This is a genomic window from Streptomyces cadmiisoli (assembly GCF_003261055.1).
GTDB lineage: Bacteria > Actinomycetota > Actinomycetes > Streptomycetales > Streptomycetaceae > Streptomyces > Streptomyces cadmiisoli.
Genome location: NZ_CP030073.1, coordinates 4,876,311 through 5,100,723 on the forward strand (window position 1 = coordinate 4,876,311; position 224,413 = coordinate 5,100,723).

Here is a 224,413-nt window from a genome sequence, read left to right on the forward strand (position 1 = left end):
TTCGCGCTCCAGTTGCTGGAGGAGCATCTGCGGCACTGCGTCGCGGACGCGGCGCTCAAGGGCGGTGGCGAGATCGACGCCAAGGTCGAGGAGGCCACCAAGGCCATCGGGCGGCTGCTGCGCACATGAGCCGCGGGCTCACCCCTCGCGGGCGGCCGCGCGCTCCTCGGCCACTCGCAGGACCTCGTCGATGCTCTCCATGCTGAGCCTGTCGTCCGCCGCCGAGGCCGCGATGATCAGCTCCCCGCACAGCTCTATCTCGGCGAGGGCCACGTGGTCCTGAACTGCCGTACCGCCGACCGGAGCCACGTGCGTCACCTCTTCTCTGCCGTCACCGGCTTCCTAGAGTAGGGAGCGGCCTACGCAACGCGCATGGCACGGACGGGCTAGTTCCCCGCGGTCACTCCTCGGCGATCCGGCCCGCGTAGATGTCCTCGGCGGGTGGCAGCCGGACGTCCACCGGGGCCCCGAAGTCGTAGAGCAGGGTCGTCGAGGAGACCGCCACGGCGCCCTCGTGGTGGCCGTTGACGAAGCTGAACCGGTGGCGGACCTTGCGGATGCGGCCCTGGTCGTCGAGGAAGACGTCGAACGGCACTTCGGCCGTGGCGAAGCCTTTCGCCGCCGCGCGCAGCGAAGCCCTGCCGCCCGAGGAGGCCTGCCGGGCGGCCAGCTCCAGATCGGCGGTGCCGCGGTAGTGGCTGACCTCGGTGCCGGCGATCTCGGTCCGGCCGACGAACCGCGCGCTGCGGGTGCCGCGCAGGACCTCGGCCGCCGCGAAGGGGTCCGTGGCGCCACCGGTCACCAGGTTGCCGTCGCTGAGGGTGGCGGTGTCGACGCGCACCCACTTGTCGGCCGGGACGCCCGCGCCGCGGTTCTTCATGTACAGCGCGCCGGGGGCGAGGAGCTCGGTGATCGGGCGGTGGTCGGGCTGTCCGGCCGGGTCCTGCGGGAGCATGACCTTCAGCCGGCCGCGGCCCCGGGCGTAGTCGTAGACGCCCTCGCCGCGGATGGTGACGCGGGTGCCGCCGGTCGCCATCTCCATCGACGTACGGGCCTTGGAACTGCCCGCCGCCAGCAGGGCGTCCGCGGCGCGGTGCACGGCGCGGACCGGGTCCGCCGGGCGGGCGTCGTCCGCGACCGCGCCGCTGCCGGTGCAACCGGTGCCGCCGAGGCAGACGCAGGCCACGAGCCCCGCCGCGACGACCGTCCCGCCCGCCCTGCCCCGCTGCCGCTCCGCCATCGCCTGCCTACCCCCAGCCGTACGTCCGTCAGGGCCCCCGTCGTTCCGGTTAACGACGGGTAGCTTGAGCCGTCACGCGGCGGGCGGGGTTGCGGGGAGGTTCACGAGCGGCTCGCGGCGGGGCGGGGCGGACGTTCACCCCGGGGCCCGGCCGGGCGCGCGCCGGGCCTGGGTACCGTTGTCGGCGTGACACAGCAGGACCGCGCCACCGGGGACGACCGTCCCGAGCACCGCACCACCACCGTCGACCAGGGCCCCTTCTGCGTGGCCCGGTGCAGTTGCGGCTGGCGCGGGCCGGCCCGCCGCGCCAGAAGCCAGGCCCGTACGGACGCGTCGGGACACCTGGCCGGATCCTGACGGTGCGCGGCGGCGTCAGGCGGGGCGCAGGGTCGCCAGCAGCTCGTCCACCAGCTGCCGGTCGCGCGGCTGGGTCAGGCGCTCCCGGGCCGCGTCGGGGTCGAGCCACAGGACGCGGTCGACCTCGTCGCTCGGGGTGAAGCTGCCGGAGACCGCCTCGGCGGCCCAGTAGCGGACCTGCTTGGGGCGGCCGTTCGCCAGGTAGTACAGCGTCGGCAGCTCCGTGGCGGGCACGGCGGTGCAGCCGGTCTCCTCCGCGACCTCGCGCACCGCGCCGGCCAGCGGTTCCTCGCCGCGCTTCAGCTTGCCCTTGGGGTGCGACCAGTCGTCGTACTTCGGACGGTGGACCAGGCAGATCTCCAGCCGTCCGTCGAGGGAGGAGCGGCGCCACAGCACGCAGCCGGCGGCCCGCACGAGGGAGTCCTTGGTATCGGTCACGTGTTGATCACCGCCCCCTCGGGTCAGGACGTGCCCACCGTCTGCTTCTGCCAGGACTGCTGGAACGCGAACCGGGCCGCCTCCACCTCGTGCCGCTGGTCGGCGTGGAGCACGCCTAGCGCGTACGCCGTCGCCGGGGCGATCCGCGGGGTGCGGGCCGCCGAGGCGGCCGCCGCCGCGGCCTCGGCGGCGTCGCGGTGGCGGTTGAGGGCCTGGCCGGAGACGAGCAGGCGCACGTCGACGGGGGCGTTCTGCCCGAGGAGGACCTCCCGGGCGTAGCGGTGCAGGCGCAGCAGCAGGCGGACCTGGTGCCAGGGCGCGTCCTGCGGGTGCGGGGACGGGTCCGGCGACAGCCCGTGGATCAGCGCCTCCGCGTTGTACGGGTGCCCCGCGGTGACGAGCGGGAGCGCGGCGACCGCGTCGGTCAGCCGCTCCTCGGCCGCCGCGGCGTGCGGGCGCAGGTCGTCGGCGGCGGCGCTGTGGGTGAGCGGGACCTCGCTGGCCAGTACGGCGACCTTGTCGGCGACCGCGTGGAAGCGGCTCGACCCGAGGGCCTGGAGGGCGCTGGAGTGGGCCCGGGTCCGGGCGAGCGTCAGCTGGCGGTCGAGCAGGGCGCCGGCTTTGGCCGCACCCACCGTGAGGCTGCCGCGCTCCGGGGCGGCGGCCTGGACCGGGGGACCGGCGCTGCCGGACGCCGCCATCGCCCGCTCCGCGCCCGTGCCCGCGGCGGACCCGACCGGCTGGGCCGGGAACGGCGTCGAGCCCGACAGCCGGTGCAGCGCCGCCAGCAGCCGCTCCAGCCGTGCCGCGTACGAGTGCTCCAGCGCCAGCGTGCCCGAGAGCCAGGCCAGTTCGGGGCGCATGCCCTCCGACCAGTCGGTGTCCAGCAGCGGGCGGAACGTGTGCAGGCTGCCGCTGATGCGGCGGGCCGAGCGGCGCAGGGCGCGCGCCGCGTCGACGGAGTCCTCCGTGCCGTTGTGGCCCGCTCCGGCACCGGCCTCCCGGTGCTGGCGGAGCGCACGGAGGAACTCCGTGGCCTGGGCGCGCAGATAGCCCGCGAGGGCCTCTCCGGTCACCGCCCCGGCCACGGGGTCCGTCGGGTCAAGGTGTTGCTGTGCCACGCCGGCGCCTCCGGGCGTCTATGAGCATCTCCTGGATGTTCCGCAGGGGCACGCCGTCCGCGTCGGTCGCGTGCCGCGTCCACTCGCCGTCCGGGCCCAGGTGCCAGGAGGCGGTGGAGTCGGACATGCCGGTCTCTAGGAGCCGGTTCAAGGCGGCTCGGTGCGCCGGGTCGACGACCCGGACGAGGGCCTCGATACGGCGGTCGAGGTTGCGGTGCATCATGTCGGCGCTGCCGATCCACACCTCGGGCTCGCCGCCGTTGCCGAAGGCGAACACACGGGAGTGTTCGAGGAAGCGGCCGAGCACCGAGCGGACCCGTATGTTCTCCGACAGGCCGGCCACGCCGGGGCGGATCGCGCAGATGCCGCGCACCCACACGTCGACGGGCACGCCCGCCATGGACGCCCGGTACAGGGCGTCGATGATCGCCTCGTCCACCATCGAGTTGACCTTGATGCGGATGTAGGCGGGCCGTCCCGCACGGTGGTGCTGGGCCTCCTTGTTGATCCGCGAGATCAGGCCGTCCCGCAGGGACTTGGGGGCGACCAGCAGACGGCGGTAGGTCTCGCGGCGGGAGTAGCCCGACAGGCGGTTGAACAGGTCGGACAGGTCGGCGCCGACCTGCGGGTCGGCGGTGAGCAGGCCGAGGTCCTCGTACAGGCGGGCCGTCTTCGGGTGGTAGTTGCCGGTGCCGACGTGGCAGTACCGGCGCAGCATGTCGCCCTCCTGGCGGACCACCAGGGAGAGCTTGCAGTGGGTCTTCAGGCCGACCAGGCCGTAGACCACGTGGCAGCCCGCTTCCTCCAGCTTGCGCGCCCATTTGATGTTGGCGTGCTCGTCGAAGCGGGCCTTGATCTCCACCAGCACGAGGACCTGCTTGCCGGACTCGGCCGCCTCTATCAGCGCGTCCACGATCGGCGAGTCCCCCGAGGTCCGGTACAGGGTCTGCTTGATGGCGAGGACGTCCGGGTCCTGGGCCGCCTGCTCCAGGAAGGCCTGCACCGATGTGGAGAACGAGTCGTACGGGTGGTGCAGCAGGACGTCGCGGGCGCGCAGCGCGGCGAAGATGTCCGGCGCGGACGCGGACTCGACCTCGGCGAGGTCGCGGTGGGTGCCGGCGATGAACTTCGGGTACTTCAGCTCCGGCCGGTCCAGGCTGTGGATGCGGAAGAGGCCGGTGAGGTCCAGGGGGCCGGGCAGCGGGTAGACCTCGGCCTCGCTGATCTTCAGCTCGCGGACCAGCAGGTCCAGCACCTCGCGGTCGATGGACTCCTCGACCTCCAGACGCACCGGCGGGCCGAAGCGGCGCCGCATGAGTTCCTTCTCCAGTGCCTGGAGCAGGTTCTCCGCGTCGTCCTCCTCGACCTCCAGGTCCTCGTTCCTGGTCAGCCGGAAGGCGTGGTGCTCCAGCACCTCCATGCCCGGGAACAGCTCCTCCAGGTGCGCGGCGATGACGTCCTCGATGGGGACGTACCGGCCCGGGGAGCTCTCCAGGAAGCGGGAGAGCAGCGGGGGGACCTTGACGCGGGCGAAGTGCTTGTGGCCGCTGACCGGGTTGCGTACGACGACGGCCAGGTTCAGGGACAGGCCGGAGATGTAGGGGAAGGGGTGCGCGGGGTCCACGGCCAGCGGGGTCAGCACCGGGAAGATCTGGTGCCGGAACAGCGTGAACAGGCGCGCCTGCTCCTTCTCGGTCAGCTCGCTCCAGCGGACCAGATGGATGCCCTCCTCCGCGAGGGCGGGGGCGACGTCCTCGTGGTAGCAGGCGGCGTGCCGGGCCATCAGCTCGCGGGAGCGGGCCCAGATCATCTCCAGCACTTCACGGGGCTGGAGCCCGGAGGCGGACCTGGTGGCGACGCCGGTGGCGATACGGCGCTTCAGACCGGCCACCCGGACCATGAAGAACTCGTCCAGGTTGCTGGCGAAGATCGCGAGGAAGTTGGCCCGCTCCAGCAGGGGCGTGTTCGGGTCCTCGGCGAGCTCCAGAACGCGCTCGTTGAACGCGAGCCAGCTGCGTTCCCGGTCGAGGAACCGGCCCTGCGGCAGCTGGACGCCATCGACCGTCGTCTCCTCGTACACATCGAGGTCGGCGTCGAGGTCGGGTTCCAGATCGGAGACCGTCGCCGACACCGTGGCCGGGCGGTGAGCGGCTATGGAGCCCACGGAGGGCTGCGCGTGCTTGACCTCTGCCTGGGTGTTCTGCTGGCTCATGGCCCCATTGTTCCGCGCGGGGAGCGAAACGGGCGCGTCGGAACGGACGGTCCGGAGCCTGGAGAAGGCCCCGGACCCCGCTGAACCCTCGGGGGGCGGCGCAGGCTCTGGCACGGCGGGCGTCATTGACCGAGCGTCGCAAGCCCGTCTGAATCGATGGTTACGGCGACATGACGTGCGGGATAGCGGGGGGAGGCTCCCCGGGGGCGCGGGCCGCAGGGGGCGGCGTACGACAGGGCGTGCGGGATCCGGCCGTTCGGGGCGCCGGCGTGCGGGGGTGGGGGGCGGGCGGTGCCCGGCCGCGCGGGGCACCGCCCGCGGCGGCGTACGAGGGGGCGTGCCGGGCGGTCCGTCCCGGTTTCCGCGGCGGTCGGCGAAACTCGAAGGCCGATCCGTGAACCGATCGTCCGGGCTCGTCCGATGAGGAGATGTGAGCGACACCAGAAGTGACGGGGACCTGCTGCGGGCCATCGCGGCGGACCGGGACCGTCATGCCTTCGAGGAGCTGTACCGGCGGTACGCGCCGTGGCTGTCGGCGCGGCTGCGCGCCCGCTGCGCCGACGCCGGAACGGTCGACGACGTCGTCCAGGAGACGTTCCTCGCGGTGTGGCGGGGCAAGGCGCGCTACCGCGAGGAGGGCGACGTGGCGGGCTGGCTGTGGCGGATCGGCTCGCGGCGGCTGGTCGACACGCTGCGTGGCGAGGGGGCGCGGGGCCGGCTGCGGCAGGCGCTGGCCCGGCTGCGGCACCGCGACGAGGCCTCCGCGGAGGAACGCGTGCTCGCGGGGGTGGAGCACGGGGACCTCGCGGGGGCCCTCACCCGGCTCTCGCCGGAACTGCGGGCCGTGCTCCAGGCGACCGTCGTCGACGGTCTGAGCACCCGGGAGGCCGCGGTCGTCCTCGGCATACCGCCCGGCACGGTCAAGACGCGGGCCATGCGTGCCCGCAAGCAACTGCGGGAGGCGCTGGCCTGATGTGGCACGTGGACGAACAGGACCTGCGGGCGTACGGGCGCGCTGAGCTCGCGCCGCCCCTGCTGTGGTCCGCAGACATGCATCTGACCGCCTGCGCCGACTGCCGGGCCCGGCTCGCCGAGCTGGCGGACCAGGCCGTGCTGGACGCCGGCTGGGAGCGGCTGGACGCCGAGCTGGACGTGCCGCGGCGCGGGCTGTTCGAGGGGCTGCTGGTGCGCCTGGGGCTGGCCGACCACACCGCGCGGCTGCTCGCCGCGACCCCGGTGCTGCGCGGCTCGTGGCTGATGGCGGTGGTGTTCGTGCTGGTCATGACGGTGCTGGCGGTGCACACCGCCGGCTCGCCCCGGTTGTTCCTCGCGCTCGCCCCGCTGCTGCCGCTGGCCGGGGTCGCCCTGTCGTACGGCCCGGCGCTGGACCCGACGTACGAGATGGCCGTCGTCGCTCCGATGCACGGCTTCCGGCTGCTGATGATCCGCACCGTCACGGTGCTCACCGCCGTTCTGCTGCTCAACGGACTCGCCACGCTCGCCCTGCCCGGGTACGGGCTGATGGCGCTGGCCTGGCTGCTGCCCGCGCTCGCCCTCACCGGGATCGGGCTGGCGCTGACGCCCCGGCTCGGTCCGGTCCTGGCGCCCGCCCTGACCGGCGGCGTGTGGGTCGCCGTGCTGCTGGCCGCCGCGGTGGTGGCGGACGGGGCGTGGCGCGTCCCCTTCACCGCGGGCGGGCAGGGCGTCGCGGCCGCGGTCGCCGCCCTCGCCGCGGGGCGGCTGCTCCTCGCCCGGGACCGATTCGACTTCTCCTCAGACCGTTCGCCGTTCTCCGGCCCTCGTCACGGAAGTGCCTCATGATCTCGACCGTCACCGCCTCCGGGCTCTCCCTGCGCTACGGCGGCACACCCGCCCTGGACGGCGTCTCGCTGCGCCTGGGCGAGGGCGTCACCGGGCTGCTCGGGCCGAACGAGGCCGGGAAGACCACGCTGCTGCGGGTGCTGGCCACCGCCGTGCCCGCCGACCGGGGCGCCTTCACGGTGCTCGGCCACGACCCGGCGACGTCCGCCGGCCGGCAGGAGGTGCGGCGCGCGCTCGGCTACCTGCCGCAGACGCCGGGCTTCCACCCGGACTTCACGGCCTTCGCGTTCGTCGACTACGTGGCGATCCTGAAGGAGCTGACCGACCGCGCCGCCCGGCACCGCGAGGTGCGGCGGGTGCTCGACGCCGTCGATCTGGGCGACGTGCGCGGCCGGCGCATCAAGAGGCTGTCCGGCGGGATGCGGCAGCGGGTCGCCCTGGCCGCCGCGCTCATCGGCGATCCCGGTTTCCTCGTCCTCGACGAGCCGACCGTCGGCCTGGACCCCGAACAGCGGATGCGGTTCCGCGAGCTGATCGCGCAGGCGGGCGAGGGCCGGACGGTCCTGCTGTCCACCCACCAGACGGAGGACGTGGCGCTGCTCTGCCGCCGGGTGATCGTCATGGTCGCCGGCCGGATCCGCTTCGAGGGCACCCCGGCCGAACTCACCGACCGCGCCGCGGGCCGGGTGTGGAGCAGCACCGAGCGTGATCCGGGCGCGCGGGCCGGCTGGCGCACCGGCACCGGCAGCTTCCGCAACCTGGGCGATCCGCCCGCCGGCGCCGCACTCCTCGAACCGTCCCTGGAGGACGGCTACCTGCTCACCCTCGACGACGCGGACGCCGAGGTGGCCGCATGACCACGACCCTCGCCGAGGCCCCGGCCGAGCACGCCGCGCCCCCGGACGCCCCGCGGCGCGCGCGGGTCGTACTGGACCTCGCCCGGTTCGAGACGCGCGAACTCCTGCTCCAGATACCGGTGTTCGCCTTCCTCGTCCTCTACGTCGGCTACAGCGGCTGGAAGATGTTCTCCGGCGGCGACGCGGACGACTTCCCCGTGCTGCACTACGTCGACCGTGCCACCCAGTCCCGTCCGCTGCTCCTCGGCGTGGCCGTCCTGGTCTGCGCCAACCGGGCCGTGCTGCGGTCGCGGCGCAACGGCACCGACACCCACTTCGACGTACTGCCGCTCCGGCCCTGGCTGCGCACGCTGGCGCACGCCCTGTCCGTCGTGCCGATCGCGCTGATCACCGCGCTCGTCGTCACCCTCGAGTTCACCTGGGCGGCGCTGAAGCCGGGTTCGGTGGGCCACGGGTCGGTCTTCGAACTCGCGGTGGGGCCGCTGACCGTGCTGCTGTGCGGTGTCGCCGGCGTGCTGTTCGCGCGCTCGGTGCCTTCCTCGTTCGCGGCGCCGCTGCTCGTCGTCGGCGTCCTCATGGGCGGCACCTTCCTCTCGGCGACCACGAGCGACGCCCGCTGGCAGCGGTGGCTGTGGCCGGACGCCGACGAGACGGGCGCGGCGCCCTTCCCCTCCGACCTGCTGGGCCGCCCCGCCGCCTGGCACGCGCTGTACCTGACGGGGCTGATCGTCCTGCTGGGCTGTGCCGCGCTGCTGGTGAGCGGCGGCCGTACCCGCACCGTCGCCGCGGTGACCGTCGCCGCGCTCGCCGCCACGGGCGCCGGTGTCGCCGGGCAGTCCGCGGCGGAGCCGCCCGCACTCCTGGCCGCGCGCACCAAGGCCTCCGTCACCCCGGAGAAGCTCCACACGTGTGTGCCGCACGGCGCCTCGCGGTACTGCGCCTTCCCCGAATGGAGCGGCCGCACCGCCGACTGGGCCGAGGTCGTCGACCGGGTCCAGGGCCTCGCGGGCGGTACCGCGGCGCGCGAGCGGCTCACGGTGCGGCAGCGCGTCGAGGCCCGCTACGGCCTCCGGGACGACGCCGCGCTCACGGCGTCCCGCACACCCGGCGAGGTCACCGTGGGCACCGAGTGGGGCGGCAACCGGGTGCCCGAGTTCGCGGTCGGCGTGGCCTCCGTGCTGGTCGCCGGGAGCGAGGAGGCCGCGCTGGAGGTGTGCGACGCCCGGGTGGTGACGGTCATGTGGCTGGCCCTGGGAGCGGAGAAGGACCCGATGTCGGCGCTGCGCAATGTCCGCCTGGACGACAGCGTCGAGGGCTCCGCCCTCGCCCTGGCCCCGACGAACCCGGTGGGCATGAGCGCCGAACAGACCCGGATCGTCGTGGAGCTGCTCCAGCGGCCCCGCGGCGAGGTGGCCGGCACGGTACGCGCCAACTGGACGGAGCTGACGTCGCCGCGGACCTCGCCGGCCCGGGCGGCGCAGCTGCTGGGCGTGCGGGCCCCGGCGCAGGGGGTGGGCGCGGGTGACTCCTGCGACTGAGCGCGTGCCGCGAAGCGACCGCCGGACCCCGCCCTACGCCGTGCCGGCCGCGCTGTCCGGGCCCGTCTGGCGCGGCATGCCCCGCACCGCCCTGGCGGCGGGCGCCGTCCTCGGCCTGCTGCTGCCGGCGCTGCCGCGGCTGTTCGGCACGGAGCCCGACGCGTGGCTCGGCGTCAACCTGCTGCGGGCCGCCGCACTGTGCGGCGCCCTCGGGCTGGCGTTCCTGCTGGACGACCCGGCCCGGCACACCACGGCCGCCGTACCCGTGCGCCGCTTCGTGCGCGTCGCGCTGCGGCTGGCGTTCACGGTGCCGCCGGCCGCTCTGTGGTGGACGGCGGCGCTGTACCTGCTGCCCGCCGAGTCGCGGCCGCCGGTGGGCGCGATCACGCTGGAGGCGGCCGGATCGGCGGTGGTGGCCCTCGCGGCCGCCGCGCTGGTCGTCCGCCGCACGGACCGGGCCGAGCCCGGTGTCACGGCCGCGGCGGTGCTCCTGCCCACCGCGCTCGCCGTGACGCTGCTGGTGCCGGACCGCTGGGCGCTGGTCGTCGCCCCGGGCGACCCGCGCTGGGAGGCGGCGCACGAACGCTGGGCGGTGGTGCTGGTGGTGGCGGCGGCCGTCTTCACGGCGTGCCTGCCGGAACCGCTGCGACGCGGATGGTTCACCCGGCGCCGCCGCCCGTCGGCCGGGAGCGCCTCCGGCTTCTGACGGCGGGACGGGCGCGGGACAGGCCACCGGACCTCCGTCCGTCCGCCGGTGGGCCCGGGCAGGACCCTCGGTCCCGGCGTGGCGCTCCCGCGGCGCCGGACCGCCGGAGCCCGCCCGCCTCCGGAGCGTCGTACCTTGCGCTACGTCACGTCTCCGAGCGGTACATCAGGTCCGTCTCGTGGGTCGTGAAGCCCATTCCCTCGTACACGGCGACCGCCGCCTTGTTGTCCGCGTCGACGTACAGCATCGCCGTCGGCAGGGCCTGCGCGGCCAGGTGGCGCAGGCCGACCGAGGTGAGGGCCTTGCCGAGGCCGAGGCCCTGGGCGGCGGGGGCGATGCCGAGGACGTAGACCTCGCCGAGCTGCTCCTGGGCGTGGACCTTGGTCCAGTGGAAGCCGACGAGTTCGTCGCCGCGGAAGGCGAGGAAGAAGCCCGCCGGGTCGAACCACGGTTCGGCCTTGCGGTCGTCGAGGTCCCGCTGGGTCAGGGCGCCCTGCTCGGGGTGGTGGGCGAAGGCCGCCGCGTTGACGGCCAGCCAGGCGGCGTCGTCCTGCCCGGGAACGAAGGTCCGCACGCTCACCCCGTCGGGGAGCCGCGGCTCGGGCAGGTCCAGCTCCGCCAACGGGCGCCGCATCTGACGCAGTTCCCGGAAGAGGGTCAGGCCGAGCACCTGGGCGAGGTGCCGGGCGGCGGCGTGCCCGCCGTGCGCCCACACCCGCAGCCGTTTGCCGGAAGCGGCGAGCAGGGCCGAGCCGAGCGCGCGCCCGTGCCCGTGGCCGCGGTGCGCGGGGTGGACGACCAGTTCGGCGGTGGGCGCCTCGACCGGGTCGGTGTCCTCCAGCTGGGCGTAGCCGACGAGTTCGTCGTCGACGGCGAGCAGCAGATGGGACACGCCCGCGCGCTCACCTCCGCGGATCTGGAGCCGGCCCTGCTCGGACACCGCCTGCTGGCCGTCGCTGTCCGCGGCCCGCGCGAGCAGGTCGAGCACGGCCTCGGTCTGCTCCGGGGAGAGCGCCGCGCGGGTGTCGATGGAGCGGGAGTGGCCGGATTGCCGCGGGGCCCTGTCGTCGCTGGTCATGCCTACGAGGGTAAAGGGCGCACCGGGCAACGGGGCGACAAGGGTAAATCAGGATGTAACCATTAACCCCCTGTCGCGCTACGCGCGTTGACCCTAGGCTGCGGCCGATCGGACAGGGCTCTCGGACAACCCACAGGGGGAGCGCATGCCAGCCACATCTCAGCCCGACCGCGGCGCCAGACGCCGTACGACCCGGCTGCTCGCCGCCGCGGCCGCGATCGCCACGGCCGGAGCCCTGGCGGCGGCGCTGCCGTCGAGCGCGAGCGCGGACGACCGCAGCGGCGGTGACCGGCACGGCCGCTACCAGGACGTGCAACTGCTCTCCTTCAACGACCTGCACGGCAACCTCGAACCGCCGGCCGGTTCCTCCGGCAGGGTCACCGAGCTGCGCCCGGACGGCACGACGGCCACCGTCGACGCGGGCGGCGTCGAGTACCTGGCGACCCACCTGCGCACCGCCCGCCAGGGCGAGAAGTACTCGATCACCGCGGCCGGCGGCGACATGGTCGGCGCCTCCCCGCTGATCTCGGGCCTGTTCCACGACGAGCCCACCATCGAGGCGCTGAACAAGCTCGACCTCGACGTCACCTCGGTCGGCAACCACGAGTTCGACGAGGGCGCCAAGGAACTGGCCCGCCTTCAGAACGGCGGCTGCCACCCCACCGAGGGCTGCTACACGGACAAGCGGTTCAAGGGCGCCGACTTCCCCTACCTCGCCGCGAACGTCATCGGTGAGAAGACGAAGAAGCCCATCCTCGACCCGTACTGGGTGTGGAAGAAGAAGGACGTCAAGGTCGGCTTCATCGGCGTGACCCTGGAGGCCACCCCGGACATCGTCTCCGCCGAGGGCGTCAAGGGCCTGTCCTTCGAGGACGAGGTCGAGACGATCAACAAGTACGCCAAGATCCTCCAGCGGCAGGGCGTGAAGTCGATCGTCGCGCTGATCCACGAGGGCGGCTTCCCGGCCTCGTCGTCGTACAACTACGACTGCGACGCGCCCGGCGCGGGCGACGGGATCTCCGGCCCCATCGTCGACATCGCCAAGAACGTCACCCCGCAGGTCGACGCGCTGGTCACCGGCCACACCCACAGCGCCTACGTGTGCACCGTGGACGACCCGTCCGGCAAGCCCCGCATGGTCACCTCGGCCGCGTCCTTCGGCCGCCTCTACACGGACACCACCCTGACGTACGACCGCTGGACCGGCGACATCGTCCGCACGGCGGTGAAGTCCGCGAACCGCGTCGTGACCCGCGACGTCCCCAAGGCGCCGGACATGACCGCGCTGATCGGCAAGTGGAACACCCTGGCCGCGCCCATCGGCAACCGCGCCATCGGCCACATCTCCGCCGACATCCCGAGCACCGGCACCGAGTCCCCGCTCGGCGACCTGATCTCGGACGCGCAGCTCGCCCACGGCAAGGCACTGGACCCGCAGACCGACCTGGCGCTGATGAACCCCGGCGGGATCCGCGCGCCGCTGACGTACGCGGCCAGGGCCGGTGAGGGCGACGGTGCGGTGACGTACGCGGAGGGCTTCACGGTCCAGCCGTTCGCCAACACGGTCAACCTTCAGGACTTCACCGGCGCGCAGCTGATCCAGGTGCTCAAGGAGCAGGTGAGCGGCGCCAACACGGCCTCGCCGAAGATCCTCCAGGTGTCGGCCGGCCTGACCTACACGCTGGATCTGACCAAGTCCGGCGCCGACCGGGTCGTGGCCGACTCGATCCGGCTGAACGGCGCGGCGATCGACCCGGCGGCCACCTACCGCGTCGCGACGAACAGCTTCCTCGCGGGCGGCGGCGACGGCTTCCCGACGCTGGGCCAGGGTACGAACGACGTCGTCGGCTCGGACGACCTGACCGCCCTGGAGCAGTACCTGACGGCCAACTCCTCGGCCACGAACCCGATCGCGCCGCCGGCGGCGGACCGGATCACGGTCGTGCAGTAGACCGCGGCCGGGCGGCCCGACGAAACGGGCCGCCCGGTGCGTGGAGCGCTGCCCCGGCTGACCCGCCCCGTTCTCGCCGACCGGCTCTCCCTCGGCTTCCGTCTGCCCGAGCCGGAGGCGGGGGAACTGCGCCTGCGTGAGGTGCGGGTGGAGAAGGACGGGATCAGGGTGCGGCCGGCCGGTGAGGGACTGTCGGTCGGGTCCTGAGGGAACCGGCCGCGGGGCCGCTCCTCACGGGGTCTCGGGCGGCGGCGTCGGCGCTCCCGGCAGCCGCACGGTCACCACGGTGCCGCCGCCGTCCGCCCGCGCCAGGGTCACCTCGCCGCCCGCCTGCCGGACGGTGCGGGCGACGATCGACAGGCCGAGCCCCGAGCCGGGCAGCGCCCGCGCGGACGGTGAGCGCCAGAAGCGGTCGAAGACGTGCGGGAGTTCCTCGGCGGGGATGCCGGGCCCGTGGTCGCGGACCGTGAGCGCCCCGCCGGTCAGCCGCACCTCGATCGTGCCGCTGCCGGGACTGAACTTCACCGCGTTGTCCAGGATGTTGACCACCGCCCGCTCCAGCGCGGTCGGCTCCGCGCGGACGAACCAGGGGTGCAGGTCGGCCGTGATCGTCAGCTCCGGGCCGCGCAGCCGCGCCCGGCGCAGGGCGGACTCCACGGTGTCCGCCAGAGCCACCACCTGGACGCGTTCGCCGCGCTGGGCCTCCGAGCGGGACAGTTCCTGGAGGTCGCCGATCAGCGCCCCCAGCTCCGTCATCTGCGCCTTCACCGAGGCGAGCAGCGCCTTGCGGTCCGCCGCCGGCAGCGGGCGGCCGGTCTCCTCGCTGCGGGTCAGCAGCTCGATGTTGGTCCGCAGGGAGGTGAGGGGCGTGCGCAGTTCGTGCCCCGCGTCCGCGATCAGCTGCTGCTGCAGCTCGCGGGAGCTGGCCAGGGCCGACGTCATCGAGTTGAAGGAGCGGGAGAGCCGGGCGATCTCGTCGTCGGTGTCGTCCTCCACCGGGATGCGGACCGTCAGGTCCTCGGTGCGGGCCACGTGCTCGACCGCCTCGGTGAGCTTGTCGACGGGGCGCAGACCGGCACGGGCCACGGCCAGTCCCGCGGCACCGGCGCCGACGACCCCGATACCGGAGACGACGAGCAGGAGCAGGGCGAGTTCGTTCAGCGTGGACCGGGTGCCGGCCAGGGAGACGCCGAGGACCAGCGCGGAGTCCTCGGCGACGTACTGCTCGCCGGGGGCGCTGCCCTTCACCATGAGCGGTGTGGTCAGCACCCGCACCGGCTCGCCGTCGTTGCCGGTGCCGTTGCGCAGCGTCCCGGTGCTGCGCGGGTCCTTGGCGATGGCGGTGTCGCTGCCCGTGACCTTGACGGTGCCGGCCGAGTCGGGGAAGGGGCAGGCCTCGCCGGTCGACTTCACGATCTGGAGGTAGCTGCCCGAGGGGCCGAGAGGGCCGGTGGCGGGCGGCTGGCCGCAGGCGCTGAGGGCGGCCGCGACATGGATGCGCGAGACGGCGCCGACGGATGACCGGAGGTCGTTGTCGATCTCGTCGTAGAGCTTTCCCTGCACGATGAACCAGCACGTCACCGACACCGCCGCGACCGCGAACGCGACCGCCGCGGACACCAGCATGGACAGCCGCGCCCGGATCGGCAGGACGTGGAAGCGGTGGACGAACCCGGTCACTCGGCCCCGCCCTGGCGCAACACGTACCCCACGCCGCGCACCGTGTGCACGAGCCGCGGCTCGCCGGCCGCCTCGGTCTTGCGGCGCAGGTACATCACGTACACGTCCAGCGAGTTCGACGACGGCTCGAAGTCGAAGCCCCACACCGCCTTGAGGATCTGCTCCCGGGTGAGGACCTGGCGCGGATGTGCCATGAACATCTCCAGCAGGGTGAACTCCGTGCGGGTCAGCTCCACCGGCCGCCCGGCCCGCGTCACCTCCCGCGTCGCGAGATCCATCCGCAGGTCGCCGAAGGCCAGCGCCTCGTCCTGCGGGGCCGCGCCGGGCCCGCCGGCGTAGGAGCTGCGCCGCAGCAACGCGCGGATACGGGCGAAGAGTTCGTCCAGTTCGAACGGTTTCACCAGGTAGTCGTCGGCGCCCGCGTCGAGCCCGGTGACCCGGTCGCCGACGGTGTCGCGGGCCGTCAGCATCAGGATGGGGGTGGTGTCACCGGCCGCGCGGATGCGTCGCGCGGCCGTCAGGCCGTCCATCCGGGGCATCTGGATGTCGAGGACGACCAGGTCGGGCCGGTACGCCGCCGCCTTCTCCAGCGCGTCCGCGCCGTCGACCGCGACCAGGGTGTCGTAGCCCTCGAAGGCGAGACTGCGCTGGAGTGCCTCACGCACCGCGGGCTCGTCGTCGACGATGAGGATGCGCTGGGTGTCACGGTCGCCTTCGACGGGGCTCATGCTCGGGTCCTCGGGTGCGATGGGGGCGGGGTCCGACGCTTCAGCGTCGCACGTCCGGGGGTGTTCCCGGAGAGGTGCGCGGGGATCGGCCGGAGTCAGCCGCCGGCCCCGGCCCGCAGGCTCGCCAGGTCGGACTTCACGGTGTCGACCGGGATGGCGAAGCCCAGGCCGACACTGCCCGCGTCGGCGGCGGAACCGGCCGCCGAGTACATCGCGGAGTTGATGCCGATGATGTTGCCGTTCATGTCGATCAGCGCGCCGCCGGAGTTGCCGGGGTTGAGGGACGCGTCGGTCTGGAGGGCCTTGTACGTCGTGGTGGACGACCCGGTGTCGCCGTTGAACTCCCGGCCGCCGAACTCGAACGGCCACTGCCCGCCCGGCTGCTGTTGCTGCCCCTCGCCGGTGGAGACGGTGACGTCGCGCTCCAGCGCGGAGACGATGCCGCTGGTGACGGTGCCGGTCAGCCCCTCGGGCGAGCCGATCGCCACGACCTCGTCGCCGACCTGCACGCCGTCGGAGTCGCCGAGCGTGGCCGCCTTCAGTCCGGAGGCGTTCTCCAGCTTGATGAGGGCGAGGTCCTTGCTGCTGTCGGTGCCGACGACCCGCGCCGAGTACTCCTTGCCGTCGCTGGTGGTGACCTTGACCGCGGAGGCACCGGAGACCACGTGGTTGTTGGTGATGATCTCGCCGTCACCGGTGATGATCACGCCGGAACCGGTGGACGAGCCGGCGTTCGTGGCGGCTTTGATCTCGACGATGCTCGGGCTGACCGCCTTGGCGACCCCGGCGACCGTGCCCCTCTGTCCCGTCGGCACGACGTTGGTGTCGGTGCTGCTGGAGGCCACGACGTCGTTGCCGGTCAGCTCCTGGATGCCGTAGGCGGTGCCGCCGCCGATGGCCGCCGCGACGACGGCGACCGTCACGAGCAGCGCGGCCGGTCCCCGCCGGGCGCGCTTCTTCGGCCGGGGCGCTGCCACGGGCTCGGTGAGCGAAGGGGTGGGCGCCCCGGGCCCGAACTGCGCCGTCGACGGGCGGTAGGCGGGCGGGGGCGGCCACTCGGGGTTGACGGGAGAGGGGGCGTACTGCCGGCCCTGGTGCGGGTCGTCGCCCTGGTACGGGTTCTCGTACTCGCCGCTGCGGCGGATGCTCTCGGTCATGTCCACGAGCTTGTCGGCCCACGATGAGAGCTTGCTGAGTGCTCCCTGAGAAGCCCGACAGAACCGCGTATGCCCGATATAAAGACGCTTCCCGCGGCCGTGAAGACGCTTCCCGCGGCTCGCCGCCCGCTCTCACGGACGGGCTCGGAGGACCCCGGTGCGGGGGCTCACTCACAGCCGCAGGAGCGGCGCACCACCAGCCGGGAGGGGAAGACCTTCAGCCGCTCGCGCCGCGAACCCGCGACCTTCAGCCCGTCGTCCAGGACGAGGTCGACCGCGGCCCGCGCCATCGCCGAGCGGTCCGACGCGATGGTGGTCAGCGGCGGGTCCGCCAGGGCCGCTTCCTTGATGTCGTCGAAGCCGGCCACGGCCAGTTCGCCGGGGACGTCGATGCGCAGCTCGCGCGCCGCGCGCAGCAGGCCGATGGCCTGGTCGTCGGTGGAGCAGAAGACGGCCGGCGGGCGGCGCGGGCCGGAGAGGATGTCCAGCGCCACCCGGTAGGCGTCGTAGCGGTTGTACGGCGCTTCGAAGAGGCGGCCCTCGGTGGAGATGCCGGCCTCGTCCATCGCGCGCCGCCAGCCCTCGACGTGGTCGGAGACCGGGTCGCCGACCGCGGGGGTCTCGGCGGTGCCGCCCATGCAGGCGACGTACGGGTAGCCGTGGTCCAGCAGGTGGCGCACGGCGTCCTTGGCGCCGCCCAGGTCGTCCATGACGACCGCGGCGTCGTCCATCGCCTCGGGGCGTTCGTGCAGCAGCACCACCCGGGCGTCCCAGGCGTCGATCTCGGCGGCGGCCAGGTCGTTGAGCGCGTGGCTGACCAGGATCAGGCCCGAGACCCGCATCCCCAGGAAAGCGCGCAGGTAGTGGACCTCTCGCTCGCCGACGTAGTCGCTGTTGCCGACGAGCACCATCTTTCCGCGCTCGGACGCGGCCCACTCGACCGCGTGCGCCATCTCCGCGAAGAAGGGCTGGCGGGCGTCCGGCACGATCAGGCCTATGAGGTCGGTGCGACGCGAGGCCATGGCCTGCGCGACCCGGTCCGGCCGGTAGCCGAGCTCCTTGATGGCGGCGAGGACACGCTCGCGCGTGGCCGGGGCGACCGGCCGGGGTCCGTTGTTGATGACATAGCTGACTACGGCGGTGGACGTCCCCGCCAATCGTGCTACGTCGTCCCGAGTCACCTTGGCCACGCGCGGAGTCTACGCGGATGGACCCGCTCTGGGCAGGGCGTACGGGGTGCTGTGCGTCCGCCCCGGGCGCGGGGCGTGCGCCCGTCAGGCGTCGGCCGGGACCTCGGCGGCGCGCGACGCGGCCTTCTCGCCCGCATCCTCCGGCTTTGGCCGGTCCGCCTTGGCCTTCGCCTCCTCGGCGGCGCGGTCGACCTTCTCGGGCGTAACGAATCGATAACCGACGTTCCGGACGGTGCCGATCAGTGATTCGTGCTCGGGGCCGAGCTTGGCGCGCAGCCGCCGTACGTGCACGTCGACCGTGCGCGTGCCGCCGAAGTAGTCGTAGCCCCACACCTCCTGGAGCAGCTGGGCGCGGGTGAAGACGCGGCCCGGGTGCTGCGCGAGGTACTTCAGGAGCTCGAACTCCTTGAAGGTCAGGTCGAGCACCCGGCCCTTGAGCTTGGCCGAGTACGTCGCCTCGTCCACCGAGAGGTCGCCGTTGCGGATCTCCATCGGGGAGTCGTCGTTGACGATCTGCTGCCGGCCCATGGCGAGCCGGAGCCGCGCCTCGACCTCGGCGGGGCCCGCCGTGTCGAGCAGGACGTCGTCGATGCCCCAGTCGGCGGTGACGGCCGCCAGGCCGCCCTCCGTCACGACGAGGACGAGGGGGCAGCCGGGGCCGGTGGAACGAAGCAGCTGGCAGAGGCTGCGGACCTGGGGCAGGTCGCGGCGCCCGTCGATCAGGATCACGTCGGCACCGGGGGTGTCGACCAGGGCGGGGCCCTCGGCGGGGGCCACGCGCACGTTGTGCAGCAGCAGGCCGAGTGCGGGGAGCACCTCCGTCGACGGCTGGAGGGCGTTGGTCAGGAGCAGCAGAGAACTCATACGTCTGGTTCCTCCTCGGTCCCTGCGGGTGGGGCCCCTCCCGCAGCCCTTGAGAGGCGGTGGGGGAGTCTGCGGTACAGCTCTGCGATCCCGGTGCCCCGTACACCAGCGGCTTCCCGCTTCGTATACAACGCCTCCGAAAGCACAAAAGGACCCGGGGGCTGCGCTGCCCGAGTCCTCTGCCCAGCAGAATAGCCCACATGAGCACCGGCCCGGCAGGTGATGTGGCCCGATCCACCACCCGATCCACCATTCGTCCGCACTCTGAGACGGCGGCGGGGGACAGACCCGCCCCATTGAGGACGTTTCTTCGCGCCGCCGACGGAGTGCGGATCGAGGCCGTATACAACCCGGGTAACGCCGTATACGACGCCTTGACGGCATCCTCCGATCATCCGGTGTTCGTCGTCGCGCACGGCTTCACGGGCGACGTGGACCGGCCGCACGTTCGAAGGGTGGCGGCGGCGTTCGCGCGGTACGGCGCCGTGGTCACGTTCTCGTTCCGCGGCCACGGGCGCTCCGGCGGCCGGTCGACCGTCGGGGACCGCGAGGTGCTCGATCTGGCGGCTGCGGTGGCGTGGGCGCGGGAACGCGGCCACACGCGCGTGGTGACGGTCGGCTTCTCGATGGGCGGCTCGGTGGTGCTGCGGCACGCCGCGCTGCACCCGGGGGACACCGACGCGGTGGTGTCCGTGAGCGCCCCGGCCCGCTGGTACTACCGGGGCACCGCCCCCATGCGCCGGCTGCACTGGCTGGTGACCCGCCCCGCCGGCCGTCTGATCGGCCGCTACGGCCTGCGCACCCGGATCCACCACCGCGACTGGGACCCGGTGCCGCTGTCCCCGGTCGACGCGGTCCCGCGCATCGCCCCGGCCCCGCTGCTCATCGTGCACGGCGACCGCGACGGCTACTTCCCCGTCGACCACCCCCTGATGCTGGCCCGCGCCGCCGGTGACCACGGCGAACTCTGGCTGGAACCCGGCATGGGCCATGCCGAGCACGCGGTCACCGGGGAACTCCTCGCGCGGATCGGGGACTGGGCCGTCACCGGGGCGGGCTAGCCTGGCGTGGTTCACCGCCGAGTACCGGACGGTGTTCACCGCCGAACGACTGGGCCGAACGACTAGAGGGACGAGATGGCAAAGGTCACGGTGCGCTACTGGGCCGCCGCGAAGGCCGCGGCCGGGATCGCCGAGGAGCCGTACGACGCGGCCACGCTCGCCGAGGCGCTCGACCTCGTGCGCGGGCGACACCCCGGGGAACTCAGCCAGGTCCTGGTGCGATGCTCGTTCCTCGTCGACGGCGATCCCGTGGGCAAGCGCGGGCATGAGACGGTACCGCTGGCCGAGGGCGGCACGGTCGAGGTGCTCCCGCCGTTCGCAGGAGGGTGACCACACCGATGAGCAACCAGCCGTACCAGGGCCCGTACGACGGCTCCTACGACAGCGCCTACCAGGGCTACGACCCCTACGGGCAGCCGCCGCAGCCGGAGGCGTGGCCGGGGCACCAGCAGGCGTACGACGATCCCCAGGCCGCCCAGCACCACACGCAGCAGTGGCAGGGGCAGACCTGGGAGACGCAGACGCACGCGCCGGTCTCCGCGGCCGAGACGGCGTACCTGCCGCCGCAGGCGCCCGGACATCCGGCGCCGGGCGCGTTCGCGGCCACGGGGCCGTCCGCGCACCAGCCGACCCCCGGCTGGGACCACCCGCAGCAGCATCCGGCCGCAGGCTGGGACCAGCAGCCGCAGCCGCACCGGACGGGTGGCTGGGACCAGCACCCGCAGCAGCCCGCGGCGGCCGGGCCGGCGCCCGCGGCCGAGTCCGAGTCCGAGGGGCCCGCCTACGGCCGCGCCACCCTCGCCGGGAACGCCAGGATCACCGACGCCCAGCGGGCCCGCCTGGAAGGCCGTTCCCCGGTCATCGAGCCGGGCATGCAGCCCGCCGCGCTCACCGCGGCGCTCGGTCTGCTCCTGTCCGGCGCGGCGGCGATCGGCTCGTACGCCCTGCTCGTGCCGCTGGTCGTCCTCCAGGCCGTCACCGCGGCGGGCTGGTTCCGGCTGAACGGCATGTGGCCGGCCCGGCAGGGCATCGCGCTCGCGTTCGCCGGCGCCGTGGTTGCCGACGTCGCGCTGCTCGTCGCGGGCCGCGACCAGGGGCCGGCCGCGATCCTGGGCACCCTCGGCGTCTGGGTCCTGCTCACACTGGTGCTCCAGCTGCGCTCGCACGCCGACCCGGACACCCGGATGTACGGCCTGATGGCGACGGTCGTCTCGGCCGCGCTCGCCGTCGTCGCCGCCGGATACCTGGCCGCCGAACCGGACGCCGTCACGATCGGCGCGGCCGCGGCCGCCGTGGCCGTCCTCGCGCGCGCCCTGCCGTTGCCCACCCCGGCTTCCGTGGTCGTCGCGCTGCTCGCCGCGGCCGGCACGGGAATCGCCGTGGGCGGCATGACCGGCACGGGAGCGGGGGGCGCGCTGCTGGGCGCCGCCGCCGGGGTGTGCGCGCTGATCGGCCACCGCGTGGCGAGCTACGACTACCCGTCCCGGTTCGTCCACTTCACGGCGGGCGTCGCCCTGCCGCTGAGCGCGGCCGCTCCGGTGGTGTGGGTGCTGGGGCGCGCGCTGGTCTGAGGCGTGCCCGCTTGTCACAGCTGATCGACAAATTCGCCGTGCGCCTTTCCGGCGGGGTTACCGTGAGCCCCGTCCAGGATGACCGCCGAGGTGGGGGAACATGCGCGCGCTGCGAATACTTCTGATCGTCGTCGTGGTGCTCGGCGGCCTGTTCGTGGCCGCCGACCGCCTCGCCGTCAACTTCGCCGAGGGCGAGGCCGCCGACCGGCTCAGGAGCACGGAGAACCTGGCCACCACGCCGGACGTGTCCATCAACGGCTTCCCCTTCCTCACCCAGGTCGCCGGCGGCACCCTGGACGACGTCCGGGTCGGCATCAGCGACTACCGGGCGGCGGCCGGTGACGGCGAGGACATCCGCATCGACGACCTCAGGGCGGACATGAAGGGCGTCGAGTTCTCCAGCGACTTCGGCTCCGCCACCGCGGCCAGCGCCACCGGCACCGCGCACATCGCCTACGACGAGCTGCTCAAGACCGCCAGGTCCGAGCCGACGCAGATCGCGCCCGGCGTGACCGCCGAGGTCGTGGGCCTGTCCGACGGCGGCAACGGGAGGATCGCGGTCGAGGTCGAGGCGACGGTCCTCGGCACCAAGCTGCCCCGGCCGGTGTCCGTGCTCAGCACCGTCACCGTCAAGGGCGACACCGTGCGGGTGAGTGCCGAGGCGCTGCCGAAGTTCGGCGGCGTCGAGATCGGCGAGTCGCAGATCCGCGCGATCACCGACTTCGAGCAGCGGATCGACGAGCTGCCCGGCGGTATCCGGCTCGACAAGGTCGAGGCGGCCGGGACCGGCGTCGAGATCACGGTGAAGGGTTCGAACGTCCGGCTCGCCGGGTAGAACGGCGGACGCCGGGCCGCGGCCCGCGGGTGTCCGAAAGACGAGACGCCCATGTCCGCACCGTAGTTGCCATGGCGTCGCAGGCGGCCGGGAAGCCGTTCCGGGACGGCTCGGACGGGTTCTGCGTCCCGCATCCCGGACGATCGTGTCTCAAGATACGACACACCGGTGACACGCCTGCCCGTCCGTCCTTACGATCGAGGCCATGAAGCGACAGGCGGATCTCACGAAGCGGCGGGCAGTGGACCTGTGCCGCGTTGCCGCCATGCTCTGTCGTACTTTCTGAGCGGATCTCGACTTCCGCCTTCCCCTGCCCTGATCAGGGCACCCGTGCGCCCCGCCGACCCGGCAGCCGGCGCACCTTCGTACCCGTACGCCCCGCCGCACCTGCCCCGGAGGAGACAGCATGAGCCGCAGCGACGTCCTGGTAGACGCCGACTGGCTTCAGGAGAACCTGGACGACTCGAACATCGCGATTGTCGAGGTCGACGAGGACACCACCGCGTACGAGAAGAACCACATCAAGAACGCCATCCGGATCGACTGGACCAAGGACCTCCAGGACCCGGTCCGCCGCGACTTCATCGACCAGGAGGGCTTCGAGAAGCTCCTGTCGGCGAAGGGCATCGCCAACGACACGCTGGTGATCCTCTACGGCGGCAACAACAACTGGTTCGCGTCGTACGCCTACTGGTACTTCAAGCTCTACGGCCACGACAACGTCAAGCTGCTCGACGGCGGCCGCAAGAAGTGGGAGCTGGACGCCCGCGAGCTGGTCGACGGCACCGACGTGCCCGCGCGCCCGGCCACCGACTACAAGGCCAAGCAACAGGACACCTCCATCCGCGCCTTCCGCGACGACGTGGTCGCCGCGATCGGTTCGCAGAACCTGGTCGACGTACGCTCGCCCGACGAGTTCTCCGGCAAGCTGCTCGCTCCCGCGCACCTGCCGCAGGAGCAGTCGCAGCGTCCGGGCCACGTCCCGGGCGCCCGCAACATCCCGTGGTCGAAGAACGCCAACGACGACGGCACCTTCAAGTCGGACGAGGAGCTCAAGGAGCTCTACGCCGAGGAGCAGGTTGACCTCGCCGAGGACACCATCGCCTACTGCCGCATCGGTGAGCGCTCCGCGCTGACCTGGTTCGTCCTGCACGAGCTGCTCGGCGTGGAGAACGTCAAGAACTACGACGGCTCCTGGACCGAGTACGGCTCCCTCGTCGGTGTGCCGATCGAGCTCGGCGCGAACAAGTAACCGGACCCGACCGACCTTTCAAGACCCCTCAGGAGTACGACATGTGCGGAGCGAAGGCCGGCGGCCCCGACGCCTCGACGATCAAGCCCGGTGAGACCACCATTCAGGGCCAGGTGACCCGTGACGGAGAGCCGGTGACCGGCTACGTCCGCCTCCTGGACTCGACCGGCGAGTTCACGGCGGAGGTCCCCACCTCCGCGACGGGCCAGTTCCGCTTCTACGCGGCCGAAGGCACCTGGACCGTCCGCGCCCTCGTCCCCGGCGGCAGCGCCGACCGCACGGTAGTCGCCCAGCAGGGCGGCCTGGCGGAGGTCGCGATCGCGGTCTGAGACACGCGACGGCGAAGGGCCGCGCCCGCGGCGGGTCGTGCACCGCGGGGCGCGGCTCTTTCGTGTGCGCGGACCTACGCTGGAGGTATGTACGCCCGGCGGCGCCACGTCTACTTCGCCTTGATGGGCATCTGCATCGCTCTGTTCGTCCTGGCGTGGGCCGTCGTGCGCCTGTGGTCGACCCCGGCCGCCGTCGGCATGTGCGTGGTCGCCATGGTGATCCCGCCCGTGGCCGCGATGATCGCCAACCGCCGGGGCCCGGAGGACCGCTGGTGGGACGACCCGTCGGGCGATCCCAAGTCCGACGAGTGGTGGGACGAGCTGGACGGCAAGAAGAAGCCGCGGTAGGAAAGCCTGCATGTCGCCCACGAGGCTGTCCACCGTGGTGCTGGACGCACCCGACGCACATGAACTGGCCGCCTTCTACCAGCGGCTGCTGGGCTATGCGGTGCGCCGCGAGGAGCCGCACTGGGTGCTCATCGGCCCGCCGCCCGGCACCGAGGGCACCGCCCTGTCCTTCGAGACGGAACCGGAGTACGTCCGCCCGGTCTGGCCCACCCGCCGGCCCGGCGACCAGCAGATGATGCTCCATCTGGACATCGAGGTCGACGACCTGGCGGCGGAGACGGCACGGGCGGTCGCCGAGGGCGCCACGCTCGCCGAGTACCAGCCGCAGGACGACGTCCGGGTCCTGTTCGACCCGGCGGGCCACCCGTTCTGCCTCTGGACCGAGACGCCCCAGCCACCGGAGACGCCCCAGCCTCCGGAGATGCCCCGGTCACCCCATGGACCCGAGGGACCCGAGGCGCCTCAGTAGACGAGCGCCTGCGTGTCCTCCGCGAGCGCCTCCTGCACGAAGACCTGCGCCCCCGCGATCCGCACGCCCTCGATGACGTCCTGCTCCGTGATCTCGCGGCGGGCCGCGCACTGGGTGCACAGGGTGAGGCGGCCGGAGACCAGGATCGAGTCGATCAGATCGGGCAGCGGAGCGGCGTGCGGCAGTTCGAACTCGGCCGCCCGGCCCGGGAGCGCGAACCAGGCGGACTCTCCGGTCAGCCACACCGAGACGTCCACCCCGCTCGCGACGGCCACGGCCGCGACGGTGAACGCCTGCGAGCAGCGCTCGGGGGCGTCGGCCCCCGCCGTCACCTTGATCACCAGCTTCTTCGCCATGGCCGAATCGTAATCAAGATCGCCGCAACCTCGGATGTGGATCATGAGTCACCTGTGTCGCGCGTGAACGGAATCCGCGCTTCATGTCCTGTGGGGGGCGTCTTGGAAGACTCTGAAAGACCGGGTACGACGCAGACCGCCGAAGCCGCCGACACGGCCGAGGCCACCGATATCGCCACCGACGCCGCGGCTGGGGTGGTGGCCGTGGCCACGGCCACCACCAAGGCCACCGATGTCGCCGATACCGCCGCCACCGCCGAGGTCCCGGCCGCCGCGGGTGCCTCGCCGGAGCCGGGCACAGCGCCGGAGCCGGGCACGGCGCAGGCGCCGGACCCCGCCTCCGAGGCGGCTGTCCCGGCCGGGTCGGCCGTCGTGTCCGAGCCCGCGGCCGCCGCGCCCGAGCCGCCGTCGGTGCCGCCCCGGCGGCGGGGCCGTACCGCGCTGCTGATCGTCGGCGCGGCCGTCCTCGGCGTCGTCGCCGGCACATGCGTCGGATACCAGGTGCAGGCCGGCCGCGAGCCCACTCCGCTGCCGCCGTTGTCCCAGCCGGTGCTGCCACGCGCGACCGGTCCCGCACCCGAGCCGCTGTCGGCCGCGCAGGACCGCAAGGTGCGCACCGAGGGCGACCTGCGCAAGCTGCTGCTGAAGAAGCCCGCCGGGGCGAAAAAGCTCGACTGGCCGACCGAGGCCGGCGGCTGGTTGGACATCTCGGCCTACGCCGGGACGTTCACCGAGCCCAGCCGCAAGTTCAGCTCCCTCGTCTCCGACGAGTTCCGCCGGGCCGCCGTCGTCGGCTGGAAGACCGGAAGCTCGTACAGCGTGGAGATCCGGCTGGTGCAGTTCCGCCACGAGGAGACCCTGGCGGCCGTCGACTCGGTCAACAACCACAAGGATTGGGCGGAGAAGGACGACCACGTCGAGAGCCGGCACATCCCGGGCACCGGCGAGGGCATGGCCTACGCCCACCCCCGGCCGGAGACCAGGCCGGGATATGAGCCGCTGTACCGGGCCCAGGCGCACGCCTTGCGTGGTGACATCGCGATGGAGATCTGGATCTCCGGTGACCGGCCGATCGGCATGGAGACGGTCATGGACCTGGCCGAGCGGCAGATGGAGCGGCTGTGAGCACGACCGAGACACCGACCCAGCGGCCGGCGGAGGACGTGCCGGAGCCGCGGCGGGAGACGGCGGACACTCCGGTCCGCAGGCCCGTACGGCGCGGTCGGGTGGCCGCCGTCGCCGGCTGCCTGCTGCTCGCCGGAGCGCTGACCGCGGGCGTGGGCGCGACCGTGGTGACCGTGCGCGGCGCGGACCGCGACGCGGGCGACCCGCGCTGGAAGTTCCCGAAGGACCAGGCCGAGGCCCGCGAGGCGCCGGAGCCCACCGGACTCGCCGGGACGCTCGTGCCGTACGGGACCGACGGCTGGGTCCGCGGACCCGACCTCGCGGAGTTCGGCTCGGACGCCGAGTTCAGCGGCGCTCAGGCCACGGCGCTGCGCAAGCAGTCGCTGCGCGGTCTGTCCCGCTCCCTGCGCAAGGAACTGGAGAAGGAGATCGACCGGCAGCGGGCCTCCGGCATGGCGATGCGCAGCTACTTCAGCGGGGATGCGACATATTTCACCGAGGAGATCTCCTCGGTGAGCATGGTGCTGACCCGGATGGAGAACCGGGCCGCGGTGCGTGATCTCGACGAGTCGCACAGAGAGCTGTTCGGCGCGCTGGGCGGCCGCAAGGGGCCGAAGATCAAGGGCTACAAGGACGCCGGGTGCTTCCGGGCGCCGCGGGGCGGCGAGGACGAACTCAGCGGGATGCTCTGCTCCGCTCATGTCGGCCAGGTGCTGGTCACGGTCGTCGCCGTCGGCACCGAGACGCTCGACAGCGATGCGGTCGCCGCCCTGGTGCGCACCCAGCTCGACCGGATCGCAGAGCCGGGGAAGGCGATATGACCGACCGGACCACCCAGGCGGAGCCAGTCGCGCAGCCGCTGACCGAGTCCCACCCCGTGCCGCTCACGGAACCGCACCCCGTGCCGCCCACCGAGGCGCCGCAGCCCGCCGCGGCTGCCGCTCCGGCGCCCCGGGACCGCCGTGTCCTCCTGGCCGTGGCGCGCTGGACCGCGGCCGTGGCCGTGTTCGCCGCCGTCGGCACGGCCACGGCCTACGGCATCACGGGCATGACGCGCACGGACGTCCCCGGCCTGGCCACGGAGTCGGACGGGCGCTGGGACTATCCCGAGCTGACCGCGCCACCGCTGCCGTCCGGCAGCCCCGGGCCGCTGGCCGACGTCAACGCGGCCGGCGCCCACCACGCCGATCTGCGCGCCCTCGTGCTGCCCGCCCCCGCCGGGGCGCGGGAGAACAAAGCGCTGCGCGGCTCCGACGGCTGGCTGCCGACCGAGGACTACCTGGCGGAGTACGCCACCGAGGAGGACCGCGAGGCGCTGGGGCAGAAGCTGCTCGACACCGGTCTGCGGCACATCGCCGCCCGCGGCTGGACCGCGCCGGACGGCACCCGCACCCGGATCTATCTGCTCCAGTTCGACACCGCGCAGATCGTGGAGGCGAAGATCGCCGCGGATGCCGTCGAGTTCGCCTCGCCGGTGCATCAGCTGCGCGGCGCTCACGAGGCCGTCCAGGACCAGGACTTCCCGGAGTCGGTCGTGGTCACCGGGGTCGCCCGGGTCGCCTACACGGAGCCCGAGCCGTACGGCGGCGAGCAGGTCCGTCAGGCGTACCTGTCCGCGGGCGACGTGTACGCGGTGATCGTGCAGTCCCGCAAGGGCGGTGTGCCGGCCGTCCCGTTCCGGCAGACGGTCGTCCTGCAGAGCCAGCTGCTGCGCTGAGGCACCTCACGGAGAGGGCCGGGCCCCAGCCGCGTAAGCTGGGGCCCGGCCTTGTGCAACACGCATCCCCGCTCACCGAGGAGCAACCGTGATCGCTTTCTTCGAAGCCCTGCTGGTGCTGGTCTGCGTCGGCGTCCTCGCCTTCACCGGACTGGCCGTGAAGAAGCTGTACCAGGGCCAGCGCTGATCCACCCGACCGACGTAGAAGACTGCTGAGCCTCTCATGATCGAGATCCCGTCCGACCTCCACAAGGACCTCGTCCCGCTGGCCTTCCTCCTCGGCAACTGGGCGGGCGCGGGCGTACACGACTTCCCCGGCGACGAGAAGTGCAACTTCGGGCAGGAGGTCACCTTCAGCCACGACGGCCGGGACTTCCTGGAGTACCGCTCGCACACCTGGGTGCTGGACAACGAAGGCAACAAGGTCAGGCCGCTGGAGTCCGAGCACGGCTTCTGGCGCATCGACTCCGACCGCAAGGTCGAGGTCACGATGACCCGCGACGACGGTGTCATCGAGATCTGGTACGGCGAGCTGGCCGACCAGAAGCCGCAGATCGACCTCGTCACGGACGCGGTCGCGCGCACCGCCGCCTCGCGCCCCTATTCGGGCGGCAAGCGGCTGTACGGCTACGTCAAGAGCGACCTGATGTGGGTCGGCGAGAAGCAGACCCCCGAGGTCGAGCTGCGGCCGTACATGTCCGCCCAGCTGAAGAAGGTCGTCACCCCGGAGGACGTCGAGCGCTGGGCGAAGGCCCTGCCCGAGGACCTTCCGGACGACGGGATCGCCTTCTTCAAGTAGGCCCGCGGTCCGGTGGCCCTAGACTTTCAGTGTGGTGAGCACCGACTGGAAGAGTGACCTCAGGCAGCGCGGCTACCGGCTGACGCCGCAGCGGCAACTCGTGCTCGAAGCCGTGGACACCCTGGAGCACGCGACCCCCGACGACATTCTCGTGGAAGTACGGAAGACGGCGTCGGGGGTCAACATTTCCACGGTCTACCGGACCCTGGAGCTGCTGGAGGAGCTGGGGCTGGTCAGCCACGCGCACCTCGGGCACGGTGCGCCGACGTACCACCTGGCCGACCGGCACCACCATCTGCACCTCGTCTGCCGCGACTGCACGAACGTGATCGAGGCCGATGTCGAGGTGGCGGCCGACTTCACCGCGAAGCTGCGGGAGCGCTTCGGCTTCGACACCGACATGAAGCACTTCGCGATCTTCGGCCGGTGCAAGGACTGCACGACCGCCAAGAGTTCAACTACCGAGTCGTAGGCTTGGGCGTATGAAAAGCCCTCTGCTGTCCCTGCCCGGCGCCGTCCCCGCCGAAGGTGTGGACGAAGGTGTCGCCGCCCACTACGGCGACCTGTTCCGCGAGCAGCGCAGCCTCGCCGACGGCACCGGTTTCGTCGACCTCTCGCACCGCGGTGTCGTGGCGGTGTCCGGCCAGGACCGTCTGAGCTGGCTGCACCTGCTGCTCACCCAGCACGTCAGCGATCTGCCCGTGGGCGAGGCCACCGAGGCGCTGATCCTCTCGGCGAACGGCCACATCGAACACGCGCTGTACCTCGTCGACGACGGCGAGACCGTGTGGGCCCATGTGGAACCCGGCACCCAGGACACGCTGATCGCGTACCTGGAGTCGATGAAGTTCTTCTACCGGGTGGAGGTCGCCGACCGGACGGACGACTTCGCGGTGGTCCATCTGCCGGCCGGTTCGATCGCCGAGGTGCCCGAGGACACGGTCGTCCGCGAGACGCCGCACGGCCGTGATCTGTTCCTGCCGCGCGAGACGCTCGAGTCGTTCGCCCGGAAGGCGGGTCGCCCGGTCGGCATCCTGGCCTACGAGGCGCTGCGCGTCGAGCAGCACCGGCCGCGGCTCGGCTTCGAGACCGACCACCGGACCATCCCGCACGAGCTGGGGCTGATCGGCAGCGCCGTGCACCTCCAGAAGGGCTGCTACCGCGGTCAGGAGACCGTCGCCCGGGTGCAGAACCTGGGCAAGCCGCCGCGCCGGCTGGTCTTCCTGCACCTGGACGGCAGCGAGGTGCATCTGCCGGGGCACGGCACCGAGCTGCGGCTCGCGGGCGACGGCCCGGACGGCCGCAAGATCGGTTTCGTCACGACGTCCGTGCGCCACCACGAACTCGGCCCGGTCGCGCTCGCGCTGGTCAAGCGGAACGTACCGCTGGACGCGCCCCTGGTCGCCGGGGACACGGCGGCGGCCCAGGAGACGGTCGTCGAGCCGTAGCCGGCGGGGTGCCCCGGACCCACGGGCCGGGGCACCCCACCGCTCCCCGTCCGCGACAGGCCCCGGATCTTGCGGCCCGCCACGGCACTGGATCAGCACTAGATCTCCAGCAGCACCGTGAACGGCCCGTCGTTCGTCAGACCGACCCGCATCCCTGCGCCGAACCGCCCGGTGGCCACCGTCGCGCCCAGCGCGCGCAGCCGGGCGACCACCTCGTCGACCAGCGGCTCCGCGACGTCGCCCGGCGCGGCCGCGTTCCAGGTGGGGCGGCGCCCCTTGCGGGCGTCGCCGTAAAGGGTGAACTGGCTGATCACCAGCAGGGGGGCGTCGATGTCGCTGCACGACTTCTCGTCCTGCAGCATGCGGATCGACCAGAGCTTGCGGGCGAGCTGGGCCGCCTTCTCCTCGGTGTCCTCGTGGGTCACCCCGACCAGGACGCACAGCCCCTCGCCGCTGATCTCCCCGACGGTCTCGCCGTCCACGACGACGCTCGCGCCGTCCACCCTCTGCACCACTGCACGCATACGACCATCATGCCGGGCGACCGGAACCGGCTCGCGAGTGGTCCGTACCAGCATTCTTTTTGATCCCTAACCCCCCATCTGGGGCTGTTCGGGGGCACTCGGTCACATAGCGGCCACCCGGGGTGGCACGATGTGGCAACGGCCGGTCGAGGGGACGGTAGAGGCACATGAGCACACCGAGTACCGGGCAGCCGCCTGGGGCTGTCTCGTTGACCCATGCGGGAGGCGCGGAGTCGATCCGCCCGCCCGTGCAGCGCACGGACAGCCCACGGCTGCCCCCCGATCCGCCCGAGCACACGCTGCCCGCGCTGAGCCTGCCGGAACTGCGCGCCCTGCGCCGGGACGCGCAGCGCGACGAGGCGGACCTCAGCTACGTACGGCGGCTGCTCCAGGGGCGGATCGACATCCTGCGCGCGGAGCTGGCGCGGCGCGGGACGGCGTCCCCGGTCGCCGCGGGCGAGGCGTCCGTGGTCGCGCGGCTGTCGGAGATCCTCGCCGACGCCCCGGCCCGGCACCGTTCCTCCGCCCGCCACGTGACGCTGGGCACCCCGCACGGCGAGGAGTACCGCCGACTGGCCGCGGAGATGCTCGCCGAGGTCGAGCTGTCCGCCCTGGACGCGCGCACGGACGGGGAGCTGACCACCGCCCTCGGGCGGCTCGTGCGCTACGAGCAGCAGGTGTCCCGGCGCCGCCAGCGGTTGCAGCGGACCGCCGACGAGTGCAGCGCGGAGATCGCCCGCCGCTACCGCGAGGGGGAGGCGCAGGTCGACGACCTGCTGGCGTGACGGTCCGCCCGGCCCGTCGTCCACAGCCTGTGGACAGGTGGACGACGGCCGGACGGAAAAACCCGCGACACCCTCGGCCGGGTACACCTACCGTGGCTTCATGACCCGCAGCGACGCCCCCGCCGTACGCCCCATCACCGAATCCGACTTCACGGACTGGCAGCGCGCCCTGAACGTCGGATTCCTGCGTGAGCCGACCCTCTCCGAGGAGCAGCTGGAAGCCCGCCGGGCCCAGTTCGTGCCGGGCAGGCTGCGCGGCGCGTTCGACGGCGAGCGGTGCGTGGCGACCTTCCGTTCGTTCGCGCAGGAACTGACCGCGGTGGGCGGCGCGGCGGTCCCCGCCGACGCGATATCCAACGTCACCGTCACCCCCACCCACCGCCGCCGCGGGCTCCTCAGCCGCATGATGGCCGAGGACCTGGAGGCGGCGAAGGAGCGCGGGGACGTCGTGGCGACCCTCATCGCCGCCGAGTACCCGATCTACGGCCGGTACGGCTTCGGACCGGCCACCTCCACCACCGAGTGGACCGTCGACGTGCCCCGCACCGGTCTCGACCCCCGCTGGTCGGGTCCCGAGGACGGCGGCCGCATCGACCTGGTCGACGCCGAGGACGTCCGCAAGCTGGGCCCCGAGCTGCACGAGCGCCTGCGCCGCCGCCAGCCCGGCGCGGTCAGCCGCGACGAGCTGTGGTGGCGGTCCAACACCGGAGCCGTCCGCTTCAACTCGTCCTGGACCGAACCCTTCTTCGCGGTCCACCGCTCGGCGACCGGCGAGGTCGAGGGCATGGTGTCCTACGAGGCCGAGGACAACTGGCGCGGCAAGCAGCCGCACGACACCGCCGACGTGAACTGGCTGATCGCGGCCACCCCGGCCGCGGAGCGGGCACTGTGGCACTTCCTGTGCTCGATCGACTGGATCACCCAGGTGAAGTCGGGCTTCCGGGCCCCGGACGACCTGCTGCCGCTCCTGCTGCCAGACCCCCGCGCGGCCCGGGTCACCGTGCAGGCCGACTGGCTGTGGGTGCGGATCCTGGACGTCGTACGGGCGCTGGAGGCGCGGACGTACGAGGGGACCGGCGCGCTGGTGCTGGAGGTCGTCGACACCGCCGGCGCGACGGCGGGCGGCTTCACCGGCGGGCGGTACGCGCTGGAGGTGTCGCAGACGGGCGCGTCCTGTGCGCCGACGACGCGGAGCGCGGATCTGACGCTGGACGTCGCCGACCTCGCGGCCCTGTGGCTCGGGGACGAGTCGGCGGTGCGGCTGGCGGCGCTGGGCCGGGTCCGGGAAGAACGAGCGGGCGCCGCCCGTTCGGCCGACGCCCTGCTGCGCACGTCCAGGCGGCCTTGGTGCCCGGACCTGTTCTGAGTGCTCCTTCCTGCCGACGACGGGTGGACTCATCCGTAGCGTGCTCTTGAGTTGTGGTTGTTGTTCGGTTGTGGCCGTGCGGTCTGCTGTGTTCGGTTGTCGGTGTTCAGTTGACGTTGTTCAGTTGTCGCTGTTCGGTTGTTGGTATTCGGTTGTCGGTGTGTAGTTGTCGCTGTTCGGTTGTGACTGTGCGGTGGTGCGGACTGACCGGGCTCCCGGCTCCCCTCCGGAAGGGAGCCCGACCAGCCGGATCCTGAGGGCTCAGCCGGAGTGGGCGAGCAGCATCACGAGGAGTACCGCTCCGATCCCGCCGAGCATGGTGTTCTTGGCCTTGACCCCGATGGTCAGCGCGACGAGGGCGATGATGCCCATCGGTCCGAACTTCCACTGGACGAACTGCTCGACTGCGACGGCCAGGCCGGCGATGGCGAGGGCGATGAGCGGCATACGGTCCCCCCTTCGGGACTGTTCGACCCTGGTGGCCAACCTTCGGGAAGTTTGACCATGTTGCTGAAGTTGGCGACCAACTTCACTGTACTCATCTCCACTTGGAAGCGTCTCATAACCACCTATGCATGAACTGCCAGAAGATGGCGGGAAGTTGTAGTGTTTGGTCGTGGAGCCGGAACACGCCACCGTCAATGGTCGGAAGAGGCCACAACCGCCACCGCGGTCACACCACGAGGTGGCGGAAGAGCTGCGTGCCCGGATCAGGACCGGAGTGCTGCGGCCGGGACAGCGCATGCCCACCCAGGCCCAGTTGGCCGACGAGTTCGGCGTGGAGCGCGCCGCGGTGCGGCAGGCGCTGCGCATCCTGCACACGGAGCAGCTGCTCACCAACGTGTCGAAAGGGAGCCCCGCGACGGTGGCACCCGACCCCTACCGGGCGCTCACCGGGCCGGGCGCTCCGCCGCAGCCCACCACCGTCGCCCTCGCGCCCCGCATCGCCGCGGCGTTCGCCGCCCCGCACGTCGAGATAGACGCGCTGTGCCTGACGTCGATCTCCCTGACGCTCTCCATCGGGGAACCGCTGCGCCGGATCCACGCGGGACAGCTGAAACCGGCCAAGGTCGACGTACGGGTCCTGCTGCCCTCGCGCGACATCGACCTGGCCTTCCCGGCGCCGGTGGACCCGGCGGACGCCGACCGGCTGCATCCGCGCTGGCTCGCGATGCGCAACGCCCAGGGCCAGGTGCTCCAGCACAACCTGCTGGCACTGCGGGCGACGCACGGCATCGACGTGCGCGTGTCCTTCCGCGCGCTGCCGTTCACACCGCCGGTGAAGCTGTACCTGCTCAACGGCACGGAGGCGCTGTTCGCGTACTACACGCTGCGGCGGCGCGAGGAGGAGATCGACCAGGAGCAGCTGGAGCTCTACGACGCGGAGGGCACCCAGTCGATGCTGTTCGCCTTCGAACAGGGGGCGGGCCTGCGCGACACCACCTTCGTCGAGCAGTCCCACCTGTGGTTCAACGCGTTGTGGGAGACGATCAGCTCGGAGCTGGTGCTCACACGCTGACCGTCTCCGGGCGGACGGGGGCGGGGCGCCGGTCGGTCACAGCGCCGGGCCGGTCACCAGGAGCGCGAGCACGACCGCCCCGATGGAGCTGACGGCCGGACTCTTCGCCTTGATGCCTATGGTGAGCAGGAGCAGGCCGACGACTCCGGTGGCGCCGTACTTCCACTGGACGATCTGCTCGAAGCCGACGACGAAGACCGCGGAGAGGAGAGCGAGGGCAGGCACGGTGGTTCCCCCTTCGGGCTGCCGGGGCGGGACGGGCGGGGGGGGTGCGGGGTTGGCCGGCGGGGAGGTAAAGCTTCCGCCAACTCATGCGATGTGGTACGAAGTTGGTAACCAACTCTGACTAAGTTGTCCCCACTTGGCTGCTACTCATAAACAACTCTCAAACAACTGCCCCTAGATGGCGTTGAGTTATAGCGTTTGGTTGTGACCCAGGAGAACGTGGCAGTGAACGGCATGAGAAGGCTCGGGCCCCAGGAGATCGCCGACACCCTGCGGGAACGCATCCGCGCGGGCGACCTGAAGGCGGGCGACCGCCTGCCGACCCAGGCGGAACTCGCCGAGGAGTTCGGCGTGGAGCGCGGCACCGTGCGCCAGGCCCTGCGCGCCCTCCAGGAGGACGGCCTTCTCAGCAACGTCAGCAAGGGCAGCCCGCCGCGCATCGCGGCACCCGCCCCGGCACGGAGTGAGCCCCAGCCGACCATGGTGGGTCTGGCGCCGCGCCTGACGGGCGCCTTCGCCGCCCGCAACGTACGCATCGACGCGGCCTGCCTCACGGCCGAGACCCTGATGCTGGCCCTCGGCGACCCGGTCCGCGCGATCCACGAGGGGCGTATCCGCCCCGAGTCCATCGACGTACGCATCCTGCTGCCCTCCCGGGACATCAACCTGGCCTTCCCCATCTCGGTCGAGGGCGGCGGCGACGACGATCCGGTCCACCAGCGCTGGCTCGCCCAGCGCAACGCCCAGGGCCACGTCCTCCAGCACAACCTCCGTGCCCTGCGCGCCTCGCACGGCATCGACGTACGCGTCACCTTCCGCGCGCTGCCGTTCACACCGCCGGTGAAGCTGTACCTCCTCAACGGCACGGAGGCGCTGATCGCGTACTACATGGTCACGCGCCGCGCCGAGGACGACGGGACCGGACCCCTGGACATGTACGACGTCCTGGGCACCGAATCCCTCCTCTTCTCCTTCGAGCACCTGTCGGGCCGCCGCGACGCGGCGTTCGTCGAGCAATCCCAGAAGTGGTTCGACGCCCTCTGGGAAACCATCACGACGGACCTGACACTCTCCTAGTGACTTCTGATACGACGCAGACTGATGCGGTGACATCTCAGACCGGGAAAGAGACCGATGGACTGCGAGGGCTCATCACGCGCGCGCGTGTGGTGCTCTGGGACTTCGACGGCCCGATCTGCCGCCTGTTCGCCGGCTACTCGGCGGAGGGGGTGGCGAACGATCTGGTGGAGTGGCTCGGGGGGCGGGGGCTGCACGAGCTTCTGAAGGAGAGCGAACGGGAGACGGTCGACCCGCAGGTCGTGCTGCGCGCCGTGGACTGCCGGCACCCCGGCAGCGACCTGGTGGCGGAGCTGGAGGAACGTCTGACCCAGGAGGAGCTGAAGGCCGCGGCCTCGGCGATGCCCACCGCCTACGCGGACATCCTGATCCGCACCTGGACGGCCGTGGGTGCCCGCCTGGCCATCACGACGAACAACTCCCCTCGGATGGTCCGCTCGTACCTGTCGGGCCGAGGCCTGCTCGACTGCTTCGCACCCCACGTCTACGGCCGCACCCAGGACCTGCACCGCCTCAAGCCGGATCCGCACTGCCTCAACCAGGCCCTGCGCGCCATCGGGGCCGCGCCACAGGCGGCACTGATGATCGGCGACGCTCCGTCGGATCTGATCGCCGCCCGCGAGGCAGGTGTTCCGTTCCTCGGCTACGCACGCAACGAGGAGAAGGAACGGCCGCTGCGGAAGGCCGGAGCCGAGCATGTGGTCTCGTCGCTCCTGCCGGTACTCGAGGTGGTCCGGACGCGGACCTGAGAAACGCCGACGGCACCGGGTCCTCGCAGCGGAAGCTGACTTCCCATGGCCTCCCCCAACTTTCAGGGATCCCGGCAAGTTGCCCTCCAATTGGGGTAGTTGACCGACGTCGGCGTGCTGGTGGAGCGCGAGCAGTACGGTCGACAGGTGGAGGAACGGCAGTCCGGTACGGCCGAGAGCGGTGGCAGGGAGTTCCAGCGGGTCTCCGACGAGTTGCGGAACCGGATGGCGGACGGTGCCTACCACGTGCGCTCGTTCCTGCCGTCGCCGCGCGACCTCGCTGACGAGTTCGGGGTTTCCCGGGACACGGTCCAGCGGGCCCTGCGCGAACTGGCCGACGAGGGCTGGATCGAGTCCCGGCAGGGCCAGGGGTCGCGTGTGGTCAAGGCCCGGCACATCCGGTCCTCGACGGCGAAGGCGACCCGCTCACGGCGCGGCGTGACCCTGGGGCCGCTCATCAGCGAGGCCTTCGAGCAGTCGGAGGTCTCCCTGGACGTCTACACGCTGACGTCCGAGTCCCTGGACGCCCACATCCGGCTCCAGGTGGAGCGGATCCGCGGCGGGTTCATCGCACCCCAGCGCATCGCGCTGCGCATGCTCCTGCCCTCCACGACGCTGCCCCTGCCCTATCCGCGGGTCAAGGACGACGCTGCCGACGCCCGGCTGCGCACCCGCCTGGCCACCATCACCGAGCACCACACCGAGTCGCTGCGCGGGGCGCTGGAGGACCTGGCCACGGAGCGCCTGGTACCCGCCGTCGACCTCAGGATCCGGCACGCCCCACTGACCCCGGCCTTCAAGCTCTACCTCGTCAACGGTGCGGAGGCACTGCACGGTCCCTACGAGGTGATCGACCGTCAGCTGGTCCTGAGTGAGGGCGAGACCGTCACCGCCTTGGACGTGCTGGGCCTTGGTGCCACGCTGACGCACCATGTCCGGGACGCGGACCCGAACTCACCGGGATCGGTCTTCGTGGGCAGTATGCAGTCGTGGTTCGACTCGGTCTGGACGCTTCTCGCCGTGTAGCGACGTCCGCTACGGCGTCACCCGGTCCTCCGGCGGTATCCATCGGGGATCGTCGATCACGGGGTGCTCGGGCTTGATGTACTGGAGCTTCTCCCACAGGTTCCGGTGCCACTCCATGTGGTGCTCCGCGATCTCGCGGGTCGAGGGGGACAGTGAACGCCGATCCCATCCGATGATGCGCGCTTTTCCGTAGCGGAGCCCGAAACCCGCCGTGTCGAGAATGCGGTAGGAGCCCTCGCGCCAGCGGACGCGAGTGTCGACGATTCCGTACGGGGCGTAGAACAGTGTTTCCTGGTTGAGGATGTAGAACTTGCGTTCCGGAATCTGCGGGGACTCCCGGATCTCGCACGAGATGGCGATGTGCGGGTTTCTCTCGTGGACGCGGTCCAGCAGGTCCTTCAGATCGTTCCAGTTCTGCTTGGTGAAGTCGTCCCGCATGCGCTGCCGGTTCTCCACCGAGTCCGCGAAGTGGACGGTGCCTGCCGGAAGTCCCGCGCTCTCCGCGGCAGGATCGAGCCGCCCCGGCAGGTTCATGGGCAGATTGAGGTGGGCGACGATGACCCGCAAGGTCAGTTCCTGGGTCCGTACTTCCTCGTCGGCCATCCGCTCCAGCGGTTCTCTGAGAAGTACCAGCAGTGTCTGCATGGTGAAACCGGAGAAGTCGATGCGGACGTGCCGCGCCTCGAACGCCTCCCGGACGGGGGTGCGCAGATCGTTCAGCCCGGCCAGGACGTAGACGCCTGCCACTTCCCCGGTCGCGTCGGAGTCGCTGACGGCGTCGAAGAGGACGAGGGCGATCAGGGCGGCGAACGAGCCGCCGAGAAATCCCTGGCCCTTGAGCGCGTCACCGAGCGGGTCGATGATTTCGGCGGCGACACCGAGAAGGACCACCACGGCGAGCACCCATTTGACGAGCCGGGGCTTCCACACGCCCAGTGCATGCCGCAGGCGCTGCCGTCTGGACGGGCGGCCGGCGCCCGGAACGCGAGGAGACACCCGCCACCCCCTGTCACCGCCGCGGAACAAGAAGCGGCGGTGTCGACCGTCGATCTCCGACAACCATGATGCCCCGGTCGACTTTGGCGCGCCAGAACGTCAGGTTGCCTTCCGTAGCGCCTCGGCGGCGTCGATGACGGGAAGGTGGGAGGAGACGACCCAGTCGGCGCCGTCCTCCCGCATCCGGATCGCGCGGTGTTCTCGCCAGGTGTGCCCGAGGAACCGGGTGCCCGCCGCGCGGGCGGCCGCGAGATCCGTGAGCTGGTCCCCGACGAGGAGGCACTCCCCGGCCCCGATCGCCAGGTGCTCGACGGCCCGGCGCACGGCGTACGGATGGGGTTTCATGTGCCGCAGCTCGCTCGAGTCGCGTCCCAGGACGGCCTCGAACTTCGACTGGAGCCCCTGGCGTTTGAGGAACTCCCAGACCGGGCCGTCGGCATTGTTGCTGACGATCACCAGGGCGAGTCGCAGACCGAGCAGTGCCTCGACGAGCCGATCGAAGTGCGGTACGGGCTCGGCCCGGACGACCGCTTCGTACTCGTAGTCGGTCACGATGCGGTCCGCGTGCTTCAGCGGCGCGGGACTGCGGGGAGCCGATGCGGGCCGGTCGTACATGTCCCTGATGCGCAGCAAGATGCGGTGCGAGTCCTCGCACTCCTCGACATCGGGGTCCAGCGGTCCCCACTCCCGGCGCACGACCCCCTTGATCCGTTCGGCGATGTGCGCGGTCGGCGCACCACCGAACAGCCTGGTGACCGGGCCGTCGAAGTCGAGGAGAACTGCGCGCGCGTCAGCCAGGAGTCCTTGGAGGACTTCTTGTTCGTCGAGTACGCCGCGCATGGGTCTCCTCCCGCTACCCGTGTCAGTGTGGACCAAGGCGCGCCGCGCGGCCAGCACCACGGGGCCGGTCCGCGGCTGTGCCTCATTTCGGGCACAGATGGACGTGTCATCGCACATCTTGTCGTTCGCCGTTCGTCCGGGGGAGGCAATTTCCGTGGACTGATGGCGTGCTGGCACGATGCACGCCGTCGGCGGAGTAGCGTGCTGCCACTTATCACCCTGCACAAGGGTCTCAGGTGAAAGAAATGGCCCATGTCAGTCGAATCGGCTTCCGTCACCCGGCGCCGCGCGGTCGAGGCCGGCGGCGACGCGGGCGCGGTCTGGGGGCCGCTGCGGGGCTACCACCACGAGACTTATGTTTTTCCCCTCGCCGAGCGGGAGGAGCAGGGCCCGCCGGCGCAGTGGAAGTGCCGGGAGCCGCGCCCCGGACTGCTCTGGTTCGACCGCCGGTGCTTTGCCTCGGAGGAGGAACTGCTGACTGCCCTCAGCGGGCGGATCACCGGCATCCCGGACGTGCGCGAATTCGGCGGACTGCGCCTGCAGAGGTTCATCGAGGGCGAGACCCTCGGGCTGTACTGGAAGCCCGGGCAGCGACTTCCGGGCCATCAGACGCGACAGATTCTGGAACTTTTCCGGCAGACGGTCGCGGTGACTCCGGAGACTCTGCTCATCAAACGGCGATGTAAATCCGACGACCGGCCGGAGAACCGGGACACCGACGGATTCCTGGAGCGGCTCGTCAGCTTTGCCGAGGAGAGTGTCTACCGGAAGAATGCGCGAGAGTTCGAGGAACTCTTCGGAGAACTCGGCATCGACGGTGACGCCTTCAAAAAGCTCCGGAAACACGTGTCGGGCCTGCGGGAAAGACCCTTCTGCCTGCTCCATGCCGACCTGCATCGGGAGAATTTCATCGTCGACGGAGAAGGTGCCCTGTGGGCGATCGACTGGGAACTGGCGATGTTCGGCGATCCGCTGTACGACCTTGCCACGCACCTGTATCTGATGCGGTACCCGGAGGGTCAGGCACATGAGGTCGCGGAAGAGTGGGCCACGACCGTCGAAGCCGTTCGTGAGGGCAGTTCGAACGGCTGGCGGCACGATCTGAAGCTCCTTCTCGACTACAAGAGGGCCCAGTCCGTCTTCACCGATGTGATCCGGGAGGCCCTGTCGCTGCCTGCCGCACCGGTTGCCGGCCGGTGGCGGCTCGACGCGGCCGGACGCCGACTGAACGGCGTCCTGGCCGAGGCCGCGGTGTCGTTGGGGCTCGACTCGGTGCCGGAGCCCGGCCGTATCGGAAAGGCACTGGAGCGCTGGTGCCTCACGCACGGGCCGGGCAGCGGCGGGGGCCTTTCCGGCTGACCCGACACCGCTGCGGCACCGTGGTCGTATGGTGTGCTTCGTCCGTCCTTCGCGCGACGTCAGGAGCGGCCGGTGGGTGCCCCTCATCTTCCTCGTTTCCTGCCCGGGGGTACCGCCGTCCGAGATCTGCCCCACGTCTTCAGGGAACTCGTGACGGAGGCCGCCGCGGCGGGAAACGTGAGCAGCGGGCATCACAACCACAACTACGTGGCTTCCGCGACCTCCGGCGCGGCGACCCTGCTCGGCTGCCGGGCGGGCACGCCGGTGACGGTGCGCGTCCCGCGCGAGGGAGCGCTGCCGGTGGTGATCAGGACCTGGTTCGACGAAGGACAGATCCTCGACGCCATTCAACGGATGCCGCACGTTCCGCGGCGGTTGTTCGCCGGCGAGGGCTTCGCCGTCCACAGCTACGTCGCGGGCATTCCCCTCTCCAGTGTGTGCGGCAACGACATCCGGGTCGACGCGCGGCTGGTCGGAGCTGTCGCCGGACTGCTCGCCGGGATGGTGCAGGTGCCGGAGCACATGCTGCCCCCGCTGCCGGACATCTGGCCGCGCGACCACGGGGACAGCCGGGACTTTCTGCGGGTGCTCGCGTGGCTGGCCGACCGGCAGATCCGGCAACCGAACCGGGCACGGTTCGGGACGTTGTTCGCTGCGCTCGGCATACCCGAGGACGCTCTGGCCCGGCTGGCGGAGCGAGTGCCCGCCATGACGCGCCGCCCCTTCAGCCTGCTGCACGCCGATGTCCACCGCGACAACCTGATCCTGTCCTACAACGGTGAACCGCCACTGATCTGCGTCGACTGGGAACTGGCCACCTACGGCGACCCCCTGCACGACCTCGCGACCCACCTCGTACGGATGAGGTACCCCGAACAGCAGTGGGGCGAGGTCGTCGACGCGTGGGCGCAGGCCATGACGGCGGTCCGTCCGGCCGCGGTGGAAGGGCTGGGCCAGGATCTGCGGCACTACGTCGCGTTCGAGCGGGCGCAGTCCGTCTATCCGGACGTGATGCGTGCCGTGCAGGCGCTGAGCGATCCGGCGGACGAGGAGAGCCTCGGCGCCGCGAAGGCCTCGGTGTGGCGGGCGTTGGCTTCGGCGGAGGAGCCGCTGCGGCTGGGGCGGGTGCCTGACCAGGGCGAGATCGAGCGGATCCTCGCCGCGTGGATGGCCGCCCGCCCCTTCCCCGGCGAGTGACGCCGGGTGCCGACGGCCAGGACCGTCGCGCCCCGCAGCCCGTCAGCCGGCGGTCTCCAGGAGAGGCAGCAACTGTTCCTCCTCGTACGTCAGATGTGCCTCCAGTTCCTTCGTCAGGCGTTCCACCTCGGCTCGGGCCAGGGTCGGGTCCGGGTCGTCGATCGCGCGGCGCAGGTCCTCGACCAGTTCGGCGATGCGCTCGTGCTCCTCGCGCAGCCGTGCCAGCGCGGGGGCGGCCTCGGGATGCCGGTCGGACAGGAACGGGAACAGCGCGATGTCCTCGCCGGTGTGGTGGTTGTGCAGGCCGTGGCAGAAGGTGAGGCAGTTGACGCGCAACTGCGCGCCGAGCGGGGCGCCGGCGCCGGTCGCGCCCATTTCCGTTCGGATCAGCGCGAGTTCGCGCCGGAACGCGTCGTGGACGACCTTGATCGCCTCTCCGATGGAGCCCGCGTTGATGTTCGGCGGCCCGTCGGCCGGGATCTCCCGCAGTGCCACGACGGGTATCACCCGGCGCGTCTTCTCCTGGTACGCCGCCCAGCCCGGGTCCGCCTCGACGGCCCGCGCGAACGCACGGTCGCGCTCCTCGCCCGCCAGCGCCTCGGCCCGCGCCCGGTACGTGAACGCGCCGCTCTCGACGGTCACTTCGGGATGGGCGAGCAGGTTGTGGTACCACGCGGGGTGTCTGGGTGCGCCGCCCGCGGAGGCGATGACCAGGACGGTGTCGGCGCCGTCGGGCAGGTAGCCGACGGGGGTGGTGCGCGGGGCGCCGGAACGGGCGCCGGTGGTGGTCAGCAGGATCAGCCGGGCGCCCTCGAAGGGGCCGCCGACGCGGCCCCGGTTGGCGCGGAACTCTTCGATGATCCGTCGGTTGAAGTCGTTGACGGTGTCGTCGGGCATTCGCTTCTTTCTCTGTGCTCTGTGGAGGTCGTCGGTCTTCTGGGACAGGGGCGACGTCTGTACAGAGAAAGAACGGCGGGCCTCTCGCCCGCCTCGGCCTCACTCGGAGGCCGGGGACCCAACTCGCTCGCGGCTCTCGGCCGCAAACCCGGCAGTCATGCGGTCACAGTAGCGTAGGAGCGATGCTTCTCTTCCTGGATGTCGACGGGACGCTGCTGCCGTTCGGGGCGGCGGCCGCCTACCCGGCGTACGAGACGCCGTTCGAGCTGACCGCCGAGGGAGCCGACCACCCCCTGCTGAGCAGGATCGACCCGACGCTCGGCCCCCGGCTGCTCGCCCTGAACTGCGAGATGGTGTGGGCCACGACCTGGCTCGACGACGCGAACGCGTGCGTGGCGCCCTGGCTCGGGCTGCCCGCGCTGCCGGTGGTGGACTGGCCGGACGCGGGGGAGCGGCCGGGGGCGCTGCACTGGAAGACCCGGCCCCTCGTCGCCTGGGCGGCCGGCCGCCCCTTCGTATGGGTGGACGACGAGATCACCGCCGCCGACCGGGCCTGGGTGGACGCCCACCATCCCGAGCGGGCCCTGCTGCACCGGGTCGACCACCGGTACGGGCTCACCCAGGCGGACTTCGGGGCGGTGGGGGAGTGGCTCGGCGGCTGACACCGCCCGTTCAGCGGCGGCCGAGCAGCTCCGCGACCCGCAGGTAGCCGTCCGCCGCGTGGCCCAGTCCGATGGCCCGGCGGGCCTGCCCCTCGGCCGCGCGCATCACGCCCGCGTCGATGCCGTGCGCCTCGGAGGTGTGGATGACGTGCGCCATCGTGGACACCGTGGAGGTGATCGGGTTGAGTTCGCCGGAGTACGTGCCGTCGTCGACGTCGTCCGCGAACTCCGCCAACAGCGGCGGCAGGATCGCGCCGATGCCCTGCGCGAAGGGTGCCAGCTCACGCGCGGTGATGCCCTCCGCCCGAGCCATCGCCAGGGCGTGCGCGTAGCCCGCCATCGCGGTCCAGAAGATGTCGAGCAGCGCGATGTCGTACGCCGCGGCGCGGCCGATGTCCTCGCCGAGGTGGGTCCGGGTCCCGCCGAGGGCGTCCAGCGCAGGACGGTGCTCGCGGTACAGCTCCTCCGACCCGCTGTACAGGAACACGGCGTCGGGCGTGCCGATGGTGGTGGTCGGCGTCATGATCGCGCCGTCCAGGTAGCGAACGCCGTGCCGGGCCGCCCACTCGCCCGTCTCACGCGCGCGTTCCGGGGTGTCGGCGCTGAGATTGACGACGGTACGTCCCTTGAGCGCGTCGACGACGGCGTCCTGGCGCAGGATGTCGTCCGACGCGTCGTAGTTCACGACGCAGACCACGACCAGCCCGCTCGCGGCGACCGCCTCCGCCGCCGAGCCCGCCCCGACGGCGCCGCGGGAGACGAGTTCGCCGTCCCGGCCCGGCGTGCGGTTCCAGACGGCGACGCGCAGACCCGCGTCCAGGAAGGCCGCGGCCAGGGCCTGGCCCATGGGGCCCAGTCCGAGGACGGTGACGGCAGACTGGTCCGTGTACGTGGACATGATGCGTTCTCCTTGGTCTTGCGGAAGGTGATCGTGCGGTCTGTCGACGTGCGGAAGGTGATCGTGCGGTCGGTCGGAGCGCAGTCGGTGGACCTGCGGATGGTGGACGTACAGATGGCGAACGTGCAGATATGAATCCTGCTATTACCGGACGAATGGGGCGACGATGACGCGCAGCCGTGCCCGGGACCTGAACGTCTGCGGTGTGACCGCCGCGATCGTCGTGATCGAGGGCAAGTGGAAGACCGCGCTGCTGTGGCTGCTGGAGTCGGGGCCGCATCGCCCCGCGGAACTGCGCCGCAGCCTGCCGGGCCTGAGCGAGAAGGTGCTGACGCAGGCACTGCGCGAGATGGAGGCCGACGGTCTGGTGCACCGGGAGGTGCACGACGTACTGCCTCCGAAGACCGTCTACTCCCTGACCGGCTTCGGCCGCGAACTCTCCGAAGCCCTCGCGCCCCTGTCCGACTGGGGCCACCGCCGCCTGGACAGACTCGCCGAGACCGAGACCGAGACCGAGACCGAGACCGAGGCCGAGACCGAGACCGAGGCCGAGACCGAGGCCGAGACCGAGACCGAGGCCGAGGCCGAACCCCCGGCCGTGCGGTCCGCCTCCTGAAGCGGCACGCGCCTCACCTCACTCCCCGACACCCCCGGAGGAACCCCCTCGGCACCCCCTGCGTTCCTTCGGCCGCCTGAGATCAGCCTCCCCCCGAGGCCGGGCGCTGCCAAGTACGCACAAAAAAGTGGGTGTACGCGGGCTCCGCGGCCCCACACCGCGGCCCCGCTTCACCGCCCCGCTTCACCGCCCCGCGGCATCCGTGAGGATCGCCCGGAGTCGTGCGCGGCACTCGGCGACGAACGCGGGGAAGGTGTGCCAGTAGCAGGAGATCCCGCTGACGCCCACCGCGATGGCCCAGGCGCGGGCGCGGAGCCAGGTCGTGTCGTCGAGGTTCATGGCGTCCCGGTAGGCCTCACGGGCCAGGGGCGGCAGGTCCCAGAGCGCGGCGTGCTCGGCGTCGGGGAAACCGAGCGAGAGCGCGCCGAAGTCGATGACCGCGTGCAGCCGGCCGTCCCGTACCAGGAGGTTGGTCGGCTTGAGGTCGCCGTGGAGCCATACGTGGGTTCCGGCGGGTTCGGGCAGTGTGAGCGCATCGCGCCACAGCCGTTCCAGGGTGTCGACGTCGAGGGCGGGTCCGACGGTGGACCGGCAGTCCGCGAGAGCCTTGCCGACCCACTCGTCGCACGGGCCCAGGGTGCCTCCCCGGTACCAGCTGAGCGCATCTGCCCGGGTCGCTCCCATGAGGTCGACGTGGTGGAGTTCCCGCACGAACGCCGCGAGATCGGTACCGAAGGCGGCCCAGTCCCGGACGGTGTCCGGGCCGGCCTCGGCGCCGTCGATCCAGCGGTGGACGGACCAGGCGTGCGGGAAGGCCGCGGTGGGCGTCCCGGCGTGGACGGGCTCGGGAACCCGGCAGGTCAGCCGGGGTGCCAGACGCGGAAGCCACTCCTGCTCCTTGCGTACGGCCCGTCCGGTGTCGGCGGTCCGCGGGAGCCGTACCAGCAGGTCGTCGCCCAGCCGGTACATGGTGTTGTCCGTGCCCGCGCCCGCGGGTGACAAGGGCAGGTCGGCCCACCGCGGGCGCTGTGCCTTCAGCAGGGACCGGACGAGCGTCTCGTCGGCGGGGATCTCGTTCTCGTGGAGCGTCACCCCGGAAGTCTGGGCGCCGGGCGGAGCGGGAGGCCAGCGATTTGCGCGCGAGCGGTGGCGCGGCGCACTCTTGCAAGCAAGGTGCTTGCAATTGTTAGCAGGGCGATGCAAGGTGGAGGCATGGCAACGCTCAACGTCGGCAATCTCGGTGAGTATCTGCGCGAGCAGCGGCGCAACGCGCAGCTGTCGCTCAGGCAGCTCGCCGACGCCGCCGGGGTGTCCAATCCGTACCTGAGTCAGATCGAGCGCGGGCTGCGCAAGCCGAGCGCGGAGGTGCTCCAGCAGGTCGCCAAGGCGCTGCGGATCTCCGCCGAGACGCTGTACGTGCGAGCCGGCATCCTCGACGCCGAACGGGACCGGGACGAGGTGGAGACGCGCGCCGTCATCCTCGCCGACCCCACGCTGAACGAGCGGCAGAAGCAGGTGCTGCTCCAGGTGTACGAGTCGTTCCGCAAGGAGAACGGCTTCGAGAGCGGTCCGGTCCACAGGGATCACGGAGACGGCGCCCAGGGCGACTCCGTCCCGGACGACGGCGTCCGGGACGACGAGGCCGACGACGGCGAGATCCAGGGCGGGACGGCCGGGGAGGCCGGCACCGCCGAACGCGGCCCCCGCACGGCCGACGGCAGCGAAGCCGACCCGCGGCGGCGGTCGACCGGCTGACCGGGCGGAGCGCTCGGCCCGGCCGACCGGTCACGGGACCCGAAACCCTCAACAGAAAGCCACCGGGAGGACCAGCACCATGGCCATCACCGACGACCTGCGCAAGACCCTCAGCGACCCGACGCCGCTCTACTTCGCCGCCGGCACCGCCGACCTGGCCCTCCAGCAGGCCAGGAAGGTGCCCGGCCTGGTCGAGCAGCTGCGCGCCGAGGCCCCGGCCCGTATCGACGCCGTACGCAACACCGACCCCAAGGCCGTCCAGGAGAAGGCCAGCGCCCGCGCCAAGGAGGCCGGCGCCCGCGTCCGGGAGCGGCAGGAGACGTTCCAGAACAGGGTCAACGAGTTCATCGGCTCCCTCGACGCGGACCTGAAGAAGCTCAGCGGCTCGATCGACTCCGACCTCAAGAAGCTCGGCGAGTCCGCCCAGGACCTCGCCCTGCGCGGCGTCGGCGTCGCCGCCGAGTACGCCGTGAAGGCCCGTGAGACCTACGAGAGGGTCGCCGAGCACGGCGAGCAGGCCGTGAAGACCTGGCGCGGCGAGGCGGCCGAGGAGATCGAGGAACTGGCCATCGTCGTGGAGCCGAAGGCCGAGCCGGTCGAGGTCCGCGCGGACAAGCCCGCCGGGACCGGTACCGCGGCCGGGCCCGAGGCCGGCCCGGCGAAGAAGCCCGCCGCCAAGAAGGCCCCGGCCCGCAAGGCGACGGCGAAGAAGACCACGCCGCCGGCCAAGTGACCCGGCAGTGGTTCCGCACGCCCGGTCACGTCGCCGGCCGGGACGGCTGATGGGTCACGGGTCGGGCACTACTGGAGTGCCCGGCCCGTTCTCCGGGTAGCGGGCCTGCGGTGGCGGGTACGGTGACCGCGTAGGGACGACCGAGTCGGGTGGTGGATGTAGTGCTGATGCAGGGGTTCGCGGGGCTCATGTGGTTGCTGAGCATGGCCCTGATCCTTTTCAGCGGCTTCGCGCTGATCGACGCGGCCACGCGCCGGGAGGACGCCTACCGCGCGGCGGACAAGCAGTCCAAGCCGTTCTGGCTGATCATCCTCGGGCTCGCCTTCGTGGTGAACCTGATCTTCAACATCCTGTCGTTCCTGCCGATCATCGGGCTCATCGCCACCATCGTGTACATGGTCGACGTACGACCTGCCCTGCGCGGTCTGCCGGGCGGCGGCCGCAGCCGCCGCGGCTCCAGCAGCGACGGCCCGTACGGCCCGTACAACGGCGGCCGCTGACCGCACCCGCCCGACCCCCGGTGGGCCCGCGCCGCCCGGTGAACCTGCCCGGCCCCGCGCCCGGCCGCTCGCGCCGGTCGGGCCGGGGCATCCGGGGCATCCGGTCCGGCAGCGGTGCCGGTCAGGGCATGCGGTCCAGCAGCAGGACGGCCACGTCGTCCGCCAGCTCGCCGCCGTTGAGTTCGCGGACCTCGTTGACCGCCGCCCGCAGCAGTTCCTCGCCGCTCAGTCCCTGGTCGAGCTGGCGGCGGATCATGTCCACCATGCCGTCCTGGCCGAGGCGCTCGCGGCCCCGGCCGGTGTGGCCCTCGATCAGACCGTCGGTGTAGAGCATCAGGCTCCACTCCCGGCCCAGCTCCACCTGCATCCGCGGCCAGCGGGCACCCGGCAGCAGGCCGAGGGCGGGGCCGTTGTTGTCGAACGGCAGCAGCCGGGCGGGCCGGCCGGGGCGGGCGACCAGCGGGGCCGGATGCCCCGCGAGGCACAGGCCGGCGCGTCGGCCGTCCGGTGCGATGTCCACCGTGCAGAGCGTCGCGAAGATCTCCTCGTGCGAGCGCTCGTGCTCCAGCACCTGTTGCAGCGTGCCGAGCAGCTCGTCGCCGCACAGCCCCGCCAGTGTCAGGGCGCGCCAGGCGATCCGCAGCTCCACGCCGAGCGCGGCCTCGTCCGGGCCGTGGCCGCAGACGTCGCCGATCATGGCGTGCACGGTGCCGTCCGGGGTGCGCACGACGTCGTAGAAGTCGCCGCCGAGCAGGGCGCGCGAGCGGCCGGGCCGGTAGCGGGCGGCGAAGCGCAGCGTGGAGCCCTCCAGGAGAGGGGTGGGCAGCAGACCGCGTTCGAGGCGGGCGTTCTCCTGGGCCCGCATCCGGCCCTCCGCGAGCCGCCGCTCGGCCGAGTCGGAACGTTTCCTCTCCACCGCGTACCGGATCGCCCGGCTCAGCAGGCGGCTGTCCAGCTCGTCGCGGAAGAGGTAGTCCTGGGCGCCCACGCGCACGGCTTCCGCGCCGCGCTCGGCGTCACCGGAGGCGGTGAGCGCGAGGACGGCGTGCCGGGGCGCGAGCCTCAGTACGTGACGGAGCACGGACAGCTCGTCGTTGCGGTCGTCGGACCGCCCCGGGGCGGACAGCGCGAGGTCCAGCAGGATGCAGTGGACGTCGTCGGTGAGCAGCCGCTCGGCCTCGGTGAGGTTGCGGGCGGTGCGGACACGGATCGGCTTGCCGGCCTGATCGAGCAGTTCGGGCACGATCGGTGAGCCGCCGGGGTCGTCCTCGATCAGCAACAGGGTCAGATTGGTGCTGGTCGTGTCGCTGCCGAGGGCGGTACGGGTGGTGTCCGCGGTGGTTTTCTCCTTGTACGGGGTTTCTGCGCCGGACGCAACGGATGTGCCGGATGCACCGGCTGCATCGGATATGCCGGAAGCAGCGCCGGAGGCACCGGGGACACCGGGATGGCCGCCGACTGCGGGCGCGGCCTGCGCCTGACCAGTTTCCACGGCTGGAACAGCTCGCTGCCGCGGTACGGGTACGGGCATTGTCCTGAGTTCCTTCCCTCCCCCCGAGGGCACGGCGGGGCGAGGGACCTCGACCCACCGACCGGGACCATAGCGGGTGTCGGCGCCGCTGGGGAATGGTGTGAGGCACGACGCTCCGGAAGCCGCCACTGTCATATGCCGCGTTCCGTACCGCAGTTGGGCAGGGCGCCGTCCGAAGCGGAATGACGAAGGTCACGTCCACCCCCGGTTTGATCTCCGGGCGGCGTGGGGCGGATCACGTGGCCCAGTTCACGAATTGGGCGCTTCGGACACCGCGCGGGGGTGTCTCAGGCCGCGTCCGGCCGTACGACGCCCAGGATCGGCATCGAACCGGCCCCCGCGATCGTGATGTTCCGGCCCGGCCGCGGGGCGTGCACCATCGCCCCGTCGCCCACGTACATCCCGACGTGGCTGGCGTCGTCGAAGTAGATGATCAGGTCGCCTGGGCGCATGTCCTCGATGTCGATGCGCCGCAACTGCTTCCACTGCTGCTGCGACGTGCGCGGGATCGCGCTGCCGGCCGCCACCCACGCCTGTGAGGTCAGTCCGGAGCAGTCGTAAGCCTTGGGGCCCTCGGCTCCCCACACGTACGGCTTGCCGATCTGGGCCGTCGCGAACTTCACCGCCTTCTTGCCCTGCGCCGTGGCGGTGCTGTCGAGTTCGTCGAGGATGCCGGAGCCGAGCCAGGTCGTCTGCGCCTTGTACGCGGCCTGTTCCTCCAGCTCCGCCAGGCGCTCCAGCTCCTCCTTCTCCAGCTGGGACTCCAGCTTCTCGGCCGCGTCGATCTGCTTCACGACCTTCTTGCGGGCGGCGGCCTTCGCCTTGCGGTTCGCCTCCAGCTTCTTCCACTGGGTGGAGGCGTCCGCGGCGTAGAGCTCCAAGTCCTGCTGGGTGCGGGTCATTTCGTCCAGCAGGTGCCGGGTGGCGCGCTCGCCCTGGCGGACGCGGCCGGTGCCCTCCAGGAACTCGCCCGGGTCGTCGCTCAGCATCAGCCGGGCCTCGGGCGGGAGGCCGCCGGTGCGGTACTGCGCGGCGGCCGCGGCGCCCGCGCGGCGCTTCAACTCCCTGAGCCTTTCCTTGCCCTCGACGATCTTCTTGGCCAGGGCGACGATCTCGGCCGACTGGTGCTCGGCCTTCTCCTCGGCCGCGTTGTAGGCGTCCGTGGCGGAGGCCGCCGCGCGGTAGAGCTTGTCGATCTTCTTGCGGACGGCCTCCAGTTCGGCGGTGGACACCGGGGCCGACGAGGTCGCGGAGGGCGACGGGGTGGGATGCGGGGCCGCCAGGGCCGTCCCGGGTGCCGCCAGCACGGTGACCGCGCAGACCACCGTCACGGCCGCCGCGATCAGGCTGCGCTTGCCCCTTGCCATACCCGTGCCCCCAAACTGATTTACCGTCAGTAACTTACGGACGCCTGGGGGATCGTGCCATGTCACGGCGCAAAACGACAGAGCCAGTGACTCCATCCCCCATTTCGTTCGCCGTACGACGATCTCCCCGACTTTGTGACGAACGACTCACCGAGATCGTTCCGCGCAGCCGGGCTCGAGCGGGAAAAGAGGGACCCGAGTGGGGAGAAGAAGGGCGAGTCCTCATATCCCGGGTGCCAATGCCGCCCAGCGCACGGTGACTTCGCCCTGACGCCAGCGCGCCGGCCCGTCCGTCACCGGCCAGTCGGCGGCCAGGTCCCGCACGGAGCGGATCCAGCGCTGCCGGGCTCCGTACGAGGCGTAGGGCGCGGCGGCCGCCCAGGCGCGGTCGAAGTCGCGCAGGAAGCTGTGCACCGGTTCACCGGGGACGTTGCGGTGGATCAGGGCCTTCGGCAGGCGCTCCGCCAGGTCGGAGGGGCGCTCCAGGGAACCCAGCCGGGTCGCGAAGGTGACGGTGCGCGGGCCCTCCGGGCCCAGCGCGACCCACACATGCCGCCGCCCGATCTCGTCGCAGGTGCCCTCGACCAGCAGACCGCCGCGCGTTCCGGCCGCCGGGTCGGCGGGCGCGAGCCGGGCGCACAGCCGCGCCCACACGGCGGCGACCTCCGACTCGTCGTACTGGCGCAGGACGTTGGCCGCCCGGATGAGGTGCGGACGCTGGGGAAGCGGCACCTCGAAGCCGCCGTGCCGGAAGACCAGGCCCGCGCGTTCGTACGGCCGTGCCGCCGCCACCCGGGCCGGGTCGATCTCGACGCCCACCACGCGTGCGCGTGGCGCCGATGTGCGCAGACGCGTGAGCAGTTCCACCGCCGTCCAGGGAGCGGCGCCGTAGCCCAGGTCGACGGCGACCGGGTCGGCGGCACGGCGGAGTTCGGCGCCGTGCGCCGCGGAGATCCACCGGTCCATGCGGCGCAGGCGGTTGGGGTTGGTCGTCCCGCGCGTCACCGTTCCCACGGGGCGGGTCGCTGCGCGGGATGTCATGGGTCGAGGGTAAGCGGCCCTCGCGCCACCCCTGCCCGGCGCTGATCGCGGACCTCGTGACGGGCCCCACAGGGCCCGGTACGACAGGCCCGCCACGTCTGTTCGGCGCAGGCGGCGACCTCGTGACCGGCGACACGGGCCCGGCCCCGCAACCGGACCGCCCCGCGGAGCGCCTCCGGCCCCCAGCGGCCCGGCCCTGCCCCGTCCGGTTCCGCCCCGTCCGGCTCTGCTCCGTCCGGCTCTGCTCTGTCCGGACCGGAGGGTTCGGTCCCTCCGGCGCGGACACCCGTACGGCGGGCACGTCCGCGGGCACCCGCGCGCGGGAGCCCGGACCGGGCACGCCGTCCGGGGCGCGACGGCCGGGACCGAGCCCACCCGTCCCGCCCCACCTCGAACGGTTGAGCGACTCCTGGTAATGATTCGGCAAAAACCCCCCGGTCGGAAATGGAGCGGCGCCCTTCCGGTGTTGCTCCCACCGAGGACCCGCACGTCCTCTCCGAGGCGTGCCCGCGGCAAGGAGGAAACGGCACGTGAGCCAATACGTCAGCAGGCTCGGTCGCCGCTCCCCGGCGGCCTCGTCACGCCTGCGGCTGGGTCATCGCCGCCCGCGCCGGGTGGCCATGCTCTCCGTGCACACCTCACCGCTCCACCAGCCCGGCACCGGCGACGCCGGCGGCATGAACGTCTACATCGTGGAGCTGGCCCGGCGCCTCGCCGAGATCAACATCGAGGTCGAGATCTTCACGCGCGCGACCACGGCGGCGCTCCCGCCCACCGTCGAGCTGGCCCCCGGCGTCCTGGTCCGGCACGTCGACGCGGGCCCGTACGAGGGTCTCGCCAAGGAGGACCTCCCCGCGCAGCTGTGCGCGTTCACGCACGGGGTGATGCAGGCCTGGGCCGGCCACCGCCCCGGCTACTACGACCTGGTCCACTCGCACTACTGGCTCTCCGGCCACGTCGGCTGGCTCGCCGCCCAGCGCTGGGGCGTCCCCCTGGTGCACGCCATGCACACCATGGCCAAGGTCAAGAACGCCAACCTCGCCGACGGCGACACCCCCGAGCCCGCCGCCCGCGTGATCGGCGAGACCCAGATCGTCGCCGCGGCGGACCGGCTGATCGCCAACACCGCCGAGGAGGCCGACCAGCTCGTACGGCACTACGCCGCGGGCCACGCCAAGGTCGCCGTGGTGCACCCGGGCGTGAACCTGGACCGCTTCCACCCGGGCGACGGCCGCGCCGCCGCCCGCGCCCGCCTGGGCCTCCCGCAGGACGCCCTGATCCCGCTGTTCGCCGGCCGTATCCAGCCCCTCAAGGCCCCTGACGTGCTGCTGCGCGCGGTGGGCGTGCTGCTCGACGAGCGGCCCGACCTGCGCTCGAAGACGGTCGTGCCGGTCGTGGGCGGCCCGAGCGGCAGCGGCCTCGCCAAGCCGGAGGGCCTCCAGAAGCTGGCCGCGCGGCTCGGTATCGCCGATGTGGTCCGGTTCCGTCCGCCGGTGGAGCAGGACGGCCTCGCCGACTGGTTCCGGGCCGCGAGCGTCCTGGTCGTGCCGTCGTACAGCGAGTCGTTCGGCCTGGTCGCCATAGAGGCGCAGGCGGCCGGTACGCCGGTGCTGGCCGCCGCGGTGGGCGGGCTCCCGGTGGCCGTACGCCACGAGCAGACCGGGTTCCTGGTCGACGGGCACGACCCGGTGGCGTACGCGCGCGTGCTGCGGCGTTTCGCCGACGACGGGCAGATGTCCGCCCGGATGGGCGCCGCCGCCGCCCTGCACGCCCGTTCGTTCGGCTGGGACGCCTCGGCCGCCGCCACCGCCGAGGTCTACACGGCGGCGCTGCACGCCCACCGCCGTCGCGCCCGCGTCGGCTGACGTACGCTCCCACCATGGCGGAAGCGGAGCGGCGGGCGGCACAGGTCATCGAGGACGTGCTCGAGGACGCCGGGATCGAATGGGAGAGCCCCGGGCCCGGCCACTACGTCGTCAAGCTCCCCGGCACCCGCAAGCTGTCGACGACGGTCTCCCTGATCGTCGGCCGCCACTCGCTCTCCCTGAACGCCTTCGTGATCCGCCACCCCGACGAGAACGACGCCGGTGTCCACCGCTGGCTCCTGGAGCGCAACCTCAAGCTGTACGGCGTGAGTTACGCGGTCGACCCGCTCGGCGACATCTACGTCGCCGGCAAACTGCCGCTGGCCGCCGTCACGGCCGACGAGGTCGACCGGCTGCTCGGCCAGGTCCTCGAAGCGGCCGACGGCAGCTTCAACACGCTGCTGGAGCTCGGATTCGCCTCCGCGATCCGCAAGGAGTACGCCTGGCGCGTCTCCCGCGGCGAATCGACCCGCAATCTGGACGCGTTCACTCATCTGACTCGGCAATCGGCCGACTGATCACGCGTCCACCGGTCCACCGGTTCGCCGTCTTCGTCGGACCGCAAGCCGCCGATCCCTGTGCCGCAGGGCCGTTCTCCGGTCCGTACCAATAACCCCCGTGCGACCCCTTCCGTGCCCGGCGCAGGTCGTGACATGCTCACCGCCGACGCAACTATGAACATCGTTCACATCCTGGAACATCTTCCTGGGAAGGGCGTGCGGACATGGGCAACGCGTACAGCGGCATCACCAGACGGACCCTGCTCGCCGGCGTCGTCACCGTCGCGGCCGGCACCACGGCGACGGCCGCGACGGTGACGACGGCGGCGGCGAGCACGGGCGCGGGTACAGGCGCCGCGCCCGGAGCCCAAGTGCCGACCGTCTGGCACGAGTTCACCCGCTCACCGTTCACCCACCCGCAGATCCCGTACATCGGACGGGCCGGCTGCCGGGGCGGAGCGCGCCGCCGGCCGCGCCGCCGTGTCGTCCTCGACGTACGCGACTTCGGCGCCGTGCCGGACGGCACCACCGACGCCGCCCCCGCGATCAACCGTGCCGTCGCCGCCGCCGGAAGGGCCGGCGGCGGCACGGTCACCATCCCGCCCGGCACCTTCCGTATCGACGACGTCATCCGGGTCGGGCACTCCGGCGTCGTCCTGCGCGGCGCGGGCAGCGCCCGTACGACCCTGTACGCCACGAAGCACCTCACCGAGCTGATCGGCGCCTACGGCTCCCGCTACGGCGGCGACAAGTCGTCCTGGTCCTGGGCCGGCGGCCTGATCTGGCTGGCGCCCGCGGCCCGCTGGGAGTCACTGGTCGCGGCGATCAGGGCCGAGGACTGGCCGTTCGAGGGCTGGACGGGCAACCGGCGCGACGAATGGCGCACCCTCACCACGGTCGAGGCCGCCCGCCAGGGCTCGTGGACGATCACGGTGGCCGACGCGGCCCGACTGCGCCCCGGCGCGCTGGTCCTGCTCCGGCTGGCCGACGACCCCGGCCACACCCTGCTGGAGCACATGAGCGGCGGCGGCCCCGGCCCCGAGGCGTACTTCTGGGACGACAAGACGAAGCTGAACTCCTACGTCCCCTACGAATGGCCGGTCCGCGTCACCCGCGTCCAGGGCCGCCGGATCACCCTCGAACGCCCCCTGCCGCTCGACGTACGGCCGGAGTGGGACCCCCGCCTGACCACGCACGTACCGGAGTTGTCCGATTCCGGCGTCGAAGGGCTCACCCTGGAGGCGGTCGAGACCCCGCAGCAGCCCCACCTCCTGGACAAGGGCTACAACGGCGTCACCCTCCAGTGCGCCTACGACTGCTGGGTCGACGACGTGACGGTCCGTCACGCCGACAACGGCTTCGGCCTGGTCGCCGCCTCCGCCTGCACCCTGCGCCGCACCCGGGTCGAGGGCCGCGGCTCGCACCACCCCTACTTCTGCCGCGAGGGCTCGCACGACAACCTGATCGAGGACTTCACGATCGGGCGGCGCACCACCCCGGCCCCGTCCGGCACCCAGCTGCACGGCATCAACGTCGAGGGCCTGTCGTCGTACAACGTCTGGTCGCGCGGTGTGATGGAGATGGGAACCTTCGACAGCCACCGCGGACTGCCGTTCGCCAACGTGCGCACCGACATCACCGTCGAGAACAACGGCCGGCACGGCGGTGACGCCAGTGCCGGGCCACTCTTCGGCGGCCGCTTCACCCACTGGAACATCCGCGTCACCAACGGCCGGGCCGGCCTGATGAAGATCGACCGACTGGCGCCGCACAGCGCCACGGTAGGCATCAACGAGGTCCGCGAGTTCGACCAGATCGACGTCCCCGACTTCAGCGGCGACCTGCGATCCCGCCTGGAGCTCTACGGCACCACGGACGTGGTACGGCCACGCAACCTGTACGACGCTCAGCGCGAGCTGGACCGGTAGCGGCCCGGCGTCACTCCCACCAGTCGCCGGAAATGGCGGGTGAGATGGGCCTGGTCGTAGAAGCCGGTGCCGACGGCGGCCTCCGCCGGACGCGCCCCGGCGAGCAGCAGCCCGCGGGCACGCTCGACGCGGCGGGAGTTCAGGTACTGGTGCGGCGCGATGCCGTACGCGCCGCTGAACGCCCGTACGAGATGGGCCGGATGCGCGTCGAGGAGGCGTCCGGCCTCCTCCAGCGACAGGCCCTCGACGGTCCGCTCGTCGAGGAGTTCGCGCAGCCGGCGGGCCGGCGCCGGGCCGTCCGGCCGGGCGGTGGCGGCCGGCCGCGGCCGAAGCCGCCGTACCAGCCGCTCGGCGACGAACGTCAGCCTGCTCTCCGCCTCCAGTTCCTCACCGGGCCGCGCGAGCGCGGTGTGCAACTGCCCGACGCGGTGCCGCAGCAGCGGGTCGCGCAGGTCGGGCGTGTCGACGGCGGCTCCGATCAGGTCGTCGGAGAGCCGGGAGGAGTCGAGGTAGACGACCCGCTTGCGGAAACCGAGCGGGGTGGCCGGGGCGCCGTTGTGCGGGACGTGCGGCGGCAGCAGGGACACCGTGTCGAGCGGGGTGCCGTGCTGGTGGCGCTCCAGGTCGTAGCGCACCGCGCCGTCGTCGACGATCAGCAGCGTCCACGCCTCGTGGACGTGCATCGGGTAGGCGTACTCGGTGAAGTGCGCGTGGAAGACCTCCACCACGCCCGGGACCGAGGGGCGCCAGGCGGAGACGGCGGTGTCGTTCCGCGACGGGGCCATGCAAAGAACGTACAAGACCCCGCACCGCGACGGCCGCCAGAGTCGTGCCATGAGCACCGACCCCGCCACCGCGCCCACCGCACCCGTCCGCTTCGACACCAAGATCGCCGTCCTGCTGCGCGAGGACCTGGAGACCTGGCAGCGGCTCAATGTCACCGCGTTCCTGGTCAGCGGCCTCGGCGCGACGGTCCCCGAGGTGATCGGCGAGACGTACGAGGACGCCGACGGTGTGCCCTGTCTGCCGATGTTCCGCCAGCCGGTCCTGGTCTTCGAGGGCTCCAAGGAGATCCTCACCGCGGCCCACGCGCGCGTGCTGTCCCGGGCCCTGCCGCGCGCCGTCTTCACCTCGGACCTCTTCAGCACCGGCAACGACCGCGACAACCGCGCCGCCGTCCGGGCCGTGCCGACGGCGGAACTGGATCTGGTGGGGCTCGCGGTGTACGGGCCGCGCAACGCCGTGGACAAGGCACTCAAGGGCGCGCGGATGCACCCGTGAGGGCCCTCAAGCGGCGCTGACCTCGGACTTCGCGGGGGCGGGCGCCTTGACTCCGGGTGTGTCCCCGGCCGGCAGGCGGCGCATCAGGGCGCCGTAGCCGAGGCCCGCCGCCGTGCCGACGACCGCGCACAGCCCCCACAGCCACTCCGCCCCGAACCGGTCGATGACGAGGCCCGACATCAGCGGCGCGACCAGCGCGGCCACCGACCACGACATCGTGTACATGCCCTGGTACCGCCCGCGCCCGTGCACCGGCGACAGCCGCACCACCAGCCCGGTCTGCGTCGGCGCGTTGACGATCTCGGCCAGCGTCCACACGCACACGGTGAGCGCGAAGATCCCGACGGACCCGGCGAAGGCGGTGAGCCCGAACCCGTACCCGGCGAGCAGTGACGAGACCACCAGCAGCCGGCGCGGGTCCCGGTGCTCGATGAAGCGGGTGACCGGGATCTGGAGCACGACGATCAGGACACCGTTGATCGCGATGGCCATGCCGTAGTCGGCGGGCGTGAACCCGGCCTCGCCCATCGCGATCGGCAGGCCGATCGCCCCCTGCTGGAAGATCAGCGCGACCAGGAAGGACAGCCCGACGACGCTCATGAACCGCCCGTCGCGCAGCACCGTCCCGAGGCTCACGGCCGCCTCCGGGGCCGACGCCGCGGCCGCCGTCGTCTCCGGCCGGGACTCGGGCACCTTCACGAAGACGACGACGGCGCAGGCCAGGGTCATCCCGGCCTCCAGCAGGAAGCCGGCCCGGTAGCTGGCCTCGGCGATGAACCCGGCGGCCATGGAGGACACGGCGAAGCCGAGGTTGATCGCCCAGTAGTTCAGGGAGAAGGCCCGCACCCGGTCCTCGGGCCGGACGATGTCGGCCATCATCGCCTGCACGGCCGGCCGGGACGCGTTGGAGGTGGCACCGACCAGGAACGCGACGCCGGCGATGCCCACCGGGTGCTGCACGAACCCGAGCAGCGCCACGGAGAACGCGGTGGAGATCTGCGCGACCAGCAGGGTCGGCCGCCGCCCCAGCCGGTCCGCCATGACACCGCCGCCCAGCGACGACAGGACCCCGCCCAGGCCGTGCAGCGCCGCGACCAGACCGGCGTACGACGCGGAGTAGCCGCGGTCCAGGGTCAGGTACAGCGCCATGAAGGTGGCGACGAAGGCGCCGAGCCGGTTCACCAGCGTGCTGGTCCACAGCCACCAGAACTCACGGGGGAGCCCCGAGACGGTCTCGGTGACGGCACGTCTCAGGCTGGCGACGGACATCGGTGATCCCCCCGGATGTAAGCGGCTCATGCGGTACGCACAACTTACGAACCCGTCGTTCGGGACGGCCACTCAATTAACAGATCCCGTCAACCGTCCACACCTCGACCGGCCGCGCGAGCGATCAGGGCATTCGATTACGCTCGTGGCCATGGCCGACGCACCGTACAAGCTGATCCTCCTCCGCCACGGCGAGAGCGAGTGGAACGCGAAGAACCTGTTCACCGGCTGGGTGGACGTCAACCTGAACGAGAAGGGCGAGAAGGAGGCGGTCCGCGGCGGTGAGCTGCTCGAGGACGCCGGCCTGCTCCCGGACGTGGTCCACACGTCGCTCCAGAAGCGCGCGATCCGCACCGCCCAGCTCGCGCTGGAGGCCGCCGACCGCCACTGGATCCCGGTCCACCGCTCCTGGCGCCTGAACGAGCGCCACTACGGCGCCCTCCAGGGCAAGGACAAGGCCCAGACCCTCGCCGAGTTCGGCGAGGAGCAGTTCATGCTGTGGCGCCGGTCCTACGACACCCCGCCGCCCCCGCTCGACGACGACTCCGAGTTCTCCCAGGCGCACGACGCGCGCTACGCCTCCATCCCCCCGGAGCTGCGCCCGCGCACGGAGTGCCTGAAGGACGTCGTCGCCCGCATGCTCCCGTACTGGTACGACAACATCGTCCCGGACCTGCTCACCGGCCGCACGGTCCTGGTCGCGGCCCACGGCAACTCCCTGCGCGCCCTCGTCAAGCACCTCGACGGCATCTCCGACGCGGACATCGCGGGCCTGAACATCCCGACGGGCATCCCGCTCGCCTACGACCTGGACGCCGACTTCAAGCCCCTCAACCCCGGCGGCACGTACCTCGACCCCGAGGCAGCGGCGGCAGCGATCGAGGCGGTCAAGAACCAGGGCAAGAAGAAGTAAGCCGACGCTGACAAGCCCCCGACCTGCGGTTTCTTTGCGGGGCGGGGGCTTTTTGGTGGGGCTGGGCCGTGTGGGCCGTCAGGTGCTCGGCCGGGCGGTCAGACGTTGTTGGCGCGTTGCCACTCGTAGGCACCAGGTGGCGTCTCGACGACCTCGCGCGGGTAGACCTCGCGCACCCGAGTGACTAGTCGCGCTGCTCGCTGACCCACGTCTTCGGTAGTACGAACCGCGGGACGGTGACCGTGACCGCGGACGGTGACCGTGACTCCTGAGGACGGCCCGTCGTGCACGGACACCCAGAGTCCGCCGCTCTCGTCAGCCGTGACGGCGTCACGGTGAGGCCGCAGGCCTTCATGACCGAGCGGTACGAGCCGAGTAACCGGGCTGTGGATATCGGCAGTCCGACGGCCACACCACTTGCCCATTCGTCCATACGAGTATGCATGTCAGGGTGTACGAGTTCGGGGAAGCGTCCATGCGCTGTCAGACCCATCCGCCAGAATCTGCCCATGCTCATCGCTACAAGCGGGCGGGGTCACGTGGTGAAGCGCCCCTCGAAGCCGGCCATCGGGACCATGCTCGCCAACCTGCGGCGCGGCAACGAGCACATGGTGCTCAGGCGCCAGGAGGAGGACCGCGAAGGGGACTGGTACATCCAGGTCCTCTTCCGCGACAACAACACCTACCAACTGGAGCACCGGGACGGCCTCGCCGCTGAGCACTACCGGACGCAGACCGTCTCGCAGGAGAAAGTGCTGCGGGCGCTCCTCGGCTGGGCAGCCGACAAGCCGGACTGGCGTGAAGGCTTCATGTGGAACCACGTCGGCGACATGGTCGCACCGGACACCTAGAACCCCACCGGCACCCGTCACGGGATCAGGTGGCCGGGAGAACCCCGCACCGTGACGGTCAGCTATGCGGGAACGCGCATTGGACGGTCCGACCAGCACTGTTCCTACCGCTCGTACACCACGGGGCAGCCGAACTACCTGCATGCGTAAACGACTTCAAGCCCAGGCGAGGGTAGATGGCTCGATCGGATGCTTGGTCTGCTCCAGCGGATCTACCTCAGCACGGGGCGAGTGCTCACTTGAAGATGAGGTCCGTGCAGGCAACTACCGCAGAAATCACCCCCGCGGCTACGCCGAGAGTCGCGCTCATCTGCTGACGGTCTTGCATGAGTGCTGCTTGTGGGCCTTGAGCACCCTCGCTTCCAGAGCCTCGCAGCGCCTTGAAGCCTTGCCACTTGTGCTCGCGAATCCAGCACCCGCGCAATAGGCCTTGGGCGTTGTTACGGCACCGCCCTTGGCGCCCCATGGCAATGCATCGAAGGGGTGCCTGAAGGAGGAAATACAGGATCGACACCGAGGCCACGATGATGAGCACCCCAGGTCCGATGACGTTTCCTGCCCATGCCAGGATCCCCAGCAAGAGGATCACTACGCCCCAACGCTTCTTTAAGAACGCCCCCAGGCCACCCATGCGAAGGACCGTAGAACACCCAGGCCCTCGCGGGTAGACCGCCTGCCAGTCGAGGCGCAAGCTCCATGTGGGTAGCGCTCCAATCATCCCCAGCAGCGCTCAGACGCTCGTGTGCCACACTACCCAGGCCTTACCCACCCCGCCCGACGGCTATCACCAGCTCCTGAACTGGCTTGCGACCTCATCGCCGTCGGCGTCGAGGACACCGGAGCCTATGGCTCCGGACTCGCCCGGTGCTTGCGGGACAACCAGGTCACCGTGATTGAGGTGGACCGCCCCGACCGCCGGGCCCGCAGGGCAGGCGGCAAATCCGACCCCATCGACGCCTTCGCCGCCGCCACAGCCGTCCTCACCGGCCGGGCCGGCGGGACGCCCAAAGCCCGCGGCGGCATCGTGGAGGCAATCCGAGTCCTGCGGGTCGTGCGCCGCTCGGCCGTGAAAGCCCGCACGCGAACCATCAACCAGATCCGCACCCTCATGATCACCGCACCCGACTAGGTTCGTGCCCAGTTGGCATTGTGGTTGCGGGTCGACCGTCGCCGCTTGCTCTGATTGACGGCACGGCAGCGTGCCTGAGGCCGGTGGAGGTGCAGCGGGGCATAAGCGCGCCTGATCGGTTGGCGCACCCGCCGCGGTGGCTGACTGTCGTCGGCTGACGCACAAGCGAACCAATGTCCAACTTTGAGTAGACGTCCCCGGTCACCCACATGCGGCCGGCCCGGCAGGGCTGTGCATCCTGGGCACCATGACGAACCCCGAAGGCTCGTACGTGAAGGTGCACTTCCGGCTTGAGATCGAGGACGACTGGCCCCCGGCGTCGGTGGAGAGTCTGTGGGCAGTCGACCACGGCGACGGCACTGCGCGGCTCGACAACATCCCGTGGTTCGTCCGAGGCATCGCCTGCGGGGACATCGTGACCACCGAGCCCGACGAGGAAGGCGTGCGGTGGGCTGGCGAGGTGGTCCGGCGTTCGGAGAACTGCACCATCCGCCTCATCGTGTTCCGTGACGGCGGTTCAGGAGCTGCACGGCAGAGCGTGATCAACGCGTTTCACGAACTCGGAGTCTGCGGCGAGGGCATAGAGCGGTTCGGCATGGTTGCCCTGGACGTCCCGCCCACCGCCGATCTCACCAAGGTGCAAAGGCTCCTCAACCACGGTGTGGCCAAGGAGTGGTGGGATATGGAAGAGGGCTGCGTTACTGCACAGTGGCGGGCCGTGTCCGCCGGCTGAAGCCGTTCATGTGATCCATGGCTGGGCCGTCCCTGGGCCGTCCGAGGTCGCTCGACAGTGGCCAAGGGCGACCAACGACGACCATCAGGCGCGCGAGCCCACCGCCCCTGACCAGCAAAAACCCAGCTCACCAAGATCCCCGGCAAGACCCAGGGCAAGAAGAAGTAACGAGCCACGATCAAGGTCCCTGCCAGCAGTTTCTCCGCTGATCGGGGCCTTGTTCGCTGCCCTGGACCGGCTTCGGGCCCTCCCACGCTCGCGTCGCGGGAACACCACGTACATCAACTGCTCGTACACCACCGCGGACGGTCGGCGGATCGAGCGGGGCTGCACGCACAGCGCTGTCGGCTTGCGCCACAGGGCTTGAACGGTCTGTGCACGACCATGCCCCCCGCCCGCGCGCTCGGCGTCGGCAGGGGGCATGGTCGTGGGGTCGGCCCGCTCCGGGGCCGTGTGCTGTCGTGGGCCCGTCCCGTCAGGGGGACCGGCGCGGCAGCGTGGGTCAGCGGTTGGCGGCGTAGTTGCCCAGGGCGGAGTTGCCGATGCCCGCGACGTTGATCGAGTTGCCGCTGACGTTGGCCGGGACCTCGATCGGCAGCTGGACGAGGTTGCCCGAAGCGACGCCCGGCGAGCTGAGGGCGGCACCGTTCGCGGTGGACTCGGCCGAGGCGGTCGCGGCGCCGGCCAGGAGAGCCGAGGCGGCCAGAGCGGTGGTGGCAATGACGGCGCGAGAGCGCATGATTCCTCCGTGTGGATCGGTTGAGGCACAGGTGGGCCCGGTCAGGCGGGGGAAGGCCTGCCGGTGGGGAAAGAGCACCTGCCCGCGCTTTAAACGATCACGCGCTGGGTCAGTTACGGTCCCGCCTCGCGGAGGTTGCGTGGTGTGGAGGATGCGTGCCGCGGAGGTCGTGCCGGGCAGAGCCCCTTCAGTGAAGTCGCCCCCCACAAAAGTCGCCCCCCACATAAAAAGGAGAGGCCCCCGCCGGTACGCCGCCACGCTCCGAGCAAAGAAGCCCCCGCGCAAAGAAGCCCCCGGCGCGAATCGCGCCGGAGGCCCCTTCACCGTGGTCGTGCGTCGCGGGACGCCGTCAGCACTGGCAGGGTGCGCCCTGCTGGCAGCCGCAGGTGCAGCCGGAGCCGCAGCCGCACGCCGCTATCAGCGTCAGGCTCCTGATCTCGGCGGGCTTCTCGGTGGGGCGCTCCTGCGTGGGGTCCGGCGGCGTACCGGGCATGCTGGGGGATTCAGCCATGGGTCCCTCCTCAGGGCTCGTGCCTGTCCCCATTGCATTCCCCTTCTGCCGGGCGCATCAACGGCGCACTGAGGTGCGCCCGCCCCGTTCCCGGTTCAGCGCCGCGAGCCCGCAGGTCAGGCGCCCTCGACCTGGATGTCGGGCTGGAGCTCGTCCGCGTGTTCGCCGGTGACCAGGAACACCACGCGCTTAGCGACGGCCACCGCGTGGTCGGCGAACCGCTCGTAGTAGCGGCCCAGCAGGGTGACGTCGACGGCGGTCTCGATGCCGTGCTTCCAGCGGTCGTCCATCAGGTGCTGGAAGAGGGTGCGGTGCAGCAGGTCCATCTCGTCGTCGTCCTGCTCCAGCTGCATCGCCAGGTCGACGTCCTTGGTGACGAGCACCTCGGCGGCCTTGGCCATCAGGCGCTGGGCGAGCTGGCCCATCTCCAGGATCGTGGCGTGCAGGTCGTGGGGGACCGCGCGCTCGGGGAAGCGCAGCCGGGCGAGCTTGGCCACGTGCTGGGCGAGGTCGCCGGAGCGCTCCAGGTCGGCGCTCATGCGCAGGGAGGTGACCACTATCCGCAGATCGGTGGCGACCGGCTGCTGCCGGGCGAGCAGGGCTATCGCACGGGCCTCCAGGTCGTGCTGAAGGTCGTCTACCTTCTTGTCGGCCTCGATCACGTTCTCGGCGACCTTCAGGTCGGTGTCGAGAATGGCCGTCGTGGCGCGCCCGATCGCCGACCCGACCAGCCGGGCCATTTCGACCAGGCCGTCGCCGATCGAGTCCAGTTCCTCGTGGTACGCGTCCCGCATCAGGGTTCCCTCTCGTGCGTTCGGTTCGGGGATTCAGGGGCCTGGGGCGTCCGGTACCGGCGCCGTGACCGGGCACGGAATCGGCGCCGCAACGGCACTGCGAACCCCACGCTCCCACGTTCGGGCCGCTACGCGTCCGTTTCCGCCCCCTCAAATGAACCATCCCTGGCTCCAAGGTGAACTCTGGGCGACGAGTGTTCGAGGTCCCACTCGGACGGCTGTGGGCAACCGGCGCGGCATGCCTAACCTGGACGCATGGACGTGAACGCGGCGGTCGCCGCAGCGGCAGCGATCGCCGGTGTGCTCACCGGCGTCATCGCCATGCTGGCGTTCCGCTGGAGCGAACGCGACCTGAAACGGCCCACCCGTACCTCCCTGCACACCGACCCGGTGCTTCCGCCGGGCGTCGACACGGTGCTGTCCGTGCTGCGCTCGTCGGCCGTGGTCCTCGACGAGGCCGACGCCGTCGTCAAGGCGAGCTCGGCGGCGTACGCCCTCGGACTGGTCCGCGGCGGCAGGCTCGCCGTCGACCCCATGCTCCAGATGGCCCGGGACACCCGGCGCGACGGCGAGATACGCCAGGTCGAGCTGGATCTGCCCCGGCGCGGCAGCGGCCGGGGCGAGGCCCTCGCGGTCTCGGCCCGCGTCGCCCCGCTCGGTTCCCGGCTGGTGCTGCTGCTGGTCGAGGACCTGACCGAGGCCCGCCGGATAGAAGCGGTGCGCCGCGACTTCGTCGCCAACGTCAGCCACGAGCTGAAGACGCCGGTCGGCGCGCTCTCCCTGCTCTCGGAGGCCGTCATGGACGCCTCCGACGACCCCGAGGCCGTACAGCGCTTCGCCGGACGGATGCAGATCGAGGCGACCCGGCTGACGAACCTGGTGCAGGAGCTGATCGACCTCTCCCGGGTCCAGAACGACGACCCGCTGGAGGACGCCGAGCCGGTCAGGGTGGACGAACTGGTCGCCGAGGCCATCGACCGGTGCCGCCAACAGGCCGGCACCAAGCAGATCACCATGGCCGCCGGCGGCCACGCCGACCTGCGTGTATGGGGAAACCGCAGCCAGCTGGCCGCGGCCCTCGGCAATCTGGTCGAGAACGCGGTCAACTATTCCCCCGCCCGCACCCGCGTCGGCATAGCCGCCCGCCGGGTGAGCGGTTCCGGCGGGGACACCATCGAGGTCGCCGTCACCGACCAGGGCATCGGGATCTCCGACAAGGACAAGGAGCGCATCTTCGAGCGCTTCTACCGAGTCGACCCGGCCCGCTCCCGTGCCACCGGCGGCACGGGCCTCGGACTGGCGATCGTCAAGCACGTGGCCGCCTCGCACGGCGGGGAGGTCACGGTGTGGAGCTCGGAGGGACAGGGCTCCACCTTCACCCTGCGGCTGCCGGAGGCGGGTCAGGCCCGCGACCGGGCACACCAGCACCCTGCCCTCGACGACGAGGCCGGGCAGTCCGCAGACTCGTCCCCCCACCCACACCCGTACGAACCGCTCCCTGCCCCGGAGGTCCTTCCGTGACCCGAGTGCTCGTCGTCGAGGACGAGGAGTCCTTCTCCGACGCTCTGTCATACATGCTTCGCAAGGAGGGCTTCGAGGTCGCGGTCGCGACCACGGGGCCCGACGGACTCGACGAGTTCGAGCGCAACGGCGCCGACCTCGTCCTTCTCGACCTCATGCTGCCCGGGCTGCCGGGCACCGAGGTGTGCCGCCAGCTTCGCGGCCGCTCGAACGTTCCGGTGATCATGGTCACCGCCAAGGACAGCGAGATCGACAAGGTCGTCGGTCTCGAAATAGGAGCCGACGACTACGTCACCAAGCCCTTCTCGTCGCGTGAGCTGGTCGCCCGTATCCGGGCCGTCCTGCGCCGCCGCGGCGAGCCGGAGGAGGTGGCGCCGGCGGCCCTGGAGGCCGGCCCCGTCCGGATGGACGTCGACCGCCACGTGGTCACCGTCGCCGGCGCCAAGGTCGACCTGCCGCTGAAGGAGTTCGACCTGCTGGAGATGCTGCTGCGCAACGCCGGCCGCGTGCTGACCCGGATGCAGCTCATCGACCGCGTCTGGGGCGCCGACTACGTCGGTGACACCAAGACGCTGGACGTCCACGTCAAGCGGCTGCGCGCCAAGATCGAGCCGGACCCGGGCGCGCCCCGCTACCTGGTGACGGTGCGCGGCCTCGGCTACAAGTTCGAGCCGTAGACCGAACCGGCGGCACATGACGAAGGGCGGGACCTCCCGGTGGGGGTCCCGCCCTTCGGCGTCACGACAGGTTCCGGTGATCAGTGACCGGTGTTCTCGCCCTCGTCCCCGGACACGGAGGAGGACGCCGCGTCGGTCGGCGTGCCCGGCTCCTCGTGCTCGGAGTCCCCCGAGGTGCCGGACTCCTCCGACGTGCCGGCCTCGCCCTCGCTCCCGGCCTCGCCCGCGGCACCGGTCTCGCCGGCGGTCGGCTCCTCGCCCGCGGGCGATTCCTCACCCGCGCCGCCCGTGGCGGGCACCTCGGTGGGGCCCCAGGAGGAGAAGTAGCCCTTGGACGGGACGACGAAGGCGTCCAGGCTCACGTCACCGGTCTCGCTGAAGGCGAAGGTGACCTTCTGCGCGTCGCCGTCGGCGAGGGCCTCGCCGCTGCTCAGCACGGCCGAGGCGTTGTCGGCGCCGCCGATGACGACGGAGCCGCCGGCCGGGATGGTCAGCGCGCCGCTGCCGGTCGCGGGGGTGATCCGGGCGGCGCCGAGCCCGTCGACGGTGATCGACTCCAGCGTCTGGGCCGCCGAGCTGCTGTTGAAGATCGTGGCGGAGACGGCGGCGGGGCCGGTCGCCTCCGGATCGGGCTGGGTGATGACGACAGCGTTCTGGATCTTGATGTCGCCGACGCTGGTGGCGGCGTTGTCCGGGACGATCTCCAGAGTCTGCGCGTTGTTGCCGGCGCCGCAGGCGGCGAGCGAGGCGATCGAGAACGCGATGGCGGAAGCGGCGAGGGCGCCGCGTCGAAGGCTGCTGCTCACGGCGGCGGCAACTCCTAGAACGCAGGGGCAGCTTTCCTGGTAAAGCCGCCCTAAGTGGCTGTCAGCGGCCTTAGGCTACCGAGCCGTTCCCGCGCGGCCGCACCCGACCCTCCCCGGCGGGTGCCCGGCTTCGCTCAGCAGGGGGTACGGCGACGGTCCTGTTCAGACCCCGGACACACTCGTACGGCATTCACATAAGCCGTCGCTAAATTTCCGTGAAGGAATGCGTGGCGGCTCCTGAAATTGATCACCGGGGCCGCCGCGCCGGAGAGTCGTGATCAATTCCGGATTCGCCTCACGGTGGCCCGCGACGGCCGAACGGAGTAGCGGAAGTCGAGCGTTTGGAACCGGACATTTAGGGATGTTCAACCGCTCCGCGGGCCCCTCGCGTGCGCGTAACGTCCACGTTTCACCCGCCCCGGAGAGCCGCTCCCACCTGCGAATTCCCCGTTCCGCAGGCCCCGCGAAGCACGTCCGTGTTGCTGTTGTCAAGCCCCGAGATATGCCCTGACCTGCGAAAACGCCATTCAGAAGCTGCCGTTTCCGTGTTACCCTGGATAGCCACGGAAGGGGTACCTGTCACATGACGTTCAAGGTTGGCGACACCGTGGTCTATCCCCATCACGGGGCCGCGCTGATCGAGGCCATCGAAACTCGCCAGATCAAAGGCGTGGACAAGACCTACTTGGTGCTGAAGGTCGCCCAGGGTGACCTGACGGTGCGTGTGCCAGCGGACAATGCGGAGTTCGTCGGCGTGCGTGATGTGGTCGGTCAAGACGGGCTGGACCGGGTCTTCGAGGTGCTGCGCGCGCCGTATGCCGAGGAGCCCACGAACTGGTCCCGTCGTTACAAGGCAAACCTGGAGAAGCTCGCCTCCGGCGATGTCATCAAGGTCGCGGAAGTCGTACGTGACCTGTGGCGTCGTGAGCGCGAGCGCGGACTCTCCGCCGGTGAGAAGCGCATGCTCGCCAAGGCTCGTCAGATCCTGGTGAGCGAGCTGGCTCTCGCGGAGAACACGAACGAGGACAAGGCCGAGGCCCTGCTCGACGAGGTGCTCGCCTCCTGACGCCGAGGCAGCGCACGCGCTGCCGCTCTCTGTGCATCGAAATGCCGCGGTGCCCGATGACCTCCTGCTGTCGCCGGGCGCTGCGGCATGTTCGCACCCGGGCGGGCGTGCCCGTCCCGCGGTTGGCATACGCCGAGGAAATCTCCCCCCGGTACTGTGCGTGCCGGGCCCGGGCTGCCGGCTCGAACAGGGTCACGGAAGGGGCCTGTCGAGCCGTCGCGCCCGGCACGGTGAGGCCATACCCAACTAGGCCGAGCACACAAACCTGACAGGAACCGATGTCTGACGATTCGCGCCCTTCGCGTACCGCCGCGGTGATCCCGGCCGCCGGCCGTGGCGTCCGCCTCGGTCCCGGCGCGCCCAAGGCGCTGCGCACGCTGAACGGCACCCCGATGCTCATCCACGCGGTGCGTGCGCTGGCCGCGTCCCGCGCCGTCTCCCTCGTGGTCGTCGTCGCCCCGCCCGACGGGGCCGCCGAGGTCAAGTCGCTGCTCGACGCGCACGCGCTGCCCGAGCGCACCGACTTCCTCGTCGTACCCGGCGGCGCGTCGCGGCAGGAGAGCGTCAGGCTCGGGCTGGACGCGCTGCCGCCCGGCTACGACGTGGTGCTCGTGCACGACGCCGCCCGGCCGCTGGTGCCGGTGGACACCGTGGACGCCGTGATCGAGGCGGTGCGCGCGGGCGCGAAGGCCGTGGTGCCGGCGCTGCCACTCGCGGACACGGTCAAGGAGGTCGAGCCGGCCCGGACGCCGGGCGAGCCGGAGCCGGTGCTCGCCACCCCGGAGCGGTCCCGGCTGCGCGCCGTCCAGACACCGCAGGGCTTCGACCGGGACACCCTGCTGCGCGCCCACGAGACGGTGACCGACAACGTCACCGACGACGCGAGCATGGTCGAGCAGCTCGGCGAGCCGGTCGTCGTCGTGCCCGGGCACGAGGAGGCCTTCAAGGTCACCCGCCCGCTGGACCTGGTCCTCGCCGAGGCGGTCCTGGCACGCAGGAGGCTCAACGATGGCTTCTGACGCCCCGCTGCCCCAGGTCGGCATCGGCACCGACATCCACGCCTTCGAGGACGGCCGCGAGCTGTGGTGCGCGGGCCTGAAGTGGGAAGGCGAGGGGCCCGGACTGGCCGGGCACTCCGACGCGGACGTCGTGGCGCACGCCGCGTGCAACGCGCTGTTCTCCGCCGCCGGGCTCGGCGACCTCGGACAGCACTTCGGCACCGGGCGTCCGGAGTGGTCCGGCGCGTCGGGCGTGGCGCTGCTCACGGAGGCGGCCCGGATCGTCCGCGCGGCGGGCTTCCGCATCGGCAATGTCGCCGTACAGGTCGTCGGCCCCCGCCCGAAGATCGGCAAGCGCAGGGACGAGGCCCAGAAGGTGCTGTCGGAGGCCGCCGGGGCGCCCGTCTCGGTGTCCGGCGCGACGACCGACGGGCTGGGCTTCCCGGGGCGGGACGAGGGACTGATGGCGGTGGCCACCGCGCTGGTGGTGCGCACGGGCTGACCGCCCCACGACACGATTGCGTGCCGCTCCTGCCCAAGGGGCACGAGGCACTGTTGCGCGCCCACTACTCTGGAGTGGTGACTATTCGCCTGTACGACACCAGCGCCCGGCAGATCCGTGACTTCATCCCGCTCACGCCGGGTTGCGTCTCGATCTACCTCTGTGGCGCCACCGTGCAGGCGGCCCCGCACATCGGGCACATCCGGTCGGGCCTCAACTTCGACATCCTGCGCCGGTGGCTCGACCACCGGGGCTACGAGGTGACGTTCATCCGCAACGTCACCGACATCGACGACAAGATCATCAGGAAGGGCGCCGAGCAGAACCGCCCCTGGTGGTCCATCGGCTACGAGAACGAGCGCGCGTTCGACGACGGTTACCGCGCGCTCGGCTGCCTGCCCCCGACGTACGAGCCGCGTGCCACCGGTCACATCACCGAGATGATCGAGATGATGCGCGGCCTCATCGAGCGCGGACACGCCTACGAGGCCCACGGCAACGTCTACTTCGACGTGCGGTCGCTGCCGGGGTACCTGTCGCTGTCCAACCAGGACCTCGACGACCTGCGCCAGCCCTCCGAGGAGGGCGAGACCGGGAAGCGGGACCCGCGGGACTTCGCGATGTGGAAGGCGGCCAAGCCCGGCGAGCCGAGCTGGGAGACGCCGTGGGGCCGGGGGCGGCCGGGCTGGCACCTGGAGTGCTCGGCCATGGCCCACAAGTACCTCGGCCGGGAGTTCGACATCCACGGCGGCGGCATCGACCTGATCTTCCCGCACCACGAGAACGAGATCGCCCAGGCCCACGGCTTCGGCGACGCCTTCGCGCGGTACTGGGTGCACAACGCCTGGGTCACCATGAGCGGCGAGAAGATGTCCAAGTCGCTCGGCAACTCGGTCCTGGTCAGCGAGATGGTCAAGCAGTGGCGCCCGATCGTGCTGCGCTACTACCTGGGCACCCCGCACTACCGCTCGATGATCGAGTACAGCGAGGAGGCCCTGCGCGAGGCCGAGTCGGCGTTCGCCCGGATCGAGGGATTCGTGCAGCGCGTCGTCGAACTCGCCGGCGGACCGGTCGAGCCGGCCGCCGAGGTGCCGCCGTCCTTCGCCGAGGCGATGGACGACGACCTGGGCGTTCCGCAGGCGCTCGCCGTCGTGCACAACGCGGTCCGCCAGGGCAACAGCGCGCTGGCCGCCGACGACAAGGAGACGGCCGTCGCGCGCCTCGCCGAGGTCCGCGCCATGCTGGGCGTCCTCGGCCTGGACCCGCTGGACGAGCACTGGGCCGGTGAGGGCGGCGACCGCAGCGAGGATCTGCACGGCGTCGTCGACAGCCTCGTACGGCTGGTGCTGGACCAGCGCGAGGCGGCCCGCGGCCGCAAGGACTGGGCCACCGCGGACGCCATCCGGGACCAGCTCAACCAGTCGGGCCTCGCCATCGAGGACAGCCCGCAGGGGCCGCGCTGGAGCCTCGGGCGGCGCTGAGCCCCGCCCGATCACCGGTGATCGACTGTGCCGCCCGGCCCCCCGGGCGGCACACTGCATAGACGTACGTACTTCACCCGACACACAGACAGGTAGGTCATGGCCGCGAACAACCGCCGCATGTCCGGCAAGAAGGGCGCGCAGGTCGGCAGCGGCGGCAAGCGGCGCCGGGCCCTGGAGGGCAAGGGGCCCACGCCCCCCGCCGAGATGCGCAAGGGCCACGTCAAGCAGCGGGCCGCCGCGGCGAAGACCCGCCGCGCGCAGGGCCGTCCGCCGCAGCGCCGCGGCGGCAAGGCGCCGTCGGAACTGGTCGTCGGGCGCAACCCGGTCGTCGAGGCGCTGCGCGAGGGCGTGCCCGCGAGCACCCTCTACGTCCAGCAGTTCATCGACAGCGACGAGCGGGTGCGCGAGGCGCTCCAGCTCGCCGCCGAGCGCGGTGGCATCAACCTCATGGAGGCGCCCCGCCCCGAGCTGGACCGGATGACCAACGGGCTGAACCACCAGGGCCTGGTCCTCCAGGTGCCGCCCTACGAGTACGCCCACCCGGAAGACCTCGCCGACGCCGCCGCGGACGACGGCGAGGACCCGCTGATCGTCGCCCTCGACGGGGTGACCGACCCCCGCAACCTCGGCGCGGTCGTGCGCTCCGTCACCGCGTTCGGCGGGCACGGTGTCGTGGTGCCCGAGCGGCGCGCGGCCGGGATGACCGCCGGCGCCTGGAAGACCTCCGCGGGCACGGCCGCCCGTACGCCGGTCGCGCGGGCCACCAACCTCACGCGCGCGCTGGAGGCGTACAAGAAGGCCGGGATCGTCGTGGTCGGGCTCGCCGCCGACGGGGACGTCGAACTCGGTGAGCTGGAGGCGCTCGGCGGCCCGGTCGCCATCGTCGTCGGCAGCGAGGGCAAGGGCCTGTCCCGGCTCGTCGGGGAGACCTGCGACTACCGGGTGCGGATCCCGATGCCGGGCGGTGCGGAGTCGCTCAACGCCGGTGTGGCGGCGGGGATCGTGCTGTACGAGGCGGCCCGCCGGCGGTCCTGAACGGCTGTTCGCCTCCGTCACCCACTCGGGGTGTTCCGGGCTGTCCGGGCAAGCTTGACGCGGTCCGGACAGATCCGGCGAGTCGGGGCAGTGTCCTAAACAGACGTCACTCGGTTAGATGAGTGTGGACACCAGAACACCCCGCACACCCACGGGGGACCGTTCGTCTGGATTCGACGACGCTCCCGCGCTGAGCATGGTGAAGGTGCCGAGCGATCCGGCGCAGATCATCGTCAGTCACGCGAGTTTCCGCGTGCAGCTGGGCGCCTCCTCGCGGCGCGCCCAATCCCCGCGGATCGCCGGGCACTTGAGCGTCACCGAGGAGGCCCGCCCACCGGTCGTCGGCACGTCGGGCAGGGCGCCCCGGACAGCGGGATCCGCCCGCCGCCGCCCCGTCGTCTGGAGCGGCAGGTCCGCCCCGGACGACACCGGCGCCCACCGCCTGCTCCAGGCCGTGCGCGGTGCGGGCGTCCGCCATCCGGACGACGTCGCCGCCGACGCCGGCGCCACCCAGGTCCTCCCGCGCATCGACGTCGACGGCGGATACGGCGGCGGCCGCTACGGCGGGTCCGTCGACCACGACGCCTACGGCGACCTGGAGCAGACCGTCGAGACGCCCGTGGTCGGTGCCCAGCGCACCCCGGGCGACGGTGAGACCCGTCTGCTGCCGCACATGCGCAGCGTCGGCAGCGCGTACGACGAACCAGCCCGCCCGGGCGAGCACTTCGACGGTTACGACCGCTACGACCGCTACGACGACTACGACCGCTACGACGACTACGACGACCAGGACGACCCGGACGACGGCGAGGACGACGTCGTCGTGACCCGGGGCCGCCGCCACGCCGACGATCCCGCCCGGCACGCGTACTATCCCGGCCGCCGGATGAACCTCGGCGTCGTCCTGCTCCCGCTGCGCCTCTTCCTCGGCTCGCTCTCCGTCTACGCGGGCATGAGCAAGCTGTGCGACCCCGTCTACTTCGACGGCGGCGAACGCGGCTCGATGGTCAAGTGGCTGAACACCCTGCACCCCTGGGAGGCCGCCGAGCCGCTGCGCCAGTTCGCGCTCCAGCACCCCGTCGGCTCCGGCCTCGTGATCGCCTTCGCCCAGGTCATCGTGGGCGTCCTGACGGTGCTGGGCTGCTGGCAGCGGGTCGCCGCGGTCGGCGGCGCGCTGCTCTCCGCGGCGCTCCTGGTCACCGTCAGCTGGAAGAGCGTCCCGGTCTACGAGACCCCCGACATCATCTTCCTCGCCGCCTGGTCCCCGCTGATCATCGCCGGGGCACCCGTCTACTCCGCCGACGGCCGGCTCTCCGCGCTCGCCTGGCGCCGGCTCGGACCGCGGTCCGACATCTGGGAACTGCGCCGGTACGTCCTGCGGCGCGGCGCCCTCGTCACCGCCGTGGTCACCGGGCTCACCCTGCTGATCGGCTCCCTGCTCGGCGGCGCCGTGCGCGACGCGGACCGGGTGGTCGTCCCCGGGCCCGGCGAGGCCCCCCGCAACGAACTGCCGGGCTCCCCGCTGCCGTCGCGGCCCGGCGGCCACGCGGAGAGCGGCACGCCGTCGGCGGGCGCCTCCTCGCCCACGCAGGGCGCCACCACCGCCTCGCCCACGGCGGGTGCGGTGTCGACGCCCGGTGCCGACCGCGACGCCGGTGCCGCCACGGGCGGCTCGCCGAGCCAGACCCAGGGCACCGTGGGCCAGGTCCCGCCGCAGCAGACCGCTCCGGCAGAGCAGGCGCCGAGCACCAGCGCGGGCCCGACGGCGGGCACCTCCGCCGGCGGCACGGACTCCTCGGGCGGTTCCGGCTCCGGCGGCTCGTCCGGCGGGGGCTCCTCGTCCGGCGGCCAGCCCGGACTGGTGGGCGGACTGCTGGGCTAGCCTCACGGCGGTCGTACGACGACGGGGTCCCGCACGGTGTGTGCGGGACCCCGTCGTCCGTCCGTCGTCCGGTGTCAACGCCCCAGCGCGGACAGCTCCTTCGCCGCTTCCCTCAGGTCCTTCGCGGTGTCGATGGCACGCCAGTAGGCGCCCTGCGGGATGGGGAAGCCGGCCAGGCGGAGTTCGCGGGCCAGGTGCGGGAAGGTGGTGCGCTCGTGGTCGCCGCGCTCGGGGAGCAGGCCGGCGAACTCGGGGGAGAAGACGTAGACGCCCGCGTTGATCTCGTACGTCGTGGGCGGGGCCTCGATGAAGTCGGTGATGTGCCCGAAGCCGTCCGTCTGCACCGCGCCCCACGGGATGCGCGGGCGGGCCAGGGCGAGCGTCGCCACGGCGTCCCGCTCGGTGTGGAAGTCCGCCATGTCGCGCAGCGAGAAGCGGGTCCAGATGTCGCCGTTGGTGGCGTACCAGGGGCGGTCGGGGTGGGGGAGGTGCGCGGCGGCGTACTTCAGGCCTCCGCCGCGGCCCAGGGGCTCCGTCTCGACGACGGTGGTGACCTCCACCGGCAGGTCGGCGGAGTCCAGCCATTCCTCGAGCACCTCGGCGAGGTGGCCGCAGCTGACCACGACGTCGGTCACACCCTCTTCGGCGAGCCAGGCCAGCTGATGACCGATGATCGGCGTCCCCGTGCCGGGGATCTCGACCATCGGCTTGGGCCGGTCGTCGGTGTAGGGACGCAGCCGGGAACCCTGGCCGCCGGCCAGAATGACGGCCTGCACGGGGCGGGACACGGCGATCGGATCAGTCATGCCCGGCACTGTACGCGGGCGTGGTGGCGGGGCGGCGGGGGACCTCGGGCGGAGCGTGCCGCCGCGAGGGACCGGGGTGAGGGCGCGGGATGAGCGCGTCGGATGAGCGCGCGAGGTGAGGGCGCGGGGTGAGCGCGCGAGGTGAGGGCCGGGGCCGGTCGGGAACCGGCCCCGTGCGAAACCGCCGCGTCGGCCGGAGGCCGTCGGGTCGGGTCGGGCCCGCCCCGGACCGGGTGGTCGGGGCGGCCGTGGTCGGGTGTGCTGCGGGGTCAGCCGTGCGCCGCCAGGACGCCCGAGGCGAACGCGGTGTCGCAGACGGGACGGGCGTAGGACTGGGCCCGGGTCGGTCCGTAGATGCGGACCGCGGCGCGTCCCAGGGCTCGGGCGATGGACGCGCAGTGCCTGGCGAGCGCGGGGCGCTCGTCGACGGCCTGCTGGAGGTGCGTGAGCGCGATGCCCGGGTTCTGCTCCTGGAGCTCGGTCATGAGGCGGTCGCGCAGCACGTCGTGCGGGGCGCGTGGGGCGGTGCGGGACCTGCTGTCGGCGATCGAGACGTCCGAGGCGGTGAGCACCGAGCTCTCGGGGGTTCCCGACCAGTTGACCCGCGTGACCGCGAGCGTCCCGGAGAGCACCAGGACGACCGGCAGAACGAGGGCGAGAGAGCGGCCGATCCGGCGGGCGGGGCCCTGGCCGCGTCGCGATTGTTGGGTGGTGGAGTGCTTCACGCGAGTGAGGGTAGCGCCCGGTAATGATTTGGCGACATTTGGTCACCGGTACGAGGGACGAAGAGAGGCTTCTCGCGGGGCGCGAGGTTGACGCACGCTGCTCGAAATGAACCGATATGCCGGGGTATTTGTCGACAACGAAAAAGGCCCCGCGGCAGGCCGCGGAGCCTTTTTTCGTCAACCTGGGTGAATTACCCGGGATGGGAGTTTGTGCGTCAGTCGGTGAGGCGCTCGCCCGTGGAGGTCGAGAACACGTGGGTCTCGCCCGCCCGCGGCACGACGTGCAGTCGCGCGCCCTTCTCCGGCACCTGGCGGCCGTTCACCCGGACAACCAGGTCCTTCTGCTCGCCGCTGACCTCGGCGGTGCCGTAGACGTAGCCGTCGGCGCCGAGCTCCTCGACCACGTTGACGGAGACCGCGAGACCGGCCGGGGCGTCCTCGGAGTCCTTCGACAGCGAGGCGGCGGCGGCGCCGTCGTGCTCGACCACGTCGAAGTGCTCGGGGCGGACACCCACGGTGACGGTGCGGTCGCCCTTGTCGGCGGCGGCCTTCAGCGCGTCACGGTTGACCGGGACGACGCTGTTGCCGAACTTCACACCGCCGTCGGTGATCGGGACCTCGACCAGGTTCATCGCCGGGGAGCCGATGAAGCCGGCCACGAAGAGGTTCGCCGGGCGGTCGTACATGTTGCGCGGCGAGTCGACCTGCTGGAGCAGGCCGTCCTTCAGCACGGCCACGCGGTCGCCCATCGTCATGGCCTCGACCTGGTCGTGGGTGACGTAGACCGTGGTGATCCCGAGGCGGCGCTGGAGCGACGCGATCTGCGTACGGGTGGAGACGCGGAGCTTGGCGTCCAGGTTGGACAGCGGCTCGTCCATGAGGAACACCTGCGGCTCGCGCACGATGGCGCGGCCCATGGCGACACGCTGGCGCTGACCGCCGGAGAGCGCCTTCGGCTTGCGGTCCAGGTACTCGGTGAGGTCGAGGATCTTCGCGGCCTCCTCGACCTTCTGCCGGATCTCCGCCTTGTTGACGCCGGCGATCTTGAGCGCGAAGCCCATGTTGTCGGCGACGGTCATGTGCGGGTAGAGCGCGTAGTTCTGGAACACCATGGCGATGTCCCGGTCCTTCGGCGGCAGGTGCGTGACGTCGCGGTCGCCGATGCGGATCGAACCGGCGTTGACGTCCTCCAGGCCGGCGAGCATCCGCAGAGAGGTGGACTTGCCGCAACCGGACGGGCCGACCAGGACGAGGAACTCCCCGTCCTCGATCTCGATGTCGAGGGCGTCGACGGCGGGCTTGGTGGAACCCGGGTAGATACGGGTCGCCTTGTCGAACGAAACAGTGGCCATGGTGAATGAGCCCCTTCTACCGGCAGGAACGTGCCGGACGATCCGTTGTAGGAAGGAAGTGGTGTAGTCCACCGGAGTGAACTGATTCAGGACCGTACCTGGCGTTCACGTGTTCTGTCATTACTTCCGGGGCTGTGAACTTCGCGGAAATTTTCGACAGGGCCCGGCCGGGACCTGGGTACACTGCACGAGCACGTGCGTCACGCGCGCGTGCAGGCCTCCTTAGCTCAGCTGGTCAGAGCGCCGCTCTTGTAAAGCGAAGGTCGTCGGTTCGAATCCGACAGGGGGCTCCGCCGAGCGCGGGTTTCGGGCCGACTGTGCCGGTGACCCGCGCTTTCCGCTGCCAGGCCCCACCTCGCGCCCGTACTCTGGTCGGCACCATCAGGGAACCGCGCCGGCTGTCTGGAGGTCACGGGGTGAAGGGGCGCAGTCCGGAACGGGTCCGCAACGAGCTGGTCGTCTCCATCGTGGACGCCCTCCAGGGTTCGGCCACCGTGAACCAGGCGAGCAGTCGTGAGATCTGGCGGGAGATGCTCTCCGACGAGCTGTCCTCGCCCGTGGAGCCGTTCAGCGGGGACCGGCTGCGGCCCTGGCTGCTCCAGATCGTCAAGGCGTGCACCGGCGTCGGCGACGGGCCGGCCTGTCTGGTGCGGTCGCTGGAGTACGTGGAACAGCAGTCGGCGACGGTCTCCGCGCTGTGGCCGCTGGTGGACGAATGGGAGGCCGTCGACTTCTTCGGCAACGCCGATCTTCGTCCGTTACGGCCCGTGCTGCTGTCGCTGAGATCGGCCGACCTGGCGACCATGGCACGCCGCGCGAGCCGGTCCCGGGTGCAGGAACTGCCCCCGTGGTGCCAGACCGGCTGGCAGGTCTTCCTGCGGCTGTCGGGGGAGAACTCCCCGAACGGCGAGCTTCCGCCCAGCATGGCCTTCCTCGCCCTGTGTGCCGACCGCCTGGTGTCGGACAGCCGGGCCGACGCCGCCGAGGTGCTGCGCCGCTTCACCCGCAACCAGGCCCACACGCTCGGGCTGGACGGCGTACTGGCCGACTGGCAGCACTCGGAGTTCCCGCAGCCCGCGCCCTCGCTCGTCCCCGCCTATCTGATGCTCCAGTTCGAACCGGACCGGGTCGAGGCGGACCGCTTCTATCTGTCGCACTGGCGCCAGTCCGACCCGGAGGGCTGGCACCCCGTGCGCGGCGAGACCGTCCATCTGCACCGGGACGAGCTGTCCGGCGCGGTGGAGAAGCTGATCGAGGACGTCGAGGAGCGCTGGGCGGATCTGCGGCAGCCGGTCATCCTGGAGTTCATCCTGCCCTGGGAGCTGCTCAACGAGCCCGTCGAGTGGTGGTCGAAGGAGTCCGACTCCCCCTCGCCCACCCCGCTGGCCCTCGACTACCCGGTCGTCGTGCGCAGCCTGGAGCGCCTGCAGCGCGCCTCGTGGCACCGGCCCTGGCACCACAAGTGGCGCCAGCTCAGGGAGCGCCCCGCGGACAGCCACCCGCACTGGAGCCGCCCCGGGCAGGACGACACGTACTTCTTCCATCTGGAGCGTGAGCTGAAGGAGGACCGGTACGCCGTGTGCCTGGTGCTCAGCGAGCCGCCCGGCGGCGACTCGGGCACCGGCCGGCGGGAGGTCCTGGCCGGGCTGAGGGCGGGCGTGCCCGCGATGGTCTGGCACCGCAACGACTGCTCCGACCCGTCCTTCCAGGACGCCATAGGCGAGATATTGCAGGACCGGGGGCTGGGCAGCCTGGCCGAGCGGGTCGGCAAGTGGCGCAAAGAGGCCCTTGCGCTCGGCCCCGACGCCTGGGACCAGCACGTGGGCCGGCACCTGGCCATCCTGCTCGACGACCCCGAGCGCAAGCCGGGTCCGTCCGGGCCGGTGTAGCGGTCATGGCCCCGCGGACCGGGACGTGGGCCCGACGGCCGACCGGCGAGCGGTCCGCGGCACGGGCCGGGCCCCTGCGCCGGTCACCGGATTGCCGATCACCGGCGGACGGAGCATTCGCGACGGGCTTGCGCGGGGGCTTGACGGGGTGTCACGCTGGTGGTCAGGACAGCCTCTACGGGCGTCCTGCGGACTCGACACCACCGGGGGCGCGTTCCCGCCGGCCGCCTTCTGATCCCTCTTGTCATCCCCCTGGTGGACACCCGTCTTGCACCGCACGCAGAGCACTGCCAGGCTGGGCAACGTGGATGTCACGCATGCCCGCGGACTGCGGGACTCCTCTCCGATCCCCCCTCGGCAGCCGGGCAGCACGGGACGCCCCGAGGGCGCTCATGCGGCGTGACGGCCCACGACCACTGCCGGGCACGGCGTCTGACGCGCTGTCAGAGGCCGGGATCCTGCATGCTCTGAGCGGATGGGACGCGGAGTCCCCGGCCGACCGCCCGGCCGTCCTGCTCGTCGTGGACGACCATGTGACCATGCGCGTCTGGCAGGAGACGATCGCCCGGCTGGCCGACGGACTGTCCCGTCAAGAAGGCCTGGGGCAGGTCGCCGTCGTACGGCTGCTGAGTTCCGACGACACCGTGCCGACCCGGGTCCGGCTGGACCGGCTGCCCCCGAACGACGCCCGGAAGCGGCTGGCGCTGGTACTGACCGACGGACTCGCCGCGGGCTGGCGCGCGGGTGCCGTACTGCCGCTGCTGCGCGAACTCGGCCGTTCGGAGCCGCTGGCCGTACTGCAGCTGCTGCCGCAGCGGCTGTGGTTCCGCACCGGCCCGGACGTGCACCGCATGCGGCTGAGCGCCGAGCACGCCTGGGCGCCGAACGACTCCCTGCGCTGGGAGTTGCGCACCTCTCCCCTCGAACCCGTCGACGACGCCGCCGCCCGGACGGACGTGGTGCCGGTCCCGGTCCTGGAGCCGACCGAGCGCTCCCTGTCCGGCTGGGTCGACCTGGTGGCCGGGCGGGTGGCCGGGTGGACGGAGATGTCCGGCGTACGGGCGGGCGACTGGAAGCGGCGGCCGGACGCCGCACGGGCGGTGCCCTGGGTCGACGACGTCCCCGACCCCGACAGCGCCGTGCCCGCCCGGGAACGCGTCTCGGAGTTCCGCGCCGCCGCCTCGCCCACCGCCTTCGCGCTGGCCACCCGGCTCGCGGCGGCCCCGTTGACGCTGCCGGTGATGTCGGCGGTGACCGCGTCGGTCCCCGGCGCCGGGCCGGCCCATCTGTCCGAACTGCTGATGAGCGGCCTGGTGCGGCCCGCGACCGGAGAGGCCGAGCGCGCCGCCGGCGTGGCCTTCACCTTCGGCCCGGACAACCGCCAGGAGTTACTCGCGCTGTCCCGGCGCCGGGACACCGTACGGGTGCTGCACGACGTACGGACACTGATCTCACCGGAGGACGCCGAGCGGGTCCGGCCGGGTGACGAGGACCCGCTCGAAACGACTCGCGTCCCACCGGTGACCACACACAACGTGCCCTTCCTGCGCGTCGAACTCGCCGCGCTGCGCGCACTGTCCGGGCGCTTTTTGCCCAGAGCCGACCACCTCGCCCGCGCCCTGCGCGGCTACGACCGGCGCAACACCGTCTCCTTGCGCAAGGGTCCCGGAACAACTTCAGAAAGGGTCACACCCATGTCCACCACGCAGCAGCAGCCCGCGGTGGAGAGCGGGCGTTCGACGCAGCCACGCATCTGGGGCAACATCCCGCCTCGCAACCCGAACTTCACCGGCCGCGTGGACCTCCTCGAACGGCTGAGCGTGCGGCTGCTGGAGGGCACGACGACCGTGCTGCCCGAGGCCATCCACGGCATGGGCGGCGTGGGCAAGACCCAGCTGGCCATCGAGTACGCCTATCGGCACCAGTCCGAGTACGACATCGTGTGGTGGATCCCCGCCGAGCGTCCCGGCCAGATCGGCCAGGCCCTGGTCGAACTCGCCCAGCGGCTCGGCCTGGTCACCAGCGCCGAGGCCAACATCGCCGGGCCCGCGGTGCGCGAGGCGCTGCGGGAGGGGCGGCCGTACTCCCGCTGGCTGCTGATCTTCGACAACGCCGACAGCCCCGAGCGGGTGCGCGACTACTTCCCCACCGGGGGCAGCGGCACCATCCTCGTCACCTCCCGCAACCGCCGCTGGAGCGTGGTGGGCCCCTCGCTGGAGGTCGACGTCTTCACCCGCGAGGAGAGCAAGGAACTGCTGCGCCGCTCGGGTCCCGACGACCTCGACGACGCCGAGGCGGACCGCCTCGCCGACGCCCTCGGCGACCTCCCGCTCGCCCTGGAACAGGCCGCGGCCTGGCGGGCGGAGACCGGCATGCCCGTCTCGGAGTACCTGCGACTCTTCGAGCACAAGCGCAACGAACTGCTCGAGGTCTCCCCGCCCCCGGACTACCAGTTGCCGGTCGCCGCCGCGTGGAACGTCTCCCTCGACCACCTGGAGACCCGCAGCCTCACGGCCCTGCGCCTGCTCCAGCTCTGCTCTTACTTCGCGCCGGACCCGATCTCCCGCTCCATCTTCTCCGGCCTCGGCGGCAGCAGCATCGACCCCGAACTCGACCGGGCCCTCAACGATCCGATGCGCCTCGCGCGCGCCATAAGGGAGATCAACCGCTACTCCCTGGCGCGCATAGACCACCGGACCAACTCGATCGAAATGCACCGGCTGGTCCAGGCCGTGCTCGTCCATCGCATGACTCCCGAGGAACAGAACCGCATGCGCAACGGTGCCCATACGCTCTTGGCCGCGGCGGACCCGAAGGGCCCCAGCCAGGCTGCCAACTGGCCCCGGTACGCCGAGTTGTACGGGCACGTGATCGCCTCGAACGCCATCGAGTCCGACCAGCCCTGGGTTCGCGAACTCGTCATGAACGTCGCCAAGTACCTCTGGTACTGGGGCGACCACGAGGTCGCCCGCGACTTCTCGGAGCAGGCCTGGGAGACCTGGCGGGGGCTGTTCGGCGAGGAGGACCAGCAGACCCGCCTCCTGGCCTGGTGGCTCGGCTTCATCTATCTGCGGACGGGCCGTCACGACAACGCCGCCCGGGTCGTGGCTGGACTCAGGGACGTGTACATCCGCACCGCGCCGCCGGACCGGGAGGACACCCGGGAGGACGCGCTGGTGGCGCTGAACCTCGAAGCCGCGGTACGACGCGTCGAGGGAGACTTCGCCGCCGGCGCGGAAGTGGACGAAATGGCCTACGACCGGGCCCGGCGCGCCTTCGGTGACGACGACCCGACCACTCTGGTCACCGCTCACAACCTCGGGGTGAGTCTGCGGCTGGTCGGCGAGTTCCAGCGCGCACTGGAACTGGACCGGCGCACGCACGCGCTGAAGACGCAGCTGTTCGGCCGGGATCACCAGCAGTCGCTGGTGACCGAGGCCAGCGTCGCCGTCGACGCGCGCGAGGCCGGTGACTACGTCGGCGCGCGGTCACTGCAACAAGCCGTCGTCGACGGCCACCGGGAGATGTTCGGGCCGAACAACCCGGCGACGTTGCAGACCGTGCGCCAGCTGAGCGAGGCATGCCGCAAGGAGGGCGACCGAGCGGCCGCCCTGGAAATGGCGCGCGACGCGTTCAACCAGATCACGCGCCGTTACGGCGACACGCATCCCGACGCCATCACGGCTGCCCTCGCCCTGTCCGTGGCCCTGCGGCACAACGGGGAACTGGAGGCGGCCCGGGAGCGCGGCGAGAAGGCGTGCGAACGGTTCCGCCGGATCTTCCGCCCCGATCATCCCCACCCCGTGGCCGCGGACGTCGATCTCGCCGTTACGCTGCGCCTGCTGGGGCAGGTGGAGGAGGCCCGGCGGCTCGACGAGGCGGCCTATGAGTCGCTGAGCGGCCGGCTGGGAGAGAGCCATCCCATCGCACTGGCCTGTTCCATCAACCTGGCGAGCGACCTGAGCGCGCTGGGACAGGTGCGGGAGGCCCAGGAAATCGGTGAGAGGACCGTTGCCCTCTGCCGGGCACGGCTGGGTGAGGACCACCCCACCACGCTGGTGGGTGCGGCCAACCTGGCGCTGGACCTCATCGCCGTGGGCTCGGAGGCGGAGGGTGAGGCGCTCCACGCCGACGTGCTGGAACGCATGGAACGCATCCTGGACGCTCCCCGGCTGCGCTCCGCCGAGTCGGCGCCGCACCCCGCGACGGTGGAGGCACGGGCGCGGGCGAGGGCCAACTGCGACATCGACCCGATGCCGCTGTGAGGTGAACCGAGGCTTACGCCGGGGACGACGACCCGAGCCAGGCGGCCAGATGGATGGGGTCCGGTGCTCGGCCGACCGCTCGTGACACAGCCGCGTGCACGGCCCGCGCCCGCTCCGGTGTCTCGCACAGGAGCCGGGCGGCGGTCGGCTCGATGCCCGTCAGCGCGAGTGCCCGGCCCAAGCCCGCCCAGGTGTCGGCGCGATTCGGCTCCACGGTGAGGTGGGCTACGTAGGCGTCGCAGGCCGTCAAGGCGTCGCCCGCGATCAGCAACGAGTCGGCAGGCAGGGCTCCGTTCACCCTGGTGGCTGCCTTCTCGGGCTCGTCCGACCACGGACGGTCCTCGTTCGCGTCGCTGAGGCGGTGGCGGACGAGCATCGCGAGACTGTCCAGCCAACGGGCGTAGGGGTTGGGCACAACTGCGGGCGCTGCCGTCAGCGAGGCAGGCGGCTCGCTCGCACCGGCCGACCACGCGCGCGCGGCTTCGTCGACCGCCGGGGCGGGAGGCCTGAGATGGTGGGCCCTCCAGCGGGCCACGTGGTCGTCGGCACACAGTCGGGCCAGGGCCGTCTGTTCCTCGGGAACCTGCTCTTGCAGCCACTTCGCGCAGCGCTCGCGCAGTGTGTCCAGCAAGGCGGTGCCGTGCTGTGTGAAGCGCGGATGGCGGTGGACCTGGTTCATGGCCACTCCCACCTGGGCCCGCCACAGCGCGAACTCGAAGTGCGCGACGGCGCTGTCGGCACCGGCGCTCCAGCGACGGGCACGCCAGAATCCGGTTATGCCCATGAACGCGTAAATGCCCTGGAGAAGGCCTTCGAGCGGCCGGGGGTCGTCCCGCCAGGGCGCGTACCACAGTACTTTGCCGTCCTCGTGCGCGCCGGGTGCCAGCAAGGGTGTCAGGTGCAGCAGTCCGCCCAGTTTGGTGTGCTGGAACTCGTGCACGAGGGTGGCGGCGAGCTGGACGGCGTCGTCCGGCTCGGAGGCCTCGATGCCGCCGAAGGCGTCCCCTGCGCTCACACTGCGCGGCCGGAACCTTTCGCCTGCCGGTGTCGGCGTCAGCGATAACACCCCGCGGCGCATGGCCCCGGCTGTCTCGGGCTGTTCCCGCAGCAGCAACTGCCAGGCCTCCTCCAGCATCCGCCGCCACTGGGCTGCGGCCTCATCCGACAGCGGGCGTGGCTCGGTCGGCTGCGGATACGTGCGGTACGGGTCCACGTCGTCCAGGGCCACGTCCAGCCGTTGGTCGGCCGGGCCGACCGCGAGCCGGCGCATCGGATGCCAGCCGGGGCCCGGCGAGCCGAGGGGAAGCGGAACGGCTATCGAAGCCCCAGGTGCTTCCACGACGGCCCGTCCGCCCGCGGCCCGTACGGTGGCGGTCGACCACGGCTCGGTGGCGGGCACCATTGCGCAGCCGAGGGTCGGCAGCGGCACCCGGCCGTGGCGTACGGGAACGTCGATGGCGAAGTCCAGCTCCGCGCGTAGCGCGGCCGTGGCGGCCAGGGCGGAGATATGGCCGAGGACCACGGACAGCGGCGGATCGTCCTGCGGGAGTGTCCCGCGCAGCCGGCGTAGCGCGGTGGTCAGCCACATGCCCGTCTGCGGATACATGAGCAGATCGTCGACGACGCGCGGGGCGCGGCGCTGCGCCGCGCTGAGCAGGTCCCATGCGGGGCCGAGTTCCGTGGCGTCGTCGAGCATACGCAGGAGCAGCAGACGGCGGCTCCGTTCGCCGTCGAGCAGGAGGCCGAGTGTGGCCGGGCCCCCCTCACCGCGCACCAGTTCGGCGACGCTCTCGGGTGGAAGATGATGACGAGGCAACGACGGCTCGGCGTTCATGGGCGAGCTGCCTCGGCGGTGTCAGTCGAAGCGCTGAGGTGGGTTGACTCCGGCGACGCTGGCCAACTGGTGGTCGAGTGCCGGCAGCAGTTCCTGCAACGAAGTGGCGAGAACTCGACCGTCCATGGAGCGCAACGTTTCAAGAGATACCCCCGCGAGGTCGACCAGACTGGACTCGACGGCGGCCACAGACGGCTCCATGACGCCCAATCCCCTTCCCCCGGACTTCGTTGCGGATGCTGGCGGCTCACATCCTCCTGATAATGACCCGGCGCACGGACGATGAAACCCCGAGTCGCTTCGGTGACGCGATATCAAGTCATCGCCCCCTGTCGGCTCCGCGGTGGCGCCGGGACAGTTCCACCGCCTCGTCGTCCATGCGGGCCACCCCGGCGGAGTCGCCCTCCATCAACCGTATCGCCTCGATGAGTTGGTCCAGGGTTCCGCGGTAGCGCAGGCAGGTGCGCAGGATGCCGAAGACGTCCGGGCGCAGTGCCGGTGAGCGGGGGCTCATGGCGGCGATCACCGGGTCGATGCTGCCGAGGACCAGGGCCAGGGTGGTGCGGTCGCTCACCGTGGGCAGGGCGGTCAACGCGCCCACCAGACCGTCGAGTTCGCGCAGCGGGAGATTGTCCGGGAGGTGCGCGAGGCTCCCGGGGGCGGTGCGGCCGGTGCGGCCGGTGGGGTCGGCCGGGGTCAGGTCCGCGGCCGTCGCGGGCAGTCCGGCGTGCCGCTGGAGCAGCGCCAGGTCCGTGCGCGGCAGCAGGTCGTACCAGCGGTCCACGCGCACGGCGGCGAGGCGGCCCAGGCCGTCCGTGCGGTGGTGGGCGCTGACCAGCCCGACCAGCGTGCCGTCGTGCCAGACGGCGGCACCGGACATGCCCTCCCAGGGTGAGCGGTCCGGCTCCGGGTCCGCCGAGGGCGGGCCCACGGCCAGTTCGAGGGTGCCCTCGCGGCGGTTGGAGAGCACCGAGATCATGCCGGTGGCGTGGCAGGAGTCGCGGTACTGGGAGGGCGAGCCGTCGTCCAGCCGCCGCATCCGGTCCTCGCGCAGCTTGAACCGCGGGAAGCCCAGCGCGCTGCACGGCAGCAGGTCGTCGGTGTCGGGAACGGCGCCGTACGCGGGCGGCCCGGCCGGGACCGCGTGGACGCCGGGCGGTACGGGGCCGGTGATCTCCAGGAGGGCCACGTCGGCCTTCTCGGAGGCGAGGACGACGCGGGCCGCGGCGGTCCACTCGTCGGCGCGGTCGGCCTCGAACCGTACGCGCACCTCGTCGGGCGGCGGTCCGCCGGTGCGGACGACGTGCGCGGCGGTCAGGACGAAGGCCGGGCCGACCCGGTAGCCGGAACCGCGACGACCGCGGGCCGGATCAGGACCGGCCGCTCGCACCAGCACCTCCGCGGCCCGGACCGGGTCCAGCCCGCGGCGGGCCCCCGCCCGCGGCATTCCGCTCAGCGCTCGCCCTCGGCCTCGTCACCGCCCACCCACGGCGCGCGTCCGCCGCCGCTGCGGGTGCGCGGATCGAGGGTCAGTCTCACGCGGTGGGTGACGCTGTCCGCCAATCGGCCGTCCGTGCTGGTGTCCACGACCCAGAAGCGGACCTTCCCGCCGGCCGTCGCGGACCGCTCCACGACGACGGTCGCCTCCAGTTCCACGGGGCCGACCTCGAAGTACAGGTCCTCCCCCTGCGCGGTGGTGCGGGCCGCGTTCAGCTCGCGGCGCAACTCCGCTATCAGCTCGGCGAGTTCAATCACGTCCGGTGCTTACCCGGACCGCTCCTTCTTCACTCGATCCGGGTGGATTCCGCCTTCCCGGGCGTGGGGGGCGCCGAGGATCCATTAGGGTCATGCAGCGACCTGAAAGTGTCGAAACCGTAGGACAGCGGCATATATCAGGCATTGTTCGCAATCACTTCACTTCCACGGTCATGGGGACGGCGTCATGGAGAAGTCCGGAGTCGAATCGGAGCTGATCGACCTCAGCGGCGTCCCGTTGGACCTCTGGCCGGCCCTCGACCTGCCGTCCGCCGAGCGCTCGATGCGGCGTCTGCTCAGCCGTATCGACGACCCGGCCGGCAGCCTCGGCGGCTACAACCCGCAGCGCGACGAATAGGCCCCCGCATGTACCAGACGGCGCGACCCCACGTCCTGCCACCTCAGTCGTTCGACGAACTGCTCGGCGGCGGGGGAGGACCGGCGACGGTGGGCGCGTTGCGCGCCGGGGAACGCAGCTGGCGACTGCTGGTCGTCCGCGCGCTGCTCGACGCGGCGGCGACGGAACCCACCGGGCCGCTGCCCCCGTTGACCGCCGGCTGGCGGCTGCTCGCGCGGGCCCGGTCGGTGGCCGAGCCCGAGGTGGAGCGGCTGCTGACGTACCCGGCGGTCGGCATGTGGGCCGCTCACACACTGCGCCGGCTGCGGGGCACGGCCGACGACGAGGCGCCGCTGTGGGTGGAGACGGGGTACCTGCACGCTCTCGCCGCGAGCGCGGCGGTCCGCGCGGGCCTGGAGTTCCGTACCGCCGTCCCGGTACGGCACGGCTGGGCCGTGCTGCCCGCGCTCGGCGCCATGCGGGTGCCCGACGGGCCGGACTGGGGCGCCGCGGAGGTGTCCGCCTCGGGCGGCGATCGCGAGGTGCGGGTGGCGGGCCGCCGCCTGGGCGGACCCGACTGGCACGCGCTGACGGAGCTGCGCGCCGACGGGTGCACGCTGCTGCTGGACGACACCGACCCCTACCGCACGCTGCGCAGGCCCGTGGTGCCCGAGCCGGTCGACGGCACGGACGAGTGGCAGGAGCTGTTCCGGTCGGCCTGGGAGGTCCTGACCGCCACCGGCCGGGAGGAGGCGCGGGCCCTGGCCGACGGGCTGGTGTCCGTGGTGCCCCGGCCCCGTTCGGAGCGGTTCCGGCCGCGCAGCGCCTCCTCCGGCGACGCGTTCGGCACGGCGCTGGCTTCGGTCCCCGACGACGGCGAGCAGTTCGCCTCGACGCTGGTGCACGAGTTCCAGCACAACAAACTCAGCGCGTTCATGCACCTGTTCACCCTGTACGGCGACGACGGCGCCCGCCTGTACTACGCCCCCTGGCGGGACGACCCCCGTCCGCTCGGCGGGCTGCTCCAAGGGGTGTACGCCTTCTTCGGGGTGACGTCCTTCTGGCGGCGGCGCGACCATCCGCTCGGGCGGTTCGAGTTCGCGCTGTGGCGCGCCCAGACGGCGCACGCGCTGGACGTCGTCGGCCACTCGGACGGGCTCACCGAGCTGGGCCGGCGGCTGGTCGCCGGGCTCGCGGAACAGCTGCGGCCGTGGCTCGCGGAACCCGTGGACAGGCGGATCGGCGCGCTGGCCGACCTGGTGGTCGCGGACCATCGCGCCACCTGGCGGGCGTACCACCTGCGTCCCGATCCGGACGTGGTCCGTGCGCTCGCGGCGAAGTGGCAGGAGGGGCGCAGCGGCGCCGGCCGGGCCGCGGGTCCGTCCCGGACGGCCGCGCACGACGCGGCGCCCGTCCCGGGGAAGCCGGTGCGCGCCTTCGACACGCGGGCGGTGCTGGCGAGGTGGCTGCTCGCGGACCGGGCGGGGTTCGAGGAGCTGCGCGACGAGCCCGGGGCGACGGTGGCCGGCGCGCGACCCGAGGACCTCGATCTCGTCACGGGCCGTACCGCCGAGGCGCTCGACGCCTATTGGGCGCTCGTCGCCCGTGGTGAGGGCACCCCCGAGAACTGGGTGGGGCTGGGACTCGCCGCCCGGGCCGAGGGCGACCCCGCCGGTGACGGGCTGCTCGCCCACCCGGAGCTGGCCGCGGCGCTGTACGCCGAACTGGACGGCCGCGCCGACCCCTTGGAACTGGGCCGCAGACTGACGGCCCCCGGCCTCGGCTGACCACCGCCACGACGAGCGCGCCGGCCGAGGCGGGCACCACCGGGCGGGCGGCCGGGGCGGCAGGTCAGGTGCGCAGGCGGCGGGCGATCTCCAGTTGGGTGGCCTCCAGGGGGCGGCCGTCCGCCAGCTCCCACAGGCAGTTCTGGAGCACACGGCCCAGCGTCCAGGCGCGGGCCCGCGCCCGGTCCAGCGCCAGAACTTCGGTCATCGCGTCGAAACGGCGCACGATGTTGTCGGCGTCGAAGCGGTTGTCGAGGGCCGGGCACAGGTCGAAGCCCGGGTCGCCCGCGAGGGGTTTGGGGTCGATGGCCAGCCAGGGGGCGCGGTCGGAGGCGAGGACGTTCTCGTAGTGGAGGTCCCAGTGCAGGAGCCGGTCGCCCGGTTCGTCGACGACCTCCCGGACCGCCGCCGCGCAGTCGGCGACCAGCCGGCGGTCGTCCGGGTCCGGGATGCGCGGCAGCTCCCGCGGCGCCTGTTCCAGCATGGCCCGCGCGATGTCGCCGAGCCGCCGCATGCCCGGCGGCGCCTGGAGGGAGGTCAGATCGGCGAGCAGACCGGCGATGACCCGGACGGCCTCGTCGATGTCCGCGAGGTCGGACAGCGTCCGGCCGTGGTCGAGGCGTTCGAGGAGCATCGTGCCGGTCGCGACGTCGTGGTCGAGCAGGCGGACCGCACCGTCACCGGCCCAGACCCGCAGCGCGACCGGCTCGCCCTCGCTCTCCTCGTCGAGCAGTTGCAGCTTCAGCACCGCCGGGGTGCCGTCGGCCCGCAGCACCGGCAGCACCAGGGCGCACCACCCGTGCATGGCGGCGCCGTCCAGGCGCAGCTCCCACCGGTCCAGGAAGGCGGCCGCGAGCCGGGGCAGCCCGGCGACGAAACTCCGGCCCGCCTCGCCGTTGCACTTCGCCTGCGACGCCGCCAACGCTTCCGGAATCTCGATCACACCGGCGACCCTAGGGGCCCGCGCGCACCGGCTCATCCGGATTTCCGTACGGGCCGGAGCACGAAATCCGAAGGAGACAGGGGCAGCGTCCAGGGGTTAACGTCCTCGGCCATGAGCAGCGCGCCACTCAGTGTCGTGAACGGCGGGGTCTCCTTCTGGTACGCCCGCGAAGGCCTGCCCGCCCCGAGGGAACCGCTGTCCGGTGACGCGTCGGCCGACGTGGTGATCGTCGGCGGCGGGTACACCGGGCTGTGGACGGCGTACCACCTGAAGAAGGCGGCCCCCTCCCTGCGGATCACCGTCCTGGAGCAGAAGTTCTGCGGCTACGGCGCGTCCGGCCGCAACGGCGGCTGGCTCTACAACGGCATCGCGGGCCGCGACCGGTACGCGAAACTGCACGGCCGCGACGCCGCCGTACGCCTCCAGCGGGCCATGAACGACACCGTCGACGAGGTGATCAGGGCCGCCGCCGAGGAAGACATCGACGCGGACATCCACAAGGGCGGCGTCCTGGAGGTCGCGCGCACACCCGCCCAGTCGGCCCGGCTGAAGGCCTTCCACGAGCGGGAGCTGTCCTACGGGGAGAAGGACCGCGAGCTGTACGGCGCCCGTGAGGCGGCCGAGCGGATCAGGGTGGCCGGCGCGGTGGGCGCGTCCTGGACGCCGCACGGCGCCCGCATCCATCCCGTGAAGCTGGTGACGGGCCTCGCGCGGGCGGTGGCCGCGCTCGGTGTGACCGTCCACGAGTCGACGCCGGTGACGGAGATCCGCCCTCAGCGGGCCGTCACCCCGTACGGCACCGTCCGGGCGCCCTACGTCCTGCGCTGCACCGAGGGCTTCACGGCGGCGCTGAGAAGCGAGCGGCGGACCTGGCTGCCGATGAACTCGTCGATGATCGCGACCGAGCCGCTGACCGAGGAGCAGTGGGCGTCGGTCGGCTGGGAGGGCCGCGAGACGCTCGGCGACATGGCGCACGCGTACATGTACGCGCAGCGCACCGCCGACGGCCGGATCGCACTGGGCGGCCGGGGCGTGCCGTACCGCTTCGGCTCGCGCACCGACAACGACGGCCGCACCCGGCCCGCCACGATCGGGGCGCTGCGCGAGGTGCTGGTGCGGTTCTTCCCGGCCCTGGCGGGCGTGCGGGTCGAGCACGCCTGGTCGGGGGTGCTCGGTGTGCCGCGGGACTGGTGCGCGACGGTGACCCTGGACCGGTCGACCGGGCTCGGCTGGGCCGGCGGATACGTCGGCTCGGGGGTGGCCACCGCCAACCTCGCCGCCCGCACCCTGCGTGACCTGGTCCGGCTGGACTCCGGGCAGGCGGGGCGGACGGACCTGACGGAGCTGCCCTGGGTCGGCCACCGGGTGCGCAAGTGGGAGCCGGAACCGCTGCGCTGGCTGGGTGTGCACGCGCTGTACGCCACCTACCGCGCCGCCGACCGCCGCGAGGCCACCTCTCCCGACGCCCGCTCGTCCCGGCTGGCGCGGGCGGCGGACCGGGTGGCGGGGCGGCACTGACCGCTGCGTCCGGGGCGCCGCCGGGTCCCGGACCGACGTCCGTTCAGGCGACCGACTCCGGCACCGGCTCGGGCACGGTGACCTTGTGCTTCGGGGCCCTGGCCGTGACCAGCAGGGCCGCCACCAGGGCGGCCATGAGTGTGACGGCGGCGGCGCACCAGATGGCGACGGCGTAGCCGTGCACGATGGCCTCACGGGTGACCTCCGCCCGTCCCACCGGGTCGGTGAGGTGGCTGCCGACGTAGGCGGCGCTGCTGGTGGTCGCGACGGTGTTGAGCAGGGCGGTGCCGATGGAACCGCCCATCTGCTGCGAGGTGTTGACGGCGGCCGAGGCGACGCCCGCGTCCTGGGGTGCCACGCCCGCCGTCGCCGTGGAGAAGACCGGCATCAAGGTCAGGCCCATGCCGAGGCCCATCAGGATCTGCGCCGGCAGGATGTCGGACACGTACTCCGAGTGCACGGTGATCTGCGTGAGGATCAGCATGCCGGAGGCGGCCAGGACCATGCCGGGCGCCATCAGCAGACGCGGCGGCAGATGCTGGAGCAGGCGGGCCGCGATCTGGGTGGAGCCGATCAGGATCGACGCGGTGAGCGGCAGGAAGGCCAGGCCCGTGCGCACGGGGGAGTAGCCGAGGACGACCTGCAGGTAGTACGTCATGAACAGGTACAGGCCGAACATGCCGGTGACCGCCAGCATCATCGTCAGGAAACAGCCCGCTCGGTTGCGGTCCTTGACGATGTGCAGGGGGAGCAGCGGCGCGGGAGCCCTGGTCTGCCACCACACGAACGCGGTCAGCAGGACCGCGCCGCCCGCGAACAGGCCGAGCACCAGCGGGTCGGACCAGCCGAGGGACTCCACCTCGCTCAGGCCGTCGACGATCGCGACGAGGCCGCCGCAGCCCAGCAGCACGCCGAGCACGTCGAGGCGGGCGCCCGCGTTGCCGGGCCGGTTCTCCAGCAGGACGAACGCGCCCACGACCGTGACGATCGCGATGGGGACGTTGACGTACAGGCACCAGCGCCAGTTCAGGTACTCGGTGAGCAGCCCGCCGACGATGAAGCCGATCGCGGAGCCGCTCGCGGCCAGGGTGCCGTAGATGCTGAACGCCCTGCCGCGCTCCCGGGGGTCGGTGAACGTGGTGGTGAGCAGGCTCAGCGCGGACGGGGCGAGGAGCGCGGCGAACACGCCCTGGAGGGCGCGGGCGGCGAACAGCGTGCCCGCGCCGACGGCCGCGCCGCCGAACGCGGAGGCCGCGGCGAAGCCCGCCAGCCCGATGACGAAGGTGCGTCTGCGGCCGACCAGATCGGCGACGCGGCCGCCGAGCAGCAGCAGACCGCCGAAGGCCAGGGTGTAGGAGGTGATGACCCATTGGCGGTTGCCGTCGGACATGCCGAGGTCGCGCTGTGCGGACGGGAGCGCGATGTTCACGATGGTGGCGTCGAGGACGACCATCAGCTGCGCAAGGGCGATCACCATCAGCCCCCACCAGCGGCGGGGGTCGGGGTTCACGGAAGCGGTGGCATCGCCCGTCCCGAGGGCACTCATCCCGCCAGAAGATCATGAATCGGGACGTATTGCATCCGGGCGTCCGGAGGTTCGCCGGGTCACGGCTCCAGAACCACCTTGCCGGTCGTGCCGCGTTCCTCCAGGGCCCGGTGCGCGGCCGCCGCCTCGGCGAGCGGGAAGCGGTGCACCGCCGGGACCAGCCGGCCCGCCGCCGCCTCGGCGAGGGCGCGCAGTTCGAGGGTGCGCACGGGACGGGGGCCGCCCGCCTTCTCCAGCATCACCGGGCCGAGGACCTGTTCGGTGACGCCCTCGACGATCAGCGGCTCACCCCCGTGGATGCCCTCGGCCGACCAGCCGAACACGATGTGGCTGCCGCCCGGCGCGAGCAGTCCGACCGCGGTGCGGGCGATGTCGCCGCCGACACCGTCGTAGACGACCGTCACCTCGCCCCGGTACGCGGCGACCTTCTCCGGCCATGCCGGGTCCCGGTAGTCGACGGCGAGGTCCGCGCCGTTCGCGGCGACCCGTTCCGTCTTCTCCGGGCCGCCCGCCAGGCCGACGACCGTGGCGCCGGCGTTCTTGGCGTACTGCACCAGCAGGGTGCCGATGCCGCCCGCCGCCGCCGGGACCACGACCACGTCGTCCGGGCCCGGTTCGGCGAACTGCACGATGCCCATGGTGGTGCGGCCCGTACCGATCATGGCGACGGCCTGCGCGAAGTCGAGGCCGCCCGGGATCTCGTGGAGGCGGTCGGCGTCCGTGACGGCGAGTTCGGCGTAGCCGCCGGGGACGAAGCCCAGATGGGCGACCACCCGCTTGCCGAGCCAGGCCTCGTCCGTGCCCTCGCCGAGGGCGTCGACGACCCCGGCGACCTCGCGGCCGGGCACGGTCGGCAGCGTCGGGGCGGGGCCGGGCCCCGGGTGGCCCGCCCGGATCGCGGTGTCGAGGAGGTGGACGCCGGACGCGGCGACGGCGATGCGGACCTGGCCGGGGGCCGGTGCCGGATCCTCGGTCTCTTCCAGGGTGAGGTTCTCGGCCGGGCCGAAGGTGTGGAGGCGGATGGCGCGCATGAGGGTCCCCCGATGTGGGTCGTGGACGGCGGTGGCTACGCGGTGCCGGGTGCCGGACGGTTACCGGACGGCGGCTTCCGCGCCGACCCACACTCTTCGACCTCAAGCATGCTTGAGGTCAAGCGGGTTGCGGCCGTGCTGCCCCAGCGCCAGCGACACCGCCGTCAGCGCGCTGGTGAAGGACACCTCCGACAGCACGCCCGGCGCCGCGACCTGGTCCCCCGCCAGGTACACACCGTCGCCGCGGTCCACGGCGGGCCGGTCCCGCCAGGTGGTGCCGGGCAGGTCCACGGCTCCGGTACGGCCGTCGGCCACCGACTCGCGCCGCCAGGTGACGCGCTCGCGCCAGCCGGCGAAGCCGAGGTCGAGGAGCTGCTCGGCGCGGGCGACGCCGTCGGCCCGGGACTCGTGCGGGGCGATGGGGATCTGTCCCTGGATCAGCTGCTCGCCGGCCGGGGCGAGCGTGCGGTCCTGGGCGGTGAAGCGTTCGAGCCAGCCGGGGGCGTCCAGGTCGGACACCGCGAAGACGTCGCCGCGCCGGGTGCGGACCGCGAGGTCGATGAGGGCGGTACGGCCGCTCGGCCAGGTCAGTGAGTCGTCGCCGAGCAGCCGGCGGGCGGCGGCGAGGGAGGTGGCGACGACGACCGGGGTGTCGGTGGGCAGGGTGTGGACGCGGGCCACGGTCTCGATCCGGACGCCCAGGTTCCAGGCGCGGCCGGCCATACGGTCGATCACGCTCGCCCAGCCGCCGCGCGGGTAGTGCGCCTCGGGCGGCAGCCTGGTGGCGCGGCGCAGCCGCTCCTGTACGAACGCGGCGGACAGGGCGCCCGGATCGTGGTGGAACAGGGCGACGGCGACGTAGTGCGCGGCGGCCCGTGCGGCCTCCTCGCCGGCCCGCTCGGTGGCCCAGCTGAGGAAGTCGGTGTCGACGGGCGCCTGCCGGGCGCCGCGGCGCAGCAGCTTGAGCAGAGCGAACGGCGGGGTGCGGCGCAGGACGCCGTGATGGCGCAGGCGCAGCCGGGCGGCCTCCAGGGGCGGGAGCGGCGCGAGCGGGCCGATGAGGTCCCGCCGCTTCAGCCAGGCCCAGTGCGGGCCGCCGTTGTAGAGGGCGTGCGGGCCCTCGTTCGTGCGGTACGGGCCCTCGTCGGTCCGGGCCCGCCCACCGAGGGTGTGGTGGGCCTCGTACACGGTGACCTTGGCGCCCGCCTCGGCGGCGCTGATGGCCGCGGTGAGGCCGGCGAAGCCGCCGCCGATGACGGTGATGCGGTGCATGACTGGGGTCTCCCTCTGCTCGGGTCGCCTCTTTCACGACGAGGACGGATCGAGGGGGCTCGGATGTGACATCGGGGCGCGGGGCGTGGGGTGCGGGGCGTGGGGCGTGGGGCGCTGGCGGTTGTCGGCCGGTTGTCGGGCCGGGCGCACGTGGGCGGTCGCGGGTCGGTCGGTGGTCGGCTGTCGGTGGTCGGTGCGGTCGTCTGTCGCCGGTGGTCCGGCCGCCTTTGCGCTGGTCCGGGCGCCGTGGGCCGGCTGTCAGTGGTGGGGTGCAGCATGGGGGCATGGCGAGGACGGGAAACGGTGGGACGGGTGGGAACGGTGCGAACGGCGGGCCGGCAGGTGGTGCCCGGCTGCGCCCGGCGCGGCGCCCGGAGTTGCGGCTGCCGGCGCTGGAGCCGTACGACGGGGCCGAGTTGGAGCCGGACGGGGACTACGACGGGCTGGAGTTCCGGGACGTGGACGTCGCCGGGCAGGACGGCGGCGGCGCCCGCTTCATGGACTGCGCGCTGACCGGCTGCGGACTGGACGGCACGCGGCTGCACCGTGCCCGCTTCCTGGACACGCGGCTGACCGCGCCGCGCGGGGTCGGCACCGACCTCGCCGAGTCCACCCTGCGCGACGTGGAGGTGGTCGACGCCCGCCTGGGCGGTGTCCAGCTGCACGGCGCCGTCCTGGAACGGGTCGTCGTGCGCGGCGGCAAGATCGACTATCTGAATCTGCGCCGGGCCCGGCTGAAGGATGTCGTCTTCGAGGGCTGCGTCCTGGTCGAGCCGGACTTCGGGGGCGCGGAGCTGACCCGGGTCGAGTTCGTCGACTGCGCGCTCAGAGGCGCCGACCTCACCGCGGCGACCCTCCGGGACGTGGATCTGCGCGGGGCGGCCCCGCTGGAGATCGCGCGGGGTGTCGACCGGCTGTCGGGAGCGGTGATCAGCACGGGGCAACTGCTCGATCTGGCGCCGGTGCTGGCGGCGGAGGCGGGCATCCGCGTCGAGGGCTGACGGACCGCTCCGCCCGGGCCCCGGCAGGAGTCACCGGCGGGGCGGCAGTTCGCCTGCCGGGCTCACCGTACGCGCGGGAACCGGCTCTGCAGGGTCCAGATCGCCGGGTTGTCCGCGAGCGGCTCGTGCAGGTCGCACAGGTCGGCGATCAGGTCGTGCAGGAAGTCCCGGGCCTCGCGGCGCAGCTCTGAGTGGGAGAAGGAGAGCGGTGGCTCCTCGGCCGGCAGCCAGTCGGACGCGATGTCCACCCAGCCGAACCTGCGTTCGAACAGCATCCGGTCGGTGGATTCCGTGAAGTCCAGTTCCGCGCGCTGCGGGCGCGAGGCTCGGGAGCCCGCGGGGTCGCGGTCGATCCGCTCGACGATGTCGCACAGCGCCCACGCGAAGTCGAGCACCGGCACCCATCCCCAGGCTGTGGACAGCTCCCGGTCCGCCTTGGTGTCGGCGAGGTAGACGTCCCCGCAGAACAGATCGTGGCGCAGGGCGCGCACGTCCGCGCGGCGGTAGTCGGTCTGCGGGGGGTCCGGGAACCGGGTGGAGAGGGCGTAGCCGATGTCGAGCACGTAGGTGATGGTGCCACGCCGCTCATAGGATCTGTCACGTGTCCCGTTTCGCACCTGTTGTCCCGACCGTCCTCGCTCTCGTCCTGGCCGCCTCCGCGTGCGGCCCCGGCGGTGTCCAGGGCACCCCGGGCGGCTCCGGCGTCCGCGACCCGTACTTCCCGAAGTCCGGCAACGGCGGCTACGACGTCACCCACTACGACCTGACCCTGGACTACACCCCCGCCTCCCGTCGGCTGACCGGCCGTGCCGTGATCAGCGCCCGCGCCACCCAGGACCTGTCCGCCTTCAACCTCGACCTCCTGGGCCTGGACGTGACGAAGGTCGGCGTCGACGGTGCCGCGGCCTCCTGGAACCGCGCAGGACAGGAACTGACCGTCCGGCCCCGCGACGGTCTCGACAAGGGCCGCACCTTCCGCGTGGCGGTCGACTACTCCGGCACCCCCCGGACGATCACCGACCCGGACGGCTCGGAGGAGGGCTGGCTGCCCACCTCGGACGGCGCGCTGGCGCTCGGCCAGCCGGTCGGGTCCATGGCCTGGTTCCCCGGCAACCACCACCCCTCCGACAAGGCGACGTACGAGATCACCGTGACCGTCCCGGAGAACCTGCGGGCCGTCTCCAACGGGGAACCGGCCGGCGAGACGACGTCCGGCGGCCGCCGGACGGCCATCTGGCGCTCCACCGCCCCCATGGCGAGCTACCTCGCCACCGTCGCCGTCGGCCGCTTCGGCATCACCCGTACGACCGGTGACGACGGCCTGCCCCTCTACACCGCGGTCGATCCGGCCGAGCGGGCGGGGAGCCGTGCCTCCCTGGCGCGGATCCCGGACGTCCTCGCCTGGGCGGAGGACAGGTTCGGCCCGTACCCCTTCTCCTCCGGCGGCGCGATCGTCGACCGGGCCAACGGCATCGGCTACGCGCTGGAGACCCAGAACCGCCCGGTCTTCCCGGGCGCCCCCGATCTCCTGCTCGTCGTCCACGAACTCGCCCACCAGTGGTACGGCGACTCCGTCACCCCGATGAGCTGGCGGGACATGTGGCTCAACGAGGGCTTCGCCACCTACGCGGAGTGGCTCTGGCAGGAGGACCACGGCGGGGACACGGCCCAGGAGATCTTCGACGCCCTCTACGCCGGCGACTACTACGAGGTCCCGGCCGAGAACGAGGCGATCTGGGCCTTCCCGCCCGCGAATCCGCCGGACGCCGCGAGCATCTCCGACGCACCCGTCTACAGCCGGGGCGCCATGGTCCTGCACAAGATCCGCGAAACCGTCGGCGACCAGGCCTTCGACCGGATCGTCCGCGGCTGGGCGGCGGCCCACCGCCACGGCAACGCGGACACCGGGGAATTCGTGACCTACGTGGAGGAGAAGGCGCCCGGCAAGGACTTCACCACGATCTGGGACGAGTGGCTGTACGGCAAGGGAAGGCCGAGCCGCCCCTGACCACGGCGGAAGGCCGAGCCGCCCCTGACCACGGTGGAAGGCCGAGCCGCCCCTGACCACGGTGGAAGGCCGAGCCGCCCCTGACCACGGTGGAAGGCCGAGCCGCCCCTGACCACGGTGGAAGGCCGGGCCGCTCCTGACGGCGGGGGAACGTGAGCCACCCCCGACAGCGGGGGAACGCCGAGCCGCCCCCTGCCTCCGGTCGGTTCACGGCGCCAGGGCCCCCGAGGCCGGGCGCGGAGTGGGCAGCACCTTGCGCAGCACCGCGCACGGGCGGCCCAGCCGGCGGTCGCCGCGGTGTGCGATGACCTCGTAGCCCAGCGCCGTCCAGAAGGCCAGGCCCTTGGGGTTGTTCTCCAGCACGGCGAGGCGTACGGCGATGCGGCCGGCGGCGCGGAAGCGCTCCTCGACATGGGAGGCGAGCCGGCGGCCGTGCCCCTGCCGCTGTACGGCGGGGTCCACCAGCAGCAGCCCGATCCAGGGGTCCGGGTCCGCCGGGTCGGGGTGGCGGGCGAGGGTGATCGCGGCGGCGACCAGCCGCCCCGAGTCGCGCGCGAGCAGCACCTCGACGTCCGGGTCGACCAGCTCCCCCGTCAACGCCGCCGCCACCTGCTCCGGACGGATGTCGTCCGGGTCGGGGAAGTCGCCGCTGAGCGCCTGGAAGTCGCGGTCGGCCGCGTACAGCGCGGTGAGCTCGGTCAGTAAGGGAGCCGGAATGCCCCCGCCGGGGGCGAGGCGCAGCAGGTCGATGATCACACGGGGCAAGCTATCGCGGACGGCCGCAGGGCTCCCTGGCCTTGCGGCGGGCGGCCGGCCCGGAAACGCGTCGGCCTCCACGCGCGCGATGGCGTGTGGAGGCCGATGTCGCTCAGCGGCCCGGGGCCCGCCGGAGTGTCGTCCCCGGTGGGCGGCCGGGTCGTCCGGCGGGTGTGACTCAGACGTTGACGCCGAAGTCCTGGGCGATGCCCACCAGGCCCGAGGCGTAGCCCTGGCCGACGGCGCGGAACTTCCACTCGGCGCCGTTGCGGTAGAGCTCGCCGAAGACCATGGCCGTCTCGGTGGCGGCGTCCTCGGAGAGGTCGTAGCGGGCGATCTCGGTGCCGCCGGCCTGGTTGACGATACGGATGTAGGCGTTGCGGACCTGGCCGAAGTTCTGCGAGCGGGACTCGGCGTCGTAGATGGAGACCGGGAAGACGATCTTGTCGATGTCGGCCGGGAGGCCGGCCAGGTTGACGTTGATCTGCTCGTCGTCGCCCGCGCCCTCGCCGGTGAGGTTGTCACCGGTGTGGACGATCGTCTGGTCCGGCGTCTGCTTGTTGTTGAAGAAGACGAAGTGCTGGTCGGAGTAGACCTTGCCCTGGGGGTTGACCGCGATCGCGGACGCGTCGAGGTCGAAGTCGGTGCCGGTGGTGGTCCGGACGTCCCAGCCGAGGCCCACGGTGACGGCGGTCAGGCCCGGTGCCTCCTTGGTGAGCGAGACGTTGCCACCCTTGGACAGGCTTACAGCCATGGTCGGGAGTCCCTTCCCTCGTTACGTGGCGCGATGCCATTGCAGCTTCGTACGGCACGAAGCTACATCTACCCCTACCAACGCGGAGTGAGGTGGCACAGGTTCCCCGCGCTTTACTTTCTTTACTCGGCGGCCGTGTCGGATATTCGCGTGACGTGCGGCGGGCGTACCGGGAACATATGAGCCATGTCCGGTCCCCACGTCATCCGCGGCTCCGTCTCCCTGCCCGAGGCCGAGCTCCAGTGGCGTTTCTCGCGTTCCTCGGGACCGGGCGGCCAGCACGTCAACACCAGCGACTCGCAGGTGGAGCTGCGGTTCGATCTGGCCGCGACCGAGGCGCTGCCCGAGGTGTGGAAGCGGCGGGCGCTGGAGCGGCTGGCCGGCCGGCTGGTCGACGGGGTCGTCACCGTGCGCTCCTCCGAGCACCGGTCCCAGTGGCGCAACCGCGAGGCCGCGGCCGTGCGGCTGGCCGCCCTGCTCGCCGAGGCCACCGCGCCCCCGCCCAAGCCGCGCCGTCCCACGCGGATCCCGCGCGGGATCAACGAGCGGCGGCTGCGGGAGAAGAAGCAGCGGTCGCAGACCAAGCGCGGACGGTCCGGTCGGGACTGGGGCTGACGCCCGCCGCGCCCCCGCGGTGCGGCACGCGCGGCGGGCCGGACCGAGGACGTCGGTCTCGGGACCGCCCCGGCGCAGCGGTCCGCGCCGGCCGTCCGGCTCAGCCGACGCCGACGCCGACGCCGGCACCGGCGCGGGCGCCCAGCTCCAGCACGCCCACCGGCTGGTCCCCGCTGGTCTCGCCGGTCCGCCGGAAGCCGAGACCGAGGTAGAAGGCGCCGGGCCCGGTCGGGCCGGGGTGCCAGGTGACATGGAGACGGTCGCCGCCCCGGCGGCGGATCTCGGCGGCGACCGCCTCGACCGCGAACCGGCCGTAGCCGCGGCCCTGCTCCCCGGCGTCGATGTTCAGACGCCACAGCCCCGAGCGGCGGACGCTTCCGTCGCCGAACCAGTCGATGTCGAAGAAGGCCATCAGGAAACCGACGGGGCGGTCGCCGTCGACGATGAGGCGGGGCCAGGCGACGCCCGGGTGGAGGTAGGCCTCCGCGAGGGACTGCACGACCGGTTCGACGGCGTGCTCCTGGTCGGGGCGTACCCGGACGGCGAGGGCCGCCTCGAAGTTCGCGGTCGTGATCTCTGCCAGGCGGGGCGCGGTCCGCTCGCCGTTCGGTCTCTGCTCGGTCGTCACGCGCGCACGCTAGACGCGGCGGCCGTCGCCGGGCGAGCGGTTTTCGGGTGCCTCAGCCCAACTGCCGGTAGCGGCCGTTGAAATACGCCAGCGGTCCGCCGCCCGCGCTCGGCACCCGGGCCGCCAGCACCCGGCCCACGACCAGGGTGTGGTCCCCGGCCGTGACCCGCTGCTCGGTGCTGCACTCCAGGGTCGCCAGGGCGCCGCCTACCAGGGGCGCGCCCGTCACCTCGCCACGGACGTAGGGGATGTCCTCGAACAGCAGGCGGTCGCTGATGCGGCCCTTCATGGAGAACCGGCCGGCGATGTGGCGCTGGCTCTCGGAGAGGACGGAGACCGCCCACATCGGCTGCTCGGCGAGCAGGTCGTCCATGCGGGAGCCCTCGCGCAGCCCGACCAGGACCAGGGGCGGGTCCAGGGACACCGACATGAACGCCGTCGCCGTCATGCCGACGTCCTCGCCGGCCGGGGCCCGGGGGTCGTCGGCATCGAGCGGCGGCTCCTGCGCCGTCACCAGCACCACGCCGGCCGCCAGCCGGGTCATCGCGGCCCTGAACTCGTCGTTGCTCACCCCCACAGCATGCCCGGCGTCGCCGGCCGCGGCGGGGGAGGGCTGGGCCGGCACAGAGGCATGTGGAATGGAGCGGCGCGTGTTCAGCACATCCGAGACGCTAGTCTCCGGGGGGAGTTCCCCGCATCGGACCTCGGTCCGAGCAGGGTCCTAGGACCAATGATGGACACCCGTGCAAATTTTGCGTTCAGTAAGCGCACGGGAAAAACACAGAAACCCCACTCAATTGTTCACGTTTTGCTGTGACTTGAGTCACAAGGGGCATTAATTGTTGACCCTGTGTACCGAGTGGGCAGCGCGCTGTGATTCAGTGGCGGGAAGCTGAAGACGTTACGCCGAAGAGAACCCTTGATTCGCTGCGAGGTCTCGGGGGGAGGGCGAGCATGGAGACCGAGTCGGAGCCCTACGTCCGTCTTGCGTCCCTGCGACAGCTGCACGAGGTCATGGCGGACATGAACACCGCCCGCAGCCTGGCCGACACGTTGCAGACCGTCGCCGACGGCGTCGTCACCGCCCTCGGCTACGAACTGGCCTGCGTCAATCTCGTCCGCCCGGACGGCGATCTGGTCGTCGCCGCCTTCGCCGGCAACCCCGCCGCCGAGGCCCTGATCACCGGCCGGGTCGGCTCCCGCACCTCCTGGGACCGCCGGTTGAACATGGGCGAGACCTGGGGCGATCTGATCTTCATCTCGCACACCGAGGGCTGGGTCCTCGACGACGACGACGTCCCGCAGTGGTACACCGAGGGCCCCGCGCCCCGCTTCGAGGACGAGTGGCACCCCTCCGACCGCCTCTTCGCCCCGATGTACGCGCCCGGCGCCCAGGGCGGCCCCGCCTCCGGCGAACTGATCGGCGTGCTCTCCGTGGACCGGCCGCGCAACGGCCGCCGGCCCGGCGCCTGGGGGCGCGAGGCGCTCCAGATGTACTCCTTCCAGGCCGCCATCGCCATCAGCAACGCGCGTCTGCGTGCGAACATGCAGCGCGCCCTGGTCCGGCTGGAGCGCGACCAGCAGGCGCTCAGGGCCAGCGAGGAGAGCTTCCGGCAGGCCTTCGAGTACGCCCCCTCCGGCATGGCCATCGCCGAGATGGGCGGCGACCAGCACGGCCGGATCCTGCGCACCAACGACGCCCTGTGCCGACTCCTGGGCCGCCCCGCCTCCGCGATGCGCCGCTACTCCTTCTCCGACCTCGTCCACCCCGAGGACATAGGCACCCTGCTGCGCACCTCCGCCGAGGGCGGCCGCGCCGAGCTGCGCCTCGGCCGCCGCGACGGCAGCTACGTCTGGGTGTCCCTGCGCAACTCCGTGGTCGCCGACGCGGCCGACGGCCCCCGCTTCCTGCTCACGCACGTCGAGGACATCGAGGAGCGCAAGCGCCGCGAGCTCCAGCTCGCCCACCGCGCGTCCCACGACTCGCTGACCGGACTGCCCAACTCGGCCGAGCTGCGGTCCCGGCTCGCCGCCCGGCTCTGCCGCCGCCCGCTCACCGCCTACGACTCCCAGGACGCCGCCTTCGGCTACGACACCGGCGCGAACGCCTTCGACTTCCAGCCGAGCGCCGAGGCCTACGACGTCTACGACCACCATGTGCACACCGTCGCCCCCGAGGGTGAACATGACGACGGCACGAAGGGGCTCGCGGTGCTGTTCTGCGACCTCGACGGCTTCAAGTCGATCAACGACCGGTTCGGGCACAACGCCGGGGACGCGGTGCTCATCGAGGTGGCCCGGCGGCTCGGCAACGGTGTGCGCGACGGCGACACGGTCGCCCGGCTCGGCGGCGACGAGTTCGTGATCCTCGCCGACGGCCTCGGCCGGGCCGACGCCCAGGACCTCGCCGTACGGCTGCGCAACGAGATCATCCAGCCGATCCGGGCCGAGGGCCGGGCCGTGCGCGTCGGGGCGAGTTTCGGCATCGGATGGGCGCACTGCGGCATGACGGCCGACGAGGTGTTGAAATCCGCTGACGAACGGATGTACGTCGAGAAACGGTCTCGTCCCAAACAGCACAGGCGGGCCGGATGATGCGCAGGTCGCTGTACTGATGCGATCCGAGTCACCTGTTTGGGCCATCCGGAACGGGTAGGCTCGCCATTCTCACCACACGTTCCGCATCCGTTCCGCACCTGTTGAGGAGTACCTAGGGATGACGCCCGGCAACAACGGCGCGAGCACGCCCGAGGACGACGACCCGTTCGGCTACCTCTACGCCGACGGTCAGGCCAACGGCGCACAGCCGCCGTCCGGCGGCTACGGCTACCCGAACTCGGTCAGCAGGGTACGGACGGTCGGCGAGCGGCCCTACGGCCAGCAGCAGCCGTACGGCCAGCAGGCCGTTCCGCCGCAGCAGGGCGCCTACGGCCAGCCGAACGCGCACTACGCGGCCCCCGAGTCGTTCTCCGGCGGGACGACCGCCGTCCACCAGCAGCCCGCCCACGGCGGCGGTGGCGGCCGGGGACGCGGCCCCAACACCAAGGGCCTGCTGATCGGCGCCATCGCGGTGGTCGCCGCGGTCGTGATCGGCATCGGTGTCGCGATGCTCGGCGGTGACGACGACAACGCCGCGGGCGACGACCAGCCCAGCCCCACCGCGCCGGCCGACCAGAGCGCGGAGTCGAGCCCGTCGGCCGAGAGCAGCGTGGGCCCCGAGGAGGAGCTGCCCACCATCGACGCCAAGGCCCTCCAGCTCGGCCCTCCCGCCCAGACGGCCTCCGACGTCAAGGGCGCCAAGGCGGAAGGCGGTGTCTACGTGGGGGGCTTCAACAGCCCCGGCGCCTCGGTCACCTGGACCGTCAACGGCATCCCGAAGTCCGGCAAGTACACCCTGTACGTCGGCTACGGCGTGCCCGGCAAGGACGCCAACGCGACCCTCACGATCAACGGCACGGCCTCCAACACACCGGTGAACCTGAAGAACTACGCGGGCGCCGCCGAGGGCGACTACGAGAAGGGCTGGACGCGGACCTACAACTACATCCAGCTCAACAAGGGCACGAACACCATCAAGATCTCGTGCGAGCAGGGCAACCAGTGCGACGCCAACCTCGACCAGGTGTGGCTGGTCAAGGGCTGGGTCAAGAGCTGACGGTCAGGCGGCGCTGACCTCGCCGCTCACCGCCACCCGCGCCAGCAGCTCCTCGTAGACGGCCCGGTCGAACTCGCCGGCCACCGGCGCGCCGACAGTCGCCGCGGCGAGGGCGGTGGCGCGGGTCAGCCGGGCCGGCCACGGCAGTTGCTCGACCAGTCCCGACAGCAGGCCCGCGGCCACGGAGTCCCCGGCGCCGGTCGGATTGCCGTGCACCCGGGCCGGTGGGGTGGCACGCCAGTGGCCCTCGGGGGTCACCGCGAGCAGGCCCTGGGCACCGAGCGAGGCGACCACCGCGTGCGCGCCGCGTCTGCGGGCGTCCTGAGTGGCACGCGTCGGTTCGTGGGAGCCGGTGAGTTCGGCCAGTTCCTCGGCGTTGGGCTTGATCAGGTCGGGGCGGGCGGCCAGCCCGCGGCGCAGCGGCTCCCCGCTGGTGTCCAGCAGCACGGGCACACCGGCCGCCCGCGCCGTACGTATCAGACCCGCGTACGCGCCCACCGGCACGCCCGGCGGCAGGCTGCCGCACAGGGCCACCGCGGCCGCGGCCGGCAGCAGGTCCTCGAAGGCCGCCAGGAAGGCCGCCCATTCGGCGGGGGCGATCGTCGGGCCCGGTTCGTTGAGCTGGGTCGTGTCCCCGGACCGCTCGTCCACCACGGCCACCGTGCGCCGGGTCGTGCCGCCGGTCGGCACCAGCGCGTCGACCACTCCGGGCACGGCGCCGAGCGCGTCCCGCACGGCCCGCCCGGTGCCGCCGCCCGCGAAACCGGTCACCGTCACCGGGTGTCCGAGCGCGGCCAGCACGCGGGCGACGTTCACGCCCTTGCCGCCGGGTCGCTCGGTCACCTCGGAGACCCGGTGGGTGGCGTGCGGCCGCAGGGACCGTACGCGGTAGGTGATGTCGAGAGCGGTGTTCAGTGTGACCGTGAGGATCACCTGGGCCGACCTCCCCCGATGGATGCGTTCTCGTTTTCCGGAGGGTCGATCATGCCAAAGAGAGGGCGGTCGGCACAGCCGTCGCGGCGACCCGCGTCACCTCGGCGGATTCTCTTCCGGCGGATGTATCAGGGCAGTTGGGGCTCAACCACCCATTCGCCCCGGCGCATCACGCCCTTGAGGCCGAAGTCGGCGTCCAGGAGCACCAGGTCGGCGTCCTTGCCCGGTTCGAGGGAGCCGATCCGGTCGTACATCCCCAGCAGCCGGGCGGGGTTGGCGGACAGGGCCGCGACCGCGTGCTCCACCGGCAGCCGGTCGACGGTCACCGCCCGGTGGAACGCCCGGTCCAGGGTGAGGGTGGAGCCCGCGATCGAGCCGCCCTCCACCAGGCGGGCCACGCCGTCGCTGACCTCGACCTCCAGCGGGCCGAGCATGTAGCGGCCGTCGCCGAAGCCGGCGGCGTCCATGGCGTCGGTGATGAACGCGACGCGCTGCGGGCCGGCGTGACGGAACGCCAGTTCCAGGGCGGCGGGGTGCAGATGGGTGCCGTCGTTGATCAGCTCGACGGTCACCCGCTCGTCCTCCAGGAGGGCGGCGATGGGGCCGGGGGCGCGGTGCCCGAGTGCCGGCATCGCGTTGAACAGGTGCGTGGCGACGGTCGCGCCGGCGTCGATCGCCTCGGCCGTCTGCTCGTAGGTGGCGTCGGTGTGGCCGACCGCCGCGATCACGCCGTGCTCGACGAGCAGCCGCACGGAGTCGATGCCGCCGGGGAGTTCGGTGGCGAGGGTGACCATACGGGCCTGGCCGCGGGCCGCGTCGACGAGCTTGCGGACCTCCGCCGGCTCCGGGTCGCGCAGCAGTTCCTGCGAATGGGCGCCCTTGCGGCACGGGGAGATGAACGGCCCCTCGAAGTGGATGCCGGCGATCTCGCCCTGCTCGGCCAGTTCGGACAGCTGGCCCGCGCGCCGGGCGAGGAAGTCCATGTCGCCGGTGACGGTGGAGGCGACCAGCGTGGTCGTGCCGTGCAGCCGGTGGGTGCGGATGCCCCGCAGGACCTCGTCGACCGTCCCGGAGGTGAAGGAGGCCCCGCCGCCGCCGTGGTTGTGGAGGTCGACGAACCCGGGGACCAGCCAGTGGCCCGAGACGTCGACGACCGGTGTGCCGTCGGGGGCCGTGGCGGCGATCCGCGTGCCGTCGACGATCACGCGGCCGTCGGCCACGGTCCCGGAGGGCAGTACCACCCGGGCACCGGCGAGAACCAAGCTAGGGGCCATCAGGTGGTTACCTCCGAAGGGTCAGTAGGGGTGAGGAGATCCCAGGCGAGCAGCCCGGCACCGAGGCATCCGGCGGTGTCCCCGAGGGCCGCGGGCACGATCGCCGGCAGTTTCTGGAAGGTGACGCGCCGCCGGACGGCGTCCCGCAGCGGTGTGAACAAGGTTTCCCCCGCCTCGGCGAGCCCGCCACCGATGATGAGTGTGCGGGGGTCCAGCAGTGTGAGCGCGGTGACGAGGCCGTCGGCGAGCGCGTCGACCGCCTCCTGCCACACGGCCCGCGCGCTCTCGTCGCCGGACGCGACGGCCTTCGCGCAGTCCGCGGCGTCCGCGTCCGGGTCCCCGGTCGCCGCCGCCCACGCCTGACCGACCGCCGACGCCGAGGCGAACCGCTCCAGGCAGCCGCGCTGACCGCACGGGCAGGCGGTCCCGCCGGGCCGTACGACGATGTGGCCGATCTCGCCCGCGAAGCCGTGGGCGCCGGCCTCCACCCGGCCGTCGATGCCGATGGCGCCCGCGATGCCGGTGCCCAGCGGCACGAACAGGAAGCGGTCCGCGCCCCGGCCGGCCCCGATCCGGCCCTCGGCGAGCCCGCCGGTGCGCACGTCGTGGCCGAGGGCGACGGGGAGGCCGCCGAGCCGGTCGGCGAGCAGTGCGCGCAGCGGCACGTCCCGCCAGCCGAGGTTGGCCGCGTAGGCGGCGATGCCGCGCTCCTGGTCCACGATGCCGGGGACGGCGACGCCCGCGGCCGCCGCGGACGAGCCGAGGTGCCGCTCGCCGTACGTGTCCAGTTCGGCGGCGAAGTCGAGGATGCCGTCCACGACCGCGTCGGGTCCGCGCTCGCGCCCCGTGGCCCGGCGCGCCCGGTGCAGCAGGGTGCCGTCCGGCCCGACGAGGGCGGCCTTCATCCCGGTGCCGCCCACATCGAGGGCGATGACGTGTCTCACGGGGGACAGTGTGGACCGTGGACCCGGAAGAGGTCTAGTCCACTTGCGTGGTGTAGACCTTAATCCGGAATTCGGACAAGTGATGCGTCGAACGGGTTGTCCCGTTCGGCGGGGCAGGGGCGAGAGCACGTGCAGCGGCGCAGGACAGGAATGATCGCGGTGGTGTCCGCACTGGGCATGACAGCGGTCCTCGGCGGCTGCGGCCTGGACGGGGAGTCGGCCGACGTGACCCTGAGACTGGTCGCCGCGGACTACGGCGACAGCGCGGCGAACAGCTCCGAGAAGTACTGGTCCGCGCTCGTCGAGAAGTACGAGGCCGACCACCCCGGCGTCCGCGTCGAGGTCAGCGTCCACTCCTGGAACGACGTCGACCGCGAGGTCAAGGAGATGGTCGAGGCCGGCCGTGCGCCCGACATGGCGCAGATCGGCGCCTACGCCGACTACGCGGACGACGGCCTGCTCTACACCGCCGACGACCTGCTCTCCATCCCCGTCCAGGCCGGCTTCGCCTCCCGGCTCGCCAGCGCGGGCCAGGTCAACGGGGTGCAGTACGGCATGCCGTTCGCCGCCTCCACGCGCCTGCTGTTCTACAACAAGAGCCTCTTCGAGGAGGCCGGCCTCACCCCGCCCGCGACCTGGGAGGAACTGGCCGACGCGGCCGGCGCGCTGAAGGCCGAGGGGGTGGAGTACCCCTACGCCCTGCCGCTCGGCTCCGAGGAGGCGCAGGCCGAGACCATGCAGTGGCTGCTCAGCGGGGGCGGCGGCTACACCGACGCGGTCGGCACCTACGGCATCGACTCGACCGAGAACGTCGAGACCTTCACCTGGCTGCGCGACAAACTGGTCGGCCAGGGCCTCACCGGGCCCGTCGCCCCCGGCGGCCTCGACCGCGCGGACGCGTTCGCCGCCTTCGCCGAGGGCGAGGTGGGCATGCTGAACGGCCACCCGTCGCTGATGAAGATGGCCGCGGACAAGGGCGTGAAGTTCGGCATGGTGCCCATGCCCGGCCTGAACGGCGAGAGCAAGGCCACGATGGGCGTCGCCGACTGGATGCTGGCCTTCAAGCAGAACGGCCACCGGGAGGAGGTCGGGGAGTTCCTCGACTTCGTCTACAGCGACAAGAACGTCCTGGACCTCTCCCGCCGCTACGACCTGCTGCCGGTCACCAACGCCGCGTCCGAGGCGATGGGGCGCTCCGGCGAGGACCGGGAGATCAAGCCGTTCCTTGACGAGCTGCCGCTCGCCGAGTTCTACCCCGTCGGCAAGACCTCCTGGGCGGCGGTCAGCGCCGAGGTGAAGAAGCGGATCGGCACCGCCGTACGGCAGGGCGGCAGCCCCACGACGATCCTCGGCCGGTTGCAGACCACGGCGACGACCGCGGAGAGCGCGGCGGCCGGTTAGCCGCGGCCCCGCTGTCGGTGGCCGGGGTTACCGTTTCGGGCATGGAGCAGCGGCTCGACCGACGAGAACAGGACATCCTCGCGCTGGAGCGCCGGGGGTTCGCCGGTCCCGGCGCGAAGGAGCGGGCGATACGCGAGGAGCTGGGCCTGGCGCCGGTGCGCTACTACCAGCTGCTCAACGCCCTGCTGGACGATCCGCGGGCCCTCGCGCACGACCCGGTGACGGTGAACCGGCTGCGCCGGGTGCGCGAGGCGCGGCGCGCCGAGCGCTGACGCGCGCTCCGGCGTTCGCGCGGGCGGCCCTTTTCGGCGGCGTACCCGGGCCGCCCCGCGGATAGGGTCCCCCTATGGGCAGCCACGAGACCGAACCCAGCAGCAGTGTGCCGACGCCCTCGACCCCGGCCGGGCGCGACGGGCTCGACGCGATTCTCGCCCGCCCCGGCAGCGCGGTGATCGCCCTCGACTTCGACGGGACGCTCGCCCCGATCGTGCCCGACCCCGAGCAGGCCCGCGCTCACCCCGAGGCGGTGTCCGCGCTGGCCGCGCTCGCCCCGAAGGTCGCCGCCGTCACCGTCGTCACCGGCCGCCCGGCCGAGGTCGCCGTCCGCCTCGGCGGCTTCGCCGGCGTCGGCGGCCTGGAGCACCTGGTCGTCCTCGGGCACTACGGCGCCGAGCGGTGGGACGCCGTCAGTGACGAGATCAGGTCCCCGGCGCCGCACCCGGGCGTGGCCGCCGTCCGCGCGGAGCTGCCGGCGCTGCTCGACCGGGCCGGCGCCCGGCAGGGCACGTGGGTGGAGGACAAGGGGCGCGCGGTCGCCGTCCACACCCGCCGGGCGGAGGATCCCCAGGCCACGTTCGAGGCGCTGCGCGAGCCGCTCACCGGCCTCGCCGGCCGGCACGGGCTGATCGTCGAACCGGGCCGTCTGGTGCTGGAGCTGCGCCCGCCCGGCATGGACAAGGGCGTCGCCCTGCTCGACCACGTCCGCGAACTGTCCGCCGGGTCCGTCCTCTACGCGGGCGACGACCTGGGCGACCTGCCCGCCTACGCCGCGGTGGACAAGCTCCGCTCCGACGGCACCCCCGGTCTGCTGGTGTGCAGCGGCAGCGACGAGGTCACCGAGCTGCGCGATCGCGCGGACCTGGTGGTGGACGGCCCGGCGGGTGTCGTACGGCTGCTGCGCGCGCTGGCGGACCGACTGGGCTGACCGCCCGTGCCGCCCCGTGCCCGCCGGGCGGGGGCGGCCCCGGTCAGCCGGTGAGGGCGGTCAGCTGGTCCAGGAACCACTGCGCCGGCGGCAGCGCGGTGGCCGCCGCGGCCAGCCGCTTCGTGCGCTCCATCCGCTCGCCCGGCGGCAGGGTCAGCGCTCGGTGCAGCGCGTCGGCGGTGCCGACCACGTCGTAGGGGTTCACCCCGACGGCGTCCTCGCCCAGTTCCTCGTACGCGCCCGCCTCCCGCGACAGCACCAGGACGCACCCCTCGTCGGAGACGACCGGCACCTCCTTGGCGACGAGGTTCATACCGTCCCGGATGGGGTTGACCAGCGCCACGTCCGCCAGCCGGTAGGCCGCCAACGAGCGCGCGAAGTCGTCCTTGACGTGCAGCACGACCGGCGTCCAGCCCGGCGTGCCGTACCGCTCGTTGATCTCGCCGGCCAGCCGCCGCACCTCGGCCGTGTAGTCCCGGTAGACCGCGAGGTCCTGCCGGGACGGGTAGGCGAAGGCCACGTGCACCACGCGTTCGCGCCACTCGGGGCGGTCGTCGAGCAGCCGGCGGTAGGCCAGCAGGCCCCGCACGATGTTCTTCGACAGTTCGGTCCGGTCCACCCGGACGATCGTCCTGCGGCCCTCGCCGATCTCCGCCCGCAGCGCCGTCAGCCGTTCGTCCACGTCGGACTCGTGCGACCGGCGGCGCAGGAAGTCGGCGTCCGCGCCGAGCCCGTGCACCCCGACCGCGGTGTCCCCGAGGCCCCCCGCGAACTGCTCGCAGCACGCGGTGAACGCCTCGGCCCAGCGGTGGGTGAGGAAGCCGAGCCGGTCCGCGCCCAGCATTCCGCGCAGCACCCGCGCGGCGATGTCGTCCGGCAGCATCCGGAAGTACTCCGGCGGCGCCCACGGGGTGTGCGAGAAGTGGCTGATGCGCACATCGGGGCGCAGTTCGCGCAGCATGCCCGGGACCAGGGTGAGGTGGTAGTCCTGCACCAGCACGGCGGCGCCCTCGGCCGCCTCCTCGGCCAGAGCCTCGGCGAAGGCGCGGTTGTACGTCTCGTAGGACGCCCACTGCCGCCGGAACTCCGCGTCGAAGACCGGCTCCAGCGGCGTCTGGTACAGCATGTGGTGGACGAACCACAGCACCGAGTTCGCGATGCCGTTGTAGGCGTCCGCGTGCACGTCGGCCGGGATGTCCAGCATGCGCACCCCGGACTCGCCGGCCCCGCGCCGCACCGCCTCGCGGTCGCCGTCGCCCAGCGCCGAGCACACCCACAGGGCGCCCGCGTCCGGCCCGATGGCCGACAGCCCGGAGACCAGCCCGCCGCCGCCGCGCCGGGCGTGCAGCGAGCCGTCCTCGAGCACCTCGTACGAGACGGGGCCGCGGTTGGAGGCCACCAGTACCTGCGCGGCGCCGTAGGTTGAAGCCATACGCCTCAACCTAGCCCGCGCGGGATCCGCGCAAACGTGCGGTTCACGCCCTCGGCGGGTCGTATACGACCCTCATGCCACCTTTCGGGCCGCGTACTCGGCGATCTCCACCATCGGCGGCCGTTCCTCGGTGTCCACCGAGAACGTGCGGGGCTCGAACCCGTCCTCCACCCGTTCGAACTGGGTCAGCGAGGGGCGGATCAGATGGCCCCGGGCCAGCCTCAGCTGGGCCGTGCGGTAGATCGCCGCCGCCATCCGGCCGAGCGCCTGCCCGTCCTGGTGGCGGTGCCTGCGCTCCCCGACGTCGACCTGCGCGAGCGCGTCGAGGCCGACCAGGTGCAGCGAGTCCACCAGCATGCCCAGTTCCACGCCGTAGCCGACGGGGAACGGCAGCTGCTCCAGCAGGGAACGGCGGGCCGCGTACTCGCCGCCGAGCGGCTGGACGAAACCGGCCAGCTGCGGCCAGTGCATGTTGAGCAGCGGGCGGGCCATCAGCTCGGTGACCCGGCCGCCCTGCCCGGCCTCGCCGCCGAGCGGACGGTCGTACATCCCCTTGACGAGGTCGACCTCCGGGTCGGTGAGCAGCGGCCCGACGATGCCCGACACAAAGTCCGAGGAGAACTCCCTCAGGTCCGCGTCGATGAAGCAGACGATGTCGCCGCGCGTGACGAGCAGCGAGCGCCACAGGACCTCGCCCTTGCCGGGCACGGCCGGCAGGCGCGGCAGGATGTCGTCGCGGTGGACGACCCGGGCGCCCGCCGCGGCGGCCACCTCGGAGGTGCGGTCGGTGGACCCCGAGTCGACGACGACGATCTCGTCGACCAGCGGGACCTGGAGCATCAGGTCGTGACGGATCACGGCGACTATGTCGCCGACGGTCTCCTCCTCGTTGAGCGCGGGCAGCACGACACTGACCGACTGGCCCGTCGTGCGTTTCGCGGCCAGGATTCTGTGGAGCGGGCGATCGGTCACGGACCAGGAGCGAGTGTTCAGCCAGCGCTCGACTTCTTCCAGCACAGTCTGCGGCTCCTCTGCGTTCTCTCGGCGAGTGAGGTGATCGGGTGTGATCCATCTCGCGGTTCGGACGGCTATCTCAACTGTCCTGGCCTTCGGTTACAGTCTTGAACAACGCTGATGACCATCGCATGTCGGGGGTTGTCCGCGCCGACAACCACATACAGCTCATCCAGAGGGGCAGAGGGAAACGGCCCGATGAAGCCCCGGCAACCCTCCAGTCGGTTCTCGTAGACACCGTCGGTCAGCACTGATCGTCTCCGCGAGGCTCCCGGCTAGGGAAGGTGCCAATTCCGTCTCGCGGCGAAATGCGTCGTGAGGAAGATGAGGAGAAAGGGCCTCGCCTCCATGGCTGTGCAGACTGTTGCAAGCGCGAGTGAATCCACCGTCGACCTCGGCCCGGCCGCCGCGCTTTCCTGTCGTGAATGCGGTCACCGCGTACCCCTCGGCCCGGTCTTCGCGTGCGAGGAGTGTTTCGGCCCGCTGGAGATCGCGTACGACTTCTCCGGGTACGACACGGAGGAGCTCCGCCGGCGCATCGAAGCGGGCCCCGCGAACATCTGGCGGTACGCGCCGCTGCTGCCCGTCCCCGCCGACGTGGCCGGCAAGCCGAACCTGAACCCGGGCTGGACCCAGCTCGTCAAGGCCGACAACCTCGCCCGTGAACTCGGCGTCACCGGCGGGCTGTACGTCAAGGACGACTCCGGCAACCCGACCCACTCCTTCAAGGACCGGGTGGTCGCGCAGGCCCTGGAGGCCGCCCGCGCCTTCGGCTTCACCACCCTGTCCTGCTCCTCCACCGGCAACCTGGCCGGCGCCGTCGGCGCCGCGGCCGCCCGCGCCGGCCTGCGCTCCTGTGTGTTCATCCCGCACGACCTGGAGCAGGGCAAGGTCGTCATGGCCGCGGTCTACGGCGGCGAACTCGTCGGCATCGAGGGCAACTACGACGACGTGAACCGCTTCTGCTCCGAGCTGATCGGGGACCCGGCGGGCGAGGGCTGGGGCTTCGTCAACGTCAACCTGCGGCCGTACTACGCGGAGGGCTCCAAGACCCTCGCGTACGAGATCTGCGAGCAGCTCGGCTGGCGGCTGCCCGACCAGCTGGTGGTCCCGATCGCCTCCGGCTCCCAGCTCACGAAGATCGACAAGGGTCTCCAGGAGCTGATCGAGCTCGGTCTGGTCGAGGACCGGCCGTACAGGATCTTCGGCGCGCAGGCCGCCGGCTGCTCGCCGGTGTCCACCGCCTACAAGGCCGGACACGACGTGGTCCGGCCGCAGAAGCCGGACACCATCGCCAAGTCGCTGGCCATCGGCAACCCGGCCGACGGGCCGTACGTCCTCGACATCGCCCGGCGCACGGGCGGCGGCGTGGAGGACGTGACGGACGAGCAGATCGTGACCGCGATCAAGCTGCTCGCGCGCACCGAGGGAATCTTCGCGGAGACCGCGGGCGGGGTGACCGTCGGCGTCACGAAGAAGCTGATCGAGGCCGGTGTGCTCGACCCGTCGCTGACCACCGTCGTGCTGAACACCGGCGACGGTCTGAAGACGCTGGACGCGGTGGCCGGCACCGGGCTCACCGCGACGATCCGCCCCAGCCTGGAGTCGTTCAGGGAAGCCGGTCTCGTCTGAGAGGCCGTTCCGGAGACCGGCCCCGAGGTTTCTCGGGACCGGTCCGGGGGCCGGCCCAGGGGTCGGTCCACAGGCTGTTCCAGAGGTCGTTGTCCGTCTGCGGACCGGGTGGGGCCGGTCGCGCAGTGCCCCGCGCCCCTTCGGGGGCGCTCCACCTGACCGGAGGTCAAGTCCATGAGCGTCACCGTTCGCATCCCCACCATCCTGCGCACCTACACGGGCGGCCGGGCCGAGGTCGCCGCCCAGGGCGCGACCCTCGGCGAGGTCATCGCCGACCTGGAGAAGAACCACACCGGGATCGCCGCCCGGGTCCTGGACGACCAGGGCAAGCTGCGCCGTTTCGTCAACGTGTACGTCAACGACGACGACGTGCGCTTCGAGCAGGGCCTGGAGACGGCCACCCCGGACGGCGCCGGCGTGTCCATCATCCCGGCGGTCGCGGGCGGCTGAACGGCTCTCGCGTTACCGTGAGTAAAGCCGGTTACGCATTGTTCATTGAATTGCCCCCTCCGTGAGAGAAGCGGAGGGGGCAATTCAGTGGGATTGAGCGCGGTAGAGTTGGGGAACGCCCCGCGCGCCGTGTGACGGACGCATATGAGTTCCGGCTTCGAGTGCGACAAGAAGTAGCCAAAGTATCTGGCTCATTTGCGTCTTTCGTTCCTTTTGTATGGCCCGACTTGCCCTGAATTCGGGCGAATTCTCCGTAAATTCCCGACCGTTGCTGCCCGGATTTCTCGTCCGATTGACCTGTTGCAGACGGCAGTTGGACAGATACATTCAGCCGCGGTCGACGCGTTCCGGCGCACGCCCCCACGCCAATGGGGGGTGAGGTCTGACCCGGATCCGCGAAGTGTGGATCTGTGCAAGGGCCAGTAATAGGGGAGTTAGGCATGGCTCAGGGCACCGTCAAGTGGTTCAACGCGGAGAAGGGGTACGGCTTCATCGCGGTCGACGGTGGTGCGGACGTGTTCGTCCACTACAGCGCGATCCAGATGGACGGGTACCGGACCCTCGAGGAGGGTCAGCGCGTCGAGTTCGAGATCTCGCAGGGCCAGAAGGGCCCGCAGGCCGACATGGTTCGTGTCACCGCCTAAGCGCGCGACCACCGTATGTGACGTCTTGTTCGAAGGGCCCGCACCCCCGCAGGGTGCGGGCCCTTCGGTGTGCCCGCACCGCGCCCGCGCCCCGCGTCGGCCGGCCGTCTCCCCGCCGCGCCGCGCGCCCGCCCGTCACCCGGCCACCACCCCTCGACGAGCCCGCCTCGCGGGCGCGCCCTGCGCTCTCCCGTCACCCGACCACCACCCCTGAACGAGCCCGCTTCGCGGGCGCACCTTGCACTCGGCATGGTCGAGTGCTAATCATTGGCGTTAGCACTCTGAAGGTGAGAGTGACAACGAAGGACCGGGTCGGTGAGGCCGCAAGCCGGGTGGGGCAAGGAACCACGAGGCAGGCGAGCCGTCCGTCGCGGGCGCCAGCGCGGTCCGGAGCAATCCACCCCAGTCCGGGAGGACCACTTCACATGGCCAAGATCATCGCGTTCGACGAGGAGGCGCGGCGCGGCCTCGAGCGCGGCATGAACCAGCTCGCGGACGCCGTCAAGGTGACGCTCGGCCCCAAGGGCCGCAACGTCGTCCTCGAGAAGAAGTGGGGCGCCCCCACGATCACCAACGACGGCGTGTCCATCGCCAAGGAGATCGAGCTCGAGGACCCGTACGAGAAGATCGGCGCAGAGCTGGTCAAGGAAGTCGCCAAGAAGACGGACGACGTCGCCGGTGACGGTACGACCACCGCGACCGTTCTCGCCCAGGCCCTGGTCAAGGAGGGCCTGCGCAACGTAGCCGCCGGTGCCAACCCGATGGCCCTCAAGCGCGGTATCGAGAAGGCCGTCGAGGCCGTCTCCGGTGCCCTGCTCGACCAGGCCAAGGAGGTCGAGACCAAGGAGCAGATCGCCTCCACGGCCTCCATCTCCGCCGCCGACACCCAGATCGGCGAGCTCATCGCCGAGGCGATGGACAAGGTCGGCAAGGAAGGCGTCATCACCGTCGAGGAGTCGCAGACCTTCGGGCTCGAGCTCGAGCTCACCGAGGGCATGCGCTTCGACAAGGGCTACATCTCCGCCTACTTCGCCACCGACATGGAGCGCATGGAGGCGTCGCTGGAGGACCCCTACATCCTCATCGCGAACTCCAAGATCTCCAACGTCAAGGACCTGCTCCCGCTCCTGGAGAAGGTCATGCAGTCGGGCAAGCCGCTGCTGATCATCGCCGAGGACGTCGAGGGCGAGGCCCTGTCGACCCTGGTCGTCAACAAGATCCGCGGCACCTTCCGGTCCGTCGCGGTCAAGGCCCCGGGCTTCGGCGACCGCCGCAAGGCCATGCTCGGCGACATCGCCATCCTCACGGGCGGCGAGGTCATCTCCGAGGAGGTCGGCCTCAAGCTGGAGAACGCGACCCTGGACCTCCTGGGCCGCGCCCGCAAGGTCGTCATCACCAAGGACGAGACCACCATCGTCGACGGCGCCGGCTCCGCCGACCAGGTCGCGGGCCGGGTCAACCAGATCCGTGCCGAGATCGAGAACAGCGACTCGGACTACGACCGCGAGAAGCTCCAGGAGCGTCTGGCGAAGCTGGCCGGCGGCGTGGCCGTCATCAAGGCCGGTGCCGCCACCGAGGTCGAGCTCAAGGAGCGCAAGCACCGCATCGAGGACGCCGTCCGCAACGCGAAGGCGGCCGTCGAGGAGGGCATCGTCGCCGGTGGTGGCGTGGCCCTGCTCCAGGCCTCCCAGGTCTTCGAGAAGCTCGAGCTTGAGGGCGACGAGGCCACCGGTGCCGCCGCTGTGAAGCTGGCCCTGGAGGCCCCGCTGAAGCAGATCGCCGTCAACGCCGGCCTCGAGGGCGGCGTCGTGGTGGAGAAGGTGCGCAACCTGACCCCGGGCCACGGCCTGAACGCCGCGACCGGCGAGTACGTCGACCTGGTCAAGGAAGGCATCATCGACCCGGCGAAGGTGACCCGTTCCGCGCTGCAGAACGCCGCCTCCATCGCCGCGCTGTTCCTGACCACCGAGGCCGTCATCGCCGACAAGCCGGAGAAGGCCGCCGCGCCCGCCGGCGGCGGCATGCCGGGCGGTGACATGGACTTCTGATCGACCCCGGTCGATCAACCGTCCTTCGATCCGAGGGCGGCACTCCCGGCAGGGGGTGCCGCCCTCGGGCGTTCACCCGCCGATTCCGCCGGCGCTCGGCATGTCCTGGGTGCCGATGACGGACAGCAGCTCCAGCTGGGCGGCGCCCTCGGTGCCGGGCGGGGCGCTGAACCACAGCAGGCGCTGGCAGCCGTCCTCGCTGAGCAGGACATGGCAGTCCAGCTCGATGACGCCCAGCGCCGGGTGCACGATGCGTTTGTGGTCGGTCCGCCGCAGACCGACGTCATGGGCGTCCCACAGCCCGGCGAACTCCTCGCTGCGCCGCCGCAGTTCGCCCACCATGCGGTTCACCGCGGTGTCCCGGCCGCGCCGGGCGGCGACGGCCTGCAGATCGGCGACGAAGACCCGGGAGTGGTGGGGGTGGTCCTCGGCCGGGTAGACGGCCCGGGCCGCGGGGTCGGTGAACCAGCGGTAGACCAGGCTCGCCCCGGGGCCGCGCTCCGCCGTGGGCCGGCCGAGGAGGGCCGCCGCCAGCGGATTCTGGACCAGCGTCTCGTGCAGATCGGTGATGACCTGCGCGGGGGTGGTGGTGAGCCGGTCCAGCAGGCCGAGCAGGGCGGGCTGGACGTGCGCGGCCGTGCCGTGGGCCGGCGGGACCGGCCGGTCCGCGAGGTGGAACAGATGGTCGCGCGCGTCGCCGTTCAGCCGCAGCGCACGGGCGAGGGCGGCCAGCACCTGGGCGGAGGGCTGGGCACCGCGTCCGCGTTCCAGCTCGGTGTAGTAGTCGGCGGACAGTCCGGCGAGCTGCGCGACCTCCTCGCGCCGCAGCCCGGACACCCGGCGCCGGGGGCCGGTGGGCAGGCCGACCTCGGACGGGCGTATGCGGTCGCGTCGCGACTTCAGGAACGCGGCGAATTCGGAATGGTTCACGCATCCCATGGTCGCGCGCCACCCGTGCGCCGAACCAGGGGACGCCGACCCCCGGGTGAGCACAGCCCTGGTCGGCGCCGGAGCGCCGGACCAGGCTGGAGGCACCGAGAGGGCGCCGCCGACGGCGACGCCCCCAGCCATGTCCTCCGGAGCCGCGGCCCCGGAGGACCCCGCTTCCCCAGGAGCCTCCATGTCTTCCCAGGAATCCGCGTGGTCCCCGTCGACTTCCTCTTCTCCGGCTTCTCCGGCCTCCGCCTCTTCTACGGCGGCCCAGGAGACCGCGCCGACCCGCGTCGCCGTCGTCACCGGCGGCTCGCGCGGCATCGGCCGTGAGACGGTGCGGCGGCTGGCGGCCGACGGTTTCGCCGTGGTCGTCGGCTACGCGGGCAACCGCGAGGCGGCCGAGCAGGCCGTCGAGCAGGTCACCGCGGCCGGTGGCCGGGCCGTCGCGGTCCGCGCGGACGTGGCCGACGAGGAGCAGGCGTCCGCGCTGTTCGACGTCGCGCAGGCCGAGTTCGGCGGCGTCGACGTGGTGGTGAACGCGGCCGGACGCATGCATCTGGCGTCGGTCGTCGACACGGATCTGGCGGAGCTGGACGCGATGCACCGCACCAACATCCGCGGCGGGTTCGTGATCGCCCAGCAGGCCGCGCGCCGGATCCGCGAGGGCGGCGCCTTCATCGCCTTCTCCACCTCCGTGGTGGGCCTGGCCTTCCCCGGCTACGGCGCCTACACCGCGAGCAAGGGCGCGGTCGAGGCGCTGACGCTGATTCTCGCCCGTGAGCTGCGCGGCCGGAACGTCACGGCCAACGCCGTGGCCCCCGGGCCCACCGCCACCGAGCTGTTCCTGGACGGCAAGGACGAGGAGACCATCGCCCGCCTCGCGTCCCAGCCCCCGCTGGAGCGCCTCGGCACCCCGCAGGACATCGCCGAGGTGGTCGCCTTCCTCGCCTCCCCGGCCGGCCACTGGGTCAACGGCCAGGTCGTCCGCGCCAACGGCGGCATCATCTGACCCCGCCCGGCGCCGCTGCCCGCCTGACCGCCGATCTTCCCGGGGCCCCGCCGATCTCCCTGGGGCGAGGCCCTTCCCTTCCTTCCACCCCCGAGGACACCCCATGCTCACCCGGACACCCCGGACCATCCTGCTGACCGGCGGTTCCAGCGGCTTCGGCGCGCTGACCGTGCGCGCGCTCGCCGACGCCGGGCACACCGTCTTTGCGGGGATCCGGCAGACGGCCGGCCGCAACGCGCCGGCGGTCGCCGACCTGCGCCGCTACGCCGCCGACCACGGCGTCGACCTGCACGCCGTGGAACTCGACGTCACCTCGCAGGACTCCGCCGACGCGGCGGTCGCGCACGTCCTGTCCGCCCACGGCCGGCTGGACGCGGTCGTCCACAACGCCGGGCACATGGTCACCGGCCCCGCCGAGGCCTTCACCCCCGACCAACTGGCACAGCTGTACGACGTCAACGTGCTCGGCGCCCAGCGCGTCAACCGCGCCGCGCTGCCCCATCTGCGCGACCGGGGCGACGGGTTGCTGATGTGGATCGGCAGCTCCAGCACCCGCGGCGGCTGCCCGCCCTTCCTCGGCCCGTACTTCGCGGCCAAGGCCGCCATGGACGCGCTCGCCGTCAGCTACGCCGCCGAGGTCGTGCGGTTCGGCATCGACACCGCCATCGTCGTCCCCGGCGCCTTCACCTCCGGCACGAACCACTTCCTGCACGCGGGCGCGCCCGCGGACACGGAGCGCTCGGCCGCCTACGACGAGCGCTACGGCGCGCTGATGGCCGGCCTGGACCAGCGGCTGGCCGCGCTCGTCCCGCCGGACGCGGACGTGGCACAGGTCGCCGAGGCGGTGGTACGGCTGGTGGACCTGCCCGCGGGGAGCCGGCCGCTGCGCACCCATGTGGACCCCGCCCGGGACGGCAGCGAGATCGTCTCCGTGGTCGCCGACCGCGTCCGCGCGGAGTTCTTCCGCCGCGCGGGGCTGGACGACCTGCTCACCGCGGGCAGTTCACTGTGAGACGACCGGGCCGGTGAGCGCGCGGCCCCGTCGCGCTGTCACCGGGATCACATCCGGGCGGGCCCGGCCGCCGGAATGCCCTTGCGGCGCCGGGGAGTTGTCGGAGAGACGCGATCGATGCGCGCGCACATACCGTCCGGTACCCCAAGGAGACTCCCACGTGACCCTCACCGCCACCGACTCCCGCGCGGCCCGGCTGCTGTCCGCGCCGTTTTCGATCAACGGCCTGACCGTCCCCAACCGCATCGTGATGGCGCCGATGACCCGCCGGTTCTCGCCGGGCGGCGTCCCGGGTGCGGACGTGGCGTCGTACTACGTCCGCCGGGCCGCCGCCGGTGTCGGACTGATCGTCACCGAGGGCACGTACGTGGGCCACGACTCGGCCGGTGAGAGCGATCGCGTGCCGCGGTTCCACGGGGCGGAGCAGCTGGCGGGCTGGGCGAAGGTGGCCGAGGAGGTGCATGCGGCGGGCGGCCGGATCGTGCCGCAGCTGTGGCACATCGGCATGGCGCGCAACGCGGGCAGGCCGCCGTTCCCCGAGGCGCCGGCGGTCGGCCCGTCCGGGCTGCGGCCGGACGGCACGGAGGGCGGCGGCCGGGTGATGACCCAGCGGGACCTGGACGACGTGGTCGCCGCCTTCGCCGAGGCCGCCGCCGCGGCGGAGCGGATCGGCTTCGACGGTGTCGAACTGCACGGCGCCCACGGCTACTTGATCGACCAGTTCCTGTGGGCCGGCACCAACCGCCGTACCGACTCCTACGGCGGCGACCCGGTGGCCCGTACGAAGTTCGCGGCGGAGATCGTGGCCGCGGTCCGCGAGACCGTATCGCCCGGCTTCCCGGTCCTCTTCCGCTACTCCCAGTGGAAGCAGGGCGCCTACGACGCGCGGCTCGCCGGGACCCCGCAGGAGCTGGAGGCGGTCCTCGCCCCGCTCGTGACGGCCGGAGTGGACGCCTTCCACGCGTCCACGCGCCGATACTGGCTGCCGGAGTTCGACGGCTCCGACCTGAACCTGGCCGGCTGGACGAAGAAGCTGACGGGTCTGCCCGCCGTCACGGTCGGGTCGGTCGGCCTGGACGGCGAGTTCCTCAAGGCGTTCCAGGGCGAGGGCGCCGGGGTGGGCAGCCTCGGCAACCTGCTGGACCGCCTGGAGCGCGGCGAGTTCGACCTGGTCGCCGTCGGCCGTGCGCTGCTCCAGGACCCGCGGTGGGCGCAGAAGGTGCTGGCCGGCCGGCTGGAGGAGCTGGCGCCGTACGATCCGGCGTCGCTGTCGTCCCTGAGCTGACGCCGAGCAGGTGGCGGAAGGGCGGTCCCGGCGAACGGCGCCGGGGCCGCCCTTTCTTTGACCGGCCTTGACCCGGATTTCTTGAGTAAGTCAAGTAATCTGTTTAAGGTTGCCTAAGTCAAGCACTTTGCGTACGACGGAGGCCCGCATGTCCCACCCCACTGCCCGACCCGCCGAGACCGGTGGGGCGGCCCCACCGAGCTCGAACGCCGTGGTGGCGGTGCTCGCGTTCGCCGGAATCGTCGTCTCGCTGATGCAGACGCTGGTGATCCCGATCGTCCCGGAACTGCCCCGGCTGCTCGACGCCCCGTCGTCGGACACCGCCTGGGCGGTCACCGCCACACTGCTCGCCGCCGCCGTCGCCACCCCCGTGACCGGACGGCTGGGCGACATGTACGGCAAGCGCCGGATGCTGCTGATCAGCGTGGTCATGCTGATCGCCGGATCGGTCACGGCCGCGCTCAGCGACTCGCTGACCCCGATGGTCGTCGGACGGGTCCTCCAGGGGCTGGCCTCCGGGGTCATCCCGCTCGGCATCAGCATCATGCGCGACGAACTGCCCGCCGAACGGCTCGGCTCCGCCACCGCCCTGATGGGTGCCTCCCTCGGTGTCGGCGGCGCCCTCGGCCTGCCGGCCGCCGCGCTCATCGCCGACAACTTCGACTGGCACGCCCTCTTCTGGACCTCGGCCGGCATGGGAGTCGTGGCCGGTGTCCTCGTCCTGGCCCTCGTCCCCGAGTCGAAGGTCCGCAGCGGCGGACGGTTCGACGTGGTGGGCGGCGTCGGTATGGCGGTCGGGCTGGTCTGCCTGCTGCTGGCGATCTCCAAGGGCGCCGACTGGGGCTGGAGCAGCGGCACCACGCTCGGCCTGTTCACCGCGGCCGTCGTCGTACTGCTGGTGTGGGGCCGGTGGGAGCTGCGGGTGAGCGAGCCGCTGGTGGACCTGCGCGCCACGGCCCGCCGCCAGGTGCTGGTGACGAACCTGGCCTCGGTGGCCGTCGGCTTCGCCATGTTCGCGATGTCCCTGGTCATCCCGCAGATCCTGCAACTGCCCGAGGCGACCGGCTACGGGCTCGGCCGGTCGATGCTCGCCGCCGGCCTGGTCATGGCCCCGTCCGGCCTGGTGATGATGGCGACGGCGCCGGTCTCGGCCGCCGTGTCACGGGCCAAGGGCCCGAAGGTCACGCTGATGATCGGTTCCCTGATCGTGGCCGCCGGCTACGGACTGAACATCGCGCTGATGGACGCCGTCTGGCACTTCGTCCTGGTCTCGTGCGTCATCGGCGCCGGTATCGGCTTCACCTACGGCTCGATGCCCGCGCTCATCATGAGCGCGGTCGACCCCTCCGAGACCGCCGCGGCCAACAGCCTCAACACCCTGATGCGGTCCATCGGCACCTCCACCGCGAGCGCCGTGGCGGGCGTCGTCCTGGCCCAGATGACCACCCGGCTGGGCTCCGTCGACCTGCCCTCGCGCGACGGTTTCCGTACCGTCCTCGCGGTCGGGGCGGGCGCGGCACTGCTCGCCTTCGCCGTCGCCGCGTTCATCCCGCGCCGGACTCCGGCGGCGGGGGCGCAGGCTCCGGCCGCGGGCTCGGAACCGACGGAGGCGGCCCCGGCCCGGGCGTAGGGCGGGCCCGGCCCCGGGCCCGCACAGGGCCGCCACGGCGGTCCGCCGACGGTGGGTACGAACTCGTCGGGCCGTACGGCCTAGAGGTTGCCCATCGGTTCGATGTCGATGCGGACGGGCGTGCCCCAGACGCGCAGCACCTCGTAGTCGGTGAACTCGTGCACCAGGCGGTACGCCATCGCGGGCCGTGAACCGCGCCGCGCCGCCGCGAGATACAGCTCGGCCTCGCGGCGGTCCCGGCGCGGGGTGCCGCACAGCTGCCACTCCTGTCCGTTCCACAGCTCCGGCAGCCAGCGCTGCTGGGGCTGCGGGCGCTCGCCGCGCACTCCGTAGCGGGAGGGGGCGGAGGCGGTGGGCGCGGACTGCGCCGCCGGACCGTTGAACTCCGCCCGGCGGGCCGTGCGGCGCCGCGTCTCGCACAGCAGGCACAGGTCCGGGGCGCCCTCGTCCACCGGCCCGGTCGGGTGCTCGGCGCACCGGGTGCTGGGCGCGGTCGTGGTGACGCTGTCCGTCAGCAGGTCCAGGGCGCGTTGCAGATCGGCCCTGATCTCGTGCAGCCGGGCGTCCGGCGTGTCGGCGGTCAGCGCCTCGCCGTGCTCGCCGACGAGCCGCAGGGCGCGGCCCAGGGCGTTCAGCTGTGCGTGGTTCATGGTCATCTCGTCACTCGGCGGGGTCCGTGGTGCCTTCGGTGTCCAGGATGAACCCCACGGTGTCACGGGGACCGGCCGGGTGTCCGGTCGGTCCCCGGTGCGCTCCCCGCGGGGTTTCGCCCGGACCCGGCGCGGCTCAGCGGGCGGCTGCCCGGAGCGCGGCGCGCAGGTGCCCGCCGGAGTCCTCCAGCAGCCGGGCCGCCGTCGCCCCGTCCACACCACCCGCGATGGCCAGGATGGCCGCCTTGACCTCGCCGTCGGTCGAGGTGAGGGCGCGTTCGATCTCCTCGTCGGGCGCGCCGGTGGCCAGGGCGACGATCCGCCGGGAGCGGGCCCGCAGCTTCTCGTTCGAGGCGCGCACGTCGACCATGAGGTTCCCGTACGTCTTGCCCAGGCGGATCATCGTGATCGTCGAGAGCATGTTCAGCACCAGCTTCTGGGCCGTGCCCGCCTTCAGCCGGGTGGAACCGGTGAGCAGTTCGGGGCCGACGACGACCTCGATGCCGTGGTCCGCGGCGGCGGCCAGCGCGCTGTGCGCGTTGCACGAGAGGCCCACGGTCAGGGCGCCCTGCTCGCGGGCGTGTTCCACGGCGCCGATCGCGTACGGGGTGCGGCCCGAGGCGGAGACGCCGACCACCGTGTCGTCCGCCGTCAGCCGCAGCGCGTCCAGGTCGGCCCGCGCCAGTTCCCGTGAGTCCTCCGCGCCCTCCACCGAGGTGACCATGGCGTCCGGGCCGCCGGCGATCAGGCCCACCACCCGCGCCGGATCGGTGTTGAAGGTGGGCGGGCACTCGGAGGCGTCGAGCACACCGAGGCGGCCCGCCGTGCCGGCGCCGGCGTAGACGAGCCGGCCGCCGCGGGACATACGGGCCGCGATGTCGTCGATGGCCGCGGCGATCAGCGGCAGCCGCTCGGCGACGGCGGCGGCCACACCGGCGTCCTCGCCGTTCATCAGCGTGGCGATCTCCAGGGTGGGCAGCCGGTCGATCTCGGCCAGCTCCGGCCGGAACGCCTCGGTCGTCAGCGTCTCCAGCTCGGCTCGCAGTTCACGGGGATCGGATGTGGAGGTCATGAGGGGACGGCTCTTTCCTCTGTGCTGCCTCGGGTGCGACGTGCTGCCTCGGGTGTGGTGCCTTGCCTCGGGTGCGGTGTGCTGCCTCGGGTGTGACGAATGACTGGACGGCTCCGGCTAGCGCTGCGTTCCACCGCGTGGGCGGTGCCGGTGGGCCAGCGCCTCGTACGAGGCGGCCAGCGCGGGCGCGGCGGACTCGTACGTCCGCTGCGCCACCCCCACGAACAGGCAGTCCACCACCAGCAGCTGGCTGGTGCGGGACGACATGGCGGCCGGCCGCAGCTCGCTCTCCCGGGACGTGGAGGTGGTCAGCACGTGGTCGGCGTACTGGGTGACCGGCGAGTCCGGACGGCCGGTGATCGCCACGGTGGTCGCCCCGCGCTCGAAGGCGACGCGCAACGGCTCGATGACGTCCCCGGTGGAACCGGAATGCGTGATGGCGATGGCGACGTCACCGGCGCGCAACTGAACGGCGTTGGTCACGGCGAGGTGCGGATCGCCGTGCGCGTGGGCGATGAGACCGATGCGGAGCAGCTTCTGCGTGAGGTCCTGGGCGACCAGGCCGGACGCGCCGACGCCGTACACGTCGGTGCGGCCCGCGGCGGCGAGCGCGGTGACGGCGGCGTCGAGCTGGGCGGTGTCGAGACCGGCCGCGGTGTCGGCGAGGGTCTGCTGCTCGTCGTAGGCGAGCTTGGCGACGACGTCGGCGATCGGGTCGTCGACCGCGATGTCCGTGGTTATCGCGGGCGCGCGGCCGGACTGCTGCTGGGCGGCGAGTCCGGCGAGGGCGAGCCGCAGATCGCGGTAGCCGGGGTAGCCGAGCAGCCGGGCGGTGCGCACGACCGTCGCCTCACTGGTGCCGGTGAGTTCGGCGAGACCGGTGACGGTCAGGGCCGCGCAGCCCGCCGGATCGCCCGCCACGGTCTCGGCGACCCGCTGCATGGAACGGGTCATCGACGGCGCGAGCGTACGCACTTTGGCGGCCAGGACGGCCGGAGCCGGCGGCCTGTCGCCCGTGGGCCCGGGGGCTCCATCGGTCTTGCGGAAAGTTTCCTTCACGTCCCGTGTCACAGGTGAAAGATATTTTCGGCTCGGTGTCGTGGTCAAGAGTGCGCACAATGGGTGCATGGAGCCCATCAGTCCTCTGGAGCAGGCGTTGCACGCGGCCCGCGCCCTGGTCCTCGCCGATCTGGTCGCCGACCGGGTGGCGGAAGCGGACGTCGTGTCGCTGGTCGAGGAGTCCGTCGTCCAGCGGCGCTGGTGGGTGGAGCAGTGGCCGGAGGGAGCCGCGTACGTGGCCGGGCTGGTCGCCCAGGACGTCCAGGACGCGCTGCTGGAGCGGTACGGACGCTGGCCCCTGTGCCGGGTGTGCGGCTCCGGCGACCCGCACGCGCTGGACATCGAGCCGGAGCTGGGCCCCGATCCGCACTGGGTGTGTCACAAGGCGGGAGTGAAGGTGGCCGCGGTCGGCTCGCTGGGGTCGTGCGGCGGCGGGGCACCGGCCTCGTGACGGTCTACATCGACCCGCCGACCTGGCCGGGCCACGGCCGCATGTGGTCCCACCTGGTCAGCGACGTCTCCTACGACGAGCTGCACGCGTTCGCCGAAGGGCTGGGCGTGCCCCGGCGGGCCTTCGAGCGGGACCACTACGACCTTCCGTCGCACCGCTACCCGGACGCGGTGAGCGCCGGGGCGGTCGAGGTCAGCAGCCGCGAGGTGGTGCGGCTGCTGCACGGTGCCGGGCTGCGCAGACCCAAGCGGCGTGCTCAGGAGCGCAGCTCGTAGGCGAACTGCGCGCCGTCCTCGCCCTCCTCGCTGACCCGCCGGAAACCGGCCCGCTCGACGACCCCGCGCGACGGCGCGTTGTCCCGGTCGACCGTCGCGAACAAGGACGTCACGTCCTGCCGGGCCAGGGCCCACGCCGCCAGCGCGCGCAGCGCCTCGGTGGCGTACCCGTGGCCGCGGGCGGACTCGGTGAGGTCGTAGCCGATCTCCGCGCGGCCGTCCTCGTCGGGGGCGCCGTGGAATCCCATGCCGCCTATCGCGCGGTCGTCCTCGGCGCGGACCAGTACGAACAGGCCGAACTCGGGGCGGTGCACGCCCTCCTGGTACGCCTTCGCGGTCATCCCCGCCGCCTCGCGCGTGCCCTCGAACGGGCCGCCCTCGGCCCACGCGAACCCGCCGTCGCCGTCCGCGGCGAGGTCGGCGGCGGCGGCCGGGGTCACGCCCTCCAGGGTGAGCCGCCCGGCGGGCAGGACGAGGTTGTTGCTCCAGCGCCACTCGGTGACCGGGGCCCGGCCGGGCAGCTCGCCGCGGCCGGTGGCCCACAGCAGGGTGCGCCAGTGGTCGGGGCCGGGCTGGACGTGCGGGAAGATCCGGGTCAGCACGAACTCGGCGAGCGGGGCGGGCGCTTCGTAGGGCAGGCCGAGCCCTTCGGCGATGTCGTGCGTGTGCAGCAGCACCTCGGCGACGCCCATCGCGGCGAATCCGACGCGGTCCGCGCTGCGGAACGGGTACGGGTGGAAGGCGCGGGCGGAGCGGGGCGCGGTGCGCGCCGCCGCGGTGAGCAGCGCCCCGGTCGTCTCGATCACTTCGAGGACGTCCGCGTTGCCGGCCGCGTCGGGGCCGCCCGCCGGGCCGTCGAGGACGATCTCGAAGGGCGCGTACCTGTCCCGCACCCGGCCCGCCAACTGCCCCGCGTACGCGATGAGATCACCGGCGATGTGCTCGGCCGTGCGGCGGCAGCTCCACTCCAGGCCGCCCGCCGCGACCCCCTCCCAGTCCCGGTCCACCGCCGGCCGCAGCGCGCTCGCACAGCTCGCCACGGCGTCGCCCACCTGTTCCCCGCCCGTGATGTCCATGGGGGCAGGCTAGGCCGACGGACGGTCCCCCAGCGACAGCATTTCCAGCTCGGAGGCGATGTTGTAGCGGGCCGTCGCCTCCCAGGCGGACCGGCCGTGCGGGGTGCGGAACAGGTGCGGCAGATCGAGCAGTCGGCGCAGGACGGCGGACCGGCCGTCACGGAAGGCGTCGACCGGCACGAAGTGGTACTCCTCGCGCACGGCGGCCGTGTACACGGCGTACTCCGACGGTGGCGCGGCGAGGATCGCGAGGTCGGCGTCGCACAGCACCCGGCCGTCCCGGTCGTCGTCGGCGGGGGCGTGGGTGACGGTGAGCCGGACCAGCCGGGCCACTTCGGCGGTCCGCGCCGCGGACACCCCGGCCTCGGTCAGCGCCCGTTCGGCGAGCCGGGCCGAACGCTCCTCGTTCTCGGAGCGTTCGGGCAGGTAGACCGCGTCGTGGAACCAGGCGGCCAGCCGGACGGCGTCCGGATCGTCGGCGTACTCGGCCAGTACGTCGATGTGGTCCAGGACCGCCGTCAGATGGGAGAGGGTGTGGTAGCGGCGCTGCGGCTCCTGCCAGCGGGCGATCAGGTCGTCCGCGTACGGGGCCGGATCGGGCCCGTCCCCCGGGGCTCGGGCGGCTTCGAGGGTACGGAGGAAGCGGGCGCGCAGGGCGTGTGGGTCGGCCATGGGGTCATTCTGGCCCGCGCGTCGGAACGCGACCCTGCCCCGCGTCGACGGTGGGCCCTAGCGTGGGCGGATGACTACTGCTGACATGCACGGTGAGGCACGGGATCCGGAGCTGCCGGGTCGGCTGCTGGTGACGGAGCGGGACGCGCTGATCCCGCTGCTGCGGGGAAGGCCGGAGGGGGACTTCGCGGTCCCCGCGGCGGCATGTCCGGGGTGGACGGTGCGGGATGTGCTGGCGCACTGTTCGGCCGTGCTGGTGAGGGTGGTGGAGAGCCGGTTCGAGGAGGGCGTCTTCTCGCCCGAGGCGAACGACCGGGACATCGCCGAGCGCGCCGACTGGACCGTCGCGCGGGTCCTCGACGAGCTGGAACGCGCGATGACCGAGGCGGGCCCGGCCATCGCCGGCGCGGGCGGGGCGCTGGACGGCGTCGCGCTCGGGGAGTGGGTGCACGCCGGCGACGTGCGCGACGCGCTCGGGGCGCCGGGGGCGTACGAGGGGGAGGGGCAGCCGTACGCGCTCGACCTCCTCGTCCGGATCACCCGCGAGCGCGGGCATCTGCCGCTGCACGCCGACCTGGACGAGGCGGACGAGCCGCTGAGGTTCGGCGACCTCAGCGGCGAGCGGACCCCGGCGCGCTACATCGGGGACGCGGCGACGCTGGTGCGGCTGTACGCGGGGCGGCCGGTGAACGGCACGGGATACGAGCTGGCGGGAGCGCGGGCGGCCGAGCTGAACATCTTCGGCTGACCGGCTGACCGGCTGACCGGCTGACCGGCGGACACGTGTACTGCGGGGCGTCGCTTCGGCCCTGAACCGACGGTGGTCGTCTCGTACCTCGATCCTGCGCGGCGTACTCTGATATTGGACTAGACCTGTAGCCGCTTCCGGGCGCGACGCCCAAGGAAAGGGGTCCTATGAGCACGCGTGCAGTCCTGGAGGTGATCGCCCTCGACGCCGAGGACGCGGTCGCCGCCCAGGCCGGAGGCGCGGACCGCCTCGAACTGGTCACCGACATGGCGGCCGACGGGCTCACCCCGTCGGCCGGGACCTTCGCCGCGATCCGGGCCGCCGTCGACATTCCGCTGCGCGTGATGCTGCGGCTCGCGGACGGGTTCGCGGCCGGAGAGGTCGACCGGCTGGTCGACGTCGCCCTTCGTCTGCGCGAGCAGGGCGCCGACGAGTTCGTGCTCGGGTTCCTCGGCCCGGACGGCGGGGTGGACCTGGACGCCGTGGAGCGGGTGGCCGGCGTGCTGGACGGATGCCGGTGGACCTTCCACCGGGCGATCGACCGGGCGGCCGACCGGGACGCGCTGCGCAAGGCGCTCGACGGGATGTCCGGGCTGGACACCTATCTGACGGCCGGGTCGGCGGACGGGGTGGACGACGGGATCCCCACGCTGCTCGCGGAGGCGGCGCGGCAGGGGGAGCCCGGGTACGAGCAGCGGATCCTGGTGGGCGGGGGGTTGCGGCTGGAGCATGTGCCGCGGCTCCTGGCGGCCGGGCTCGACGGGTTCCACATCGGTGGGGCGGCCCGGCCGGGGGGCTGGGAAGGTCCGGTGTCGGTGGGAGCGGTGGCTGAGTGGCGGGCGGTGTTGGACGGGGTGTGACGGGGCGTCGGCCGCACGGGGTCGGGGAGCGCCGGTGCCGGGAGCGCGGGGGTGCGTGGTCCGTGCGGGTCCGTGGGCGCTCGTGCGGCGGTGGGGTGCGCGGCCCGGCGTCGACGGGGTGCCGCCCGCGCCCACCGTGCCGCCCCCGGCGGCACGGCTGCCCGCGGACCGGGCGGGCGGGTCAGGCGAGTTGGGGTGGGAGCGGGGTCGTGTGGGTGACCGTCAGGCCTGAGACCGCTCGGGTCAGGGCGACGTACAGGCGGCGCAGGCCGGTGCGCTCGTCGGGCTCGGCGTCGACCACCGCGCGCGGCTCGTCGAGGACCACGTAGTCGTACTCCAGGCCCTTGGCCAGGGACGCGGGGACCAGGGTGAGGCGGGTCTCCGGGGTCGTCTCCTCGCCCGGCCCCAGGTGACCGAGTCCGGCCGCGGCCAGCGCGTCCGCGAGGGCCGGTACGCGCGCGTCCGCCGCGATCAGGCCGATCGACCCCTCGTTGCGCAGCGCCCGCAGGCACTCCGCGACCACGTCCGCGTCGCCCGTGACCTGCCGGACCTCGAAGGACCCGGGGTTCTCACGGACGGACGCCACCGGGGTCAGACCGGGCGCGATGTGCGGCAGCAGGCGCGAGGCGTAGGTGATGACGTCCGTCGGGACGCGGAAACCGGCCGTCAGCTCCTCGACCACCGCGTCCGCCTTACCGAGATGGGCCAGCGCCTCCTGCCAACTCCGGGTGGCCCAGGGCGTGGTGCCCTGTGCGAGGTCGCCGAGGACGGTCGCTGAGCCCGTGGTGCAGCGGCGCCCGACCGCGCGGTACTGCATCGGGGAGAGGTCCTGCGCCTCGTCGAGGACGACATGGCCGAGCGACTGCGTGCGCCGGACCAGGTCCGTCGCCTCGTCGATCAGCACCGCGTCCGCGGGCGACCACTTCGCGGACCTCACCGACCGCACCGGCCGCGTCCACAGGATCGTCTTGCGCTCCTCCTCGGTGAGGATGCCCTCTGCCTGCGCGTCGAGGAAGTCCGCGTCGGTCAGCAGCCGCAGCACCAGCTTCGCCGGGTCGACCGGCGGCCAGATCGCCTTGACGGCCGCCTTGACCGCGCTGTTGCGGGCCACCGCGTCCTGCACCCGGTCGTCCGGGGCCTCGCCCGACCGTTCCATCTGCACCAGCACGGCATGCGCGATCCGCTGCGGCAGCGCCTCGCGGGCGGCGCCGTAGCGGATGCCGCGGTCCAGCAACTCCCGGACGATGTCCTCCAGTTCGTACGCCGCGACCCGCCAGCGCCGCGACCCGCGCACCACGACGACCGGTTCCGCCGGCATCGTCACGTGCGAGAAGACCGCCCGGTGCAGGACGCGCGCCATCCGCGCGTCACCCTTGACGACGGCGGCGGCCGGCTCGTCGGCGCCCTTCACCTCGACGTGCGCCACCAGGTCGTCGACCGTCGCCTGCCGCACCGCCAACTCGCCGAGCGCGGGCAGCACCTGCTCGATGTAGTGCAGGAAGGACCGGTTCGGCCCGATGACGAGGGTGCCGGTGCGGGCCAGCCGCTCACGGTGGGCGTAGAGGAGGTAGGCGACCCGGTGCAGGCCCACCGCGGTCTTCCCGGTGCCGGGCCCGCCCTGCACGCACACCGTCCCGCCCAGCCCGGACCGCACGATCTCGTCCTGCTCGGGCTGGATGGTCGCCACGATGTCCCGCATCGGGCCGACGCGGGGGCGCTCGATCTCCTGCTGGAGCAGCCTGCTGGTCTTCGCCGCCTCGGCGGGGTCGGACAGGTGCTCGTCCTCGTAGGCCGTCAGGTCCCCGCCGGTGTAGCCGAACCGGCGGCGCAGCCCGACGTCCAGCGGGTCCTTCTTGGAGGCCCGGTAGAACGGCTGCGACACCGGCGCGCGCCAGTCGATCACCATGGGGTCGCCGTCGGCGTCGTGCACGTGCCGGCGCCCGATGTAGAAGCGTTCCCCCTCGGCGCCCTCGGCCTGTTCGGCACCGGGCGCGTGCAGGTAGTCGAGCCGGCCGAAGAACAGCGGCGTGTCGCTGAGGTCGGCGAGCGCCTTGATCCGCTCACCGATCTGGTGCTCCAGGATCTGGGCGTTGACCCAGTTCGCGGTGACGTCGCTGATGTCCAGGGATTCGACGTCCTCGCGCATGGCGCGCAGCGCGGCTCGGGACGCCGAGAGGTGGGACCGCTCGCGGGAGAGCGGGTCGTCGGCAGGCGTGGACAAGGGAGTGCCTCCGTGAGGGACCTGCGTGGGTGTGGGGTCGGTCGATGCCGTCCGGTTTCCGGCCGGACGGCGGCACTCCGCGAGGGAGGCGGGCAAGACCGGCGATTTTAGGCAATGAGGGGCGTCCGGTGCCAACGAATATCCACGCCCGGCCGCGCCCGGCTCGCCACGCCCGGCCGCGCCCCACCCCTAGGGGGTGACCCGTCCCTCCTCGGGGGAGGCGGTCCGACCGGAGGGCTACTCGGCGGCCGCGCAGGTTCGGTCCCTAGACCGATGCCGCGGCCGGGTGCGAAAACCGACTATGGAGACATGAGTGCAGCAGTCGTCGGTCCAGCTCCGGCCCGGCCGTCCGGTGCCACCGCCGTCACCGGCAGCCACCGGCACCGCCTGGGCGATGTCGTGCGCGCCGTCCGGGTGTTCGCGGGCGCCGCGTTCGACGTGATCGTCCTCGGTGAGTACGGCGAGGAAGCGGGCGTACGCCGCAGGTGACGTACGCCCCGAGCGGCCACGGGGCCGGATTGCGGCGCGCCCCGGCCGATCACACTCGGCGACCCCTGCTCAGCTCTCCGCCAGCAACTCGTCCGCGTCCATGATCCGGTAGGCGTAGCCCTGTTCCGCGAGGAACCGCTGCCGGTGGGCGGCGAAGTCCTGGTCGATCGTGTCCCGGGCGACCACCGAGTAGAAGTGGGCCTGGTGGCCGTCGGCCTTGGGACGCAGGACGCGGCCCAGCCGCTGCGCCTCCTCCTGCCGGGACCCGAAAGTGCCCGACACCTGGATGGCGACCGTCGCCTCCGGCAGGTCGATGGAGAAGTTCGCGACCTTGGAGACCACGAGCACGCTGATCTCGCCCTCCCGGAACGCGTCGAAGAGCCTCTCGCGCTGGGCGTTGGAGGTCTCGCCCTTGATCACCGGGGCGTTCAGGTGCTCGCCGAGTTCGTCGAGCTGGTCGATGTACTGCCCGATGACGAGGATCTGCTGCCCGGCGAACCGCCGCACCAGCGCCTCGGTCACCTTGCGCTTGCTGTCGGTCGTCGCGCAGAAGCGGTACTTCTCCTCGGCCTCGGCGGTGGCGTACGCCAGCCGCTCGGAGTCGGTGAGGTTGACCCGGACCTCGACGCAGTCGGCGGGCGCGATGTACCCCTGCGCCTCGATCTCCTTCCACGGCGCGTCGAACCGCTTCGGCCCGATGAGCGAGAAGACGTCCGACTCGCGGCCGTCCTCGCGGACGAGCGTGGCCGTCAGGCCGAGCCGCCGCCGGGCCTGGAGGTCCGCGGTGAACTTGAAGACGGGCGCGGGCAGCAGGTGCACCTCGTCGTAGACGATCAGGCCCCAGTCGCGGGAGTCGAACAGCTCCAGGTGCGGGTAGACACCCTTCCGCCTGGTCGTCAGCACCTGGTACGTGGCGATCGTGACGGGCCGGATCTCCTTCTTCGTACCGCTGTACTCGCCGATCTCGTCCTCGGTCAGCGAGGTCCGTTTGACCAGCTCGTGCTTCCACTGCCGGGCCGAGACCGTGTTCGTGACGAGGATCAGCGTCGTCGACTTCGCCTGCGCCATGGAACCCGCGCCCACCAGCGTCTTGCCGGCGCCGCAGGGCAGCACGACGACACCGGAGCCGCCGTGCCAGAAGTTCTCCACCGCCTGCTTCTGGTAGGGCCGCAGCGCCCAGCCGTCCTCGTTCAGCTCGATCGGGTGCGCCTCGCCGTCGACGTACCCGGCGAGGTCCTCGGCCGGCCAGCCCAGCTTCAGCAGCGACTGCTTGATCTGTCCCCGCTCGGAGGGGTGCACGGCCACGGTGTCGGGGTCGATGCGGATGCCGACCAGCGGGGCGATCCGCTTGGAGCGCAGCACCTCCTCCAGCACCGGCCGGTCGGTGGTGGTGAGCACCAGGCCGTGGGCGGGGTGCTTGGAGAGCGTCAGACGGCCGTAGCGGTCCATCGTCTCCGCGATGTCGACCAGCAGCGCGTGCGGCACGGGGTAGCGGCTGAACTGCACCAGCGCGTCCACCACCTGCTCCGCGTCGTGCCCGGCGGCGCGCGCGTTCCACAGGCCGAGCGGTGTCACCCGGTAGGTGTGGATGTGCTCGGGCGCCCGCTCCAGCTCCGCGAAGGGCGCGATGGCCCGACGGCATTCGTCGGCACGCTCGTGGTCGACTTCCAGGAGCAGAGTCTTGTCGGACTGGACGATCAGCGGACCATTCACGCGGGCACCCTTTCCGTACGGCCGGTACGGCCGAACGTCCAGTGTGCCTGATCGTCGCCCGATCGGTTCGTGGCCGCCCAAGGGCCGTACGTCCCGTCCTACAGGATGTCTATTCATTCCTGGGAGTGGAGCGGTTTCACCTGTACGGCCGCGGCTGCGAAGAATGGCCGACCGTGCAGGCCATCACTCGTGCCCCGTCCCCGCCGACCACCACCCTCGGCTACGCCCTGTTCGCCACCCGCTGGCTCCAGGCCCCGCTCTACTTCGGCCTGGTGGCCGCGCAGGGGGTGTACGTCTACAAATTCTTCAACGAACTGTGGACCTTAATCCTCCGGTGCGTGACCGGAGCGGCGACCGAGACCTACGTCATGCTCGCCGTGCTCAAGCTCGTCGACGTCGTCATGATCGCCAACCTGCTGATCATGGTGATCGTCGGCGGCTACGAGACGTTCGTGTCACGCATCGGTCTCCAGGGCCACCGTGATCAGCCGGAGTGGCTGTCCCACGTCAACTCCAACGTACTGAAGGTGAAGCTGGCCACCGCCATCGTGGGCATCTCCTCCGTCCATCTTCTCCAGATGTTCGTCGACGTGCACCACACCGCGCGGCACTCCCTGCTGTGGGGCACGGTCATCCACATGGCGTTCATCGTGTCCGCGGCGATCCTCGCCTACATGTCGGGTCCGATGGCCGCGCAGGCCGAGCGCGGCCGGCACGAGGAGCACCGGGACGTTCCGGAGCCGGTGCGGCCCCTCGCGCCGATCCCGGCGCAGGCGGGTCCGCCGGCCGTCGAGACCGGGGCCGAGGAGCGCATCCGGGCCGCCGGGTTCCCGGCCCGCAAGGCGCTGGAGGACTTCGACGCCGAGCACCCCCGGGTCTTCGACCGGGAGGCCGTGGCCCGGCTCGGCAAGACGGACTTCGTCACGGCGCACGCCAACGCGGTGTTCGTCGGGCCGCCCGGCACCGGCAAGACGCATCTGGCCGTCGGGCTCGGGGTGCGCGCCTGCCAGGCGGGGCACCGGGTGCTCTTCGACACGGCCGCCGGCTGGGCGGCCCGGCTGGCGGGGGCGCAGGCGGCGGGCCGGCTCACCGAGGAACTGGGCGCCCTCGACGCCCGCGCGCTGCTGATCGTCGACGAGGTCGGCTACGTCCCCTTCGACGCCGACACCTCCCGGCTGTTCTTCCGGCTGGTGGCGCACCGCTACGAGCGCGGGTCGCTGATCGTGACCAGCGACCGCCCCCTGGACAGGTGGGACGAGGTGTTCGGCGGTCCCTCGGCCGCGGCGATGGTGGACCGGCTGGCCCACCACGCCGAGATCGTGCGGCTCGAAGGAGACAGCTACCGGACGCGCCGGGCTACCTCGGAGTGGGCAGGCTGATGTTGTTGACCAGCGGTTGGGCGAAGACGTGCCCGTCGACGTTGACGAGCGGTTCGCCGCCGCCCGCGGTGATCGGCAGCGGCAGCGGCGCGGCCGGGGCGGCGGAGGCCTCGGGCGCGAGCGCCGCGACGAGCGCGGCGGCGGTCACGAGCGCGGCGGCCGAGACGGCGACGGCACGGTGGGCGCCGGCGGGGAGTTTGGAACGCATCGGGAGGTGCGGGCCTTTCGGATGAGTCGGGGCGGGCCGGCCCCGGGGCGCCGGGACCGGCCCGATCGGGTGCGCGGACCGTCAGACGGGCGGTGTCTCGATGACCAGGCCGGCCACATCGATGCCGATCGCCGCGGCCTGGCCGGCGAACGCACCGATCATCAGGGCGGTGGCGGTCAGGACGGCCGCGAGACGACGGGCTGCACGCATAGGACGCACTTCCTTTCAACTGCACTGACCCGAGCCACCCTTTCCGGGCGGCCCGGACTCGATCAGGACATCCGGTGGCTGCCCGGCGTCCCGCGGCCGGATGCGGATCGGCCCGCAAGCTCCCTCATCGGTGGGAAGTGTCCGGCGTGGCGTGCATGAATTCGGCCCTACCCTCCACCGGGTGACACGGTCCGGTGGCCGGGTCCCCGCTCTCAGGTCTGCTCGTCGGCCAGCTCCGCCACCCCGGTGATCCGGTGCAGCGGGTAGGTGCGGACCTCGTCCGCGGTGTGGTCGTACGCCGTCACGAAACCGCCCTCGACCCGCACCGGCGCGATCACCCGCTGGCTGGCGGCGCCCTCGGCGTTGACGTAGCCGATCCACAGGGCCTGGCCGGTCAGCACGGCGGCCTGCATGGTGGCGAGGGTCTCGGCCGAACCGGTGCGCGGCAGTTCGCCGCCGGTGACCGGGGTGGCCGTGCCGCTCGCCTTGCGCGGGGCCGTGGAGGCCAGGTCACCGGCCCGGATGGCGCGGATCGCGGCGGCGAGCAGGGTCGCGTCGGGGGCGGGCGGGCCGTCCGGCACCGGCTCGGGCGCGCTGCGCGGCGGGGTGCGGTGGGAATGCGCACGAGTGATCAGGACGTCGCCCTCGGCCGACTCGGCGGCCGGCGCGAAACCCATCGCGCGCAGCCCCTCCAGCAGCGCGGCCGGGTCGGTCTGCGCGGCCAGCACGGTGGGCGCGAGGCGGCGCAGCCCGAGGCCCGCGGCCCTGCGGTCGGCGAGGATCTCGTTGAGCAGCGCGTCGTCGTCGCAGCGCAGATACGCCGAGGCCGCGCCCACCCGGAGCCGGCCGTGCCGGCGGGCCACGTCATCGATCAGGTACGCCAGTGGCTGCGGCACCGGCGTACGCGAGTGCCGGTCGAGGAAGGCGTGCAGGTCGGAGGCGCTGCGGCCGGCGTCCAGGGCCCGGCGTACGGAACCGGGCGTGAAGCGGTAGACCGTCGCGCCGCCCTTCGACTCCACGTCGGCGAGCACGCCCAGCATGTCGGCGAGCGGACGCTGCAAGGGGCCCGGCGCGACGGCCGTGAGGTCGGCCTGGAGCAGGACGTGGTCCAGTGGTTCGGGCAGCAGCGGGGCCAGCAGCCGGGCGGCCAGGGCGCAGGCGGCGGACTGCTCGGCGGGCGCCAGCGGCTCCGGCGGGGTGGGCGGACGGTGGTGGACGGGGAGTTTGTCGCCGGGGCCCTGCGGGTCGTCGGTCGGCTCGTGCGCGGGAGCGTGCGCCCCGAGCAGTGCCCGTCCGTGCGCCGACAGGGCTCCGCGGCCGGTCACGCCGAGCAGTTCCGCCTCGGACAGGGCCCACTGGGCGAGCCGGGTGCGCAGGTCGTCCTCGCGCGCGACCTCGGTGGCGGCGCTCCGGCCGTTGTCCGCTACGGCCTCCCGCCGGCCCTCACGGCCCCGCAGCGGCCGCTCCCAGCGCAGCCGGGCCAGTACCGACCCCGCCGTCGGCGCGGACCCCTCGGGCAGCCCGGCGAGCAGGCCCAGCACCCGGTGCCGTACCTCCGGCGCGGCCGAGCGGTCCAGACCCGGGCCGAGCGTCGCCAGCGACCGGTCCTTCGCGTCCCGCCCGCCGACCAGCCCGGCCGTTCGGGTCGCCGCCAGCCAGGCGCGCGCCAGCCGCGTCCAGCGCTCGGCGGCCGGCTGCTCCAGCCACTCGTCGTACGCCGGGGTCGCCGCGTACCGCTCGTCCGCCTCGCCGTCCGACGCCACCAGGCCCGCCGCGTGCGCCAGCTCGACCCAGAACGCCGCGACCGGCTCGGGCACGTCCAGCGCGACGGCGGTGCGCTTGAGGTCGCGCACGCTCAGCCCGCCGGCCCGCAGCACCGCGGGCCCGCCCTCGTCCCAGTCCTTCAGCAGCTCCTCGACCGTCGTCAGCGCGGTGTACGCCTGCCCGGCCGCCGTCGCGTCCACAACCTGTGGACGGTACGCGGTGGCGCCCTCCACCGGCGGCGGCACGGGCTCGGGGGCGTGATGCGCACGGCCGCCGCGCATGTGCAGCGCCACCTCGCGGGGCAGCACGACCGTGCCGGGCGCGGTCGGCAGCAGCAGCCCCCGGTCGAGCAGCCAGCGCAGCCGGGGCGCCGGATCCGGCGTGACCTGCCCGTACGGCGGCCCCCACACGAGCCGCTCCAGCACCTCCAGCGACTCGGCCGGGGCACCCGCGAGCAGCGCGGCCATCCGGCGCCGGTCGGAGAACAGGGCGGACAGGGCGGTGGCCGCGGAGACCGAGTCGTGCGTGGACGGCAGTCCGGCGGCCGTGACGAGTTCCTGGATACGGCCCGGCGACATGCCCGCCGTCGACTCCTGGACGCTCGGGCCCAGTCCGGTCGGCGACGGGTGCTGCGGGGTCGGCGTGAGCAGTTCGCGGGCCGTGCGCACCAGCCGCAGCCGGTCGTCGTCCCCCCACACGAGGGCCTGTTCGCGCAGCGAGCCGAGCGCGCGCGGCAGCGCCGCGGCGACCAGCGCGTCCCCCTCGTCGCCGGACAGGAGCCCGAGCAACTCCTCGTACGTCGCCGGGTCCGACGCGACCGCCAGTGCCTCCGCCGTCTGGAGCGCGAACCGGTCCAGCCGTTCCAGGGCGCGGACCACGGACGCGCGGGTGCCGGCCCGGGTGGCGAGCTGGGTCAGGTCGGTGGGGACGGGCGTGATGAGATCGGGCCGGCTGCGCAGGAGCGCGGCCAGCGAGGCGTCGTCCCGCCCACGGAGCGCCTCCGCGAGGGACCGTGGGGCGGCCGGCTTCTCGTCGCTGCTCATCCGGTCCACGGTAGCGGGTGGCGGGCCCGGCCAGGGAGTGCGGCCGTCCGCGCCGGGGGCCGGTGCGCGGAGGGAACGTTTCCGGGACCGCCCCCGGATGAATTCGCGGGGGGATTCCGGCATCACCGGCCACCCGGCGCACGGCCGTCATCAAGCTTCCGGCAACCGTGCCTCCGGTCGCGGGAATTCGAAGACACCGAAGACACCGAAGACACCGAAGACACCGAAGACACCGAAGACACCGGAGACACCGAAGACCGCGGAGACCCCGGAGGCATCAGGGGCATCGGGGAAAACGACGGGAATCCGCGGACCGCCCGGCAATCGAGGGGGAATTCCACGGGAGCGTCGCGCCGATCGCCGGGAGGGGAGTACCCGCTGGTGTGCGAGCCGTGCGTGACGCGCACCCGCCCCGCGGGCCTGCGCTACCGTCGTCCCACGGGGAATCCGGCACACCCGCCCCGGAGGGGACAGCGTGGGGATCGAGAGCGACAAGGTCGTCTACGAGTATCTGAGCCGCGTCGGTGACGTGGCCCAGCAGCAGCAGCTTTCCTCCGCCACCCGGATGCGCCTGGTCTCGCAACTGCGCGACGAGATCGACCGGCGCCGCGCCAAGGCCGTCGTCGACAGTCCCGCCGCCGTCCGCCGCATCCTCTCCCGCATGGGCAGCCCCGACGACGTCGTCGCCGCCGCGGGCGGGGCCGGAGCCGCGCCCGAGCCGCCGCCGGCCGTCCTGCCGGTGCAGCGCGGCGAGCGGCGCCCGGAACCGCGGCAGCCGAAGACCGCGCGCGGCTCCCTGCCGCGCCCCCGCAAGGCCGAACCGCCCGTCCCGGCACCCGCCGACGGCCCCGCCCCGCCGCACCGCGCCGGTCAGCACGAGCTGGGGGACAGCGCCGCGCAGCCCGACTGGTGGCGGGTGGACAGCAGCCCCTTCGGGGTGGGCGACAGCGTGCCGGGGTTCGTCGGCGGGGTGGAGATCCCGGAACTGCTCAAGCCGCCGCCGAAGCAGACCGCGCGCGAGCCCGAACCCGAACCGGCGGCCGGGCCGGTCCCCGAGGAGTCGGCTTCCGAGGAGGCGCCCGCCCGGCGCCGCCTGCTGCCGTCCCCCGGCACCTGGAGCAACCCCCTGCTGCTCCTGGCCGCCGCCCTCCTGGTCGCCGGCGCGGTGCTCGGCAACCTCCTCGCCCTCGCCCTCGGCTGGCTGATCGCCTACGCCTCGCGCCGCCTGACCAGGGCGGAGGTGAAGTGGGCGGTCATGGGTCTGCCCGCGCTGGCGGTAACCGCCGGTTTCGTCTGGCTGTGGGGCCGGACCGACGGCCGCTGGGGCAGCCCCGTGCCCGACGGCGGGATGAACGGCGCGCTCGCCGAGACCTGGCCCTGGGTGCTGCGCGGCGCGGCGGTGGCGTCGGCGCTGTTCCTGGTGTGGCGCTCGCAGAAGGAGCGGTAGGGCGGGCCCCTCCCGGGGCGGGGGCGCCCCCCTTCCGGGGCGGTGGACGGGGCTGGGCAGAATGGCCCATATGACTCTTCGCCCGCCGACCGTCGGCTTCGACCTCGACATGACGCTCATCGACTCGCGCCCCGGGATCCGCGCCTGCTATCTGGCGCTGGCCGAGCGGACCGGCACGTACATCGACGCCGACCTGGCGATCACGCGGCTCGGGCCGCCGCTGGAGGAGGAGCTGCGCCACTGGTTCCCGGCCGCGGAGGTGCCCGCCGTCGCCGATGTGTACCGCGCCATGTACCCGTCGATCGCCATCTCCGCGACGCCCGCCATGCCCGGCGCGCACGAGGCGATACAGGCGGTCCGGGCGGCCGGCGGGCGCGCGGTCGTCGTCACCGCCAAGTACGAGCCCAACGCCAGGCTGCACCTCGCCCACCTCGGTCTCGAGCCGGACGCGGTGGTCGGCGACCTGTGGGCGGAGGCGAAGGCGGAAGCACTGCGCGAGTTCGGCGCGGCCGTGTACGTCGGCGACCACACCGGCGACGTGCGCGGCGCCCGTGCGGCCGGAGCGCTGTCGGTGACGGTACCGACGGGTCCGTGCGACGCCGCCGAACTGCGCGCGGCCGGCGCGGACGTCGTGCTCGGCGGCCTCGGCGAGTTCCCGGCCTGGCTGTCCGCCTACCTCGACGCGTCCGGGACGCCCGGCCTGCCGGAGGCGGCCGACGCCCCGCGTGCCTGATTCCGGCCCGCGGCGATCGACTGGAACACCCCGGCGCCGGCGATGAGGAAGCCGACCCCCATGAGCATGCTCAGCACGAACATGTAAGTCGGAAATGGCGTCGTGCCGAGGAACAGCGGGGCCACCGTGACGACAGTGGCCACGGCTCCGACGACGAAGACGACGGCACCGGCGCGGATCAGTCGGTCACCGGGCGCGGCGGAATTCGGTTGGGTTTTGTCACGCACCGGACCAGGGTAGTTCCCAGCGCGAAGGAACAACCGGGCGACGTCTTGTCACCGGCCTGAAGACCATTAGCCTTGGTACCGGCGGGTCATGGACGGACCCGCCCAAGTGCTATCAAGAGCCGTTTCAGAAGCAGTTTTCCGACGAGTACGAGGACGAGGACAGACGTGCCTACCGGCAAGGTCAAGTGGTTCAACAGTGAGAAGGGCTTCGGCTTTCTCTCCCGTGACGACGGCGGTGACGTCTTCGTACATTCCTCGGTTCTCCCCGCCGGAGTCGAGACGCTCAAGCCGGGTCAGCGCGTGGAGTTCGGAGTTGTCGCCGGACAGCGCGGCGACCAGGCGCTTTCGGTCATCATCCTGGACCCGACGCCTTCGGTCGCGGCCGCTCAGCGCAAGAAGCCGGACGAGCTGGCCTCCATCGTCCAGGACCTGACGACGCTTCTGGAGAACATCACTCCGATGCTGGAGAAGGGCCGTTACCCGGACAAGGCGTCCGGAAAGCAGATCGCCGGTCTGCTCCGCGCGGTCGCCGACCAGCTCGACGTGTGAGTCGGCTCAGGGGAAATCCAGCGCGTCCGGTCCGAGGGGCGGCAGCAGCCCCTCGGCCGCGGCGCGGGTGAGCAGACCGCGCACCGCCGCGTAGCCGTCGGCGCCGAGACCGGCGGTGAACTCGTTGACGTAGAGCCCGATGTGCTGGTCGGCGACGGCCGGGTCCATCTCCTGCGCGTGCTCCAGCACATAGGGACGGGACACCTCGGGGTCGTCCCAGGCCATCCGTACGGATGTGCGAACGGACTCGGCCAGCCGCGTCAGCGTCTCGGCGCCCAGCGACCGCTTGGCGATGATCGCCCCCAGCGGGATGGGCAGCCCGGTGGTGTCCTCCCAGTGCTCGCCCATGTCCGCGAGCTTGTGCAGCCCGTAGTTCTGATACGTGAAGCGGGCCTCGTGGATCACCAGGCCCGCGTCCACCCTGCCGTCCCGCACGGCGGGCATGATCTCGTGGAAGGGCATGACCACGATGTCGCCCACCCCGCCCGGCACGGTGTCCGCGGCCCACAGCCGGAACAGCAGATACGCCGTCGACCGCTCGCTCGGCACGGCGACCGTCCGGCCCTTCAGGTCCAGGCCCGGCTCCCGGGTGAGCACCAGCGGCCCGCAGCCCCGCCCGAGCGCCCCGCCGCACGGCAGCAGCGCGTACTCGTCGAGGACGTACGGCAGCACCGCGTACGACACCTTCAGCACGTCCGACTCGCCCCGCTCGGCCATGCCGTTGGTGAGGTCGATGTCCGCGAAGGTCACGTCGAGCCCGGGGGCGCCGGGGACCCGGCCGTGCGCCAGGGCGTCGAAGACGAAGGTGTCGTTCGGGCAGGGGGAGTACGCGATCCGCAGCGACCGGGTGTCAGGGCTCATGTCTGTCTCCAACTCTCCAGAACGGGCGCGAGCTTCCCGAAAGCGCCGGTGAGTGCCGTCAGCGCATCGCCGATCCGCCAGGCGGCGCGGTCGCGGGGGCCGACCGGGTTGGACACCGCGCGCACCTCCAGGACGGGCGTGCCGTGCGCGGCGGCGGCCTCGGCGACGCCGAAGCCCTCCATCGCCTCCGCCAGGGCCCGCGGATGGCGGGCGCGCAGGGCGGCCGCGCGGGCGGCGGTGCCGGTCACCGTCGACACGGTGAGGACCGGGCCGACCGCGGCGCCCGCCGCGGCGGCGGCGTCGCCGACCAGCGCGGGCGGCGGACGGTGGGTGACGGTGCCGAAGCCCAGTTCCGTGACCGGCAGGAAGCCGTCGGCGGTCTCGGCGCCCAGATCGGCCGCGGTGATCTCGTCGGCGACCACGAGCGAGCCGACGGGCGCCGCGGGCGCGAATCCGCCCGCGATGCCGGCGGAGACGACCAGGCCGTACGGGGTGCCGGCCAGCGCGGCGGCGGTGAGGGCGGCCGCGGTGGCGGCGGCCGCCGAGGCGGGGCCCACACCGGCGGCGAGCAGGTCGGGGCCGGCCGGGAGCCGGTGCACGACGGCTCCGGGGAGCGGTACGTCCCTGCCGGGTTCCGGGAACGCCCGGGCCACCGCGTCCCGTTCGGCCGGGACGGCGGTGGCCACGAGGATCCGGGTGGGCGAGGACGTGGTCAGGAGTCCTTCTTCAGCTTGAAGGACCACACGCCGACGGCGCTCTGCTGGTCGCCCTCCAGGACGGAGACCAGCGTGGAGTTGCCCTCGGCGCCGTACTGGGCGTTGAAGAACACGCTGCCCGGGATGGTGCGGTAGGTCTTCTTGCTGGCGTCGGTGAGCGGCTGACCGTTCATCAGGATCGTCCAGCCCTTGTCCGCGATCTCCGGGTCCACACCGAATCGCACGGTCTCGTCGGGGTCGACCGAGATGGACTTGATGTCGGTGCCCTTCAGGCACTCGGCCAGCTGTTCGGTCTTCAGGGCCGCGCCGTCGTTGTAGCAGGTGGCCTCGGAGTTGACCGAGTCCGATCCGACGGTGATCGTCGCGATCGGTGTCGGCTTGTCGCAGGCCGACAGGACGAGCAGTCCGGCGGAAACGGCGCCGGCGGCGGCGACGGCGCGGCGGCGTCGCAGGACGGATTGCATCGTGGTCATGGCCGAAGGCTATCGGGCAGGCCCGGCCCTCTCCCCACGTGGGGTGCGGGGCGTGCCGTGCGTTAGGCCACTCGCCCGGCAGCGGCTCCCGTCGCCCGCCCGGCGGACCGGGACGGGGCGCCGAATCGCCCGCTCCGCGGTCAGGAGACCCGGGTGCGCGAGGAGCTGCCGTGCCGGGCCGACGCGAGCAGGCCCCGGACGGTGGTGAGCCAGCCGGCGGCGACGATGACGGCGCCCACCGTCAGGCCGAGCGGGCCGTTGAGCGGCAGCGCCATGCCGATCGCGCCGCCGATCACCCAGGACATCTGGAGCAGTGTCTCCGAGCGGGCGAACGCCGATGTGCGCACCAGCTCCGGCACGTCGCGCTGGATCAGCGCGTCCAGCGACAGCTTGGCCAGCGCCTGCGCGAACCCGGCGACCGCCGCCAGACAGGCCACCAGGACCGCGCCGAAGAACACCGCCGCGGTGATCGCCACGGCCAGCTCGACCGCCACGACCGTCACGATGATCAGCTCCGGAGCCCGCGCCTTGAACCACGCCCCGACGGCCGTGCCGCACGCGTTGCCCAGGCCGGCCGCGACCGCCACCATCCCCAGCGACACCGCCGCGCTCTGGCCGGTCATCGGATGCTCGCGCAGCAGAAAGGCGAGGAAGAAGATCAGGAACCCGGCGAGGCAGCGGATCGCCGCGTTGGCGCCCAGCGCGTGCGTCACGGCGGTGCCGACCGTCCGCAGTCCCGGCCGCTTGACGGGACGCCGGTGCGGCCCGTGCAGATGCGACTCGTCGGCCGCGAGCAGCGCGGTGTCCTCGCCCTTGGCCGAGTCGACCTTCGGCGGCAGGGTGAACGACAGGAACGTACCGAGCATGAAGATCACGAACGCGCCGTACAGCGGCCAGCGCGGTCCGACCACCTGGAGCCCCGCCCCGATGGGCGCCGCCACACCGGTGGCCAGCAGCCCGCCGAGCGTGACCCGGGAATTGGCCTTCACCAGGGAGAACCGGGGCGGCAGCAGCCGGGGCACCACGGCACTTCTGACCACGCCGTACGCCTTCGACGCGACCAGCACGCCGAGCGCCGCCGGATACAGCTCGATGCTGCCCGTGATCACCGCCCCGGACAGCACCAGCGCCAGCAGGGCCCGCGCCAGCATCGCGCAGGCCATCGCCGCGCGGCGGCCGTGCGGGACCCGGTCGAGCAGCGGGCCGATCACCGGGGCGAGCAGCGTGAACGGCGCCATCGTGATCGCGAGGTACAGCGCGACCCGGCCGCGGGCCTCGTCGGTCGGCACCGAGAAGAAGACGGTGGAGGCCAGCGCCACGGTGATCATGACATCGCCGGCGCCGTTCACCGCGTGCAGCTCGATCAGCTTGCCCAGCCCCGACTCGCCGGCGCCGTGCGCGTGGGTCGCCTTGCGGATGCCGCGCGCCGTGCCGGTCAGCGGCAGATGCAGCGCACGGCCGAACCGGCGGACGGACCCGCCCAGCCGGCCCGAACCGCCACCCCGTCCGCTGACCCTGATCCCGCCGGCGCCGGTGACGCCGTCGGGGGGCTTGGTGGCTGCCACGACGTTCATAGTGCCCCCACACTGCCGTCGATAGTGCCGTTACCGCGCGCGCGGCCCGCACTTTGCAGCCGACTGGCACGACGGCGCGGGGGGAAAGAACGGTGCGAAGCGGCGAAGAGTCCCGTCGGTGTAGGACAAGCGTCGGCGAACAGGTAGCGTGCGTATCTCGGCCATCCCGCAGAATGGATGGTGACAGGTGCGCCCGAGCGCGATGGCGCGCGGACGTCGACGCGGTCCCCAGGTCCGCTCCGTTCGCCCCGCCGCCGGTGGCATCCGCACTCATGAGACGGCGTAGGAGAGAAGCGATACCTGTGAGCGCAGCGACAACGCGAAGCCGCACCCCCGACCGTCTGTGCGCCGAGGCCGTCGACCTCGCCCGTACCGCCGCCGAGGAGGCGGCCGCCCCCGGCGTCGTCGGGGAGCACACCGGGCTGACGACCGAGGGCGACCGCGTTGTCACGCACTTCTTCGAGTGCAAGGAGCTCGGGTACCGCGGCTGGCGCTGGGCCGTCACGGTGGCCAGGGCGTCCCGCGCGAAGGTCGTCACGCTGGACGAGGTCGTCCTGCTGCCGGGCCCGGACGCGCTGCTGGCACCCGAGTGGGTGCCGTGGAGCGAGCGGCTGCGCCCCGGCGACATGGGACCGGGCGACCTGCTGCCCACGGACGCCGAGGACCTGCGCCTGGAGCCGGGATACACCGGCGAGGAGGAGCCGCCGCCGAACTCCGCGGTGTCCCAGGACATGGCGGAACTGGTGGAGGCGGAGGACGCCGAGGTCACGGCGGGTCCGCCGGCCACCCTCCCGGCCGCGCCCTCGCGCGGCTCGATCGCCGCGATCGCGGAGGAACTGGGCCTGCGCCGTGCCCGGGTCCTGTCCCGGTACGGGCTGCATGTGGCCGCCGACCGCTGGGAGGAGGCGTTCGGCCCGAAGACCCCGATGGCCCAGGCGGCCCCCGCGGCCTGTGTGAGCTGCGGCTTCCTGATGCCGATCGGAGGCTCGCTGGGCCAGGCCTTCGGAGTCTGCGCGAACGAGTTCTCGCCGGCCGACGGCCGGCTCGTGTCCCTGGCCTACGGCTGCGGCGGCCACTCCGAGGCCGCGGTCATGCCGAAGCCCCCGCAGCCCGCGCCGCCGGTGATCGACGAGACGCGGGTGGACGAGTTCCCGCTGCGCCCCGAACGCGGATCCGGCTCCGTCCCGGAGATCTCCGACGAGTCGGCGGCGGAACTGGGGCATTCCTAGCGGCGCGGCGCTAGCGCGTGCTCCTGTCCGGTGGCCCCCGCCGTTCGCGGGGGCCGTCCGCCGTACGGGGTGAGCGGCGGCGGGCTCGTTCGACGTCACCGTCGTCGCTTTCGCGCGATACCTTCTCCTCACGCCGATGAGGAGAGTGAACGTGAGCAAGTTCGTGCGGCCGGCCGCCGAAGGCGCGGATCCCTTCGGGACGGCTCGTCTGCGGCGCGGGGTGCTGGACGCCTGGGCGGCCGGTCCGGCGCGGTTCCGGGAGGACGCGAACGCCGAGGAGGACCTCGTCCTCGGCGGCTACCGGGACCGGCTCGTGGTGGAACTGGCGCAGAACGCCGCCGACGCGGCGGCCCGGGCGGGCGTCCCCGGCCGGCTGCGGCTCACCCTGCGCGACGGCGTCCTCGTCGCCGCCAACACCGGCGCACCCCTGGACGCCGACGGCGTCGAGTCGCTGGCCACCCTCCGGGCCTCCGCCAAGCGGGACACCCCCTCCGTCGGCCGGTTCGGCGTCGGTTTCGCCTCCGTCCTCGCCGTCACCGACGAGCCCGCCGTCGTCGGCCGGCACGGCGGCGTCCGCTGGTCCCTCGCCGAGGCCCGCGACCTCGCCGCCGAGACCGCGCTGCGCGGCCCCGGCCTGGGCGACGAGATCCGCCGGCGCGACGGGCACGTACCGCTGCTCCGGCTGCCGTTCGCCGCCGAGGGCACCGCTCCCGACCCGTACGACACCGTCGTCATCCTGCCGCTGCGCGACACCGCCGCCACCGACCTCGCCGAGCGGCTGCTGAACGCCGTCGACGACTCGCTGCTGCTCACCCTGCCGGGACTGGCGGAAGCCGTCGTCGAGATCGGCGACGACGCGCCCCGCACCCTGCGGCGCCGCACGGAGGGCGAGCTGACCGTCGTCGAGGACACCCGCGACGGGACCACCCGCTGGCGCACCGTCGCCGCGCACGGCGAGCTGTCCCGCGACCTGCTGGTGGACCGGCCGGTCGAGGAGCGGCTGCGTCCGCACTGGTCGGTGACCTGGGCGGTGCCGGTCGACGGCGACGGCGCCCCGGAGCGCCCGCGCACCGGCCCCGTCGTGCACGCCCCCACCCCCAGCGACGAACCCCTCGGCGTGCCCGCCCTGCTCATCGCGTCGTTCCCGCTGGACACCACCCGCCGGCACGCCGCCCCCGGCCCGCTGACCGACTTCCTCGTCGAGCGCGCGGCCGAGGCGTACGCCGGACTCCTCGCCGAGTGGCGGCCGGTGGCCGAGCCGATCATCGATCTCGTGCCCGGCCCGCTCGGCAAGGGCGAGCTGGACGGCGCCCTGCGGCAGGCGATCCTCCGGCGGCTGCCGCGCACGTCGTTCCTGCCGCCGGCCGTACCGCCCGCCGGCGACGGATCCGAGGAGCTGCCCGAATCCCTGCGGCCGCGGGACGCCGAGGTCGTCGAGGGCGCCGGCGCCGACACCGTGCGGGTGCTGGCCGAGGTGCTGCCCACGCTGCTGCCCGCCGGACTGGAACGGCGGGTCGAACTGCGCGCACTCGGCGTCGCCCGGGTGCCGCTGACCGACGCCGTGGACCGGCTGGCCGGGCTGGAGAAGGAGCCCGGCTGGTGGCGGCGGCTGTACGACAGCCTGGCCGGCGTCGATCCCGACCGGCTCACCGGCCTGCCCGTGCCGCTGGCCGACGGCCGTACCACCATCGGGCCCCGGCAGGTGCTCCTTCCGACGGGGGAGAAAGCGCCGATCGACCCCGAGGTCCTTGCCCGGCTCGGTCTGAAGGTCGCCCACCCGGACGCCGCGCACCCCCTCCTGGAGAAGCTCGGCGCCCTGCCCGCGACACCGCGCGCCGTGCTCACCACCCCGCAGGTGCGCGCCGCCGTCGCCGCCTCGCTGGACGACGACGGCGGGCTCGTCTGGGAAGAGGACGCCCCGGACGCGGAGGAGCTGGCGGACACCGTTCTCGCGCTGGTGCGCGAGGCCGGGCTGGAACCCGGTGACGAGCCCTGGCTCGGCGCTCTCGCCCTGCCGGACGAGGAGGGGGAGCCGGCGCCGGCCGGGGAGCTGGTCCTGCCCGGCAGCGCCTTCGCACGGATCATGCGGGAGGGCGAACTCGCCTACGTCGACGCCGAACTGGCCGAGCGCCACGGCGAGCAGCCGCTCGCCGCCTGCGGGGTGCTCGCCGGCTTCGCGCTGGTCCGCGCCACCGACGTCGTCCTCGACCCCGACGAACTGGAGCCCCGCGAAGGGGACTTCGCCGAGCCCGACGACCCCGGCCTGCTGGACGCGGTCGACGTCTGGTCCGAGGACGTGCTCGACCGCTTCCCGGACTCGCCGGTGCCGCCGGTGGCGACGGAGCTGGTCGCGGTACGGGACCTGGACCTCGTCGACGACGACAAATGGCCGCAGGCGCTCGCCATGCTGTCGCAGCCGCCCCTGCGGGACGCGCTGGTCGAGCCCGTGCGGATCCTGCTGCCGGACGGCACCCACGAGGTCGTACGGCCGTACACCGCGTGGTGGCTGCGCGGCCACCCCGTGCTCGACGGACGCCGCCCGGCCGGACTGCTCGCCGCCGGCGGCGACCCGCTGCTGCGCGGCCTGTACGACGAGGCCGACGCGACCGGGTTCGACGACGAGCAGGTGCTGCGGGCGCTCGGCGTACGGACGTCGGTGGCGGCCCTCCTCGACGAGCCGGGCGGCGCCGCCGAACTGCTCGACCGGCTCGCCGACCCGGAGCGGGACGTCACCGGCGCGCAACTGCACGGCCTCTACGGCGCGCTGGCCGAGATCGACCCCGAGCAGGTGACCCTGCCGGACGAGCTGCGGGCGGTCGTCGACGGTCGGGTCGAGGTCGTGGACGCGGCCGACGCCGTGGTCGTCGACTCCCCGGACCTGCTGCCGTTCACCGCGGGTGTCCCCCTGCTGCCGGTGCCGCCCGCGCGGGCGGCCGACCTGGCGGAGCTGTTCCAGGTCCGCCGGCTCAGCGAGTCCGTCACCGGCGACGTCGACTCCGAGGGCACCGAGCACGACGTACCGGAGTCCGTCCGGGTGCTGCTGGGCCCGCGGACGCCGGAGACCTACGTCGAGCACGAGGAGCTGATCGTCGGCGGGGTGGAGATCGACTGGCGGGTCGCCTCCGACGGGTCGCTGCACGCCGCGACGCTGGAGGGCGTCGCCGCGGGCCTCGCCTGGGCGGCGGGCCAGTGGCCCAGGCGCTTCGAGGTGGCGGCACTCCTGGAGGACCCGTCACGGACGGCGGAGCTGGCCCGGGACCGCTGGTTCGACTGAGGCGCGCGGAGGAGGACGGGGCCGGCCCGGAGGTGTGACGGACGTCGCACGGATATTCCATTGTTCGTACAACCCTTCCCGCACGTCACGAATCTGATCACCTGAGCCAACAGGCTCCCTGGATCAACTCGGGCCTCGTCGTGCCCGCCTGCCCACTGTGCGGCGAAGGAGTGACGGGGCCCCACTCCACGTGGGGAACACAGACATGCGCATGCGTGCCACCCTCGCCGTCGTGACCGGCGCTCTGGCCCTGTCGGCCTTCGCCGTTCCGGGCGCCCAGGCCGACGCCCCGGCGCCGGGGAACCGGCTGCCCAGCGCCGCCGACTTCGCCGAGTTCCCGGCCAAGACGGCGCGTACCACCGCCTCGGCCCTGCCCACCGTGTCGAACGTGACCATCAACTCGGGCAAGTCGGTCGTCGTCGGCGCGTCCGCCGTCAAGACCTTCACGGTCAGCGTCACCGCCAGCCACGCCAGCGGCATCTACAGCTCGTACTTCTACCTGTGGCACGGCAGCGACGCGGAGAACATCGACGGCTTCCTCGGCGAGATCGACCCCGGCACCTGCACCGCCGGCAGCGCGACCACGTCGACCTGCAAGTTCACCGTCACCGCCCAGCCGGGCTGGGACCTGCACGCGAACTCGCTGGCCGGTACCTGGAAGGCGTCCGTCGCGGTCATCTCCAACGACGGCGGCCTCTACGACAACGAGGTGTACAAGACCCACAAGGTCCAGCGCCTGTCGAAGCTGACGGTCAACGCCGCCCCGGAGCCGGTGAAGAAGGGCGCGACCCTCACGGTCACCGGCAAGCTGACCCGTGCCGACTGGCAGACCGGCGGCTACCCCGGCCTGCCCAGCGGCCAGTCGGTGACGCTCCAGTTCCGCAAGGCGGGCACCTCCACCTACACCAACGTCAAGGGCATCAAGACCGCCTCGGGCGGCGCCCTGAAGACCACGGTCAAGGCCTCGGCCGACGGCTACTACCGCTTCTCCTACGCGGGCATCACCAGCACGGCGGCGTCCACCGCCACGGGTGACTTCGTCGACGTGAAGTAACCACGACCGTCGAGCCGTCGAACGACGGCCGACCGTTCACCGCACGGCCCCGGACGCCATCCGGGGCCGTAGGTTTTGTTCACCGAACTTTCGCCATTCGTACAACCTTTCACCACGATCACGGGTCTGATCGCCTGAGCCAACAGGCTCCACGATCACTCGGGTCTCGCCGTGCTCACGAGCCGTATGCTGCGCAGGGCAGCGGGGCCCCTTTCTCCTCGTGGGGAACGCATGCGTATACGTGCCACCGTGGCCGCCGTCTCCGGCGCCCTGGCCCTCTCCGCCCTGGTCGTTCCGGCCGCTCAGGCCGACAGCACTTCGTACAGCCCTGACGACATCGCGCGGTCCGTGCAGTCGGTGCGCCAGGCCGCCGCCGCCGAGTCCGCTCGCGGCTCCTTCGCCGCCGCCGAGGCGGGCGCGCCGTACGCGCTGGACTTCACCTTCTCCAACGTGAAGGTCAACAGCGGCAAGCCGATCGTCGTCGGCACCACCGCCATGAAGTCCGTGCCGGTCACCTACACCGTCACGCACGGCGCGGACGTCGACCTCACCGACCCCGAGCTCTTCTTCGACGTCGAGATCTGGCGCGGCGGCGACTACGCCAGCCCGACCAACCTGCTCTACGGCGACGACTGGCCGGCCTGCACCGCGACGTCGGGGACCACGGCCTCGTGCAAGGCCACGATCGACATCTACCCCGACCTGGAGCTGACCAACGCCGACGCCACCAGCTGGAAGATCGGCGGTTACGCCGTCGACTTCAACGGTGAGGACCCGCTGGCCGACGACGCCAACTGGGACAACATCGGTTACGCCGAGCAGGACAACATGGGCACCACCCGGCTCCAGCGCCTGTCGAAGCTGACGGTCAACGCCGCCCCGGAGCCGGTGAAGAAGGGCGCGACCCTCACCGTCACCGGCAAGCTGAGCCGCGCCAACTGGGACACGGGCTCGTACGCCGGCCTGCCCAGCGGCCAGTCCGTGACGCTCCAGTTCCGCAAGGCGGGCACCTCCACCTACACCAACGTCAAGGGCATCAAGACCGCCTCGGGCGGCGCCCTGAAGACCACGGTCAAGGCGTCGGTCGACGGTTACCACCGCTTCTCCTACGCGGGCATCACCAACACGGCGGCGTCCACCGCCACGGGTGACTTCGTCGACGTGAAGTAACCACGACCGTCCAGCCGTCGAACGACGGCTGAACGTTCGCCGTACGGCCCCGGACGCCATCCGGGGCCGTACGACTTTCTCGTCCAACTTCCGTCATTCGTACAACCTTTCACTTCCGGCACGGGTCTGATCGCCTGAGCCAACAGGCTCCACGATCACTCGGGTCTCGCCGTGCTCACGAGCCGCATGCTGCGCAGGGCAGCGGGGCCCCTTTCTCCTCGTGGGGAACGCATGCGTATACGTGCCACCGTGGCCGCCGTCTCCGGCGCCCTGGCCCTCTCCGCCCTGGTCGTCCCGGCCGCCCAGGCCGACTCGCAGGGTGCCGTGAACCTGGACCGGCCGACCGCGGCCGAGCGTTTCGGCACCTCCGGCGCCAAGTCCACCGCCCGCGCGGCGGCCGCCGCGCCCACCATCTCCAACGTGACGGTGAACGCCGGCAAGAACCTGGTCTTCGGCACCACGACCGTCCGCACCTTCACCGTCTCCGTGACCGCGAGCCACCCCTCCGGTATCCAGGACGCCTACATCGACCTGTGGCACGGCACCGACGTCGAGTACGACGTCGACGGCTGGCTCCCGCCGAACGAGGAGTACGCCACCTGCACCGCGAGCAGCGACACCACCTCGACCTGCAAGCTCACCATCACCGCCCGGCCCGGCGACGACGGGGGCGACGGCATCGGCTTCCTGTACGCCAACGCCCTGGCCGGCAACTGGCACGTCAGCGTCGGCGTTCTGGCCAACAGCCAGGAGGTCTTCTGGGACGACTACAGCAAGACCCACAAGCTCCAGCGCCTGTCGAAGGTGACCGTCAACGCCGCCCCGGAGCCGGTGAAGAAGGGCGCGACCATCACCGTCACCGGCAAGCTGAGCCGTGCCAACTGGGAGACGGGCTCGTACTCCGGACTGCCCAGCGGTCAGTCCGTGGTGCTCCAGTACCGCAAGTCGGGCACCACCAACTACACCAACGTCAAGGGCATCAAGACCGCCGCGAGCGGCGCGCTGAAGACGACCGTCAAGGCGGCCTCGGACGGCTACTTCCGCTTCAACTACGCGGGCATCACGAGCACGGCCCCGGCCGTCGTCGCGGGTGACTTCGTCGACGTGAAGTAGCCCTCGGCGGCCCCGACTTCACCGCCCGGTCCCGGAAGCCGTCCGGGGCCGGGCGCCTTTTCGCCCGGCGGAGCAACCCCGTACGGCCCTCGCCTGTCTGATCAGACGAGCCGACCGGCTCCTCGACCACTCACTGGGGAATCCATGCGCATACGAGCCACCGTCGCCGCCGTGACCGGCGCCCTGGCCCTGTCCGCCCTCGCCGTGCCGGCCTCGCAGGCCGCCGGTCCCGCCGCCGACCACCGCGAGTCCGTCGCGAAGATCTGGCAGGCCGCCCACGGGTCCACCGGCGCCGCGGCCTCCGCCGGGGCGGCCCTCGACGAGCCGTACGACCTGGACGTCTCCTTCTCCGGCTTCAAGGTCGCCAAGGCGATCAAGGTCGGTACCACCGGCCGCTACTCGACCACGGTCACCTACACGATGACCCACGGCGCGGACGTCGACATCACCGCGGCGGACTTCCTGACCGCCCCGTACCTCTACCGGGGCGCCCTGGACACACCCTCCGCCACTCTCTTCGGCGTGAATCCGGGCAGCTGCACCAGCGTCTCCGCGACCGCCGCCACCTGCACCGGAAAGATCGACGTCTACCCGGGCGAGGGCGACCTGCTCAACACCGACGCCGGCACCTGGAAGGGCGCGGCGCTGGCCATCGCGTACAACGGGCAGGACCCGTTGGACGACACCTTCGACCCGGCCGAGGTCGGTTACGCCGACCAGGGCGGCCTCGCCACCACCCTGGTGCAGCGCAACTCCAAGCTGACGGTCGACGCCGCCCCGGAGCCGGTGAAGAAGGGCAAGACCCTCACGGTCACCGGCAAGCTGAGCCGCGCCAACTGGGAGAGCGGCAAGTACGCCGGGTACTCCACCCAGCCCGTGGTGCTCCAGTTCCGCAAGGCGGGCACCACCAACTACACCAACGTCAAGGGCATCAGGACCACCACCACGGGCACCCTGAAGACCACGGTGAAGGCCTCGGTCGACGGCTACTACCGCTTCACCTTCGCGGGCACGGCGACCACCCCGGCGGTCACCACGGCCGGCGACTTCGTCGACGTGAAGTAGGCAGCGCCCGAAAGCCCTGAGCGGGAACGCGGCGGTCGACCCATCTCCACACGAGCTCCAGGACGGCCGCCGCCACCGCCGCGATGCCCACCGCGATCCACGGCATCGTCATGCCGACCAGCTTCAGCGCGAAGAACTCCTGGAGCCACGGCACCACCAGCACCACCAGGAATCCCGCGCCCATCGCCGCGACCAGCGCGATCCGCCACCAGGTGTAGGGCCGGGCGATGATCGCCAGCACCCACATCGAGATCAGGAACAGCGTCAGCGTCGCCACGCTCGTCTCCGCGTCCAGCGCGCCCGGCCCGGTGTAGTGGTGCCGGGCGACGAGGTACGTCGCGAACGTCGCCACCGCGGCCAGCGCCCCGCCCGGGATCGCGTACCGCATCACGCGCCGCACGAAGTGCGGCTGTGCCCGTTCCCTGTTGGGCGCGAGAGCGAGGAAGAACGCCGGGACGCCGATCGTCAGCGTGGACAGCAGGGTCAGATGGCGGGGCAGGAAGGGGTACTCGACCTGCCAGCACACCACCAGGATCGCCAGCAGTACCGAGTAGACCGTCTTCACCAGGAACAGCGTGGCGACCCGGGTGATGTTGCCGATGACCCGCCGGCCCTCGGCGACCACCGACGGCAGCGTGGCGAAGCTGTTGTTCAGCAGCACGATCTGGGCGACCGCCCGGGTCGCCTCCGAGCCGGAGCCCATCGCCACCCCGATGTCGGCGTCCTTCAGCGCCAGGACGTCGTTCACACCGTCACCGGTCATCGCGACCGTGTGTCCGCGTGACTGGAGCGCGCCCACCATCTCCCGCTTCTGCTGCGGGGTGACCCGGCCGAACACCGTGCCGTCGTCCAGGGCCCGCGCCATGCCCTCCGTGTCGGCGGGCAGCCGGCGGGCGTCGACCGTGTCGCCGCTGAGCCCGAGCTTGCCCGCCACGGCGCCCACCGACACCGCGTTGTCACCGGAGATGACCTTGGCGCGGACGTCCTGCTCGGCGAAGTAGCGCAGGGTGTCGGCGGCGTCCCGGCGCAGCCGCTGCTCCAGCACGACCAGCGCGGCGGGCTTGGCCGACCGGGTGATGTCGGGGGAGTCGAGTTCGCCGGAGGCACGGGCCAGCAGCAGGACCCGCAGCCCCTCCTCGTTCAGCCGACCGGTCTCGGCCAGTGCGGGATCGTCCTGCGGGAGCAGCACGTCCGGGGCGCCCAGGAGCCAGGTGCTGCTCTCCCCGTTGCCCTCGCTGAAGGACGCCCCGCTGTACTTGCGGGCGGAGGAGAACGGCAGCGACTCGACGCAGCGCCAGTCGTCGCTGTCCGGGTAGGCGGCGATGATCGCCTGGAGGGAGCCGTTCGGCCGGGGGTCGGACTCGCCGAGCGCGCCGAGGACCTGGCGCACGTACTCCTCGTCGTGGCCGTCGAGCGGGCGCAGCTCGGTGACGTCCATGCCGCCCTCGGTGAGGGTGCCGGTCTTGTCGAGGCAGACGGTGTCGACGCGGGCCAGTCCCTCGATCGCCGGCAGTTCCTGCACCAGGCACTGCTTGCGGCCCAGCCGGATCACCCCGATCGCGAAGGCGACCGAGGTGAGCAGGACCAGGCCCTCCGGGACCATCGGCACGATGCCGCCGACGGTCCGCGCGAGGGAGTCCTTGAAGGCGGTCTCCTTGACCACCAGCTGGCTGATGATCAGGCCGATCGCGGTCGGGACCATCATCCACGTCACGTATTTCAGGATCGTGGAGATACCGGAGCGCAGCTCGGAGTGGACCAGGGTGAAGCGGGAGGCCTCCTCGGCGAGCTGGGCGGCGTACGCCTCGCGTCCCACCTTGGTGGCCTGGAACGCGCCACCGCCGGCCACCACGAAGCTGCCGGACATCACCTCGTCGCCGGCCCGTTTGACCACGGGATCGGCCTCACCGGTGAGCAGGGACTCGTCGATCTCCAGCCCGTCGGTCTCGACGCACACGCCGTCCACGACGACCTTGTCCCCGGGACCGATCTCGATCAGGTCGTCCAGCACGATCTCGGACGTACCGACCTCGGCGGCGATGCCGTCGCGGCGCACGGTCGGCCGCACCTCGCCGATCAGGGCGAGCGAGTCCAGGGTCTTCTTCGCCCGCCACTCCTGGACGATGCCGATCCCGGTGTTGGCGAGGATCACGAAGCCGAACAGGCTGTCCTGGATCGGAGCGACGAACAGCATGATCACCCAGAGCACGCCGATGATCGCGTTGAACCGGGTGAAGACGTTCGCGCGGACGATGTCGACCATCGACCGGCTGCTGCGCACCGGCACGTCGTTGACCTGTCCGCGCGCCACCCGCTCGGCGACCTCGGCGGCGGTCAGCCCGGTGGTCGGGGACGGCACGCGTGCGGGATGCGCGGGGCCGAGGTCGGCACCCGCGTCGATGTGCGTCATGCATTCGACGGTACGTGCGGATCTGGGGCTTCACCCCCCGAGCGCGGTGAAGATCCGACCACGGGAGGACGGCCGTAGTGCCACGGTTGTAGGGGTGACTACGGGAGCGGCCGTACGGAGTCCGTCGAGGCGGTCGTCTCCTCGCGTGCCGCGCGTCTGATCGCCGCGTCCCGCCGGCGGACGTACCAGATGCCGAACAGTCCGAGGCCGCCGCCGGCCAGGCAGGTCCACAGCCACCAGGTGTGCCCGTGGTCGTCGAACCAGCCGTAGAAGGGCAATTGCGCCAGGAAGAGGGCGAACCAGACGATCGTGCCGCCGATGACCGTGCCGACGACGGGGCCCTCCAGGGGCTCCGGCGCCTCGTGCTTGGGGGTCCACTTCGCCATGGAGGACAGCTTAGAAGGTCCGCGTGTCTACGCGCGGAGATAGCGATCTTTCCCTTATATGTTCATACTGAAGCCGTTTGTCTCTGACCGCTTATGTTCGTATGAAAGTCCAACAGGGCGCGGGGGGTGTCCGTTGGTGATGAGGACCCGCATGCCCACCTCGGCCACCGCCAAGGCCCCCGCGCCCGAAGGACCGGGCGCACAGCCCGCGTACGGCGCCCTCGACCGCTTCTTCAAGATCTCCGAACGGGGCAGCAGCGTGCCCCGCGAGATCCGCGGCGGCTTCGCCACCTTCTTCGCGATGGCGTACATCATCGTGCTGAACCCGATCATCCTCGGCAGCGCGAAGGACATGTACGGCAACCAGCTCGACAACGGTCAGCTGGTCACCGCGACGGCCCTGACGGCGGCGTTCACCACCCTGCTGATGGGCGTCATCGGCAACGTGCCCGTCGCGCTGGCCGCCGGTCTGGGCGTCAACTCCGTCGTCGCGCTCCAGCTCGCCCCCCGGATGTCCTGGCCGGACGCCATGGGCATGGTGGTGCTCGCCGGTTTCGTGGTGATGCTGCTGGTCGCCACCGGCCTGCGCGAACGCGTGATGAACGCCGTGCCGCAGGGGCTGCGCAAGGCCATCGCCATCGGTATCGGCCTGTTCATCATGCTGATCGGCCTCGTCGACGCGGGCTTCGTCTCGCGCATCCCGGACGTCGCCCAGACCACCGTCCCGCTCCAGCTCGGCGTCGGCGGCCACCTCCTCGGCTGGCCGGTCCTGGTCTTCATCCTCGGTGTGCTGCTCACGCTGGCGCTGATCGTGCGCAAGGTGTCCGGCGCGATCCTGATCTCGATCGTCGCGATGACTGTCCTCGCGGTGATCATCGAGGCGGTCGCCGACATCCCGTCCTGGGGCCTGACCACCCCGAAGTGGCCGGGCAACCCGGTCGCCACCCCCGACTTCGGCCTGATCGGCCAGGTCAGCCTGTTCGGCGGCTTCGCCAAGGTCGGCGTGCTGACCGGCACCCTCTTCGTCTTCACGGTGCTGCTGTCGTGCTTCTTCGACGCGATGGGCACGATCATGGCCGTGAGCGACGAGGCCAAGCTGACCGACGCCCAGGGCCAGATGCCCGGCATCAACAAGGTGCTGTTCGTCGACGGCATCGCGGTCGCCGCCGGCGGCGCCAGCTCCTCCTCGGCCACCACCTGCTTCGTGGAGTCCACGGCCGGCGTCGGTGAGGGCGCCCGGACCGGCCTCGCGAACATGGTCACCGGCTCGCTGTTCGCCCTGGCGCTGTTCCTGACCCCCGTCGCCACGATGGTCCCGTCGCAGGCGGCCACTCCCGCGCTGGTCGCGGTCGGCTTCCTGATCCTGGCCGGTTCGATCAAGGAGATCGACTGGGCGGACTACACGATCGCCGTCCCGGCCTTCGTGACGATGCTGATGATGCCCTTCACCTACTCGATCACCAACGGCATCGGCATGGGCTTCATCACCTTCGCGGTGCTGCGCCTGGCGGCCGGTCGGGGCCGCGAGGTCCCGTCGGCGATGTACGTGGTGGCGGCGGTGTTCGCCTTCTACTACCTGATGCCGGCGCTGGGCCTGACCTGACGCCGCGCGGGGCGCTCAGGTGACCCCGTAGAACTTCTCCGTCTCTTCGACCGCCGACTGGAAGCGCTGGTCGAAGTCGTCGCGAATGAGCGTCCGGACGACATAGTCCTGGACGCTCATTCCTCGTATCGCCGCATGGTGCCGGAGCCGTTCGAGCAGCTCCCCGTCCATCCGCAGGCTGAGCACGCTGGTCCCCATGGACATGAGGGTGGCAAGAGCGCCGGGCGATGCGTCACTTTCCGGATCTCACTCACTCGTACGGGTGATAGTCGGCTTTTCGGTGTCCGGCGTCACGGAGCGGTCGCGGGGGCCCCGGGTGGTACTTAGCGAGAGTAATGAGGTATTCTAAAGAACATGCCGGATCTCACCCATGGCGACGACGCCGCCGCCGTGAACGCCCTGCGCTCCGCCGTGATGCGGTTGTCCCGTCGGCTCAAGCACCAGCGGGTCGACGAATCGCTGAGCCCCACCGAGATGTCGGTGCTGGGCACCCTCGCCCAGTGCGGCTCGGCGACCCCGGGCGAGCTCGCCCGCAAAGAGCACGTGCAGCCGCCGTCGATGACCCGCATCGTGGCACTGCTGGAGGCCAAGGAGCTGGTCCGGCTGGAGCCGCATCCCGAGGACCGGCGCCAGAAGGTCGTCACGCAGACCGAGCGCGCCGAGGCGATGCTCGAGGAGAGCCGTCGCAAGCGCAACGCGTTCCTGGCCTCGCTGGTGGAGGGCCTCGACGAGGACGAGTGGGCGAAACTCCGCGCCGCCGCCCCCGTGCTGGAGAAGCTCGCACATCTGTGACCGCACCACCCGAGGAGGCGAACCCTTTTGAGTACGGGATCCGGAGCACATTCCGCCCCCGCACCAGCTACCCCCGACACCCCTGAGGACCCTGTGGGCAAGCCCCGCAGGACCTCGATGTTCCGCTCCCTCCGGATCCGCAACTACCGCCTCTTCTTCCTCGGCCAGGTCGTCTCCAACACGGGCACCTGGATGCAGCGCATCGCCCAGGACTGGCTGGTCCTCAGCCTCACCGGCTCCGCGACCGCCGTCGGCGTCACCACCGCGCTCCAGTTCCTGCCGATGCTGCTGTTCGGCCTCTACGGCGGCGTCCTCGTCGACCGCCTCCCCAAGCGCCCCACCCTGCTGGTCACGCAGACCGCGATGGCCTTCACCGGCCTCGCGCTCGCCTTCCTCACCCTCTCCGGCCACGTCGAGGTCTGGCACGTCTACCTCGCCGCCTTCGCGGTCGGCCTCGCCACGGTCGTCGACAACCCGGCCCGGCAGTCCTTCGTCAGCGAGATGGTCGGCCCCGACCAGCTCCAGAACGCGGTCAGCCTGAATTCGGCCAACTTCCAGTCCGCCCGGATGATCGGCCCCGCCGTCGCCGGTGTCCTGATCACCGGCGTGGGCACCGGCTGGGCCTTCCTCCTCAACGGCCTGTCCTTCGTCGCGCCCATCGCCGGCCTGCTGCTGATGCGCGGCCGCGAACTGCACCCCGTCGAGCGCGCCCCGCGCGGCAAGGGGCAGCTGCGCGAGGGCCTGGCCTACGTCGCCGGGCGGCCCGAGCTGATCTGGCCGATCGTGCTGGTCGGCTTCATCGGCACGTTCGCCTTCAACTTCCCCGTCTACCTGTCGGCCTTCGTCGACGACGTCTTCCGGATGGGCGCGGGCACGTACAGCCTGTTCAACACGCTGATGGCGATCGGCTCCGTCACCGGCGCGCTGCTCGCCGCCCGCCGCGGCACGGCCCGGCTGCGGGTGCTGAGCGCGGCGGCGCTGGTCTTCGGCACGGTGGAGATCGTGGCCGCGGCGACCCCGTGGCTGTGGTTGTTCGCCCTGCTGATGATCCCGCTGGGCCTGTGCTCGATGACGGTCAACGTCACCGCCAACACCAGCATCCAGATGAACACCGACCCGGCGATGCGCGGCCGGGTCATGGCGTTCTACATGATGGTCTTCCTCGGCGGCTCACCGGTCGGCGCCCCGCTCGTCGGCTGGATCACGGACACCTACGGCGCCCGGATCGGCCTCGCGGCCGGCGGCGCCGTGGCCGCGCTGGCCGCGATCGCCATCGGGCTGATCCTGGCCCGGGTGGGCGGTCTGCGCCTGTCGGTGGGCTGGCACGCCGGGCATCCGCGGGTGCGGTTCGTGGCCCGCGAGCGCCGCGAGGAGCTGGCGACGGCGGTGTGAGCGGCAGACTGGCTCCATGAGACTCTTCGCCGCCGTGCTGCCCCCCGACGAGGTCGCGCGTGCGCTCGCCTCGGCGGTGGCCGACCTCAGGACGCTGCCCGGCGCGGACGGACTGCGCTGGACGGGCCGCCCCGGCTGGCACTTCACCCTGGCGTTCTACGGCGAGGTGGACGACGGCCTCGTACCGGAGCTGACGGCCCGGCTGGAGCGGGCCGCGCACCGCACCCCGGCGTTCCCGCTGGCGGTGCGGGGCGGCGGCCAGTTCGGGCACGGGAGGGCGCTGTGGGCGGGGGCCGACGGCGATCTGGCGACGCTGCGGCTGCTCGCCGACCGCAGCGAGGCGGCGGCCCGGAAGGCCGGTGTGCCCATGGGGGAGCATCGCCGCTACAAGGCCCACCTGACGGTGGCCCGCAGCCGGGACACGGTGGACGTCGGGCCGTACGTCGAGGCGCTGGGGTCCTTCACCAGCCGCACCTGGACGGTGGACGAGCTGGCCCTGGTCCGCAGCAACCTGCCGAAGTCCGGTGTGCGGGGGGAGCAGCCCCGGTACGAGGCGGTCGGCTGCTGGCCGCTCGGCGGCGCCGGTTAGGCTCGGCGCGTGGACCCGAAAACCCGGAACCGGATCATGGCCGGTGCGCTTGTGCTGATGTTCGTCGTGGTGGCGCTGGCGGCGGCGGTCGGAAGATAGCCGTCGGCCCGCCCCTCGCCGCCTCCCCGGCCGCCGTGCCCGGCGGGGCTTGCATCGAGCGGACTCCAAGCCGTTGGCTGGGGGCCCATGGAGTACACGCAGCTCGGACGTACCGGACTCAAGGTCGGCAGGCTGGTCCTCGGGACCATGAACTTCGGACCGCAGACCGACGAGGCGGACAGCCACGCCATCATGGATGCCGCGCTGGACGCGGGACTGAACTTCTTCGACACGGCCAATGTCTACGGGTGGGGCGAGAACAAGGGCCGCACCGAGAGCATCATCGGGAACTGGTTCGCCAAGGGCGGTGACCGCCGGGACAAGGTCGTCCTCGCCACCAAGGTGTACGGGAACATGGCAGCCGAGGGCGACGCCTGGCCCAACCACGACAAGCTCTCCGCCCTGAACATCCGGCGGGCGGTCGACGCCAGCCTCAAGCGGCTCGGGACCGACCGCATCGACGTCTACCAGTTCCACCACATCGACCGCAGCACTCCCTTCGAGGAGATCTGGCAGGCGGTCGACGTACTGGTCCAGCAGGGCAAGATCCTCTACGCGGGGTCGAGCAACTTCCCCGGCTACAAGATCGCGCAGGCCAACGAGACCGCGGCGCGGCGCGGCGGCACCATCGGCCTCGTCAGCGAGCAGTGCCTCTACAACCTCGCCGAGCGCCGCGCCGAGATGGAGGTCATCCCGGCGGCGCAGGAGTACGGCCTCGGGGTCATCCCGTGGTCGCCGCTGCACGGCGGGCTGCTCGGCGGAGTGATCAAGAAGGAGGTCGAGGGCGGCCGACGCGCCTCCGGGCGGGCCGCCGACTCCCTGGCCGACCCGGTCCTGCGCGGACGGATCCAGGCCTACGAGGATCTGCTGGACAAGCACGGCGTGGAGCCCGGCGAGGCCGCGCTGGCCTGGCTGCTGACCCGCCCGGGCATCACCGGCCCCATCGTCGGCCCGCGCACCGCCGAGCAGCTCGCATCCGCGCTGCGCGCCGCCGAGCTGGAGCTGTCGGCGGAACTGCTGGCGGGCCTGGACGAGATCTTCCCCGGCCCGGGTCCCTCCCCGGAGGCCTTCGCCTGGTGACCGGCGCACCCCGGCACCGCCCCGGCACCTGACCCCCCGCCGCCCCGGCCCGCGCCACGGCGCACCCGGGCGGGCCGGGGCCGCGGGGGGAAACGGCGGAGCGAGGTTCGTACGGCTGCCCCGCGGGCCAGGTTGGAGCCGCGGTGCCGGTCGGGAGGGCGTGTCTGTCGATGAGCCGTGTGGCCGGGTGGGTTCTGTGCGTCGCGACGGCCCTGGTGTGCGTGCTCCTCGCACCGGGGCCCGCGCGGGCGGATCAGCCGCCGCCAAGGTGGCAACGATCCGGGCGGCTCAGCCCGTGTAAGGGCCGCCCAGGCCCCAGCCCTGCCACATGGCCTCCGCGAAGGCGGCCGCGATCTTGTGCTCCCCGCTCGCGCTGGGGTGGGTGCCGTCGTAGGTGTCGCGACGGGTGTCGTACGCCGCGGGGAGCGACGCGGGCAGCAGCGGGGAGCGGGGCTCGTCCAGGTCGGCGAGCTCCTTGGCGAGCAGTTCGTTGAAGCGCGCCACCTGCGCGGCGAACGGCGCGTCCGCCTCGGCCCGTACGTTCGGGATCACCGGCAGCACCACCATCCGCACCCGGGGGTTCGCCTCCCGCGCCGCCGCGATGAACGCGCGCACGTTCGCCGCCGTCTGCTCGGCGTCGGTGTAGAAGCCCAGGTCGATCAGGCCCAGGGAGACCAGCAGCACGTCCGCGCGGCCGGAGCGCACCGCCTCGCCGACGAGCGGCGCCATGTGCAGCCAGCCCTCGCCCCAGCCGGCCAGATGGCCCTGGGGAAAGTCGGGCTCGGCGTAGGCGTGGGACGTCGCCGCGTCCGCCGACTTGTCGTACAGCGCGGTGCGCGGACCGACGATCCGGAACGGGCCGCCGTACGTCTCGCACAGGTGCTGCCACATGCGGTAGCGCCAGGTGTGTTCGCCCGCGCTGCCGATGGTCATGGAGTCGCCTACGGGCATGAACCTGAGCATCCGCTCATCATGGTCGATCCGTGCGAGCGGCGGGGTGTGAGGCCCGCCACGCGACCGGAACGGGCGTGCGAGATGGCAGTCTTGGGGCATGCGCCGATCAGCCGTCCTCCTCGCCGCTGTCCTCCTGTCGACCGGGTTCGCCGTGCCGCCCGCCTCCGCCGCCGACGGCGACGAGGGATTCACGATCAAGGACCCCCGCATCACCGAGTCCAGCGGCCTGGCCGCCTCCCGCCGGCACCCGGGCATCTTCTGGACCCACAACGACCAGGACGAGGGCGCGTACCTCTACGCCGTCGACGGCGCCACCGGCGAGACCGTCGCGACCGTCACGATGACCGGCGTGGGCACGCCGCGCGACATCGAGGCCATCGTGGTCGGCCCGGACGACCAGCTCTACGTCGGCGACATCGGCGACAACGACGGCGTCGCCTGGGACTACGTATGGGTCTACCGGCTGCCCGAGCCGAAGGAGCTGTCGGACCGGACCGTGCGGGCCACCCAGTACGTGGTGAAGTACTCCGACGGGTCCCGCGACGCCGAGTCGCTGCTGGTGCACCCGAGGACCGGCCGCGTCTACATCATCGACAAGCAGGAGGACGGCGGGCATCTCTACCAGGGCCCGGCCGAGCTGTCCCCGTCCGGCACGAACGTGTTCGAGCCCGTCGCCCCCGTCGACCTCTGGGCGACCGACGCCGCCCTGTCCCCGGACGGCGAACAGCTTGCCGTCCGCGGCTACTTCGGGGGCATCGCCTACGACTGGAACGGCGGTGACATCAAGCGGACCGGACGGCTCAACGTGCCGTTGCAGGCGCAGGGCGAGTCCGTCACCTACTCGGCCGACGGGACCAGGCTGCTGTTCGGCAGCGAGGGCGAGCAGAGCCCCGTGGAGGCGGAGGACGTCCCGGGCGGCTCCGGCGAGGAGGGGGCCGAGTCGCCCTCGCGGAACGGGGATTCGGCGGACGGCGGCGGGAACGGGACCGACCGGGCCGGCCTGACGACCGGCGCGGTCGCCGTCGCCGCGGCCTGCCTGGCCCTGCTCGGCCTGCGGCGACTGCGCCGCAGGCGCTAGTGCCGCGTCAGGCAACGTTCGCCCCGTCGCGACGCCCGGCACGCTCCCCCACTGCCTGCAAGGCGTGAGAGGTGCCCCCACTCGCCGCACCGGCCGGAAGTCAAAGTACGTCCAGTACGAGGACTCCCGGCCGGCACACCGAGAGCACGCACCGGACGCCGCTCCTTGACCGGCAAACGTTGCCTGACGCGGCACTGGTACCCGGCGAGCGCCGGGGTCCGGCAGCCCGGACCCCGGACAGCCGACCCCCGCGCCCGCGCCGTCAGCTCACGCCCGTGCCGTCAGTCCGTGCCCGTGCCGTCAGCCCGCGTCCGTGCCGTCGGCCGTGCGGCGCCGGGTCACCAGTACCTCCAGCCCGTCCAGGATGCGTTGCAGCCCGAACTCGAAGTGGTCGAAGTCGGGGCCCCAGGTGTCCTCGGACAGGCCGGCCATCATCGGATAGCGGCCGGACGTCATGACCTTCTCCAGGGTGGGGGCCTGGGCCTCCCAGAACTCCGTGTTCGTCAGGCCCGTCCGGAGTTCCGCCTCCTCCTCGTACACCCGGCTGCGCGCGGCACCGACGACGTACGAGTCGATCATCACGATCGCCGAGACCAGTTCGGGGTCGGTCAGCCCCATCGGCTTGATGCGGGTGAGCACCTTCTCCATGCCGTCGAGCGCGCTCGGGCCGAGGATCGGGCGGGACTGGTTGACCTGGAGCAGCCACGGGTGCCGCCGGTAGAGCTCGAGGGTGGCGCGGCCCATGGCCTGAAGGGCCGAGCGCCAGCCGCCGTCGCCCAGGTCGGAAGGGTCCTCCGAGGGGCGCTGGACCCGGTCCAGCATCAGGTCGAGCAGCTCGCCCTTGCCGGGGACGTAGCGGTACAGGGACATCGCGCCGGTGCCGAGGTCGGCGGCGACCCGGCGCATGGAGACCGCCTCCAGCCCTTCGGCGTCCGCGACCCGGACGGCGGCCTCCACGATCCGGTCCAGCGTCAGCCCCGGTTTGGGGCCGCGACTGGGGCGCCGGCCCGTGTCCCACAGCAGTTCGAGGGTGCGGGCGATGTCCCCGCTGCCACTGGTCTCCGTGCCGCCCCCGGCGCGCTTGCCGCTCGTCATACGGCCCAGCTTAGTTGCCCGGAGCAAAACTGAGTACGTCGTACGCGTATTAGGGTACGCTGTACTCAATTGACGAGACGGGGGGACCCATGACTGACGGATACGCGGTACGGGCCGAGGGGCTGGAGAAGCGCTACGGCGACAAACGTGCCCTGGACGGCTTCGATCTGAAGGTGCGTGAGGGCACCGTGCACGGCCTGCTCGGACCGAACGGCGCGGGCAAGACCACCGCGGTCCGCATCCTGTCCACCCTCCTCAGGCTGGACGGCGGACGGGCGACGGTGGCCGGGCTCGACGTGGTCCGGCAGTCGCGGGAGGTGCGCGCCAGGATCGGGCTCACCGGGCAGTACGCGGCGGTGGACGAGGTGCTGACCGGCCGGCAGAACCTGGAGATGTTCGGCCGGCTGTTCCACCTCGGCGGCCGCCGGGCCCGCGCCCGCGCCACCGAGCTGCTGGCGCAGTTCGACCTGACCGACGCCGCCGACAAGGGCGTCGGGGACTACAGCGGTGGCATGCGGCGGCGCCTGGACCTGGCCGCCTCGATGATCCTCGCCCCCGCCGTCCTCTTCCTCGACGAGCCGACGACCGGCCTGGACCCGCGCAGCCGCGGCGAGGTCTGGGAGTCGGTGCGCGCGCTGGTGGCCGGCGGCACCACGGTGCTGCTGACCACGCAGTATCTGGAGGAGGCCGACAAGCTCGCCTCCCGCATCACCGTCATCGACCAGGGGCGGGCCATCGCCGACGACACCCCGGACGGCCTGAAGGACCTGGTCGGCGGCGACCGGATCGAGGTCGTCGTCGCCGAGCGCTCGGAGATCCCCCGCGTCGTCAAGGTCGTCGCACGCGTCTCGGACGGTGAACCGGAGGCCGACGAGACCGAGTTGAGGGTGCACGCCCCGGTCGCCGACCGGGTCTCCGCGCTGACCGAGGTGGCCCGCACGCTCCAGGACGAGGGCGTCCGGGTCGAGGACATCGGGTTGCGCAGGCCCAGCCTCGACGACGTGTTCCTGCGCCTGACCGGACACCGCACCGAGAAGGAGGCCGCGGCATGAGCGCCGTCGACCTGGCCGGCCCGGCCACCCGCGGGCGCACCTACTGGCTGCTCTCCGACTGCTGGAACATCGTCCGGCGCGGACTGACCCACTACCAGCGCCAGCCCGTCAACATCGCCTGGCAGCTGGGCTTCCCGATCCTGTCCGTGCTGCTGTACGGCTATGTCTTCGGCAGCGCGATGACGGTGCCGGGCGGCGGGGACTACAAGGACTTCCTGATGCCGGGCATGTTCGTGATGACCATGGCGTTCGGCTTCATCAACACCGCCACGGTCGTGGTGTACGACTCCACCAAGGGCGTCATCGACCGGTTCCGTTCGATGCCGATGTCCTCGTCCGCGGTGGTCGCCGGACGCGGGGTGACCGATCTGCTCATCGCCTGCGCCGAACTCGCGATCATGATGCTGACCGCGCTGGCCATGGGCTGGCGGCCGGACGGCGGACTGGGCTTCGTCGCCGCGTTCGGACTGCTGCTCTGGCTGCGGTTCGCGCTGATCTGGATCGGTGTGTGGCTCGGCCTGATCGTGCCCAACCCCGAGGCGGCGGGCGGACTGTTCGCGGTGGCCTTCCCGCTGACGATGATCTCCAGCATCTTCGTCGCGCCGCAGCTCATGCCGGACTGGCTGGGCTGGGTCGCCGCGTGGAACCCGATCTCCTCGACCGCGGCCGCGACCCGCGAGCTGTTCGGCACGCCGGTCGGCGGCGGCGACTCCTGGGTCGAGCAGAACGCGCTGCTGATGGCGGGGCTGTGGCCGGTGGTGCTGACACTGGTCTTCCTGCCGCTCGCCGTGCGGCGGTTCCAGCACCTCAGCCGCTGAGGAACACGACGAGGGGCGCCCGGTTCTGACCGGGCGCCCCTCGTCGTACCTCGTGATCCCTCGCCGTACGGCGACGGTCAGAGGTTCTCGATCACGTGGTCGACGCACTTCGTCAGCGCCTCGACGTCCGCCGGGTCGACCGCCGGGAACATCGCGATACGCAGCTGGTTGCGGCCGAGCTTGCGGTACGGCTCGGTGTCGACGATGCCGTTGGCGCGCAGCACCTTGGCGACCGCCGCCGCGTCGACCTCGTCGGTGAAGTCGATCGTGCCGATGACCTGCGAGCGCTTGGCCGGGTCGGTGACGAAGGGGTTGGCGTACTTGCTGTCCTCGGCCCAGCCGTACAGCGTGCGCGCGGACGTCGCCGTGCGGCGCACCGCCCAGTCCAGGCCGCCCTGCCCGTTGATCCACTCCAGCTGGTCGTTCAGCAGGAAGAGGGTGGCGAGGGCGGGGGTGTTGTACGTCTGGTTCTTACGGGAGTTGTCGATCGCCGTCGGCAGGCTGAAGAACTCCGGCACGTGCCGCCCGGAGGCGTGGACCCGCTCGGCGCGCTCGATCGCGGCCGGCGAGAACACGCCGATCCACAGTCCGCCGTCGGCGGCGAAGGACTTCTGCGGGGCGAAGTAGTAGACGTCCGTCTCGGCGATGTCGACGGGCAGGCCGCCGGCGCCCGAGGTGGCGTCGACCAGGACGAGGGAGCCCTCGTCGGCACCGGCCACGCGCGCGATGGGCATGGCGACACCGGTGGAGGTCTCGTTGTGGGTGAAGGCGTAGACGTCCACGCCCGCCACGGCCTGCGGCTCGGGGTGCGTGCCCGGGTCGGCGGAGATGACGTCGGGCTCGGCGAGCCAGGGGGCGAGCTCGGCGGCCTTGGCGAACTTCGAGGAGAACTCGCCGAAGGTCAGGTGCTGCGAGCGGTTCTCGATCAGGCCGTGGGTCGCGATGTCCCAGAACGCGGTGGAGCCGCCGTTGCCGAGGATCACCTCGTAGCCGTCGGGAAGCCGGAACAGCTCCTTGATGCCCTCGCGCACGGCGCCGACCAGGTTCTTCACCGGGGCCTGGCGGTGGGAGGTGCCCATCAGGGACGATCCGGTCGCGGCCAGCGCGTCCAGCGCTTCCGTCCGCACCTTGGAGGGACCCGCGCCGAAGCGACCGTCGGCGGGCTTGATGTCAGCGGGAATCTGGATCTCAGCCACGAGCCGGAGGGTATCTCTTCGGCGAAACCGGACGGAAAAGTGTCCGTTCGGTGAGACGGCTTGGCCGGTCCGTGGACAGATGGGGAGCACGGAGCAGGCGCCCCATGGTCCCGCGACCGCGGACGGCCCATGGTCACTGTCGGTGCCCGGATGCATCCTGGACGTATGACGGATCTTCAGGCGGAGCTGCGTGAGGCCGTCCGGGGCGAGGTGGGGTTCGACGTCACCTCCCGGGCACTGACCACCATGGACGCGTCCAACTACCGACGGGTCCCGCTCGGTGTCGTCGCCCCGCGCGACGCGGACGACGTGGCGGCGGCGCTCGCGGTCTGCCGGGCGCACGGCGTGCCGGTCGTGCCGCGCGGCGGCGGGACGTCCATCGCGGGGCAGGCCACGGGCACGGGCGTGGTGCTGGACTTCACCCGGCACATGAACCGCCTGGTGTCCCTGGACCCCGAGGCGCGCACCGCCGTCGTCCAGCCCGGCCTCGTCCTGGACCGGCTCCAGGAGGCCGCCGCGCCGCACGGCCTGCGCTTCGGCCCGGATCCGTCGACCCACGGCCGCTGCACGCTCGGCGGCATGATCGGCAACAACTCCTGCGGCTCCCACTCGGTGGCCTGGGGGACCACGGCGGACAGCGTGCGGGAGCTGTCGGTGCTCACCGCGCGCGGTGAGCGGCTGCGCGCCGGCCGGGGCTGGACCGGCGCCCCGGCCGGACTGCGGGCGCTGGTGGAGGGCGAGTTGGCGCTGCTGCGCACCGGCTTCCCCGAACTGCCCCGCCGCATCTCGGGGTACGCGCTGGACGCGCTGCTGCCCGAGCACGGCACCGACGTCGCCCGCTCCCTGTGCGGCACCGAGGGCACGCTCGGCGTGGTCACCGAGGCGGTGGTGAGGCTGGTGGCGGCGCCCCGCGCACGTGCGCTGGCCGTGCTGGGGTACGCCGACGAGAGCGCCGCCGCCGACGCGGTCGGCGGACTGCTCCCCGGGGGGTCCGCACGGGCGGGCGGTGGCGGGGCCGACCCGGGAGGCGGGCCGCTGACGATCGAGGGCATGGCCGCGGACCTGGTGCCCTCGGCGGCCGGACTGCCGCGGGGCGGCGCCTGGCTGTTCGTCGAGACCGGCGGGGACACCCCGGCCGAGGCGCACGCGCGTGCGCGGGGCCTCGTCCGCGCGGCCGACGCCCTGGACGCGCTGGTGGTGACCGACCCGGCTTCGCAGCGCGCCCTGTGGCGGATCCGGGAGGACGCGAGCGGCACAGCGACCCGGCTGCCGGACGGCACGGAGGCCTGGCCCGGCTGGGAGGACTGCGCGGTGCCGCCCGCCCGGCTCGGCGCCTACCTGCGGGACTTCCGCGGCCTGCTGTCCGCCCACGGCCTGCGCGGCACGCCGTACGGCCACTTCGGTGACGGCTGCATCCACGTCCGTATCGACTTCGACCTGCTCACCCCGAAGGGGGTCGCCGCCTTCCGCCGCTTCTCCGAGGAGCTCGCCGAACTGGTCGTGGCCCACGGCGGCTCGCTGTCCGGGGAGCACGGGGACGGGCAGGCGAGGGCGGAGCTGCTGCCCAGGATGTACGGCCCGGACCTGGTCGCCCTCTTCGAGCGGGCCAAGGCCGTCTGGGACCCGGACGACCTGCTCAACCCCGGGATGCTGGTGCGGCCCGCGCCGCTCGACGCCGGCCTGCGGTTCTCGGTCCTGCCGCGCGAACCGGTCGACGTGGCCTTCGGGTACCCGGCCGACGGCGGCGACTTCTCGGCCGCCGTGCGCCGCTGCGTGGGCGTCGCCAAGTGCCGTACGGCCGCGGTGGAGGGCCCCGCCGTCATGTGCCCGTCGTACCGCGCGACCGGCGAGGAGGAGCACTCCACGCGCGGACGGGCCCGGCTGCTGCACGAGATGCTGGCGGGCGAGCTGGTGACCGACGGCTGGCGGTCGACCGAGGTGCGCGACGCGCTCGACCTGTGCCTGTCCTGCAAGGGATGCCGCTCCGACTGCCCCGTCGGCGTCGACATGGCCACCTACAAGGCGGAGTTCCTGTACCACCACTACGCCGGACGACGGCGCCCGGCCGCGCACTACGCGCTGGGCCGGCTGCCGGTGTGGCTGCGCTGGTCGGCCCGGACCCGCGCGGTTCCCCTGATCAACGCGCTGGCCCGGGTGCCACCCCTCGCCCACGTGGCGAAACGGCTCGCCGGGATCGCGCCCGAGCGGGAGATCCCCCGGCTGGCGCGGCGGACGTTCAGCCGCTGGTGGGAGCGGCGGCGGCAGGGCGCCCCGGCCGCCGGTGCGGGCGGCGGGCTGGTCATCCTGTGGCCGGACACGTTCACGGAGCACCTCTCGCCGTCCGTGGGACAGGCGGCCGTACGTGTGCTGGAGGCGGCCGGGCTGCGGGTGGCGCTGCCGCCGACGCTGCACCTGGAGCGCCCACCGGTGGGCGACGGCCTGACGGTCGCCCTCGACCCGCTGTCCCTGCTGCGGGGCCGGGGCCGCGTCTGCTGCGGACTGACCTACGTCTCGACGGGGCAGCTCGACCGCGCCCGTGCGGTGCTGCGCCGCACCCTCGACCTGATGGAGCCGGTGCTGGACACCGCCGCCCCGGTCGTGGTCCTGGAGCCGAGCTGTGCGGCGGCCCTGCGCACCGACCTGCCCGAACTGCTGCACGACGACCCCCGGGCCGCCCGTCTCGCCGCCCGCGTCCTGACCTTCGCGGAGACCCTGGAGCGGCACGCCCCGCACTGGAGCCCGCCGCGCGTCGACCGCCCGGCGGCCGGCCAGACCCACTGCCACCAGCACGCGGTCCTCGGCGACGCGGCCGACCGCAGGCTGCGCGCCGCGGCGGGCCTGACCGGCGAGCTGTCCGGCGGCTGCTGCGGCCTCGCCGGCGACTTCGGCTTCGCGCGCGGGCACTTCGAGATCTCCCGCGCCTGCGCCGAGGAGCAGCTTCTGCCGTCGGTGCGCGCCGCGGACGGCACGGCGGTGGTCCTGGCCGACGGGTACTCCTGCCGCACCCAGCTGGAGCAGCTGGCGGGGGTGCGGGGACGGCATCTGGCGGAGGTGCTGGCACAGGCGCTGGAGGACACGGAACCGGCCGGGAAGAAGTCCCGCGAGGCGGGAAAGTGACCGGACCGAGGCGGGAGAGCGACCGGCCGAAGGCGCTGAGCGGCGGCAACGAGGTCAGAGGCAAACCGAGTTCACACACCTGACAGAGTCCATTACCCTGGACCGGTAAGTGCATGACAGTGAACGAGCCCCCGCCGAGCCCCTGGAACGCCCTGTGAGCACCCCCGACGCCGCCACCCCGCCGTCCGCACCGACCCGGGCTCCCGCCGCCGCCCCCGCCGCGGGCGGCACCCCGCACCGCCTCGGCTCGCTCGGTCCCGTCGGCCTGGTGCTGGCCGGAGGGCTGTCGGTGCAGTTCGGCGGGGCACTCGCGGTCAGCCTCATGCCGCGGGCCGGCGCGCTCGGCGTCGTCACCCTGCGCCTGGCGGTGGCCGCGATCGTGCTGATGGTGGTCTGCCGGCCCCGGCTGCGCGGCCACTCGCGCACCGACTGGCACACGGTGATCGTCTTCGGTCTCACCATGGGCGCGATGAACGGCCTCTTCTACCAGGCAGTGGACCGCATCCCGCTGGGCCCGGCGGTCACCCTGGAGGTGCTGGGCCCGCTGGCCCTGTCCGTCGTCGCCTCCCGACGCGCGATCAACTTCCTGTGGGCCGGCCTCGCCCTCGCGGGTGTCTTCCTGCTGGGCGGCGGAGGCTTCGACAGCCTCGACCCGGTCGGCGTGGCCTTCGCGCTCTCGGCGGGCGCGATGTGGGCGGCGTACATCGTGTTCAGCGCGCGCACCGGCCGCCGCTTCCCGCAGGCGGACGGGCTGGCGCTGGCCATGGTCGTGGCGGCGGTGCTGTTCCTGCCGCTGGGCATCGCCGAGTCCGGTACGAAGCTGCTCGACCCGGTGGTCCTCGGCCTCGGCGCGGGCGTGGCGCTGCTGTCGTCCGTCCTGCCCTACACCCTCGAACTGCTGGCGCTGCGCCGCCTGCCCGCGTCCACCTTCGCCGTCATGATGAGCCTCGAACCGGCCATCGCCGCACTGGCCGGATTCCTCATCCTCCACCAGGCCCTCTCCGCCACCCAGGCCGCAGCCATCGCCCTGGTGGTCGCGGCGAGCATGGGAGCGGTACGAACCCAGGTGGGCCGCGGCAAGGCGCCGCTGCCGGAGCCGTTTCCTGAGCAACGGGTCGGCGCCGTGAGGTGTTGGGCGACTACGGTCGGACCCGTGACCGGCGAGCCGCTGGGGACACTAAGGGAACGGCAGCATGAGTGTGCAGCACACGGAGACAGCCGGTGACGGACCGCTGATCCCCCGGCCTGACCGGACTCCCGATGCCCTGCGCGCCGCGTGCGCCGTCGTCGCTCCGCAGCTGCTGCCCGCATACGACCAGGCCAAGGACAGGGCACTCGCGGAGGCGGTGGAGCACGGCTCACTCGGGCCCGTGCACGCCTGCCTCCAGCACTGGTCGGCGCTGATCGAGATCGAGCGTCATCCCCGGACGGCGAAGGCGTACCACCGCGCCGAATACCTCGCCCAGCTCGCCACTTCGCCGGCCGAGGCCCGCGACCACCTGGCCGCGGCGGCCGCAATCTACCGTGACGCCGCGCGGGCGGTGCGGGGCGAGTGAGCTGGAGCTGGGAGTACGTTCCTGACGAGGACACGGTGGCCGCCGGCGCCCCGCCCGCGTTCCTCGCGGAGGTCGAGAAGAAGGTCGACGAACTGGTCAGGGCCGCCGAAGCGCTCCACCTGCACGGCTCGTCGTGGCAGGGCGCCGACGAGGGCGCGCGGCACGCGTTCGCCGCCGGTGGCTTCTTCGTCTACATGGTTACGCCGCGCGCCGAACTCGTCAGTATCCGGCAGGTCACGCCCGATCCGCTGTGAGGGCTCCCCGTGAGGCGGCAGACACGAAGGCGGTGAACGCCTCCACCGTGACGGTGAGGGTCCCGTGGGCGGGGTTCTTGGAGTCGCGGACGGCTATGTGCGGGACTAGGTCGGCGACCTCGATGCACTCGCCTCCGGTGCCGCCGCTGTAGGAGGACTTGCGCCAGGTGGCGGTGCTGAGGGGGGCGCATTCGAGGCAGTCACCGCCGCTGCTTCCGCTGTACGACGACTTACGCCAGGTCGCGCCCGTCAGGTTCTGGCTGTTCTGCATAGCGGTCCTCCCGAACGCGGGCGATCAGTGCCGCCGAGTCCTCGATGGAGAGGGCGGCGGCTTGCAAATGATCGTAGCGATGTGAACAGTCCCTGACGACTTGGGGATTGGCGGTCATGAATCCCTTGTCGTAGTTCTCGGAGTAGGTGATGTCGGGGTCGTTCTCGAAACGCAGCACGGTGAACGACCCTGCTGTCGCGGGGTGGTTGCCGACGCCGAAGGGCAGCACCTGCACGCGCACGCGCAGTCGCGTCCTGAGGCTCAGCAGGTGGGTGAGTTGCTCCCGCATCACCGCATGGCCTCCGAAGGGCCTGTGCAGTACAGCCTCGTCCAACACAACCCAGATAAGAGGCGGGTCCTCACGCGTGAGGACGCGTTGTCGCTCGATGCGAGCCGCCACCTGCTCGTCAAGCCGGTCTGCCCAGCCCGCTTCCAACACCGCCCTGGCGTATGCCGGGGTTTGAAGCAGCCCGTGCACCACTTGTGCCTGAAAGGTGGCGAGGTTCGTAGCGCGCGATTCCAACTCGGCGAACGGCTGAAACCACCCCGGCAACTGGCTGCGCAGCACCAACCCCACCAGACGGGAGAACGTCCCGCCCGTTCCCAGCGCCGCGTCCATCCGTTCCGAGAACTCCCTCTGCGGGACCTTCGCCGCCGTTTCGATCTGGCCGATCAGCGAGCCCGTGCAGAAGACGATCGAGCCGAGCTGCGCCAGCGTCAGCCCCGCCGCCTCGCGGCTGCGCCGCAACTCGTAGCCGTAGTAGTCCAACGGCGACGCACTCGGGTCCAGTTCGCGACTCCGCACGTCAACCACCTCCCGTGACCGAGCGTATCCACGCGGACGCGTACCGGCGTCGGTGTCGGGGAAAATAAAATCATGCAAGCGTGCTTGATTTGTTCGGGGGCCGCTGCCACTCTCCTCCCCATGGCCGACCCGACGCCCGTCTACGACGACCTGCACGCGGAGAGCGACGAACTCGACCGGCTCGTGGCCGAGTTGGAACCGGAGCGCTGGGCGCTCCCGACCCCCGCCGCCCGCTGGACCGTCGCCCACCAGATCGCCCATCTCGCCTGGACCGACCGCTCGGCCCTCCTCACCGTCACGGATCCGGACGGCTTCCGTGAGGTCGTCGAGAAGGCCCTGGCCGCGCCGGACAGCTTCGTCGACGACGGCGCCGAGGAAGGTGCCGCGCTGCCGCCCGCCGAACTGCTGGCGCGCTGGCGCGAGGGGCGTGCCGCACTCGACGCGGCCCTGCGCGCGGCACCGTCCGGCGCCCGTTTCCCCTGGTACGGGCCGCCCATGTCGGGCCCCTCCATGGCCACGGGCCGGATCATGGAGACCTGGGCCCACGGCCAGGACGTCGCCGACGCGCTGGGCGTCGCCCGCGAACCCACCGACCGGCTCCGGCACGTCGTCCGTATCGGTGTCCGCGCGCGGAACTTCGCCTTCGGCGTGCACGGACTCACCCCGCCCGCCGAGGAGTTCCGCGTCGAACTCGTGGCGCCCTCCGGCGAGGTGTGGGGCCACGGTCCCGAGGACGCCGCGCAGCGCGTCACCGGAACCGCGGTCGACTTCTGCCTCCTGGTCACCCGGCGCGCCCACCGCGCCGACCTCGCAGTCGAGGCGACCGGCGCCGACGCCGACCGCTGGCTGGACATCGCCCAGGCGTTCGCGGGGCCGCCCGGTACCGGACGGGAGCCGCGGGGGACCGCGCGGTGACGGTCCTGCGCATCGGCAACGCCTCCGGCTTCTACGGCGACCGCTTCGACGCCATGCGCGAGATGCTCACCGGCGGCGAACTGGACGTCCTGACCGGCGACTACCTCGCCGAGCTGACGATGCTCATCCTGGGCCGGGACCGCCTGAAGGACCCCGGTGCCGGCTACGCCCGCACCTTCCTGCGCCAGCTGGAGGAGTGCCTGGGGCTCGCCCACGAGCGGGGCGTGCGGATCGTGACCAACGCGGGCGGGCTCAATCCCGCCGGGCTCGCCGACGCCGTACGGGAGCTGGCCGGACGGCTCGGCATCCCCGCGCGCGTGGCGCATGTCGAGGGCGACGACCTCACCGCGGCGCACCCCGGCTGCCTCGCCGCCCACGCCTACCTGGGCGGCTTCGGCATCGCGGCCTGTCTGCGGGAGGGCGCCGACATCGTGGTGACCGGGCGGGTGACGGACGCGGCCCTGGTCACCGGACCCGCCGCGGCGCACTTCGGCTGGGGGCCGGGCGACCACGACCGGCTCGCGGGGGCCGTCGTCGCCGGGCACGTGCTGGAGTGCGGCACCCAGGCCACCGGCGGCAACTACTCGTTCTTCCGGGACGGCGACGTCCACCGGCCCGGCTTCCCGATCGCCGAGATCGAGGCCGACGGGACCGCCGTCATCACCAAGCACCCCGGGACCGGCGGTTTCGTCGACGTCGGCACGGTGACCGCGCAACTGCTGTACGAGACCGGCGGCGCCCGGTACGCGGGGCCGGACGTCACCGCCCGGCTGGACACCGTACGGCTGACGCAGGACGGCCCCGACCGGGTGCGCGTCGAGGGTGTGCGCGGCGAGGCCCCGCCCCCGGACCTCAAGGTCGGCCTCAACCGGCTCGGCGGCTTCCGCAACGAGGTTACCTTCGTCCTGACCGGCCTCGACGTGGACGCCAAGGCCGAGCTGGTGCGGCGGCAGATGGCGGGCGCGCTGGCCAGGACGCCGCCCGCCGAGGTGCGGTGGGACCTTGTGCGCACCGACCGGCCCGACGCCGCCACCGAGGAGACCGCGAGCGCCCTGCTCCGGCTCGTCGTGCGGGACCCGGACCAGGAGACCGTCGGTCGCCCCGTGAGCGGCGCCGCCATCGAGCTGGCGCTGGCCAGCTACCCCGGCTTCCACGTGCTGGCCCCACCCGGACGGGGCGCGCCCTACGGGGTCTTCGAGGCCGAGTACGTGCCCCGGGACGAGGTCCCGCACACGGCCGTGCTCCACGACGGACGCCGGATCCCGGTGGCCGCGCCCGACGGCACCCGCGCCCTGGCACCCGTCGACGCGCCTCCCCTCCCGGAGGCCCTGCCGCCCGGCCCGACCCGCCCGGCCCCGCTCGGTCTCGTCGCCGGTGCCCGCAGCGGCGACAAGGGCGGCGACGCCAACGTCGGGGTGTGGGCGCGCACGGACGAGGGCTGGCGCTGGCTCGCGCACGAGCTGACGGCCGACCGGTTCCGGGAGCTGGTTCCCGAGAGCCGCACCCTGCCGGTCACCCGGCACGTCCTGCCCGGACTGCGCGCCCTCAACTTCGTCGTCGAGGGCGTCCTCGGCGCCGGCGTCGCCGCCCAGCACCGATTCGACCCGCAGGCCAAGGCCCTCGGCGAATGGCTGCGCTCCCGCCACCTGGATCTGCCGGAGGCCCTGCTGTGACCGTCCTGTCCTCCGCCCTGGACACCACCGGCGCCGAGTACCGGGCCAACCGTGACGCGATGCTCGCCAAGCTCGCCGACCTGGAGGCCGAGCACGCCAAGGCCCTCGCGGGCGGCGGCGAGAAGTACGTGGCACGGCACCGCGGGCGCGGCAAGCTGCTCGCCCGCGAACGCATCGAGCTGCTCCTCGACCCCGACACCCCGTTCCTGGAGCTGTCGCCGCTGGCCGCCTGGGGCAGCGAGTACGCCGTGGGGGCGTCGCTGGTCACCGGCATCGGGGTCGTCGAGGGCGTGGAGTGCCTGATCACCGCCAACGACCCGACGGTGCGCGGCGGCGCCAGCAATCCGTGGAGCCTGAAGAAGGCCCTGCGCGCCAACGACATCGCGCTCGCCAACCGGCTGCCCTGCATCAGCCTGGTCGAGTCCGGCGGCGCCGATCTGCCCTCGCAGAAGGAGATCTTCATCCCCGGGGGCGCGATCTTCCGCGACCTCACGCGCCTGTCCGCGGCCGGCATCCCCACCGTCGCCGTGGTGTTCGGGAACTCGACCGCGGGCGGGGCCTACATCCCCGGCATGTCCGATCACGTGATCATGGTCAAGGAGGGGGCGAAGGTCTTCCTCGGCGGACCGCCGCTGGTGAAGATGGCCACCGGCGAGGAGAGCGACGACGAGTCGCTGGGCGGCGCCGACATGCACGCGCGTGTGTCGGGCCTCGCGGACTACTTCGCCGCCGACGAGCCGGACGCCCTGCGCCAGGCCCGGCGCGTGGTCGCCCGCCTCAACCACCGCAAGGCGTACGGCGATCCCGCCCTGGCCGAACCCCCGAAGTACGACGAGGACGAACTGCTCGGCATCGTCCCCGGCGACCTGAGGACGCCCTTCGACCCGCGCGAGGTGATCGCCCGGCTCGTCGACGCCTCCGACTTCGACGAGTTCAAACCGCGCTACGGCACCAGCCTGGCCACCGGCTGGGCGTCCCTGCACGGCTATCCCATCGGTGTCCTGGCGAACGCCCAGGGGGTGCTGTTCAGCGAGGAGTCGCAGAAGGCCGCCCAGTTCATCCAGCTGGCCAACCAGCGCGACATCCCGCTGCTGTTCCTGCACAACACCACCGGCTACATGGTCGGCAGCCGGTACGAGCAGGGCGGCATCATCAAGCACGGCGCGATGATGATCAACGCGGTGTCCAACAGCCGGGTGCCGCATCTGTCCGTCCTGATGGGCGCGTCCTACGGCGCCGGGCACTACGGCATGTGCGGACGCGCCTACGACCCGCGCTTCCTCTTCGCCTGGCCCAGCGCCAAGTCCGCCGTCATGGGCCCGCAGCAGCTCGCCGGTGTGCTGTCCATCGTGGCCCGGCAGTCGGCGGCCTCGAAGGGCCGGCCCTACGACGAGGACGCCGACGCCGCGCTGCGGGCCATGGTGGAGCAGCAGATCGAGTCGGAGTCCCTGCCGATGTTCCTGTCGGGGCGCCTGTACGACGACGGCGTCATCGACCCGCGTGACACCCGCACGGTCCTCGGCCTGTGCCTGTCCGCCGTCCACACGGCGCCCTACGAGGGCGTGCGCGGTGGCTTCGGCGTCTTCCGGATGTGAGGTCCATGATTTCGAGCCTGCTGGTCGCCAACCGGGGCGAGATCGCCTGCCGGATCCTGCGCACCTGCCGTGCGGCGGGCATCCGGACGGTCGCGGTGCACTCGGACGCCGACGAGAACGCCCTGCACGCACGCGTGGCCGACGCGACGGTACGGCTGCCGGGGGTGTCGCCCGCCGAGACGTATCTGCGCGGCGACCTGATCGTGCGGGCCGCCGTCGCGGCGGGCGCCGACGCCGTGCACCCCGGCTACGGCTTCCTCTCCGAGAACGCCGGATTCGCCCGCGCGGTCCTGGACGCGGGCCTGGTGTGGGTCGGTCCGCCGCCGGAGGCCATCGAGGCGATGGCGTCCAAGACCCGCGCCAAGGAACTGCTGGGCATCGCCCCGCTCGGCGAGGTCACCGAGGCCGACCTGCCGGTGCTGGTGAAGGCGGCGGCGGGCGGCGGCGGTCGGGGGATGCGCGTCGTGCGCCGGCTCGACGACCTGCCGGCCGCGCTGGCGGGCGCACGCTCCGAGGCCGCGAGCGCCTTCGGGGACGGCGAGGTGTTCGTCGAGCCGTACGTGCAGGACGGCCGCCACGTCGAGGTCCAGATCCTCGCCGACACGCACGGCACCGTGTGGGTGCTCGGCACCCGCGACTGCTCACTGCAGCGCCGCCACCAGAAGGTGATCGAGGAGGCGCCGGCCCCCGGTCTGCCGCCGCGGCTGACCGAGGAGCTGTACGACACCGCCGTACGCGCCGCCCGCGCAGTCGGCTACGTCGGCGCGGGCACCGTCGAGTTCCTGGTCGCCGGGGACCGGGCCCACTTCCTGGAGATGAACACCCGGCTCCAGGTCGAGCACCCCGTCACCGAGGCCGTGTTCGGAGTCGACCTGGTCGCCCTCCAGCTGCGGATCGCCGAGGGCCACGCCCTGGACGAGGAGGCGCCCCGCGCGCGTGGCCACGCCGTCGAGGCCCGCCTGTACGCCGAGGACCCCGCTCGCGACTGGGCCCCGCAGACCGGCACCCTGCACCGCCTGTCCGTGCCGGAAGGCGTCCGCCTGGACACCGGATACACCGACGGCGACGAGATCACCGTCCACTACGACCCCATGCTCGCCAAGGCGGTCGCCCACGCCCCCACGCGCGCGGAGGCCGTCCGCAGGCTCGCCGACGCCCTGGAGCGGGCCGCCGTCCACGGCCCCGCCACCAACCGGGACCTGCTGGTCCGCTCCCTGCGGCACGAGGAGTTCGGCACCGCCCGGATGGACACCGGCTTCTACGAACGCCACCTCAAGGACCTGACGGAGCCCGCCCCCGACCCGTACGCCCCGCTGGCCGCCGCCCTCGCGGACAGCCGCTCCCGCTCCCGCTTCGGCGGCTGGCGCAACGTGCCCTCCCAGCCGCACACCAAGCGGTACCTGATGGCGGGGGAGGAGCACGAGGCCGCCTACCACCACACCCGCGGGGGCGGACTCGCCGCGGACGGGGTGGACGTGGTGCACGCAGACCCCGGCCTCGTCGTCCTCGAAGTGGCGGGCGTGCGCCGCAGGTTCGAGGTCGCGCGGTACGGCGACCGGGTGTACGTGAACACCACCGCCCTCACCGCCCTGCCCCGGTTCCCCGACCCCGCCGCCCAGCACGTCCCGGGCTCCCTGCTCGCCCCGATGCCCGGCACGGTCGTCCGCGTCGCCGAGGGCCTGTCGGTGGGCGCCGCCGTACGGGCCGGACAGCCGCTGCTGTGGCTGGAGGCGATGAAGATGCAGCACCAGATCTCGGCGCCCGCCCCGGGCACCCTGACCGCCCTCGACGCCGCCCCGGGCCAGCAAGTGCAGGTGGGCGCGCTGCTGGCGGTCGTACAGCCGACCCAGGACGCGGGGAACCGCGCGACCGACCACTGACGAGCCGTACCGGAGGACGCACGTGACCGCGTTGATCGAATCCGACGAGCACAAGGCCCTGCGCGCCGCGGTGGGCGCCCTCGGCAGGCGTTACGGCCGCGAGTACATCACGCGGATCGTCGCCGAGGGAGCCCACCCCGAGGAGCTCTGGGCCGACGCCGGAAAGCTCGGCTACCTCGGTGTCAACCTGCCGGAGGAGTACGGGGGCGGTGGCGGCGGCATCGCCGAGCTCTCCATCGTCCTGGAGGAACTCGGCGCGGCCGGCTGCCCCCTGCTGATGCTGGTCGTCTCCCCGGCGATCTGCGGCACGGTGATCGCCCGCTTCGGCACCGAGGAGCAGAAGCGGCAGTGGCTGCCCGGCATCGCCGACGGCTCCCGGACCATGGCCTTCGGCATCACCGAGCCCGACGCCGGCTCCAACAGCCACCGCATCACCACCACGGCCCGCAGGGACGGCGCCGACTGGCTGCTGACCGGCCGCAAGGTGTTCATCTCCGGCGTGGACATCGCCGACGCCGTCCTGATAGTCGGCCGCACCGCCGACGCCCGCACCGGCAACCTCAAGCCCTGCCTGTTCATCGTCCCGCGCGACGCCGAGGGCTTCACCCGGCGGCCCATCGACATGGAACTGAAGGCGGCGGAGAAGCAGTTCGAACTGGTCCTGGACGACGTACGGCTGCCCGCCGACGCGCTGGTCGGCGACGAGGACGCCGGTCTGCTTCAGCTCTTCGCCGGTCTCAACCCGGAGCGGGTCATGACGGCAGCCTTCGCGATCGGCATGGGCCGCTACGCACTCGCCAAAGCCGTCGAGTACGCGCGCGAACGCAGCGTCTGGAAGACCCCCATCGGCGCCCACCAGGCCATCGCCCACCCTCTGGCGCAGGCCCACATCGACCTGGAACTGGCCCGCCTGATGACGCAGAAGGCGGCCCATCTCTACGACGCGGGCGACGACACGGGCGCGGGCGAGGCCGCCAACATGGCCAAGTACGCGGCCGGGGAGGCCTGTGTGAAGGCCGTCGACCAGGCCGTGCACACCCTCGGCGGCAACGGCCTGACGAACGAGTTCGGTCTCGCCTCCCTGATCACGGCGGCACGCGTGGCCCGTATCGCGCCGGTGAGCCGGGAGATGATCCTCAACTACGTCTCCCACCAGACCCTCGGTCTGCCCAAGTCGTACTAGTGCCGCGGCAGGCAACGTTCGCCTGCGGCACTAGGCGGCCCCGCCGCCACCGCCGTGCACACCGTCGTGCGAGGAGGAACCGATGTTCCGCAGCGAGTACGCAGACGTCCCACCCGTAGAACTGCCCATCCACGAAGCGGTGCTGGGCCGGGCCGCCGAGTTCGGTGACGCGCCCGCGCTCATCGACGGCACCGACGGCACCACCCTCTCGTACGAGCAGGTGGACCGGTTCCACCGGCGGATCGCCGCCGCGCTCGCCGAGGCGGGGGTGCGCAAGGGCGACGTCCTCGCCCTGCACAGCCCGAACACGATCGCCTTCCCGACCGCCTTCTACGCCGCCACGCGCGCGGGTGCCACCGTCACCACCGTGCACCCGCTCGCCACCCCGGAGGAGTTCGCCAAGCAGCTCGGCGACTCGGCCGCCCGCTGGATCATCACCGTCTCCCCGCTGCTGGAGGCCGCCCGGCGGGCCGCCGAACTCGCGGGCGGGGTCCAGGAGATCTTCGTCTGCGACGGCGCGCCCGGCCACCGCTCACTGCTCGACATGCTGGGCTCCACCGCCCCCGAGCCGCGGCCGGCCCTCGATCCCGCCACGGACGTCGCCGCGCTGCCGTACTCGTCGGGCACCACGGGCACCCCCAAGGGCGTGATGCTCACGCACCGCCAGATCGCCACCAACCTCGCCCAGCTGGAACCGGCCATCACCACCGGCCCCGGCGACCGCATCCTCGCCGTGCTGCCGTTCTTCCACATCTACGGGCTGACGGCGCTGATGAACGCGCCGCTGCGGATGGGCGCCACGGTGGTCGTCCTGCCCCGCTTCGACCTGGAGCAGTTCCTCGCGGCCATCCAGAACCACCGCATCACCGGCCTGTACGTCGCCCCGCCGATCGTCCTCGCGCTCGCCAAGCACCCGGCGGTCGCGCAGTACGACCTGTCGAGCCTGAAGTACGTCATCAGCGCCGCCGCCCCGCTGGACGCGAACCTGGCCGCCGCCTGCTCCGCCCGGCTGGACCTGCCGCCCGTCGGCCAGGCCTACGGCATGACGGAGCTGTCCCCCGGCACCCACGTCGTCCCGCTGGACGCGATGCGCGGCGCGCCGCCCGGCACCGTCGGCCGGCTCATCGCGGGCACCGAGATGCGGATCGTCTCCCTGGACGACCCCGGCAAGGACCTCGGCGTCGGCGAGGACGGGGAGATCCTCATCCGCGGCCCGCAGGTGATGAAGGGCTACCTGGGACGACCCGACGCCACCGCCGCGATGATCGACCCCGACGGCTGGCTGCACACCGGGGACGTGGGACACGTCGACGGCGACGGCTGGCTGTTCGTCGTGGACCGGGTCAAGGAACTCATCAAGTACAAGGGCTTCCAGGTGGCGCCGGCGGAGCTGGAGGCCCTGCTCCTGACCCACCCCGGCATAGCCGACGCCGCGGTCGTCGGCGTGTACGACGACGAGGGCAACGAGATCCCGCACGCCTACGTGGTACGCCAGGCGAGCGCCCCCGACCTGTCCGAGGGGGAGGTCATGATGCATGTCGCCGAACGCGTCGCGCCCTACAAGCGGGTGCGCCGGGTCACCTTCATCGACGGGGTGCCCCGCGCCGCCTCCGGCAAGATCCTGCGCCGCCTGCTGAGGGAGTCCGTGTGACCCTGACGGTCCGTACCCGCGCGCGCGGTGTCGAGACGATCGCCCTCGACTCGCCGGCCAACCGCAACGCCCTGTCGGCGGCGCTGGTCGGGGAACTCTCCGACGCCCTGGCCGACTGCGGCAAGGACGGCGACGTGCGCGCGGTCGTCCTCACCCACACCGGCAACACCTTCAGCGCGGGCGCCGACCTGCGCGACCCGCCCCACCCGGACGCGCTGGTCGGGCTGCTGCGGCAGATCGTCGAGCTGCCCAGACCGGTCGTCGCCCGGGTCACCGGCCATGTCCGGGCGGGCGGGCTCGGGCTGCTGGCCGCGTGCGACATCGCCGCCGCGTCGCACGAGTCGACGTTCGCGTTCACGGAGGTCCGGATCGGGGTGGCGCCCGCGGTGATCTCGCTGCCGCTGCTGCCCCGCACCGACCCGCGCGCCCTGGCCCGCTACTACCTGACCGGTGAGCGCCTCGACGCGGCCGAGGCGGCGCGCATCGGCCTGCTGACGGCGGCCGGTGAGGACGTGGACGCCGTACTGGAGCCGGTCCTGGACGGGCTGCGCCGTTCCGCCCCGCAGGCCCTGGCCGAGACGAAACGGCTGCTCACGGCTAGGGTGCTGGAGACATTCGACCGGGACGCGGCCGATCTGACGGCGCTCTCGGCCCGGTTGTTCTCCTCCGCGCAGGCCCGTGAGGGAATGACGGCCTTCCTCGAACGACGGGATCCCCCATGGGTGCTGTGAACGCGGTCAACACGGCGAGCGCCGCGGGCAGCGGCGACCGCGGGGACCGCGCACCCAAGCAGGACCGCAGCCGCGCCACCCGGCAACGACTGCTGGAGGCGGCCGTGGCCTGCCTGGCCGAACACGGCTGGGCGGGCTCCACGGTCGCCGCCGTCGCCGAACGGGCCGGCGTCTCCCGGGGCGCCGCCCAGCACCACTTCCCCACCCGCGAGGACCTGTTCACCGCCGCCGTCGAGTTCGTCGCCGAGGAACGCTCCCTCGCCCTGCGCGCCCTGTTCCCCGACGGGGCGACGGCCGGCGACCGGCGGGCCGTCGTACGGGCCCTGGTCGACCTGTACACCGGCCCCCTCTTCCGCGCCGCCCTCCACCTGTGGGTCGCCGCCTCCGACGAGGACCAGCTGCGCCCCCGGGTCACCGAGCTGGAGGCCCGCGTCGGCCGCGAGACCCACCGCATAGCCGTCGACCTGCTCGCCGCCGACGAGTCCGCGCCGGGAGTGCGCGAGACCGTCCAAGGCCTCCTCGACATGGCCCGCGGGCTGGGCCTGGCCAATCTCCTGACCGACGACGCCGCCCGCCGGGAACGCGTGGTGACCCAGTGGGCGGCGCTCCTGGAGGACGCCCTGGGCCGCGTCACGGACTGAGCCGCTCCACCCGCCAGCTCCCGTCGGTCCGCGCCACGTAGCGCAGCCGGTCGTGCAGCCGGTTCTCGCGCCCCTGCCAGAACTCCACCGCCTGCGCGGCCACCCGGAAACCGCCCCAGTCCGGCGGCACCGGCACCTGCTCGCCCTTTGGGTAGCGGGCCGCCAGCTCGGCGTACGAGGCGTCCAGCTCCGCGCGGGTCGCGAGCGCCGAGGACTGGGTGCTGGCCCAGGCGCCGAGCTGGGAGCCGTGCGGCCGGGTCCGGAAGTAGGCGGCCGTCTCGTCCTTCCCGGTGCGCCGCGCGACGCCGGTGACGATGACCTGGCGGGCCATCGGGTACCAGGGGAACAGCAGCGAGACGTAGGGGTTCTCGGCGAGGTCCTGGGCCTTGCGGGAGCCGTAGTTGGTGTAGAAGACGAAGCCGGCGTCGTCGAAGTGCTTCAGCAGCACCGTGCGGGAGCTGGGCCGGCCCTCCGCGTCGGCCGTGGAGACGACCATGGCGTTCGGCTCGAACAGCCGGCCCTCGGTCGCGGCCTGCCGGAACCAGCGGGCGAACTGCTCGACGGGGGTGGCGGCCAGATCGGTCTCGGCGAGCCCCTCCGCCCGGTAGTGCTTGCGCATCACGGAGGGGTCGAGGGGCGCTGCGGGGACGGCGTCGTCGTCGGTCACGCGGTCATCTTGCCGCATGCCCGCCGGGCGCCCGATCGGCGGTGTCCGGCGGTCCCGCGTCCGGCGCGCGGGGGCCTCGCGGCCGCCGGTGGCCTTGGTCACTCAGTGGCACTGAGTGCCGCTTACCCTCCCCAAAGGTGGCACTCGGGGATATCGTGCTGATGTGGTCGTCGTTGGATGACCGCCGACCGCACGGGGCATGACCCCATGGACCGCCCAGGACCGCGAGTCATCGCAGCACCTCGTGCACGACCGCGGATCCACCGGGCGATCGACGTCCTCCGACGCACGGCTGCCCCACCCGCACCACACCGCACGCCCCGTCCGTCACTTCTTGCACAGCAGCCCCACCAGCCCCATCCCGCCCCTGACTCACCCGTCGCACACATCACGAGGAGCCGCCTGATGTCCGACTTCGTACCCGGGCTCGAGGGAGTCGTAGCGTTCGAGACGGAGATCGCCGAACCGGACAAGGAGGGCGGCGCCCTCAGGTACCGCGGCGTCGACATCGAGGACCTGGTCGGCCACGTCTCGTTCGGCAACGTGTGGGGTCTGCTCGTCGACGGGGCCTTCAACCCCGGTCTGCCGCCCGCCGAGCCGTTCCCGATCCCCGTGCACTCCGGCGACATCCGCGTGGACGTGCAGTCCGCGCTCGCCATGCTGGCCCCCGTCTGGGGCCTGAAACCCCTGCTCGACATCGACTCCGAGCAGGCCCGCGCCGACCTCGCCCGCGCCGCCGTGATGGCCCTGTCCTACGTCGCCCAGTCCGCCCGCGGCCAGGGCCTGCCCATGGTCCCGCAGCGGGAGATCGACAAGGCCGGCTCCATCACCGAACGCTTCATGATCCGCTGGCGGGGCGAGCCCGACCCCAAGCACGTCGCGGCCGTGGACGCCTACTGGACCAGCGCCGCCGAGCACGGCATGAACGCCTCCACCTTCACGGCCCGGGTCATCGCCTCCACCGGCGCCGACGTGGCCGCCGCCCTCTCGGGCGCCGTCGGCGCGATGTCCGGCCCGCTGCACGGCGGCGCCCCCTCCCGGGTCCTGGGCATGATCGAGGAGATCGAGCGGACCGGCGACGCCGAGGCGTACGTGCGGCAGGCGCTGGACAACGGCGAGCGCCTGATGGGCTTCGGCCACCGCGTCTACCGCGCCGAGGACCCGCGGGCGCGGGTGCTGCGCCGCACCGCCCGGGAACTGGGCGCGCCGCGCTTCGAGGTCGCGGAGGCCCTGGAGAAGGCGGCCCTGGAAGAACTGCACAACCGCCGTCCGGACCGTGTCCTGGCCACCAACGTCGAGTTCTGGGCGGCCATCGTCCTGGACTTCGCGGAGGTCCCGGCGCACATGTTCACCTCGATGTTCACCTGCGCCCGCACGGCCGGCTGGTCCGCGCACATCCTCGAGCAGAAGCACACCGGCCGGCTGGTCCGCCCGTCCGCCCGCTACATCGGACCGGGCCCGCGCGACCCCGGTGCGATCGACGGCTTCGAGGACATCACCGTCGCCCGCTGAGCCGGGGAGCAGCCCGGGGGAGAAGGGCCGTACAACGCAGGCGACCCGCGAGTCTGGTTCCTCCGGGGAGGAGCCGGCCGGACGTACCGGCGACTCGCGGGTCGGGTGACTGCTGGGATTGGGGCCGGCTGCACGCGTCTGTCACGTGCTGGCCCGGCACCGCACTGGATGTGGTGGCGGGCCGCTAGCCCGCAGCAGCCACCTCACGCGTCCGGTATTCATACATCTGCCGAACCACCTCCCTTCTCGTGTGCTCGCCACCTTAAGAACCCATCGGTGACCGATCAACCGTTTTTTGATTCATTTGGGGATCGGAGCCTGTGTAGCGTTCCGTGCATGACAAAGCGGCGGGCGATTCTCAGCGGGTCGGTTTTCGAGGAGCGCATCGGGTACGCGCGTGCCGTGGTCGACGGGGATCACGTGCACGTGTCGGGGACGACCGGCTACGACTACGCCACCATGACGATCTCGGACGACGTCGTGGAGCAGGCCGAGCAGTGCCTGCGCAACATCGGCGCTGCGCTGGCCGAGGCGGGATGCACCTTCGCCGACGTGGTCCGGGTGCGCTACCTGCTGCCCGAGCGCGCGGACTTCGAGCCGTGCTGGCCCGTGCTGCGCCGCCGCTTCGGCGAGGTGCGGCCGGCCGCCACGATGATGGTGTGCGGTCTCGCGGACGACCGGATGCGGATCGAGATCGAGGTGTACGCGCGCCGCGGCCCGGTCGCGGACGTGCGGATCGCGCCCGTCGAGGGCGAGGCGATGCTCCGCGAGTGGAGGCACGTCCACAACGTGATCGTGCCTCCGGCCGCGCTCTCCCCCGACGAGGTGCGCGAGCGCGCCGGGCGCTACCGGCTGGAGAACGCCTACGTCGGTGACGTGCTCGTCGGCTGCTCGACCGTACGGCCGCCCGAACGGGACGGCTCATCCGCCACCGTGATCGCCCGCGTGCTGCCCGAGTGGCGGCGCCGCGGCATCGGCACGACCCTCTACGGCAACGGGCTCGCGCACGCGCGCGAGCTGGGCGCCGACACGGTCGACACGTGCGTGCTGGCGGCCAACGAGGACGGGCTGCGGTTCGCCGCGGCGCTCGGCTTCACCGAGGTCGAGCGGTACGTACTGCCCGGTGAGCGCGACGAGTGGGTGGATCTGCGGCTCACGGTCACCGAGCGTTAGCGGCAGGTCGTCGCCGTGTTGTCGCCGGGTTTCCGCCGCACAACGATTCCTGCAATCTTGCGGGAACCATGTGTGTGCTGCATCACGTTCGAGTTGAATGATTGCAAGTGAGCGAACCGACGCGCCGTACGTGCGGACGCAGCCTGCAGGGGGTCCAGGTGAGTGCTTCCCGGCGTAGTGGGACCACGGACGAACTGGGACCGGACGAGCCCGGGCCGGAAGGCCCGGACGGACCGGAGGGTTCGGGTGGTTCCGATCTGCTTGCCGCCCTGCTGGACGGCATGGACGCGGCCCTGTGCGCCTTCGACGCCGACGGGGTCGTGACGCACTGGAACCGCGAGGCGGAACGCATCCTCGGCTGGACCGCCGAGGAGGCCGTCGGACGGCGCGGCTTCTCCGGCTGGGCGGTGCGCAGCGCCGACGCCGAGGAGGTCGAGGGGCGGCTGATGTCCGCCATGGAGGCGCCCGGCCGTCAGGTGCACGAGTTCGCGCTGCTGACGAAGGACGGCGGGCGGGTGCTCGTACGGACCCAGTCCGCGGCCGTGCGCGGACCGGACGGGAAGCCCGCGGGCGTGTACTGCGCCTTCAGCGAGGTGCACGCGCAGATCGACCTGGAGCGGTCCATCGCGCTGAGCGAGGCCCTCTTCGAGGACGCGAGCTGGGGCGTCGTGCTCGTCGACGCCGACCTGCGCCCGGCGGTGGTGAACGCGCACGCCGCCCGGGCCCTCGGCATCGGACGCACGGCGGTCCTGGGCCGGCCGCTCGGCGAGCTGCTCGCCCAGGGCGTGGAGGACCTGGAGAGCGCGCTGACCCACGTCCTGGCCGAGGGCGCGCCGCCCGCGCCCGCCGAGGTCTGGGTGAGCGTGCGCACCCCGGAGGGCGAGAAGCGGCGCTGCTGGCGCAGCGGCTTCCTGCGGCTCGCCTCGCCGCTCGCGGAGGAGCCGGTGCCGCTCGGGGTGGGCTGGCTGTTCCAGGACGTCACGGAGGCCAAGCAGACCGAGCAGGAGGCGGCGGTGCTGCGCTTCCGCAGCAACCAGCTGCACCGGGCCGCCCGCGCCGCCGCCGAGTGCGAGGACCCCGCCGAGGCGGTGACCGTCCACCTCGACTTCGCGCTGGCCGGGTTCGCCGACCACGCGCTGATCGACCGGGTGGCGGGCGGCGCACCGGCCGACACGGTGCCCGCGGCGCGGGTCCGGCTGGTACGGATCGCCGCCACACCGTCGGGCGCCCCCGGGCCGAGCCTGTCGTCCGGCGAGGCGGGCCTGCCGGTGCGGTACGCCGAAGGGCACCCGGCGCTGCAGTGCGTGGAGCGCATCGGCACCGTACGGGCCGGCGTCGGCAGCGTGGCCCCCGAGCAGGCCCGCGCCTGGGCACGGGCCCGGCAGTGGCCGGCCGACTCGGTGCACGCGCTGTGCGCCGTGCTGCGCAGCCGGGGGCGGACGCTGGGCGTCGTCACGTTCCTGCGCGGCAGCGGACGCAGCGCGTTCGAGCGGTCCGACACGGCGTACGCCGAGGACGTCGCGGCGCGGATCGCCACCGCGCTCGACCTGGCGGGCGGTACGACGCCGCGGTGAGCGGCGCCGCGCCGCTCACTGCCGGTAGAAGATCCGGTCCCGGTACTGCTCCAGCACCCGCCCGTTCCACTCGTGGCCGCCGTCCACGTTCCCCGAGCGCAGCAGCGGCGGTTCGACGCCGCGGTCGGCCAGCGACGCGGCGGCCGTCGCCATGACGGCCTGGAGGAGCGCCGTGGTCACCACGGTCGAGGCCGGGGCGAACGGGGCCGGCACGGTGTCCAGGGTGAGCTCCGCGTCGCCGACCGCGATCTTCGAGTCGAGGACGACGTCGCAGTGGTCCTTCAGGAACGTGCCGGACGCGTTCCGGGGCGTCGTCCCGCTCGCGTAGGCCACCGACGTCACTCCGACGACCCGCACGCCGCGGGCGCGGGCGCCCGACGCCATCTCCACCGGGAGGGCGTTGCGGCCCGACAGGGAGATGATCACCAGTACGTCGCCGGCGCGCAGCGGGGAGGAGTCGAGGACGGCGGAGGCCAGTCCGTCGACGCGTTCGAGGGCGGAACCGAGGGTGGCGGGCGCCTCGACGCCGACGGCTCCCGGCACGGCCAGCAGGTTCATCAGGGCGAGTCCGCCGGCCCGGTAGACGAGGTCCTGGGCGGCGAGCGAGGAGTGCCCGGCGCCGAAGGCGAAGAGGCGGCCGCCCGCGGCGACGGTGTCGGCGAGGAGCGTGCCCGCGGCGGCGATCGCCTCGGACTCCTCGTCGCGGACGCGGTGCAGCAGACCGATGGCTGCGTCGAGGTACCGGTCGGCGGGCCTGCTGTCGCCCATGCGAGCTCCTTCGCCCCGTGGCTGTGTCGCGGATCACCGTGCGGTCTGGACCAGTGGGATGTCAATACGGCCGTCGCGGCGGCGTCCGCGGGGTGCGCCCGACCGTCGCATACCAGCATGTAACTCCTTGGTTTCAACGGCACGGCCCGGTTGTCGGTGCCATCCGGCAGAATTGAAGCCAGGGCCAGCGCACGCGCCGGAGAGCGGTCGAGCCTCCGGCAGAAGCTAATCGAGGGGCACGTATGTCCGGACTGATCGACACCACGGAGATGTATCTCCGCACCATCCTCGAACTCGAGGAGGAAGGCGTGGTCCCCATGCGCGCCCGGATCGCCGAGCGGCTCGACCAGAGCGGCCCGACGGTCAGCCAGACGGTGGCGCGGATGGAGCGCGACGGTCTGGTGTCCGTGGCCAGCGACCGGCACCTGGAGTTCACCGATGAGGGCCGCCGACTGGCGACACGCGTGATGCGCAAGCACCGCCTCGCCGAGTGCCTGCTCGTCGACGTGATCGGCCTGGAGTGGGAGCAGGTGCACGCGGAGGCCTGCCGCTGGGAGCACGTGATGAGCGAGGCCGTGGAGCGCCGCGTGCTCGAACTGCTGCGCCACCCGACCGAGTCGCCGTACGGCAACCCGATCCCGGGTCTGGAGGAGCTCGGCGAGAAGGACGGCGCCGACCCGTTCCTGGACGAGGGCATGGTCTCGCTGGCCGACCTCGACCCGGGCCTGGAGGGCAAGACGGTGGTCGTCCGGCGGATCGGCGAGCCGATCCAGACCGACGCCCAGCTGATGTACACGCTGCGGCGGGCGGGCGTGCAGCCCGGTTCCGTGGTGAGCGTGACGGAGTCGGCCGGCGGGGTGCTGGTGGGCAGCGGCGGCGAGGCGGCCGAGCTGGAGTCGGACGTCGCCTCCCACGTCTTCGTCGCCAAGCGCTGAGCGCACCCCGGGACCGGCGGGGCCGCACGCCCCGGTCGGCCCCTCGGCGGCGTCGGGGCGTCGAATCCGGGTCCACCTGTGTCGAATGGCAGCGCCCGGACGCGGCACGTGCGAGGCTGTCGCGTGAGGCATATGACCGGAGGGGGCGGTGGGTGGATGTGCCGTATTCGAGTGGAAAGCCCCGGCGCCTTTCGACGCCGGGGCTTGTCCTCCCCAGTGCTGACCCGGAGCCCCGAGCTCTCAGGGTCATTCCCCGCGGACCGGTTTCCCCGAGCGGTCCGCCCCCCGCTGAAGATCTCCCCCTGACGACGGGGATCATTCCTCGACAGGCGTCACTCGAAGGAGGGGTGTTGCTCGCAGAAAGACCATTATCGAAAGGCCATTCGATAATCTGGGGGCGTGAGCCGACTTCCGCCGGGGCGCACAGGGGGCACGGATAGTGCGGCAGCACGAGCGGTACCGGTAGGACAGGCAGGCACAGGCGGTACGACGACGGCAGCAGGCCGAGCGGAGCTTGGGGGGTGCCAGCAGCACATGGCGCGACGCATCGACGTGACCGGGGCGGGCGGCGTACGACTCGCGGCCTGGGAGTTCGGCGACCCGCCCAAGGCCGACCTCTCCGAACCCGGCCCGGACCCGACACCCGGCGTGCTGTTACTGCACGGCCTGATGGGCCGCGCCTCGCACTGGGCCTCCACGGCCCGCTGGCTCTCCGAGCGGCACCGCGCCGTCGCGCTGGACCAGCGCGGTCACGGTCAGAGCGAAAAGCCCCCGCAGGCCGCGTACACCCGAGAGGCGTACGTCGACGACGCCGAAGCCGCCCTGGAGCAGTTGGGGCTCGCCCCCACCGTCCTGATCGGCCACGCCATGGGCGCGCTGACCGCCTGGCAGCTCGCCGCCCGGCGCCCCGACCTGGTCCGCGGCCTGGTCGTCTGTGACATGCGGGCCTCCGCGCTCGGCTCGGCCTCGCAGCGCGAATGGGCGGACTGGTTCAAGTCGTGGCCCGTCCCCTTCGCCACCCTCGCCGACGTACGCAAGTGGTTCGGCGAGGACGACCCCTGGGTCGAGCGGCCGAACCCGGCCCGCGGCGCGTTCTACGCCGAGGTGATGCACGAGTCACCCGATGGCTGGCGGCCCGTCTTCGAACCCGAGCAGATGCTGAAGTCCCGCGAGACCTGGGTGTACGACGCGCACTGGGAGGAGCTCGCCCAGGTCCGGTGCCCCGCCCTGGTGGTCCGCGGCCTCGACGGCGAGCTCGGCCGCGCCGAGGCGCAGGAGATGGTCCGGGTCCTGCCCCGCGGGGAGTACGCGGAGGTCGCGGAGGCCGGTCACCTCGTGCACTACGACCAGCCCGACGCCTGGCGCGCCGCGATCGAGCCGTTCCTGGACACGGCGTTCGCCCGCTGACGCGACCCGGACGGCGGCCGCTCGGCCCCCGGGGACCGTGAGGAACACGACCGCACCCGGCTGACCTGCCAGACGGCCGGACCGACCCCGGCCGGCGCGAGCGGCAGCGCCGCCCCGGCGGGTGTGCGCCGCCCGCAGGCCGGGGGCCGTGTGCCGGCGCACGTACCCGGGGATGTCGAGGAACGCCTCGTACGGGGCGCCGTCACGGTCCAGCCGTACCCCGTGCCGGGCCAGGACCCGCTCGCGGACGGGTCGACCAGCTCCCACCGCCACCGGTGCAGGGCTTCGAAGTCCTGTACCTCAAGGCATAGTTCGCCCATGCGCGACTCTGTGCCCAGTTCGTGCCCGCTGTCGGATCGCGGGAACAAGTCCCGTCCAGACAACGGCAGTTGACGCGCCCTGCGCCGGTCACCGGCCGCCAGTGCCGCCTGGCCGCCGCCCGCACCGGCACCGGACACCTGCCGACCGCCACCCTCCACCGGCGGCGCTGCCCTCACCCCTTGCTGACCGCCGCGAGGATCTCCGGCAGGCGTTCGGCCGTGCGCGGGGCCGCCAGCCGCAGGCCGAGGTACGAGATCGCCGCCCCGTAGGCGGCACCGAGGGGCAGCAGTGTCCAGCTCCACGCGTCGCCGTCCGCACTGGTGTTGACCCAGACCGCCGTGGCGATGACGGGGGCGCACAGCAGGGCCGCGGCCACCATCCCGCCGAGGATGGAGATCCAGGCGAGCCCGGCCTGTCCGGGCGCCACGTTCTTGTAGCCCTCCTGCGGGATGGAGTAGGGGAAGCGCGCGGAGGTCCAGGCGCCGGTCGCCAGCATCGCGCCGAGCAGCGCGAAGGACAGCCCGAGCACCTCGGGGAGCTTCGTCCAGTCGCCGAGCATCGCCGTGGTCAGTACGGTGACGAGGGCCGTGTACGGCAGCGTGATCACCAGCAGGGCCAGGGCCCGCGCGCGCAGTTCGACATAGGCGTCACGGGTCGAGGAGATGGTCATCGCCACCATCCAGAACGCGGACGTGTCCTGGCCGAACTGGTTGTACATCTGGATGCCGAGCATCCCGGCGGCGAAGCACGCGAAGTAGATGGAGCCGGTGCCCTGCAACGCGTTGAACACGGGCACGATCAGACCGATGGCCAGCGAGGTCACCCAGGCCGTCTTGGTCTTCGGGTCGCGCCACACATAGCGCAGGCTGCGCTCCATGGCCGTCACGGTGCGGCTGGGGGTGCCCGCCAGGCCTTCGGCCCGGGAGGACGGCAGCAGCCGGGACAGGCCCGTCGACGACCGCTCCCGTACGGACGAGTTCCCGGCGGCCTGGAGGGTGGACCCGTCCGGTGACGTCATCAGCCGGGTCAGGTGCCGCGCCCACATCGCCAGCAGCGCCACCAGCGCGAGCCCGGTCAGGGCGAGTTGGGCCGCCGCCGTCCCGTACGATCCCTCGCTCACCGCGTCCACCGCCCCGATCGCCGAGGCGGGCGGCACCCAGCGCAGCACGTCGGCCGCGGGGTCGAGCTGCCCCAGGCCGGCCGAACCGAGCCGCTGCGCGCCGAAGTTGACGACCTGCGCCCCGACCGCGACGACCAGCCCGCTCAGCACCGCCAGATCGCGGCCCTTGCGGCTGGTCAGCAGCCGGATGTTGGCGGCGGCGACGGCCCGCGCGAGGGCCACGCACACCAGCAGCGCCAGCGCGACGGCGACCACCGCGACCGCGTACGCCGCCGCCCCGTGCGCCACCGCGATCACCGAACCGGCGACCAGGCACACCGTGAACAGCGGCCCGATCCCGATGAGGGAGGCGGTGAGCAGCGCCCGCACCAGCGGCCGGGGCCGCAGCGGCAGCATCACCAGCCGGGTCGGGTCGAGGGTCTCGTCGCCGCCGGGGAAGAACAGCGGCATCACGGCCCAGCCCAGTGCCAGCACCGCGACCAGCAGGAGGACCACGGCGTCCGCGTGCGCGTTGCCGCGCAGCAGGATCAGACCGAGCAGTTGCAGGGCGGCGAACAGGAGGGTGACGACCGTCGACGCGATGTACGCGGCGCGCCGGCCGGCCGACTGGCGCAGGCCGTTGCGCAGCAGGGACAGCTTCAGCCGTACGAGGGTGCCGGTGACGGCGCTCATCGCGCGCCGCCGCCGAGCCAGTCGAGGTCGCTGCCCGTGTCACGGCCGCCCGCGCCGACGAGTTCGAGGAAGGCCTGCTGGAGGGTGGGAGCCTGGCCGCGGACCTCGGCGAGCGGCCCGTGGGCGCGGATCCGCCCGGCGGCCATGACCGCCACCCAGTCGCACAGCGACTCCACCAGCTCCATCACATGGGACGAGAAGACGACCGTGGCGCCGGAGGCCGTGTACCGCTCCAGTACGCCGCGGATGGTCTGCGCGGACACCGGGTCCACGCCCTCGAACGGCTCGTCCAGGAACAGTACTTCGGGATTGTGCAGCAGCGCGGCCGCGAGCCCGATCTTCTTCCGCATGCCGGTCGAGTAGTCGACGACCAGCTTGTGCTGGGCGCCCGCCAGGTCGAGGACGTCGAGCAGCTGGGTGGCCCGCTTGTCGACCTCGGCGCCGGGCAGTCCGCGCAGTCTGCCCGTGTAGGCGAGGAGTTCCCGTCCCGACAGTCGCTCGAACAGGCGCAGTCCCTCGGGCAGCACCCCGATGCGGGCCTTCACCTCCACCGGGTCCCGCCACACGTCGTGCCCGACCACTTCGACGGTCCCCTGATCGGGCCGCAGCAGCCCGGTCGCCATGGACAACGTGGTGGTCTTCCCGGCCCCGTTGGGTCCGACCAGGCCGATGAACCGCCCCGCGGGCAGCTCCAGATCGATCCCGGCGACGGCCACCTGCTCCCCGAACCGCTTCCACAGGCCCCGCACACGGACGGCCGCGGCCCCCACCACTGGTGTCTCGGTCATGCGGAAACCCTACGGCGGAACCGCGCCGACGAAGGGGTGCGCGGACCGAAGGAGGATCTACCGGTCCCGGCCGCAGGCGTAGGCGAGCGGCGAGAGGAGTTCCTCGGCGTCCGGCAGCCACCGGTTCGCGGGTGTGGGCCGGCGGACCCACTGCACGGCCCCGCGTGAGCCGAACCGGGTGGGCGGCGCGGCCACCCACGCGCCCTCGCCGAGCGCGGCGAGATCGAGCGAGGAGACCGACCAGCCCAGCTTGCGCACGAGTTCGGGCACCTTCACGGCGGCGCCCGGCAGCACGAAGAACTGCATGCGCCGGTCCGGCGTCAGCGTCACCGGCCCGAGCGTCAGCTCCATCCGCTCCATCCGGGCCAGGGCCAGGAATCCGGCCGTCTCCGGCACCGAGAGCGCGTCGAAGGTGCGTCCCGTCGGCAGCAGGATCGAGGCGTTGGGCTGCTTGTGCCACATCCGGCGGGCGACGGTCGCGCTGCCCGTCGCCTGGGTCGCCCAGTCCCCGCGCGCGGGGTGCGCACCCGGCGCATCGCACCTGATGTCGCCGCAGGAGCAGCGCTGCACCCCGTCGTCGGCTTCCAGCCAGGTGCCCGGGAACACGTCCCAGTGGCGTTCCTCGGCGTAGCGAACTGCGGTGTCCAGCAGGGATTCCCCGCGCTGCTTCGGAATCTGGGCGGCTTCGGTGGCCGGGATCGTCTCTTCCACGCTCCACTCAACTCCCGCACCCACCTCCGGTTACGGCCCGGACGCGCGCGGGGGCGGAGCATCGATTCCGCGTCCGGGGCGCATGGGTGCATGGGTGGGGGCGCGCGGGAGGATCCGCGGAGCGAGCTGGGTAGCCAGGTGTGGGGTGGCACCCGCCATTACCCCGGCAATCCTCGCATGCCTCGCATTTTCGGTATGTCCGCTGGGCATCGATCTTCACGGCCGGAATCTCCGGCCCCTGGCGGAGGCGGGGGTTCCGGTCATGGAAGACACACCAACTCGGTGCGTGGGCAGGCACCGCAGCCACACGGCGAGCGAACCGAGGGGCGCGCCGGTGTCTCGACACCGGCCGGGAGCCCCCGCGGCGAGCCGCCATGGAGCAGGGGGTACGCCATGGCCGCAAGGCCTCTCGTCGCGCGGCAGCCGAACGAACGGTTGCAGGCGCTCATCCAGGAAGCGGGTTGCTCGAACGCCGGGCTCGCCCGCCGCGTCAACATGTGCGGTGCGGAGCACGGACTCGACCTGCGCTACGACAAGACGTCCGTGGCGCGCTGGCTGCGCGGACAGCAGCCGCGCGGGCGCGCCCCGGCGATCATCGCCGAGGCGCTGGGCCGCAAACTCGGCCGTACGGTCACGATCGACGAGATCGGCATGGCCAACGGCAAGAACCTCGCCTCGGGCGTCGGCCTCCAGTTCTCGCCGACGGTGCTGGGCGCCATCGAGCAGGTCTGCGAGCTGTGGCGCAGCGACGTGGGCCGCCGCGACTTCCTGTCCGGTTCCTCCGTCGCGGCCTCCGCGCTGGTCGAGCCGAGCCGCGACTGGCTGATCTCGGCGCCGGACCCGCAGGTCGCGCGGGCGGCCGGGCCGCGTGTGGGCCACTCCGACGTGGCGGCCGTGCGGGCCATGACCCGGGCGCTGACCGACCTGGACCACCAGTACGGCAGCGGGCACGTCCGCCCGGTCGTCGTCCACTACCTCAACAGCGTGGTCTCGGGGCTGCTCGCCGGCTCCTACCGGGAGGCCGTCGGCCGGGAACTGTTCGGCTGCGTCGCGAGATTGACGGAGCTCGCCGGATACATGGCCGTCGACACCGGTCAGCCCGGCCTCGCCCAGCGCTACTACATCCAGGCGCTGCGGCTCGCCCAGGCGGCCGGCGACCGCGGGTACGGCGGGTACGTGCTCGCCGCCTCCATGAGCCATCTCGCCGCGCAGCTCGGGAACCCGCGGGAGATCGCCCAGCTGGCACGGGCGGCCCAGGAGGGCGCGCGCGGGCGGGTGACGCCGCGCGCGGAGGCGATGTTCCACGCGGCGGAGGCCCGCGGGCACGCGCTGCTGGGCGACGTCCGGGCCGCCCAGACGGCGTCGGGGCGGGCGATCGGCGCGATGGAGCGGGCGGACGACGCATCCGGGGACGACCCGGCCTGGATCCAGCACTTCGACCAGGCCTACCTCGCCGACGAGCTCGCGCACTGCCACCGCGACCTGGGCCAGGCCGAGGCCGCCGCGCGCTGCGCGCAGCAGTCCCTCGACGGCCACCCGGAGTCACGGGCCCGCAGACGAGCCATCGGCTATGTGCTGCTCGCCACGGCACAGGTCCAGCAGCGCGAGGTCGAGCAGGCCTGCCACACGGGACTGAAGGCGGTCGAGCTGCTGGAGACCCTGCGTTCCAACCGGGGCGCGGAGTACCTGGAGGACTTCCAGCAGCGGCTGGAACCGTTCCAGGAGGAGCCCGTGGTCAGGGAGTTCGGGGCGCGTCTGGAACTCCAGGCGGCGGCGTGAACAGTTGCCCCGCGCGGGCGTGAACGGGCGGGAAACGAGGGGCCGGCGAGCAGGAGGTGACATAAGCAGCGTGCCGCGGGCCGGTTTTGTTACCGCGCTCACAGGGCAGGAGGCCAGGTCCTGTGCTGCGTGGCACCGGGCTCGGGAGACCCGGTAGCGTGAGCCGACGATTCCGAAGGTCCCCCAATCGTAGGAGTCCCGGTGACGCAGAGTGGACAGGGCGAGGAGCCCTCGGCGCGGCCCGCGCGCGAAGGCATCGTGCTGCCCTCGGACGGTGGCGAGCCGCTGCTGCCGGGCATGGCGGGCGGTCCCGCCGACCGGTCCGCCGGTCCGCAGCACGTTCCCGGTGGTTCCGCACCGGCCTCCGCCCCGGCCGGCGGCCAGGCCTGGGGTCAGGCCTGGGGTCCCGACCAGCAGCAGGCCCCGCAGCCGGAGCAGGGCTGGCAGGCGCCGCCCGCGCAGCCGTGGGGCGCCCCCGAGCAGGCCCCGCAGGCCTCGTGGGGCACGCCGGACGCGTCCTCGGCCCCGCAGCAGCCCGGCCCGCTCCCCGCGGAGGGGGCCCCGGCGTACGGCGGCGAGGCACCGGGGAGCTACGGCGGGTACGCGGCTCCCGGCACCGGCCCGGACGGTTACGCCCAGCCCGCGCCGGACGCGTACGCCGGCGGGACGGGCGGACCGGTGCACGGCGCCCCCGCGCACGGCGCGATGCCGCTGCCCCCGGCCGTCCCCGCCGACGAGGGCGCCACGCAGTTCATACCGCCGGTGACGGCCGGCACCCCGGCGCCCGGGAACGAGGGCGCCACCCAGTACATACCGCCCGTCACGGCCCATACCCCCGCGCCCGGAAGCGAGGGCGCCACGCAGTACCTGCCGCCCGTCCCCGCCGGTGCGGACGAAGGGGCCACGCAGTTCCTGCCGCCGGTCGGCCCGGGGGCGCTGCCGCCGGAGGCCCCGGCCGGCCGCCCGCCGTCCTCCGAGACCACCCAGTACCTCGGCCGGGCCCGCGCGAACGGGCCCGGCGCCCAGCCGGCCGCCGGCGGTTCCGACGCCGACGCGACGCAGTACATCCCGCCGGTGCCCGGCGCCCACGGCGACCGGCAGCCGCCCTCCGAGTTCGACAACCTCTTCCGCAGCGGTCCGGGCGGTGACGGCCCGGCCGCCGCGACGCAGCACATGCCCCGCTACCAGGAGCCGCGGCCCGCGGGCCACGCCCCGCAGCCCTCGTACGACACGCCGGGCCCCGCCCGCGGCCGGCGTGCGGCCCGCGACGGCGACGGCGGTGGCCGCGGCGGGCGCGGCGGATCCCGGGTGCCGCTCATCGCGGTCTGCGGCATCGCGATCGCCGTCGTCGGCGTCGGTGCGGGCGCGCTGCTCGCCGGCGGCGAGGGCGACGAGAAGAACGCCGGACCCAAGACGGTCTCCGCCACGGCGCCCTCCACCGAGGAGGAGACGTCCGCCGCGCCGTCCGCGGACCCCGCCGAGCAGCAGGCGATCGCCCTGGACAAGCTGCTCGCCGACAGCGGCGACAGCCGGACCTCGGTGATCAACGCGGTCGACCAGGTGAGGAAGTGCGGCAACCTGGCCAAGGCCGCCAAGGACCTGCGGGACGCCGCCGGGCAGCGCAACGCCCTGGTCACCCAGCTGTCCGGGCTGTCCGTGGACAAGCTGCCGGACCACGCCGCGCTGACCGGCGCGCTCGACAAGGCCTGGAAGGCGTCCGCCGCCGCCGACAACCACTACGCGGCGTGGGCCGACCAGGTCGCCGGCCAGCGCAAGCTCTGCAAGAAGGGCCAGGCCCGCAGCACCGCCCACACCGCTGCCGGCCACCGCGAGAGCGACACCGCCAGCAAGCAGAAGACCGAGGCGGCGAAGCTGTGGAACGCGATCGCGCGGAAGTACGGCCTGACCGAGCGCCAGCCGATCCAGCTCTGAGCCGGGCGCGGGGCGCGGGGCCCCGGGACTACTCGGCCTCGGCGCCCCGGAGGGTCTTCGTCACGTCGATGAAGCCGTTCCCGGCCGCGACGAGCTGACCCTTCTGCACGACCTGGAGCGTCACCTCGGTGTTGACCAGACGCGGGAAGCCCACCGAGGCCAGCACGTCCTGGAACTGCCACTGGAGCGTGGGCGTGAGATCACCCGTGGTGACCTTGAATCCGTCGTCCAGGGAGCGCCGTACGGTGTCGGCGGTCACGTCGCCGTCCTCGCCGAGCGCCTTCACCACGGCCTCCAGCACGGTGTACGCGATCCAGGTGGTCTGCACTCCGGCGTCCGCGGGGTCGATCCGGGTGTCGGAGAAGGCCTGCTCCCGGATCACCTTCTTCATCTCGTTCCAGCGCTTGTCCGTCTCCACCGGGTACCAGCTGGTGATGTACGCGCCCTCGTACGGGCTGGACGCGCCGCCGGTCGCGTCGATGACCGTCTGGTCGACGCTGCCGAGCACGGTGCCGGTGCGCACCTCGGGGTAGTCCTCGCGGGCCCGCCGGAAGGAGTCCATGAAGGTGCTGGTGCGGTCGCCGAGCGCCGGCACCACACAGCCCGCCTTGGCCGGGTCGGTGGTGGCCCGCTCCAGCGCCCGCTGCGAGGGGGTGCCGTACTCGGTGGCGTCCTCCGCGGCACGCACGTCGTGCGCGGCGTCGCGGCCGCCGGCCTCCAGGCCGGAGTTGATCAGGGTGGGCAGCTGGTCACCGGCGATGGTGTCGGGCCGGACCAGCGTCACCGGTCCGCAGCTGCGGGCCAGTTCCCGGCCGAGGCCGGCCAGCAGCGCCGGCTGCCCGCCGTTGACCGGGTAGGACAGGGGGCTGGTGAACTCGCCGTTCGTGATGCCGTAGCCGCCTATGTACGGGATGCCCGCGCCTTCCAGGATCGGGAAGAAGGAGTCCGCGTACTGGCTGTAGGAGCCGACGACCGCGACGACGTTCTCCTTGACCGCGCGGCGGGCGCACTTGGCGGCGTTCACGCCGTCGTTGTGGTCGTTGCAGAGCAGGACCTGGAGCTTGCGGCCGTTGATCCCGCCGTTGGAGTTCACGTGGCGGGCGTAGGCCAGCGCGAGGGCCGGCATGCCGGGCTTGTTGGTGGCGTTGGTCTCCTGCGGCGCCCAGGTCATGACTTTGATCGGGTCGTCCCCGGCACCCGCCGAGACGCCGGGGATGACCCCACAGCCGACGGTGAGCGACGCACACGCGAGCAGGGCGCCCACGGTGCGGATCGCTCTGCCGGGCCCGGAGAGGGCGGGGAGGAGGGTGCTGCGAGTGCGTGGCCTGCCGGTCATGGACACGCACGATTCCGCCACATCACCAACCTGAGAGTGACCTGTGGTCGACGTGAGGTGACGTGAAGGTGAATTGCGGGGGGCGGTGAATGGCGCATTTCAGGGAACGTACGATCGATGACCGTGCAAGGAGCTCAAGGGGTGCAAGGTTCGGTGAACTCTTCCCGTCGCGGCCGTCGCTCATCCACCATGGGCGACATGCCTCTCAATGACATGCCGTGGTGGCGCTGGCGCAGCAATGTGCGCTCGGCGCTGCACATGCTTTCCGACCCGGCGTTCCAGCAGAACGTCTGGCTGGCGGGTGTGGAGGGCTATGGAGACGTCACCGACGCCGTGTACCGGCTCGTCGAGGACACCTGGCTCGACCACTGGTCCGCCGAGAAGTACGTCGGCACGATATTCCGCGACTCGCAGGAGGCGGCGCTCGTCGACACCGCCGTGCTGCGGGTCCTGCGGATCATGCACCAGGTCGGACCGGACGCCCCCGTGTCCTCCTACGTCGACCATCCCGGGTGGCCGGAAGCCGTGCGGGCCGCGCGCGACGCCCATGTGCGGATGGCGGTGAGCGACGGGGAGGACCCGGACGCGCCGCCGAGGACGCTGGAGGTCCTGCGGATCCTGACGCGGTCGGCGTAACCCGTCCGGCGGTCGGACGGCTCACCCCGTGGCCGACCCGGTGTGGGACCCTGTCCTGCATGAACGAGCAGCCGAACCGCGCCGCGGCCCTGGTCGACCAGTACGTCCTCACGCTGTCGTGCCCCGACCGGCAGGGCATCGTGCACGCCGTGTCGAGCTACCTGTTCATGACCGGGTGCAACATCGAGGACAGCCAGCAGTTCGGTGACCACGACACGGGACTGTTCTTCATGCGGGTCCACTTCTCGGCGGACCCGCCGGTGACGGTGGACAAGCTGCGGGCCAGCTTCGCGGCGATCGGCGACTCCTTCCACATGGACTGGCAGATCCACCGGGCCGAGGACCGGATGCGGGTCGTGCTGATGGTCAGCAAGTTCGGGCACTGCCTGAACGACCTGCTGTTCCGCACGCGGATCGGGGCGCTGCCCGTGGACATCGCGGCGGTGGTGTCCAACCACACCGACTTCGCCGAGCTCGTCGCCTCCTACGGCATCCCCTTCCACCACATCCCGGTGACGAAGGACAACAAGGCGGAGTCCGAGGCGCGGCTGCTGGAGATCGTGCGCGACGAGGAGGTGGAGCTCGTCGTCCTCGCCCGGTACATGCAGGTCCTCTCCGACGACCTGTGCAAGCAGCTGAGCGGCCGCATCATCAACATCCACCACTCCTTCCTGCCGAGCTTCAAGGGCGCCAAGCCCTACCACCAGGCGCATGCCCGGGGCGTGAAGCTGATCGGCGCGACCGCGCACTACGTCACCGCCGACCTCGACGAGGGCCCGATCATCGAGCAGGAGGTCGAGCGGGTCGGGCACGGCGTCACGCCGGACCAGCTGGTCGGCATCGGCCGCGACGTGGAGTGCCAGGCGCTGGCGCGAGCGGTGAAGTGGCACGCGGAACGCCGGATCCTGCTGAACGGCCGCCGCACGGTCGTCTTCGCCTAGGGACCTGCCTCCGGGGCGCACCCCGCCCCGGACCGATACCGTCCGGCCGGGCCGCGGCAGCGACGCGCGGGCCGGGCCGAGGTCCGGCGCCGCCGTCCGGTCCCAGCCGGCTCACGCGGGCGCCGCCCCGCTACATCCGGCTCAGCGAGGCCGCCGCCAGCAGTACGTCGTTGATCGCCTCGTTGTCCCCGAGCTGGCCGGCCGCCGCGTCCTGCGGCGACACATGGCCGGCTGCCAGCCGGCAGAACTCCACGCCGTCCAGCGCGACGTGCGCGACCTCGTGGTCCTCGTCGGCCACGGCCGCCGGGGAGTCCAGCGGGATCAGCCACTCGCCGCCGCCGGAGCCCTCGATCTCCAGGCGCAGGGTGCGGCCGGGCTCACCGGCCGGCACCAGGTGCCGGGGCGTGGGGGCGGGCGCGGCGAGCCCGGCCCTGCGCCGTTCGGCCAGCACGCCCGGCAGCATCCGCGCCGCGAGGTCGATCATCCTGTTGAGGTGGCGTGGGGACGGCGGCTCGTACGGGTAGTCCACCGCGTCCGCGATGTCCTCCGCGTGCACCCAGCACTCGAAGGCCCGGTCGATCATCGCGTCGTGCAGCGGCAGCTCGAAGTCGCCGTACGAGACCGCGAGCCGGCCCGCGCCGCCGCCGGTGAAGGACACCGTCCGGACGATGCCGTGGCTCTGCTCCCGCCACGGACCCCGCACCGACCGGGTCGGCGGGAAGTGCGAGGCGCGCCAGTACGCCTCGGTGCGGCCCGCGGGTGTCGGTGTCTCGGCGTCGGTCTCGCCGAGCGGGTCGCCGAGGCCGAGGGCGAGCGCGATCAGACCGTCGACCGCCAGCAGGTGCGCCATGACGCCGGCGACGGTGGTGCGCCGGCTGGTGGCCTGCCTGCCGTCGAACCACCGCAGCCGGACCGGCGCGTGCCACTCGGCGTCGCCGAAGTCCTGGAGCAGGGCGTCGAGCCGTGCGCTCTCGGCGTCGTAGGGCCGGGCCCATTGGGGGACCGGGATGCGCGGCGGGCGCCGGTCCAGGCAGGCGGCCAGGACGCGGGTGCGCAGACCGGGGTCCAGATCGAGGCTGTCCGGGCGCTGGAGCAGGCCGACGGCTTCGCGCAGCCGCAGTGCCTCGTCGGCGCAGCCTCCGCAGTCCCCCAGATGCACCTCGACGGCGAGCGCCTCCTCCGGTGAGCACGCGGCCAGCGCCCAGGCGCCCAGCAGGGATTTCAGCACGTGGTGCTCCAGCGCGAGCGGCGCGGGGCCCGGCCCGGCGGCCCGCAGGGCGCCGAGGTCGGGCAGGGGCAGGCCGCTGTCCTCGACCGAGGTGCGCGGCATCGGTATGCGGGGCGGCTGCCGGCCGGGGTCGCGGGCGCGGTCGTCGCCGTCGCCGGGGCCGCGCGGCGTGCCCGCGTCCGGGTCGCCGGGGGTGCTGCCGCGGGGCGGCTCGGGATCGTCCTTCTTGGTGTTCTCGCAGTCGCCGGCGCCACCGGGGTCGCGGTGCTCCCCGGAGTCGTCGTGCCGGCCGTGTTCGTCGTACGCCTCGAAGCGGTCCGCCGGTGTCACACCGCACCCCCGTATTCGGGCGGCGACCCGGGCGGGGTCGCGTCGTGGGCGGTGGAGAGCAGTTGCAGGCCGAGGCGGAGCCGGCGGCGGGCCTCGTCCTCGGTGACGCCGAGGTCGGCGGCGGTCTGCCGGTAGTCGCGGCGCTGGAAGTAGGCGAGCTCCAGAGCCGCGCGCAGCGGGGCCGGCATGGACTGGACGATGTAGTCGGCGCGGGCGGCGACGGAGGCGTGGCGGACCTTGTGCTCCAGTTCCTCGGAGGTGCCGCGGCCGCCCTCGACGAGCGCGGCGGTCTCGTCGGCGCGCAGGCGCTGCACGGCGAGCCGGTGGGTCAGCGCCGCGACCCACGAGCGCAGGGGGCCCTGCCTGGGGTCGTACGACTCGGGGTGCTGCCAGAGGTGCGCGAAGACCTCACGGGTGATGCCGTCGGCGGCGCGCTCGTCCTCCAGCACGCGGTGGGCCAGGCCGTGCACGAGTGACGAGAAACGGTCGTAGAGCTCGCCGAGGGCGGCGGCCTCACCGCGGGCGAGACGCTGCTGCATCTTCCGGTCCCAGCGGGGCGGTGCGTCCTTCTTCGCCATGCGGCCCCCTCCCCGTGCTCCTGCCGGCGCCCGTTGCGGTCCGTCCCCGGTTCCAGCGTGCGTCCATCGCCACCTCGAATGTAGTCGGCACCTCCGACAACGCACGCCCCTTTGTGGCAATGCGCGCCCCCGGCGGGTCGAGGGTGGTAGTGGACCTTCGTCCCGCGTCTCGTTCTCTGCCATGTCTACGACGTGCCTACCCGGGCCGTGAGTGCTCAGACCTGATCGAACAGGATCGAAGGCGACTAAAACAAGCCTGTTTCGTTTGTCTTTCGTTTCTCGTGCGGAGTTTCGGGGAACGGCCGGTGGGCAGCCGCGCTGCAAGGAAGCGTAGGAAGTGCTTCCGCTTCTGGGGCGGTTCCAGGAAGTACCGGCGAGCGAAGGGCATGGTGGTGGCGTTCAACGTGACCGGCGGCGAGCAGGGCCGGTGGGCCGTGCTGCACGTGTCGGGCGAGCTGGACCTGGTGACGTCGCCCGTGCTGCGGCAGCGGGTGCACGACCTGGTGGCGGAGGGCCGCCACAGCCTCGTCCTCGACCTCTCCGAGGTCTGGTTCTGCGACTCCAGCGGTGTGGGCGTGCTCATAGCCGCCCGCCGGCTGCTGCGTTCCTGCCAGGGGCGGCTCCGCCTCATCCTCCCGGCCGAGGGCGCCGCCGACGGCTCCCACGTCAACCGCGTCCTCGGCGCGCTGGGGGTGCGCAGGCTGTTCGACGTGCACGCCGACCTGTCCTCCGCCACGTCCGAGGAGGCGCGCCCCCTCTCGGCGTGAGCCGATGCCCCATCGTTGTCCCAAAATTCCCCCGGTCTTGGCACAACCGTGGTTTTCCCGCTCCGGGACCGCCCCCGGCGTCGTACGCTCCGTGCGAGATGCACCCCGAGATGACGTGAGGCGGCCTGAAAGACATGGTCAGCAGCGAGTACGAGCGCAGGATCGCGGCCCGGTTCGCCACCTTCGACCAGGACGGCAACGGCTACATCGACCGCGAGGACTTCAGCGGTGCGGCCAAGGCGCTGCTCGCCGAGTTCGACATCGCGGCCCGGTCGGACAAGGGGCAGGCGCTGTACGCCGGCGCCGAGGCCTTCTGGCAGGGCATGGCCGGGATCGCGGACCGGGACGGCGATCAGCGGATCACCCGTGACGAGTTCGTCAACGGCGCGGTCAAACGGCTGCGCGACAACCCGGAACGGTTCGCCGAGATCGCGCGCCCCTTCCTGCACGCCGCCATCGACGTGGCGGACACCGACGACGACGGAGCCGCCACCGTCGCGGACACCGCGCGCGTGCTGCGGGTGCTCGGTGTGCCGGAGAACCTCGCGCACGCCGCGGCCGCCGGTCTCGACGGCGACACCGACGGGAGGGTGGGCGAGGCCGAGATCGTGCCCGCCTTCGCCCGTTACTTCACCGTCCCGGAATAGCGCTCGCGCAGCTTGTACTTGAGCACCTTGCGCAGTGTCTCGCCGCGCGGAAGGGCGTCCACCACCTCCAGTTGCTCCGGCAGCTTGTGCACCGACAGCCCTTCCGCGCGCAGATACGACGTCATCGCCTCCAGGGTCAGCGCACCCGCTCCCGGGGCCTGTTCGACCACCGCGCAGACCCGCTCGCCGCGCTCGGCGTCCGGCAGCCCGATCACCGCCGCGTCGCCGACCGCCGGATGCTGGTGCAGCAGGTCCTCGATCTCCTTGGCCGAGATGTTCTCGCCCTTGCGGATGATCACGTCCTTGAGCCGGCCGGTCAGGACGAGATGCCCGCTGTCCGTCAGGTGCCCCAGGTCGCCCGTGCGCAGGAACCCCTCCTCGTCGAAGGCCTCCGCGGTCTGCGCCGGGTCCAGATAGCCCCGGCAGACCGCCTCCCCGCGCAGCCGCACCTCCCCGTCCACGATCCGGACCTCCATGCCCTCGGGGGGCCTGCCCTCGGTGGTGGCCAGGTTCTCGGGTGTGTCGTCGGGCGCGCCCATCGTGATCATCGGGACCTCGGTCATGCCGTACCCGTGGGTGAGCTGCACCCCCATCTCCCGTACCACGGCGCGGTAGACCTCCGGGGGCTTCGGCGCGCCGCCGCCGGCCAGCAGCCGCAGGGCGGGCAGCAGCGGCGAGTCCGGCTGCTTGCGCTGCTCGGTGAGGAACATCGAGTAGAAGGCGGTCGAGCCTCCGGCCAGCGTCACCCCGTGCCTGCGGTACACCGTCAGCGCCTCCGGCAGCGCGAACTGCTCGACCAGCACCGCGGGGAAGCCGTAGAGCAGCAGCATCACCATGTAGTCGGGGCCGCCGATGTGCGCGTACGGGAAGGCGATCGAGCCCACGTCCCCGGCGGTGGGCCGCAGCGCGTGGGCCAGGCAGGAGCCGCCCGCGATCAGTGAGCGGTCGGTGTGCAGCACGCCCTTGGGCTCGGAGGTGGTGCCGGAGGTCCAGTAGATCCAGCGGACCTCGGTGCCCTGCGCGGGCGGCGGCGGCAGTACGGCCGGATCGCCGTCGGGCAGGTCCTCGTACGCCTCGAAGACCCCCTTCGCGCCGAGCCGGCGGGCCATCTCCGTGTGGTCGAAACCGCGCCACACGCCGGGCACGGCGAGGTACTCGGCCCGTGACTCGCGCAGCGCGAAGCCGACCTCGCGCTCCCGCAGGAACGGGATCAGCGGTGTCTGCACGGCGCCGAGGCGGGCCAGCGCGAAGGACAGCACGGCCGTCTCGACGCGGGTCGGCAACTGCCAGGCGACGACCGTGCCGGGCCGCACCCCCATGCCGTACAGGCCGGCCGCGGTCCGCTCGGCCCGGTCGCGCAGCGCGCCGAAGCTCACCGAGCGGCCGTCCTGGAGCAGGGCCGGGCGGTCGGGGGTGCGGTCGGCGCGGCGGACCAGCAGGTCCCAGAGGGTGCGGGAGGTGCTGAGCGCGTGCGCGGTGTCGTTCACGTCGGCCCCCTGTCCAGCTGACGGGTAGTCAGATAGTGGGGTGAGCGTAGGGCTCGGCGCCTTGTCGGTCCAGGGGGGCGGGACTAGCCTTCCCGTAGCGCACTATCTGACGGGTCATCAGATCTGTATCCACGGCGGAGGGCCCCATGACCGAACTGCCCCGCATCGTCAGCGTCGACGACCATGTGATCGAACCCGCGCACCTCTTCGAGACCTGGCTGCCGGAGAAGTACCGCGAGCGCGGCCCGAAACCCCTCACCGCCGGTATCGGCGAGCTCGCCTACGTCGGCGGCAAGTACCGGATCACCATGGACCCGGACGGTCCGCCCACCGACTGGTGGATCTACGAGGACCTGAAGTTCCCGTACAAGCGCAACATCGCCGCCGTCGGCTTCGACCGCGACCAGATGACCCTGGAGGGCATCACGCGCGCGGAGATGCGACCCGGCTGCTGGGACCCCGCCGAGCGGCTCAAGGACATGGACCTCAACCACGTCGAGGCCTCCCTGTGCTTCCCGACCTTCCCGCGCTTCTGCGGGCAGACCTTCGCCGAGGCGCACGACAAGGAGGTCGCGCTGGCCTGTGTGCGGGCCTACAACGACTGGATGGTCGAGGAGTGGTGCGGGGACAGCGGCGGCCGGCTCATCCCGCTGTGCCTCATCCCGCTGTGGGACATCGGCCTCGCGGTCGCGGAGATCCGGCGCAACGCCGCGCGCGGGGTGCGGGCGGTCACCTTCTCCGAGATCCCCACCCATCTCGGGCTGCCGTCCATCCACTCCGGCTACTGGGACCCGTTCTTCGCGGTCTGCCAGGAGACCGGGACCGTCGTCAACATGCACATCGGCTCGTCCTCGCAGATGCCGGCCGCGTCCCCGGACGCCCCGCCCGCCGTCCAGGCCTCGCTGTCCTTCAACAACGCCATGGCCTCGATGATGGACTTCCTGTTCAGCGGCGTGCTCGTGAAGTTCCCGGCGCTGCGGCTCGCCTACTCCGAGGGCCAGATGGGCTGGATCCCGTACGCCCTGGAGCGCGCCGACGACGTCTGGGAGGAGCACCGCGCCTGGGGCGGTGTCCGCGACACGATCCCGGAGCCCCCGTCCACCTACTACTACCGGCAGATCTTCTGCTGCTTCTTCCGCGACAAGCACGGCATCGCCTCGCTGGACGTCGTCGGCCGGGACAACGCCACCTTCGAGACCGACTACCCGCACGTCGACTCCACCTTCCCGCACACCAGGCAGGTGGCCCTCGACCACGTCGAGGGCCTGGACGACGAGACGGTCTACAAGCTGATGCGGGGCAACGCGATCCGGATGCTCGGCCTCGACCTGGACCGCCGGTGAACCTGACGTACACCCCCGAGGAGGAGGACTTCCGGGCGCGGCTGCGGGAGTGGCTGGGCAAGGTGCTGCCCACGCTGCCCGCCAAGCCGTCCCCCGACGACTGGCCGGGCCGCCGCGCCTACGACCTCGGCTGGCAGCGGACGCTGTACGACGCCGGGTACGCCGACGTCCACTGGGACGCGTCCCCGACCGTGCGGCTGATCTTCCTGGAGGAGACGGAGAAGGCGGGCGCGCCCTACGTGGGGGCGAACTTCGTGGGGCTGCTGCACGCGGGCCCGACCATCGCCGCCGAGGGCACGCCCGCGCAGCGGGAGCGCTGGCTGCCGCCGATCCTGCGCGGGGAGGAGGCCTGGTGCCAGGGCTTCAGCGAACCGGACGCCGGCTCCGACCTGGCGTCCCTGCGCACCCGCGCGCGCCGGGACGGCGACCACTACCTGGTGAGCGGGTCGAAGATCTGGACCTCGCACGCGGAGGCCGCCGACTGGTGCGAACTGCTGGTGCGCACCGACCCGCGGGCGCCCCGGCACGGGGGGATCACCTGGCTCGCCATGCCCATGGACGCGCCGGGCGTGACCGTACGGCCGCTGCGCACGCTTGCCGGTTCGGCTGAGTTCGCCGAGGTGTTCCTCGACGACGTGCCGGTACCGGTGGCCAACCGGGTGGGGGAGGAGAACGACGGCTGGCGGGTGACCATGGTGACGCTGTCGTTCGAGCGCGGTACGGCGTTCGTCGGGGAGGTCGTGGCCTGCCGGCGGGTGCTCGGCGAACTGGCCCGGGAGGCCCGGTCCAACGGGCGCTGGGACGACCCGGCACTGCGGCGCCGCCTCGGGCGGCTCAACGCCGACTTCCTGGCGCTGTGGCGGCTGACCCAGTGGAACGTGAGCGAGGCGCAGGCGACGGGCGGCGTCCCCGGCGTCGGCGGTTCGGTCTTCAAGCTGAGGTACTCGCACGCGCGTCAGGAGCTGTACGACGCCGCGGCCGACGTGCTGGGTCCCGACGCGCTGGACCTCGGGAGGCCGTGGACGCTGGACCGGCTCTCCTCGCTGTCGTACACCATCGCGGCCGGCACCTCGCAGATCCAGCGCAACATCGTGGCCGAACGCATCCTCGGCCTGCCGAAGGGGCGGTGATCAGCGCGCCATGCGTTTCCAACTCACCGAGGACCAGCGGGCCTTGCGGGACGGGGTGCGGCAGTTGCTGGCGCGGCGGTTCGACGCCGACGCGCTGCGGGCCGCGGTGCGGCGGCCGGGACGGCTCGACCGGGCGCTGTGGCGGGAGCTGGGCGCCGCGGGCTTCTTCGCGCTCCGGCTGCCCGAGGCGGACGGCGGGGTCGGACTCGGGCTGCCCGAGGCGGTGTTGGCGTTCGAGGAGGCGGGGCGGGCCCTGCTGCCCGGCCCGTTGCTGGCCACGCATCTCGCCGCGGGCGCGGTGCCCGGCGCGGCCGACGGATCGGTCGTCGTCGCGGCCGCCGGCGGCGGCGGGACGGTGGAGTGGCTGGCGGAGGCCGACGTGGTGCGCGGGGACGCCACCGGGGCCGTCGAGCTGCGGTCGGTGGACCCGCTCACACCGCTGCACCGGCTGCCCCGCGGGTCCGGGTCCGCGGCGGCGGACGAGCGGGCGGCGGCCCGGGTGCCCGGCCCGTACACGTCCCCGACCGGCGTACCGGACGCGTCGGCCGCCGTGCTCCTCACCGCCGCGGAACAGCTCGGCTCGGCCGTGCGCACCTGTGAGCTGGCGGTGCAACACGCCCGGACCCGCGAGCAGTTCGGACGGCCGATCGGCGCCTTCCAGGCCGTGCAGCACCTGTGCGCGGGGATGCTGGTCCGGGTGGAGGTGGCCCGCGTCGCCGTGTACGCGGCGGCGGTCACCGCCGACCCCGTGGACGTCGCCGCGGCCCGGCTGCTCGCCGACGAGGCGGCGGTGCGCGGCGCCCGCGACTGCCTCCAGGTGCACGGCGGCATGGGCTTCACCTGGGAGGCAGAGGTGCACCTGCACCTGAAGCGGGCCTGGGTGCGGACCCACCGTACGGGCGGCGCTACGGAGAGTGAGGAGATGTTGGCGGACGCACTGACGGCCGGCACGCGCTGACGCGGCGCTGGTCTGCGGTTTCGGCGGCCCGGCCGCGGGGGAGTGTCGCGGATTGTGGCATACCGGAATCACTGAGCGTTGATACCGGCTTGTGTCCCAGGCGTGACTTGTCACGTCCTGGAGTCGAAGGTCCGCTCCGGTACCTTGTGTGGGATGCGAGTGGTTCCGAGTGCGAGCCGTGCCGGTGTTGCCCCTGGGGTGACTCCGGGACCTGCGGTGCGCGCCGCTGCTCGCCGGGCGGGAGGGCCCTGTTCCGCCGCCTGTTCGACCCCCCGTGACGAGCGTCGCACAGTATGCCGCACGGGTACTCCTTGGCGCTGGAATATGCCCGAAGCGCTTGTTGGGGTGACTGTACGTCAACCATGCTGGTTCGTAAGGGAATCACGTTCCGTGATCCCTGCTCTGGCCGTTGTTCTGGTCATGCTGAAAATGGCTACGATCGTGGCCCTCGTGAGGCGCGAGCCTTGGTGTCCACCGGTTCGGATGGTGTGAGCGGTGCAGGTGCTTCAAGTGCAGCTGGAGATCCGGCCCGACCCCGCGGAAGTGGGGCGCGCCCGGAGATGGGCTCGTTCACGGCTCGCCGGATGTGGCATAGAGGTCGACGAATCGCTCGCCGAGACCCTGATCCTGCTCGTCTCCGAACTGGTCACCAACGCTGTCGTGCACACCGGTTGTCCCGCCGTGCTGAGGCTGTCCCTCGCGCAGTCCGCCGCCGAATCGGCCACGGTCCGTGTCGAGGTGGCCGACGGCAGCGCCCGCGCCCCGGTGCCCCGCTGGGTGGACGGTGACGCGACCGGCGGCCGCGGCCTGGCGCTCGTGGACGGGCTCGCCGACCGCTGGGGCTGGAGTCCCGACGGGGCGGGCAAGCAGATCTGGTGCGAACTGGACCGCTGCGCCGAGCCCCGGAGGGCGGCGATGGCGTACGGCGGCGGGGTGTCGGGGCGGGACGGCGTCGACGGACTCGACGGCTACGAGGGCTACGAGGGGCTCGCGTACGAGGCGGTCTGAGGGACCGTCGTGCCGGGCGGTGCGCCGACCCGTCGACGTGACTGCGGGCGGTGGACGGGCCGGAGATGTGCCGGTCTCGGCGTGAGGCGTGGCAGGGCGGGGGCACGGGCGCAGGTGCGCCGGGACCCTTCCGGCCGGCCGGGGGCGTCGTGCGCCCGGATGTGCTTCCGTGCGCGCCTGTGTCAAAAAGGGCGTTGGGTAATAAATCCCCGAACAGGTGTTGACGCGACGTGACGGTTTGATCACGCTGGTGGTCAGCGATTCGCCGCGAGGGGACGTCGAGGGGTTCGGTGACGGGAGCCCTCGGCGAGTGTGGGTCGTGATTCGGCGTCGGTTCTTTTCAGGGGTGAGTGGAACCGGGGCGGGAACGCCGGAGCCGGATGGCGGCGCACGGTGCCGTGCTCGGGGCGGGCGCTGTCGCGCCGCCAGCCGGACTCGCGTCACTACAGAACGGCGACGGGTGCCACCGGTGTCCCCGTGGCGCCGACGAACGGTTCGGGCATCGCCGACAGCAGAAACGTGTGGCGGCCGACTTCTCCACAGGCTGTGGACAATTCTTCGAGTTGCCAGTTCTGGCCCTGCGGCATCCCCATCTCCACCAGGTGCAGCGCGTGCACGGGCAGCCACAGGTTCTCCGTCTCGGGCGGAAAGATCTCGAAGGTGAGGGTGTCGTTCGCGACGGCCGCCACGTCGCGCGCGTGGAACCACTCCGGCGTCCGGATCGACAGACCCGGCGACGGATACCCGTATCCGTGCTTGTCGCCCGCGAGATACACCCGCATCTGCCCGGTCCGCACCAGCACGATGTCGCCGGCCCGCACCCGGGTCCCGGCCAGTTCCTCGGCCGCGTCCAGATCCTCCGGGGTGACCGCGTGCCCGCCGGGCAGCCGGTCCGTCCCCAGCGCGCGGGCGACGTCCAGCAGGACGCCGCGGGAGACGATGTGCCGGGCCTTGTCGATGCCGGAGTACCGCGCGCCGTCGTGCGCGGTGACGGTGGCCGCCGGGCGGCCGTTGTAGAGCTTCCCCGAGTGCGAGACATGGGGCAGCCCGTCCCAGTGGGTCGCCGCCTGGAGCCCCATGGTCACGGCGTCGTCGCTGCACGCGACCGTGCCGGGACCGAACAGCTCCTGGTTGATCTGCACCATGACGTGCAGTGGGTTGACCCGCCCGGGGATCATCCCCGTCTGCACACCGTCCTGTTGCAGGGGCAGGGCCAGCGGGATCCGCCGGCCTGTGCGGACCTCGGCGGCGGCCCCGCGCACGACCTCGTCGGTGATCAGGTTGAGGGTCCCGATCTCGTCGTCCGTCCCCCAGCGGCCCCAGTTGTTCACGCGCTCGGCGATGTCGTGGAACTCGGCCGGCAGTGACATGGGCCCTCCCGGGGGCTTGTGTCCAGGCGTCTGGCGGGTCATAAAATCTAACGGGTCGTCAGAAACTGCGGGAAGGGGCCGGGTGTGGGGAACTTCTTGGCAGGCGGGGTCGTCGCCGTGACCGGGGCCGGCCGGGGTATCGGGCGGGCGGTGGCGCTCGCGTCGGCCGCGGCCGGGGCGCGGGTGGTGGTCAACGATCACGGGGTGACCGTCGACGGTGCCTCACCGGGCGGCGAGCCGGCGGCGGCCGTGGTCAAGGAGATCGAGGCGCTGGGCGGCGAGGCCGTCGCGGTGTCCGACGACATCTCCACCATGGCCGGCGGCCAGCGGGTCGTGGACACGGCGCTGGAGTCGTACGGACGGCTCGACGGTGTCGTGTGCGTCGCCGGGATCCTGCGCGAGCGGATGCTGTTCAACATGACCGAGGAGGAGTGGGACCCGGTCGTCGCCACCCACCTCAAAGGGACGTTCACGGTGTTCCGGGCCGCGTCGGCCGTGATGCGCAACCAGCGGTCGGGCACCCTGATCGGTTTCACCAGCGGCAACCACCAGGGGTCCGTCTCGCAGGCCAACTACAGCGCCGCCAAGGGCGGGATCATCTCGCTCGTGCGCAGCGCCGCGCTGGGGCTGCACAAGTACGGCGTGACGGCGAACGCGGTGGCGCCCGTGGCCCGCACCCGGATGTCCGCGAACGTGCCCATGGAGTTGGCGGAGATCGGCGAACCGGAGGACGTGGCCGCGCTCGTGGTCTACCTGCTGTCGCGGCGGGCCCGGGAGGCCGGTGTCACCGGGCAGGTCTACACGATCGCCGGGCCGAAGATCGCGGTGTGGGCGCAGCCGAGGGAGCTGCGGGCGGCGTACGCCGAGGGCTCCTGGACGCCGGAGCGGATCGCGGACTTCCTGCCGGGGACGGTGGGCGTGGACCCGATGCCGCTGCTGGAGCGGGTGGCGGGGATGGAGCGGGCGGCCAAGGAGGGGGCCCGGCCGAACACGTAGCGGGCACGGGACGTTGGGAGGACAGCGTGGAGTTCGGGTTCACCGAGGCGGACCGGGCGTTCCGGCGCGAAGCCAGGGCGTGGCTCGCCGCGCACGCCGATGCCGGGCAGGACCGCCGCACCTGGGAGCGCACCCTCGGCAAGGCCGGCTGGATCGGCCTCGGCTGGCCCGAGGACGGCTGGGGCAACCGCGTGGCGACGCTGACCCAGCAGGTCGCGTGGGCGGAGGAGTACGCGCGCTCGCCCGCGCCCCCGCGCTCGGGGCACATCGGCGAGAACCTGCTCGCCCCCACCCTCATCGCCCACGGCACCGAGGAGCAGAAGGCCCGCTTCCTGCCCCCGGTCGCCGCCGGTGAGGAACTCTGGTGCCAGGGCTACAGCGAGCCGGACGCGGGCTCCGACCTGGCCGGGGTGCGCACCGCCGCGGTCCGCGAGCCGGGCGGGACCCACTACCGCGTCACCGGCCGCAAGATCTGGACCTCGCTCGCCCACGAGGCCGACTGGTGCTTCGTGCTGGCCCGCACCGAGCCCGGCTCGCGACGCCACCACGGGCTCAGCTTCCTGCTGGTGCCCATGGACCAGCCGGACCGGATCGAGGTCCGCCCGATCCGGCAGATGACGGGCACCAGCGACTTCAACGAAGTCCTGTTCGACGGCGCACGCGCACGCGTGGAGCACGTCGTCGGCGGCGAGGGCCGCGGATGGCGGGTCGCGATGAGCCTGCTCGGGTTCGAGCGCGGGGTCTCGACACTCGCCCAGCAGATCGGGTTCGCCGAGGAACTGGGGCAGGTGGTGCGGGCCGCGCTCGACTCCGGCACGGTGTCCGACCCCGTCCTGCGGGACCGGCTGGTGGGGCAGTGGGCCGAGCTGCGCACCATGCGGTGGAACGCGCTGCGGACGCTCGGCGGTTCGGCGGACGCGGGCGCGCCCAGCGTCGCCAAGCTGCTGTGGAGCGGCTGGCACCAGCGGCTCGGGGAGCTCGCGATGCAGGTGCGGGGCGCGGCGGCCGGGGTGGGCCCGGCGGACTGGTCGCCCTCGGCGCCGTACGAACTCGACGCGTTGCAGCATCTGTTCCTGTTCTCCCGGGCCGACACCGTCTACGGCGGTTCGGACCAGATACAGCGCACGATCATCGCCGAGCGCGCGCTCGGCCTGCCGAGGGAACCGAAGGGCTGAGGGGGCGGTGTGATGCGGGGCGTGGTGTTCGACGGGCGGCGGGTCGAGGTCGTGGACGACCTGGAGGTACGGGATCCGGGGCCCGGCGAGGTGCGGGTGGCGATCACCGCGGCGGGGCTGTGCCACAGCGATCTGTCCGTGGTGGACGGGACCATCCCGTTCCCCGCCCCCGTGGTGCTGGGGCACGAGGGCGCGGGGATCGTCGAGTCGGTGGGCGACGGCGTCACGCACGTCGCGCCCGGGGACCAGGTGGCGCTGTCCACCCTTGCCAACTGCGGCACGTGCGCGGAGTGCGACCGGGGACGGCCGACGATGTGCCGGCGGGCCATCGGACGGCCCGGCCGGCCGTTCTCGAGGGCCGGCCGGCCGGTGTACCAGTTCGCCTCCAACTCCGCCTTCGCCGAGCTGACGGTGGTCCGGGCCGTACAGGCGGTCCGGATCGGTGAGGGCGTTCCCGCGACGTCCGCCGCGCTGATCGGCTGCGGTGTGCTGACCGGTGTGGGGGCGGTGCTGAACCGGGCGCGGGTGGAGCGCGGGGACAGCGTCGTGGTGATCGGCGCCGGCGGGATCGGACTGAACGTGATCCAGGGCGCGCGGTTGGCTGGTGCCCTGCGGATCGTCGCCGTGGACGCCAACCCGGCGAAGGAGGCGGTGGCCCGGCTGTTCGGGGCGAGCCACTTCCTGACCTCCGTGGAGGGGGTGCGGGACATCCTGCCGACGGGCGCGGACCACGCCTTCGAGTGCGTCGGCCGGGTCGAACTCGTCCGGGCCGCGGTCGACCTGCTGGACCGGCACGGGCAGGCGGTGCTGCTCGGGGTGCCGCCGGCCACGGCCGAGGCGTCGTTCGTGGTGTCGTCGATGTACCTGGACAAGTCGATCCTGGGCTGCCGCTACGGCTCGTCGCGGCCGCAGCGGGACATCGCGCTGTACGCCGAGCTGTACCGGGAGGGCCGGCTGATGCTGGACGAGTTGGTGACCCGGACGTATCCGGTGGAGGACTTCGGCAAGGCGGCCGAGGACGCGGAGGCGGGGCGGGTGGCGCGCGCGGTGCTGACGTTCTGAGGCGCGGGCCGTCGACGTGGGGGCCTGTGGGCCGTCCACGTGACGGCCGTCCAGGTGGCTGCCGCGCCGGTGCCGGTGCCCGTCGCATGCGAGGTGCCTGCCGTACACGTGCACGTGCCCCTCGCTCCCGCCGTACACGTGCCCGTGCCGGTGTGCGGGGCGGTTCAGACCCGGGCGTCCGCGTTCCCCCGGCGTTCGGAGCCGTCGGCGCCCGAGCGGAAGGTGCGACGGTAGGCGGTGGGGGTGACGCCGAGCGCGGCCTGGAGGTGCTGCCGCATCGACTGCGCGGTGCCGAAGCCCGCGTCCCGGGCCACCTGGTCCACGGACAGATCGGTGGACTCCAGCAGATGGCGGGCGCGTTCGATCCGCTGCTGGGTGAGCCACTGGCCGGGGCTGACACCGGCCTCCTCGCGGAAGCGCCGGGTGAAGGTGCGTACGGACATCGCCTGCTGCCCGGCCATGTCGCGCAACTGGATCGGCTCGTGCAGCCGGCCGAGCGCCCAGGCGCGGGCGGCCGTGGTGGTCGCCTGCTGCGGGTCGGGCACCGGCCGGTGGATGTACTGCGCCTGGCCGCCGTCGCGGTGCGGCGGGACGACGGTGCGCCGGGCCACCTCGTTGGCCACGGCGGTGCCGTGGTCGCGGCGCACGATGTGCAGGCACAGATCGATGCCGGCGGCCACGCCGGCCGAGGTCAGCACGTCGCCGTCGTCGATGAACAGCACGTCCGCGTCGACCTCGACCCGCGGGAAGATCCGCTGGAAGTGCTCGGCGTCGGCCCAGTGCGCGGCGGCGGGGCGGCCGTCCAGACGTCCGGCCGCGGCGAGGACGTATCCGCCGTTGCAGATGGCGGCGAGCCGGGTGCCGGGGCGGATGAGCGCGAAGGCGGCGGCCAGTTCCGCGGTCAGGACGCCCTCCTCGTGGACCGGGCCGAGCTCGTAGGACGCCGGGACGACGACGGTGTCGGCGGTGGCCAGGGCCTCCGGTCCGTTCGCGACGAGGACGGCGAAGTCGCTGTCCGTCCCGACCGGGCCCGGCGGCCGGACCGAGCAGGTGACGACCTCGTAGAGCCTGCGGCCCGCGGAGTCCCTGGCGCGCTGGAAGATGCGGTGCGGGATGCCGAGCTCGAAGGGCAGCAGCCCGTCCAGGGCGAGGACGACGACACGGTGCGGTCGGGACGCGGGCTCTGCGGTCATGGCCCGATCCTAACGAATGCTGACCGTCGGGCCACTCGCTCGGGGAGATGCCACGTCGGAAGCTCAGTGACGTGACACAGACAACGGATGCCGCCGCGGTGGAGGAACCCCGCTCGGGCAGGACGGGCCGGATCCACCGCGCGTGGTTCGTCGCCGCCGTCACCTTCGTGACGATCATCGGCGCGGCCGCCTTCCGCTCCCTGCCGGGGCTGCTCATCGATCCGCTGCACCAGGAGTACGGCTGGTCGCGCGGCACGATCGGCGCGGCCGTCTCCGTCAACCTCGCCCTGTACGGACTGACGGCCCCCTTCGCCGCCGCGCTGATGGACCGCTTCGGCATCCGGCGGGTGGTCGCGGGCGCGCTGACCGTGATCGCGGTCGGCTCGGGCCTGACGGTGTGGATGACGGCGGCCTGGCAGCTGCTGCTGTGCTGGGGCCTGCTGGTGGGTCTGGGCAGCGGTTCGATGGCGCTGGCCTTCGCGGCGACCGTCACCGACCGCTGGTTCACCGAGCGGCGCGGACTGGTCACCGGCATCCTCACCGCCGCCTCGGCCTCCGGCCAGTTGATCTTTCTGCCGGTGCTGTCCTGGATCGTCGAGACGCACGACTGGCGCCCCGCGGCCGTCACCGTGTCCCTCGCCGCCCTCGCGGTCGTGCCCTTCGTCTGGCTGCTGCTGCACGACCACCCCGCGGACGTGGGCCAGAAGCCGTACGGGGCCAAGGAGTTCGTGCCGAAGCCGGACCCCGTGCCGGGTGCCGCCCGCCGCGCGGTGACGGTGCTCCTGTCCGCCGTCCGCACCGGGCCGTTCTGGCTGCTGGCCGGCACCTTCGCGATCTGCGGCGCCTCCACCAACGGCCTGATCCAGACCCACTTCGTCCCGGCCGCCCACGACCACGGCATGCCCATCACGGCCGCGGCCTCGCTGCTCGCGGTCATCGGGGTGTTCGACGTGGTCGGCACGGTGGCCTCGGGCTGGTTCACCGACCGCTTCGACCCGCGCCGGCTGCTGGCCGTGTACTACGCGCTGCGGGGTGTCTCGCTGCTGTTCCTGCCGATGCTGCTGGCGCCGAGCGTCCACCCTCCGATGCTCTTCTTCATCGTCTTCTACGGCCTCGACTGGGTCGCCACGGTGCCGCCGACCATGGCGCTGTGCCGGGAGCGGTACGGCGAGGACAGCGCCATCGTCTTCGGCTGGGTGCTCGCCTCGCACCAGGTCGGCGCGGCCGTCGTGGCCTTCCTGGGCGGCGTCGCGCGGGACGTCTTCGGCTCCTACGACGTGGTCTGGTACGCCTCGGGCGCGCTGTGCGCGGCGGCGGCGCTGATGGCGCTGGTGATCCGCCGGCGGCCGGAGACGGCACGCCTCGCGACGGCCTGACCCGGCGCCGCGGACCCGAACGGCCGGTCTGGCGGGCCCGGGAGGAACCGCCCGGCCCAGGGCGTGCTTCGCCCCAGTGCCGGGTCAGGCAACGTTTGCGCGGGGCGAACGTCGCCTGACGCGGCACTAGAGGAACCGCCCCCGGTGGAACAGCAGCGGCGCGTCGTCCGTCCCGGTGGTGCCGAGGGCGGTCACGCGGCCGACCACGATGAGGTGGTCGCCGCCGGTGTGGACGGCGTGGACGGCGCAGTCGATCCAGGCCAGGGCGCCCGCGAGGCGGGGGGAGCCGGAGACGGGCGCCGCGTCGTGGGCCACTCCGGCGAACTTGTCCCCGCCGCTGACCGCGAAGCCGCGGCACAGCTCGCCCTGGCGTGAGCCGAGCACGTTCACGCAGAACACGCCCGCGTGCGCGATGCGCGGCCAGGTGGTCGACGTACGGCCGACCATGAAGGCCACCAGGGGCGGGTCGAGGGAGAGCGACGAGAAGGACTGGCAGGCGAATCCGGCGGGGCCGTCGGCGCAGGGCGCGGTGACGACGGTGACGCCGGTCGCGAAGTTGCCGAGGACGCGCCGGAACTCCGCGGGGTCGACGGGCGCCCGCTCGTCCGCGCCGACGCAGCGCAGCTCGGGGCGCGGCAGTGCTTCGACCCGGCGCGGCGCCGCGGAGGTGCCCCGGACGGACCTGAGGTATCGGACGGCGGCGTCCGCCATCCCGGCATGTCCCATCACACCGACCATTGAAACTGACGGAGTGTCAGATGGGAAGGGGTGCGCGGGTCCGGACACCGCCGTGACCTGCTCAGCGTCCCCGGAAGCCGGGGGTGCGGCGCTCGACGAAGCTCGCCACGCCCTCCCGTGCGTCCTCCGTCGCCATGTTGATCTCCTGCGCGGCGGCCTCGGCGGCGAAGGCGGTGCCGCGGTCGGTGTCGAGGGACGCGTTGACGAGCTGCTTGGTCAGCGCGAGGGCCCGGGTCGGACCCGCCGCGAGCCGGTCGGCCCACTCACGGGCCGTCTTGTCCAGCTCGGCGTCCGGCACGACGCGGTTGACCAGCCCGAGGCGTTCGGCGTCCGCCGCGCCGAGGGCGTCCCCGAAGAACATCAGCTCCTTGGCGCGCTGCGGGCCGATCAGCCGCGGCAGCAGATAGGCGCCGCCGCCGTCGGGTACGAGGCCGCGCCGGACGAACACCTCGATGAACCGGGCGGACTCCGCGGCGAGCACGAGGTCGCAGGCGAACGCCAGATGGGCGCCGAGTCCGGCCGCCGTGCCGTTGACGGCGGCGATCACCGGCTTCTCGCAGTCGAGGACGGCGGCGATCAGGCGCTGGGCGCCGACCCGGAGCGTGCGGGCCACGTCGCCGGCGATCCGTTCGCCGGCCGGGGCCGCGCCGCGCAGATCCGCCCCGGCGCAGAAGCCGCGGCCCGTGCCGGTGACGACGACCGCCCGCACGCCGGGGTCGGCGGAGGCCGCACCGAGCAGTTCGATGATGCGTTCGCGCTGGTCAGGGGTGATCGCGTTGAGCGCCTCGGGCCGGTCGAGGGTGATCCGCGCGACGTGGTTGTCAGTGGCGTGCGTTATCCATGACGCAGGGGGAGATGCGGACTGCCGGGGGGAGTCGGGCATGGGTGTGCTCCGTTTCGTACGAGAGGTCGTGGGCGCCGTGCGCCGCCGGCGTTCAGCGGCAGACGGCCAGCGCGTCGAGGGCCACGGCCCCCTGCCCCCTGGGCAGCACCATCAGCGGGTTGATGTCGAGTTCCGCCAGGTCGTCGCCGAGCTCCAGCGCCATGCGCTGCACCCGCAGGACGACTTCGACGAGCGCGTCGAGATCGGCCGGCGGGCGTCCGCGCACCCCGTCGAGCAGGGCCCGGCCGCGCAGTTCGGTCAGCATGTCCCGGGCCTGGTCCTCGCCGAACGGCGGCACCCGCACCGCCGCGTCCCGCAGCACCTCCACGAGCACACCGCCGAGCCCGACGGTCACGGTCGGCCCGAAGAGGTCGTCGTGGGTGACGCCGACGACCATCTCCACGCCCTGCTCGACCATCTGGCACACCAGCACACCGTCCAGCGGGACGCCCTCGTAGCGGGCGATGTCGGTCAGCTCGCGGTAGGCGTCGCGGACCTGCGCGGCCGAGGTCAGCCCGATCTTCACCAGGCCCAGCTCGGTCTTGTGGGCCAGGCGCGCTCCGGACGCCTTCATCACCACCGGGTAGCCCACCTGCCCCGCCGACCGGACGGCCGCCGCGGCGCTGGTCACCAACTGCTCGCGCGGCACCCGGATCCCGTAGGCCCGCAGCAGCATCTTGGCCGCGTGCTCGCTCAGCTGCTGCCCCGGCCGCATCAGCTCGCGCGCCTTGCGGAAGGAGGGCGAGGGGCTGCGCGGGGCGTCGTCGAAGGGGGAGCGGTAGTCGCGTACGAAGCGGTGGTGGGCGAGATGGGCGCGCACCGCCGTGAGGCAGTTGGCGACGGAGCGGAAGGTGGCCACCCGCGAGGAGCCGAGCAGCACCTCGCGGTAGGCCGGCTCGGTGCCGACCGGCGACCCCCACACGACGCACACCAGTTTGTCGGTCTGCTCCGCCGCGTCCACCAGATCCCGTACGAGCCGGTCGCTCAGCGGCGGGAAGGGCCCGGTGATCGGGCAGATCAGCACCCCCACCTCGGGGTCGTCGAGGATCGCGTCGATGATCTTCCGGCCGCGCCAGTCGCCGACCGGGTGCCCCCCGTTGTCGACCGGGTTGGCCACGTTCAGATACGGCGGGATCCACTGGTGCAGCTCGGCCTGCCTGGCCTGCGACAGCACCGGCAGCCGCAGTCCGGCCGCCACCGCGAGATCGGCGACGTGCGCGCCCGTGCCGCCCGAGATCGAATACACGGCGACACCGTCGGCGCGCGGCGGACGGGCACGGGCCAGCAGGGCCGCGGTGTCCTGGAGCTCGTCCAGCCCGTCGACCCGGATCACGCCGTACTGCCGCATCGCCGCGTCCACCACCGCGTCCGCGCCGGTCAGCTTGCCGGTGTGGGAGGCGGCCGTGCGCGCGCCGGTCTCGGTGCGGCCCACCTTGACCGCGACGACCGGCACCTTGCGCCGGGCGGCCCGGTCGGCGGCGAGCAGGAAGGACCTGCCGTCCTTGAGCCCCTCGACATAGGCGGCGATGGCGCCGACCTCGGGCCGCTCGGCGAACCAGGAGATGAAGTCGGCGGCCTCCAGATCGGCCTCGTTGCCGGTCGGGGCCCAGTGGGAGAGGCGGACACCGAGTTCCTGGAGGGCGAAGACGGGCCGGCCCTGGTGCCCGGACTGGGTGATCAGGGCGATGGCCGGCCCGTCCAGGTCCTCGCGGAACTCCTCGAAGGCGTTGAGGTTGGTGTTCGGCCCCAGCAGCCGGGTCCCGGACCGCCGGACGGCGGCGGCGAGACGGGCCTGCGCCGCCGCGCCCTCCTCGCCGGTCTCGGCGAACCCGGCGGCGAAGGCCACCGCGAACCGCACCTTGGCCTCGGCGAGTTGCTCGACCACCGGCAGCGGGTCGGCGACCAGCAGCACGGCGAGATCGACCTGCTCGGGCAGGTCGGCGACGGAAGGGACGCAGGGGATG

Annotated in this window: 214 protein-coding genes, 1 tRNA gene, 3 pseudogenes and 1 riboswitch (2 of these 219 only partly in view); of the genes and pseudogenes, 129 read left to right on the plus strand and 89 right to left on the minus strand. The window is 72.5% G+C overall.

Annotation, left to right across the window (positions count from 1 at the left end; all coding sequences use genetic code 11):
• A protein-coding gene (locus DN051_RS21100) for a metal-sensitive transcriptional regulator (protein WP_053759662.1) crosses the window boundary here: on the plus strand, window positions 1–129 show its 3' portion. The gene continues 219 nt to the left of window position 1, outside the view; the window shows 129 of its 348 coding nt (coding positions 220–348); its start codon lies beyond the left edge, outside the window; it ends in the stop codon at window positions 127–129.
• A 9-nt stretch (window positions 130–138) separates the two neighbouring features.
• On the opposite strand, the gene DN051_RS45835 is transcribed toward DN051_RS21100, so the two are convergent.
• Complete coding sequence (locus DN051_RS45835; RefSeq protein WP_112439294.1) at window positions 139–318, minus strand: hypothetical protein; 180 nt, start codon at window positions 316–318, stop codon at window positions 139–141.
• An 82-nt stretch (window positions 319–400) separates the two neighbouring features.
• Window positions 401–1,240 (minus strand): SCO4651 family lipoprotein, encoded by an 840-nt coding sequence (locus DN051_RS21110; protein WP_053759663.1) that lies wholly within the window; start codon window positions 1,238–1,240, stop codon window positions 401–403.
• Window positions 1,241–1,426: 186 nt separating this feature from the next.
• Here DN051_RS21110 and DN051_RS45840 point away from each other — a divergent pair, with 186 nt between their 5' ends.
• Window positions 1,427–1,597: a hypothetical protein gene (locus tag DN051_RS45840; protein ID WP_199314627.1), complete on the plus strand. Its 171-nt coding sequence runs from the start codon at window positions 1,427–1,429 to the stop codon at window positions 1,595–1,597.
• 15 nt (window positions 1,598–1,612) lie between these two features.
• On the opposite strand, the gene DN051_RS21115 is transcribed toward DN051_RS45840, so the two are convergent.
• Genes DN051_RS21115 through DN051_RS21125 form a run of 3 tightly spaced genes read right to left on the minus strand, consistent with a single transcriptional unit; the run spans window position 1,613 to window position 5,368 of the window.
• Window positions 1,613–2,035, minus strand: a complete 423-nt coding sequence (locus DN051_RS21115) for an NUDIX hydrolase (protein WP_053759664.1) — start codon at window positions 2,033–2,035, stop codon at window positions 1,613–1,615.
• 23 nt (window positions 2,036–2,058) lie between these two features.
• A complete protein-coding gene (locus DN051_RS21120) occupies window positions 2,059–3,156 on the minus strand; it encodes a CHAD domain-containing protein (protein WP_112439295.1) in 1,098 nt (365 codons plus the stop codon).
• On the minus strand, window positions 3,137–5,368 hold the full coding sequence (locus tag DN051_RS21125; protein ID WP_053759666.1) for an RNA degradosome polyphosphate kinase: 2,232 nt from the start codon (window positions 5,366–5,368) through the stop codon (window positions 3,137–3,139). Before DN051_RS21125 ends, DN051_RS21120 begins: the two co-directional genes overlap by 20 nt.
• Before the next feature lie 430 nt (window positions 5,369–5,798).
• Here DN051_RS21125 and DN051_RS21130 point away from each other — a divergent pair, with 430 nt between their 5' ends.
• From DN051_RS21130 to DN051_RS21150, 5 genes are read left to right on the plus strand one after another with little or no spacing between them, the layout of a single operon-like run.
• Window positions 5,799–6,341, plus strand: a complete 543-nt coding sequence (locus tag DN051_RS21130; RefSeq protein ID WP_053759667.1) for an RNA polymerase sigma factor — start codon at window positions 5,799–5,801, stop codon at window positions 6,339–6,341.
• Window positions 6,338–7,189, plus strand: coding sequence for a hypothetical protein (locus tag DN051_RS21135; RefSeq protein WP_053759741.1), 852 nt, complete (start codon window positions 6,338–6,340; stop codon window positions 7,187–7,189). Before DN051_RS21130 ends, DN051_RS21135 begins: the two co-directional genes overlap by 4 nt.
• Entirely contained in the window at window positions 7,186–8,046 is an 861-nt protein-coding gene (locus tag DN051_RS21140) for an ABC transporter ATP-binding protein (RefSeq protein WP_112439296.1), read from the plus strand. Before DN051_RS21135 ends, DN051_RS21140 begins: the two co-directional genes overlap by 4 nt.
• On the plus strand, window positions 8,043–9,584 hold the full coding sequence (locus DN051_RS21145) for an ABC transporter permease (protein ID WP_112439297.1): 1,542 nt from the start codon (window positions 8,043–8,045) through the stop codon (window positions 9,582–9,584). Before DN051_RS21140 ends, DN051_RS21145 begins: the two co-directional genes overlap by 4 nt.
• Before the next feature lie 4 nt (window positions 9,585–9,588).
• A complete protein-coding gene (locus tag DN051_RS21150) occupies window positions 9,589–10,290 on the plus strand; it encodes an ABC transporter (protein ID WP_246040646.1) in 702 nt (233 codons plus the stop codon).
• A 145-nt stretch (window positions 10,291–10,435) separates the two neighbouring features.
• On the opposite strand, the gene mshD is transcribed toward DN051_RS21150, so the two are convergent.
• Window positions 10,436–11,368 carry a mycothiol synthase gene (mshD, locus tag DN051_RS21155; RefSeq protein ID WP_112439298.1) on the minus strand — a complete coding sequence of 311 codons (933 nt, stop codon included), beginning with the start codon at window positions 11,366–11,368 and terminating at the stop codon, window positions 10,436–10,438.
• A 145-nt stretch (window positions 11,369–11,513) separates the two neighbouring features.
• On the opposite strand from mshD, the gene DN051_RS21160 reads away from it, so the two are divergent.
• Window positions 11,514–13,319, plus strand: a complete 1,806-nt coding sequence (locus tag DN051_RS21160; RefSeq protein WP_112439299.1) for a bifunctional metallophosphatase/5'-nucleotidase — start codon at window positions 11,514–11,516, stop codon at window positions 13,317–13,319.
• A 45-nt stretch (window positions 13,320–13,364) separates the two neighbouring features.
• Window positions 13,365–13,526: pseudogene (locus DN051_RS21165) on the plus strand (DUF2993 domain-containing protein); the annotation flags it as partial.
• Window positions 13,527–13,550: 24 nt separating this feature from the next.
• On the opposite strand, the gene DN051_RS21170 reads toward DN051_RS21165, so the two are convergent.
• The 5 genes from DN051_RS21170 to DN051_RS21190 all read right to left on the minus strand — a co-directional run bounded on the left by DN051_RS21170 (window position 13,551) and on the right by DN051_RS21190 (window position 18,938).
• Window positions 13,551–14,945, minus strand: coding sequence for a HAMP domain-containing sensor histidine kinase (locus tag DN051_RS21170; protein ID WP_112442366.1), 1,395 nt, complete (start codon window positions 14,943–14,945; stop codon window positions 13,551–13,553).
• A 50-nt stretch (window positions 14,946–14,995) separates the two neighbouring features.
• Window positions 14,996–15,727 (minus strand): response regulator transcription factor, encoded by a 732-nt coding sequence (locus tag DN051_RS21175; RefSeq protein WP_112439300.1) that lies wholly within the window; start codon window positions 15,725–15,727, stop codon window positions 14,996–14,998.
• 95 nt (window positions 15,728–15,822) lie between these two features.
• Window positions 15,823–16,884 (minus strand): S1C family serine protease, encoded by a 1,062-nt coding sequence (locus DN051_RS21180; protein WP_053759673.1) that lies wholly within the window; start codon window positions 16,882–16,884, stop codon window positions 15,823–15,825.
• Between the two features lie 167 nt (window positions 16,885–17,051).
• Window positions 17,052–18,074, minus strand: coding sequence for a LacI family DNA-binding transcriptional regulator (locus tag DN051_RS21185; RefSeq protein ID WP_053759674.1), 1,023 nt, complete (start codon window positions 18,072–18,074; stop codon window positions 17,052–17,054).
• An 84-nt stretch (window positions 18,075–18,158) separates the two neighbouring features.
• Window positions 18,159–18,938 (minus strand): winged helix-turn-helix transcriptional regulator, encoded by a 780-nt coding sequence (locus DN051_RS21190; protein ID WP_112439301.1) that lies wholly within the window; start codon window positions 18,936–18,938, stop codon window positions 18,159–18,161.
• A 200-nt stretch (window positions 18,939–19,138) separates the two neighbouring features.
• Here DN051_RS21190 and DN051_RS21195 point away from each other — a divergent pair, with 200 nt between their 5' ends.
• From DN051_RS21195 to DN051_RS21230, 9 genes are all read left to right on the plus strand, one after another.
• On the plus strand, window positions 19,139–19,999 hold the full coding sequence (locus DN051_RS21195; RefSeq protein WP_162624972.1) for an alpha/beta hydrolase family protein: 861 nt from the start codon (window positions 19,139–19,141) through the stop codon (window positions 19,997–19,999).
• A gap of 75 nt (window positions 20,000–20,074) precedes the next feature.
• Entirely contained in the window at window positions 20,075–20,329 is a 255-nt protein-coding gene (locus tag DN051_RS21200) for a MoaD/ThiS family protein (protein ID WP_053759677.1), read from the plus strand.
• A gap of 8 nt (window positions 20,330–20,337) precedes the next feature.
• A complete protein-coding gene (locus DN051_RS21205) occupies window positions 20,338–21,570 on the plus strand; it encodes a hypothetical protein (protein WP_112439303.1) in 1,233 nt (410 codons plus the stop codon).
• A gap of 100 nt (window positions 21,571–21,670) precedes the next feature.
• Window positions 21,671–22,405: an LmeA family phospholipid-binding protein gene (locus DN051_RS21210; RefSeq protein ID WP_053759679.1), complete on the plus strand. Its 735-nt coding sequence runs from the start codon at window positions 21,671–21,673 to the stop codon at window positions 22,403–22,405.
• A gap of 205 nt (window positions 22,406–22,610) precedes the next feature.
• Window positions 22,611–22,691, plus strand: coding sequence for a putative leader peptide (locus DN051_RS47810; protein WP_350310325.1), 81 nt, complete (start codon window positions 22,611–22,613; stop codon window positions 22,689–22,691).
• 120 nt (window positions 22,692–22,811) lie between these two features.
• On the plus strand, window positions 22,812–23,657 hold the full coding sequence (locus DN051_RS21215) for a sulfurtransferase (RefSeq protein ID WP_053759680.1): 846 nt from the start codon (window positions 22,812–22,814) through the stop codon (window positions 23,655–23,657).
• A 41-nt stretch (window positions 23,658–23,698) separates the two neighbouring features.
• Window positions 23,699–23,986 (plus strand): DUF1416 domain-containing protein, encoded by a 288-nt coding sequence (locus tag DN051_RS21220; protein WP_006139129.1) that lies wholly within the window; start codon window positions 23,699–23,701, stop codon window positions 23,984–23,986.
• Between the two features lie 87 nt (window positions 23,987–24,073).
• Window positions 24,074–24,334, plus strand: coding sequence for a DUF3099 domain-containing protein (locus DN051_RS21225; RefSeq protein ID WP_053759681.1), 261 nt, complete (start codon window positions 24,074–24,076; stop codon window positions 24,332–24,334).
• A 10-nt stretch (window positions 24,335–24,344) separates the two neighbouring features.
• On the plus strand, window positions 24,345–24,803 hold the full coding sequence (locus DN051_RS21230) for a VOC family protein (protein WP_162624973.1): 459 nt from the start codon (window positions 24,345–24,347) through the stop codon (window positions 24,801–24,803).
• Here DN051_RS21230 and DN051_RS21235 read toward each other — a convergent pair.
• Window positions 24,797–25,159 (minus strand): DsrE family protein, encoded by a 363-nt coding sequence (locus tag DN051_RS21235; protein WP_053759682.1) that lies wholly within the window; start codon window positions 25,157–25,159, stop codon window positions 24,797–24,799. The two genes, DN051_RS21230 and DN051_RS21235, sit on opposite strands and share 7 nt — an antisense overlap.
• 102 nt (window positions 25,160–25,261) lie before the next feature.
• Between DN051_RS21235 and DN051_RS21240 the strand changes: the two genes are divergently transcribed.
• The 6 genes from DN051_RS21240 to ygfZ all read left to right on the plus strand — a co-directional run bounded on the left by DN051_RS21240 (window position 25,262) and on the right by ygfZ (window position 30,248).
• On the plus strand, window positions 25,262–26,284 hold the full coding sequence (locus DN051_RS21240; RefSeq protein ID WP_324612337.1) for a hypothetical protein: 1,023 nt from the start codon (window positions 25,262–25,264) through the stop codon (window positions 26,282–26,284).
• The gene (locus DN051_RS21245) at window positions 26,281–27,105 is read left to right on the plus strand and encodes a hypothetical protein (RefSeq protein WP_234388826.1); all 825 of its coding nucleotides are present in this window, start codon (window positions 26,281–26,283) and stop codon (window positions 27,103–27,105) included. Before DN051_RS21240 ends, DN051_RS21245 begins: the two co-directional genes overlap by 4 nt.
• Window positions 27,102–28,001 carry a hypothetical protein gene (locus tag DN051_RS21250; protein WP_112439304.1) on the plus strand — a complete coding sequence of 300 codons (900 nt, stop codon included), beginning with the start codon at window positions 27,102–27,104 and terminating at the stop codon, window positions 27,999–28,001. The genes DN051_RS21245 and DN051_RS21250 overlap by 4 nt, the downstream gene beginning before the upstream one ends.
• A 223-nt stretch (window positions 28,002–28,224) precedes the next feature.
• Window positions 28,225–28,800 (plus strand): heme-binding beta-barrel domain-containing protein, encoded by a 576-nt coding sequence (locus tag DN051_RS21260; protein WP_053759684.1) that lies wholly within the window; start codon window positions 28,225–28,227, stop codon window positions 28,798–28,800.
• A gap of 31 nt (window positions 28,801–28,831) precedes the next feature.
• Complete coding sequence (locus DN051_RS21265; RefSeq protein ID WP_053759685.1) at window positions 28,832–29,272, plus strand: Fur family transcriptional regulator; 441 nt, start codon at window positions 28,832–28,834, stop codon at window positions 29,270–29,272.
• Window positions 29,273–29,282: 10 nt separating this feature from the next.
• Window positions 29,283–30,248, plus strand: coding sequence for a CAF17-like 4Fe-4S cluster assembly/insertion protein YgfZ (gene ygfZ, locus DN051_RS21270; protein WP_053759686.1), 966 nt, complete (start codon window positions 29,283–29,285; stop codon window positions 30,246–30,248).
• A 98-nt stretch (window positions 30,249–30,346) separates the two neighbouring features.
• Here ygfZ and dtd read toward each other — a convergent pair whose 3' ends face one another.
• Window positions 30,347–30,772, minus strand: coding sequence for a D-aminoacyl-tRNA deacylase (gene dtd, locus DN051_RS21275; RefSeq protein ID WP_053759687.1), 426 nt, complete (start codon window positions 30,770–30,772; stop codon window positions 30,347–30,349).
• A gap of 167 nt (window positions 30,773–30,939) precedes the next feature.
• On the opposite strand from dtd, the gene DN051_RS21280 reads away from it, so the two are divergent.
• Window positions 30,940–31,557 (plus strand): RsiG family protein, encoded by a 618-nt coding sequence (locus DN051_RS21280; protein ID WP_112439305.1) that lies wholly within the window; start codon window positions 30,940–30,942, stop codon window positions 31,555–31,557.
• A 100-nt stretch (window positions 31,558–31,657) separates the two neighbouring features.
• Window positions 31,658–32,923, plus strand: a complete 1,266-nt coding sequence (locus tag DN051_RS21285) for a GNAT family N-acetyltransferase (RefSeq protein ID WP_112442368.1) — start codon at window positions 31,658–31,660, stop codon at window positions 32,921–32,923.
• Window positions 32,924–33,184: 261 nt separating this feature from the next.
• On the opposite strand, the gene DN051_RS21290 is transcribed toward DN051_RS21285, so the two are convergent.
• Window positions 33,185–33,370 (minus strand): hypothetical protein, encoded by a 186-nt coding sequence (locus DN051_RS21290; protein WP_053759689.1) that lies wholly within the window; start codon window positions 33,368–33,370, stop codon window positions 33,185–33,187.
• 163 nt (window positions 33,371–33,533) lie between these two features.
• On the opposite strand from DN051_RS21290, the gene DN051_RS21295 reads away from it, so the two are divergent.
• A complete protein-coding gene (locus DN051_RS21295; RefSeq protein WP_079001004.1) occupies window positions 33,534–34,442 on the plus strand; it encodes a FadR/GntR family transcriptional regulator in 909 nt (302 codons plus the stop codon).
• A 36-nt stretch (window positions 34,443–34,478) separates the two neighbouring features.
• Here the strand turns inward: DN051_RS21295 and DN051_RS21300 are convergent, their stop codons facing one another.
• Window positions 34,479–34,667: a hypothetical protein gene (locus DN051_RS21300; protein ID WP_053759691.1), complete on the minus strand. Its 189-nt coding sequence runs from the start codon at window positions 34,665–34,667 to the stop codon at window positions 34,479–34,481.
• A gap of 198 nt (window positions 34,668–34,865) precedes the next feature.
• Here DN051_RS21300 and DN051_RS21305 point away from each other — a divergent pair, with 198 nt between their 5' ends.
• The 3 genes from DN051_RS21305 to DN051_RS21315 all read left to right on the plus strand — a co-directional run bounded on the left by DN051_RS21305 (window position 34,866) and on the right by DN051_RS21315 (window position 37,519).
• Window positions 34,866–35,744, plus strand: a complete 879-nt coding sequence (locus DN051_RS21305; protein WP_079001006.1) for a winged helix-turn-helix domain-containing protein — start codon at window positions 34,866–34,868, stop codon at window positions 35,742–35,744.
• Window positions 35,745–35,773: 29 nt separating this feature from the next.
• Complete coding sequence (locus DN051_RS21310; RefSeq protein WP_246040647.1) at window positions 35,774–36,493, plus strand: HAD family hydrolase; 720 nt, start codon at window positions 35,774–35,776, stop codon at window positions 36,491–36,493.
• 147 nt (window positions 36,494–36,640) lie between these two features.
• Window positions 36,641–37,519, plus strand: a complete 879-nt coding sequence (locus tag DN051_RS21315; protein ID WP_112442370.1) for a winged helix-turn-helix domain-containing protein — start codon at window positions 36,641–36,643, stop codon at window positions 37,517–37,519.
• 9 nt (window positions 37,520–37,528) lie between these two features.
• Here DN051_RS21315 and DN051_RS21320 read toward each other — a convergent pair whose 3' ends face one another.
• Window positions 37,529–38,449 carry a hypothetical protein gene (locus DN051_RS21320; protein WP_159054085.1) on the minus strand — a complete coding sequence of 307 codons (921 nt, stop codon included), beginning with the start codon at window positions 38,447–38,449 and terminating at the stop codon, window positions 37,529–37,531.
• Between the two features lie 165 nt (window positions 38,450–38,614).
• On the minus strand, window positions 38,615–39,355 hold the full coding sequence (locus tag DN051_RS21325) for an HAD family hydrolase (RefSeq protein ID WP_053759694.1): 741 nt from the start codon (window positions 39,353–39,355) through the stop codon (window positions 38,615–38,617).
• 252 nt (window positions 39,356–39,607) lie between these two features.
• Here DN051_RS21325 and DN051_RS21330 point away from each other — a divergent pair, with 252 nt between their 5' ends.
• Window positions 39,608–40,714 carry an aminoglycoside phosphotransferase family protein gene (locus DN051_RS21330; protein WP_112439306.1) on the plus strand — a complete coding sequence of 369 codons (1,107 nt, stop codon included), beginning with the start codon at window positions 39,608–39,610 and terminating at the stop codon, window positions 40,712–40,714.
• Between the two features lie 150 nt (window positions 40,715–40,864).
• On the plus strand, window positions 40,865–41,911 hold the full coding sequence (locus DN051_RS21335; RefSeq protein WP_053759696.1) for a phosphotransferase: 1,047 nt from the start codon (window positions 40,865–40,867) through the stop codon (window positions 41,909–41,911).
• Between the two features lie 42 nt (window positions 41,912–41,953).
• Here DN051_RS21335 and DN051_RS21340 read toward each other — a convergent pair whose 3' ends face one another.
• Complete coding sequence (locus tag DN051_RS21340) at window positions 41,954–42,808, minus strand: nitroreductase/quinone reductase family protein (protein ID WP_053759697.1); 855 nt, start codon at window positions 42,806–42,808, stop codon at window positions 41,954–41,956.
• 182 nt (window positions 42,809–42,990) lie between these two features.
• Here DN051_RS21340 and DN051_RS21345 point away from each other — a divergent pair, with 182 nt between their 5' ends.
• Window positions 42,991–43,470, plus strand: coding sequence for an HAD domain-containing protein (locus DN051_RS21345; RefSeq protein ID WP_053759698.1), 480 nt, complete (start codon window positions 42,991–42,993; stop codon window positions 43,468–43,470).
• Between the two features lie 10 nt (window positions 43,471–43,480).
• Here DN051_RS21345 and DN051_RS21350 read toward each other — a convergent pair whose 3' ends face one another.
• The gene (locus DN051_RS21350) at window positions 43,481–44,368 is read right to left on the minus strand and encodes an NAD(P)-dependent oxidoreductase (protein ID WP_112439307.1); all 888 of its coding nucleotides are present in this window, start codon (window positions 44,366–44,368) and stop codon (window positions 43,481–43,483) included.
• 166 nt (window positions 44,369–44,534) lie between these two features.
• On the opposite strand from DN051_RS21350, the pseudogene DN051_RS21355 reads away from it, so the two are divergent.
• A pseudogene (locus DN051_RS21355) lies at window positions 44,535–44,876 on the plus strand (winged helix-turn-helix transcriptional regulator); the annotation flags it as partial.
• A gap of 291 nt (window positions 44,877–45,167) precedes the next feature.
• Here DN051_RS21355 and DN051_RS21360 read toward each other — a convergent pair.
• Window positions 45,168–46,076: an aminoglycoside phosphotransferase family protein gene (locus DN051_RS21360; protein WP_112439309.1), complete on the minus strand. Its 909-nt coding sequence runs from the start codon at window positions 46,074–46,076 to the stop codon at window positions 45,168–45,170.
• A gap of 120 nt (window positions 46,077–46,196) precedes the next feature.
• On the opposite strand from DN051_RS21360, the gene DN051_RS21365 reads away from it, so the two are divergent.
• From DN051_RS21365 to DN051_RS21375, 3 genes are all read left to right on the plus strand, one after another.
• Window positions 46,197–46,739, plus strand: coding sequence for a helix-turn-helix domain-containing protein (locus DN051_RS21365; RefSeq protein WP_053759702.1), 543 nt, complete (start codon window positions 46,197–46,199; stop codon window positions 46,737–46,739).
• A gap of 79 nt (window positions 46,740–46,818) precedes the next feature.
• A complete protein-coding gene (locus DN051_RS21370; protein ID WP_112439310.1) occupies window positions 46,819–47,472 on the plus strand; it encodes a hypothetical protein in 654 nt (217 codons plus the stop codon).
• A gap of 167 nt (window positions 47,473–47,639) precedes the next feature.
• Window positions 47,640–47,972 carry a DUF2516 family protein gene (locus DN051_RS21375; protein WP_079001020.1) on the plus strand — a complete coding sequence of 111 codons (333 nt, stop codon included), beginning with the start codon at window positions 47,640–47,642 and terminating at the stop codon, window positions 47,970–47,972.
• A gap of 121 nt (window positions 47,973–48,093) precedes the next feature.
• Here the strand turns inward: DN051_RS21375 and DN051_RS21380 are convergent, their stop codons facing one another.
• From DN051_RS21380 to DN051_RS21390, 3 genes are all read right to left on the minus strand, one after another.
• Window positions 48,094–49,503 carry a PP2C family protein-serine/threonine phosphatase gene (locus DN051_RS21380; RefSeq protein WP_162624974.1) on the minus strand — a complete coding sequence of 470 codons (1,410 nt, stop codon included), beginning with the start codon at window positions 49,501–49,503 and terminating at the stop codon, window positions 48,094–48,096.
• Between the two features lie 287 nt (window positions 49,504–49,790).
• Window positions 49,791–50,870: a C40 family peptidase gene (locus tag DN051_RS21385; protein WP_053759706.1), complete on the minus strand. Its 1,080-nt coding sequence runs from the start codon at window positions 50,868–50,870 to the stop codon at window positions 49,791–49,793.
• Window positions 50,871–51,092: 222 nt separating this feature from the next.
• Window positions 51,093–51,911, minus strand: coding sequence for a class I SAM-dependent methyltransferase (locus tag DN051_RS21390; protein WP_199314629.1), 819 nt, complete (start codon window positions 51,909–51,911; stop codon window positions 51,093–51,095).
• A gap of 530 nt (window positions 51,912–52,441) precedes the next feature.
• Here DN051_RS21390 and mshA point away from each other — a divergent pair.
• The 3 genes from mshA to DN051_RS21405 all read left to right on the plus strand — a co-directional run bounded on the left by mshA (window position 52,442) and on the right by DN051_RS21405 (window position 56,204).
• On the plus strand, window positions 52,442–53,776 hold the full coding sequence (gene mshA / locus DN051_RS21395) for a D-inositol-3-phosphate glycosyltransferase (RefSeq protein WP_053759708.1): 1,335 nt from the start codon (window positions 52,442–52,444) through the stop codon (window positions 53,774–53,776).
• 14 nt (window positions 53,777–53,790) lie between these two features.
• Window positions 53,791–54,294, plus strand: a complete 504-nt coding sequence (locus DN051_RS21400; protein WP_053759709.1) for a type III secretion system chaperone family protein — start codon at window positions 53,791–53,793, stop codon at window positions 54,292–54,294.
• Between the two features lie 206 nt (window positions 54,295–54,500).
• Window positions 54,501–56,204 (plus strand): glycosyl hydrolase family 28-related protein, encoded by a 1,704-nt coding sequence (locus DN051_RS21405; protein WP_112439312.1) that lies wholly within the window; start codon window positions 54,501–54,503, stop codon window positions 56,202–56,204.
• Here DN051_RS21405 and DN051_RS21410 read toward each other — a convergent pair.
• Window positions 56,183–56,989 carry a helix-turn-helix transcriptional regulator gene (locus DN051_RS21410; RefSeq protein WP_053759711.1) on the minus strand — a complete coding sequence of 269 codons (807 nt, stop codon included), beginning with the start codon at window positions 56,987–56,989 and terminating at the stop codon, window positions 56,183–56,185. The genes DN051_RS21405 and DN051_RS21410 overlap by 22 nt on opposite strands.
• On the opposite strand from DN051_RS21410, the gene DN051_RS21415 reads away from it, so the two are divergent.
• Entirely contained in the window at window positions 56,988–57,485 is a 498-nt protein-coding gene (locus DN051_RS21415; protein WP_079001022.1) for a DUF2000 domain-containing protein, read from the plus strand. The two genes, DN051_RS21410 and DN051_RS21415, sit on opposite strands and share 2 nt — an antisense overlap.
• A gap of 6 nt (window positions 57,486–57,491) precedes the next feature.
• Here DN051_RS21415 and DN051_RS21420 read toward each other — a convergent pair whose 3' ends face one another.
• The gene (locus DN051_RS21420; protein ID WP_112439313.1) at window positions 57,492–58,754 is read right to left on the minus strand and encodes an MDR family MFS transporter; all 1,263 of its coding nucleotides are present in this window, start codon (window positions 58,752–58,754) and stop codon (window positions 57,492–57,494) included.
• Window positions 58,755–58,905: 151 nt separating this feature from the next.
• Here DN051_RS21420 and DN051_RS21425 point away from each other — a divergent pair, with 151 nt between their 5' ends.
• Together DN051_RS21425 and DN051_RS21435 are read left to right on the plus strand one after the other, a co-directional pair.
• Window positions 58,906–59,667 carry a phosphoglyceromutase gene (locus DN051_RS21425; protein ID WP_053759713.1) on the plus strand — a complete coding sequence of 254 codons (762 nt, stop codon included), beginning with the start codon at window positions 58,906–58,908 and terminating at the stop codon, window positions 59,665–59,667.
• A 509-nt stretch (window positions 59,668–60,176) separates the two neighbouring features.
• Window positions 60,177–60,518 (plus strand): hypothetical protein, encoded by a 342-nt coding sequence (locus DN051_RS21435; RefSeq protein ID WP_234388828.1) that lies wholly within the window; start codon window positions 60,177–60,179, stop codon window positions 60,516–60,518.
• A gap of 235 nt (window positions 60,519–60,753) precedes the next feature.
• Here the strand turns inward: DN051_RS21435 and DN051_RS45135 are convergent, their stop codons facing one another.
• Window positions 60,754–61,149 (minus strand): hypothetical protein, encoded by a 396-nt coding sequence (locus DN051_RS45135; RefSeq protein WP_159054086.1) that lies wholly within the window; start codon window positions 61,147–61,149, stop codon window positions 60,754–60,756.
• A 121-nt stretch (window positions 61,150–61,270) separates the two neighbouring features.
• Between DN051_RS45135 and DN051_RS21440 the strand changes: the two are divergent.
• Window positions 61,271–61,641: pseudogene (locus tag DN051_RS21440) on the plus strand (IS110 family transposase); the annotation flags it as partial.
• Window positions 61,642–61,894: 253 nt separating this feature from the next.
• Window positions 61,895–62,380, plus strand: a complete 486-nt coding sequence (locus tag DN051_RS21445) for a DUF4265 domain-containing protein (protein ID WP_053759715.1) — start codon at window positions 61,895–61,897, stop codon at window positions 62,378–62,380.
• A gap of 502 nt (window positions 62,381–62,882) precedes the next feature.
• On the opposite strand, the gene DN051_RS21450 is transcribed toward DN051_RS21445, so the two are convergent.
• From DN051_RS21450 to phoU, 3 genes are all read right to left on the minus strand, one after another.
• Window positions 62,883–63,119 (minus strand): chaplin, encoded by a 237-nt coding sequence (locus DN051_RS21450; protein WP_053759716.1) that lies wholly within the window; start codon window positions 63,117–63,119, stop codon window positions 62,883–62,885.
• 349 nt (window positions 63,120–63,468) lie between these two features.
• Window positions 63,469–63,630 (minus strand): hypothetical protein, encoded by a 162-nt coding sequence (locus DN051_RS45845; protein WP_199314630.1) that lies wholly within the window; start codon window positions 63,628–63,630, stop codon window positions 63,469–63,471.
• A 116-nt stretch (window positions 63,631–63,746) separates the two neighbouring features.
• Window positions 63,747–64,424, minus strand: a complete 678-nt coding sequence (phoU, locus tag DN051_RS21455; protein ID WP_053759717.1) for a phosphate signaling complex protein PhoU — start codon at window positions 64,422–64,424, stop codon at window positions 63,747–63,749.
• Between the two features lie 255 nt (window positions 64,425–64,679).
• On the opposite strand from phoU, the gene phoR reads away from it, so the two are divergent.
• Window positions 64,680–65,945, plus strand: a complete 1,266-nt coding sequence (phoR, locus tag DN051_RS21460; protein WP_053759718.1) for a two-component system sensor histidine kinase PhoR — start codon at window positions 64,680–64,682, stop codon at window positions 65,943–65,945.
• A gap of 5 nt (window positions 65,946–65,950) precedes the next feature.
• The gene (gene phoP, locus DN051_RS21465; RefSeq protein ID WP_484420470.1) at window positions 65,951–66,622 is read left to right on the plus strand and encodes a two-component system response regulator PhoP; all 672 of its coding nucleotides are present in this window, start codon (window positions 65,951–65,953) and stop codon (window positions 66,620–66,622) included.
• A gap of 80 nt (window positions 66,623–66,702) precedes the next feature.
• Here phoP and DN051_RS21470 read toward each other — a convergent pair whose 3' ends face one another.
• A complete protein-coding gene (locus DN051_RS21470; protein ID WP_112439314.1) occupies window positions 66,703–67,428 on the minus strand; it encodes a copper chaperone PCu(A)C domain-containing protein in 726 nt (241 codons plus the stop codon).
• A 583-nt stretch (window positions 67,429–68,011) separates the two neighbouring features.
• Between DN051_RS21470 and DN051_RS21480 the strand changes: the two genes are divergently transcribed.
• From DN051_RS21480 to DN051_RS21510, 6 genes are all read left to right on the plus strand, one after another.
• Window positions 68,012–68,494 (plus strand): CarD family transcriptional regulator, encoded by a 483-nt coding sequence (locus DN051_RS21480; protein WP_003953493.1) that lies wholly within the window; start codon window positions 68,012–68,014, stop codon window positions 68,492–68,494.
• Between the two features lie 278 nt (window positions 68,495–68,772).
• The gene (ispD, locus tag DN051_RS21490) at window positions 68,773–69,513 is read left to right on the plus strand and encodes a 2-C-methyl-D-erythritol 4-phosphate cytidylyltransferase (protein ID WP_053759721.1); all 741 of its coding nucleotides are present in this window, start codon (window positions 68,773–68,775) and stop codon (window positions 69,511–69,513) included.
• A complete protein-coding gene (ispF, locus tag DN051_RS21495) occupies window positions 69,503–69,994 on the plus strand; it encodes a 2-C-methyl-D-erythritol 2,4-cyclodiphosphate synthase (RefSeq protein WP_053759722.1) in 492 nt (163 codons plus the stop codon). Before ispD ends, ispF begins: the two co-directional genes overlap by 11 nt.
• 77 nt (window positions 69,995–70,071) lie before the next feature.
• Window positions 70,072–71,475, plus strand: a complete 1,404-nt coding sequence (gene cysS, locus DN051_RS21500) for a cysteine--tRNA ligase (RefSeq protein ID WP_053759723.1) — start codon at window positions 70,072–70,074, stop codon at window positions 71,473–71,475.
• A 99-nt stretch (window positions 71,476–71,574) separates the two neighbouring features.
• Window positions 71,575–72,513 (plus strand): 23S rRNA (guanosine(2251)-2'-O)-methyltransferase RlmB, encoded by a 939-nt coding sequence (rlmB, locus tag DN051_RS21505; protein WP_053759724.1) that lies wholly within the window; start codon window positions 71,575–71,577, stop codon window positions 72,511–72,513.
• 118 nt (window positions 72,514–72,631) lie between these two features.
• A complete protein-coding gene (locus tag DN051_RS21510) occupies window positions 72,632–74,395 on the plus strand; it encodes a DoxX family protein (RefSeq protein WP_079001018.1) in 1,764 nt (587 codons plus the stop codon).
• 74 nt (window positions 74,396–74,469) lie between these two features.
• Here the strand turns inward: DN051_RS21510 and DN051_RS21515 are convergent, their stop codons facing one another.
• The 3 genes from DN051_RS21515 to DN051_RS21525 form a co-directional block, all read right to left on the minus strand.
• Window positions 74,470–75,201, minus strand: a complete 732-nt coding sequence (locus DN051_RS21515) for a nucleotidyltransferase family protein (protein ID WP_053759750.1) — start codon at window positions 75,199–75,201, stop codon at window positions 74,470–74,472.
• A 269-nt stretch (window positions 75,202–75,470) separates the two neighbouring features.
• Entirely contained in the window at window positions 75,471–75,926 is a 456-nt protein-coding gene (locus tag DN051_RS21520; RefSeq protein WP_053759726.1) for a hypothetical protein, read from the minus strand.
• Window positions 75,927–76,141: 215 nt separating this feature from the next.
• Entirely contained in the window at window positions 76,142–77,278 is a 1,137-nt protein-coding gene (locus DN051_RS21525; RefSeq protein WP_053759727.1) for an ABC transporter ATP-binding protein, read from the minus strand.
• 216 nt (window positions 77,279–77,494) lie between these two features.
• Between DN051_RS21525 and DN051_RS21530 the strand changes: the two genes are divergently transcribed.
• The 3 genes from DN051_RS21530 (at window position 77,495) to fxsT (ending at window position 83,432) form a co-directional block, all read left to right on the plus strand.
• A tRNA-Thr gene (locus DN051_RS21530) sits at window positions 77,495–77,568 on the plus strand.
• A gap of 126 nt (window positions 77,569–77,694) precedes the next feature.
• On the plus strand, window positions 77,695–79,167 hold the full coding sequence (locus DN051_RS21535; RefSeq protein ID WP_112439315.1) for a VMAP-C domain-containing protein: 1,473 nt from the start codon (window positions 77,695–77,697) through the stop codon (window positions 79,165–79,167).
• A 392-nt stretch (window positions 79,168–79,559) separates the two neighbouring features.
• Entirely contained in the window at window positions 79,560–83,432 is a 3,873-nt protein-coding gene (gene fxsT, locus DN051_RS21540; RefSeq protein WP_112439316.1) for an FxSxx-COOH system tetratricopeptide repeat protein, read from the plus strand.
• Between the two features lie 13 nt (window positions 83,433–83,445).
• On the opposite strand, the gene DN051_RS21545 is transcribed toward fxsT, so the two are convergent.
• From DN051_RS21545 to DN051_RS21560, 4 genes are all read right to left on the minus strand, one after another.
• Complete coding sequence (locus tag DN051_RS21545; RefSeq protein ID WP_112439317.1) at window positions 83,446–85,266, minus strand: HEXXH motif domain-containing protein; 1,821 nt, start codon at window positions 85,264–85,266, stop codon at window positions 83,446–83,448.
• Window positions 85,267–85,287: 21 nt separating this feature from the next.
• Window positions 85,288–85,455, minus strand: a complete 168-nt coding sequence (locus DN051_RS21550) for a hypothetical protein (protein ID WP_162624975.1) — start codon at window positions 85,453–85,455, stop codon at window positions 85,288–85,290.
• A 130-nt stretch (window positions 85,456–85,585) separates the two neighbouring features.
• Entirely contained in the window at window positions 85,586–86,713 is a 1,128-nt protein-coding gene (locus DN051_RS21555) for an effector-associated domain 2-containing protein (RefSeq protein ID WP_112439319.1), read from the minus strand.
• Between the two features lie 5 nt (window positions 86,714–86,718).
• A complete protein-coding gene (locus DN051_RS21560) occupies window positions 86,719–87,021 on the minus strand; it encodes a trypco2 family protein (RefSeq protein WP_199314631.1) in 303 nt (100 codons plus the stop codon).
• 187 nt (window positions 87,022–87,208) lie between these two features.
• On the opposite strand from DN051_RS21560, the gene DN051_RS45140 reads away from it, so the two are divergent.
• Both DN051_RS45140 and DN051_RS21565 read left to right on the plus strand, forming a co-directional pair.
• Window positions 87,209–87,379: a hypothetical protein gene (locus DN051_RS45140; RefSeq protein ID WP_159054088.1), complete on the plus strand. Its 171-nt coding sequence runs from the start codon at window positions 87,209–87,211 to the stop codon at window positions 87,377–87,379.
• Window positions 87,380–87,387: 8 nt separating this feature from the next.
• The gene (locus tag DN051_RS21565) at window positions 87,388–89,145 is read left to right on the plus strand and encodes an HEXXH motif domain-containing protein (RefSeq protein WP_053759734.1); all 1,758 of its coding nucleotides are present in this window, start codon (window positions 87,388–87,390) and stop codon (window positions 89,143–89,145) included.
• Window positions 89,146–89,209: 64 nt separating this feature from the next.
• On the opposite strand, the gene DN051_RS21570 is transcribed toward DN051_RS21565, so the two are convergent.
• On the minus strand, window positions 89,210–90,124 hold the full coding sequence (locus tag DN051_RS21570) for an aminoglycoside phosphotransferase family protein (RefSeq protein ID WP_425471663.1): 915 nt from the start codon (window positions 90,122–90,124) through the stop codon (window positions 89,210–89,212).
• Window positions 90,125–90,199: 75 nt separating this feature from the next.
• Here DN051_RS21570 and DN051_RS21575 point away from each other — a divergent pair, with 75 nt between their 5' ends.
• Entirely contained in the window at window positions 90,200–91,606 is a 1,407-nt protein-coding gene (locus tag DN051_RS21575) for an NAD(P)/FAD-dependent oxidoreductase (protein ID WP_199314632.1), read from the plus strand.
• A 43-nt stretch (window positions 91,607–91,649) separates the two neighbouring features.
• On the opposite strand, the gene DN051_RS21580 is transcribed toward DN051_RS21575, so the two are convergent.
• The 3 genes from DN051_RS21580 to DN051_RS21590 form a co-directional block, all read right to left on the minus strand.
• A complete protein-coding gene (locus tag DN051_RS21580) occupies window positions 91,650–93,152 on the minus strand; it encodes an MFS transporter (protein ID WP_053759737.1) in 1,503 nt (500 codons plus the stop codon).
• A 59-nt stretch (window positions 93,153–93,211) separates the two neighbouring features.
• The gene (locus DN051_RS21585; RefSeq protein WP_112439320.1) at window positions 93,212–94,183 is read right to left on the minus strand and encodes a zinc-binding dehydrogenase; all 972 of its coding nucleotides are present in this window, start codon (window positions 94,181–94,183) and stop codon (window positions 93,212–93,214) included.
• A 102-nt stretch (window positions 94,184–94,285) separates the two neighbouring features.
• Window positions 94,286–95,455: an NAD(P)-binding protein gene (locus DN051_RS21590; protein ID WP_053759739.1), complete on the minus strand. Its 1,170-nt coding sequence runs from the start codon at window positions 95,453–95,455 to the stop codon at window positions 94,286–94,288.
• Window positions 95,456–95,739: 284 nt separating this feature from the next.
• Here DN051_RS21590 and DN051_RS21595 point away from each other — a divergent pair, with 284 nt between their 5' ends.
• Window positions 95,740–96,456 (plus strand): pentapeptide repeat-containing protein, encoded by a 717-nt coding sequence (locus DN051_RS21595; protein WP_112439321.1) that lies wholly within the window; start codon window positions 95,740–95,742, stop codon window positions 96,454–96,456.
• A gap of 62 nt (window positions 96,457–96,518) precedes the next feature.
• On the opposite strand, the gene DN051_RS21600 is transcribed toward DN051_RS21595, so the two are convergent.
• Window positions 96,519–97,019, minus strand: a complete 501-nt coding sequence (locus DN051_RS21600) for a hypothetical protein (RefSeq protein WP_053762006.1) — start codon at window positions 97,017–97,019, stop codon at window positions 96,519–96,521.
• Window positions 97,020–97,057: 38 nt separating this feature from the next.
• Between DN051_RS21600 and DN051_RS21605 the strand changes: the two genes are divergently transcribed.
• Window positions 97,058–98,464 (plus strand): M1 family metallopeptidase, encoded by a 1,407-nt coding sequence (locus DN051_RS21605; protein WP_112439322.1) that lies wholly within the window; start codon window positions 97,058–97,060, stop codon window positions 98,462–98,464.
• 207 nt (window positions 98,465–98,671) lie between these two features.
• Here DN051_RS21605 and DN051_RS21610 read toward each other — a convergent pair whose 3' ends face one another.
• Entirely contained in the window at window positions 98,672–99,220 is a 549-nt protein-coding gene (locus DN051_RS21610; protein WP_053762004.1) for a GNAT family N-acetyltransferase, read from the minus strand.
• 178 nt (window positions 99,221–99,398) lie between these two features.
• Window positions 99,399–99,974, minus strand: a complete 576-nt coding sequence (locus DN051_RS21615) for a TerD family protein (RefSeq protein WP_053762003.1) — start codon at window positions 99,972–99,974, stop codon at window positions 99,399–99,401.
• A gap of 186 nt (window positions 99,975–100,160) precedes the next feature.
• On the opposite strand from DN051_RS21615, the gene arfB reads away from it, so the two are divergent.
• A complete protein-coding gene (gene arfB, locus DN051_RS21620) occupies window positions 100,161–100,589 on the plus strand; it encodes an alternative ribosome rescue aminoacyl-tRNA hydrolase ArfB (RefSeq protein ID WP_053762002.1) in 429 nt (142 codons plus the stop codon).
• 100 nt (window positions 100,590–100,689) lie between these two features.
• On the opposite strand, the gene DN051_RS21625 is transcribed toward arfB, so the two are convergent.
• A complete protein-coding gene (locus DN051_RS21625) occupies window positions 100,690–101,217 on the minus strand; it encodes a GNAT family N-acetyltransferase (RefSeq protein ID WP_112439323.1) in 528 nt (175 codons plus the stop codon).
• A 52-nt stretch (window positions 101,218–101,269) separates the two neighbouring features.
• Window positions 101,270–101,788 carry a flavin reductase family protein gene (locus DN051_RS21630; RefSeq protein ID WP_053762016.1) on the minus strand — a complete coding sequence of 173 codons (519 nt, stop codon included), beginning with the start codon at window positions 101,786–101,788 and terminating at the stop codon, window positions 101,270–101,272.
• Window positions 101,789–102,171: 383 nt separating this feature from the next.
• Here DN051_RS21630 and cdgB point away from each other — a divergent pair, with 383 nt between their 5' ends.
• Together cdgB and DN051_RS21640 are read left to right on the plus strand one after the other, a co-directional pair.
• On the plus strand, window positions 102,172–103,812 hold the full coding sequence (gene cdgB / locus DN051_RS21635; RefSeq protein ID WP_053762000.1) for a diguanylate cyclase CdgB: 1,641 nt from the start codon (window positions 102,172–102,174) through the stop codon (window positions 103,810–103,812).
• Window positions 103,813–103,933: 121 nt separating this feature from the next.
• Complete coding sequence (locus DN051_RS21640; RefSeq protein WP_053761999.1) at window positions 103,934–104,872, plus strand: CBM35 domain-containing protein; 939 nt, start codon at window positions 103,934–103,936, stop codon at window positions 104,870–104,872.
• Window positions 104,873–104,875: 3 nt separating this feature from the next.
• Here DN051_RS21640 and DN051_RS21645 read toward each other — a convergent pair whose 3' ends face one another.
• The 3 genes from DN051_RS21645 to DN051_RS21655 form a co-directional block, all read right to left on the minus strand.
• The gene (locus DN051_RS21645; protein ID WP_053761998.1) at window positions 104,876–105,805 is read right to left on the minus strand and encodes a 1-phosphofructokinase family hexose kinase; all 930 of its coding nucleotides are present in this window, start codon (window positions 105,803–105,805) and stop codon (window positions 104,876–104,878) included.
• 128 nt (window positions 105,806–105,933) lie between these two features.
• Entirely contained in the window at window positions 105,934–107,079 is a 1,146-nt protein-coding gene (gene nagA / locus DN051_RS21650) for an N-acetylglucosamine-6-phosphate deacetylase (protein WP_112439324.1), read from the minus strand.
• Window positions 107,079–108,023: an ROK family protein gene (locus tag DN051_RS21655; protein WP_053761996.1), complete on the minus strand. Its 945-nt coding sequence runs from the start codon at window positions 108,021–108,023 to the stop codon at window positions 107,079–107,081. Before DN051_RS21655 ends, nagA begins: the two co-directional genes overlap by 1 nt.
• Before the next feature lie 129 nt (window positions 108,024–108,152).
• Between DN051_RS21655 and DN051_RS21660 the strand changes: the two genes are divergently transcribed.
• From DN051_RS21660 to otsB, 3 genes are all read left to right on the plus strand, one after another.
• On the plus strand, window positions 108,153–109,424 hold the full coding sequence (locus tag DN051_RS21660) for an ABC transporter substrate-binding protein (protein WP_455430957.1): 1,272 nt from the start codon (window positions 108,153–108,155) through the stop codon (window positions 109,422–109,424).
• Between the two features lie 41 nt (window positions 109,425–109,465).
• Window positions 109,466–109,696: a DUF3263 domain-containing protein gene (locus DN051_RS21665; RefSeq protein WP_053761995.1), complete on the plus strand. Its 231-nt coding sequence runs from the start codon at window positions 109,466–109,468 to the stop codon at window positions 109,694–109,696.
• Between the two features lie 74 nt (window positions 109,697–109,770).
• The gene (gene otsB / locus DN051_RS21670; protein WP_053761994.1) at window positions 109,771–110,628 is read left to right on the plus strand and encodes a trehalose-phosphatase; all 858 of its coding nucleotides are present in this window, start codon (window positions 109,771–109,773) and stop codon (window positions 110,626–110,628) included.
• A 43-nt stretch (window positions 110,629–110,671) separates the two neighbouring features.
• Here the strand turns inward: otsB and DN051_RS21675 are convergent, their stop codons facing one another.
• Together DN051_RS21675 and DN051_RS21680 are read right to left on the minus strand one after the other, a co-directional pair.
• Window positions 110,672–112,060: an alpha,alpha-trehalose-phosphate synthase (UDP-forming) gene (locus DN051_RS21675; protein ID WP_112439325.1), complete on the minus strand. Its 1,389-nt coding sequence runs from the start codon at window positions 112,058–112,060 to the stop codon at window positions 110,672–110,674.
• Between the two features lie 72 nt (window positions 112,061–112,132).
• Window positions 112,133–113,077 carry a glucosyl-3-phosphoglycerate synthase gene (locus DN051_RS21680; RefSeq protein ID WP_053761992.1) on the minus strand — a complete coding sequence of 315 codons (945 nt, stop codon included), beginning with the start codon at window positions 113,075–113,077 and terminating at the stop codon, window positions 112,133–112,135.
• Between the two features lie 162 nt (window positions 113,078–113,239).
• Window positions 113,240–113,405, plus strand: a riboswitch (SAM riboswitch).
• A 17-nt stretch (window positions 113,406–113,422) separates the two neighbouring features.
• Between DN051_RS21680 and thrC the strand changes: the two genes are divergently transcribed.
• The 4 genes from thrC (at window position 113,423) to groL (ending at window position 117,848) form a co-directional block, all read left to right on the plus strand.
• Complete coding sequence (gene thrC / locus DN051_RS21685) at window positions 113,423–114,706, plus strand: threonine synthase (RefSeq protein WP_053761991.1); 1,284 nt, start codon at window positions 113,423–113,425, stop codon at window positions 114,704–114,706.
• 174 nt (window positions 114,707–114,880) lie between these two features.
• Window positions 114,881–115,156, plus strand: a complete 276-nt coding sequence (locus DN051_RS21690) for a ubiquitin-like small modifier protein 1 (RefSeq protein ID WP_053761990.1) — start codon at window positions 114,881–114,883, stop codon at window positions 115,154–115,156.
• Window positions 115,157–115,596: 440 nt separating this feature from the next.
• Complete coding sequence (locus DN051_RS21695; protein WP_004986573.1) at window positions 115,597–115,800, plus strand: cold-shock protein; 204 nt, start codon at window positions 115,597–115,599, stop codon at window positions 115,798–115,800.
• A 425-nt stretch (window positions 115,801–116,225) separates the two neighbouring features.
• Window positions 116,226–117,848 (plus strand): chaperonin GroEL, encoded by a 1,623-nt coding sequence (gene groL, locus DN051_RS21700; RefSeq protein ID WP_053761989.1) that lies wholly within the window; start codon window positions 116,226–116,228, stop codon window positions 117,846–117,848.
• A 72-nt stretch (window positions 117,849–117,920) separates the two neighbouring features.
• On the opposite strand, the gene DN051_RS21705 is transcribed toward groL, so the two are convergent.
• Window positions 117,921–118,778: a helix-turn-helix domain-containing protein gene (locus DN051_RS21705; RefSeq protein ID WP_425471664.1), complete on the minus strand. Its 858-nt coding sequence runs from the start codon at window positions 118,776–118,778 to the stop codon at window positions 117,921–117,923.
• 190 nt (window positions 118,779–118,968) lie between these two features.
• Between DN051_RS21705 and DN051_RS21710 the strand changes: the two genes are divergently transcribed.
• The 4 genes from DN051_RS21710 (at window position 118,969) to DN051_RS21725 (ending at window position 123,717) form a co-directional block, all read left to right on the plus strand.
• Complete coding sequence (locus DN051_RS21710; protein WP_079001536.1) at window positions 118,969–119,790, plus strand: SDR family oxidoreductase; 822 nt, start codon at window positions 118,969–118,971, stop codon at window positions 119,788–119,790.
• 103 nt (window positions 119,791–119,893) lie between these two features.
• On the plus strand, window positions 119,894–120,802 hold the full coding sequence (locus DN051_RS21715; protein WP_112439327.1) for an SDR family NAD(P)-dependent oxidoreductase: 909 nt from the start codon (window positions 119,894–119,896) through the stop codon (window positions 120,800–120,802).
• Between the two features lie 160 nt (window positions 120,803–120,962).
• Window positions 120,963–122,087, plus strand: a complete 1,125-nt coding sequence (locus DN051_RS21720) for an NADH:flavin oxidoreductase (RefSeq protein ID WP_053761988.1) — start codon at window positions 120,963–120,965, stop codon at window positions 122,085–122,087.
• Window positions 122,088–122,235: 148 nt separating this feature from the next.
• The gene (locus DN051_RS21725) at window positions 122,236–123,717 is read left to right on the plus strand and encodes an MFS transporter (protein WP_053761987.1); all 1,482 of its coding nucleotides are present in this window, start codon (window positions 122,236–122,238) and stop codon (window positions 123,715–123,717) included.
• A gap of 80 nt (window positions 123,718–123,797) precedes the next feature.
• Here the strand turns inward: DN051_RS21725 and DN051_RS21730 are convergent, their stop codons facing one another.
• The 3 genes from DN051_RS21730 to DN051_RS21740 all read right to left on the minus strand — a co-directional run bounded on the left by DN051_RS21730 (window position 123,798) and on the right by DN051_RS21740 (window position 126,510).
• Window positions 123,798–124,367, minus strand: a complete 570-nt coding sequence (locus tag DN051_RS21730) for a hypothetical protein (RefSeq protein WP_053762012.1) — start codon at window positions 124,365–124,367, stop codon at window positions 123,798–123,800.
• A 136-nt stretch (window positions 124,368–124,503) separates the two neighbouring features.
• Complete coding sequence (gene murQ / locus DN051_RS21735; protein WP_053761986.1) at window positions 124,504–125,439, minus strand: N-acetylmuramic acid 6-phosphate etherase; 936 nt, start codon at window positions 125,437–125,439, stop codon at window positions 124,504–124,506.
• A 117-nt stretch (window positions 125,440–125,556) separates the two neighbouring features.
• On the minus strand, window positions 125,557–126,510 hold the full coding sequence (locus tag DN051_RS21740; protein WP_112439328.1) for a MurR/RpiR family transcriptional regulator: 954 nt from the start codon (window positions 126,508–126,510) through the stop codon (window positions 125,557–125,559).
• A gap of 55 nt (window positions 126,511–126,565) precedes the next feature.
• Between DN051_RS21740 and DN051_RS21745 the strand changes: the two genes are divergently transcribed.
• Together DN051_RS21745 and DN051_RS21750 are read left to right on the plus strand one after the other, a co-directional pair.
• Window positions 126,566–126,949, plus strand: a complete 384-nt coding sequence (locus tag DN051_RS21745) for a hypothetical protein (RefSeq protein ID WP_112439329.1) — start codon at window positions 126,566–126,568, stop codon at window positions 126,947–126,949.
• Window positions 126,946–127,224 (plus strand): DUF4031 domain-containing protein, encoded by a 279-nt coding sequence (locus DN051_RS21750; protein ID WP_053762011.1) that lies wholly within the window; start codon window positions 126,946–126,948, stop codon window positions 127,222–127,224. Before DN051_RS21745 ends, DN051_RS21750 begins: the two co-directional genes overlap by 4 nt.
• Here the strand turns inward: DN051_RS21750 and DN051_RS21755 are convergent.
• Both DN051_RS21755 and DN051_RS21760 read right to left on the minus strand, forming a co-directional pair.
• Window positions 127,206–128,300, minus strand: a complete 1,095-nt coding sequence (locus DN051_RS21755) for a GNAT family N-acetyltransferase (protein WP_199314633.1) — start codon at window positions 128,298–128,300, stop codon at window positions 127,206–127,208. The two genes, DN051_RS21750 and DN051_RS21755, sit on opposite strands and share 19 nt — an antisense overlap.
• 9 nt (window positions 128,301–128,309) lie before the next feature.
• The gene (locus DN051_RS21760) at window positions 128,310–128,972 is read right to left on the minus strand and encodes an HD domain-containing protein (protein WP_053761982.1); all 663 of its coding nucleotides are present in this window, start codon (window positions 128,970–128,972) and stop codon (window positions 128,310–128,312) included.
• 70 nt (window positions 128,973–129,042) lie between these two features.
• Here DN051_RS21760 and DN051_RS21765 point away from each other — a divergent pair, with 70 nt between their 5' ends.
• Both DN051_RS21765 and DN051_RS21770 read left to right on the plus strand, forming a co-directional pair.
• Window positions 129,043–129,720: a maleylpyruvate isomerase family mycothiol-dependent enzyme gene (locus DN051_RS21765; protein ID WP_053761981.1), complete on the plus strand. Its 678-nt coding sequence runs from the start codon at window positions 129,043–129,045 to the stop codon at window positions 129,718–129,720.
• Window positions 129,721–129,887: 167 nt separating this feature from the next.
• Window positions 129,888–130,580 carry a copper homeostasis protein CutC gene (locus tag DN051_RS21770; protein WP_053761980.1) on the plus strand — a complete coding sequence of 231 codons (693 nt, stop codon included), beginning with the start codon at window positions 129,888–129,890 and terminating at the stop codon, window positions 130,578–130,580.
• A gap of 181 nt (window positions 130,581–130,761) precedes the next feature.
• Here the strand turns inward: DN051_RS21770 and DN051_RS21775 are convergent, their stop codons facing one another.
• Window positions 130,762–132,801, minus strand: coding sequence for a HelD family protein (locus DN051_RS21775; protein ID WP_199314635.1), 2,040 nt, complete (start codon window positions 132,799–132,801; stop codon window positions 130,762–130,764).
• 309 nt (window positions 132,802–133,110) lie between these two features.
• Between DN051_RS21775 and DN051_RS21780 the strand changes: the two genes are divergently transcribed.
• Window positions 133,111–133,290, plus strand: coding sequence for a hypothetical protein (locus DN051_RS21780; RefSeq protein WP_053761978.1), 180 nt, complete (start codon window positions 133,111–133,113; stop codon window positions 133,288–133,290).
• Between the two features lie 69 nt (window positions 133,291–133,359).
• Here the strand turns inward: DN051_RS21780 and DN051_RS21785 are convergent, their stop codons facing one another.
• Window positions 133,360–135,003 (minus strand): DNA repair helicase XPB, encoded by a 1,644-nt coding sequence (locus DN051_RS21785; RefSeq protein ID WP_053761977.1) that lies wholly within the window; start codon window positions 135,001–135,003, stop codon window positions 133,360–133,362.
• Between the two features lie 173 nt (window positions 135,004–135,176).
• On the opposite strand from DN051_RS21785, the gene istB reads away from it, so the two are divergent.
• Window positions 135,177–136,382 carry an IS21-like element helper ATPase IstB gene (istB, locus tag DN051_RS21790; protein ID WP_112442378.1) on the plus strand — a complete coding sequence of 402 codons (1,206 nt, stop codon included), beginning with the start codon at window positions 135,177–135,179 and terminating at the stop codon, window positions 136,380–136,382.
• Here istB and DN051_RS21795 read toward each other — a convergent pair.
• From DN051_RS21795 to DN051_RS21800, 3 genes are all read right to left on the minus strand, one after another.
• Window positions 136,360–136,590 carry a hypothetical protein gene (locus tag DN051_RS21795; protein ID WP_112439330.1) on the minus strand — a complete coding sequence of 77 codons (231 nt, stop codon included), beginning with the start codon at window positions 136,588–136,590 and terminating at the stop codon, window positions 136,360–136,362. The genes istB and DN051_RS21795 overlap by 23 nt on opposite strands.
• Window positions 136,591–136,671: 81 nt before the next feature.
• Window positions 136,672–136,800 (minus strand): hypothetical protein, encoded by a 129-nt coding sequence (locus DN051_RS47295; protein WP_267890906.1) that lies wholly within the window; start codon window positions 136,798–136,800, stop codon window positions 136,672–136,674.
• Window positions 136,801–137,012: 212 nt separating this feature from the next.
• Complete coding sequence (locus tag DN051_RS21800; protein ID WP_053761975.1) at window positions 137,013–139,607, minus strand: helicase C-terminal domain-containing protein; 2,595 nt, start codon at window positions 139,605–139,607, stop codon at window positions 137,013–137,015.
• 475 nt (window positions 139,608–140,082) lie between these two features.
• Between DN051_RS21800 and DN051_RS21810 the strand changes: the two genes are divergently transcribed.
• Both DN051_RS21810 and DN051_RS21815 read left to right on the plus strand, forming a co-directional pair.
• On the plus strand, window positions 140,083–141,054 hold the full coding sequence (locus tag DN051_RS21810; protein WP_053761974.1) for a hypothetical protein: 972 nt from the start codon (window positions 140,083–140,085) through the stop codon (window positions 141,052–141,054).
• Window positions 141,055–141,115: 61 nt separating this feature from the next.
• Entirely contained in the window at window positions 141,116–141,787 is a 672-nt protein-coding gene (locus DN051_RS21815; RefSeq protein WP_079001532.1) for an HAD family hydrolase, read from the plus strand.
• Here DN051_RS21815 and DN051_RS21820 read toward each other — a convergent pair.
• A complete protein-coding gene (locus DN051_RS21820) occupies window positions 141,727–142,014 on the minus strand; it encodes a hypothetical protein (protein ID WP_053761972.1) in 288 nt (95 codons plus the stop codon). The two genes, DN051_RS21815 and DN051_RS21820, sit on opposite strands and share 61 nt — an antisense overlap.
• 165 nt (window positions 142,015–142,179) lie before the next feature.
• Between DN051_RS21820 and DN051_RS47300 the strand changes: the two genes are divergently transcribed.
• A complete protein-coding gene (locus DN051_RS47300) occupies window positions 142,180–142,563 on the plus strand; it encodes a cold-shock protein (protein WP_053761971.1) in 384 nt (127 codons plus the stop codon).
• A gap of 6 nt (window positions 142,564–142,569) precedes the next feature.
• Here the strand turns inward: DN051_RS47300 and DN051_RS21830 are convergent, their stop codons facing one another.
• From DN051_RS21830 to DN051_RS21845, 4 genes are all read right to left on the minus strand, one after another.
• Complete coding sequence (locus DN051_RS21830) at window positions 142,570–143,424, minus strand: 1,4-dihydroxy-6-naphtoate synthase (RefSeq protein WP_053761970.1); 855 nt, start codon at window positions 143,422–143,424, stop codon at window positions 142,570–142,572.
• On the minus strand, window positions 143,421–144,167 hold the full coding sequence (locus DN051_RS21835) for a futalosine hydrolase (protein WP_234388981.1): 747 nt from the start codon (window positions 144,165–144,167) through the stop codon (window positions 143,421–143,423). The genes DN051_RS21830 and DN051_RS21835 overlap by 4 nt, the downstream gene beginning before the upstream one ends.
• Window positions 144,137–144,613 carry a hypothetical protein gene (locus DN051_RS21840; protein WP_053761969.1) on the minus strand — a complete coding sequence of 159 codons (477 nt, stop codon included), beginning with the start codon at window positions 144,611–144,613 and terminating at the stop codon, window positions 144,137–144,139. The genes DN051_RS21835 and DN051_RS21840 overlap by 31 nt, the downstream gene beginning before the upstream one ends.
• Before the next feature lie 140 nt (window positions 144,614–144,753).
• Window positions 144,754–146,178 (minus strand): MFS transporter, encoded by a 1,425-nt coding sequence (locus DN051_RS21845; protein ID WP_053762008.1) that lies wholly within the window; start codon window positions 146,176–146,178, stop codon window positions 144,754–144,756.
• A gap of 311 nt (window positions 146,179–146,489) precedes the next feature.
• On the opposite strand from DN051_RS21845, the gene DN051_RS21850 reads away from it, so the two are divergent.
• The 6 genes from DN051_RS21850 (at window position 146,490) to DN051_RS21875 (ending at window position 155,092) form a co-directional block, all read left to right on the plus strand.
• Window positions 146,490–147,416, plus strand: a complete 927-nt coding sequence (locus DN051_RS21850) for a DUF3027 domain-containing protein (protein WP_053761968.1) — start codon at window positions 146,490–146,492, stop codon at window positions 147,414–147,416.
• A 151-nt stretch (window positions 147,417–147,567) separates the two neighbouring features.
• Window positions 147,568–150,690 carry a sacsin N-terminal ATP-binding-like domain-containing protein gene (locus DN051_RS21855; RefSeq protein ID WP_053762007.1) on the plus strand — a complete coding sequence of 1,041 codons (3,123 nt, stop codon included), beginning with the start codon at window positions 147,568–147,570 and terminating at the stop codon, window positions 150,688–150,690.
• Window positions 150,691–150,895: 205 nt separating this feature from the next.
• A complete protein-coding gene (locus DN051_RS21860; RefSeq protein WP_112439331.1) occupies window positions 150,896–151,744 on the plus strand; it encodes a calcium-binding protein in 849 nt (282 codons plus the stop codon).
• Window positions 151,745–151,975: 231 nt separating this feature from the next.
• Window positions 151,976–152,914: a hypothetical protein gene (locus DN051_RS21865; RefSeq protein WP_112439332.1), complete on the plus strand. Its 939-nt coding sequence runs from the start codon at window positions 151,976–151,978 to the stop codon at window positions 152,912–152,914.
• A 231-nt stretch (window positions 152,915–153,145) separates the two neighbouring features.
• On the plus strand, window positions 153,146–154,027 hold the full coding sequence (locus DN051_RS21870) for a calcium-binding protein (protein WP_112439333.1): 882 nt from the start codon (window positions 153,146–153,148) through the stop codon (window positions 154,025–154,027).
• Between the two features lie 144 nt (window positions 154,028–154,171).
• Window positions 154,172–155,092, plus strand: coding sequence for a hypothetical protein (locus DN051_RS21875; RefSeq protein ID WP_112439334.1), 921 nt, complete (start codon window positions 154,172–154,174; stop codon window positions 155,090–155,092).
• On the opposite strand, the gene DN051_RS21880 is transcribed toward DN051_RS21875, so the two are convergent.
• Window positions 155,058–157,502 (minus strand): HAD-IC family P-type ATPase, encoded by a 2,445-nt coding sequence (locus DN051_RS21880; protein WP_053760834.1) that lies wholly within the window; start codon window positions 157,500–157,502, stop codon window positions 155,058–155,060. The two genes, DN051_RS21875 and DN051_RS21880, sit on opposite strands and share 35 nt — an antisense overlap.
• A 98-nt stretch (window positions 157,503–157,600) precedes the next feature.
• Window positions 157,601–157,888: a DUF2530 domain-containing protein gene (locus DN051_RS21885; RefSeq protein ID WP_112439335.1), complete on the minus strand. Its 288-nt coding sequence runs from the start codon at window positions 157,886–157,888 to the stop codon at window positions 157,601–157,603.
• Window positions 157,889–158,039: 151 nt separating this feature from the next.
• Here DN051_RS21885 and DN051_RS21890 point away from each other — a divergent pair, with 151 nt between their 5' ends.
• Window positions 158,040–159,491 (plus strand): NCS2 family permease, encoded by a 1,452-nt coding sequence (locus tag DN051_RS21890; RefSeq protein WP_112439336.1) that lies wholly within the window; start codon window positions 158,040–158,042, stop codon window positions 159,489–159,491.
• 15 nt (window positions 159,492–159,506) lie between these two features.
• Here DN051_RS21890 and DN051_RS21895 read toward each other — a convergent pair whose 3' ends face one another.
• Complete coding sequence (locus tag DN051_RS21895; RefSeq protein ID WP_107094014.1) at window positions 159,507–159,695, minus strand: ribbon-helix-helix protein, CopG family; 189 nt, start codon at window positions 159,693–159,695, stop codon at window positions 159,507–159,509.
• Between the two features lie 150 nt (window positions 159,696–159,845).
• On the opposite strand from DN051_RS21895, the gene DN051_RS21900 reads away from it, so the two are divergent.
• From DN051_RS21900 to DN051_RS21915, 4 genes are all read left to right on the plus strand, one after another.
• Window positions 159,846–160,283, plus strand: a complete 438-nt coding sequence (locus tag DN051_RS21900; RefSeq protein ID WP_053760837.1) for a MarR family winged helix-turn-helix transcriptional regulator — start codon at window positions 159,846–159,848, stop codon at window positions 160,281–160,283.
• 27 nt (window positions 160,284–160,310) lie between these two features.
• Window positions 160,311–161,675 carry an MFS transporter gene (locus tag DN051_RS21905; protein WP_112439337.1) on the plus strand — a complete coding sequence of 455 codons (1,365 nt, stop codon included), beginning with the start codon at window positions 160,311–160,313 and terminating at the stop codon, window positions 161,673–161,675.
• A 16-nt stretch (window positions 161,676–161,691) separates the two neighbouring features.
• Window positions 161,692–162,264 carry an RNA 2',3'-cyclic phosphodiesterase gene (thpR, locus tag DN051_RS21910; protein WP_053760839.1) on the plus strand — a complete coding sequence of 191 codons (573 nt, stop codon included), beginning with the start codon at window positions 161,692–161,694 and terminating at the stop codon, window positions 162,262–162,264.
• A 186-nt stretch (window positions 162,265–162,450) separates the two neighbouring features.
• Window positions 162,451–163,443, plus strand: coding sequence for an aldo/keto reductase (locus DN051_RS21915; RefSeq protein WP_053760840.1), 993 nt, complete (start codon window positions 162,451–162,453; stop codon window positions 163,441–163,443).
• A 288-nt stretch (window positions 163,444–163,731) separates the two neighbouring features.
• Here the strand turns inward: DN051_RS21915 and DN051_RS21920 are convergent, their stop codons facing one another.
• Window positions 163,732–164,406, minus strand: a complete 675-nt coding sequence (locus tag DN051_RS21920; RefSeq protein WP_053760841.1) for an SGNH/GDSL hydrolase family protein — start codon at window positions 164,404–164,406, stop codon at window positions 163,732–163,734.
• Window positions 164,407–164,494: 88 nt separating this feature from the next.
• Between DN051_RS21920 and DN051_RS21925 the strand changes: the two genes are divergently transcribed.
• A complete protein-coding gene (locus tag DN051_RS21925; protein ID WP_112439338.1) occupies window positions 164,495–165,475 on the plus strand; it encodes a WD40 repeat domain-containing protein in 981 nt (326 codons plus the stop codon).
• Window positions 165,476–165,775: 300 nt separating this feature from the next.
• Here DN051_RS21925 and DN051_RS21930 read toward each other — a convergent pair whose 3' ends face one another.
• Window positions 165,776–166,570, minus strand: coding sequence for a TetR/AcrR family transcriptional regulator (locus tag DN051_RS21930; protein WP_053760843.1), 795 nt, complete (start codon window positions 166,568–166,570; stop codon window positions 165,776–165,778).
• An 89-nt stretch (window positions 166,571–166,659) separates the two neighbouring features.
• Here DN051_RS21930 and DN051_RS21935 point away from each other — a divergent pair, with 89 nt between their 5' ends.
• Together DN051_RS21935 and DN051_RS21940 are read left to right on the plus strand one after the other, a co-directional pair.
• Window positions 166,660–167,622 (plus strand): ATP-binding cassette domain-containing protein, encoded by a 963-nt coding sequence (locus DN051_RS21935; protein WP_053760844.1) that lies wholly within the window; start codon window positions 166,660–166,662, stop codon window positions 167,620–167,622.
• Window positions 167,619–168,440, plus strand: coding sequence for an ABC transporter permease (locus DN051_RS21940; RefSeq protein WP_053760845.1), 822 nt, complete (start codon window positions 167,619–167,621; stop codon window positions 168,438–168,440). Before DN051_RS21935 ends, DN051_RS21940 begins: the two co-directional genes overlap by 4 nt.
• 77 nt (window positions 168,441–168,517) lie before the next feature.
• On the opposite strand, the gene serC is transcribed toward DN051_RS21940, so the two are convergent.
• Window positions 168,518–169,636 carry a phosphoserine transaminase gene (gene serC, locus DN051_RS21945; RefSeq protein ID WP_053760846.1) on the minus strand — a complete coding sequence of 373 codons (1,119 nt, stop codon included), beginning with the start codon at window positions 169,634–169,636 and terminating at the stop codon, window positions 168,518–168,520.
• A gap of 165 nt (window positions 169,637–169,801) precedes the next feature.
• On the opposite strand from serC, the gene DN051_RS21950 reads away from it, so the two are divergent.
• The 4 genes from DN051_RS21950 (at window position 169,802) to DN051_RS21965 (ending at window position 174,563) form a co-directional block, all read left to right on the plus strand.
• Window positions 169,802–172,753 (plus strand): FAD-binding and (Fe-S)-binding domain-containing protein, encoded by a 2,952-nt coding sequence (locus tag DN051_RS21950; protein ID WP_112439339.1) that lies wholly within the window; start codon window positions 169,802–169,804, stop codon window positions 172,751–172,753.
• A 154-nt stretch (window positions 172,754–172,907) separates the two neighbouring features.
• Window positions 172,908–173,978, plus strand: coding sequence for an EamA family transporter (locus DN051_RS21955; protein ID WP_112439340.1), 1,071 nt, complete (start codon window positions 172,908–172,910; stop codon window positions 173,976–173,978).
• Window positions 173,947–174,309: a DUF6247 family protein gene (locus DN051_RS21960; protein WP_053760848.1), complete on the plus strand. Its 363-nt coding sequence runs from the start codon at window positions 173,947–173,949 to the stop codon at window positions 174,307–174,309. The genes DN051_RS21955 and DN051_RS21960 overlap by 32 nt, the downstream gene beginning before the upstream one ends.
• Window positions 174,306–174,563 (plus strand): hypothetical protein, encoded by a 258-nt coding sequence (locus tag DN051_RS21965; protein ID WP_053760849.1) that lies wholly within the window; start codon window positions 174,306–174,308, stop codon window positions 174,561–174,563. Before DN051_RS21960 ends, DN051_RS21965 begins: the two co-directional genes overlap by 4 nt.
• On the opposite strand, the gene DN051_RS21970 is transcribed toward DN051_RS21965, so the two are convergent.
• Both DN051_RS21970 and DN051_RS21975 read right to left on the minus strand, forming a co-directional pair.
• Complete coding sequence (locus DN051_RS21970) at window positions 174,544–174,834, minus strand: DUF397 domain-containing protein (protein ID WP_112439341.1); 291 nt, start codon at window positions 174,832–174,834, stop codon at window positions 174,544–174,546. The two genes, DN051_RS21965 and DN051_RS21970, sit on opposite strands and share 20 nt — an antisense overlap.
• A complete protein-coding gene (locus DN051_RS21975) occupies window positions 174,794–175,639 on the minus strand; it encodes a helix-turn-helix domain-containing protein (protein WP_425471665.1) in 846 nt (281 codons plus the stop codon). The genes DN051_RS21970 and DN051_RS21975 overlap by 41 nt, the downstream gene beginning before the upstream one ends.
• 120 nt (window positions 175,640–175,759) lie before the next feature.
• Here DN051_RS21975 and DN051_RS21980 point away from each other — a divergent pair, with 120 nt between their 5' ends.
• The 8 genes from DN051_RS21980 (at window position 175,760) to DN051_RS22015 (ending at window position 185,908) form a co-directional block, all read left to right on the plus strand.
• Window positions 175,760–176,554, plus strand: a complete 795-nt coding sequence (locus tag DN051_RS21980; RefSeq protein ID WP_053760852.1) for a TIGR03084 family metal-binding protein — start codon at window positions 175,760–175,762, stop codon at window positions 176,552–176,554.
• Window positions 176,551–178,227, plus strand: a complete 1,677-nt coding sequence (locus tag DN051_RS21985) for an acyclic terpene utilization AtuA family protein (protein WP_079001292.1) — start codon at window positions 176,551–176,553, stop codon at window positions 178,225–178,227. The genes DN051_RS21980 and DN051_RS21985 overlap by 4 nt, the downstream gene beginning before the upstream one ends.
• Window positions 178,224–179,822, plus strand: a complete 1,599-nt coding sequence (locus DN051_RS21990; protein ID WP_112439343.1) for an acyl-CoA carboxylase subunit beta — start codon at window positions 178,224–178,226, stop codon at window positions 179,820–179,822. Before DN051_RS21985 ends, DN051_RS21990 begins: the two co-directional genes overlap by 4 nt.
• 5 nt (window positions 179,823–179,827) lie before the next feature.
• On the plus strand, window positions 179,828–181,702 hold the full coding sequence (locus tag DN051_RS21995) for an acetyl/propionyl/methylcrotonyl-CoA carboxylase subunit alpha (RefSeq protein ID WP_112439344.1): 1,875 nt from the start codon (window positions 179,828–179,830) through the stop codon (window positions 181,700–181,702).
• Window positions 181,703–181,724: 22 nt separating this feature from the next.
• Window positions 181,725–182,885: an acyl-CoA dehydrogenase family protein gene (locus DN051_RS22000; protein ID WP_053760855.1), complete on the plus strand. Its 1,161-nt coding sequence runs from the start codon at window positions 181,725–181,727 to the stop codon at window positions 182,883–182,885.
• 82 nt (window positions 182,886–182,967) lie between these two features.
• Window positions 182,968–184,536 carry a 4-coumarate--CoA ligase family protein gene (locus DN051_RS22005; RefSeq protein ID WP_053760856.1) on the plus strand — a complete coding sequence of 523 codons (1,569 nt, stop codon included), beginning with the start codon at window positions 182,968–182,970 and terminating at the stop codon, window positions 184,534–184,536.
• Window positions 184,533–185,267 carry an enoyl-CoA hydratase family protein gene (locus DN051_RS22010; RefSeq protein WP_053760857.1) on the plus strand — a complete coding sequence of 245 codons (735 nt, stop codon included), beginning with the start codon at window positions 184,533–184,535 and terminating at the stop codon, window positions 185,265–185,267. Before DN051_RS22005 ends, DN051_RS22010 begins: the two co-directional genes overlap by 4 nt.
• Window positions 185,255–185,908 carry a TetR/AcrR family transcriptional regulator gene (locus DN051_RS22015; RefSeq protein ID WP_053760858.1) on the plus strand — a complete coding sequence of 218 codons (654 nt, stop codon included), beginning with the start codon at window positions 185,255–185,257 and terminating at the stop codon, window positions 185,906–185,908. Before DN051_RS22010 ends, DN051_RS22015 begins: the two co-directional genes overlap by 13 nt.
• Here DN051_RS22015 and pdxH read toward each other — a convergent pair.
• The gene (pdxH, locus tag DN051_RS22020; RefSeq protein ID WP_199314637.1) at window positions 185,898–186,593 is read right to left on the minus strand and encodes a pyridoxamine 5'-phosphate oxidase; all 696 of its coding nucleotides are present in this window, start codon (window positions 186,591–186,593) and stop codon (window positions 185,898–185,900) included. The genes DN051_RS22015 and pdxH overlap by 11 nt on opposite strands.
• Before the next feature lie 387 nt (window positions 186,594–186,980).
• On the opposite strand from pdxH, the gene DN051_RS22025 reads away from it, so the two are divergent.
• From DN051_RS22025 to DN051_RS22035, 3 genes are all read left to right on the plus strand, one after another.
• Window positions 186,981–188,087, plus strand: a complete 1,107-nt coding sequence (locus DN051_RS22025) for a citrate synthase 2 (protein ID WP_053760859.1) — start codon at window positions 186,981–186,983, stop codon at window positions 188,085–188,087.
• Window positions 188,088–188,423: 336 nt separating this feature from the next.
• On the plus strand, window positions 188,424–189,260 hold the full coding sequence (locus DN051_RS22030; protein ID WP_112439345.1) for a GNAT family N-acetyltransferase: 837 nt from the start codon (window positions 188,424–188,426) through the stop codon (window positions 189,258–189,260).
• Between the two features lie 158 nt (window positions 189,261–189,418).
• Window positions 189,419–190,834 carry a PAS domain-containing protein gene (locus DN051_RS22035; RefSeq protein WP_053761033.1) on the plus strand — a complete coding sequence of 472 codons (1,416 nt, stop codon included), beginning with the start codon at window positions 189,419–189,421 and terminating at the stop codon, window positions 190,832–190,834.
• A gap of 15 nt (window positions 190,835–190,849) precedes the next feature.
• Here the strand turns inward: DN051_RS22035 and DN051_RS22040 are convergent, their stop codons facing one another.
• A complete protein-coding gene (locus tag DN051_RS22040) occupies window positions 190,850–191,602 on the minus strand; it encodes an SIS domain-containing protein (RefSeq protein WP_053760861.1) in 753 nt (250 codons plus the stop codon).
• Between the two features lie 242 nt (window positions 191,603–191,844).
• Between DN051_RS22040 and DN051_RS22045 the strand changes: the two genes are divergently transcribed.
• On the plus strand, window positions 191,845–192,537 hold the full coding sequence (locus DN051_RS22045) for an iron-dependent transcriptional repressor DtxR (RefSeq protein WP_053760862.1): 693 nt from the start codon (window positions 191,845–191,847) through the stop codon (window positions 192,535–192,537).
• Window positions 192,538–193,071: 534 nt separating this feature from the next.
• Window positions 193,072–193,944 (plus strand): alpha/beta fold hydrolase, encoded by an 873-nt coding sequence (locus DN051_RS22050; protein WP_053760863.1) that lies wholly within the window; start codon window positions 193,072–193,074, stop codon window positions 193,942–193,944.
• A gap of 493 nt (window positions 193,945–194,437) precedes the next feature.
• On the opposite strand, the gene DN051_RS22055 is transcribed toward DN051_RS22050, so the two are convergent.
• The 3 genes from DN051_RS22055 to DN051_RS22065 are packed head-to-tail and all read right to left on the minus strand — an operon-like array spanning window position 194,438 to window position 197,556.
• Window positions 194,438–196,057, minus strand: a complete 1,620-nt coding sequence (locus DN051_RS22055) for a transporter (protein ID WP_112439346.1) — start codon at window positions 196,055–196,057, stop codon at window positions 194,438–194,440.
• The gene (locus tag DN051_RS22060) at window positions 196,054–196,845 is read right to left on the minus strand and encodes an ABC transporter ATP-binding protein (protein WP_053760865.1); all 792 of its coding nucleotides are present in this window, start codon (window positions 196,843–196,845) and stop codon (window positions 196,054–196,056) included. The genes DN051_RS22055 and DN051_RS22060 overlap by 4 nt, the downstream gene beginning before the upstream one ends.
• Window positions 196,846–196,902: 57 nt before the next feature.
• Window positions 196,903–197,556 (minus strand): bifunctional DNA primase/polymerase, encoded by a 654-nt coding sequence (locus DN051_RS22065; protein ID WP_053760866.1) that lies wholly within the window; start codon window positions 197,554–197,556, stop codon window positions 196,903–196,905.
• Window positions 197,557–197,949: 393 nt separating this feature from the next.
• On the opposite strand from DN051_RS22065, the gene DN051_RS22070 reads away from it, so the two are divergent.
• Complete coding sequence (locus DN051_RS22070; protein WP_053760867.1) at window positions 197,950–199,335, plus strand: NsdA family TPR-like regulatory protein; 1,386 nt, start codon at window positions 197,950–197,952, stop codon at window positions 199,333–199,335.
• A gap of 201 nt (window positions 199,336–199,536) precedes the next feature.
• Entirely contained in the window at window positions 199,537–201,267 is a 1,731-nt protein-coding gene (locus tag DN051_RS22075) for a hypothetical protein (RefSeq protein ID WP_112439347.1), read from the plus strand.
• 28 nt (window positions 201,268–201,295) lie between these two features.
• Here the strand turns inward: DN051_RS22075 and DN051_RS22080 are convergent, their stop codons facing one another.
• Window positions 201,296–202,603, minus strand: a complete 1,308-nt coding sequence (locus DN051_RS22080; RefSeq protein WP_053760869.1) for an ABC transporter substrate-binding protein — start codon at window positions 202,601–202,603, stop codon at window positions 201,296–201,298.
• 189 nt (window positions 202,604–202,792) lie between these two features.
• Between DN051_RS22080 and DN051_RS22085 the strand changes: the two genes are divergently transcribed.
• On the plus strand, window positions 202,793–203,239 hold the full coding sequence (locus tag DN051_RS22085) for an SCO4402 family protein (protein WP_420709198.1): 447 nt from the start codon (window positions 202,793–202,795) through the stop codon (window positions 203,237–203,239).
• Window positions 203,240–203,298: 59 nt separating this feature from the next.
• Window positions 203,299–204,180 (plus strand): formyltetrahydrofolate deformylase, encoded by an 882-nt coding sequence (gene purU / locus DN051_RS22090; protein WP_053760871.1) that lies wholly within the window; start codon window positions 203,299–203,301, stop codon window positions 204,178–204,180.
• Between the two features lie 130 nt (window positions 204,181–204,310).
• Here the strand turns inward: purU and DN051_RS22095 are convergent, their stop codons facing one another.
• Together DN051_RS22095 and DN051_RS22100 are read right to left on the minus strand one after the other, a co-directional pair.
• Window positions 204,311–205,738 (minus strand): zf-HC2 domain-containing protein, encoded by a 1,428-nt coding sequence (locus DN051_RS22095; protein WP_053760872.1) that lies wholly within the window; start codon window positions 205,736–205,738, stop codon window positions 204,311–204,313.
• Window positions 205,735–206,316, minus strand: coding sequence for a sigma-70 family RNA polymerase sigma factor (locus tag DN051_RS22100; protein WP_112439348.1), 582 nt, complete (start codon window positions 206,314–206,316; stop codon window positions 205,735–205,737). The genes DN051_RS22095 and DN051_RS22100 overlap by 4 nt, the downstream gene beginning before the upstream one ends.
• Window positions 206,317–206,702: 386 nt before the next feature.
• Here DN051_RS22100 and DN051_RS22105 point away from each other — a divergent pair, with 386 nt between their 5' ends.
• Window positions 206,703–207,083: an STAS domain-containing protein gene (locus tag DN051_RS22105; protein ID WP_053760874.1), complete on the plus strand. Its 381-nt coding sequence runs from the start codon at window positions 206,703–206,705 to the stop codon at window positions 207,081–207,083.
• 134 nt (window positions 207,084–207,217) lie between these two features.
• Window positions 207,218–207,730 carry an EF-hand domain-containing protein gene (locus DN051_RS22110; RefSeq protein WP_053760875.1) on the plus strand — a complete coding sequence of 171 codons (513 nt, stop codon included), beginning with the start codon at window positions 207,218–207,220 and terminating at the stop codon, window positions 207,728–207,730.
• Here the strand turns inward: DN051_RS22110 and DN051_RS22115 are convergent.
• On the minus strand, window positions 207,709–209,217 hold the full coding sequence (locus DN051_RS22115) for a class I adenylate-forming enzyme family protein (RefSeq protein WP_112439349.1): 1,509 nt from the start codon (window positions 209,215–209,217) through the stop codon (window positions 207,709–207,711). The genes DN051_RS22110 and DN051_RS22115 overlap by 22 nt on opposite strands.
• 146 nt (window positions 209,218–209,363) lie before the next feature.
• On the opposite strand from DN051_RS22115, the gene DN051_RS22120 reads away from it, so the two are divergent.
• The 4 genes from DN051_RS22120 to DN051_RS22140 all read left to right on the plus strand — a co-directional run bounded on the left by DN051_RS22120 (window position 209,364) and on the right by DN051_RS22140 (window position 213,656).
• Window positions 209,364–210,560 (plus strand): amidohydrolase family protein, encoded by a 1,197-nt coding sequence (locus tag DN051_RS22120; protein WP_053760877.1) that lies wholly within the window; start codon window positions 209,364–209,366, stop codon window positions 210,558–210,560.
• On the plus strand, window positions 210,557–211,690 hold the full coding sequence (locus DN051_RS22125) for an acyl-CoA dehydrogenase family protein (protein WP_053760878.1): 1,134 nt from the start codon (window positions 210,557–210,559) through the stop codon (window positions 211,688–211,690). Before DN051_RS22120 ends, DN051_RS22125 begins: the two co-directional genes overlap by 4 nt.
• A 10-nt stretch (window positions 211,691–211,700) precedes the next feature.
• A complete protein-coding gene (locus tag DN051_RS22130) occupies window positions 211,701–212,648 on the plus strand; it encodes an acyl-CoA dehydrogenase family protein (protein WP_112439350.1) in 948 nt (315 codons plus the stop codon).
• A gap of 510 nt (window positions 212,649–213,158) precedes the next feature.
• Window positions 213,159–213,656, plus strand: a complete 498-nt coding sequence (locus tag DN051_RS22140) for an ATP-binding protein (protein WP_053760880.1) — start codon at window positions 213,159–213,161, stop codon at window positions 213,654–213,656.
• Between the two features lie 443 nt (window positions 213,657–214,099).
• Here DN051_RS22140 and DN051_RS22145 read toward each other — a convergent pair whose 3' ends face one another.
• On the minus strand, window positions 214,100–215,026 hold the full coding sequence (locus DN051_RS22145) for a cyclase family protein (protein WP_112439351.1): 927 nt from the start codon (window positions 215,024–215,026) through the stop codon (window positions 214,100–214,102).
• Between the two features lie 84 nt (window positions 215,027–215,110).
• On the opposite strand from DN051_RS22145, the gene DN051_RS22150 reads away from it, so the two are divergent.
• From DN051_RS22150 to DN051_RS22160, 3 genes are read left to right on the plus strand one after another with little or no spacing between them, the layout of a single operon-like run.
• Window positions 215,111–216,022 carry an SDR family NAD(P)-dependent oxidoreductase gene (locus DN051_RS22150; RefSeq protein WP_053760882.1) on the plus strand — a complete coding sequence of 304 codons (912 nt, stop codon included), beginning with the start codon at window positions 215,111–215,113 and terminating at the stop codon, window positions 216,020–216,022.
• A 26-nt stretch (window positions 216,023–216,048) separates the two neighbouring features.
• Window positions 216,049–217,197: an acyl-CoA dehydrogenase family protein gene (locus tag DN051_RS22155; RefSeq protein ID WP_112439352.1), complete on the plus strand. Its 1,149-nt coding sequence runs from the start codon at window positions 216,049–216,051 to the stop codon at window positions 217,195–217,197.
• A gap of 12 nt (window positions 217,198–217,209) precedes the next feature.
• The gene (locus DN051_RS22160; protein WP_112439353.1) at window positions 217,210–218,259 is read left to right on the plus strand and encodes a Zn-dependent alcohol dehydrogenase; all 1,050 of its coding nucleotides are present in this window, start codon (window positions 217,210–217,212) and stop codon (window positions 218,257–218,259) included.
• A gap of 164 nt (window positions 218,260–218,423) precedes the next feature.
• Here DN051_RS22160 and DN051_RS22165 read toward each other — a convergent pair whose 3' ends face one another.
• Window positions 218,424–219,452, minus strand: coding sequence for a GlxA family transcriptional regulator (locus DN051_RS22165; protein ID WP_053760885.1), 1,029 nt, complete (start codon window positions 219,450–219,452; stop codon window positions 218,424–218,426).
• Between the two features lie 71 nt (window positions 219,453–219,523).
• On the opposite strand from DN051_RS22165, the gene DN051_RS22170 reads away from it, so the two are divergent.
• Window positions 219,524–220,828: an MFS transporter gene (locus DN051_RS22170; RefSeq protein ID WP_112439354.1), complete on the plus strand. Its 1,305-nt coding sequence runs from the start codon at window positions 219,524–219,526 to the stop codon at window positions 220,826–220,828.
• 126 nt (window positions 220,829–220,954) lie between these two features.
• Here DN051_RS22170 and DN051_RS22175 read toward each other — a convergent pair whose 3' ends face one another.
• The 3 genes from DN051_RS22175 to DN051_RS22185 all read right to left on the minus strand — a co-directional run.
• Complete coding sequence (locus tag DN051_RS22175) at window positions 220,955–221,554, minus strand: flavin reductase family protein (protein WP_112442380.1); 600 nt, start codon at window positions 221,552–221,554, stop codon at window positions 220,955–220,957.
• 73 nt (window positions 221,555–221,627) lie between these two features.
• Window positions 221,628–222,449, minus strand: coding sequence for an enoyl-CoA hydratase/isomerase family protein (locus tag DN051_RS22180; protein ID WP_053760888.1), 822 nt, complete (start codon window positions 222,447–222,449; stop codon window positions 221,628–221,630).
• 52 nt (window positions 222,450–222,501) lie between these two features.
• Window positions 222,502–224,413, minus strand: partial view of an acetate--CoA ligase family protein gene (locus tag DN051_RS22185; protein WP_112439355.1) — the 3' portion only. It continues 317 nt past the right edge of the window; 1,912 of the gene's 2,229 nt are visible here — the last part of the coding sequence; its start codon lies beyond the right edge, outside the window; the stop codon is at window positions 222,502–222,504.

Excerpts from the sequence above, each read along its gene's own strand:
- DN051_RS21110 (WP_053759663.1), bottom strand. The coding sequence starts at position 1,240 with ATGGCGGAGCGGCAGCGGGGCAGGGCGGGCGGGACGGTCGTCGCGGCG.
- DN051_RS21125 (WP_053759666.1), bottom strand. The coding sequence starts at position 5,368 with ATGAGCCAGCAGAACACCCAGGCAGAGGTCAAGCACGCGCAGCCCTCC.
- DN051_RS21140 (WP_112439296.1), top strand. The coding sequence starts at position 7,186 with ATGATCTCGACCGTCACCGCCTCCGGGCTCTCCCTGCGCTACGGCGGC.
- DN051_RS21145 (WP_112439297.1), top strand. The coding sequence starts at position 8,043 with ATGACCACGACCCTCGCCGAGGCCCCGGCCGAGCACGCCGCGCCCCCG.
- mshD (WP_112439298.1), bottom strand. The coding sequence starts at position 11,368 with ATGACCAGCGACGACAGGGCCCCGCGGCAATCCGGCCACTCCCGCTCC.
- DN051_RS21160 (WP_112439299.1), top strand. The coding sequence starts at position 11,514 with ATGCCAGCCACATCTCAGCCCGACCGCGGCGCCAGACGCCGTACGACC.
- DN051_RS21170 (WP_112442366.1), bottom strand. The coding sequence starts at position 14,945 with ATGCTGGTGTCCGCGGCGGTCGCGTTCGCGGTCGCGGCGGTGTCGGTG.
- DN051_RS21175 (WP_112439300.1), bottom strand. The coding sequence starts at position 15,727 with ATGAGCCCCGTCGAAGGCGACCGTGACACCCAGCGCATCCTCATCGTC.
- DN051_RS21180 (WP_053759673.1), bottom strand. The coding sequence starts at position 16,884 with ATGACCGAGAGCATCCGCCGCAGCGGCGAGTACGAGAACCCGTACCAG.
- DN051_RS21190 (WP_112439301.1), bottom strand. The coding sequence starts at position 18,938 with ATGAGTTCTCTGCTGCTCCTGACCAACGCCCTCCAGCCGTCGACGGAG.
- DN051_RS21195 (WP_162624972.1), top strand. The coding sequence starts at position 19,139 with ATGAGCACCGGCCCGGCAGGTGATGTGGCCCGATCCACCACCCGATCC.
- DN051_RS21200 (WP_053759677.1), top strand. The coding sequence starts at position 20,075 with ATGGCAAAGGTCACGGTGCGCTACTGGGCCGCCGCGAAGGCCGCGGCC.
- DN051_RS21205 (WP_112439303.1), top strand. The coding sequence starts at position 20,338 with ATGAGCAACCAGCCGTACCAGGGCCCGTACGACGGCTCCTACGACAGC.
- DN051_RS21210 (WP_053759679.1), top strand. The coding sequence starts at position 21,671 with ATGCGCGCGCTGCGAATACTTCTGATCGTCGTCGTGGTGCTCGGCGGC.
- DN051_RS47810 (WP_350310325.1), top strand. The coding sequence starts at position 22,611 with ATGAAGCGACAGGCGGATCTCACGAAGCGGCGGGCAGTGGACCTGTGC.
- DN051_RS21215 (WP_053759680.1), top strand. The coding sequence starts at position 22,812 with ATGAGCCGCAGCGACGTCCTGGTAGACGCCGACTGGCTTCAGGAGAAC.
- DN051_RS21220 (WP_006139129.1), top strand. The coding sequence starts at position 23,699 with ATGTGCGGAGCGAAGGCCGGCGGCCCCGACGCCTCGACGATCAAGCCC.
- DN051_RS21225 (WP_053759681.1), top strand. The coding sequence starts at position 24,074 with ATGTACGCCCGGCGGCGCCACGTCTACTTCGCCTTGATGGGCATCTGC.
- DN051_RS21230 (WP_162624973.1), top strand. The coding sequence starts at position 24,345 with ATGTCGCCCACGAGGCTGTCCACCGTGGTGCTGGACGCACCCGACGCA.
- DN051_RS21235 (WP_053759682.1), bottom strand. The coding sequence starts at position 25,159 with ATGGCGAAGAAGCTGGTGATCAAGGTGACGGCGGGGGCCGACGCCCCC.
- DN051_RS21250 (WP_112439304.1), top strand. The coding sequence starts at position 27,102 with ATGACCGACCGGACCACCCAGGCGGAGCCAGTCGCGCAGCCGCTGACC.
- DN051_RS21260 (WP_053759684.1), top strand. The coding sequence starts at position 28,225 with ATGATCGAGATCCCGTCCGACCTCCACAAGGACCTCGTCCCGCTGGCC.
- ygfZ (WP_053759686.1), top strand. The coding sequence starts at position 29,283 with ATGAAAAGCCCTCTGCTGTCCCTGCCCGGCGCCGTCCCCGCCGAAGGT.
- dtd (WP_053759687.1), bottom strand. The coding sequence starts at position 30,772 with ATGCGTGCAGTGGTGCAGAGGGTGGACGGCGCGAGCGTCGTCGTGGAC.
- DN051_RS21280 (WP_112439305.1), top strand. The coding sequence starts at position 30,940 with ATGAGCACACCGAGTACCGGGCAGCCGCCTGGGGCTGTCTCGTTGACC.
- DN051_RS21285 (WP_112442368.1), top strand. The coding sequence starts at position 31,658 with ATGACCCGCAGCGACGCCCCCGCCGTACGCCCCATCACCGAATCCGAC.
- DN051_RS21290 (WP_053759689.1), bottom strand. The coding sequence starts at position 33,370 with ATGCCGCTCATCGCCCTCGCCATCGCCGGCCTGGCCGTCGCAGTCGAG.
- DN051_RS21325 (WP_053759694.1), bottom strand. The coding sequence starts at position 39,355 with ATGCGCGGCGTACTCGACGAACAAGAAGTCCTCCAAGGACTCCTGGCT.
- DN051_RS21330 (WP_112439306.1), top strand. The coding sequence starts at position 39,608 with ATGTCAGTCGAATCGGCTTCCGTCACCCGGCGCCGCGCGGTCGAGGCC.
- DN051_RS21340 (WP_053759697.1), bottom strand. The coding sequence starts at position 42,808 with ATGCCCGACGACACCGTCAACGACTTCAACCGACGGATCATCGAAGAG.
- DN051_RS21345 (WP_053759698.1), top strand. The coding sequence starts at position 42,991 with ATGCTTCTCTTCCTGGATGTCGACGGGACGCTGCTGCCGTTCGGGGCG.
- DN051_RS21350 (WP_112439307.1), bottom strand. The coding sequence starts at position 44,368 with ATGTCCACGTACACGGACCAGTCTGCCGTCACCGTCCTCGGACTGGGC.
- DN051_RS21365 (WP_053759702.1), top strand. The coding sequence starts at position 46,197 with ATGGCAACGCTCAACGTCGGCAATCTCGGTGAGTATCTGCGCGAGCAG.
- DN051_RS21370 (WP_112439310.1), top strand. The coding sequence starts at position 46,819 with ATGGCCATCACCGACGACCTGCGCAAGACCCTCAGCGACCCGACGCCG.
- DN051_RS21375 (WP_079001020.1), top strand. The coding sequence starts at position 47,640 with ATGCAGGGGTTCGCGGGGCTCATGTGGTTGCTGAGCATGGCCCTGATC.
- DN051_RS21380 (WP_162624974.1), bottom strand. The coding sequence starts at position 49,503 with ATGCCCGTACCCGTACCGCGGCAGCGAGCTGTTCCAGCCGTGGAAACT.
- DN051_RS21385 (WP_053759706.1), bottom strand. The coding sequence starts at position 50,870 with ATGGCAAGGGGCAAGCGCAGCCTGATCGCGGCGGCCGTGACGGTGGTC.
- DN051_RS21390 (WP_199314629.1), bottom strand. The coding sequence starts at position 51,911 with ATGACATCCCGCGCAGCGACCCGCCCCGTGGGAACGGTGACGCGCGGG.
- DN051_RS21400 (WP_053759709.1), top strand. The coding sequence starts at position 53,791 with ATGGCGGAAGCGGAGCGGCGGGCGGCACAGGTCATCGAGGACGTGCTC.
- DN051_RS21405 (WP_112439312.1), top strand. The coding sequence starts at position 54,501 with ATGGGCAACGCGTACAGCGGCATCACCAGACGGACCCTGCTCGCCGGC.
- DN051_RS21415 (WP_079001022.1), top strand. The coding sequence starts at position 56,988 with ATGCAAAGAACGTACAAGACCCCGCACCGCGACGGCCGCCAGAGTCGT.
- DN051_RS21410 (WP_053759711.1), bottom strand. The coding sequence starts at position 56,989 with ATGGCCCCGTCGCGGAACGACACCGCCGTCTCCGCCTGGCGCCCCTCG.
- DN051_RS21420 (WP_112439313.1), bottom strand. The coding sequence starts at position 58,754 with ATGTCCGTCGCCAGCCTGAGACGTGCCGTCACCGAGACCGTCTCGGGG.
- DN051_RS21425 (WP_053759713.1), top strand. The coding sequence starts at position 58,906 with ATGGCCGACGCACCGTACAAGCTGATCCTCCTCCGCCACGGCGAGAGC.
- DN051_RS21435 (WP_234388828.1), top strand. The coding sequence starts at position 60,177 with ATGCTCATCGCTACAAGCGGGCGGGGTCACGTGGTGAAGCGCCCCTCG.
- DN051_RS45135 (WP_159054086.1), bottom strand. The coding sequence starts at position 61,149 with ATGGGTGGCCTGGGGGCGTTCTTAAAGAAGCGTTGGGGCGTAGTGATC.
- DN051_RS21445 (WP_053759715.1), top strand. The coding sequence starts at position 61,895 with ATGACGAACCCCGAAGGCTCGTACGTGAAGGTGCACTTCCGGCTTGAG.
- DN051_RS21450 (WP_053759716.1), bottom strand. The coding sequence starts at position 63,119 with ATGCGCTCTCGCGCCGTCATTGCCACCACCGCTCTGGCCGCCTCGGCT.
- DN051_RS45845 (WP_199314630.1), bottom strand. The coding sequence starts at position 63,630 with ATGGCTGAATCCCCCAGCATGCCCGGTACGCCGCCGGACCCCACGCAG.
- phoU (WP_053759717.1), bottom strand. The coding sequence starts at position 64,424 with ATGCGGGACGCGTACCACGAGGAACTGGACTCGATCGGCGACGGCCTG.
- phoR (WP_053759718.1), top strand. The coding sequence starts at position 64,680 with ATGGACGTGAACGCGGCGGTCGCCGCAGCGGCAGCGATCGCCGGTGTG.
- DN051_RS21480 (WP_003953493.1), top strand. The coding sequence starts at position 68,012 with ATGACGTTCAAGGTTGGCGACACCGTGGTCTATCCCCATCACGGGGCC.
- ispD (WP_053759721.1), top strand. The coding sequence starts at position 68,773 with ATGTCTGACGATTCGCGCCCTTCGCGTACCGCCGCGGTGATCCCGGCC.
- ispF (WP_053759722.1), top strand. The coding sequence starts at position 69,503 with ATGGCTTCTGACGCCCCGCTGCCCCAGGTCGGCATCGGCACCGACATC.
- rlmB (WP_053759724.1), top strand. The coding sequence starts at position 71,575 with ATGGCCGCGAACAACCGCCGCATGTCCGGCAAGAAGGGCGCGCAGGTC.
- DN051_RS21510 (WP_079001018.1), top strand. The coding sequence starts at position 72,632 with ATGAGTGTGGACACCAGAACACCCCGCACACCCACGGGGGACCGTTCG.
- DN051_RS21515 (WP_053759750.1), bottom strand. The coding sequence starts at position 75,201 with ATGACTGATCCGATCGCCGTGTCCCGCCCCGTGCAGGCCGTCATTCTG.
- DN051_RS21525 (WP_053759727.1), bottom strand. The coding sequence starts at position 77,278 with ATGGCCACTGTTTCGTTCGACAAGGCGACCCGTATCTACCCGGGTTCC.
- fxsT (WP_112439316.1), top strand. The coding sequence starts at position 79,560 with ATGCGGCGTGACGGCCCACGACCACTGCCGGGCACGGCGTCTGACGCG.
- DN051_RS21545 (WP_112439317.1), bottom strand. The coding sequence starts at position 85,266 with ATGAACGCCGAGCCGTCGTTGCCTCGTCATCATCTTCCACCCGAGAGC.
- DN051_RS21555 (WP_112439319.1), bottom strand. The coding sequence starts at position 86,713 with ATGCCGCGGGCGGGGGCCCGCCGCGGGCTGGACCCGGTCCGGGCCGCG.
- DN051_RS45140 (WP_159054088.1), top strand. The coding sequence starts at position 87,209 with ATGGAGAAGTCCGGAGTCGAATCGGAGCTGATCGACCTCAGCGGCGTC.
- DN051_RS21565 (WP_053759734.1), top strand. The coding sequence starts at position 87,388 with ATGTACCAGACGGCGCGACCCCACGTCCTGCCACCTCAGTCGTTCGAC.
- DN051_RS21570 (WP_425471663.1), bottom strand. The coding sequence starts at position 90,124 with ATGAGCCGGTGCGCGCGGGCCCCTAGGGTCGCCGGTGTGATCGAGATT.
- DN051_RS21575 (WP_199314632.1), top strand. The coding sequence starts at position 90,200 with ATGAGCAGCGCGCCACTCAGTGTCGTGAACGGCGGGGTCTCCTTCTGG.
- DN051_RS21580 (WP_053759737.1), bottom strand. The coding sequence starts at position 93,152 with ATGAGTGCCCTCGGGACGGGCGATGCCACCGCTTCCGTGAACCCCGAC.
- DN051_RS21585 (WP_112439320.1), bottom strand. The coding sequence starts at position 94,183 with ATGCGCGCCATCCGCCTCCACACCTTCGGCCCGGCCGAGAACCTCACC.
- DN051_RS21590 (WP_053759739.1), bottom strand. The coding sequence starts at position 95,455 with ATGCACCGCATCACCGTCATCGGCGGCGGCTTCGCCGGCCTCACCGCG.
- DN051_RS21595 (WP_112439321.1), top strand. The coding sequence starts at position 95,740 with ATGGCGAGGACGGGAAACGGTGGGACGGGTGGGAACGGTGCGAACGGC.
- DN051_RS21615 (WP_053762003.1), bottom strand. The coding sequence starts at position 99,974 with ATGGCTGTAAGCCTGTCCAAGGGTGGCAACGTCTCGCTCACCAAGGAG.
- arfB (WP_053762002.1), top strand. The coding sequence starts at position 100,161 with ATGTCCGGTCCCCACGTCATCCGCGGCTCCGTCTCCCTGCCCGAGGCC.
- cdgB (WP_053762000.1), top strand. The coding sequence starts at position 102,172 with ATGGAGACCGAGTCGGAGCCCTACGTCCGTCTTGCGTCCCTGCGACAG.
- DN051_RS21640 (WP_053761999.1), top strand. The coding sequence starts at position 103,934 with ATGACGCCCGGCAACAACGGCGCGAGCACGCCCGAGGACGACGACCCG.
- nagA (WP_112439324.1), bottom strand. The coding sequence starts at position 107,079 with ATGGCCCCTAGCTTGGTTCTCGCCGGTGCCCGGGTGGTACTGCCCTCC.
- DN051_RS21665 (WP_053761995.1), top strand. The coding sequence starts at position 109,466 with ATGGAGCAGCGGCTCGACCGACGAGAACAGGACATCCTCGCGCTGGAG.
- otsB (WP_053761994.1), top strand. The coding sequence starts at position 109,771 with ATGGGCAGCCACGAGACCGAACCCAGCAGCAGTGTGCCGACGCCCTCG.
- DN051_RS21675 (WP_112439325.1), bottom strand. The coding sequence starts at position 112,060 with ATGGCTTCAACCTACGGCGCCGCGCAGGTACTGGTGGCCTCCAACCGC.
- thrC (WP_053761991.1), top strand. The coding sequence starts at position 113,423 with ATGGCTGTGCAGACTGTTGCAAGCGCGAGTGAATCCACCGTCGACCTC.
- DN051_RS21690 (WP_053761990.1), top strand. The coding sequence starts at position 114,881 with ATGAGCGTCACCGTTCGCATCCCCACCATCCTGCGCACCTACACGGGC.
- DN051_RS21695 (WP_004986573.1), top strand. The coding sequence starts at position 115,597 with ATGGCTCAGGGCACCGTCAAGTGGTTCAACGCGGAGAAGGGGTACGGC.
- groL (WP_053761989.1), top strand. The coding sequence starts at position 116,226 with ATGGCCAAGATCATCGCGTTCGACGAGGAGGCGCGGCGCGGCCTCGAG.
- DN051_RS21710 (WP_079001536.1), top strand. The coding sequence starts at position 118,969 with ATGTCTTCCCAGGAATCCGCGTGGTCCCCGTCGACTTCCTCTTCTCCG.
- DN051_RS21715 (WP_112439327.1), top strand. The coding sequence starts at position 119,894 with ATGCTCACCCGGACACCCCGGACCATCCTGCTGACCGGCGGTTCCAGC.
- DN051_RS21725 (WP_053761987.1), top strand. The coding sequence starts at position 122,236 with ATGTCCCACCCCACTGCCCGACCCGCCGAGACCGGTGGGGCGGCCCCA.
- DN051_RS21730 (WP_053762012.1), bottom strand. The coding sequence starts at position 124,367 with ATGAACCACGCACAGCTGAACGCCCTGGGCCGCGCCCTGCGGCTCGTC.
- murQ (WP_053761986.1), bottom strand. The coding sequence starts at position 125,439 with ATGACCTCCACATCCGATCCCCGTGAACTGCGAGCCGAGCTGGAGACG.
- DN051_RS21745 (WP_112439329.1), top strand. The coding sequence starts at position 126,566 with ATGGAGCCCATCAGTCCTCTGGAGCAGGCGTTGCACGCGGCCCGCGCC.
- DN051_RS21755 (WP_199314633.1), bottom strand. The coding sequence starts at position 128,300 with ATGGACATCACGGGCGGGGAACAGGTGGGCGACGCCGTGGCGAGCTGT.
- DN051_RS21760 (WP_053761982.1), bottom strand. The coding sequence starts at position 128,972 with ATGGCCGACCCACACGCCCTGCGCGCCCGCTTCCTCCGTACCCTCGAA.
- DN051_RS21765 (WP_053761981.1), top strand. The coding sequence starts at position 129,043 with ATGACTACTGCTGACATGCACGGTGAGGCACGGGATCCGGAGCTGCCG.
- DN051_RS21770 (WP_053761980.1), top strand. The coding sequence starts at position 129,888 with ATGAGCACGCGTGCAGTCCTGGAGGTGATCGCCCTCGACGCCGAGGAC.
- DN051_RS21780 (WP_053761978.1), top strand. The coding sequence starts at position 133,111 with ATGAGTGCAGCAGTCGTCGGTCCAGCTCCGGCCCGGCCGTCCGGTGCC.
- DN051_RS21795 (WP_112439330.1), bottom strand. The coding sequence starts at position 136,590 with ATGCGTTCCAAACTCCCCGCCGGCGCCCACCGTGCCGTCGCCGTCTCG.
- DN051_RS47295 (WP_267890906.1), bottom strand. The coding sequence starts at position 136,800 with ATGCGTGCAGCCCGTCGTCTCGCGGCCGTCCTGACCGCCACCGCCCTG.
- DN051_RS21800 (WP_053761975.1), bottom strand. The coding sequence starts at position 139,607 with ATGAGCAGCGACGAGAAGCCGGCCGCCCCACGGTCCCTCGCGGAGGCG.
- DN051_RS21815 (WP_079001532.1), top strand. The coding sequence starts at position 141,116 with ATGGCCCATATGACTCTTCGCCCGCCGACCGTCGGCTTCGACCTCGAC.
- DN051_RS21830 (WP_053761970.1), bottom strand. The coding sequence starts at position 143,424 with ATGAGCCCTGACACCCGGTCGCTGCGGATCGCGTACTCCCCCTGCCCG.
- DN051_RS21840 (WP_053761969.1), bottom strand. The coding sequence starts at position 144,613 with ATGACCACGATGCAATCCGTCCTGCGACGCCGCCGCGCCGTCGCCGCC.
- DN051_RS21860 (WP_112439331.1), top strand. The coding sequence starts at position 150,896 with ATGCGCATGCGTGCCACCCTCGCCGTCGTGACCGGCGCTCTGGCCCTG.
- DN051_RS21865 (WP_112439332.1), top strand. The coding sequence starts at position 151,976 with ATGCGTATACGTGCCACCGTGGCCGCCGTCTCCGGCGCCCTGGCCCTC.
- DN051_RS21870 (WP_112439333.1), top strand. The coding sequence starts at position 153,146 with ATGCGTATACGTGCCACCGTGGCCGCCGTCTCCGGCGCCCTGGCCCTC.
- DN051_RS21875 (WP_112439334.1), top strand. The coding sequence starts at position 154,172 with ATGCGCATACGAGCCACCGTCGCCGCCGTGACCGGCGCCCTGGCCCTG.
- DN051_RS21880 (WP_053760834.1), bottom strand. The coding sequence starts at position 157,502 with ATGACGCACATCGACGCGGGTGCCGACCTCGGCCCCGCGCATCCCGCA.
- DN051_RS21885 (WP_112439335.1), bottom strand. The coding sequence starts at position 157,888 with ATGGCGAAGTGGACCCCCAAGCACGAGGCGCCGGAGCCCCTGGAGGGC.
- DN051_RS21890 (WP_112439336.1), top strand. The coding sequence starts at position 158,040 with ATGCCCACCTCGGCCACCGCCAAGGCCCCCGCGCCCGAAGGACCGGGC.
- DN051_RS21895 (WP_107094014.1), bottom strand. The coding sequence starts at position 159,695 with ATGTCCATGGGGACCAGCGTGCTCAGCCTGCGGATGGACGGGGAGCTG.
- DN051_RS21900 (WP_053760837.1), top strand. The coding sequence starts at position 159,846 with ATGCCGGATCTCACCCATGGCGACGACGCCGCCGCCGTGAACGCCCTG.
- thpR (WP_053760839.1), top strand. The coding sequence starts at position 161,692 with ATGAGACTCTTCGCCGCCGTGCTGCCCCCCGACGAGGTCGCGCGTGCG.
- DN051_RS21915 (WP_053760840.1), top strand. The coding sequence starts at position 162,451 with ATGGAGTACACGCAGCTCGGACGTACCGGACTCAAGGTCGGCAGGCTG.
- DN051_RS21920 (WP_053760841.1), bottom strand. The coding sequence starts at position 164,406 with ATGCTCAGGTTCATGCCCGTAGGCGACTCCATGACCATCGGCAGCGCG.
- DN051_RS21925 (WP_112439338.1), top strand. The coding sequence starts at position 164,495 with ATGCGCCGATCAGCCGTCCTCCTCGCCGCTGTCCTCCTGTCGACCGGG.
- DN051_RS21930 (WP_053760843.1), bottom strand. The coding sequence starts at position 166,570 with ATGACGAGCGGCAAGCGCGCCGGGGGCGGCACGGAGACCAGTGGCAGC.
- DN051_RS21935 (WP_053760844.1), top strand. The coding sequence starts at position 166,660 with ATGACTGACGGATACGCGGTACGGGCCGAGGGGCTGGAGAAGCGCTAC.
- DN051_RS21940 (WP_053760845.1), top strand. The coding sequence starts at position 167,619 with ATGAGCGCCGTCGACCTGGCCGGCCCGGCCACCCGCGGGCGCACCTAC.
- DN051_RS21950 (WP_112439339.1), top strand. The coding sequence starts at position 169,802 with ATGACGGATCTTCAGGCGGAGCTGCGTGAGGCCGTCCGGGGCGAGGTG.
- DN051_RS21960 (WP_053760848.1), top strand. The coding sequence starts at position 173,947 with ATGAGTGTGCAGCACACGGAGACAGCCGGTGACGGACCGCTGATCCCC.
- DN051_RS21970 (WP_112439341.1), bottom strand. The coding sequence starts at position 174,834 with ATGCAGAACAGCCAGAACCTGACGGGCGCGACCTGGCGTAAGTCGTCG.
- DN051_RS21980 (WP_053760852.1), top strand. The coding sequence starts at position 175,760 with ATGGCCGACCCGACGCCCGTCTACGACGACCTGCACGCGGAGAGCGAC.
- DN051_RS21995 (WP_112439344.1), top strand. The coding sequence starts at position 179,828 with ATGATTTCGAGCCTGCTGGTCGCCAACCGGGGCGAGATCGCCTGCCGG.
- DN051_RS22005 (WP_053760856.1), top strand. The coding sequence starts at position 182,968 with ATGTTCCGCAGCGAGTACGCAGACGTCCCACCCGTAGAACTGCCCATC.
- DN051_RS22015 (WP_053760858.1), top strand. The coding sequence starts at position 185,255 with ATGGGTGCTGTGAACGCGGTCAACACGGCGAGCGCCGCGGGCAGCGGC.
- pdxH (WP_199314637.1), bottom strand. The coding sequence starts at position 186,593 with ATGCGGCAAGATGACCGCGTGACCGACGACGACGCCGTCCCCGCAGCG.
- DN051_RS22025 (WP_053760859.1), top strand. The coding sequence starts at position 186,981 with ATGTCCGACTTCGTACCCGGGCTCGAGGGAGTCGTAGCGTTCGAGACG.
- DN051_RS22030 (WP_112439345.1), top strand. The coding sequence starts at position 188,424 with ATGACAAAGCGGCGGGCGATTCTCAGCGGGTCGGTTTTCGAGGAGCGC.
- DN051_RS22040 (WP_053760861.1), bottom strand. The coding sequence starts at position 191,602 with ATGGGCGACAGCAGGCCCGCCGACCGGTACCTCGACGCAGCCATCGGT.
- DN051_RS22045 (WP_053760862.1), top strand. The coding sequence starts at position 191,845 with ATGTCCGGACTGATCGACACCACGGAGATGTATCTCCGCACCATCCTC.
- DN051_RS22050 (WP_053760863.1), top strand. The coding sequence starts at position 193,072 with ATGGCGCGACGCATCGACGTGACCGGGGCGGGCGGCGTACGACTCGCG.
- DN051_RS22055 (WP_112439346.1), bottom strand. The coding sequence starts at position 196,057 with ATGAGCGCCGTCACCGGCACCCTCGTACGGCTGAAGCTGTCCCTGCTG.
- DN051_RS22060 (WP_053760865.1), bottom strand. The coding sequence starts at position 196,845 with ATGACCGAGACACCAGTGGTGGGGGCCGCGGCCGTCCGTGTGCGGGGC.
- DN051_RS22070 (WP_053760867.1), top strand. The coding sequence starts at position 197,950 with ATGGCCGCAAGGCCTCTCGTCGCGCGGCAGCCGAACGAACGGTTGCAG.
- DN051_RS22080 (WP_053760869.1), bottom strand. The coding sequence starts at position 202,603 with ATGACCGGCAGGCCACGCACTCGCAGCACCCTCCTCCCCGCCCTCTCC.
- DN051_RS22085 (WP_420709198.1), top strand. The coding sequence starts at position 202,793 with ATGGGCGACATGCCTCTCAATGACATGCCGTGGTGGCGCTGGCGCAGC.
- purU (WP_053760871.1), top strand. The coding sequence starts at position 203,299 with ATGAACGAGCAGCCGAACCGCGCCGCGGCCCTGGTCGACCAGTACGTC.
- DN051_RS22100 (WP_112439348.1), bottom strand. The coding sequence starts at position 206,316 with ATGGCGAAGAAGGACGCACCGCCCCGCTGGGACCGGAAGATGCAGCAG.
- DN051_RS22105 (WP_053760874.1), top strand. The coding sequence starts at position 206,703 with ATGGTGGTGGCGTTCAACGTGACCGGCGGCGAGCAGGGCCGGTGGGCC.
- DN051_RS22110 (WP_053760875.1), top strand. The coding sequence starts at position 207,218 with ATGGTCAGCAGCGAGTACGAGCGCAGGATCGCGGCCCGGTTCGCCACC.
- DN051_RS22120 (WP_053760877.1), top strand. The coding sequence starts at position 209,364 with ATGACCGAACTGCCCCGCATCGTCAGCGTCGACGACCATGTGATCGAA.
- DN051_RS22130 (WP_112439350.1), top strand. The coding sequence starts at position 211,701 with ATGCGTTTCCAACTCACCGAGGACCAGCGGGCCTTGCGGGACGGGGTG.
- DN051_RS22145 (WP_112439351.1), bottom strand. The coding sequence starts at position 215,026 with ATGTCACTGCCGGCCGAGTTCCACGACATCGCCGAGCGCGTGAACAAC.
- DN051_RS22160 (WP_112439353.1), top strand. The coding sequence starts at position 217,210 with ATGCGGGGCGTGGTGTTCGACGGGCGGCGGGTCGAGGTCGTGGACGAC.
- DN051_RS22165 (WP_053760885.1), bottom strand. The coding sequence starts at position 219,452 with ATGACCGCAGAGCCCGCGTCCCGACCGCACCGTGTCGTCGTCCTCGCC.
- DN051_RS22175 (WP_112442380.1), bottom strand. The coding sequence starts at position 221,554 with ATGGGACATGCCGGGATGGCGGACGCCGCCGTCCGATACCTCAGGTCC.
- DN051_RS22180 (WP_053760888.1), bottom strand. The coding sequence starts at position 222,449 with ATGCCCGACTCCCCCCGGCAGTCCGCATCTCCCCCTGCGTCATGGATA.